Below are 230,686 nucleotides of genomic sequence, written 5' to 3'. Positions count from 1 at the left end.
ATTCCGATGCTTTTGGGGAAAAAGCGATGATTATTCGTTTTGGTATTTTACTAAATCGAATAAATCCGACATCGAAAAACGACTAAAACTGGCAAAGCTTACTGTAGACGATCCACTGTATCAAAAAGCCTTAGAAATTGAAGTGCAGGAGTTTATGAACTTCCTCATGCAACCTTCAGTCTCAATTTCAAACACTGGTGATTTTTTTAGCAAAAAAGAGACACGTACCTACAAGTTTGTCTTGCCAAATTTTGTCTGGAAAGTATCTGAGCTCGCGGGATCAATTCAGAAAACCAAGCTAGATATGCTGCAATCTATTCAAAATATAAAAGAAGTTTCGACTCTTGATGAGTCTGAAACTAAAGTGTTCACAAAAGCTCTAGAAGCTGCGTTAAGCGATACTGCAAATCTGGACTTTAAAAATGGGGCTTTGCACCTAAGCGTTGAAGTCGAACTGGACGAAGATTCAGAATTACACTGGTGCTATCAACCCACGCCAGATGTGGTAGTGCCAAAACGTATGTTAACCTCCGATGGAAAAATCAAAAAAACCTATATTGGTATGAGAAATGATGAGCCTATGGGCGATTTATAAGGACTTATGATGCAAAGAACAGATTCCAAGAGCCCTTGGTGGAAAAGACGTCATGCTCAGCGATTGGTTAATTGGCGCGAGCAATTTGAAAGCACAATAGAGTTGGATGCTTATCCAGACCCAGGAGAACCTATAATGTCAGTCAATGACAACGTCCTCTCCATTCGAAATGCATCACACAATATACGCTCTGTGTATTTTTTACCCTGGGTTATAGGTTTATGGTTATGCTCATTCTGGCTTTACAACGACATTAAGCCTGGTGAGATAGAGACTAACTATGCTCTACATCGAATGGAAATCATTGATGCTGGAGGTCGAAGTGCTGGACCGAACGAATATAAACTTCACTCAACAATGCTGGGTACAAACGGTAAAGTTCAGTGGCCAAGTTACATCAAAGCCATAATGATGTACGGAGACAAGAGTGATAAAAAGCATTTGATACAGACGCTAACGATTGTGAGTGTAGTCGCCATTATCACCGTCTTGTTTACTTTACTACTCATCCGCTTTCCCCGTCTAGCTGAAATCTATTTTGATCGACAACGTAGGATTGTTTACACATGGCGGTTTGGCAAAATGGCCGCGTGTCGATTTGAAAACTTAGGTTTTCGTGAAGACAAAATCGGTCTCACACTCTTTCTCTATGGTGAAAGTAAAAAGCATGAAAGTGGCTATTGGCCTGCGCTATATGGGCTTCAGCCCACAGGCAAAGCACATATGAACAGTGAAGATGATAACACTTTTCTGATGGCACAATTATTCGCATTTATGGATCAAGGCAAGCAGGCGGTAATTACAGAAGAGCAGTTTCAGCGTGCTCAGCCAAAAACCTATTTATTTCAGGACAACAAGCCTAAAAACTTTGAAAAAAGGCTAGAGGCCATCCTAGAACGTGAACATCAACTGCCAGAGATTTATGCTGAGCAGACATTTTAAGGGTAGAAAAGTGGGTAACTGTCAGCTTTTTCTATGTCACTTAGTTCGAACTTGATTGCAAAGGTGACGGGAAAGTGAAGAAGTATGGTGTGGGTGGCAAACACACGAGATGGCGGTCACTGCCGCTTGCCTTATAGGTTGCCGAGTTTGCTCATTATGAAGCAAACCCGATCCTCGGCTTATTCCCTACCATAGCGAACGAAATGTTGGTGATTATATGGTTTTACAGGCTTCAGGTTGTTTACCCCAGTGCAACAAAATCACGCATCATCGATCGTCTAGAGCATCAAAACTGTAAGGCTGGCACCGTGAGAAACGGTTGTGATGCCAACCGCTCTTAGTCAGGATGGACTGTCTGAGGCGAAACATCTTACTGTTTGGGCCAAACCATCGTCGTGGACGCCGAGAAAATAGAGTGGACAGCGCAAGGCATGAGGTGGGCTCTTGGCTCTAGCGATGATTACTGTTGAGATAAGTTACAGCAAAGGTTACCTCGATACATTGGCATCAGGAAGGCGTGGTGACCGCCAATCCCCCCATATGGTTGGGTAAAGGTGTCTAATCTCTGGCGATGCATGGCGATGTTAAATAGGTTAGCGAAACGAAAACGGCAGTGAAACAACGCCAATGCTTGCTCGACATCATCCGTGGCGCAAGTGTTCCTATGAGCCTTCTCGCCGTTCGGTCACTGACTGCCCTTGATCATGCTTTCGTACTCTATCAATAACGGAGTCGTCGAAGGAGTGGGCACGAAACGTACGCGATCGGATCCATTGTGGGCGACGTATGCGCAGCTAACCATTGATTCTCGATTAATGGACGGGATGATTAGCATGTGGTCCTCCAAATCTTCAATGGACCCCCTCTGCCCAGCAAGGAGCGCAAGGGGGAGGGACTGCTAACCATCGAGCGACGGGGTGGTGATCTCCTGCTGTTGCGCTTTGAGCAGCGTCACGGCACGCTGGATGTCATTCAGCCACTGTGTGTCTTCAGTGTCGCCTTGCTCGAGTGGTAACACCAGATAGTGGATGCCACCCTGAGGGTGTGCCACTCCAGTGGCGAGGATCACATCCCCCGCCGCTGCGGTACCGAAAAACTCCGACACCACTTGGCTTTCAGTCAGTCCATAGCTGTCGAGGTAGGTCGAGTCGCTGTTGTCAAACATCAACACCTGCCCACTTTGCGCCAATTCAAGGATCGCTTGTCGCTGACTGTCGTCGAATGGCACATCTTCTGTACTGACGTATCGAATGTCTTCGTTTTCAATAAAGTCATAGAGCGAGTTGCTCAGCTCATTGAGGGGAGGCGAGATCCAAGTCTCGGGCTCAGAGGTAGCCGCTTGGCTGATCTGAGCGGTTGGGGCTGCACTCATAGGCTCTGCCGGTGGAATAGGCAGTGCATGCGCCGCTGTCGTGTCAGAGCGCGAGACCATCTCATATTGAGCCACCTCGAGTGAGATCGCGGGAGAGGGCGGCGGGGAGGTTAGGGGGCGCCACAGTATCATCGCAGCAGTGATCAGCGCCGACAGGCCGAGCAGAGAAAGGGTTTGGCGTAGGTTAAGCATAGTGGGCACCTAAAGGAGTTAGGCTCGTACCGGGTGGCCCCGGTACGAGCAGTCAGATCAATGATACAGGGCATCATTCCATGCAATGGTTACGGTGCGGTCTGCTTGCGTCCAACTGTGACGGTCACGTTGGTTCTTCCACGTAAAGTTGGTGTAGTACGTACACCAATCTTTACCGAAGTAGTAGTCCGTTTTACGCCAGGCCGCCGTGAGCTTGATGTCGGTGGTATTTTGGCCGTCGTCGATGTTGCGTTTGCTGTAGACGGCCCCGACTTGCGGCTTAAAGTCAGATCGCATCACGACGGGGAGTTCGTTGTAGTCGATCAGGTTGTTGCCACAATTGGTCCAACGATAGAGTAGCCAGTCTTTGGCGGGGGAGTTATGTCGGATGGTTTGGTTCTCTATCATCCACGTGACGCTTTCATTGTTTTGATCAAAATCCGCGACCGTTTGAAACTCGGGTTGATCGTAGGTGACACGATTACTCCATGATACCCCCGCGTTAATGGACGGTGAGCTTGAGCCAGTCACGCCTAAATTGTATTCCAACGATTCGCTGACCGAGGCGCTGGCGATAGTGTTTTCAGGGGCATGATTGATATGGCGAAGCGGCGAGCCGCTGGCGTAACTCAACGCCAACTTAAACGCGGTGGGGACGGTGTAGCGGAAGTCGCCCCCTGTGGCGAAGCCGTAGGTTTGGGTCTTATTGGGGACATGGGTCATGTCAAATCCCGAGCCACCTTTTAAGATCAGCCGAGCTTCTTTGTGTTGCTGAGGGATGGACGATTGATTCCAGACGTTTTCAAGCGAATAGATCAGTCGAATTTTTTTGTTGCGTGCGTCACTGTCGTCGAGTTGGTACAAAGACGAGGTGTAGGCTTTGAGCGTATCAGCGGCTTGAGCTGGGGCCATGGAGGCAGCGATGGCCAGCGTCAGCGTGCTGAGGAAAGCGATTTTTCTTTTCATTATGTCTTCCTATCAAAAAGCACATTCAAACGTTTATTAAGAATGTCTAATTAAGCTTTATTGAACATTAAGCCGAGTTAAATATATCGATAAACTTTGCGTGTTTACCGGATGAAAATAGTGATTGCCATGAACGACGATGAAAAACACTATCATTTCGGATAGTGCGAAATAGAATTTATAAAATAAATGCAATATCGCTCACTCTGTGACCTTAATTACAAAAATAGTGATTATTTTTTATTCTGATCCGTCACCTTAAAAATGTGTTTTAAATATGATTCATCCGATGTTGTAAAAATGAGAAAATAAAATAATTATAAAAAACAATATCTTAATAAGTGTTTTGATGGGTTTTAACTCTTATTCTCATTTATTGGATTATCCTAGTATCGCGTGATGTCATAATTTACGGCATGGTGTAAAAATAATAGAGTTGGTGCCTATTTGTGATATTAGTTCAAAAATAAAATCATTGGGCCACTCCTTATACGGCCCTATTTATTGCTTACTGTTTGATTATATTTTTATTTCTAGTGGCATCTTTAGCGGTCATTTTTGATGGGATGACACTGTCTTCTTGTATTTTATCTGCATGTATAGAGAGTGATCTCGTTGAGTGTCAAGCGATGAAACCGGTTGCCTAGTGGGCGAACAGGGGGCTGAAACATGATATAGGAAGTCGAGCGATGAAAATATGCATGGTTTATTCGTCTCATTTTTGATAATGCCATCAAATAATCAAGAGTAGCGCTTCAATAAGAGAAAAAAGACTATTTAGCGTTGGTTTTTATACTTTCCTGGTCGTGTTCATGGGTAGACCTGTGCCGAGTCAATATTATTCCCAATAATTAGGCCTAAAACACTACCTAATAAGGGGTAGGGTCGATACGTTTCGATGACCATAATACGGATTTGAGTCATTCGATTACATGAGGTTATCATCTATTACTTATTGTTATTTAACGTGTTAATTACAATTTTATCCTTGTTAAAGACAGTGAGATTAAAAGAGGTTGTCGCCTTGATTATCTTTATTTTTCCAGCAGTTTAAAGGGCCGGATAAGCGCTGATTGTCTTATTTCTCTTCGTAAAATAGGACAAAGTTTTTGCAAATATGATCTTATTTTATGAAGAAAAATAGAAAGCATGCAAAATTTTAAAATTTTATTTCATGTTTTCTTTTTGTTTTATTTTTAACACTGGTCGGAGTGGATGTAATTTAATATCTCACTATTATTTCACACCCCGAAAATAATGATTTTCACCATTCAGGTGACAACGCCTTGCGATCGCGTTGTGATGACGCGACCAAGAGCATCTCATGGCCCCGATACACCGAGGCCGTGAATCGATTGAGAGCGGGCGCATTTGCCTGCTTATGGGCACACCGCAACCGGACACCCTGGAGGTGAAGAGCGCAGGCTATACTCAATGCAGTAGGCCCAACTCATTGGTGAACAAGGACGCAGCGACACTTTCGGCAAAGGGATCATGCTGTCTTGAAAGTAGAGAGAGGGGTTATGGCGGAAGGTACAATCCGACGACTAGACCAACTATTAAAAACGTATGATTGTCATCAAACCTATCAAGTCCGAGTGGAAGACTTAGAAACGGTACTGGCGACGTCACGCCGTAACGTGGCGCTGATCGTGAATCGCCTCGTCGAATGTGACTGGATCGTGTGGCAACCTGCCGTTGGGCGAGGTCAATGCAGCACACTCAAGATCCGTGTCTCCTTGTACGACGCCGTGTATCAGACCATTTTTGATGAATTAAAGGACGAGCGGTTCGAGCTGATTTCAAAGCTGATTGCTCAGTATCGGGATGTGGCCGTTAAAGCCTTGGCCCAAGCCATGGAAGTGGCGTCGATGCAGTATCAATCGGAAGACAAGATCTTGATCACTCAATACCCTTGGGTCGACCAACTGTGTCCAAGGACCACATTTCGTCAATCGGAGCTGCAAATCATCCGCAGTGTCTACGACACCTTGTTTAAAATCGATGCCCAGGGTCAACTGCGTACTCATCTATTAAGAGACTATCGCTTTGAAGGGGGCAAGCTCACCATGTGGCTCAGACCGGATGTCTATCGCCACGATGGTCAATTGTTGACGGTCGAAGATGTCATCTACAGTTTGCGTCAGCTGAAAACCGTGTGTGGCCCAGTGCGTCACTTGTATTCAGACATCCGGTATATTGAAGCGGGGCCAGAGCCCTTTTGTATTGAGTTGGGGTTAGCCACAAACAACCCGTTATTTTTGTATACGTTGTGTACACCGAGTGCTGCCATCACGTGCCGAGATGTGATGGAGTTTGGTCCAAGGCGTGTGGCACCCATCGGGACAGGGCCGTTTTTCATTCACCACTGGGACCGTTCTGGTCTGCAGTTATCCAAACATTTGAGTTATTTTGGCAAGAGCGCGTTGGTGGAATCGGTCGTGCTGCGCCACGATGGCGATATTTTGACGGAAGGCATGAGTTATAACATCGTCGATTCGGACTGTGAAATCCATCAGCTTCAATCCATGTCTTACCTGACCGTACACGAACGTTGTCATGATCGTTTGTCGGGCGAGGAGTGGGAAGCATTGCTGACGTATATCGAGGCTGAACGCCAACGTTTGGCTGAATGGCCGATGAATCCCATGAGGTTACCGGGCGCTGAACGATTGTCAGCGCACTCAGCCCCATGCCCGTCGCTTTCAGGGACGTTCACGTTGGCCCACCCAAAATGGACGTTGCCGTATCTGTCGGCGACATGTCGCTGGTTGTGTGAGGTGCTGACGCAGGCTGGGCTTACGGTCAAGACGATTGAGTTGACCGACGTCAGCAGCCCGGAGTCGGTGAGTGACCGGGCAGATTTTCTGTTTTTGGAAGAGGTATTTGAATCCCCGTACCATTATGGGGTCTATGAATGGCTGTTGACCGCCTCAGGGCTGAGGTTTGCGTGGGACGATACGCGTCTGTCTCAGCATGTTGCTGCGGTGCATCAGCGACTCGGCAGTGCCTCGTCTGAGACGATACAGATGTCGTTGCTCGACACTTTGGCGACGCTGCGTAAGCAACGGTCGATTGTACCGTTGTTTTATGGCATTGAAACGGTCAGTGCCGCTCGGCACATTAAGGGCATTCAGGTGAATGCGTCGGGGTACAGTGATTTCTACAAATTGTGGGTGAGCCACGCTCGCTGATGTCAAACCACAAAAAAAGAGGCCGATTGGCCTCTTTTTTTGTGGTTAAAACCAGCGTTTCGCGTAGTCACCATTGAGCTGCATGATGGTATCAAATTCCGGCGTTTGTCGGAGAAACTGGCTATATAACTCGTCTCGATAGCGTCGCTGCTTGTCCTCATCCATATGATGATAGTGAGTGAGTGCTTCGGCTGCCTGGATTGGGTCGGTGGAATAATTGCGGCTTAAGGCTGCAATCACCGTTTTGGCTTGGTTGGTCTCCAAGCTCAGGTTAAGGCCTTTCGCTTGCTGGACCAGGGTCTTGGCGACCGTTTCTCGCTCTAGCTTATCGATTTTCTCTTGTAGTTCGGCTTTGTCGTAGGTGACGCCCAGTTTGTCGAGCGTTGAAAATAAATCGTGATACATGGGGTGTCCTTCTGGCATGGCTCCTCCACGGCGACGTCGCCTCAGATGAGCGGGGTAGGTTAGGGGGAAGTGACGCAATGTCATCAAGGGCAGTGGCGCTCACTGCATCACTTCCAAGGTGGGCATTACGCTTGGGTTAAGGAGTCCAGCAACGCGTCTGAAATCTGTATGTGTAACGCTTGGTATTCTTGTGTCGTTCTCAGAGCCTGAATCAGTCCCCAAGACTGGTTGATAAAGATGGAGGCAAGCAAGGTGCCAAGGTTGTTTTCATGCGCCTTGCACATGACAGCGGCCGCCATACAAGTGATGACGTTGTCGTCTGTGGTGTTGAGTTCAAGCAGTTTGGCACAGCGTATGACTTCGTGGATACGTTCATTCATCGCTCAGTGTCGCACTCCGGATTTAGGATTATCGGTTGTCGTCAGGCAGATCGGCATCGGGTGTCTCCTCATGAGTGGGTCAGGGTGTCGTCATCCCAGAAGAGGACGACAATTTTGTGATCGAGATCGTATATGAAATGCCGTATTTAAATAATGTAAAAAATTGCTACAACTCTTCATATTTATACTTATTTATTCATGTTGGTGATGGTTGATAGCGAGGTGCGGATGGCATGAGGCCAGCCGTATCGACAAGTCAAGCCAGAAACCATGCACAAAGACGGGTCCCCTTCTGCCTGTTTTACGCCGGATTTTCTCTCTACACTGACGGGTTTGCGCGCACACGGCGTCGGTCGACGCTCATGACGTCTTTCATCCTGCGTTCTTCCGAGCGTTAAGGTGCGCCTCGAAGTGGTCGCCTTGATGGGTGTTGTGCGGTATTTCCAATTGAATTGAGAGCATCATGCCAAATCTATTAAAAGAAAAATGGTCCCCGGAAGGAAAAGTCTTTTACCAAGCCCATTCTGCCCATGCCCACCCTCGCGCCGGTTTAATGGTTCAGCAACCCGTGCCGTTGAGTTTTATCAAGATGTCGCGTTACGATGTCTCCGTATCCGACATTGTGATGACCGGACCTTTGGCCAAGATTGTTGAGGCGCTTCACGCCATTTCACTGAGAAGTCAGTCGATATACACCACTGAGCGGCATCAAACGATCAAAGTCTGGTTTAACCGCCATGACAAAAAAATCGAGAAAGCGGCGCTGCATCCAATGGCGGAAGCCATGCTTCACAACGTGTCTTTTTTGGCGTTAAAGGGGATAGGCGTCGGTCTCGGCACGACGGTGACTGATCTGTTGAGAGGGGTTGGGGTCGACAATGTGCCGATCCGGATCGGCATTGACAGCGTGCTGGGTGACCATGGCCTTGGGGAGCCGTTTAAGCAAACACTGCTTGAGACATCGGTGTTTGAACTCATGAGTCAGCCGATCGATCTGCTGTTTAAGAAGGTGTGGCAGAAGCACCTGAAGTCACAGCACTCCTCTCCGCTCAAGTCGGAGCTGCAAGGTAAAGCGGCCTTACTGAAGCTCAAGGCCGTGCTAGATAAACACATTAAACCCTTACTTAAGCCGCATGCGCTGGACGTTGGGGTCGACGTGAACATCAGCAGCCAACCCTATTGCATGCCGAAAGGCTGGAAAAATACGGCGTTGGCACCGTTGTTTACTCGAGTCAAAGCGCGGGCGTCGTTGCTGACGGCCGATGACTACATTGTGCGGGTGGGCAGCAGTTTCAATGCCCATCATGCTGGATTTGTGGTGGATCTGGATACACACACCATTGATATTGATGAATTGGTGTATTTTCTCTCGTATTACGAAGAGAACAAAGCGTTGGTGAACTGCTTCTTAATGTCGGGACTTGACGAGTTATAACGGTTCGCTGGTGAACGGGTATTTGACAGTGTTGAATTGAGGCTTTAGGTTTTCGTGCAGTGCTGAGCGAGAAACAAGGAGAAGGTTTGTCATGGATTCAGTGACTCAAGCGGCGCTAGGTGCCACGGTCGCAGGGGCTATCGCTGGTAAGCGATGTCGCCCGTCGGTGTTGTTGGTGGGGGCCTTGTTAGGCACCTTACCCGATTTGGATGTGTTACTCGATTATGGTGACGCGGTTCATAATACCATCAAACACCGAGGGTTTAGCCATTCTTTGTTACTGTTGCCTCCGTTGGCACTGATGCTTGCCTGGTGCTACTGTCGCTGGCGACCGGACCGTTACTGGTCGTTATCACGTGTGTTCTTTCTGACGCTGGCTGTCTTGGTGACGCATCCGCTGTTGGATGCAATGACGACGTACGGTACCCAATTGTTCTGGCCATTTGACGGTTACTATGAGTTGCGCAATGTCTTCATCATCGATCCTCTGTACACCCTGCCCTTATTGATAGCGGTGGGCGTGGCACTGTGTTTACCGAGCCACGGCGGACGGTGGTCCCAGCGTATGCTTTTGCTCTCGACGTTGTATCTAGGGTGGGGTTACCTCTCTCAGCAGTGGGTCGCGACCCGTGTATCGGACAATTTAGCCCGTCAAGGGTTGCCGAATGAGCACGTTTTGATCACCCCGACGCCGTTCAACACATTGTTGTGGCGTGTGGTGGTGATGGACGAAGATCGATATTGGGAGGGATTTGCGTCTGTGCTGGATCAGGAGGCGCGGGTCGACTTTGTGGCGCGTCCTTTGGGGAAATGGCCGTTGGATGTGAAGCCAGAGACATTGCTGGGTTTGGAGGCCTTTTCCCACCGCTTTCTCAATTATCGTCAGGAGGCTCACCACTTGATTGTGTCCGACTTGCGCTTGGGGATCGCGGATCAATTGTCGTTCGAATTTGTCTTCGCAGAGCGGAGCCCGCAAGGGGATTGGCAATTGCTTGACACCACGTGGCGTTACCCATCATCCCGCGATTACGCCTTATTGGGCCCTTTGTGGCAACGGTTGCAAGGGGATCAATCCATCCATGTCGACTTGCCATCGTCGACCAATGAAGCGGCGTCGCGATGGCCACGGCTGAGTGAAGATCGAGGCGTCAACTTGTGAATGACGAGTTGGCGGGATCGCTAAGTGGGATGACATTGTTGTGATACCGCTGCGCGAGCTTGGGGGGATATGGCAAGGTTTTGAGCGCACCATCGAATAAGACCACGTAGTATTCATCCCATTTTCTGATACCGACCACGCAGGTGTGGGGACCCCATTGGGTCCATGTGCGTCCATCATCGGCACTAAAACAGGTAAAACCCAACAGTTTAACGCGTTGCATGAAATCGCATTCCCGAGCGTCGATGAAGCCCATGAACGTCGCGAAGTGTTCATTGCCATTGCGCAGCAATGCCGGGATCGCAATCCTTTTTCCTATCTGGTTGAGGCCATAGTGGTTGAGTGTGACACCGACGTGACTGCGGACAAAGCGGATTTTTTTCATCACGGGCATCTCTGTTAACTGTATATAAAAACAGTATATCAGATCGGTCGCTTATGGAAAAAGTCAGCGGGTGCATGACTGAAAACGCAGCGTTTCAGGGTACTGATCCATCCACAAGACTCGGTCAGCGTCACAGGCTAAGGCTTCTAGGCGGGTTTCAACCTGATGTTTGTACTCGCAGCACATTGCGCTGACCACCGAGGTGTCGGTCAATTGGTCGTTATCGAGAAGCACATAAGGGGTATGAAAATAGCTTTGGAGCGCTGTCAATGGCGAAGAGGCGGTGACTAGGGCGTAGTGGGTCCAGTTGCTCACGCAGTATAAATGTTTGGACATGGGACGATTTGAGTACGTTGAGGTCGGTGGGAAGACTTTAGGGGAGGGCCTGGGATCTTCAATCGAGTGGCACGGTTTTTTCGGGTGGACTCGCCACATTTGATGAAAAAAGGGTTGTTGTCGTATGGGGTGATGCGGCGCAGGTGGTGTTTTACGGAGCAAGGGCAGATCGACGGTGTACGTCAAGGTACACCGTTTTGGATAGACAGACCCTCTATGGGGTGCGGCATGGGTGTAACAGCTTCCACAATACTGTGACGCCAGCGCCAGTGGCGACGATAGAGAAGAGGCTCGTCGACACCTCAAAGCCCGGCAACACGCCCTCATGTTGAAGGGGGACGTCGGTGAGTTGCCACACTATCCATACGCTGAGATTGTACACCGCGTGAGCGAAAATGGATGGCCACAAGGAATGTGTTCTGACGTACAGCCAGCCTAACAAAGCGCCAACGAGGTAGGTGGTGGGCAGTTGGATCAAGGTTAGGTGGGCCGCGGCAAACAAGGAGGTGGACAGCAAAATGGCGGTGGACACGGAGTAATGGCGGAGTAAGCCTCTCAGGATGATCCCTCGAAACAAGAGTTCTTCAATAAGAGGGGCCACGATACACACCGCTAACAACGATGGCCACCCACCTGTCAATAAGCGTTGCATCCAGTGCCATTCGTCGGGCGAGATCGGAAACCAGCTCGACATCCACTGCGTTAACTCTGACAGCCACACCACACTGCTGATGGCGATGACCATCAGTGGTAAGGCCACAAGCAGTAACGTGGCTTTGCGGCTGTTTGGGCTGTGATGCAACAGAGAAGACAGCGAGCATTGGCACCCGCGACAGTATAAAGCAATGATCACGGCGCCAGACACAAAGGTCACCAGCCCGGTGAACAAGGGATCGCCTATGTCGACCCGCCAGCCAGCATCATACAGGGCGGCGGAGAGCAGGAACTGGAGAGCGGCATTGCTGAGCAGGATGAAGATGGCGCCCAGTACGCCGGTGATAGGGAGCTGGGGGATCATACAGGCTTTGTCCTCGTTACGGTGGATTGGGGGATTGGAGAGTCCCACCCTAGAGACCACAGTCCGTGGCGAAAAGTGATGTGAAGTATCATTGTGGTCTATCTATGTGATTGGTTTTATTTGTTTTTGTGATTCTTATTCAATCGCTCAATAAATGCAATAAGCCTGAGCGCGTTGAGGCCCTCGGTTCCCCTGAGTGCCGGTTCGGGTTATACCAGGTATTGTCCTGAATCCCTCTGTTTATTATTAATAAAACTATGATTTGCAATGATTTTTTAGACCTTCATGCAATGATTGAATCTAGAAAACAATGCAATTCTTTTTCAATACTTTACCTATATTCCTGAAATTCTCTCCTTACACTTCTCGTTGCCCTCTGACGGCGAGAGAATCGTCCTAAGCGAGGTGGCCAGGCTGTCTTGATTGGCCGCGTCGTCGCATTCTCGTCAGGTTTAAATAACCACTGTCCAGATAAAGGGAAAGGAGAGCTTTAGCGGGGCACAAGTGCCACTCTGTCACCTTTTCCTGATTATTTAAACCCTCGACTCTGTCATGTCGTGCTGTCTCCGTCAGTGGGCGTCTTATACCGATAACAATAACCTTTACGTCATTAGAGGCACATTGATGAATAAAACGTTAATCGCGATAGCGATTTCATCCTTTTTAGTCAACCCGCCCGTCTTCGCGGGCCACAACGACATTCTCAAACCTTCACCGAGTACGAAAGCTGGCCGGGACAAGCCTGGGCAAAGCGCGGACCAGTCCCCGTCGGCATTGCAGACCAACACCGCGGCTGAGATGGCAGCGTTCACGCACGATCCGCGGGCGTTTTTGACCGAACACACGGTGGATGTGATTGAAATCATCAAACATGGGATTTTGCCCAGCGGTCTGAGCCAAGCCCGCCTGGAACCGAGCTTTGGGGGCTTCCAGGTTCGCCTGGCCGAGGTGGCAGGAGCGGATACGGCGCCGGCGTACTTCCTCGGTTTTAATGGACGAACTAACCCGACTCCCGCCTACATTGATATCCCCAAAAATGCGCCGAACGGAACTTTTTTGTTTACCGGTTCGCTCACTGGCTGCTCGGTGATTGTGACCGACTGGAGTGAGACCCACTACCGGGTTTATCACGATGGTCGGGTGGGCAGTTCGGTTTTGTATGACAATGTGGTCATGAAAGTCGATTATGACGATTATCAGGCGTCTGGCGATCAGGGGGGCGTGGCAGGCGCATATCTGCTGGTCAAGGACGGACAATGGCAAATGATGCTTCAGCCCCAGCAGCAAAAGTTGGTGGCGGCGGTCTCCAGCGGCATTAAGTGGCTGAAACGTGAGGGTGCGGCGGGAGACCCGGTGATTTTGCATCCCGAGCCGGTGAGTACTGCACAGCGGGAAACGTCGTTTGCAACCGAACGTCAAGCCAGTCAGCAGCGTCTCATCGAGGCCGCGACCAGTCTGGGGGTCCCGCGGACACACGCTCCGAAGGATGGGCCTATCGATGCCTCCGAGCCGCTGACCGTGACCGACAATTCTGCCTTGGCGCAATGGCAGCAGGTGCGAGAAGCGATGACGGAGGCGATGAACCGAGAGTTGGCCCCGATGCGAGCGCGACGTTCTGCGCTTCACGATCTGATCAGAACCGCTTCTGGCACCAAGAAAGCGCGGTATGAAGCAGAGCAGCAGGCGGTGAGTATCACTGAGCAGTTCTACCGTGAGCGTTATGGAGCTGTGATTGAACGGACGCGCGATCTGGATCGTATGTGGTTGTGGCTGAACAAAAAACACCGCGATGGCTTCGAGAGTGTGATCATGGATGAACCACGCTTACAAGGGGGCGCTGACGTCACGCTCCGAGAGAGTTACAACAAGCGTAAGACAGAACTGGATAAGTCAACGGGCCCTCAAGGCAGGCGATATCGTGAAGGGCTCGCGGCTTGGTCGACCGAAACGGTTCCGGGGCTGACACCGGATATGGATGCCTACCAAATGATGAGGTTGTTGCTTGATCCGCACTCGTCGTTGAACGCGAGACAAAATGGCGCGCTGGTGGGCTTGATTGAAGATCATTACCAGCAGGACGCCTACCGACGGTCGCTGGACAACACGCAGACGATGGTGACGTACATGAACCGTGAAGGGGGCAATACGGTGCAGTTGATGCCTCAGCGTTTCATACTGCTCTCGGCGAACATAGGGCAAGGGCGCTGCTTACCCCTATCTCGACTCATGGCCACCGCCCTGGCGAGCAAAGATGGCGTGAGGGCGTTGGCGGAAGCTATGTACGATGCCGCGGCTCAGCCTGAGCAAGCGACGTCTAAAGCGTTCTTCGCAAACTTGGGCGTCTTCCATGCTGAGCAAAAGCCCATTCCTGGTGTGGAGATCTCGGTGCCAACGTCGTCGAATTCAGAGAAGAAAACGCTGTCGATCCGCGAACTGACGGCGCACCTTATGCAGGTCGATGTGGGTCAAGCAGGATCGGAAATGCTGCGGATTGACACTAACAACCATACGATGCTGGTGGGCAAGAAGGCCGAACAAGGCCGCAGTACCTACTATTTCTACGATCCCAATTTTGGTTTGTTCTCATTTGACAGTGAGCAAGCCATGAACCGCGGGCTGGAAACCCATTTTGTGAAGCATCACTATGGTGACTTGTACAAAGCGTTTGGTCAACGTCGCAGTGAACCGCGCTTTCAGACGTATCATATCGACATTGAGAAGATGGCAAGCTATCGCCTGAGCACGGGGCGAACGGTGAAAGGGGTGTATCGTCCAGCGAGCGACGCGGACGCCTTGGTGGTGGACACCGCCGCCAGTGCCATCTCGGACACCGGCGCGAGCTTACAGCGGGATTTGCAGCTGCAATCGGCACTCACCTTTTTGGAAGGGGCGAATGTAGCGGACGATTTCTACCTGGCTTCCGAACAGCTTTTTGCGCAAGAGCAGGTTGACCCAGATGCGGTGATCGTGTTTGACAATATTGAAGAGGTGGGCGCGGGGACGTATCGGGTCCCCGTGATTGAACACGGTGAGGGAGCCAATGTGCGTTATCTTATCACGGAAGATCCGCGTATCTGGACATTCGCCACCCATTACAACGACGCACTGGAGAGCATTAAACGCCGTTATCAATATCACGAAGGGGCCTTAGTGGCGCGGCATGGCGTGACAGACGTGGAACACGTCGACGGCCTGAACTCCGCGTTTGCGGTGCAGAGTATTCTTTCCTGGTTCAACAACAAAAGTCGCACGCAGGTAGCTGGCCACCGCTTAGCGAAAGGATTGCACACGGCGCTCGAAGTGCACACGTATGTGAATCTGGCGCAGATCGGCCATGGAACGATCATGGACGCGGCGAAAATCGTGCAATTGTACCGAACCGCCATGCGTGAGGGGCAAGTCGCGACCCGTTCGGCGGTGTCGGCGATCGGTCATACGGTCAACGAAGGCGTCGGGGTGGGTTTTAACCTTGCGAGCGTCATTTTAGACAGCTATGAACTGGCTCATGCGCAAAATGAAGCGCAAAAAGCGGTGTTTGGTACGCAGTTGGCGTTTGACTCGACCAGCTTAGTCACCAGTGCCGCTGGGATAGGGGCTGGCGTGGCGGGCGCGTCGACGGCGGGTGCTGTGCTCGGCGGTGTTGGCGTGATCGCGGGTGGCTTGGCGGTCGGGTTTACCGCATTAGCAGAAGCGTTTGGTAAGGTGACCGAAGATGCCAAGGCCGTGGGTCGTTATTTTGATGCTGTCGATCAGGCGTATCGCCGAGGGGGGTATCAAGCGATTGACAAAACGCTCGACAGTGGTGTGCCTTATCATGCGCTGGAACCGCAAGATGGCGCGGTGATCACCGAAGTGGATCTGCGTCAGGGCCGTGTCCATTTTGATAGCCAGTACCTCTATCGAACGCGCCATGGTAAAACAGGCTCTGGTCGCATCAATTACTTTTTCTGGGCCGGCGACATGCCTCGTATGGTCGAGGACAAGTCGAAGGCGATCAATGTTCGCGAAGGGATTGGGTATGGCGATGACTACGCCGACTTGGCTCCTGGAAACCGGATGTTGATATTGCCAGCGACGCCAAAGTCGTACATCAGTTACCGCTATCAGAACTGGCCTGGCTCGACGACCCGACACGATACGGGATTTGATGTGATCCGAAGACTGGAACAGGATGAGCGTTTTGACTACGACTTCTACACGTTCCCGTCCGAGTATGTGGTGCGAAACATCACCCAGGAATACGTTCATACGACGATTGACGTGGTGTTGGATGAAACCGAACGACAAATCTTAATGCGCGATTTGGGTGACATGCGCGGCGTACTCAGCGGTAAACTGGATTACCAGCTGCATGGTGGCGGGGCCACGTCTCACATCGGACTGCAAACCGGCGCTTCACTGACGCTGCGCGCTGCGCCAGAGGACGGCCAGTGGATCCTTGATGCCTCAGCCTTGGCGTCGAAGTCCATTGCGGTTCGCCGCGATCACTTGTCGGTTGGTGGGGTTCGCATTGGGTTACCAGACAGCACGTACGGTGAGCTGATTGTGGTCGATAACCAGGGAGACATTTTCCGGATTGACCGCGTCGCGGGTGCGGCGACGTTGATAGAAGTGAATGGTGAAGTCTGGCAGGGCTTACCTGCTCAGACCAAATCAGGTCAGTCATTGCGAGAGCATTTACAGTCGCTGGTCGCCAGCCGACCTGACACACATTTCATTGCGGTGGAAGCGTATCAGCCCGACGAGGCGTCTGTCGGACGGGCGTTCTACCAAGTGGATCAGGACCGATTTATCTATACGAACGTGCCGCAAGCTCAGGCCTTTTTGGCCAAAGCCGTTTTGGTGGCGGTCGGTGATGACACGGCGTGGTTTAAGCATGCGGACTCCCCTGAGCTTTGGCAAGTGTCGATTGCAACGGGAGCGGTCCTCAAGCAATACCGGCCGATCCATTTCAGTGAAGAAGCTCAAGGCATTGAAAGCAGTCGAGCCTGGCAAGAAGACCAGCACGTGTATCTTGAGGTCAAACAAACGCTCACTTCAGGGGGCACGACCACGTGGACTTATCGAGTTGAGTCAGATCGCATGAGCCTGATCGCCGTCCAAGGGGATGCGCAGTTGATGGCAGCCATTGAATCTAGCCAACACGGCAATGCGTCTGACACACGAGATTGGTTCCCAGATCGCCGACATTATGCGGCCCCTGCGTATGATCTCAACCCTCAAGATTGGGTCGATGCGGATCTGGCTGAGGTGGTGACTGTGAAGCGCGATGATGGGGAGCAAAACACACGCTACTGGTTGCAAACCGGTTTGTCCGGCGCGTTGGGTGTGGTCAAAGCGAATTTGGACGAAGCGATCCCTAGGGATTTGCTGCTGGCGTCGATCACTCATCAAAGTACGCCATCCAAGCGAGGGTTTTACTTCTACAGTCACGACAAACATCGTCTCTATTTCCAAGCGGATAGGGGGCAAAGTGGAACCATGGCCACTCCGGTGTCGATACCGGATCTGAAAACGGTCTTCTCAGATCAAGGGGGGCTCTACGCGATACAAAACAATGGCGTGTTGTGGGTCATGAACGATGATGGGCAGGCCTCGATGGCAGGTGTGACCCAAGATTGGCTTAAGGGGCAGGGCAGTGACCTCACCCAAGCGCTGACGGCCTTGGTGGACAGCACTGAGCGCTCCGTGCCAGCACTGAGTGTATTGGGGCTGACATCGGAAGCGGGGCAGGCGAGCAGTGTGTGGTTTGATGTTGAACACAAGCGGGTGATTGTTGCCGGGCCTAATTTAGCGGGTCGATTCCTGTCTTATTTGGGACTCAGTGATGATGGTCAGTATGCATGGGTGTTTGATGCCCAAGCTCAGGCCCTGTTCCGTCAGCCGGTGTATACGCAAACTATGGCTCCTGAGTTGGCGCCGGGGCTGGTGATAATTCAACAGGTTGCCGATGCCGAACCTTATATGGGTCGCACAGCAGGCGTGACGCAAGTGACGAGAGAGGGCGCCCAATTGTGGTTGGAAACCGATGCGGGCGTGCGATTGGTATTGCCAGTGAGCGCGGCGACGTCAGTTGAGCCGACGGTGGTGGCGGTGGATGGCGCGTGGCGTCGACGTCATGCTGAGAACCTAGATGAGGCGCTGGCGTCACTGGGCAGGCAGTATCCTCTGGCGGATAAAGTGGCATTGCGCAGTGATGGCGTTACGTCGGGTTGGTATCTGACACGAGAACAAGAGGTCGTGGTGTCGGCGGCGCTGAATGGGCAACACGAATTGGCGTACTTGGGTAAGGACGCTGGCTCGGGCCAACCTATCGTCTATGATGCGACGGCGGGTGAAGTGATGAGAGTCGACGGCGGTCGCTCTGTCACACTCGGCGCGTTCGGTGTCGCTGTGGTTGAAGAGGCGAGTGTGCTGGTGTTGCAGCAACGCCGCGACGGGGGAGACGGTGTAGTGACGTTACCTCAGTTGGGCGGTGTGCCTCGTGTGATGGTATCGGGGTTCGCAGCGGGAGCAACGTATCGGATTGACGCGCAGGCATTGGCGCATTATCAGCAAATCGTGATTGATGATCACGCGCACACGGCGACGATCGAACTGGCGGTCAGCGATCCAACGGCACTGTTGGTGCAAAAAGACGGTGACCAACTGGTATTGTGGGACCCGGCGAGTGACACGGGGATCATCATCCGAAACCTTGACCGAGTCGAGCTTTCAAAACTGCGATTGTCGGTGGGGGGCCGTGAGATCAAAGTTCACACATTGATTAAGCAGGAAACGCGCACGGACAAGCAAGTGCGGTTATGGGAGTCATTGAGGTAAGGCTTTCCCACCTTACCGCGCTGAGGTGGTGATACGATGGGCTTCAACCTGCGGGTTGCGGCCCATTTTTTTATGGGCCGACCGAGTGCTTGCGCCGGCAGATTTCAGACATGACCAACACGTAGAGCACGAAGGCCACAGGTCCGGTGGCAAGGTGCCACCAGGCGTTGCCCACAAACAATGACGGTGAAGGCCAGTCAAGCTTGACCACGCCCAGTGCGCACAACCAGCCAGCAATCAAGCCAGACACAAATACGAGAAAACTGGGCAGGATAATCGCACAGGCCAGTGGAGGGGGGAGCCTTTGTAACTGAACCCCGGAGTAAACCAACCAAGGGATGAGAAACATCAGTAGTTCTAACACCGCGATCATACGCATACTCCTAGCCCGTTCACATGATCAGTGTAGTGATACAGAAGTACTAGGTGGTCAGAATTGAGGGCGTTCTTGAAAGTGAGACGGCCAATGAGGTGTGTGACGATATTTTTCACAGTGAGATTTTTTGACTAGACTCTCAAGTGTGCATTGTTGCATATGCAGATCGAGGGTGAATGATTATCTGATCAGATAAGGACACATTGACTATGCCGCTATCAAGACTGATATACGCCAGTACCATGTCAACAGAATGTAATATCGACGAAATTGACCGCATTTTGGCCAGCGCCAGAACGCATAATGAGCGCAATCACGTGAGTGGGGTTTTGCATTACTCGAATCGCTATTTCTTTCAGTATCTAGAAGGAGAGATGGCACAAGTTGAAGACACGTATGAGCGGATCATGGTCGACCCTCGCCATGCCGCTCTTCGACTGATTGACCTGTCGGTGGTCAGAGAGAGGGCGTTTGGCGACTGGACCATGGCCTATGTTCCTGAGTCTGAGTCGCTGGCGGCGCTGCACCAGCAGTTCTGTGGGGGAGAGGTCTTTGATCCTCGCAGTTTGTCATTGGCTGAGGCCTTGCAGGTGTTTGAGGCGTTCAAGCACTGCCTCCCAACGGCACATTGTGAACGCTTACGAGAGCGGCATGTTCTTAGCACCACACGTTTGGGACTAGGGGAATAACGAATGGGGATGCGGAGGGTTTCGTTAGTTCGAGCCATCAATATTGACTTCTTGGTCACGTGGGTAGATAGGGCTCGCCAACAAAAGACGGTGAACGCGATCCTATTGGAAGCGTGTGGTCGGTATTTGTGGATCCGTCTGTTGCCCGCGTCGGCCCTATGCGAAGCCTCTGTGCTGGAGAGGGTCCAGATACTCGGTCTGGATGTGGGGCATCAGCGTCTTGTTACTGCGGTGTGTGAGATTGACACCCCTGGCGTCATTTCCAGATTGGTGGACGACTTGTGTCATCAATATGCCCAGCGTCGGTGAGGCGCGATGCTTGCTCCGCGTTCATGACTTATTACAGAGGGGGCTCTGGCAGTGGCCATACAGAGACAGGCTGTGGTTGGTGAGCGTGATGTTGTGCTGCCGCGCAATGGCGTGTTGCCTGTCTTCAATGATGGGGTCGAGAAATTCAATGACTTTGCCACAGGTTAAGCAAATTAGGTGATCATGGTGCTCGACGTGAGACAATTCAAATACCGATTTGCCGTTGTCAACGTGGTGGCGAGACACGATGCCAGCATCGTGGAACTGGCTGAGGATGTGATAAATGGTGGCCAGTCCAACATCCTCGCCGAAATCGGTCAGCCTTTTATAAATGTCTTCAGCGGCCACATGCTTGGTATTAGGGGACTGAAGTAATTCCAGGACTTTCAGCCGAGGCAGGGTCACCCTAAGACCAGCATCTTTAATAAGCGCAGAGTGAGATTTGTCCATAGGGTTTTCGCCTTGGGTTGGTGATAGTGATATCAGGGAATCGATCACTTGACGTTGGAGCCTTAGTGGGGCAAAGCCGAGACGCGTTTCGCAGTGGTTTCAGCAAGCCCTTATCCCTTCTTCATCACGAGTTAAGTCCCAAGTATAGTCGATAACGTGAGTCTTAGGTGTTGGATCGGTTGTGGCGCGTCTGGCTTGCCGCTGCCCGATCATCGGTCCAAGGCTGAGGTCATGATCCCGGCCCCGACTAAGAGCCCGCCGCTGGCTTTGTTGAAGCGCGCTTTCATCGTTGGGGAGGAAAGGCGTCCTTTCATCCATCCGGCAAAAGACGCGTACACACTCACACTGCACAAAGATGCCCCGATGAAGGTGGCGATCAGGATCGCCATTTGTTCCAGCAGGTTGTCGGCGTTGGGCGTAATAAAGAGTGGCAAAAAGGCCATAAAAAACACCAAGCCTTTGGGGTTGAGTGCTGTGACGATTAGGGAATCTTTGTATACTCGCCATGGGTTGCCGACGGTGGGAATGTCAGTGTCATCGTCCGTCTCTGTCACAGGTCGACGCCAAGCTTTGATGCCAAGGTAGATGAGATACAGCGCGCCTGCCCATTTCATGAGCGTAAACACGGCGGCCGAGGTAGCCAGAATTGCCCCGATACCGATGAGAGAGAACGACAGTGCAATCAGATCGCCGGACAGGACGCCGAGGATGGTGGGTAAGACGGAGCGTTTGCCATACGCCATGCTTTGGCCTACGACCAGCAAGGTGGTTGGCCCGGGGGTCAAGCACAACGCAAATGACGCCGCGACAAAGGACAGCCAGATCTCGACACTCATGATTTCCTCCCTAAAGGTCACATGCCTTCATTGTTCCTTATTGTGCACGGTGACGCAACCGGGCGCTTCGCATTCACGACAAGCCTTATCGCCTCTTAAGGTAGGGCGCATGCCGATGTTGTTAAATCCATGGTGAGCGAAGCGCAGGGCCCCGTGCGGGTCGCGCGATTGTGTCGTAGGCCTGAGTCTCAGTGCGGTGCGCGGTGGTGCTCACAACGAGGAGCATTAGCGAAGGGGATGTTAATGAAGATACATCATTGAAACTTGATGGTTAGTGTTAAAAATGTCATCTAATATTATGGTGTTGGCTAAGTAAAGAGTGACATTCGTTGAATGCGACAAGATCGCGGCGTCATTCTCTTGTGTTTCTGCAACAGAAATGGTGCAAGGGTTTGTCTGCGTTGAACGTCATCTTATGAACTGGCTGGCTCACATTCATAGTGACGCTCATACGGTGAAGATCTCATGTTTAAAAAAGTCCTCGATGCCTTGTTCCACACTTCGTCTGATCTTGAAAGCGTTGTCCCTGCGGTGGGCGAAGACAAGCCTGCGCCATCACACAAGGAAAAAGGCAGAGTTTCTCTTCTGGATGGGGTGGTGATGAGCCCCCATGATGTGGCGTTTCTTGACCACTTGTTTGGCGATTCATCTCTTCTCACAGAGACGGATCCGTTTAGTGAACATGTGGCAGGACAGCTCGAACGTGTGTTGCTCTCACCTCAAGTCATGTTGAACGAATTGCCCATCATGCCGGCGTCGGTGTCGACGTTGATCGCAGAGCTTGAGAATGAGGAATTTCATGTTGACGCGCTCATCGAGGTCATCGAGTCGGAGCCCAGTATGGCCGCGGATGTGATCAAGTTGGCCAACAGTCCTCGCTATAAGCGCAGTGAACGGTCGATCACCGATCTGAGGGCGGCCTTCATGAACATCGGATCGCAGGGATTGATAGAAGGGGTCATTGAGTCGTATGTGCGTCAGATGACTCCTTCATTCAATGTCTACTGGCGACAATTTGGCCAAAATATCTGGACGCACAGCGTTCAGACGGCGGATTTCTCCAAAGCCTTGGTCAAAGGCACTGAGCTGGAGCAAGAGAGTGCGACGGCATACTTTGTGGGGTTGATACGCAATTTGGGGCGGATGCTGACGTTTCAGATCATGATTGAAGCGTTCCGGCATGTCGATCCGGAGGCCAGTCCCAATTCCAGTGCATTTAAAAAGCTGGTGCATGGGTATGAGGCGCGATTGACCTTCACGGTGGCACATTACTGGCAATTGCCGGACACGGTGCAGGTGGCCCTGGCGTATCAAGTGTCTCGACAGCTGAAGAGGACACCGCTTGGGGTGGCGATTTATGAGGCGAACTATCTCAGTGAAATGCAGTGTTTACTGGCAAGTAGTGCCGTCAATGTTGACATGCTAAACCAAGAGAACGACCACCATTTGAGCACGCCCAATGCACGGCAACAGGCGCTGGACATGATGAGCAAACATCAGGCGTCAACACCAAGCTAGAGTGGACGTTAAGTTCTCCTTTCATTAGGAGAACTTACGTGTTGATAGTGCGATGAACACCGTTTGTGAACGTGTTGTTCGTCGCTCTACGCTCGTTGAACACTCGCTTTTTCTGAGCGGCTTAGCTTCTTTCTGATGCGGGCAACGATACCGAAGAGGAGCACAAGGCCACAGAGGGCGTAAGTCACCATAAATGACGTGTCTCCCGACACGAGCCCAAGATCAGAGAACGTAATGTATGCGCCTAGAACCATGTAAAGGATGACGGCCGACGCTTCAAAACGGAACGCCCATGGTGTGATGTCCATGGCTTGGTTTACGGGAAGGACGTAGTCGCTGTCGCGAGGACGAACCTGACCGATTGCCAACATGATGAGGCAACACACGACAAACAGGACGGCTAACTGATGGAAAAAGTGCAGTTCGGCCAAGGGTTGAAGTGGGCCTAAGGCCGCGTGGAGTGATGTTGGGGTGAACTGGACAAGCCCGTAAGCGGTGACGAAGACGGTAAGGGAGATTTTCGCGGCGAGCGCTGGAACGCGCTTTGTCACGTAACCCATCAATACAATGGTAAAGATAGGGACACTGAACAGACCGGCTAAGCGTTGCAACAAATCGAACAGACCATTTGGCGCGAACATAATGAACGGCGCTATGCCCACAGAGAGCAGGGCAATGAACAGACCAAACACGCGTCCTTTGTTGACCAGTTGCTCGTCCGAGAGCCGACTCTCTTTATCAAAAAGCGGCTTGTAAACATTGAGCGTAAAGAGGGTTGTGGATGAGTTCAGTACGCCGTTAAACGTGGACAAAATAGCGCCAAACATGGCGGCTAAAAAGAAACCGACCAGTGGTTGGGGTAGGACTTCGTTCACTAAACGGGTGTACATGGTATCCGCCTCATAGCGTTGACCTGTCGCGTCGACGGTGCCAAACATATGATAAGCGATGATGCCGGGAATGATGAGGAACAGCGGCGTTAACACTTTGATGGCGCCCGCGAGAATGACGCCTTTCTGCCCTTCTTTAAGGTTTTTCGCTCCCAATGCGCGTTGGATAATGGCTTGATCAGTGCCCCAGTAGTACAAATTGACCAAGAGTAAGCCAGTGAACATGGTCGAGAAGGGCACATTGGGATCGTCGGCGGCACCGACGGCTTGAAGCTTGTTCGTCGCGTTGGTCGAGATGATGTGCATGCCCTCTGTGAAGCTGCCATCCCCTAACGCAATTAGACCAAAGATCGGGATCATCAGTCCCCCGACAATCAACCCTACGCCATTGAGCGTATCCGCGATCACGACCGCCTTTAGTCCTCCGTAAATGGCATAGAACAACCCAAGAAAGCCGATCACGGCGGCGATGAGTAGGATGGCTTGAAACCGACTGATCCCCAGCATGGTTTCAATATCGAAGATCCCTCCAATCACCATCGCGCCAGCGTACAGTGTGTTGGGCAGTAGATTAACAATGTAGCTCAATAGGAAGAGTACGGTCACAAACTGCTTTACCGATAGGTCATAGCGAGACTCTAAGAAATCAGGAATGGTGGTGATACCTTGCTTGAGGTATCGCGGCACCAAAAATAGCGCGATCATGATCAGCGTGATGCCCGAGGCGACTTCATAGCCCATCACCGACATGTTGCCTTTGAACGACAGTGCGCTCATTCCCACAAAGCTGGTTGCAGACAGGTTGGTGAGGATGAGCGAGCTCGCGATGAGGCCACCCGTCAAGCTTCGGCCACCGAGGAAGAAACCCTCTTTGGAGTCATTGTTCTGATCTTTCACGCGAGCCCAGGTGAAATACACCACGAACCCGGTAAAGAAGAAGAATGACAGTAGGATAGTTATTGGCATTGTTCTTGTCCTTTCATGTTATCAATCAATTTTTGTTCGTCATTGTTGGATGGCACCAGTGAGGGCGCCAGATGGGCCCTTACGGGTGCTGTGATATGGCTTACCCTCCGCCCTACTGTTTTCTGAGATGGACGATAAGCGCAGATTCTGGATCGAGGATCGGTAACGTTAAGCCAATCTCTTTGAGGTTATCCCCGCTGAGTGTCAGGGTCTTATCCAGCCACTTGGGGCGCTGTTTCATCAGTTGGAAGCTCGTTTGTGGCATGTCCACCACCGTCACCCGGTATTGGGCGTTGATGTCCGCGCAGCGAATACGAAGTGGCGAAGGTAACGCATGTTCAGGCATGGTGAGCTGACACACGGTAATGAGCATTTCGTCATCGTTTGTGACCCCATAGATCGTTTGGTTGTGGTCGGCAGGATCGATGCGGAAGCTTCGGCCATGGTGCAATAGGTGGCGATACTGCTTATGAAGCGCAATGTAGTGAGAGAAGGTTGCTTTCTGCTCGCGTGATTCTTTCACTGGATCGAGCTCCACCCCCATGTGTCCCCCAAGTGCCGTTACCCCTCGCATGTTGATGCTGTGGCGACGGTTCGTAGAGTGACACTCGGCGGGGCCAATGTGAGCGCCCATCACTTCGGGAGGAAAAAAGTAGCTCATGCCTTTTTGAATCGATTGACGTTCAAGGGCGTCATTACAGTCGGATGCCCAGAAACGTTGTGTGCGTTTGAGGATTTCAAAATCGATACGGCCCCCTCCGGATGCGCATGATTCGATTTCAACGGCTGGATGCGTTTGGTGGAGTCTATCAATCAGGCGATACAGCGCGTGGGTTTGGCCATGGACCGCCGCGCGTCCCTGGTGGCCTGGCTGGACTAGCTCACGATTCATATCCCATTTTAAGTAGGTAATATTGAAGCGGGTCAACAGCGCATTCAGTCGGTCAAAAAGGTAGCGAAAGCAGTCGTCATTTTGCAGATCCAATACGTATTGCCAGCGACCCGATGGCTGATGATAGCCTTGCAGACCGAGTACCCAATCAGGGTGATGCCGATACAGGTTTGAGTCTTGGCTCACCATTTCTGGTTCCACCCAAAGGCCAAACTCCATGCCGTGTTGGTTGACATGTTCAATCACGGGTTCGAGACCGTTGGGGTATTTCACCTCGTCTAAGTACCAATCTCCGAGTGCTGAGCGTTCACCGTTGCGACCCACAAACCAACCGTCATCGATGATAAAGCGCTCCACTCCCATCTCAGCGGCTTCCGTCGCCATCTGCATGATGTATTCAGGCTGATGATCAAAGTAGATGCCTTCCCAAGTGTTTAAGTGAACGGGGCGCGGCTTATCGTTGGGAAACATCACAATGTTGTCACGGACAAACTGATGGAAACGCTGTGTGATGCCGTTTAACCCTTGGTGGCTGTAGCAGCCGTACAACCAAGGACTTTGGTAGGACTCTCCTTTTTGTAGGATGATCTCACCCGCGAGCAGTAGTTCACCGGCTTGAACAAAGCGTCGCCCATCACTGCGAACATCGGCTCGCATTTGGTGGTTACCACTCCAACCAAGATGGAACCCCCAGACTTGGCCGAGTTCTTCACTGAAGCCGTGGGTACCGGCGAAGACACCTGGGAAATTTTCATGGGAGGTTCGCCCCCGGCGGTTTTCTTGCATGAAGCCACCATGTTCAAAGCGTTGACGTTGCGTGTGGAATTCGTGACACCAACGGCCATGGAAAGTCATTAACTCGTTCGCATGGTTGGGCAGGGGCAAGGTGGCAGAGAGCTTACTGAGGCAGTATTGACTCTCTCCAAGGTTGGTGACCGACACGCGCTTTTGTAGGACATCGGTTTCTGGGTTCAACCTGAGTTCAATAATGAGCTCAAGTGCTGCGGTCTCATCGACCAATCTAAAGGTGACGCCGCCAGCTTGTTCATCCGTGGCAATACAATGGAACACGGGCGCCCAATCAAAGCCGTGGCGGTGGCCTTCAATCCCAGGCGCGTTAAAGTGACCACTGCCCAATTCGGGGCACAGTGACAGTGGCACGTCCACATCCAGACGGGCTTGAGAGATCGGCCGCTCTGTGGAGAGCAGCAGGTCTTCGTCAATGTGAGCAATCTTCGCGCCCCAGTGGAGAATTTCCGGCACGCGATCGGTTTTAATGATCACACTGTGGTGTTTACTTTGTAAATGTATCAACTTAATCATATCCATTCTCAATAATTGTTTTCGTAAACATTTTCTTGAACTCAATATCTCGTTGAATTCGGCGATCACGTAGCGAAGTAGCGATAAAATGTGATCTTATGACGGGTAAATAAGGTCAAAGTTTGGCTTGGATCGACTGTTTTCGAGAACATAAAAATGATGTTTTCGCCAACATTTTTTGGCTGTCTCACAGTAATGGACTGCGAGATGCGTTACCTTTCCCTCAAGACAGAGTGGAAGACGGAAACGCGTGTGAGTGTCACGTTTAAAGATGTAGCAAAATTGGCCGGAGTGTCGACCCAAACGGTGTCACGTGTCACGAATGGGTCTCAGAAGGTGGCGGAGTCGACTCGGATCAAAGTCAACCGTGCGATTAAGCAACTGGGTTACGTGCCTAACAAGGGGGCACAAATGCTGAGTCGAGCCAAATCGACGCATGTTGGTTTAATCACCTTAGATATGGCCTTGCATGGCGCCGCTTTAATTGCCAATGGTGTGAGAAGTAAAGCGCATCAATTGAACGTTGGAACGGTCTTTTCTGTGGTGTCAGAGCCTGGCTTAGCCAATATTCAAGCCTCAATGCGAGAGTTGATTGCTCAGCAAGTGGATTGTGTGATCCTCAACGTCCCTCTCACTGCGGAAGAGGCGGTGGCGCTGGTGGCACAGTTTCCGAGCCGCCATCTCATTTTTATTGATGTCCCTAGTGGAACTTCGGTGAACATGGTGCATGGTGAGCATGCCCAAGGTGCTGCGGAAGTCATGAAGCATCTGCTTGAGACAGGGCGAGAGAAATTCCTGTTGGTGAGTGGTCCTGAAGAGTCGAGCGCGTCTCGGATCCGGTTAAACACTTGGTTAGAAGAGATCGCCAAGGCAAACAAGCAGGTATCTTGGCAGTATCAAGGGGACTGGCAGGCGAGCAGTGGCTATCTGGCGGTTCGTGAAGCCGTAGCGCAACAACGAGAATTCGATGCTGTCGTGGTGGCGAGCGATCAGATGGCGCTTGGCGCGTTGCGGGCATTGGATGAGCTGCAAAGGCCAGTGCCAGAAGACATTGCCGTTGTCGGCTTTGATGGTATCGCTGATAGTGCGTACTTTACGCCCCCGCTGACGACAGTAAAGCAAGACTTCACACAGATCGGTGAGCAAGCCGTGATTCAGGCTATGGCACTTAAGGATCGTGAACCTCAAGAAACCGCTGGTGTCGAACATACTCGCATTCCGGTGGAATTGATCGTGCGCAAAAGTAGCGAGCGTAGACCTGAAGTGCGCTACCAGAAGCAAGAAATCCAGACGTTGCTGAAGAAAGTTGCGTCACTGCTGCCTTAGACGTTATCGATTCGACGAGGGGCACCACGAGATGTTGTCCCCTCCGAGTACAGGACTGCTGGCGTATCAGACAAGGAACCGTAACGCCCCATACACTCGCGACACGATTTATGCGTCACACTGAACCGTCCTCCCTAGTGATGTCGCGCGGTTTTGTAATTTAAACGCACTGCTAAGCCGCTATCGATTGCCACTACCCTGTTGTTCTTCCGGTTATTACTCACGTTGAACTGACCTCGTAGCGACGCCTTGCCACGCTTGGTAGAAGTGGCATGAGTGGGGGGCGAAAGTGTACTTCTATCCATCGTACACCTCGCCAGTGCCAAGGGGCATGGTGTAAAAAGAACAAAGTGGCCATTTGTTCAATCCCGTCAACCCCCTTAATTTGAAGGACGTCCTTTAAAACAGAAGGTGACAAGACTGCTCACGTTGAATGGACAACAGCTGAGAAGCCAACGAGGCCAACATGGCTTCATGCACGACATTCCCCATGCTGATGCGTTTCACCCCTAGCGCTTTGAGCTGTGAGAAAGTCGGCAATTCTGGCACGCACATGACGTTGATTGGGAGTGGAGTGCTGGCCACGACGGCCTCAATGTCGTCGGGTGTTCGAATGCAGGGCAGAAAAATCCCGTCTGCGCCGGCTTGTTGATAGCGATGGATCCGCTCGAGGCTGACACTGAGCGCTTCTCTGGCATTTAACAAGAAGGCGTCAGTCCGCACGTTAATAAATACCTCTACATTGGCATCGCGAAGCTGTTTTCTCACGCCAGTCAGCAAATTTGCAAACCAAACGCTGTCGCGCAGTGTTCGTTTCCCTTTTGCTACGATGCTGTCTTCGATATTGACGCCAACCACACCAATCTTAACCAGTTCAATGATGTTGTGTGCGATGACATCCGGCGTGTCGCCATAACCCGACTCGATGTCGACCGTTAAAGGGAGAGGGGTCGACCCAACGATGGCGTTGACGATGAACAACACGTCCTCGAAGTGAAGGTTTTCGCCATCCTCTTTTCCAAGGGTGTTGGCGATGGCTGCGCTGGACGTTCCGAGAGCGAGAAAGCCCGATTTCTCGGCCAGCTTCGCACTGGGCACATCCCACACATTGCAAATGACCAGTGGATTATTCGCCTGATGCAGACTCTTAAACATGTTTACTACTCCTCTATCGTTTTAGACTTAACGGGGCCGATACAGGCTAACAACAAAGAGGTTTAGGGATGCGCCATTTTCGGAGCTGAACGCTGGTGGGCGAGCAAAGTGCTCCTGTGACTTATACCCAACGCCGGACCTGACGACAGTATTGGTCATAGTCTTGGCCGAAGGTGTCTCGCAGTATTTGTTCTTCAAACCGAATGTACCACCTGTCGGTGATGAGGATGAACAGTAATGTCAGGAAGAGAGCGGGCAGTGAGGCGCCGGACAGTATGGCCACGCCCAATAATGCGACAGCAAACCCGAGATACATGGGGTTGCGGGTGTACTGATAGACGCCTTGTGTCACCAACAGAGTGGGTTGACCAAACGTCATGATGTTGGTGCTTAGCTGGGCAAACAGGCGCTTACCCGCCGCCGATAACCACAAACCCAGGACAATCAATGGCAGTCCCAACAGGGAGCAAGGGAAAGCCATGTGTGGAGGGAATGACGTCTTCCAATGGAGGAGCCCTATTCCAACCACAAAAATCAAAAAGAGCGCAGGGGGCAACAGTTTTTTCATGTCGAGTTTCCTTGGTAAAGAAAACACGATATTAGGGCAGCGGTGCTCTGTTGACCTTAACCTATGTTAAGCCCATCTCTCGGCGGATCCGAGACAGCGTCACATCCGTCACTCCGATATACATTGCAACGTGGCGAAGGGGGATACGGTCGCTATCATGGCCAAATTCGTGCAAAAATTGCTGATAGCGTTGTTTGGCGTTCAGCAGAAGAAAGCCCGCCTCTCGTCTCTCTTTTTTCAGCACCAGGCGCTCTAAGAGCGTGCGCAGAAACTCCGCCCAATTGGGGTGAATTCTTGAGAGGGCCACGAGGCGTTCGTAGCGGATAGAGGCCGTCGTGCACGGCGTCAATGTCTGAGCGAAAAATGGGCTTGGGCTGGCTTCAACCAAGGAACTCAAACTCGCGAAGGCCCCGCCTGTGGTGACCAGAGACTTATTTCGTTCATTGCCCTGCTCATCGAGGTAGAAATAGCGGCCGATGCCGTCGAGTACGAAGTGCACATCGAGCACGACATCACCGCTGCAAAAGAGGTTCTCGAGCGGTTGATGGGCATGAATGGTGACATCGTCTAGGGCGTGAACGAGGTCGGTTTGACTCAGCGGAGCCCATCGCGAGAGGGCGGAGAGCAACAAGCTCTGGCTACGAGTATCCATACTTTCTATCCAAAAGTCTTAGGGTGCTGACGGCAGTCAATGAGGCTGATTGTGGTTTGGGCAGCAGCCAGTGTCCACACGGCCTCTTTGTTTTCCCGGATCACCTATTCCAAATTTTTCTCTGTATCGCTTGTCATTATGCATAGTCAGTTCTCCAACGCCTTGCAAGGTGTGAGCAACGCAATACCTAATCCTCCGCATAATACCTTAAAAACAGAAACCGACGCATAGTAAAAATGCCCCGCACTTTGAATCACTCTTAAGCAACTTGTGATACCGCTTGGTTGAGGCTAATATGACCAATATAAAGACCACTTAAGAGACCGATTATATGACCACTAGAATTTTAGCCGATGTTGCTGCAAGCATTACCGAGTTGAAAGCTAACCCGATGAAAGTTGCAACTAGTGCTAACGGTGAACCTGTTGCTGTTTTAAACCGCAATGAACCCGCATTCTATTGCGTACCTGCCGAAGCGTACGAGATGATGATGGATAGGCTCGAAGATCTTGAATTGCTCGCTATCGCTAAAGAGCGTGAATCCGAAGAGAGCATTTCGGTCAATATTGATGACCTATAAACTCGACTTTAAAAAGAGTGCACTCAAAGAGTGGAAAAAGCTTGGTGCTACTCTGCAACAACAATTTAAGAAAAAGCTAATCGAGCGCTTAGATAACCCACATGTTCCGGCTTCAAAGCTTTCTGGAGCTGACAATATGTATAAAATTAAGTTGCGTCAATCGGGCTACCGTCTCGTCTACAAAGTTGAAGACGATGTTATCATTGTCACCGTCTTAGCCGTCGGAAAACGCGAACGTAGCGATGTTTACCGTAAAGCCATGAACAGGTTAGATGATTGATTGTGGTATAACGCCCTGCTAGGGGGAGTGACGCAATACCAATGTCGCCTCAAATCACTTTAACCACTAAATTCCACGCGTTGCGAAACCCTCTTGAGCAGTTTGTTGTTTGGTGAGGCCATCGATACAAACCTTTTCGGTCAACGTCGCTATTTGAACCTATTGACCATTGCTTCCGTGATAAGTTTCTGCTTTCAAATGGAGTAGTTGAGCCCACGACTTACAAGCAAAATAATCATTTACGATGCTTCGCCAATACTTACCACTGGAAAATATTGAAAAGGGCTCACCCAAAAGCACGATACCCTAAGTTCTTAAGCTTTTTTAACTTAATTTGTTTGCAATTGTCACAACTCACAATCCATCGCGTTCAGCCACATAACGCCCTGCTAAGCAACTTGTTAGGTTTTACTTTACACGTAAGGTAGATGCCATATGGCTTTAGCTTGTTTTGCTAAATATTTTTGTCTAGCTTTAAGGTTATCTTGGTGCCATTTTTGATAACCAAACCTTTTCGTTATTTCATATCTACTTGTTTTATAAACTTCAGATTTTTGTTCAAAGTTTTTGTTGCCAATGACACGATTCTTATCCGACTCTAATAATGTGAAATTGCCAAGCCTGTAAATAAAGCTTTCTTCAATGTCTTTCGGAAAGTTTTCATTCCATTCATATGACGGATTTTCTGGCAATATATGCTCAAGTGAGCCATTGTCATGCTCAAAATCAAACGAATGTTCAGATAGATGGTTTTCAATGCTATAAACTATATACCTAGCCAATTTTGATGATCTTTTAGTTCTGATTGATTTGGATTCAAAGTTACGTTCAAAATCTTCATCGCTGACGTAAAGTGGTTGTAGTATAAAGAATATATCTCTTGCCGTTTTGGCAGTACCTGCATTAATGGCTTTACATGCCTCGTTATACTTTGACTCTAACGCATTTGGGTTTAACCCTGAAATGACCATATATCTAAATGAAATTACTGAGCAAATCCTTAAAGTAGCAACCCAATCATCATGATCTAAGTACAAATAAGCATTAATCAACAATGGGTAACATTGGGTAACGTTAAATAGACTTAACTCTCTAATATGCTTTTTAACTTTCTCCTCACCTTCCCATAATTGATGGGTTGAATCACTAAGAGCAGCATAAACCTCAGAAACTTCACTCATACTATTTAACAGTTCAAATGCTGTGCTAGGAGTATTTATATGCCTTTTGACAGTCTTAAACAGTTCTTTCTCTTGAATCAAACCATTTTGCATCATCCAATAATGGCGGAGAAATTTCGGGAATCCTGAGTAGGAAACGTGGTTAATAGTTATATCCCAGATGTTTTTAACATGACTTTTATCTGCCTCGTCAACTATTGAAAATAGATAGTTTTTCAATAAATCAGTGACAGATAAGTCTAAACCTCGATCATTTAGCGTTTCAAAAATAAGATAAGCACTCAAATCATCTGTTGCTGTAATTTGGATAAATAACAAGCTATCAGAAATATACTCAACAAAGGAAATTAACGAAGTAACATCTTCACCCGTGAATATCTCTTCTTTAATTAATTCTTTATAATAATTGAAACATTCAAAGAGTAGTTTGTTACTTTTGATGGTTGATTTTATATTTACAGGCTTTCGAAAGTTGGTTAAGTAGGTTGAAAAGAAAGGGTTGTTACTTTCATTTAATTCAATTTTATTCTCGTAATTCAATGAAGATAAAGATTTTTTCCCAATAAAGTCGGTAATTAGTAGTTCTATTCTTTTTTGATTGTTCTCAACATCAATATCGCGTTTGACTAGGTCATTTAAAGTGTCAACTACAGCTAGAACTAATATTGTAAGGGTTGTCAATCGTTGCTGACCATCGATAATGTCGTATTGTTTTTTGTGTTTAGATACCAAAACAATAGAACCCATATAATGTTTAGAATCATTTTGCCTGTTAGTCTCTATATCTAACCACAAATCATTCCAATGAGTTTTGTTCCAAGAATAGTCTCTTTGATATAGAGGAACTTTAAATTTATTGTCACCTTTGATTATGCCACCAAAAGTATCAGTCTCTGCATTTAAAAAATTTTCAGCTGACATTGCCAATTCTCCTTGTAAAAACTAACGCCTAACATAAGACGCGCTATGATCAACTTTCCAAGCGCACCAAACTCTATACAAAAACTACCGAGTGTAAAGCGTCACCATAATGTTTTTGTTATGCCTTTGTATCACGATCAATCGCATACTCAATAGCTTCAACAACAGTATCAGCTTTATAAACAACACCTAAATCAATCATTTCTTGGTTTACAACAACATCCTTTGAACTAGTAGGGATAGGCAAACTTACAATTTCGTTTACTGAACGCTTAAAGAACACCGCAGCTACAACGCCCAAGAAGAAAAACCGAGAACCGACAACTGTCCGTCCATCTTTTCTAGTATATGTACCTGAGTTATGGAGAAATAATGGGCTACCACTTGACCCCCCGAAAACAGAAGCATCAATAATAAATTTCTTTGTGCCTTCGAAATCAAGAGCGTAAGGTGTAGCAGTTGTGCCTTTACGAATTATTGGAGTGTAATTTTTGCTATCCCAAATTCCATTTGGATATCCGACAAAAACTACCTCTTCAAGAGCATCAATTTCAGCGACATTAGCAGCGCTAGGAATATCTTCTGACGAAATATGCTTAAAAAACACATCAACATTATGACTTACTTTCATAAACTCAAGCAAAGGAACAAGCGGCGTAACTGCAATATCGATATCTTTTTCAGGGTGGCCAGACCAAACACTTTCAAAATTGTCGAAATCAATACGAAAAGAGTCACCTAGTTTAGGGTTACCACCTTCTCGCTTGATAAATGTAATACCGCCTTTTACAGCCCCCTCTATAACATGCTTATTGGTTACGACAGATAATACATCGTTGCCATTATAGTTATGTAAAAAGATAAATCCCGTTCCTGACCCGCCATTCCCATTCGCATCAACTGTATCAATACGTACAGTTACAAATAACATGCTTTCCGATAAAGACTTAACTTCCATACAATCTCCAAATTATTTCTAAGGCATAACACTTGTTTCATGCGCATACGCACTTTTCTTGATAACTTTATATGCTCATTTACATGCCATAAATTAATCTTAACTAACTGGTAGAGAGCAATGAATTATCAAAATCACAGAACAAGTGAGAATGCGCACTTTAATTATTGCTAGGCCCGTCGCGAAGCGACATAAACGGCCAAAATACAAGACGAGTGTGTTGAAGCTGAGCGACTGTATTAGGGTACACCAACTTAAAGGCTCCAGCTAAGGGGCATTTAAACAGCTTGTTACACAGCTCTATATGTAGTGAAACTTTTGGAAAATATCTCTGCCATTATCAATGTCATCCGCAGTAAAGCTGTACATCTCTTCAGTAGGAATTGATTGAGGAAATTTAACTCTGAAGAATTCACCTATGGCTGATTCAAACCCGTCAACTTCGATACCAGAGATGGTAATGAGGTTGTCCGAAGAAGTGAAACTGTATGTCCAGAACTGAGCTGATATCAACGCGCATAAACCGCATGCAGCATCAATAAGAGTATCAAGCGTTGCTTGATGGAAATTACCATGACGGTCATGTTTGGTTTTATTGTAAGCTTGATACCAATCTAACCCACCACCTGAAGCCCATTTGGAAAATGGTTTTCTTATACCTTTTACACCATGCCAATTAGGAACCATCACTTCATATTTAGATAAAAAATGGCTTTGTTCTATTTTCTTATAATCACCCATATTCAAGTTAGCACCAGAGCTAGCATACTCATTTTCTTTCAGAATAGCTGTACAGTTTGCCTCGATCTCTACACAAAACCTCATCAGCAACTCATGAATACGGAAAGAATGAGTGTTTAAGTTCTGATCTGATGGTTCAACATAATCGAACAGCTCAATTAAGTCTTTTTGCAAAAGCAAATAAGCGCGGATGTACTGAGCAGGAGCATCTGCGTATAGAGGATGCTTTATGTATTCTCCTTTGCCAGAGCGGCCATATGAATTGTCAGAAAATACTCTACATGTTCTCTTGTATGGCTTATCTATCACCAACATTTTCCTTGCTGTATAACGCACTGTTAAGGTGTGAGCAACGCAATGCCGAAGCCTCCGTATGCACCTTAATCACTTGAGCCAACGCATAATAAAAATACCACGTGTTGCGAATCACTCTCAAATGCTTTGTTAGGCGATATCCGCTTGCGACACGGTACTCGTTTTTATCCACGGCTCAATGTCAAATTTTTTACGAGGGTCCAACACTTCAATTTTGCTATTATTCCATAGGCTCTTAGCACGTTCTATCTGTGGATAAGGGTCAATTAGAAGAACGTTTTTGATGTTTGAACCAAACTTTTTAAGATACTCCAATAGTGCTTGGTCATAAGGATTAAACGCAAAACCAAAAATAATAATGGTTTGTGATTTAGATAATATATTTGCCCCTAGATCCCAAATTTCTTTTAGTTCTAGTGGCGGCTCTTTTTCAGGAGCCGGAGGGACAATTAGTGCGTTACCTGCCTTTCCTGGCTTACCACTTGTATATTTTGTGTCTTTATCCCACGAAAGTGAGCCATGGAGCTTAACCAATGGTGTGTTACCAGTAACTCTTAAATGCGCATTTTGCCATGGAAATTGTGGGTTGATTCCTCGACCTCTTAATTGCTCTCCAACCACCCCATAATTAAAGCCCGATGTTCCGAGTGCACATTCAACAATCGTGTCATAGTTACATGTAATAATGCCGTTTAAACCCAAATATTTCAGCTTTTTAAAGAATTGTTTCAAAGAAACAATTCTTTCATTTTCTCTAACAACACGTTCGTCAAACATTGCTGCTGAATATGAACCACGAATTCTGGTCATAAATGGTTCGGTTAGGCGTCGATTCACATACCAGATGACTCGGCTTTTCCTGTGGCTAGACTTTTCAATGCACCAATGAACAAACTTTTCTGGAGTGCAATCAGGGTTGCTTTCCCTCCACAGAGTCCAGTCCTTTTTGATAAGCTCAAGTCTTCTTTCTTCAGCTTCAGAGGTGGTGCTAATATCAAAATCAAACAGATTATTCACTAACGGCAAGTCAAACGCCCATTTCGAAAAGCCTGCACCCAGAAATAAAGTTACCAATGAATTCTCCTCATATTCGCCTAACGCCAAATTAAGGTGTGAGTAACGCAATACCGATGCGCCCGCATACCAACTTAAAAACTAAACGCAACGCATAAGTAAAAATTCCACGCATTGCGAATCACTCTTAAATGCTTTGTTGTACGAACATTTCTTCGAAACCCAAAGTAAAGTGAGTTTTACTTAACCGAGCTTTAAAAATAGGTATATTTTTACTACCGATGAGACTGTGAATTAATCTAGCATCCTCATGAGACGCACGACATCCAACAAAAACCGCAGATATACAATCGGGTGGCAACTTAAACAAGAAAACAGATGTGGGTAAGACTGCTAAAGAGCCATAGATTTCATTCAAAATCACATCACTATGGCTATACTTCATTTCTTCTCGATCATCAGTAGAATTACCGTCCCAGTCTTGATTATTGAACTGTTCGTATTCGACAAGATCAACTTCAAAAGTGACCGACTGTTCGTCCTCTGCAACGATATTAAACAAGTCTACATACAAGTTATCGTAAAACTCATGAAGCTGTTCGAACAGCTCTCGCTCTACACGAACATAATCAGCTAGTTTCAACTTTGGTAAGATACGATGCTCTTTTTCGTATATCCAATCATCGCTTTTAGTTAGAAGTAAGTCTTTAACACATACTTCAGTCTGTAAGGGTGAAAAGCGTTCTCTATTGTATAGTACTCGTTCAATCGTATCTCTCATGGAAAGTTTGTGATTGAAAAAGTAATCTAATTTTTCATAGTCAAACTCTACAACAATCCCTTTATGTTCATTAGCGTAGTGAGACCACATCAAAAGGTTATTGTAGTTTTCAGTAAATGAAATAACACCAACTTCATTGAAATTACCATCAGTCGCAAATTGTTCAGCTTGTTCAAAGAAGTCGTCACCGAGCCCCTCGCGAAGAACTTTATCCACTAAATCTTGTGCCGGACTCAATTCAAATGGATCATTCAACACTCCACGTTGGCTTGCTCGTAGGCAATAGTTGGTAAAAAACTCCTCTCGGAAAGGCATATATTTATAGATTTTCTTCATACTTCCCCGTTTGATAAGCGTGCATGCTCAGTTATATGCCAGAATTAATATTAACTTACTGACAAAGAACAATAAATTATCAAAGTCACAGAACAAGTGAGAATGCGCACTTTCACTCTTGCTAGGCCTGTCGCAAAGCGACATAAACGGCCAATATACTTGCAGAGTGTGTTGAAGCTGATCGACTGTGTTGGGGAATTTCAGCTAAAAGGTTTCAGGTCGCTTGTGACCAAGTAGAGCCGCTTCCTTTCACGTAACCTAATATCATGATTCACCGCCTTCAACTTGAGCACGGAGTTCATCAATTTGTTTCTGCAGGTTCTCGAGCGCTTCGACTTTTTTATCGAATATCGAGCTGGCTGCTTTGAAGTTGTCGATCGCGTATTGCTTCAAAGTTGAAGCAAGTTTAAGGGTAGGGACGTTAGCCCAATTGGGGGATTGGTCTTCAAGTGTTTGACGGGTGCGCTTGATGTCATCCACCAAGCGCGAGAATTGTGTTCTTAGAGACATAGCTCGTTACCTTAACTGACGTTAAAAGAAACAAGCGGGGAGTTATGTATTCATCAGGGTTATTATAAAGAAAATGCCAAGCGTTGGGAATCACTCTTAAATTCTTTGTTATACATTTTTATTCCGATATCACTACCCTTGAACTAGAACTACCGTCAATTTTCATGCCTACACCGCTTTCCCATTCTGCGTAAAATCGCTCAAAGTCTGGTGAATCTGGCTTGTAATTCTTGACTAAAGTTAAGAGTTCATGTGGTTTAATATTTAAATTTCTTTGAGTTGAAGACAATTCTGCTTCAAATATCATAAAGTTAAACAACACTCGTTTGTCTTGCTTATATAATTCTCTTTTATTCAATACTTCTATGATTACTTCTCGAATTCTACTTTTGTTTTCAGCACTCATTTTCGACCCAAAGACAATGCCTACAAGTTGACAAGGATCATAATGAAACAACCTTTCATGTTTACTTAAAAACATTTTTTGTCCGTATAGGTATCCAGATATTGGGGTAAATGATAAACGAACTTCTTGCTCATACTCCCAAGATTGATGTTTTTGAACATACTGGTTAGATTGTTTAGTTACTAAGCTTAGTCTCTCATTTTCTTCAAGGTTAATTTTAGTAACACCAGCAGGTAACCGACAAAAAGCACAAAGGTGTTCAACTTTCTCTTGGTATTCTACGGGTTGAAAAAAGAAAGATTCAGGCAGTCCCATTCCCATTGAAGGAGCTAAACCTTTGGGAGTTTCTCGTCGAATGCTAGTACGACGATAAAGCGGGTGCTGATTAAGTTGTCCATTAATCGGTTGGAATATTAGACAGAACCCTTGATGATTTCCTGCATAGTGCGACCACATTAACGGGTCATCTTTTACTTTGGAAAAACACGTAAAATAACTTTCTTCTGGTGCATAAAGCTCGATTAATTCCTTAAAATGAGCTGCAAAAATAGTTGATATTGGGAGGTTTTGATTCTCAATGCTTTCAAAAACTATATTTGTGATATCAAGGCTAGAAACTTGTTCGTAGGTCATCGGACTCAGAGCAGCAAGCTTTTGAGCAATAGCGGTTATGTCAGATTCTTTGAACCCTGTAAATTTTGAAGCTACGATTTCGATTAAATTATACCAGTAGTCTTTATTAGCAGAGAACTCATAAAATGTTTTACTATCAAAAGGATCGTTACTTTCTTGTCGAGTAGCGAAGTAAAGCTCTTGATATAGTAGCTCTTTAATACTGAACTCTGAAAAAGAACGATATTTATAATACATTGTCATCGCAAGATTTCCTCAAAATGTATAACGCCTAACATAAGTTGCGCCCCATTTAACCCACCAAGCGCACCGGACTCCACACCAAAAATGCGCAGTAAAAAGCGTCAACTTGATGTTCTTGTTATGTTTACAAGCACCCAAAGGTTCTCCGAATATCTTTCGCTACACCGTCTAAATCTGGAAACATTGACACATCAGTAATACCTAGCCTTGTTAATTGACCTCGGATTTTACTTTTCGATTCTTTAGGCACGATAATTTTAACCATACTGATAATGTCATTTTGAGGGCAAAAGCCGTCTTTCATTGGAGCAAATGTATCTTCTGATTTTTTCCTTGAAAATGGGAACAGGGTAAAACAACCGTCCTGAGCTGCGACACGTTCATTTATAAAATGTGGATGGAAAGCTGTTATAACCTGCTCAGCTTCGCCGTCGACGTCATGCGATGATGTTCTCCAAGAACCAGGAGAGAATAAATAAACCACACCATCAACATCATCATGACTTGGATTTTCAACAGCAAAGTATAGAGCCTTTAACGGATTCGTTGACCAATCGAGAAGCCTTGTTGGAACACCGTGATGTTGAGCTTGTATCATCCACTCAATTTGTGTTTTTGGCTCTTTATCTATAAACCTTACTGCATGTTTTTTAAAACGGTTTAAAAGATCTCTTTCTACGCCACGCCAACCATCTGCGTAATTAGACGGTAAATTATCAGTAGAAATACGAGCAATAGACGGAAGAAGCTCCCACTCATCTCTAGCCTGCCCACGGAACATTTGGACAGCTTGATGCTGTTCAACTTCTTCTAGAAATTGCAATACTGAATCAATTTTCAAACTCTACCCTTAAAGTTGTAAACATAACGCCCTGTTAAGGTGTGAGTAAAGCAATACCGAAGCTCACGCATACCACCTTAAACCCTAAACGAAACGCATAGTAAAAATGCCAAGCGTTGCGAATCACTCTTAAATGCTTTGTTATGCCTGTGCTACCACGCCCCAATTGCCACTGAAATGATAACAAAGCCTATCAAGACAACGCCTATATATTGGAAAATTGACTTAACATAAGCTAGAGCATTGTAGTTTTTGCTACCAAGCTCTTGCTCAGATTTTTGGAGGTCGCCTCTTTTCCATGCGAAAAATGCAATGACTACAAAGTTAGTTAGTACAAATGGCCAAGCTAGTATATGACGGACTGCTGTTAGCAGAACCTCTCCCCAACTTGGCTGTTTACTATATGGGTGAAGCATTTTTAACAGAACTAACGCAAATTTGAACAGAAAGCCCGTTGCAATATAGGCTGTAAACCAATTAGGTAACTCTGCTAGCTTAGGAATCCAGACATACAATAGATCCCTAATAATCGAGTACCCAGAAAGGTAGTCTTCGTATTTATCATGTAATCCTCTGATATTAGATGCTATATCAATTAGAGCATATATGGTCAAAGGTACCGTCGCCCATACGACTAATTTATTAATAGGCTTCTTCATACTCTCACTTTTCGATAAAAGGCATAACATTTGTATCATGCGCATACGCACTTTGCTTGATAAGTGTGCATGCTCATTTACATGCCATAAATGAATCTTAACTCACTGGTACTAAACAATAAATTATCGAAATCACAGAACAAGTGAGAATGCTCACTTTAACTCTTGCTAAGCCCGTCGCGAAGCGACATTAATGTCCTATACATATGAAGGGTTTGCTGAAGCTGATCGACTGTGTTGGAATGCTTCAGCTTAAAGGCTCCAGGTCGCTTGCGACCAAAAAGAGCCGCTTCCTTTTCGAAACACCCGCAGGGTGTATCCCTAATACCCTTATAAATCTCTACTATCCGTTCTAGTCGAAGACTATGAAAAGTAACCATTAGGACTTAGAGCTAGGACTATTAAGCAGGAGTAAATCTAGGAGCAGTAAAATGTACAAATGATGTGCATGATCCGTTTCTTCGCACCGGCAACGATTCAAAGGCACAGGTTTGATGGGAAGTAAGGCTTTAGAATTGTGGCATATAGCATTGGTATTTAGCGTGAAGCAACGAAAAAATCCCCAGCTAAGGGGCATAAAAGAAAAGGTCGCTTATATAGGAATTGGCGGAGATTTTGGTAGTTGTGTAACTTGGCTAGATGCAAGCAGTCGCTCTTTACGACGGCGAGCGAGTAGGGTGATTGGAGTGAGAATGTACTTAATAGGGCGCTGCCATTGAGTTGCACGTTTCTTTAAGTACTTACGTGCCTTTTGTTTCGCTTCTAGACGCTCTTTAAGCATGCCTAAGTCAGCAAAGTATTTGTCGGTGATCTTCTTAATCGACGCCAAGCCGCGCCATTTCTCGAGGTTATCCTTACCAGTATAACGTTCTCGAGGCTGAACAGAGGTGATCCAACCTTTGCGAATCGCATAATCTTTGCACTGTTTGACACGCCACTCAGGCATATTGAGTTCTTTACCGATGTAACCCCAGGTTCTTAAAAGAAAGCCGTGTTGCGTATCAACGCCAATTTTGCCTGTAGTTAGGCACATTTCATTGACAAGAACATACATAAAGCGGGCGACATCGTTTACCATGCTTTGCTGACTGGCACGGCCGTTCTCTGTAAGAAACGCGGCTGACGATGAAGGATTGTTAAGGATTCGCATCATTACAGAATAATGCAGACGACATAAAGGACGCTCTTGGCGTTTCTTTTTCTGCTGTTCGTTATGCTGTAATGGATCGTAATTCATGCGGGGCTAAAGCCTAATTTTTGCTTGTATCTGACAGTGAGTTGATTCAATTCTTATCTATCCGGTCAATACTTAAGAGGTTGCAATTCATCGTTCGGATTCCCCCCATAAGCGCTTCGAATCACTATGGGGGGATAAGTTTTGGATCTAATGCCAAATATTGATGAATCGCAAAGCCTCCCGGCTTGACGTGTCCAAGCATCTCCAACGTTTCTCAAATGCTGCTTCAACTTAGACGGTTCAATTAAAGATCATTTGCATATGTGTGTAAACAGGGTATTTACTGCATCCTTTTATCATATACTCCGACTTGGAGGTAAAAAACATGTTAACCACCTTAGATTTACTGAACCAGCTATGTGAGGAAAAACAAATACATAGCACACGTGAAGTTGCTAATTTCCTAGGAATTAGCCATATGACAGTACAAAACTGGCGTAATGGCCGCTCTATGAGTGATGATCTAGCGTGTGAGGTGGCAGTAATTTTGGGACTAGACCCAGACTTAACATTGCTCGCAATCATGGCTGAACGCTCCAAAAATGAGCGTGTAATTGAAGCAGTCGAGCGTGTAACGAATCAGAAAAAAACCGCATAGTTTTATGAGGCCAAAGTAAAGGTAACTTATTGAAAATATTATTAAAGTTGCCTTTATTTTTTCCTCAAGCCAGTGCGCATTACGCGGCCTTATGTTAAAACTTGTTGCATATCAGTCACTAAGTATTAACCAACCTTATCTTATTAAAGCTCGATTGGAGGTGTGTAATGCACAAAAATCAGCTTTTTAGAGAACTAGAGTGCGGTTTTAGCGTCGAAACTACAGCGAAACTCTGTTTCAAAAGTGTGAGTACGGTCAAACGGTGGGATATGGGGAATCCAATCCCACCGGAGTGTAAACGCCTAATGAGACTCGTATCAGGTAGAGAATTAGCTCCAAGTAGTTGTTGGGAAGGCTTTCGTATGAACAACTACAGGCTGGAACTCCCTAATGGCCAGTTAGTCTCACCGCAGCAAATTATGGTGGGTATCGCATTATTAGAAATAAACTCTGAGCTAGAAATTAAAACTTCAACTAAGCTATTGAATATCGCAAGGATTTTGACCAACCTAAAATCTAGTTGAAAGAACAAACACAAAGAGGAGTAAGCAATGATGTATTTTGAAAGTGCACTAATTGCGTTACCCCTCATTCTTTTCTTTCTCGCTAGCTCATTTCAAAGAACTAAGGCAGCAGTAAAGCTCATTTACCGAGTAGCTTTCCTGATCTTATTTGGTTTCATAAGTTACACACTTCTATTAAATCTAGGATTCCTTCAACTGACTTTAAGTGAAGAAAGAACACTGTTAATCGGTAGCGATGTTTTAAACCTTGCTTCTTGTTTAGTGGTACTTTGTCTATATATAGCTGTTCACAAATTTACGCTAGCAGTGTACGAAGAATTTGAAGCAAACGACATAGACTGACTCGTCTTTAACATCTGATGTTAAGACTATCAATTCGTATTACGACTGTTTATGTTCAATGATATTCATATCATTAAGATAAATACCTTAATAAACTCTTTCGCTTTTGAGAGAGTGAATCATGAAGTATCACGAAATGACCAAGAACTACATTTTTCGTGAATTTGAATGCGGATTATCCGTTGAAGAGACAGCAAAGCTTTGTTTTAAAAGTGTGAGAACAGTCAAAGATTGGGATTCGGGAAGAGATATCCCTAAGGAATGTCGCAGGCTGATGAGACTTTCAAAAGGCAGGGTTCTTTCTGATCGAGAAGAGTGGAAACAGTTCAGAATGCACGCTGATAAATTGGAGTTACCAACTGGTCAAATGGTTTCCGCGCAAGAAATACTATCCGGAATAGCTTTACTAGAAATACAGTCAGAGTTAGAGCTAAAAACAACTACGAAGTTACTGAAATATGCGAGGATAATAGCGGCGCTGATGTAGAGATAAGGCTCGCAGAGAGCCTTATATATTTGTTACCTGATACGAATCGAAAAGCTTAAATTGGAAGTTGACCCATTGCCTTCTCTGCATCTAAGAGGCATTTCTTCAATTCATCAATTTCGCTTTCGTCTCTACCAATCTCGTTCGCTTGTTTAAGACGTTTCTCGTAAAACTTAATTTTTTTCTCGAGTTTCACACGAGCTTTCAAACTCTCCATATCATCCAAACCGAGATATACGAACGAATAATTAGCGAACTTAAAAAATCCAGTTACAACGATAGGAACGGCCGTGGTAACGATGCCCTGTACTTCTGGTTTGCCTAGAAATACTAGGTTTGTAACACCGATCAAAACGGCTGACACACCACCTATAGTCGTGTTCTGGGACGATTTAGAGTTCTTTTTATCTTCGACTTGATTTGCAGACATGCTAGCTTGTTTTCTTTGCTTTCAACAGTTTTTGAACAAGAACATCTGTATCAGAGAGCACTACTCGTTCTCGAGAATAGCTACCGTCAGGTTGTTCTACTGTTAATTCGATAGTGGTATTTGGATTAAAGTACTTAACTATTGATCTACCAAAATTTCGACACGCACGAAACAGTCCAGGGGCTGCCATAAAGCAACCCACAAAGATCAATAGATGCATTACTGTTTCGAATTCAATCATTCTAGCTGTTCAACTGTCTTATTACTTCTTCTATATAGTAGCTCGTAGTTACAGTGCTATCTGCCTTTGTTCTCACAGTTTCTGTGAGTCTTACGACACAAGCCTTAGTCTTAGCGAATTCTTCATAACCATTGTTAATCCGATCCCTAAAAGCTTGGTCTCTCATACGAACACTTACCACTTCTCCATCCGGTAATTTACACTTCCAACCTGATGGGCCGTCGAAGTTTACCTGAGAAAAATAGATTGTCACTTGTTTTGTTTCGTCAGTTTGTTCTTCTAAAGTCTTAGCCGAGATAGACTTGTAATACCTTGCCTTGTTGCTGTCGATTTCTACGATTTCATTATCTTGTTCATCTTTAATTATGAACTTAGCATTATCTTTTCCAGCAACCGGAGTTTTTATTACTTGGTCCAGTTCTTTTCTTATATGGTGGTCTGTCACGATATCAGCGATTTGAGGGTCACACTCAACAATCTCACCATTTTCCAGCTCTAAATCTACTCTTTTACTCGAGTGATGAACTTTCGCAACAATCTTTTTATCCTTTATCTCTTCAAGTATGCCAAAAACTGTGTTTCCAGCTGCGCCTATGCCTAGACCAGTTAGGCCAATTGTACTCAATACGTTAGCACCGCCGCTATTAAGCCAAGTAACAAACTCAACTACAAAAGAACCTTCTTCGTGAGCTTTTACCTCAACTTGTATATTGGACTCTTCACCATTGAGCAACTTATCTGAGTACCTAAGTGCTCTACTCATACTAAGGATTGCTGTGCCTAATAGTTCCGCATCTATTGTGTGATCAGATGTTTCTGGCATGTCATAAGATATTTTAAATACTTCTTTTCTTGGATTTTGTACGTTAAAAGGCATTGCTTAAACCTAACTTATTGAATTTCTGGCTATGTTAAGAATAACGTAACATTTGGACAACTAATAAATGGGTTTCTTAGTCACAAAATTGAATATAAATCTGCATGCGTATAGGTAAATTTAATAAGACTTTCACCCCGTATTACTATACGGGGCGTATCAAATCGCCGACCTACAGTGCATCACCAAGAGTGCTCTGAGTCCTTTCCCAGCGCTGGCGAACAGATGTATATTTTTTGGTTGAGAATGTATATGTCTTGCTGTCGAAGCTAATAGTAACGTCGGAATTTCCAGAGAAGCTCTGTTTAACAAACTCAATACCGCGTTGGGATTGGGGAAGCCAAAACGCAGTACTAGAAGAGCATTTCTGGATGAATTTCACCCATTGATACTTAACTTTGACGGTCTTAAGCTTGTTTTTATCACTGGCGTAACAAAAACCGTTAGCATCAACAAAAGCCACAACTGAAGAGTTGTTTCCCCAAGAAACGATATTCGCAGAGAAATACTTATCTTCCTTTGATCTAACGTAGTGTGCTAATCCGCTAACAGTCCAATTTTGGGTGTCATCTGGTTTTATTAAGTCCGCATGAGCCAAATTTGACGCCAACAACAAAAGCATTAATGCATACTTAAACATCTATTTTCCTTAATGGATGTGGGTTAATTATTGGTTTTGGCAATGTTCTACATGAAAGAGGATTAAATATCAAACCAATTGCATTAATCGTTGACGCACCTAGCTCTAAGCTTCTCCTCCTCAGTTTTCGTCGTCGTCGCTTATTCGCTGTTGCTGTTTGTAAGGGCAATCATTTTCGGCACTCAAATGATAGTGTGCTGAGAGTTTGTCGAGTTGCAGTGGCATTGAACGCCACTAGTGTTGATAGTCTCTGGAAGGCCGATCTTGGCAGGAAGGAGGTGTGATTTTGTGGTTTCAGGTAGGGGAGTGGCGCTTCGCGCGTTTTCGCTCAGTGAAGTGAATCACTCCCTTAACCTATATCGAGTGAGCTTTTCCCTGCGGGGCTAGAGCGTCACAAGTGACAGGGGCTATCTGCGCACTAAGGGCGCCTAACATTAAAGAGATAGTCATGAGCACAGTTGATCATCGCACTTCTAACATGAGCCTTATATTTATCTCTGCAAGACTTACAAGCAGAAAGCAAGCGAAACGTATCATCAGTAGTCAAAGGACCTAAACAACGAGAACAAGAAACAGAGCGACTATTTTTAGCTAGAGATGAATTAACTATTTTAACCATGTGTTGAAACTCCTGTGTGAACGCACTTCTAATAAACAATGAGGATTTTTGCTTCCTCAGTCTCGGACGCTTCGCTTACTCGACATTGCGGCGAGCAGTATCAGTAGAAATGTTCTTGATACGAGATTTGACTAATCTGGCCGACTCTCCAAGTAGCCACATTACGCCATCATAGAAAAGCAATGCAGCGGTTACGCCAGCAAAGCTATAAAGGAAGAACGATTCAATGATGAACTCAATTTCTGCTTCAGTAAAAGTGATGGTTTCCATAGGAGATCCTTAAAAGAGTTTAATTTCAGGTGAACCAGAATCAGGGAGGCGTTCTAGAGTCTCTCTCTGAACTGGTTTGCAAAAGACGTTGAGGTTAACGGCCTGTTTGGTCAGTTTCAGGAAGCAATCATCATAGTGAACGTACTTGATATCGTTAGCGGCCAGAAACGAATCGGTGATGTGATAAGTTCCAAGCGGTGTTACGGCCTCCAGTGTGACAAAGAAGTCAAAGCCCTTATCAGAGCGTTTTGTGGAATGCCCCGTGTAGTACAAAGATTGGACGTCATACATACCCAACATATTCCGAAGAACTGCTAAACGAGCATCTGGATTAGAGGGACCAGTGTTAGACGAATCCCGATTCCCACCATCAGATAAAGAAGCATTGCTTTGAGCACCCTTTTCACCAGATTGATTAGCTTTTGAGGAATCGGAAGACGAAACTTCCGTCGCTTCCGGTTGCGAATCTTCCTCAGAGTAACGATCAACCAAATCGGATATTCCATATACCATGTACCCCACACAAAAAATAAAAAGTAAGCACACCGCTATAAACTTAGGGCTGCGAAAAACGATGTTCATCTGACCGGATGATTGTGCTTTACCAGTCGTTGTCGACTTGTAGAGAAGGAACGCATCCAAAGGAATTTTTTGGTCGGTCAAATTAGGATGAGAGCCTTTTGGAATGGAAGGTGTCGTAACGCTCTTATCATGCCGGAAAATGTAAGGTTTACGCTTAGTCCAAAAGAAACCATCACGACCTTTATGGAAGAAGCACTCTTCTGCACACGCCTTGATGCCCGAGTCTATCTGCTTCCAATCGGGTGACAAGAGTTCAATATCCCAGTTGTAATGTCGATGACGCATGAACCCCTCATTGAAGGTGAACGGATAAATAATTCGTCCGTCCTGGTCGTACTCTGCATGACCACAATCATCGATATCGCAAGGGTCTAACTCTTCCATATTGACAGGCACATAACGAGAGTTGAAAAAGTCTTCATAACCATCAGGAAGGTTTGGAAGGAATTCTTGTAGCGGCCTGTAACGAATCTTTTTGATATCAAAGCCAACCTTCGGCGAATAGATATCCTGACATTCATCAATGACTATCAAAGCCCCCAAAGGCGCCCAACAAAAGAAGTATTGCCAAAGCTCCAAACCACGCTCATTTTTGCTCGATATACGAATCAATTTAGAGGTTGATGGAAACTTAATATCTAAGCGCTCTTCCATGATGTGAAGTGGTGCCATGCCTTGGATGTTTGTCACCACTACGCGACCCGCTTTCAGAGCCTCAAGCACCGTAAAATAGGAGACATAAGAAGATTTGTATGAACCGTTAGCGCCAGTTCTAATACGTATGGCCATAGCGTTATAACCTCGACATTTTCATAACAAAGCCAGTCGCTAGAAAGTTGAAATAAACGTTAATTGCTTGAGGTATCTTGAACAGAAAAGCGTAGTAACGAATTTCACTAGGTAAGGCATTGAAGGCGGAAATAATGAACTCAGCAAAGCCGATTTCGTTTAGCAAAAATTCAGCAGTGCGATAAGACATTTCAACGTACTTAATGAGCATGTAGAGACGAATCTTTACGTACCAAGCATTGAGATAGATGAACAATTGCTCGAACCAGTTAGGTACGTTGGAAAAGAAATCAACCACCGTTTGACCAGCATCGCCTAGACCTTGAAGAAGAGATAAAATGAATTCCATATCAGTTCCCTAGCTGACGAACGCCAGCAAGAATAGCAACAAAGAGAATCGCGGCGGCAATCCAAGGAGCGACATCGACCAGAGCTGGAAAGACCGCAGACTTACCTGTTACTGTTTGGCCGTTCGCAATGGTGAACTGCATAGCATGGTCGTTAAACTCACCAACCTTAAGGCGAGACTCATCAAGACTAAACACGTTCTTAAATTCTTTGACCTTCTCATCGTATTGAGCCCCAAGTTCCTTTGCTTCAGCCTCTAGTTCCTCAATAGCACTAGGCTGATACAAAGGCATATCCACGAAGTCAATTTCACCCTCTGGTGCACGATGTGAATAGTCACCAGTAGACAGGCCGTCTTTGATATCTCCGACCCCCTTAGCAATATCGCTAATGCCAGAACCTAGACCCTCGACCGCAGCCTTAACATCGTTATTGGAACCAAACATGGTTGCACTGTTATAAATCGCACTGGTGAGGTTATTCCCCATACCTGTAATGGTGTTGTTTAAAGAGCTGGTCTGATTGTTAATGACGTTCTGAGTGTTGGTTGCAGCTCCATAGATAGAGCTGTTAAGGGAACCAATTTGATTATTGATGCTACTTAGAACGCTTGAATAGTCCGTAGAACCTAAACCATCGAGCTTTTGATTGATTTGCTGGAGATTAGTAGCGGCACTACTTGTGCTAGTCGCAATTGTATTGACCTTGGTATTGATGCTGTCCATCTTGCTTTCAATGGAATTGGTCTTAACCTTGATGGTATTCAAGGCAGCATCCATATCAGCAAAATGTTCTGTGCGAACTTGATCTAACTTATCGAGCAATCTTTTGGTGTAATTAGCACCGACAATCCCAGCACGGACAGAAAGAATTTGAGTCCTTTTGAGACCAGTAGCTGCCTCACCTGCAACGTTAAAACTTGATTCCTCAGCGTAATTAATCGCATCGTGCAAAGAACGAATATCAGCAGGGTAAGCACAAACACCACCGAGACAATCATCATCGCCACCGCCATTGTCACCACCACCGTTATCACCGCCGCCGTTATCGGGTTCAGGGAAGTCACCCCCTGCGACCATGCCATCACTATCAGGACATGCATTACCGTCTGTTATGAAATCACCAGTGCATCGTTCAGCATCAGGAAAGCAGACGGATACATCTTTAAGGACAGACTTACACGAGTTACCGCAAACGTACGGAGCATTACCGTACTTACTCCAATCCCAAGACACTCCTTCACGCTCGATACCGATAGCACACGAAGCCTTAGCAGAAACAGAAACGAGCACGGCAACCATAAGAGAGAAGATAACTAGAAGAGTGTTGATTGCGCTACGCATAGAAGAACCTAGAAGAAAAAACGCCCCCGAATTAGGAGGCGTTAACACCAGTATAAAAGCCGTAGAGGAACGCCATAAAAACAGATACAGCCAAAATAATCGTTACAACGTCCGACACTAGGCTAACCATGAGAACCCCTTAGCGCATACCGCCAGTAATACGTCCTAGACCAAAGGCAAGAGCAGCAAGACCAATCAAGCCGACAACAACAAGTGAGTAGTTGGACGTACCCGCAGCAATGGCATCATTAATTGCCTTAGTTATAGGGTTTTCATTCGCAAATGCAGAAGCAGAAGCGAAAAGCGCACCGCCTGCGATTGCTACTTTTGATGCGTATTTCTTAGCTGTATTTAGATATTTCATAGTGATATTTCCGTTGTTAGTGAGTTGTTTAGGGCTATCTACGCCCCATAGTTTTTACGATTCTTCCCAGTACGTGACCCGATACAAACGAAAGCAATAGATACCCCGAAACAAGTTGATAAAGGTCAGAATCGATAGTGAGTGACCCTGAGACAGTCTGCGTTAGCTGGTTGACTTCCTCAGCGGTCAAAATCATGTAATCGCACAGATTCGGTGAGCTGATGAAATACCCGCTATGTTCGATTACACACTTAGCCATGCGTTAAGCCTTGCCACTAAATGGCTTGATATCGACAACAATGTTTCGTGCCGGATTCTGAGGGTCAGCATCAAGATGAAGCTCACACGTCATTGGAAATTGCGTTTCCAGCTCCTTAAACGCAGCGACCAGAGACGGGTTAGGGTTCATGGCAATTTGCTTTTGAACCAGACCCACAGGCTTACATTCGCCTTTTTCTGATTTCCAGCCTTCATTAGGAGCGAGGTAGTTCACCTGTGCAAAGTTGTAAGGACGGTCATCCTTTTTGGATAGACCTTGAGAGTGTTCACAACCGATGACAACAACTGTTAATGGCATAATATTTCTCCAGTTTTTTCTAGATGGAAGTCCCGACCGACTGGAAAGTTAATGCGGTCGGGGATGTCTGTTAATTCGAGCCCCTTAGTGAGGGTTTCGAGTATGTGTGCATCGTCGTCGTACAGTTGGCGCATGGCATTGACCAGCTTCCCGTACTGAACGCGAGCGTGTTTAACCGCATTTTCAAATGAGGTCATAAATTGAATCTTGGTGGTCGAAATCCGGATGGGTTCGACGTCATCAATCAGAGAGGCAAGGGCAGGGTATGCACCTGCAAAATACGGATCAGGTTCGATTAGAATATCGAGTGGAATTACCCTGTAACGGTTTCCTATCTGGACTTCAAAGCGGTTCCAGTTGGGATACTCTTCACATTTCATTTGAGCCGCCTTGTCATAGGCGCGGAATACCTTTCCGTTTTCACGAGCACCGACATAGAACGTATGCCCAGAATCAGGCACTAAACCACATTTCTTACGGTCTTCTTTACTCATGCCTTTACCGCCCCAGAACTCGCCCCAACTAGGAGGCGTACCGCGAGTGATAAACTCACCATCGATGTATTTCTGTTTGATATCTTCAATCGATACGTTGCCTTGAAGATCATCCAGAGCTAGGTCTACACGAGTGAGCTTTGTGCCGACCATTTGTTTTAATGCCTTATGTAGCGCTTCCATGTTGATGGCCTCACAGCCTTTACCGGAAAACGACACGTAATAGCCAAAGTTCGCGGCACCCCAAGCGACTAAGCCAGCTTGAGTACCATTGCAAAGAAGCTTTGCAGAATAGCGGTATCCTGAAAAACCACCTCGACGTTCCATAGTCCAGACATTGTTTTTCTCATAGCTGATTTCGTTTTCGAGCAATTCAAGAAACGATTCGACTTCACCGTGACAAAGGGTATCGAGCATATCGATACCGATGTTTGAGATCAGGTGCTGGTAACATTCGTTAAAAGATACGTCTGTGTTGACCACCAAATCAGCGTTAACCAACTCCTTATCAATGGCCGCAAAATACAGGTCGCGATTGGCGAAGTTTTCAGACTCGACACAGCCTAAGACCTGAGCCAAGTTTTCGGCAAAGTGCATGATTTTGGTTTGCTCTCGATGCTTGATAGCCACCGCATTTTGAGATTCAAACTCGTTGATTTGCTCAAGGCAGAAACGTTGCTTCGCCATTTCCTTGCAGCGTTCCAAAAGAAGCGGGGAACCTGAAAAGCTCACATAGTCGATTACAGTTCTATTCATCACGGAACACTCGATCAAAAGCACCATTGGCACGAAGTTCAGGCTCATTTTCGTGCGTGATTTCAATCAGTTCTCGGTCTGATTCACACGCATAGAGATACATTTCATGTTTGGATTTGAAGTATTCCGGCATCCCATCAATCGAACACCAGAAGCCATCCGAGTGATGCTCGAAGTAGACAGGATTCTTACGAGTGGGTTTAGCAGCGAAGCTCATGGAGTTCTCCAAACAGGCTCTGTGAATTACGATTTTTCGTAAGTCTAATTACGGAAAATCGTAACTGCAAGATACGAAAATCCGTAATTAATAAGCTAAAATCGAGGTAAAGGAGAAATTGCTATGTATCAAAGTCAGCTGTTAGATGCCTATAAAAAGGCTCAAAACTACGTACAAGACAAACAAATAGCGCACGACCTTAATGTAAAGGCGTCTAGAATCAGTGAAATGCGCAAAGGACGTCGGTATATCTCTGATTCAGAAGCAGTTTTTCTTGCGGAGAATTCAGGAATTGACCCAGAGTTAGCTTTATTAGGTTGTCACGCTGATCGCAACGACAATCCGGACATCAAAGCGATGTGGGAAAGCATCGCAAAAAAGTTTAACGGGCGCGGTTTACAAGGAATATCAATGGCTTGCGGAGGCTTGGCTATGTGGATTAGCAGCCCGAATGGAGTAATTACTCAGTGCGTATTACGTACATTATGTTAAATAATGAATGTAATGCCATAACTTCACACTAAACAAGTCAATGAGCTAGCTGTTTGGTACCCTTTTTTTAGCATCGTATTTTTTCGGCTTTTTTGCTCGGTTAACTCAGGCTGAATTTTTCAGCATAGTGGGCAATAAGCGCAGCGTCTAAACGGTCGTTCTTAGCTCTTTGTCCGATAGCCCCAGCGAACATTTTTTATCCTCAAAAGATTAGCGATGACATAGGGTAGATTTGCTTGGACACAAGCAAGGATGAAGGGCATTTCTAATCGTCCAGTAGCTTCAATTACGACACGCGTGACATTTTTCATTACATCGTTGGTTTTCGTGTTTACGGTTGTCTAGTCTCTTCACCTCCGTAGATCCTCCGTACAAATTGTGTAAGTCCAAACTTTGCACTACAATAATCATCATTACGGAATGTATCCGTACGAAGGAGATTTTATGGCAACAGCACGTTTAGATATTCGCCTTGACGAAGAGATCAAGGCAAAAGCGGAGAAAGCATCGGCTTTACTGGGTCTTAAAAGCCTTACTGAGTATGTAGTCAGACTCATGGATGAAGACGCAACTCAGGTAATTGAACAGCACGAAAGTATCGTAGTCAAAGAGAATGTCTTCGATGAATTCATGATGGCATGTGACAAAGCAAAAGCTCCCAATCAAGCTTTGCTTGATGCAGCGAAGTTGACTAATGAGAGTGGCATCAAGTGAGTTGGGGAAAAGAGTTTGTTGAACTTAGTAAATCCAAGCATGATCGCAGCTCATTTGATTGTGGTGAATCAGAGTTAAATACATTTATAAAAACGCAAGCAGCAAAACACATGCAAGCAGGCATCAGCCGAACGATGGTTTTACCAAGCTCTCAACCACTGCTTAATCAGAAGTATGCTATTTGCGCATTTTACAGTGTTGCTCCTAGTTCAATCAGTCGTGAAACTTTACCTGCTAAGTTAGCGAAAAAGTTACCTAGATATCCCATTCCGGTTTTTTTATTAGCTCAGCTAGCGGTGCATAAAGAACTTCATGGCTCAGGATTAGGGAAAATCAGTTTAATTCGAGCGTTAAAGTATCTCTGGGAAGTGAATCACCACATGAGAGCTTATGCCATTGTTGTGGACTGCCTTACCGACTCCGCACAGGCATTCTATACTAAGTTTGGCTTTGAGGCTTTGTGTGAGCATAATGGGCGTATTCGTATGTTTTTACCAATGAAAACGGTAGAACAGCTTTTTAGTCCATAGGCTAAAAATATCACAAAAGATGATGTCTAGCCGCCTCACCTACTCCGCTTTAGCGCCTCAATAAGCTGTAGACGTTCATGGTTCGACAGTGAAAACCACTTCTCCCCTCGTGTGGCAATGTGCACCAAGGTCTGACTGAGCGGATCGGCCACTCTCCCCGACACAGAGTCAAGGCGTCTACCCTGCGACTCTTTTGGCCTAAAGCTCGCTAGAAAGTTTCCAATATGAGTAATTCTTCCTTGATTGATCCCTGGCTAATTTAGTGATTCAGAGCTGCGGCGATCAGTTTATGTCTTTGAGCAAGTGTAAAATACTTTCTACTGCCAAACCCTTTAACCAGTTGTGGGGAGAGTTTGCCGATGATTTTTTTGATACGTCGTCGTCTTAGGAAGTTAAGCATAGTCTGGGCTCCTTTATGACTGCGAAGAAAACCCCCTATTGTTCTGTACGCATGACTTAAGCCAAGCTCTACATCAAAGTATAAAACCTTTATACGTCATTTTTTGTCAGGACATCAATCCCTCGACTCTTTGGGTGGCGAGGAAACGGCCAACAATGTTTAATATGTGTTAATACAATGACAAATTAGATGAACTTTTGTCTGATGCTTTTGCAACCTTATTGGATAGGAGTCAGGTGATGAAGGTGTTTGCCAAGGCATTAGAACGCATTTTGGAAAAAGCAGACATTAAGGTCAATGGCAATCGACCTTGGGACATACGCTTACGAGACCTTAATTATTTTAACCGGTTAGAGTCTTACGACACGTTAAAGATTGGGAACGGTTACTTGAGAGGCGATTGGGAGTGCGATGCGCTTGATGTCATGGTCAGCAAATTACTTCAAAGTGGTGAGCTGGACGCGTACCGCTCGAATAAGCAGAACCTGTGGTACTGGTGTTTGTCTCGGCTGTTTTCGCCTTATAGCGAGCAAGGCAGTAAGCGCGATATCGGCTTCCATTACGACATTGGCAACAGTTTCTACCAACAGATGCTCGATCCCTTAATGATCTACTCCTGCGGATACTGGCATCAAGCTGCGGACTTAGCTGATGCACAAAGAAAAAAACTGGATCTCATTTGTCGAAAGTTGAACCTGAAACATGGTCAAATGTTGTTAGACATAGGGTGTGGCTGGGGAGGCTTGTTATCTTACGCGGCTGAACATTATGGTGTGCATGGAACCGGGGTAACGCTTTCAAAAGAACAGTATGAATATGCAAGACACCGTTACGCTCATTTACCCATTAACTTCGTCCAGGCTGACTACCGTCATATCGTAGGTAATACAACCTACGATCGCATTGTGTCGGTTGGTATGCTTGAGCATGTCGGGGCGAATAATTACGAGCTGTATTTTTCCATTGCTAACCAATTATTGGCGAAAAATGGCATTGCTCTTATTCACACGATTGGCCGGAACGAGCGCGGTAGTGTCGATCCTTGGATCCATAATTATGTCTTTCCAAATGGCTACGTCCCTGCCTTGTCAGAACTGTCTCAAGCCATCGAAAAAACGGATTTTGTTCTTGAAGATCTGCACAATATCGGTCCTCACTATGACCGTACTCTCATGGAATGGTGGAGCAACATACGTCCCTTGTGGGATCGGGAAGACATGCGGGGTCGTGCTCAGCAGAAACGGCAATGGCAATTTTATTTGCAGACCTGCGCGGGAACCTTTCGTGCGCGTGATTTACAGGTTTGGCAATTGCTGCTGACTCACAAAGGACGGACTCAACCTGAACAAGCACGCAGCATCTAATTTAACCGCAATTTTATTAAAGATGTTTAATCATTATTCGATATTGAGTGTCATTGTGTTTTAGTCGTAGCATTGAACTTGCACAGATTAGGGCGCAGTCGACTAACTCAGAAGGGGTTCTTGAGGTGGTGCTCGGTGGACTGCTTCCCTATTCCACGTTCTGTGCCTTACTTTGATAAGAAAACATGTTGTGTTTTGGCAGCCAATTATTGGCTGCCTTTTTTATATTCATCGCCTGGAGAATTCTTATTCGGGGGTTGAGGACGTTCCAGTTATGAGGCTAAGAAAAATATAATGGTCTCAATCTATTTAGTTATAGTGCGTTAAAAATAATATGACCTAAAAAAGGACTCACTTCCTACTGCTTGGGTCTCCGCTGTAGGAAGAAGTTTACGTTCACCCAAATCCAACATATTGTTATACTTAACCAAAACAAAGTTCAGGGTGTATCGACAACCTGACGTGACCAAGACTAGCAGCAGAGTTATGACCCAACATTCCATCGACGCCATGAAGACCCCACCTCATTCAATTGAAGCAGAACAATCTGTCATTGGTGGCCTGTTTATAGACAATTCTCGTTGGGAAGCGGTTGTAGAGAGATTATCTGCCAAGGATTTTTATGCTCGCCAACACCGCTTAATCTTTCAGGCGATCTCGTCTTTGATGGACACATCAACCCCTGTCGATCTGATCACCGTCAGTGAGAAACTCGAGCAACAACACGAGCTCGCCGACATCGGAGGGTTGGCGTATCTGGCTGATCTGATGAAGAACACTCCCAGCGCTGCGAACATCATGGCTTATGTGGACATAGTGGTCGAACGGGCATTGCTTCGTCATTTGGTCAAAACAGCGAATGATATCGCCGATTCCGCCTATGACGCCCAAGGGCGTACACCTGAAGAATTGATAGAAGAGGCGGAGCAGCGTGTGTTCTCGATTTCCGAGAAACGACTGAATACCGATACGGTGCTCGACGCAAAACGCTTGGCCTTGGAGACCTCACTCAGGCTGCGTAGTGGCGCGGGACAAGCAATCACTGGCGTCAAAACGGGCTTTGATGCGCTAGATACCATGACGCTTGGATTACAGCGGTCCGACTTTATTGTGATAGCGGCGCGTCCATCGCACGGCAAAACCACACTGGCGCTCAATGTATGTGAAAGCGTCTCTATGGATGCCGATAAACCAGCCTTGGTTTTTTCATTGGAGATGCCACGCAATCAATTGATGGATAAGCTCGTAGCCTCGTTAGCACACGTCAATTTAACCGATCTCAAAACCGGTAATTTAACGCAAGAACAATGGCAAGCTGTCGACTCATCATTAGAGATGCTGCAGTGGAAAAACAATTTGCTGATTGATGATAGTGCGGGCCTAACACCGACTGAGCTCCGTGCAAAAGCTCGTCGTTTAGCGCGCGAACACGGCGGCTTATCGCTCATTGTCGTCGACTATTTGCAGCTAATGCGTATTCCGGAATTGGCAAACAATCGAACCCTAGAAATCGCCGAAATTTCGAGGGCGCTTAAAGCGTTAGCCAAAGAGTTAAATGTGCCGGTTGTGGCATTATCGCAGCTTAACCGAGCCCTCGAGCAACGCCCAGACAAACGCCCAATCAATTCTGATTTACGTGATTCAGGCGCCATTGAGCAAGATGCCGACCTGATCATGTTTATCTATCGTGACGAGTTGTATGACACGAACAGCAAACAGAAAGGGGTCGCAGAAATCATCATAGGTAAGCAGCGGAATGGCCCCGTTGGTGCGGTACGTTTAGCATTTCAAGGGGAGATGTCACGCTTCAGTAACCTTCCCTCGCCCCCTAAGTAGCCTCAACATTTGGGCTCATGCTTGCTTGAGGGTGCAGCACAATATGGATTTGGTGGCTATCTGCATTCCACTCTTTGATCTCAGCGCTAAAGTGATGCTGGTCGTCAATCCAAGACGCCAGTTCTTGGGCGTCAGGCGCTTGGTAGAGTAGCGAAATGGGGGCGACTTGGTCGTTGGAGTGGTCGAAACCATGTTCAATGTGCTCTTCCAACATGTAAACCACTCCTGGTTGGGTCTTCTCTCCCTCTTCAAAGAGACTGGAAGCAATTCCTTTTTCTTCCTGCAATGCGCTCAACAATTGGTAGAGACGCTCAACACCCCCAACTTTGGTTCGACTGGCTCTATCGTGCAAGTCGTACAATTTGTGCTCCAGATTCGCGTGTTTGTCCCGTCCGACGCGGATCATCAATTTGATGTCTTTTTTGACGTTTGCGTAGCGTTTCTTCTTAAGTTTCTGTTTGAGAAACCTCACTAATATCTCATTGCGCTTATTCGCGGGCACGTGACGGGGTGACGCTGCAACGTGGCAAAGCAAGTGGAGCAACGCGTCGGTCACTAAGCTGCTCAGACTGTAAAAATACTCGAAATCTTTGTGAATTTTCATGAAGCATGGATCGTTTGAAGACAAAATGAAAGTGAGTGCCAATGGACTTCCGTGTGACCGACTGGTCTCCTACAACACGAGTCAGTATAAGGGTTTAGTGCAATGCCCACCATGGTTGAGTTCATATTTATCAATGTCGGTAAGTACTGCGGGCTTAACAGTCAGTGTAAACGATGTGTGCAAAGACACTGCAAACAACAAACACTAATAATTTCCAATAATCTCTAATAATTTTCAATCGTCGTCTTTTTTATTGATATTCAACCTGTAGCACACCAGCGCATTAGCTGGTCCACAAGTCAATAGGATGCAGACGGGTGTCAGACAAACTGCGAACCCCAACCACGTACATACCGCGTTCGATAACCACCCGAGCACGTCAGCGTTGGTCGATATGGGCACTCGTTTGGATGGTCGGCGTGCTCCTACTTACCTACCTGTTGGGCGCTGACGCTTTGGCCACGGATTTATTCAGTGCTGGCAAGCAAACGATTAAGGACACCGCAGGTACCGGCTCCGCTGTTGAGAATGCGATCCTCGCCTCCGGTGCCATTGGTGCGCTGTCAGCGGGTTTTATGACCCGGAACTGGATGGGCGCGGTCGGTGGGTTCATAGGGGGCATGATTTTCTGGGAAGTCGTAAAGCCGCTTGTGGGGCTGTCTTAAAGGAGGGCAATCATGACGACCGAATCTGGGTTTTATTCGATTCCTTTGCACCTTAACCATGGGCCACGTCTTGTCGGGCTACCACGTGATGAAGTGGCGCCAGCTTTTGCTCTCTTTGTTGTGTGCTTTGCAACTCAACACCATTTGCTGGGAGGCGCGCTTGGGCTTATTTGGTTTCTTGGTTTGCGTTATTTGAAGGTCCAATACGGCAACACCGTGTTGGTGCGATGTGGGTATTGGTGGTCGATTGCCCCTCTCTCTCGTCGGTTGTTCTGCGTGACGCCTCCGGCTGAATATCGCTATTGGCTGTCTTAGGGGGCCCCATGGAACGCGTGATTCGTCACCAGTTGTTGGAACTCAGTCGTTTGCTTAACGTCTTTCTTGCCATTGGTTTTTTATCCCTCAGCGTCGCCTGCCTAGCTCTGACCGGATCGTTAGTGTATGCCCTGACCCATCAGCGCTACACCTTGGTGCCACCCACTATCTCAGGCGCCTTTACAATCAGCCAAGTCAAAGTCGACGACGCTTATCTGAGCATGATGAGTGATTATTTTCTTCACCTAAAGTTCGATGTCACCCCCAGCAATGTCCATCGTCAATATGGACGTTTATTGGATTACGTCCCAGAACACATGTGGTCAGCGGTGCAACCGGAACTGCTCGAGGATGCACAGCGGATACGCCAACAGCATGTCTCCAGTCACCTCGACGTCCTGCCCGACCAAACCCAGATCGATGTTGATTCACTCGTGGTTCGAGTATCTGGCACACTCGCCAAGGCGGTTGGCGAACGTCAGTTACCCCCTCGCGCTGTGGATGTCCTCATCCAAATGGCCTATCAACAGGGCACGTTGAGTTTACTGTCCATTCATCAGGAGGAGAGCCAATGATCCCGCATGCGATCAGCTTCGTCTTACTCAGCATGAGTCTGAATACCGCGCTTGCTTCTAGTGCATCACCGGCTCAGCCGCACTTGTTCGTATCAGGCGATACTGTAACGCTTGAGCTTAATCAAAGGTCTCTTAATCGCCTCTATGTTGATAACGACAAGATCCTTAACCTTACGTGTCCGACACATCAATGCGAGGTGGTGCAGAACCCAAGTGATCAAGCAGGGTCAATTCTGTTAGGACTGAGCGAACCACATCCTTTTACGGCGCATCTCTTCACTGAGCAAGGACGTTTGCTGGCGCTCGAAGTACAACCGAGTGACACCACCACACGCGTGCATCGGTTCATTCCTGGCGACGCTTCACATCCCCAGACGCTCAACACGCGAATTCTAGGTTTTGTCAAAGACTTGATGCATTGGTCGAGCGGTGAAGAACCGTCCGTTTCGATGACGATTGCACGTGTCACTCACGCATCGGTTATGGCTCATCGTGGCGATCTTGAGCTGACGCCCGTTGCTGTAGCGCGTCAAGGCCCACTGTCAGGGATCATCTATGAGGTGCTCAACACAAGCGAAGGCCCGACGTCGATTTCGAATCGGGACTTTTATTCGCCCTCTGCATTGGCAGCGTCGCTCGACCGCAATGAACTGCCGGCTGGCGAACGTACTCGTCTGTATCTGATCACCTTGAGAGCGAAGTCTCATGACTAAACCCAATCCGGACGATCATAACGCAGAGTCCTTCTCAGACGGTGAACAACTCAATGAGCGGATCGCCAAACGCAATACTTGGGTTAGTGCAAGCGTCATCGGCGTGCTCGCCATCGCGGGGATCATCGTCGCGTGGGTGTTCCGCACGGAGTCGGACCATCCGGCCACGCTCTCTCCTCCCCTTCATTTTGAACACATCATTGATCCAGGGTTTACCGACCTCGATCAACAAAGTGCGCTGGCGCATCAAGATCTCGCGCTACAAGCACTGACGCAACAACTCACAGGGATCCAAGAGCAGCTAAAACAGGTGCAGAAGCAGTCCGAACGACAATCGAAAGAACTCGAGCGCAAGCTGCAACATTTAGAGGCTCTGGGGGTCCCTTCGGACACTCACGAACTAACACTAGGGACACCAAGCTCTCAGCCAGCGCTCCCTTCACCGGCAGTGACCCCCTCTCTGTCCCTAGAACCGTCTTCACCGACCCAAGCGACTTTGGAGGCCGACACACCTTGGCTCGAAGAACCGACCAACATGAACATGCCCCGTTACCACAGTGTCGACTTTATCTGGTCCGCCCCACCGGTAAAAAAGCACGTATCGCTTAAAACCTACGTCCCTTCGGGCAGCTTTGTGACCGCCATGGTAACAGGAGGCGCCGACACCAATGCCGGCGTGTTGGCCCAGGGAGACACCGTTCCCCTAGTGTTTCAAACGCTCAACCGCGGGATATTGCCCAATGGCCAGCCTTCACGACTGGATCAGTGCACCATCACGGCTTCAGCTTATGGCGAGGTGTCATCCAGCCGTGGTGTGGTCCGTACCGACAAGATCAGTTGCGTACTCGACGATGGCACTCTCATCGATCAGGCGGTGAAAGGCACGGCCTTCAATTTTGGCCGCAACGGCATTCGCGGAACCACGCTGCTCAAAAATGGCGATATCGTACAGATGGCGGGCCTGGCGGGGATCTTAACCGGGCTGGGAGAAACGGGCAAAGCGTTGTCTGAGCACACGACCCTCCACCCACTTGGTGCTACCCAAACCCTAAAATCAGACCAAGCGCCATTGAATCTACTCGGTCATGCGGGGGCCACTGTCGGGGCCAAGTTGTCAGATTACTACATCAAACTGGCCGAAACCTATCACCCGATTGTCGAGATCAATCCCGGCACTGTGGTCAACATCGTGTTTCTGGAGGGGTTCACTTTGACGCCGCTCAACCAGTCTGGCGCGCAGGAGGTGGCGCCTCAAACATCACGACCTCCGCATACCCTAGGCCAGCCCCCCATCAACCCACTGGCCGATGAACTGCGTCAAGAAGGGTTGAATTTCCCATTTGACTCATCTTTACCACAGGAGCGACGGTATGACGACTAACCCCCTTTATCTCGCCTGCTTGGTCACTGCGTGCCTCTCCGGGTGCGCGGCCGGCCTGGGCGACGATTACACCTGTGATGCCGTGGGCGGGTTTCCTGGCTGTGGCTCCATGCTGGCCATCCGACAAGCCATGGTTGATGACACCGCGTTGACTATCGAGTCGCTTGCCCCGCTGGCTGAATCGGCGCCGGCCACATCCGTTTCGCCTCGGTATCACGCGCCCCAACCTCGGCAATTGACCATCTTCCCCCATTCCACGCCACAGGGGCATTTCGTAAGCGGCGTCGACCTCTATTTTACCCTCTCTTCGGGCGATTGGCAGATGGGTTCGCCCCAAGTTTGGTGGACTTCTACTGATGAGTGATTCTGCATTTTGGCGTTCAGGCTGGCGAGCCTTTGGCAACTTGCGCAACGAAGCGCGCAAGCATCGACCGCGTTGGCATCAATGGTTGCCGTATCGAGATTTCGACAGTGAATCCATGCTATTTATCAATACTCGAAGCCGAGGCTTTGGACTGGCATTGGTGCCGCTGAGTGGCGCCAACGATGAGTTGGTCGAGTCTCTAAACAAATGGGTCAGTGATTTGCCGCAAGGCAGAGGATGGGATTACCAATTTATCCTTCATGGGCACAACCGGGTAGCCCATTGGTTGGATGCCAATGCGCGAGAGATGGCCCAGCGCGGTGGCGTTTGCGCTGATTTGGCAGAGCAAGAGCGTCGCTACGCGCATTACGCCGCTCAGCATGGCTACATGCATCACCAACGGGCTCATTATGATTTGCGGGACTATGACGCGTATTTCTTTATGTCCACCTCAACCGCTTCCCCCTCTGCCCTTGTTCAGGCCCGTGCCCAAGCGGAAACCGTTTTTCATCAGTTGGGTTTGGCCGTTGAGCGAGTCGAACCTGCTAAGCTGTTGACCTTACTGCGTGATCTGATCCATTTTGACCCAGCACAGGATCGGCCTGAGACGGCGAACTACAATCCCCTTGAGCCCCTCAATGACCAAGTGCTCGCACCGGATGCGGAGCTGTACATTCATCGCGACCGCATTGACACGCAATGGCACACCCGCCAGGGCGAAAACGCGCGTTGCCGTCAAGTGCACCTAGGCCTGACGGCATTGCCTCATGATTTTCGCCTATACGCGCTGCCGGAATGCCTTTCATCGGTTCGCAATGCGGCGCGGCAAGTCCCCTGTCCTCACTTGATTTGCGTCAGTTTTCGTCAAGAACCAACCGGGCAAGCGGAGTACGCCAACAACCGAAAAATCGCCGATTTAACCAAGACAGTGCAGTCAAAACTCGCGCTATTTCTGCCCTCAGCATCGGACGAGTTGGATGAACGACGCGAACTACAGAAAGGGCTGAGCAGTCGACAGTACACGTTAAGTTCGATGTGTGTTGGCGTGGCGTTGTTTTGCCGTCAAGATGACCATCAAGCTGCGGTTCAGGCCACTAAGGAGGCGTTTGGCGCCAATGGGCTTGAACTGCGCGTCTTGCCGATGATCCAAGCGCAGTGCTTGATGGCCACTCTGCCGTTTATGATGAGCGAAGGGCTATGGGACGACTGTCAAAAAACCGGGCGTATTCGTACCATCAAAAGCAGCAATGTCGTCAACTTCTTCCCTTTTGTGATGGATCGACGCCGCTTGACTGGTGGGGTCCTACTGCCCACATTGCGTGGCCAAATTTCATTTTTTGATCCTTTCCGCTGCGGCAGCGACAACCATAACATTGCCCTTAACGGGGGGTCCGGTGCAGGCAAAAGCTTTTTCGTTGAGCAGTTAGCCAAAACGGTGTTTGCACAGGGCGGCAAAGTCTGGGTGCTGGACAAAGGCGCAAGTTACAAGAAGCTCACGTTGTTGCTAGATGGCGTGCACCTTGATCACCGCCATATTTTTCTTAACCCTTTTACGCACTTAGAAGCGATGAAATCGAGGGGAACCGAGCAGCCAGAGACCGATTCTTCCGCCGATGGTTTTGGCCCTATCAAGGAAGCATTGAGTAACATTACCGCACTGTTCGCAACGATGGCCGCCCCCTATCAACCGTTGGACAGTTTTCAACTGGCAATCTTAGGTGATGCCATCGTACAAGCATGGCAACGCGCGGGCGCTCAAACCTGTGTCGACGATGTTCAGCATGCATTGCGGTCCCTGGCTCAAGAGCAACAGCAAGACCGGCGCATTGAAGACATCGCGGTACAGTTGAACAAATATGCGACGCAGGGGGTATATGGTGACACTTTTAACCGTCCCTCACTGCTCGATCCGGCTATCGATATGACCACCTTAGAACTGGATGGTTTTAACGAAGACGTGCTTCGACCCGTGATTTTCGCGTTGATGGTGTCCATCAACCAGCAAATGTACTTATCAGGGGAACGGGCACGCCGAAAACTGTGCATCATTGAGGAAGCCTGGAATCTGTTAAGTGGGAACAACGCTCAAGCCCGTCTGTTCATCAACACAGGCTATCGCACTGCGCGAAAATTCGGTGGCGCATTCTGCACCGTCACTCAGGGCATTGACGATGCGTTTGCCAGTGCCGAGGCGAAAGCCTGCTACGACAATTCCGACATTCACATCATGCTGCGACAGGGAGAAGGGTTTGAGGCTTATTTGCGTGACAACCCGACCGCTTTCAGTCCCCTCGACCAACACATTCTCAAGCACTTCCCTCGCGCGCAGGAAGCGGGCTACAGTGCCGTGCGCATCAAAGCGGGTGGGCACGTGAGCTATCACCGCATTTTTGCCGATCCACTCACACGGGCTTACCTAAGTACAGAGCCACACGAATACGCCTGGTGTGAACAGCAGATGGCGGCTGGCGTGCCGCTCAAAACGGCCATAGCGGCTACAGCAAAACACTTTTACGGCGACGAATTAGACCGATTTGAGCACGCGATGGCATCGGATACCAATCACCCAAGGAGAACACCATGAATGCGGTCAAAATCTGGGCGCTCGCGTTCGTTGTGCAGGGGCTGGGAGTGGCGATGTTCTGGCGCGTCAGCGAGTCCCCTTGCGCTGTAACAACGCTCAACCTCGGCCCCATTTATGCCGAGTACCAACGCACCTTAGTGGACGAGTCGCTGACGGTCGACCAGCAGCACCAGCGCTGGACACACTTTCATACCATACTGAACCGGGTCGTCGGTGACTATCAACGAGATCATCACACACTGATCCTCAGACCATCGGCCGTCATGGCCGGCGCGGAAGACATCACGCTCCCAGTTCAACGTGCCGTTGAGCAGGCCCTCGACACGGAGACCGCGCCATGAGCCGATGGTGTGTACTTGTGCTGGTTGGGGCGGTGTGTTCACTGACCGCGGCAGAGCCAAAGAGACTGGGCGCCACATTCTCTATCGGTGAAGTGGATTTGTGGGAGTGGATAGGCCAGCGCCTACGTGTGCTTGAACACGACGGCACGTTAGCCAAGTGGCAACAAACCCAACGAGACCGGATCCGTGATCAATTTGAACAACCAATGCCCGTCTCCCTGAGCGCTACGCAATCGCCAACAACGTTTCTTGTCGATCCGAGCGTGCGTTTGCCCGCCACCTATGATGGCCAGCCCCCAGGACGATGGGTCAACCCATTTGACGCGTCGACTTGGCCGAGCCCCCCACTCGGCATGACGTATCATTACCCCCGGGCGTTGGTCTTTTTCGATGGACGGGATCGCAAACAACGACGCTGGGCAACGCAATTTACCGCTGATCGGCCCATTACCTGGATTTTAACAGGAGGACGACCGCAAACCTTAGCCCGTACACTCAATGCTCCAGTGTACTTTGACCAAGGCGGATACCTGTCTCGAAAGTTACGCCTTCGTTCGGTGCCAAGTGTGGTCGTTCAGGCGCATCGCTATTGGGAAGTGACTGAGCACGACGTTTCGTTCTGGGAGAATCAGCCATGATCCCCACTCGACGCTTACAACGCTTAGCCCTGCTATTAACCGTGCTCATGGTGCCAATCACCGTTGACGCGGGGGCCGTGTGCAGCGGTCATTTTATCAATCCGCTACGCGATGTCTGCTGGCGGTGTTTACTGCCGATCACATTAGGCTCGGTACCTGTGTTCACGGGTCCGCTGCCCGATACCCCAAATCCGTCGTCGCCTCTATCGTTATGCCCAGCTCCGCCTCCTGTGATGGTTCGGTTAGGGCTAAATATCGGATATTGGGAGCCTTACGCCCTAACGGACGTGACCCGAGTGCCCTTTTGTATGGTCAACTTGGGCGTTCGTCTACACGGGGCGCATGCACAGCGGATTGGAGGGCGCTCCACATCCCGAGAAGGGGACAGCAGCGATGGCGGTTTTTATCACGCTCACTGGTATCGATACCCACTCATCGCTTGGCTTCACTTGCTAGAGTCAGGATTGTGTATGGAGACACGCCCATTCGACATCGGGTATTTCTCCGAACTCGACCCTCTTTGGCACGATGATGCTCTTGCGTTTGCGCTCAACCCAGAGGCCGTATTGTTTGGGCACCCAGCCGCTCAGTTGGCGTGCGCCTCTGAAGCCATCGCGACGCACAGCCGTCGTCAATTACCGATGGATAGACTGTTCTGGTGTTTAGGGGCACAGGGGAGCGCGTACCCACTAACGGGGAACACCAATTATCGCGATTCGCCGATCCAAGCCGCCACTTTGATCATGGAACGCCTCAACTACAAATTGCACCGCCAAGGAATGGTGTTTGATAGCCAAGGTCGAGATGGCGCAGTCTGCCAACCCAAAATTTCCCCATTTCTCCCCAAATCCCGTTACCGCTATCAAATGAGTGCCCCCATCGCGGATGCGGCTTGGTGCCACCCTTATACCACCAGTACCACGGTGTGGGAGATGGGTCATGACAACCCCACGACGGGGGACAATTTTGGCTTTGTGCAATGGCGAAAGCGCAATTGTGTGCTGTTATAGGAGACAAGACATGAAGTATCGCAAAAGCGTTTGGATACTGGTCATTTTATGTACCCAGATCAATGCTGCGATGGCGAACTCGGACCCGTGGCCAGCCTTTGATCCCGTGACCGCCTACCTCAACGAAAAGCGACGCTCCCCTTGGCCTGCCACACCTGTTACCGACCCGACATCGAAGCCCGGCCTATTGCTGGTGTTTATTTCATTGACCATGCCAGATGCTTCGCTGCGCAGCCTACTCAAGCAAAGTACACAATGGCAGGCGCCATTGCTGATACGCGGGCCCTTACCAGCAGGCTTTACCGCCACAGCACAACGCCTAATGGAGTTGCTCAATGCCAAGGGCGCGTTACCCATCAGGGCCGGGGTCGCCATCGATCCTGACGCGTTTCATCGATTTCACGTTCGCGACGTACCAACGTTTGTACTCATCAAGTCCAACCGTTGCCAAGCACGATGGCCGTGTGGACCCGATGATCATGCCAAGATAAAAGGAAACGTCTCGATACGGACGGCTTTGGAGGCGCTGTCAACCAGCCCGTTGGCCGACGTCGCCGAAACCCTGCTTGAGGCACAACGCGATGACCACTAAGGCGTGGCTGTTCGGGATGTTCGTGATCTCCGCGACGTGCGGAGCGACCAGTACGAAGCAAAATTACGACGCGGCAGTCCCCTCTGCACAGCGAGCGCAGCACAACATCCACACCCGTTTGCCCAAAACGTGGACACCGTATCAATATTGTGAGAGTGCCGAATGCCAACGTGCTCGCCAAACCTTGCCGAAAGCGGACGAAGACCAACTGCGCCGCTCTAGTGAAGCGCGGGTCAAACAGGATCCGCAATCTCGGTCGGTGTTGAACACAGCACGCAAAACCACACCAGATCCCGCTCGTGATCCCGCCTATCAATACGCGACCGTAGGCCAGGAACACGCCAATGCGATCGTACATGGGACCAAGGATGCGCAGATCGATTGTCGCCAACAAACGCAGTGCACGACCCGTTATCAATCGCGAGTGTGTCGGCAACCGACTCTTCAATCGGTGGCCTGTCGGCAAAAACCGATCGCGACCATCGAACGGGGTCCGGTCCACTACACCTGCCCTACCGGATGGCAACGGAATGGTTCCGTGTGTCATCGAACAAAAACACAGTGTTTGTACAGTGGCGCGGATTATGTACTAGAAAAAGGCGGTACGGGCTGGTGTGCCAGTCGTGGACAATGGTTTCGATGGCACGGTCAAGCCGTCTCGCCCGAGCAAGGGTATGCCAAAGGGTCGCTCAAGCGACAAACGAGTGGGGCCAGCTGCCACGGCTCACGTTGGCGTCGCCGATTTGAGATATGCGGGCCGTTAAAAGAAACACGCCCTGCCGATCCTTTTTGCGAGCCTGGGGACACGCTGGTCGCGGGTGATTGTGTTCACAATCGGATCCAATGGCGCTCGACGTGCGATGACTTGGGTGATTGCCAGTTGACGTCAAAGACATGCAGTGAAGGGCCAGGCACACGTACCGTCAATGGGATCCCCACGCACCTGTCATGCTGGGCATACCGTCATACTTACCAATGCCGATCGGAGGATGAATGCCGCGCTTACGGCCATTGCCAAATCGGGGGTAGCCGTTGCGCTGAGCGCCGTCATGGCATTTGCACTCGGCGGGAAAGGGATCTGCGCTGCCCATTCAAACAATGCAGTCCAACTCGCTTGGTTTGCGGTAGCCCTTCATTTTGTCTTGATGGCGAGTGCTATCGTGCCACCCCGTCACAATCGGCGTCCTTCGCCAAAACGGCCTCAGCGCTGTCTGCGCTGGCGCGGGCGGGTCGCCGGTTGGGTCAACCTCCGCGGATCTTTGCTGGTCAGGCAGCGCACTGTTCTGAAAAACCGATCGGCTTTGCCAATTGTTGCCAAGACGGCGGATGGGGAACAAAGATCGGTTTGACGCAGTGCAGTCGTGAGGCACAGGCCATTGGACGGGCGAAGCAATTAGGAACGTCGGTGTATTTGGGACGCTACTGCGCGCACTCGGTCTTGGGGGTATGCACGCGCTATAAACAGGGATATTGCCTGTATGACAGCGTGCTGGCCAAAATCATCCAACAGCAGGGGGCCGCACAACAACTCGGGATAACCTTAGGTACCGCCGCCCATCCCGTGTGTCCGCCCCTCACGGCTCAGCAGCTGCAGCGTATCAACTTCAATCGGATTGATTTCTCATCCTATTACCGTACGCTCAAGGCGCGGATGCGGTTACCGAAGCCTGAACACCTCGTGCCCAGAAGTCCCTGATCATGCGTATTCTGGTTTGTCTTATCTTACTCTGTTCCCCACGACTCGGCGCCGAGCCCCTAGGTTGGCGCTGGTATAATGGCCCTCGTGCCACTTCCGAACTCCCTGCGCCAAAGCCCGTGCCTAGTTTAAGCCCACGAGCACAGTTGCGCTGGTTTCACCAGTACTATAAGACGGCGTTGGCGCAAGCGACGTTAGCCCCAGACAACCTAGAACACGCCCTGACGTTGATGCGTCTGCACCATTTCATCTTGACCAAAACTGAACACACCGCCGCCACCTTCCTGCGAGTCCTGACTCACCATCCTGAGCTGTCGACTATGATCGCCCACCCCATGGCCCACACCGCACGTAAGATATACTACGAACGCCAAGTACAGACGCACACCCAGGCGTTGACGACGCTCTCACAGCAAGGTTGGGGTTTGTTCTGGCTTTATCGTGGTGCGGATCCCTACACGCAAGCCCTGGCGCCCAGTCTGCAAACGCTAGCCGATAGGTACGAATTGGCGTTATTAGGCATCAGCGAAGATGGCATTCTGGCCCCGGCCGTGCGCCGCAATCGTCGTCATCGAGGGCAACTCAACGTGAACACTACGCCCGCACTCATGTTGGTCCAGCCAGCGACGGGTCGCATAGAGCCAGTGGCGTATGGCTTTCTGTCGACGTCTGAGTTGACGCGGCGTTTGTATCATGTCGCCACGGAGTTTCGTCATGTTACGCGCTAACGGTCGAGCTCTTGCCCTGTTGCTGACGTTGGCTGCGAGCTCGGCGGACGCCGCCGGTTTACAAGACGCGTTAGAGGCGTTTTATGACGGATTAGACTACCAAGAAAACGTGTCCACTGCGCATGCGTATCAGGGTCAAGCGGCGCATTACTACACCGGCGGGTCAGTCTATGTCCGTGCCCCTTCGCGCTCTCTCTCGTTGGGCGCGGTGACGCTCCCATCCATTAAAGCAGGCTGTGGGGGCATCGATGCCTTCATGGGTGGCTTCTCTCACATCAATTCTGAAGAGTTGGTGCATTTTGGTAAAGCCGTGGTGGCCAACGCCCTGCCCTTTGCGGTGGATCTGGCCTTGCAAACATGGGCGCCGCAAATCAAGCAGATCCGTGATCACTTACAAAGCGTTGCGGACCGATGGCTCAACCAGTCCATCAGCTCATGCCAAGCCGCAGAAGCGGGGATCAGTGGATTGGCCGCTTTTGCGGTGCCTCAGAGTCAAAAGCACGTCTGCGCAACCATGGGAGTGCGCAATAACGCCTTTTCCGACTGGGTGGCCGCTCAACAAGGCTGTGGCGTCGGCGGGCAGGCTCGAACACAACTCAAGCAGGCACGTCAGAGTGAGGACCTGAGCGCGCTAACCAAGTTTCACCATAATTTAGTTTGGTCAGCGCTGATGGCGGTGCCACAACTAGCCAGCGATCCGTCGTTGGCTGAGTTTCTGATGAGCACGACAGGGACTGTGATCTACGACACCACTCAACATCGTCACCAGTACCCCAGCTTAGTAACGGAGTCCAATCGACTCGTCGAAACCTTGCTCACCGGAGGACGTGTCGAGTTGTATCACTGTCAGGATCGCAGTGCCAAAGGGTGCTTGGCCCCGCAGCGAGCATGGCGGACCGTATCACCAGCTCAAAGCCTTCAACAACGGGTTCAACGTACCTTAATCTCACTGGATCTCGCGCTACGAGAGGACACCCCCTTAACCACCCACCAGCGAGCCCTGCTGGAAGCGACACGCAGCCCGATCTTGGCAGTGTTTAACAGCGTACATCGTGCCGGCTCGACTCCGAACTTTGCGGCGCATGCGCGGGTGATCGCGGTGGACTTGCTGGAAACGTTTATGCAAGCGATGTTGTCCAATGTTCGCCAGGCTGTCGTGCGCCAACCGCTTGATCGCGATGAACTCACCGAGATTGAGCAGTCCATTATTCGAGTTCAAGCCTTTAGCGCGCGCTTTACCCAACAGGCGCGCGAGCAGTTGCAATGGCAAAACGCATTCATCGCGCACTATCAGTATCAGGACGCCCATCAACGTCAGCGTTTGCGGCGCCTCTTGAGTACGCCAAGCCGTGTGGGAGGATCTCAGTGATCGATCTCGACTACTATACCTATACGCAAGGGGCGACACTGGCGCGTGTGCTCAACGCGGTAGCGGCGTTCTTCGACAGTTCGCCGTTTGCGGATTTACTGGCCATTGCTCTGATGTTCGGAACGGTCATGACCCTGCAACGGTTTATGGTATCGCGCCATCCACAACACCTCTGGCGCTGGGGGATCATGTTTGCCCTGGTGCCGACCTTGCTTATCAAACAAACGGCGCGGGTATGGGTGCACGATTTGACCGCGGCCCATCCCCCTTACGCGGTTGACAATGTGCCCTATTTGATTGCCCTGCCAACGTGGGCGTTCTCCACCCTCATGGTGGGGGTTGCAGACGGCGTTGAAACCGCCTTCAACACCACCGATGACCGACGTTACGGACGCACAGGCATGCTGTTTGGCTCGATGCTGTATCGTTTGTCTCAACACAGTACACTGCCCACGATTGAGGCCCGATCTCAGTGGCAGGCTTTTTTCAACAACTGTGTGGTCGATGACATTGAGGTCAGCCGCAAGTATACCTGGGACGCGCTGTACCGTTCGGTGGATATTCTCGGCTTGCTGGATGCAACAGCCCTCAGTCCTATCCGAGGTCAGTTTGACCAACAGGGGCATTTTCACACCTGTGCGGAGATCTACCCCACCATTCGCGACGAGTTTGACCGTTCTGCCAAAACCGCACTTCGCAGCCTGTCCTTGCAGCTCTACGGGCCGGAGGCCAACGCCAAGCAGGCGCATTTAGCACAGGCGCTGTCCAACAGCTATCGAGCGTTTTTGGGGATCAGTGATCATGCCGTTAGTTTGCTGCGACAGAACCTCGCCATCAATGCTGTCCGTCTTGGGATCGACCGGCTCGATTCCACGGCTGGCGGTCTGGCCTACGCTTACACGCAAAATCAATTACATCAAACCACCATGGGTTGGTCAATCGGCTTGCAGGCCCAGGAGTACTTGCCGATGCTGCATGCGTTGATGTTCTTCGTCTTCAGTGGCTGTGGGTTCTTTGTCGCCGCCGCCGCTTTGATCCCCACCTTAACGCACAGTGTCCTGAGCCAATATTGCCGCGTGTACCTCTATCTGGCCATGTGGCCGACATTGTTTGCATTGATCAACGCGCTGATGTTGTGGACGCTAGAAACCTATTCACCGCTCGCGACGCAAGGTCTGCTTGGCCTATCGCTGAGCAACGCCGATGGGTTGTCGGCGTTGCATACCCGTTTTGGTGCCGCGACAGGCGTCTTGATGCTGTCCGTCCCTGTCCTGGCGAGCAAGCTACTGCGAGGAGGGGTCAGCGCAATCGAAGCCGTCCATCATCAATTTGCCTCCATGATCCATGCGACCAATACACGGGCATCCGCGGCCTCAGCGACCGGGAATTTGGATTTCGGTCAAGTGCACATGCAAACACACCAATACAACACGACCCACGCCAATAAATGGGACGACAATGTGCTGCTGCGCTCTGGAGTTGCCTCCACGCAAGATGCCCAAGGGGCTATGACTCAGACCTTCTTACACGATGACTTGCGACACACCTATGACGCGCGTGAAACGGAGTCCAAGCCTTTGTGGCAATCGCAAGCACAGCGGACGCTACAACGCAGCGTGCAATCGCAATTCCAAGAGGCCAAACACCAACAGGCTCAATGGCAAGAACAACTCAGTGCCGCGTACCAGCAAAGTGCGCAATGGCACGATCGGTGGTCCGATCAAGCGGCGCTAACACGCAGCTATGGTCACAGTGAACACAGTGCCAGCGAAGGGCAAGTGTTACGCAGCAGTAACACAATGGCGACAGCGATTTCAGGTGTCGCTGACACCATGGGTTGGACGCGTCAACAAGCCACGGCCTTCGCCACCGCCGTGACCGCCCACGCGGGGATGTCTGTTCCCTCTTCGTTGGGAGCCTTAACAGGGGTCTCTGCGGGCGTCAACGCGCAATGGAACGCCGAACAGCGCCATCAGTATCAAACCATGACTGGCAGCCAACGCCAGGCACTGACACAAGCACTGACACAGTACCAACAAGGTGCCAGTGAGATGGCCAAAGCGGGCCTTCAGCTCAACAGCCAGACCCAACACAGCGCCCTCGAACAATACGCACGCGATTTTTCACTTCACTACCAACGTTTGCAAGGGTTGACGCAATTGGCAACCCAGACAGACACACAAGTCGAGAGCCTCAGCAAGATGGACCAATGGCTGAACAGCGACGGGAACACGTTAACATCAAGCACCATTTCAGGATTCCAACGCTACTTGGAGCGCCAACCAAACCGTCCCGAAGGCTGGGTGCAACGCTTAATGACCGCTCGCTTACCGGAAGCCTTACGCGAGGTAGAGCATCACTTTGATGCCTATTTACGCAGCGAAGACTTTCGTCAGACGCTGGCGGCGGCGCCGCTCAATGAGCAAGCCTCCGTCCCTTCGTTCACCGAGCAGCAGCGCGCTCGCCTTACCGCTCAATCCGAGCAAGCTCAACAACGCGTCGACGAGGTGCGGGCTGAGGCATTTACCCTACTTGAGGGCCAATCGCTGTTCAGTGAACACACCCACCATCAGGTGGAGGTAAACGCCACAGTATGGGGCGGTGAGCTGCAACGACAAAGTGGCCTCAAGCGACAAGGGGATCCACCCGATGACTCGTCTGATTAATCTGTTCTATGCACTACGCACGGTGCAATTCAACGGGCAATTGGGCGCCACTTTAACTATCGCCCTCGGGGTGGAAATGATGATGGTGGTTGCATTCCATGCCTTGACGTCAGTGTCGGGCGATTTGTGGAGGCTGGAAGGGTGGTATTGGCGTGTGCATGCTCTCTACTGGCTGGGCGCATCAACGCAGCAAATCGTCGCCGTAAGCGACGCGTCTCAAGCTCACACATGGACTTTGGGGACCCTGATGCGCTCCCCGTTCATCGAACTAGGCCACGCCCGCTTTTGGCGCCAATTTGTACCCGCACTCGAGTTAGCAGTGGGAGTCGGTCTGCTAACAATGATGTCGTTTGTCATCATCATGATCCGTCTCGGCGTAACAGCATCACGTGACCGCCTGATCCGCGGGGGGAAACAAGTACCACCAGCCCAGTTGGAGCGCGAGATGCACCGTGGTACCAGTTCGCCTTCCCGCGCACCACTTTGCTTGGGAGGATTTGATGTACTGCATCCCCATTTCGAGCGCCAGCATGTGCGCATTGAAGGCACAACAGGCAGCGGAAAATCGGTATTGATCCGGGAATTTCTCGCCTGGATCCGCGCACGCGGTGATCGGGCTGTGGTCTATGATAAGGGGTGCAGTTTTGTCGGAACTTTTTACCGCCCTGAAACTGATGTGCTGCTCAACCCCTATGATGCGCGCAGTGTCAACTGGGATCTGTGGGCAGACGCGACCGACGCCGCCGATTTTGAACATCAGGCGAGCGCCCTCATTCCCGCGTCACCACAGGGCGACCCTTTTTGGAATGAATCAGCGCGAAGTGTCTTTGCTTCGGTCGCCCGCCAGCTTAGGAATGAATCTCGCCCACCCACGACCGAACGCCTATTGGCGCTATTGACCACCTCCGATCTCACGACGCTATCAAATTTTCTCGCGAACACGGAAGCGGCCACGTACGTTTCGAAGGACATCAAAAAAACCGCGCTGTCGATCCAAACGGTCCTCACCACCTATGCCCGATCGCTGCGCTGTTTGCAGGGGTTAGATCGTCAAGATCGGCCGGCGCATCTGAGGCAACGTTTTTCCATCACCGATTGGGTACGCGATGACAGCGCCACCGGCTTCATGTTTTTGACCAGTCACGCCCGTCATCATGTCGCGTTGAGGCCATTGATTTCCTTGTGGCTCGCCATTGCCTCGAATGCGATCTTAGGATTATCGGAGAGTCATGAACGCCGTTTATGGGTGATTTTGGACGAACTCCCCAGTTTGCAACAATTACCCGAGCTAGCCAGTACCTTGGCCGAAGTGCGTAAGTTTGGGGGCTGCTTTGTGATCAGTTTGCAATCCCATGCGCAACTGATCAAAAACTATGGAGCCCATGATGCTCAGGCGATCTGCGATTTGCTCAACAGCCGATTTTTCTTCCGCTCTCCGTCGCATGCGATGGCGAAGGTCGCCTCACAGGAGCTCGGGGAGCAGGACATAGACGTCGTGCGTCATGGTCAAACGCTGACGCCGAGGGCGCGCCGCGATGCTCGCTCACGAAATCTGCAGCGGTTGACCCGCCCGATCATCACGCCCACACAAATCCAAGCGCTGCCCGACTTACACTGCTTTGTTCGTTCCCCTGGGACGGACTGGGTCGCCAAACTGGTTTTGCCGTATGTGACCGTGGAGAAGGCGGAACCCGATTTTGTGCCGCGTCCACCCTCCCCAAAAATCCCGCCCTCCCCCGCGCAAACGCGAGAGGAGGCCTCCTCCACCCACTCAAATTTAGGAGCCTTATATGACTGAACGCAAGCGCCAAACCAAACGCCGTCACCAAAAAGTAGTGCTGGATATCCTCGTGGGTAATGATTGGCGTCACCAGACATTAACCCTGAAGGCCGCGCAGCACTGCATTGATCACTGGCCACACCGAGGGTATACCCTGACGTATTTGGATCACCGCGCTCCGGATTCGACGTCGAACGAACCATGTTGACCCTTATCCCCTTAAGTAGCGCCGCTCGGGCGGCGCAGTATTACTTGGTTGATGAACAGGAAAAGACGGGACAGGCGCGCGCAGGCTATTGGTTGGGCAAGTTAGCTAAAGAAGCAGGACTGTGGCGTCAAAAGGTTGAACCCAAGTGCTTTCTTGAAGCGCTAAGGGGACACGTTCAAGGAGAGGCAACGGTGGGGCGACGCAGCCAACATGCCCCGGGTCTGGATGTGACATTCTCCGCCCCAAAGTCGTTGAGTCTGCTCGCCTTGTTGGGCGGTGATCAACGTTTGAGACAGGCTCATGAGCATGCAGTACATTACGCCTTGACAGCCCTAGAGCGCGAAGCAGCCCAGGCGCGCGTTCAGAGTCAGGGTCAACTGGCGTACGTGGAGACCGGCTCTCTGCTGGTCGCCGTGTTTGAGCACACCACCAGTCGGGCGCATGATCCTCAGTTACACTCCCACGCGGTGATCACCAATCTCACCCGCGTTGCGCAAGGTCCACTACGCGCGTTGGCCAGTTGCACCCGTCAGCGCTCTTCCGTGCTCAATGGCACGTTCGAGCGGCTGTTTGCTCATCAGAAATACTACTCTGCGCTGTATCACGGTCACTTAGCCAAATCGGTGACGGCCTTAGGTTACCGATTGGAGCCTCAGGCCAACGGTGCCTTCGATATCGTCGGCGTACCGCGCAGCGTCATTGAGGCCTTTTCGGTGCGTCGTGCTCAGATCCAGCAATGGCAGCGAGCACGCGGGTGGGATTCACCTTCTGCACGCGACATAGCCGCCTTATGCACGCGGGTCGAGAAAGCGACGGAGCACAGTGTCAATCCTCTCCCTGAATGGCAGTCGCGTCTGGTTGCGTTGGGGTATACACCGGAGCAATTGCTGGATGCGGCGCGTCGTGGCCCGCCCCGCGTGCCACTTCCGATGATCAATGAAGCCAATCGAGCCGTCACATTGGCCATTGACCACTTAACCCGCTATCAAACCGCCATGTCGATGGAACACATAGTTCAGGTAGCCTTCGATCGATTTAACGACCAGCCATCGCTCACCGTTCAGGCCGTCAAGAACGCCGTTGAGCAGCGTATCAAAGACAAGCAGTTGATCGCCTTACCGACCCAAGGACACTACACCACCGCAGAATTACTGCATCGGGAGTTGTCGTTATTGGCCTGCGCTCGCCGTCGTCACAAAGTGCCCGGGCAACGGCCTCATCCCCACCTACTCGAGAGCCGACATTTGAGCGCCGCTCAGAGGATGTGCCTTACCACACTGATCCGCTCGACTCGCCCTTTCCACGTGATTGACGTGCAGGGTGAGCCAGGCGCTTTAAATGACCATGTATTGGACGCCTTAAGGATCAGCGGCTTGGGCAGCCACGTGGTATTCTCTCGCCGACGTGACATTCGCCAATGGTGGACGCGCCATTCTGCGGCGCCCCGGAGTCGCCAATGGCTCCAGAGGCTTTCGTCGATAACACCGACCATCCTGCATCAGTTTTTGGCGGCGCCTCCCCCATTACGTAGAGGCGAGGTGGTGGTCGTCGACGACGCTCGTCAGTTGAATGCGGAACAACTCAGGCAGTTATGTGACATTGTCACACAATCCCAAAACAAGCTGATATTGCTGAACCGACACACACGACAGCCCAGCGCTTGGGCGCGTAATGCCCTCGCCCTGTTTCGTTGTGGCCATGTGTCGACGTATGTTTGGCAAAGTCAAGAACAACGTCCATCCAAAGTCGTTCTGACTGGGGAAGAAGATCGGTCGTTGACATCAAGATTGCTCGACGCGGCATTGGATCCGCGGTGGGAAATCCGCACCGCCTCTCGCCGTACCCACGCGGATTTAACACACCGTGTGCGCGAGTTGTTAAGAGTGCACGGCCACCTATCCGGACCCAGTGTCAGTTTGCTGGCGGACGTTTGCCAATGGCTCTCACCCAGTGAGCAGCGCTTAACCAAGTACTATCAACCGGGCATGCGCCTGCGCTATCGATACCGTGATCGCTGGGTACAGGGGCATGTCCACACCGTCGATCGTCAACGCAATTGCATAGAGCTGATGACGGACAAAGGCAAGGTGCCCGTGCGCCTGGATCTGACCTCCGAAGCGGCGTCCCTCTCAGCTCAGGTATGGGTATCCCACCCCTTAAACATCGCCAAGGGCGAGCGATTAATCGCAACCCAAAACGAGCCAAACATTGGCCTAGAGGAGGGCTTAGCGTACCGAGTCGTGAAGTGTTCGCCGACCGTTTGTGTGCTCAAAGGACCAGATGGTGGTGTGCATCGATTGTCAGATCTCACGCGTTCATCTTGGCCATTGGCTTACCATTACCTTGCGGGGCCATCGGATCGTCACCCTAAGCCTTACCTTCTGTTCGTTGCGCCTGCCTATACGCTGTCCAAGACCCTGCTCGAGCCCCTGTGTGCGCGTTATCGCCGGATTGACCTACACACCGATGATCGGCCCCTCGCGCACCAGCGTCTTGAGCATGCCGATGTTCGTCCATGCGCCATCGAACGGCTCCTATCTCCACACCCGACCATCGATCGTTACCTAGACAGAACTGCGGCTACAGACATCGAACGCGATGTGAAGCAAGCACTGCACTTGGTCGCTCCTCTTGCCAACGCAAGTGTTGCAAAACAGGCGGTCGCTTTTGCCCTGCATCATTGTGCCACTACGCAGGCTGCATTTCGTCAGCGCACTTTGGTTATCGAGTCGATCCGTTTTGCCCTCGCGGAGTCCCGTGAAGGACTAACGTTAAACGATATCCTGGCGGAACTTGACGGCCAGCGCACGCTATTGAGCCGTGCGTTTCAAGACGGAACTCGCTGGACGACAGACCGTGCATTGGCACAAGAGCGGGCCATTCTCAGCCATCTGCACACCCAGAGGGACACACAACCGCCGTTAACGCCACCTTCGGCGCTGGAGACACTACTGTCAACCCGGCCTCAGTTAACGCCAGGCCAACGACAGGCGCTAAGCCTCATCACAACCAGCCGAGATCGCTTTGTCGCCGTACAAGGCTTGGCAGGCACTGGCAAGTCGACCTTGCTGAAAGAAGTCCTTCAGTTAGTGCGGGAGGCGCAGTCGGATATCGCCCGGCCGCCCAAGCAGTTGTTAGGTTTAGCGCCAACACGCTCAGCAGTCCGCGAGCTTAAGCGTCAGGGCCTCCCCGCGACGACGTTAGCGCAATGCCTCGCTCGTTATCAAGATCGGCGAACCTCTTCCGCCACGTTTTGTCGAAGCCTGTTTTTTCTTGATGAATGTGCAATGCTTGGCAACCCCCAGTTGTTGAGGTTCCTGCGCTTGGTCATAGACAGTAACTCTCGAGCCGTCCTGTTGGGTGATCGGCACCAATTGTTGGCATTGGAAGCCGGTAAGCCGTTTGCGCTGGCGATTGAACGCGGTTGGATCAAGACTGCCTATCTGCATGATATTGTTCGCCAGCGGACCCCCAATCTGAGACGGGCAGTTCAGCACTTCGTCGATGGGCAACCAGGCAGTGCGATTCACTGCCTCAGTAAACAAGCGCCCGATCACGCGACGAGAGCCCCAACCATAGTGTCGACACACGATCTAATGCCCTCTGAAGACAAGGCAAATCCGTCGTTATACCAACAATTAGTCGATGACTTTCTGTCGCGTACTCCAGACACGCGCCGTCAGACGCTCATTATTGCTCATACCCATGTTGAGCGTGATGCCATCGCTACCGTCATGCGCGCTGCACGCCGTGAGCGGGGTGAGCTGCCCGATCGATCCGTTCCTACCCCTCGCCTGCGCGCCATCAACACCACACCCGCGGAAAGAGGTACCATGATGCCTTACCAACCTGGGCGAGTGCTCAGCCTCCACCCTAATCATTACGAGACCATCGCCGAGGTCGACCCAACGACAGGCATTGTGACCTTGGCGTCTTCAACACCAGACGCCCCGCGGGTGGTTTTGCCTCTAGAGCGAGACCATACTCACACCCAGTTGTACACGCTGTCCCATCCGTCCTTGTCGGTCAATGATTGGATCGTCTTTCGCCAGGCAACGCGTGGCGATCCCTGGTGCTCCAACGAACGCTACGTCGTGGAGCGAATCTCAACAACGGGAATACAGCTTCGCTCGGAGAGAGGCCAACGTGTAGCGTTTAACCCCTTTGAGCTGGCCCAGGCACATTGGGATTACGATTACACTCGCACGGCAGACATGGCTCAAGGCATGACCGTCGACTGCGTCCTGTCTGTTGTACGATCGCAAGGTGCGTTGACAAGTTTACGCCGTGCGTACGTTGACGTAAGCCGAGCGCGGGATCGAGTCTGTCTGTATACTGACGCCCCCGAGGCCTTGGTCAACACTTGGCTTAGCCGGCCTTGTGAGGCGTTCAGTGCGCTCGATACCATAGACGGCACTATCCCCGCTCGAACCGTCTACTTTAACGAGCAGCCTAACTTGGCAGACGATCCCCGATTTCACACGGCACTTGGTGAGTACGATGTCCGACGCTTGGAAGCCCATCTTAACCACGCGCTGCCACGTTATACCGAAAGCTTAGCCACGCAGCTATTTGGTTGCCCCGACCCGGAACGTTCCACACCGCAATGGCTGGTGTTTGGCCCCCGTGATCGACCCACACTTGTCTGCGTTTCTGGCCCCAAACGTGGCCACATCACCGATACCCAAACAGGTCGTACACACAGTCTGCTGTCGACGCTCGCGCAGCGGGCAAGGTTGCCTCACGATGCGTTTTTAGCCCACATGCATGACACCTTCTGTCGTGGCCTGCCTCCGACCATCACTGCCCACCCGAATCATGACGCTTACATTAAGCAACCTGCCCCAGCTTGGCCCCGCTGGACACCGAGCTTACCAGCACAAACATCGGAAGCTGTTGAGCCACACGATCCCTGGTGGGAGTGCTGGGCACCAGTGCCTACTGTGGATCGCGATCTGCTGCACGACATTGACCGCGACACGCTGCAGCGCACGTTAAGCCACCCAGCCCTTGAAGTCTTGCCCACAGAACCTACGCGAAACAACCATTAGCTTTCGACCGAGCGCCCAGCTAAGAACGCCTGCACTTGACGCTCGATATCGGCTTTGACTGTCTGTCTCAATGCACTTGAAGCCGCCTGTTGCGCCATCAAGTGGGTGTCATTAAACGTTTGTCCAAACACCACATCGACCATGGCTGATGTCAAGCGTTGCGTTCGGTAAACCTCTTCAAGCAACGCACGGTGACTGACGGCTGGTTCCGTGGCGTCGCTCAGTTCAATCCGCAGCGCAAGCGTGAGCAATTGCCGCGCCGACTCAGCATCACTGAGACGTTCTCGTTGCTTGTACGTTAAAAAATCGCGTTTCAGTGTCGCTTGAAGGGTGGTTTGCAATGGGTATCGTTCCGACATGGGCCTCTCCTTAGACATCGGGGTTGGACACAAGATTGACGCCTCAATGGTGTACGCCTGTTTCCCCCGCAGGTCAAGGGCGCAATGCGAACGCAGTGATATTTCAATGGCCTTTCAATGAGGCGCTTGCTCAAGGCAGCAACACGAGGCTGAACGCTTGGCTATCAAAGGAAAAAAACGGCGACGCTTGAACGACTTAGCTGATCTCAAATGTTCTCAAAAAGTGTCAATCATTTAGCGAGGGGTGTGTCTTCGGTCAGTGGTTCACCGTTGAACAATCCTATCTGGGCGTCGCGACGCCGATAATCATGGCGTCGGCACTTGCCGAAAAAGCGCCCAGTTTGGGCGCTGATTGCATTAACACCAACCGCGCTCTGCGAACGAGACGACACCGGACAGAGACACCACCATGTGATCGAGAACCCGGATCTCAATTTGCCCAAGCACGTCTTTCAAGTGATTGGTCAATTGTCGGTCGGCTTGACTGGGCGATGGATCGCCGGACGGATGATTGTGGTAAAAAATGACCGCCGCAGCATTGAGACGCAGCCCCGAACGGAGCACCTCACGCGTATGAACAGCGGCGTGGTTAAGGCTACCCGCAAACAAGTCGACGGTGCCCAGTGCGCGCAAACCATTGTCGAGCCACAACGCGCCAAACACTTCTCGGTCAACATGGGCCAAATGGCATTGGCAATACATTTTGACCAAATTCGGGGCATTGAGCACATTGGGCGAACGGGCTGCCCAGTAGCGAGCAATGATGTCTTTGGCTTCCTGTAACACCGCTTGGTCATGGGCGCTAAAAGACGAGCTCTGCGTCCAAGGCATGGCCTTAATCATCATGATGGCCTCCACGTTGACGGCGGACCGGAAAGCAGCCTTGGGCGGTACAACGATACCACATCGGGCGAGCACGGCGGGCTGTAGAACGAGCGCGACGCCAGCCGAAACGGCGGCGCAAGCGATCAATCCAGTTGAGTTGGTATAAGCGCTGCACGTAGCGAATGTTGGCCAGATTTTGCGCATCATTTTTGGAGGAGCCTGAGCGGTCCAGCGACGATACGCTGGTCGGACTGTGGCGGTTAAGCTGGCTTGGAGGGGGTAAAGGACGGGTCATCATGGTTCTCCTATGTCGGGGGGACATCACTTCCGTTTTCGCCTAGCGGATGGGGATCGAAAACGGGGGCAGAGACCAGGGCGCTGCGCGTGCACTTTACCCTGTTCTCTGCCCCCGTTTTTGAAACACTCCCCACCGATGGCGAACACGGAGAGTTGCTCCCCCCCATAACCATGGGACCGTCTCGCCCCCGACTTAGCCAGCGTTACCGCCTCAGTACGAAACGGCCCCCTCAAGCAGCGTTAGGTAGTCAAGGGGAATCAGTCCACTTTAAACTGACCGACCACCGCCCGCAGTTGTTGATTGGTGCGGTCTAGGTTGCCAGTGCGCGTCAACGTCTCTTGGCTGCTTTGCGTAAGGGTTTGGATAATGTCGTGGATCGTCACCATGTTGTGACTGACTTCTTCGGTCACCACATGTTGCTGCTCAGCAGCAGTTGAGATTTCCGCACTTAAATCGTTGATTTGATCAATCGACAGAGACACGGAGTCTAAGCGCTGATTCACATTCGCAGTATTGGCCGCCGTGGCCTGACAGCGTTGTTTGGTTTGTGTCATCGCCTCGACCGTGATCCGCGAACCGTCATTGAGCTTGTCCAGCATCACTCGGATCTCCGACGTACTTTGCTGCGTTCGCGCGGCGAGTGCGCGGACTTCGTCCGCCACGACGGCAAAGCCTCGCCCTTGCTCCCCAGCTCGAGCCGCTTCAATCGCCGCATTGAGGGCCAAGAGGTTAGTTTGCTCGGCAATTTCACCGATCACCGACAACACCGACGCGATCATAACAGAGTCTTCACTCATGGCCTGAATGTGCGCTTCCATTGAGGCAACATCGGCAACCAGAGCTTCGACGCTGACCACGGCCTCAGCCACTACGTCTCGCGATTGCTCCGCCTGCTCTTGCGTAGTGCGGGTAAACGCCGCGGTTTGTGACGCGCTACTCGCGACACTATTGGCGGTGGAACTGAGCTCGTTGATCGCGGTGACCACCTGGCTGGTCTCATGAGCGTGTGATGCCAACATGCGATCGCTGTGCTGGGTTTGATTTTTGAGGGTATCTATCTCATGAGAAATGCTGTCGGTTGAACGCGCCACTTCTTTCATCAAGGTTTGCAGACGGGTGATGAACGCATTGACGGCTTCGGCGATCTGCCCCAGGTCATCTTGGCTGTCGACGCGTAACCGACGGGTAAGGTCCGCCTCGCCCTGCGAGAGATCTTGAATCGTTGCTTTTAAGGCTAGGATCGGCCGATAGGACAGATTCAACACCACGAGTAAGATTACCAACATGGTGATCTGCAAACCGCCCGCGGTCCACAGCGCCTGGTGGGTGGCCTGATCTAAGTCGGCGTACGCCAGCGATTTATTGACCCCCACTAACAGGTGCAGTTTGAGTTCAGAACTGAGTGGCAAAGCCCGATAAAACGCCACTTTTTCAATGCCACCCAATTGGTAATCCAACTGGCCTGAGGGTTGTGACAGCATGGCATGAGTTAACGGCACCAACTCGGCAAAATCGGACAGACGCGTTTGGCCCGGGACATCCACTTCCCCGTTTGAGGCGATGGTCAGCGCTTCGTCGGTATAGATCCCCATCATCGCGCCCTCGAATGGAGGTGACTCCACGAACTCATTCAACGACGTCAAATCGATATTGGCCAGTATCGCGCCCTTGACCAGCCCTTGAGTGTGGAACGGCACCACAAGACTCAACTCGGGCGCCCCATTTTGGTCGATGTGGATCGGACGTATAAACGCTTGACCTGTCTGTCGAACCTGAGCAAACCAAGCCTCGGAGGCATAGTCTGAGTTATGCTGCAAACCGTGTTCACTAAAAGTACGACCGTCGGCAAACACCACATACAAACTGCTGACTTGTAGCGAGTGGGCCACCTGCTCGACCATCAGTGTCACTTGCTCGTCCGTGTGAGGGATGGCGAAGTCCGGGGCCGAATTTTCGATCCCGCGCTGAACACCATGGACCCACCTTTCAATTGAATTGGACGCCAACTCCAACTCAAGCATGGATTGTTGATAGATGTGCCCGCTGATGGCGCGAGACAATTGACTGTATGACAAATAGGTTGCCACGGAAAGTGCGCTGAACAGCAGCACAACCACGACCGTTATGATCCGATTCTTGAATCCGGAAAGTGTGTTCATTATGACCTCATTATTGTTATCTTGAACGGTAATCGTTGACAGCCATACCGTGCGCGAGGAACGGGAACCCGCGGTCAGCACTGAGCGATCGAGACAGGGAGTTCTGCCGAACGCGTGAGCATTAGGATCGAATGGCATGTCATTGAAACAGGTGTCCGATCAGAGACGACGCGTCGAGCGATTGTCGGCCTTCAAGGGGGGCGGCGGCGGGTTTGTCTGATCGAAACAAGGCGCTTTTTACCGCAGGATTCTCATTTTTGAGATTCGACCACTGACAAATTGTAACAAAACCTTACCAAAAGCGCGTGTTTTGTGATACCCATCACGTATGTGTCTAAGCAAATCCATCACCACAATCAATTAAAAACGACCAATTGAACGAGCTGAACCTTCACAGACACCCGCGACCCGGTGTGCGGATCGCGGAAGCAGGCTCATAAGATCTGGACGCCCTGGATGGGAACCCACATAGGGGGACGGAATTCGTCAGTCACCATCATGTCGTCGCCGTCGTCGAGACGCAGAAGGTCAACACCCAAGATCGCAGCGATCCGTGCGCTCGGTAGAGAGGGTCAGCATTTTCATCGGGGAGTCTCATGAAAACGTTGCAGTGGTTGGTTACGGGGATTGCCATTGACTTGGAAGCGGCATTCAGGCTGACTTTTGTCTAAGGAGAACAGCGCGGTGGCTTGGGTGAAAAACTCGCTGCCGATGAAGTCGGTCTCTCGGCAAATGGACAATTCAGTACTGCCGTAATATTGATCCGACAGCAACTGTTCAACCCCTGCTCGATTCGGCGTCTGTTGCAAGAGTGTCTCGGCCCGATGTAGGCGCAAGTACGTGCTGTGATTGGCAGGATAATGCACCGAGTCCGGCTGCATTCTGAAGTGGTTGGTCGAGACAAAATGGCCGTCGTCACGACAGATGGTTCGCACAGGACGCTGATTGTAGGGGTTGGGCATATACTCAATGAAAATCGCCACCTTGCGGCTGCGCGTATCGTCCGCCCAGCCGGACACGAGGGCGATGTCCGGCGCGGGAAAAGGCGTCGCACTGCCCATTGACAAGTAAAACTGCGTCAAATGCATCGCCGCTTGGGTGGCGTTGGTATGTCCACGCACCGTGGCCTCGTATGCCTCAAACAAGGCGTGCATTTCGCCCGCGCTGGGCGAGTAATTTGCGGCGGTGGTGGTACAGGAATCGGCAGCCACGAAGCTAACGCCCGCGTCATTGGTTCCAGCCCAGATCCCCTCGCTGCCTTCACGCGTCATGGCGATGTAAGACTCGACGCCGTTTTGACCCCTACGAACTTGGGGTGGGTGGAAGTGCGTGACCGGGATAAGGTCGCACTGTTTGAACGTATGCAATTGATTACCGTCGAAAACGGCGCCAATGGTACACATAATCAGACTCCTTTCGTAAACGGGCTCAGTATAGCCCTACCCTGAGGACTCAGGGCGTAACGTCAGAAGTCTAGTGAACAACTGCGACCTTTATTATACATATGATCACATATTGAATTGCACGTCCTGTAACGAGTAATTTACGGCAGAAAGGCCAAGGCGTCGAGCTGCGAGCGATCGTACCGACACATTCCGTCTGCACCACAGTGTGGGCGGGGCCAAGCCGAGATGAACCCCTCAGGCATCGGTATGGCGGGCGGGCACCACTCGACTGTGTTTCCACCTCGCTGACAAACTGCATTCGCCGCGGCATGCACCAGTTGGCGTGCGATGCCCTGTTGCCGGACATGAGGCGCGACAAACAGGCTCTTGACACGCCAAGTCGCCGCCTGGCGTCGGAGCTTGATGAACCCGAGTACAGCACCGTTTGCCTGGTAGTGCGCCCAGATGTGCGTGCCTGGAGTGTAGACGTCGTGCGCCAAATAGGCGTCGAGGGTGGTAAGAGATTGGGGATGCTGGGTTTCGGTAGCGCGCAATGCCATGATCTCCAGCAAATCACGTCGATGGTGACGAAGGACGGGACGAATAGTCACCGGTTACCTCCACGATAAGGTCAAAGGGGTTAAGGTTGATACTATGCGGGATGGATACCGGCGTGCAAGCCAAGCGACATCAGGGTCTCAGTTGTAAGACGTTGACGTGGATCTGTAGGATCGAAGGCGCCAGAAATGAGACGTTGGTTCAGTCTCCTCTTTCGCCCCTCTTGTGGCTAGAAACGGATTTTTATACTCTCGCGACGCATAGCCATTCGGTTTGCATGGACGGGCTCAGCCAATAGGCGCGGTCCTTTCCATCGTCTCCTATACTAGGAGAAACCTCAATCACAAGGTGTGACGAGGACTCACTGTACTGCCGGGGACCGGGACGGCCCACCATGAAAAGCAAGTGTCGCTATGAAAAATGATCTGCCGTTACGACGCCTCGACCAGATGCTAAGCCATTATCAGCTCGGACAGTCTTACGAGGTGACGTTGGGCGAGTTGGAGGAGGTGTTTTTTACCATTCGTCGCAATGCGTCGTCGATCCTCAAAACGCTGCAGCAAAAAGGCTGGATTGACTGGACGCCGGGGGTGGGCCGAGGCAAAGCCAGTCAATTGGTGGTGCGGGTCTCTCTGGAAACGGCCTTATCCGAGGCCATTCGTGGCGATCTGGCCACTGGTCGCTTCGATCGCTTAGCCAAGTACGTACAAAGTTACCAGTCGCTGGCCCCTCAGCTGCTGCGGGCCGCGATGCAGGAAACGGATGAGTGGCAACGGGCACACAATGCGCTGACCGTGACTCATTACCCGTACGTTCGAGTCCTGACACCCAGTGACACGTATTGGTCAGCCGAGTTGCAAGTGTCGAGCGCACTGTATGACACCTTATTGCGCATCGATGAACATGGTTTTCTGGTCGACCATCTGGCGTTCGATCACGCCATTAATGACGATGGCACCATCTACCGATTTTGGCTGCGACCCAACGTTAAATGCCACGATGGTCTGCCGCTCACACCAGAAGATGTGGTGTCGAGCTTGCGTCGGCTTCGCGACACGAACGGGCCATTTCAATGGTTGTTCCGGCAAGTGGTGTCGGTACGATGGGAGTCCGCCTGCCAAGCCGTGGTGATCACACTCGAGGGCCCCAACCCCCTGTTTATCTACGCTTTGACCACCGCCAATGCCAGCATCACCAGTCAGCGTCCGCGCACCTATGCGCAGGGGACCTGCTTCATTGGCACAGGCCCACTGCAGCTTGAGGCGTGGGAACCTCATCAATTGACGCTTAAACGCAATCCGCATTACTTTGCCGACAGCGCATTGCTCAGCGACATCACGCTGTTCCATCAAGGCAGTGAACTGGATCGCGTCATGAGTCTGCACCACGAGGGGGAGACCAGCGAGCAGATCGACATTCACGCTTACTCCATTCTTGCGGCCAACCCAACCGCGTCGTGCCCGCTGGATCCGGACGACATCCAGGCGTTGATGGCGTACGTGGCCGCCCAACGTCCCGAACACACCGAGCGAACACAGCTGCGCACGGTCCACCATTTCGATCGCTGCTGGCCTGAGACTGCCAACCGGCCGTCGCTGAGGGGTCGGGTCGTGTTAGGCCACCCTGCGTGGCGCCTGCACTACAAGCAGGCCTTGGTCGATTGGGTGGTGGCAACGCTTGAGCGTACAGGGCTGGAAGTAACGTGCCTGACATTGGACAACCTGGACGATTTGAGCACCTATCGCCCTCACGTGGATTTTTTGCTCAGTGAAGAGATCTTAGAGCCCCCGTTGGAATATGGTTTGTACGACTGGTTGCTTACTTCGGGCGTATTGCGTTATTGCCTCGCTGAGCCAGCGTTGGAGCGCCATCGTCAGCAGGTACAGGGTGTGATGGCGCAGTACTCGGGTCGCGACGATTTGCTTGCCTTGATTGCCCCTTTTGTTTCTGAGCGGCGCATTTTACCCCTGTTTTATGGCCGAAAAATCATCAACCGACACCCACAAATCGCAGGCCTACACATGAAATCCAATGGCTACTTGGATTTGCATCGTTTGTGGATCCAGACGCCTGACACTGATTAGGGCGGGAAACTCGCAAAACCCGGCCATCGCGTCTAGGCTTGTAGCTCCCGCTTACCTAGGAGGCTGACGTATGCACGCCCCATTCGAACTGACCGTCTCGGCCACTGCTCTGTTGGTGTGGCTGCTGCATCGAGCAGGGTATCTCTCAACCCACATCGCAGCGGGCTTGATGGGGATGGCGCTGATGGTGTCATTGGCTGGCGTGGCTATCGTAACGGTGCCGTGGCCCGACGCCCTGACACCTGACGTGCGGGCGCTGTGGTCGCAACACGGCCTTGCTCTGTGGGATCTCAAACTGATGCCCAGTGTGGTGATGTGGTTGGTGTTTGTCCTACTACAGGTGCTTGTCGCGCGACGGTCATGATCCCATCTCACGCCAGCCTCCGCTCAGCGAGCTGGATCGTCAACCGGATCGGATTCGGTCCGGTCCCGGCCATTGGCTTTGGCTCGATACAGTAGCGCGTCCGCGCGCTTGAGCACGCTCGACGCGTTATCCTGCTCATGAACCGCCGTGACCCCTACACTGACACTCAAAGCGATGGGTGCGCCGTTGTACTCAAGTGGCTGGGCTTTGACGCTATGCGTGATGCGCTCAATCAGCGTCAGCGCCCCGGCTAGTGACGTATTAGGCAACAGGGCCAAAAACTCTTCGCCCCCCCAACGCGCGTAGACGTCTTCTTTTCGCGTCAGTGTGGCCACAATGGCCCCAAACCGTTGCAAAGCCTCGTCGCCCATCTGGTGACCAAACTGGTCGTTGACGCGCTTAAAGTGGTCAAAATCGAACAGCGCCACCACGAGGGGGAGGCCATAGCGGTGATGCAAATCAAGTTGTTTGTCTAACGTGGATTCAATGTAACGGCGGTTGGCGAGTCCGGTCAGCGGATCGGTACTGGCGAGGACTTCGAGTTGATTGCGCGCGTGTTTGAGGGCATCGAGATCTTGTTGACGTGCCAATTCGTGCCCGATCCACTCGGCAAACAGGCGTACTAACTCTTTGTCCTGAGGACGAAACGGGCGTGTAGAGGTTGGGCTGGAGAAGTTCAGGGTCCCATAACGCTCGCCGTCGACAAAGATCGGTGCCCCCAAATAGGCTTCCAGTCCAAAGGCCGCGAAACAAGGATGCGTCGCAATGTGGCTTTGAGACACGCAGTGAAAGCCTTGTACATCATTCGCTTGATAAACTTGGCAGCAGTAGGTCTCTCCCAGTTCGTACGTCATGCCTGGGACGAGCGAATTCTCAGGGTGGATCGCTTGACGGATCTCATAATGGCGACCTTCAATGTGGCTAAAGATACCAATCGGCAGGCCAAACTGCTCACACCCCAATTCAAGAATGGCTTGCACGCGCTGGGTAAAATCGAAACGTCGTGACGAGGTGATGGAGTGTAATTTGTTGAGTGTGCGCTCGGCTTTGAGACGTTCAGACTCATCTTGGATGAAGGCGATGAAACACTGCACCTCGCCGCTCGGGCCCTTGATGACCCCACTGCTCGTCTTGCCCAGAAATCGGTGCCCATCTTGGGTTTGGTATTCGATCACCACCGATTCCGCCGAGCTGGCAGCATCGGGATTGCATCGAACGTGCCCTTGCAAGATGTGCTCATCTAACTGGGCATACAGCACCTCAGTACCTAGCCCAATCACACGCTCATCGTAGCCAAACAGACGCTGGGCTGCGGCGTTCATACTCAAGATCTTCCGATCCGTAGACGCAAGTACGCAGGCGAGCTGGATGTGCGCAAACACGTCACTGAGCTCGCGGCTGCTCAACGGCACATCGGGGAAAATCTTGTCGTTGTCCATGGGTGGCCCTCTTTCGTTTCGTATATGGGGGTCGCCAACCGGAGCGCTGACGACACCGCCTCCTAACGCACTGACCTAGGCATCGACGATGTGATGGGTTTTCTTTGAGTATAGCTCACGCGGTTTGGCTGGGGACACCGCTGCCCGATTTGGTCATTTGGATCAGCCATTCTAAGCTATAGAGAAAGCCTAAGGCCCCCACACCATGTCTGGACCGATGAATTTGACACCAAGCGGGTTTGGGATCCGTCAAAAAATCACCATCATCTTGCTGGGCATCATCATGATTTCGTTGGTGTTCACTGGCTCGTTGTACCACTACAAGAACCAAGAATCGATAGAAAAGGTGGTCGTCAATCACCTGCGTACGGTGGCCAACAACAAAAAAATGTTGGTTTATCAGGTGCTGCGCAAGTACCACGACCGGGTGTCTCTGATCGGCTCACGCACTCAATTGCGTCTATCGGTGCAAACGTTAGCCAAGATCCAAGCACCCGAGGAGCGTGATCAACTGATCGCTCGCATCGACACCATCATTACCGATGCACAAGCGCCGATGAAAAACATCCGCGATGTGGTGATCTTGGACGCCCAAGGGCGCGTGATCAGTTCGACGTCCGCTCAGTATACCCGCGGCATTGTGCTAGACATCGCGTTGCCAACTGGCCAAAAAGCCTATCACATCGAATTTGGTCAGGACGACAACGCGAACACCTCGTTATTCATTGCCCAACGTCTGATGCGTGATGGGGTGGCGATCGGGTACGTGGTGTTGGAAATGAATTTGAACGACTTTGCGGTGATCACCAACACCCAATTCGGTCTCGGCAGCACGGAGGAAACGACACTGGTGTACAAAAGCCCCTCTACGGGCTCGATTTCGCCTATTTATCCCGAATCGTTGACGCTGGGCTACGATCGCAACACTTGGGTCAACCCGTTTGTTTTGGTCAGAGACAAAGACGACGACATCAGCACTTATCGTGACCATCGAGGCAAAGAGGTACTGGCGGTGGCCTACACGTTCAAAGATCTGAACTTGGGGCTGGTGTACAAAATCGACTACGCCGACGCGTTAGGTATTATCGGTGAACAAAAACAATTTTTGGCCGTCGCCTCGTTGGTGACCGCTTTGCTGGGTGGAATAGCGGTGCTGCTCCTTTCACGCACCATCACCAAACCCATCATCGACTTGACCTATGTGGCGGCAATGATCGCCAATGGGGACTTGACTCAGCGCATCCGTCATTTTACTAAGGATGAACTCGGTATGCTGGCCAAAGCCTTCAATCGGATGGCGGACAAGCTCATCGACGCCAATCAAGTGCTCGAGCAGCGCGTTAACGAAAAAACCTTAGAATTGTTTCAAGCCAATGAAACCTTGGCCAAGCTGAATCGAGACTTGGAGCTGTTGTCACTGAAAGATGCCCTGACCAACATCGCTAATCGCCGTGCGTTTGACCATCGTCTCGATTCGGAATGGAAGCGATGCCATCGAGATCAGACGCCACTGGCGCTGATCATGATGGACATTGATTACTTCAAGCGATTCAACGACACCCTAGGGCATGGCGCCGGCGATACGTGCCTCAAACAAGTCGCTGCTGTTCTTGAACGGTCTGCGCAGCGTGGCAGCGATTTGGTGGCGCGCTATGGGGGTGAGGAGTTTGCCGTGTTGTTGCCGAACACCGCGCTTGAGGAGGCGTGTGCCGTGGCGGAAAAGATCCGTACGGCGATGACTCTTGAGCACATTGACCACCCCGACTCCCCAATTGCCTCGCATGTGACTCTGAGCATGGGCGTGGGGGCGATGGTGCCAGAGAGCAATCGTCTGCCCCCTGACTACCTCCAAGCAGTAGACGCTGCCCTCTATGTGTCAAAAGACAAAGGCAGAAATGCCATTTCGACGACGCAAGAGCCGCGTTCATCCGTCCTCTGACGATCACGGCGTCAGCGCTGACTTAACGCGCCGTGCAAGGCGCACACCGCCGCTTGGTATTGACTGCACCGGATGCTGAATTGAGCGCTGTTGGCGCGATGGTGACGTCTCAACACTTCTATGCCTTGGGCCTTGAGTGCACGTAGGCCCGACGCTAGAAGCGCCGAACCCGTGACGCTGTCACCCAGCACCGTCACCAGCGACACGCGAGCGTGCGTGATACGCGCTTGCGGAGCGCGACGCAGCAATTCAGCAAAACACCGACTGGAAACCGATGAGGGTCCTGCCAGGTATAGACTGAGCCCTTTGGCATCCTGCGCTTGGTGAACGATGGTCGTATCACTATCCAAACCGGCCTGCAGGTTAGCCAGTCGCGCCTGGTTGACAGGGGGGGCAACCCAGATGGCGTACACCCCTTCTTGCCCAGTTACGGCAACGGGCGATCGATGCGCCTCGTCAATATCATGGGTAAACACAGTGCTCGGGGCCTCCGGCGCAAAGGTACATTTCACATGCAAATCAATGTCGTGTTCCCGACACCGTTTAACGGCGTCAGGGTGCAGGGCCTCTTGTGTCCAGGAGGACCACTGTTCGGCCGTCTGGTGAGACACACGTCCAAGGGGGCGCGTGCCCTCCACTACGTTCGGATCAGCGGTGCTCAGGGGGTGCGCTTTGTACACCACGGCGTGATCGGCGCGGGTGATCGCGGCGACCCGACTTAAGGTTACGTCCGCGTATCGGCGATCCGCGTGAGCAGGCCCGGCGGGTGGCAAGGACGGATCGCCGGTTACAATGGGCAGTTCTCGCTGCAAGTCCCACTCCTGCATCGCCGCGGTGATTTGATGTGTGAGACATGGGCGCTCGCTGGTCGGCTCACCGGCGATCTCCACCAGTCGGGTTCGAACACCCTGTCGCTGCACTTTAAGTGCCGTATTGAAGGCACTGTGAGCCTCACCAATCGCGGCCAGGCGCGCCCGAATCGCTCGCCATCCTCGGTGCTCAGCGTGAGGACGATGCGGTAACACTGAGAGCTGGGTACGAACCCAGGCTCGGGTCCGGCTGACTCGCTGCTCAATGAACTGATCCGCACGCCGGCGCAGCATGGGATCGGCGAACACGTTATCGTTGATCAACAACAAACGCTCAAGTACCGTGTCTAAGGCGCGCTCCCACGTTTTACTGAATGCCAAGAGGTGATGGAAAACCCCTGGGGTGTGAGTATGAGGACATTCGAGCAGCGCATCGGTGATCCCCTGGCACGCCGAGACCACCACGATACGATTGTAGCGTTGTGAGACAGGGGGACGCAGGACGATGTTGTCTAACACCGCGTCCATATCCAGCATAGAGGCGCCGCCAATTTTTTCCACCCGATGGCGCATTGCGTGTGTAGACATATCGATGTGCTCTCCATTACGCCGGTGACGTCTGCGCGCCTAGCTCTGCATGCCGGGCAGCGTAGGCGGCGGCTCGCAGTCGAGCGATCAACTGCTCGCGTTCCAGCGAGTTAAGGGTCAGCGGGCAACACAGTGCCAACACGGTGCCGGCGTCATCCACGGTGTTCAGCAGCACGCCTTCACGAAAACCGGCCTCGATAACTCGACGAGCCACGTCGGGGGTCCGACATTGCATGCCTTGCACCATCCCACTTCCTGTTCGGCGGAGAAACACTTCAGGGCACATACGCACCAAGTCACGGAGTCCCGCGGTCAGTTGCGCGCTTTGTTTCTGTACGTGCGACTCAAACTGACCGTCTGACCAGTAGATGTCGAGCGCCGTCGCCGCGGTGATCAGCGCATGGTCGGGGGTCGGTGCGTTAGCAGGCGATGGAGGCGCGCAGGCCAGGTCGGGGGCGTACAACACGAGTCCCAATGGCAATCCGTATCCGCCAAGCGCTTGGGACAGCACGATCAGATCGGGCTGGACTCCGGAGGCCTCAAAACTGAAGAAGCGTCCGGTGCGTCCACAACCGGCCAGGGTCTCATTGAACACCAACAAGACGCCGTGGGCGTGGCACAATTGCTGAGCGGCGCGCAGCCATCGGTCGGACAGCACACGCATGCCGGCATGGCGCTGCACGGTTTCAATGATCACGGCGGCAGGCGGGGTTGACGCCGAACTGCCGAGCCAACGGCGAAGATCAGCCAACCCGGAGACGACGATACGATCGTCCTTGTGATGGCGTGGACCTTGATCCTGCCAGCCCGAGGGCCGCCTAGAGATGTTAGGCTGGAGCGTCACCACGGTGTTACGGCCTGTATCGGCTTTGGCCCAAGGCCACCGCTTGTTTGAGGGCTTGCGCCTCGCCGGGTGCCGTCAATGCCACGCGATACGTCAGTTGTCGGCGGGCGAGAATGCGTCGCGTTAGGGTACGAATGAACCTTGCTTCGGCTTCAGACTGCCCCGCCACACCGATTGATAAACCGTCGCGTTCGATGTAGTTCAACAGGGCGTGTTTTAACTGGGGGTTATTGTGACCGTAAATCAGGTCGTTGAGACCGGCTTGGGTATCCAAGTATCGCTCTCCGTGTGGCGTTTCAAGCCAGCAGCCTTTGGCTCGCGTGAACGATTGTGAGAATAGGGGGAGGTTTCCCCTCATTGGTGTACTGACATGGGGCGTCGACATCATGGTATGACTCCGTCTGGAATGGGTTAAGATATTGTTTCGTCCTCTAATGATTTTTTCAGACTACCATTGTGACAAAATCTCAGATTTAATCAACTCAACCATAATATTTAGGAAGCGTACCACCTCAACGTTTAATGATTTTTATTATGTGCTCTAATCATTTTATGCCCCTTTAGTCGATAGAAAGCCAGGTTCACGAGCGAAATGGTTTGACAGCCTGGCCAAAGTCGCCTACATGACAGTTACGCGTGCGCCACATGGGGTCACCGCACAGAGGAGGATCAGCATGGGGGATGGTTTAATTTCAGGATGGCGGTTTGATCAGGGCACCCCACAGCCACTGACGTCATTGGGCGAGACGCTCGCCCCAGCACATTGGTACCACTGCCAACGGGATACCCCAACACTGCGTGTGTGGTTGCAATCCCAATCGTTACCGGAGTCATTGATCGCGTCGTTATTGGCGGACGACACGCGTCCGCGATTTGAAACGTATGGCGAGGATTGTTTTCTGTTCATCCTGCGGGACATCAATCTCAATGAAGGGGCGGATCCGGACGACATGCTCAGCGTGCGTCTCTTGTGGTATCGCGTGCCTTGATTTCGACCCGCAAATTGCCGTCACGGGCCGTCGCAACGGTGATCGAGGCATTGCAACGCCATCAGGGACCGAGCTCGGTCGCTGAACTTTTAGTGTGGATGGTGAACCGCATCAACGACGCGATTGCCCACTTTCTGACTCCAGTGGAAGAGCAAATCGCGACGTTTGACGTCCCACAAGTTTCGGACCTGGAGCCGTTGAACCTACTGCATACGCGTCTTTTGCGACTGCGCCGCTACCTGAAGCCACAGCGGTACGCGCTGGAAGACTTGTTGCAAGCGCAGGTCCCCGCGCTCTCTCAACAGGTTCACCATTTTAACAACGCGCAGGACACGGTGGCTCGGCTCAACGAATCGATCGATTTTTATCTCGATCAAATTGCGCACGCCTTGGCGCTTGTCCATCAAGGCCAAACCCAACTCATGAACCGCAACACGTATTTATTTTCAGTCATCGCAGGGATTTTCCTTCCCGCCAGTTTTGTGACCGGATTACTGGGGGTGAATGTGGGTGGTTTGCCGGACAGCGCGGAGCCGTTGGCGTTTTGGGTGTTGTGTGCCCTGCTGATCGGGGTGATCGGGCTCGAAATTGTGATTTTAAAAATACTGAGGTTTATTTGATGGTAAGTTGGATGCAAGCGCACCCGTTGTTTGAGCAGATCGCTTTGGGCATACTGCTGGTGTTGGTCTATGTCCTGCTGCGCCGGGTTGGTCGGCGCGCGGTGCTGGCGGTCGCAGAGAAAAAACAGGTCACAATGGCACGCACTCAGTTTGTGGTTAAGGCGTTTCATGTCGCCACGTTCAGTGTGTTTGCAGCGCTGTTCGTGCTGTTACTGGGCATTGGCTATGGCGACATTTCGTTGTTTCTTTCCTCGTTGTTCGCCGTGTTGGGGGTGGCCTTGTTCGCCCAGTGGTCGATACTCAGCAATATTTCGGCCAGCGTCTTGATTTTTTTCGTCTTTCCCTATCGAATTGGCGATCGAGTCAAGGTGTGCGAAAAGGACGAGGACATCAGTGGCGTCATCATCGACATCACCATGTTTCACGTTCTGCTCCGCCATGAAAGTGGCAACATCATCACATACCCCAATACCTTACTTCTGCAAAAAGGGGTGATCAAGGTGACCGCGCCTTTGACGCCACCGCCGACCGACACGTGATCACTCCTTGTCGAAACTGTCGACAACGATCGCTCCCATCGAGGCGGGCATGGTGATGACGATGACCCGTTTGAAGGCCACCCAGGGCTGTTCAAGCACGGGCAACTTATCGAGGCAATACAACACTAAGGCGACAACACACGCCGCCATGACGTAGGCGGTGATAATGCGAAACACGAACACCGCGCGGCGCTGAGCGATGTCTCGTTGGAACACACTTTCGTAGGTGTAGAGCGCCAAAAACACCATAGACAAGGCGAACAGCCACCACAGTTTGGCGCTTGGCAGGGTTTCGCCCAGGCGCCAGGCTTCTTCAGAAAACGCGATCGGAACAGCAAGGGCAAAGGCCCCGACAAAGATTTGGCTCGCGTCTTGCGCATTAAAATTGAGGCTCACACTAGGCTCCTATCGGGCGGCCACACACTCAGTGATCATAGCGCCGAGTGATGTCGGCGCCAACCTTATCCTAGCCAATCCCCTTGGCGCAATGGCGCTGGAACGCGTGCCAAAGGTGGGCCAGCAGCACAATCACGATGGCACCGGTCAACACGGGCGTCAAGACAAAGCCCCAACCCTGCCCTGTCAACATGATCAGCAGCGGGTTGGCCCCAGCAGGGGGATGCGTCGTGCGGGTTAGCAACATCGCGGAGACGGCGGTGCCAGTGGCCAGCGCTAGGCCGAGCGCAGAGGGTCCGATGGATTGGAGAAACGCCACGCCAATGAGGGCGGTGATGAGATGGCCGAGGACGACGTTCTTGGCGTTGGCGAGCGGGCTGTCTGGGACCCAGAAAACGAGGACAGCGGTCGCGCCAAGCGGCGCCATCAACCAGGCCATACCGGGCGAAAAGCGATCGAGCTGCGCCAGCATCCCAATGGCTAACGAGGCCCCCACTCCGGCCATTAGGGCGGATTGTGTTTGTGTCATGGGTATTCCTTTTTAATAAGTAGACAGAATTGTCTCCCACCTAAAGTAGACAAATTGGTCTACTTTTGTCAACATGCTCGAAAAGGGGGAAAAGATGAGTCAAAAACGTCAACATTTGATCGACACGGCCTTGGCCTTATTCTATCGCCATGGCATTCACGCCATCGGCATCAATGAGGTGATCGCCAGTTCCGGAGTCGCCAAACGCACGCTGTACACGCATTTTGACAGCAAAGAGGCATTGGTACTGGCCACATTGGCCCAGCGTCACGAGGCCTTCATCGACTGGCTACGCCAATGCCTGTCGGGGTCAACCAATGATACCGAGACCGTCGAGCGCGTGTTTGACGCCTTACACCGCTGGTTCACAGGCGGCGCTGCCCCACTTGGGCCATTTCGCGGTTGTTTCTTTATCCATACGGCGGGCGAATTTGGCGATCCCAACAGTGCCATTGCCCAGTATTGCCAGTATCACAAGCAGGCGGTCCGAGCGTTGATTGCCGAGTCGCTCAGTGAGGCTCATCCCGGGCTACTCGAGGCGCTGTCGGTGATGATGGAAGGCGCGATTGTCTCGGTCTCGATGGGCGAAAGCAGTGAGCAGGTCACGCAGCGATGTGTGATGACGCTACAGGCGGTGATAGCGGCCACCACCGATCAGGCCACCTGAGTCCCTTCCTATGCTTACTGTCGAGTAGGTCAGCTTGTGTACACCTGCTTCGCGGTGCTCCAGCTTAGGATTGAGCTCCTATTTTAAGCGCACGACACTGATGCTTTTCGCCACGCCGTTGACGGTCATCCGATACTGACCGTTCACGCGTTCAATGCGGACCGATGGCGTGTACGCATAGTGGTACCAGTAGGCGTATTCTCGTTGCTTCCAGACTTGTCCGTTGGCGAGTTTAAACAAGGTATCGCCTTCAAAGCCATTAAACTGGCCGGCGATCGCCGAGTGGAGGATCTCGTCCGGCCCTAGGGGATCGCGATGAAGCGCCACCCGGCCGAGGGCGGTGATCGGCAGGGTCTTCCCTGCCACCGTCAAGGTGCCTAGGTTCGGGCACACTTCCACACGCGGGGCATAGTGATACAGGTACTCGTAGGCTTGACGGATCTCCCACAGCGTCCCGTCTGCGAGTTGGAACACCTCACCACTGTGCCCCATAAATGGGGTCGGGCTTTGCACGGTGGACGGATAGCACTGCGCGCCCGCGTGCCACGCCACGCTCATCAGTATGCCAGCGAACCAAGCTTTCATCGTTGTACTCTCTCGACTTTAAGGGGCGATAAGGGTAGTGATTGCGGGCGGAAAAAACCATGCAGAAATGGGCCGTTTTTCGCCCTGTTTTTGTGATTTTGTCTTAGTCAGACCATTTAGGGCCCCACCCTCAGCACTCGTGTTCGAGATCGCGTAGCCACTCGAGCATCACGCGGTTGGTTTCGTCAGGTTGCTCCTGCTGGATCCAGTGGCCACAGTCTAGGTGCACGGTCGTCACGTTCGGGACATAGTCGGAGAGCGATGCCAACACGGGTATGCTGTCCTGAGTCCCGTAGATCATCAGGGTGGGCTGGTGGACCAAGGCGGGCACATCGGCGAGTTGGTGCCAGTTTCGGTTCAGATTGCGATACCAATTGATGCTGGGCGTAAAACCGGTGTGGGCGAAGGCCGCATCATAAACGCGCCATTCGTCGTCACTCATGAGTGGCTGGCCTTGTGGGGTCGACTGCTGGGCCAGCGCGATCATCGCCATGCCCGGCTCTGGCGAGGCCGGCGGCAGTTGGCTGCGGTACACATTGCGCAAAAATTGTGACCGATACTCGTCGAGGACAGCGTCTGCGACGCCGGGCTGACGGCAAAAGTGCACCATATAATGTTCAGCGCCCATCCCCTGTTCCATCGCGTCAATCCAGGGCAGGTCTGTGCGCACCTGATATGGGAGGCTGAGGTTGATCAGGGCGCGAACCCGGTGTGGGTGAAGCAAGGCCATCCCCCAAACGACCATGGCGCCCCAGTCGTGGCCGACAAAGATGGCGTCCTCATACCCGTAGTGATTCAGCAACGCAGCCAAGTCGCCCGTCAAGTGGGTGATGTCGTAGCTCGAGACAGCATCGGGACAAGACGAGCCCCCGTAACCACGTTGATTGGGGACGATAACGTGGTATCCAGCCTTGACCAGCGCTGGGATCTGATGGCGCCAGGAAAAGGCAAGCTCGGGCCAGCCGTGGCAAAGTACGATGGGCATACGACCCGGCGATTGGCCGGCGTCAAAGACTTCGAGGGTGATCCCGTTGCACGATAGCATCTTGGCACGAGGAAAGGGCGATTTGAACATACTGTGTCTCCTGGTTGTCGACGTCCGCTTGACGTCCGGGACACAATATCGCTAAATAGTGCCATAATTTGTCATCTTTATCAGCCTGCCCATGACCGTTCGACTTCGACAAGACGCCATCGTGCGTCACCTGCGCCGCAATGGCACCGCCACCCTGGCCACCTTGGCGCAGACGGTAGGGGCATCTCGTCGGACGGTGCTGCGAGATCTCAACGCTCTGCGCGATGAAGGTTGGATTATCCATGCGGAACCTGGGCGTGGGGGCGGCATCCAACTGGATCCGCGTTCGATGCGAGCCACCGTAACGCTGTCTGTCGAAGCGGTGTTTGCGCTGGTGATCAGCACCGCCACCCTCTCAGCAATTGGTGGGCTGCCGTTTACCGATGCCGCGGACCGTGCGCTGGCTCAACTCGAAGCCGCCCTGCCAAGCGACAAACTGAACGATTTGCGCCGCTTATTGGCCGGCTTGTTTGTCGGACAGCTTGCACCTGAGGTGGACATCACCGGACACACCGAGCAAGATCCCGACTTATTGCCCGCGTTTGAGCAGGCGTTTTTGCAATGCCGTCCGCTGCGTTTTGACTACGTGGATGCGCAAGGCCAAGGCACGCATCGCTGTGTGGAGCCGCATGCCCTGCTCATTTTACCGCCGTTGTGGTATCTGGTGGCCTGGGATCCACAGCGTGGCGACTTTCGCCATTTTCGCATGGACCGGATCCGCGCCCCGCGGTGCACTGACGAGCCGCGGTTTTTACGTCGTGACGTTGCGTTCGATGCACATGTCTCCCCGCTGAGAAACCTCGCCTCCCCTCATTCCCAGCGCGACCCGTCCTCGCGTTGAGGGGCTATGTGGGCGTCCATGAAATCATGCGAAGGTGAGCATCGACAAGCCCCCAGTTCAGGGTATACTGCCCTGCTAAGACACCAGGCGGCCGATCATCGGTTCGTGGAGCATCGACCAGATACCCTACAGTGAAGCTGACGCATTTCAAACACCAAACGCGCCGCGGTCCGGACTACCGGCATGGCGAGCCTGCGACGTTCCAGGACATCCAACGCACCTTTGGCATGGGTAACCTGCGGGTGGGTCGTTGGGTAACACAAGAAGAAAAAGCGCTTGCGGCCAACCTGATTTACGACTCGTTAGCGGATCTGGCTTATCTGCTCGCCCTTCCGCCCCATGCAATGGGCCTGCGCGGCACGCTCAACTTCGCTTTTGGCACCGGGGGACGTCAGGGCGTGCAAGCGCATTACGATCCCCGCCGGCGAGAACTGGCCTTAGCCAAGAATGCCGGTGCGGGCGCGCTGGCGCATGAATTCTGGCACGCCTTCGATCATTACATTGCGGATAAAGCCTTTGACCTCGACACGTCTGGGCCGTCGAGCTTGCGCCCCCGATTTGCCAGTGACTGCTGGCTTGAAGACTGCCCGCCGATCGCGCACCCGCTGAACGAGCGACTGATGGCGCTCTTTGCCGTCACCTTATTGAGCGGCGACACCCTCGACAAGCACGATTATGTGGCTCGCAGTGTGCGAGCCGATCAGGCCTTGGCGCAGCGGTATTTTTCGTCGCCCACGGAGATGATGGCACGGGCATTTGAGGCGGCGATCGAGTCGTGCGCGGAGATTGACAATGCGTATCTGGTAAAGGGAACCACGCGCCAGGATGTGCAGCCAGTGTATCCTGACATCGCGCATCGCCAGGCGATTTATCGGGCGTTACACGCCTATTTTGGCCCCTTGGGTCAGGCGCTCAGTTAACGGCATTTCTCGTCTTATCGCCCTCCGATCCAAACGACCCCGACGATGACGCTCCAAATCCACACGAAGTTGAGCCCCATTAGTAGCCAAAAACTGCCCCGACGGGTCGTCGCTCGCCAGCACAGAGCGGGAAACAGTAAGCAGTAGCACTGGAATCGAAGGCCAATGGTCAAGAAGGTGTATGGCAGGTCGGGCAGCCGGTCAGGTGTCGACAAAATGGGGCGCGCCGATCGCGCCAATTGGTGATCCAAAAACGCGATGTGCTTGAACGGTCCGATGCACACACCAGCGGATTGCACCAGATAGGGCAATGCCCACAGCATCACCCACCCCATCCATATCATGTGTTCTGCTTCCATGGTGCGTGCTCCCTAGGCTTAACTGACCTGGCTAAAGCAAAAGCCAGGGGGATAGTGGTGAAACCCGTCGAAGTCGCCTTTGCTGAGCGCCACGCCTTGCGTTTTACCGATCGCGTATACCATGCCCATATGAAACAACAGGTTAGGCAAAATGAACCGTTCGATGAACTCGGACTCACACAGAGTCACGTCAATCAATCCAGCGGTGTCGGTGATCTGCCTTTGGTCCTGATAGCCTTCTATCTCGGGTGCGGCCGCCAAATACGCGAGGGTCGCCTCAATCTGACTCAATACGGCCTGTGTCCCTGTCTTGTCGTTGTAGAACGACACGGTCGCCACGCCGAGCAACGGGCAATACCCGCGCAAGGCAAAGTTGGCCGCCACTTTGGCGTGTTTTTCCAGAGAAAACATGTCAGGTGCTAACGAGCAAGGCAGCACCGAGGCTGGCATACGGGCCATCATCGTTTTGAGCTGGGTGAGATGGTGGATCAGAGTGTGTTTTAAGCAGGCCATAGCAGCGCCGTTCCTTCGATGAAATCCTGTGTGCCCATCCTAGCACAGAAATCCCAACGGTCACGCGTCCAACTGGACCAAGCTTGACAGCGCCTTGTGGCACGACTCATGCCCCATTTGAAAAGCTGCTGATGTCCAGGTCACATCCGTAGCAGATATGCTGTCGCTGTATTGGGCACCGTTGAACTAAATATACTGACTAAACTGCATGCGTACTGGTCACCATTTGGGACGACTCTTTATAGTACTCGCCTGACGTCTATTCAATCGGTGGCTAATCAGTATAAAATATCGCTCGCACCTTTAGGTGAGAGGAGGAGGCCATTATAACTCCACCTCTCCATTGACAATCGAGTTGAGACAGAGGACATTCCGCTCGGGTGAGCGTTCGGCTCAGCGAAAATTGATGTAAAAAGAGACGTTCATCCTCTGTTCTTGTCGTCCTGCATTACGCTTACTGGTTACTTTGCTTCCCAGGTCGGAATGTAGTCCTTCAGATCCTGCATGGCAGCAGCACCCACGTAAGGAACGGCGGCGAGCTGATCCATATCCGCGATAGTTCTCGCCGCGATGATGTTGTTGGCTGCCGTGGCATTCATCGCTGCTTCAACATCCAGCTCCGAAAGTGTTGCCTGGTTGACGATGTCCAGCACGGTTGCGACGTCGGCACCGATGAAGCTAACGCCTTCCCATGTACCACCTTCAGGCAACGACTCCGAGCCGCAGTTTTCAGATCCCCCCGCTTCGCAGTAGCGGCGGCTGAATTCACCTTCAAACTGGGCAGCCACCTCTGCGCTGTGGATGACCAGAACATTCTCATCGTTACCAAAGGCTGCAGAGCCGGATACGTTGTGCGAGCCGGTGATGACCAGATCGTCAATAATCCAGTATTTGTGGTGGAACTTGTCACCACCGTTCAGGTTCGCAATCCGGACGTCAGCTGGGTTACTCCAAGGGTTGTCAGGCGCGCCGGTATAGCTGTCGGTTTCATAGGCGCCATTCGGGTTCAGCTTAGGGGTGTTGGCCATATCCATAAACTCGCTGTAGTAGCGGCTGAAGAAGCTCGGATCCCCCACCCCTTGAACTTCAACACCAGCGTCATGGCGAAGTTTCATTTTATCCGCAACATCCTGAGCACTGAAGACAAACTGGGCAGTATGAATACGCGTGTTGGCCGCAGTAACATAATTTTCCAAGTTTTCCAGAGTTGAACCGGTGTACAGGCTGGGTGACTGCGGCGTGAATTGCACATCCAGTCGAATGTTCTCGTTGTCGGTGTAAGCGGTCTCAATTTGGTGGTCTACTTTGCCCAAGCCGAACAGAGAGTCTTTTGCACCTCCAGGCCCGTCCCCCCACATTTGCAGAAATTGGGTGGTGTAAATATTCGCGAGCTGTGAGGATTCAACAGTAACTAGGTGGTTAGCGTTACCGTCACTGATCAGGTTCCCTTCTCCATCCAGATCGCCGTGGATACCACTCTGGGTGAAGTTAGCTGACGCAACCAAGACTCTTGCATTATCGACAACAATAAATTTATTGTGCTGGATTTTAGAGCCTGCACTTCCGTTTTCAGTATCATCGATCCAAGGAACATTGCCTGCATTTAAGATATTAATGGCTTCCTCATTTTCCCCAGCGATATTGTCTTCATCGGTAATAAAGCGTACCGTTAAACCCTGAGTTTTTTTCGCCACTAGGACGTTTGCAATACCCGGAAGATCGAGATCATAGACAGCGAGATCAACCGATGTCTGAGCGCTATTAATGAAGTCAATGATTTTTGTTTCCAGGTTCGCTTGTTGCGCTGGCGCATTGACTGGGTGGTTAAAATAAACGTCAATATCACCAGCATACGCAGCCGATAGAGAGGCAGAAGCAAGAATTGATGTTGCAATCAGTTTTCTTATAAACATGTATTATCCATTATTTTTGGTCAATTTTACGAAATATTATTAAAATATAATTATATTGTTGATGATTAAATTAATAGCGAGATCAATTCAACTATTGTGCTCGTTATTAATAAGTCTACATTTGACTTTGATTTGAATGGATGTAAAGCACTGATTTTATTCTAGCTAAAGATTTGTGACTATTCCGAACATTTCAACAGAAACATTTTCGCACGTGTTAGCGCGGAATAAAACTCTATTTCATTGCCAACACACACTGAATAATCAGTGCTTTAGTCGAAATCGGTAGTATAAGTCTCTTTTGCATACAGAAGTACGACAACAAAAATATGATAAAAGATAGAAATAAATAGATGGGTTGCTTTTTATTCTAATGATTTTTTAAATGTTAATTAATGAAAGAAAAATATGGAACTTATTCAATAATTATAAGCTTATGTAGCAAGGAAATACGCAAGCTTAAATAAATACATGGAATGGCATCCCCATACTGGAACAGGTATTAATGTTGTAAGGTTATTTGCACTTAGTGATGAAATTTACGTTTACGCTATATGTGTAAGCTGTAGAATAAGCCCCCCAGTTTCCACGTCCCTGAGCAAGTAATACACCACCAAATTCGCAGTGTCGCTGATGAATTCTGTCCATTTCCATGCCAAAAAGCCTCAGTACAAGGAAGCACTCTTTTGGAAAAGCTTGAGTGCCTATTCTGCAATAAAAATTCAGGGGCTGGGTAGCGTGGCTAAACCTTTAAGTGAATGTGACCAGTCACAGCAACTTCAGCCTTTCGCTCGATATTAGTTACTGTCATTCTAAAGAGTCAAATTATCATGTTGACTCTTTTTATGTCCCTAGTTGCGAAAGCAGCCTCACGTTCACTCTTATATTATTGCGAAAAATCAGTGCTGGCATTGCTACGTTCTTTCTTCTATAAACTCAATCCAGTCAACAGAAAGGCCTAAACTTTCACGCTCACTAGCAGAGATATGCAGCCAGTAGGGAAGCCAGAGCCACTGAAACCAAAAGTCTACATTTCCTTGAAGTGCTCCATATTCCATAGGGTTTAAGTCGGGAAACGATATCTTAGGAAGTGGAGGTGCGTAATTTGACTGTAAAATACCGCTAATCAGTTGATCTTCATTAGTAATGATATGGACAATATAGCCTCCAAAGTCAGGAAAGATATTGACTTTTAGTATCAAGTCCTTGTTGGATTGATCCTGTGGCTCTTGTGTCCCATTTAATGTAAATTCGTCATCAGAGTATGCTTGTATCGAGCGAGTTATGGCATCAACACTCTCTGGTCCAATTAAGAAAAATAGGTTGTAGGCACATCCATTCATTTCTTCAGATAGAGAAACTTTAGGGTATGTATCCTCATATTTTTCCAAACTGAGTGAACCTTGACTTTCAGTCTGTGTTTTTTTTCTTAAAAGTCTACTCAGCCAATTAGTTTTCATAAATAAAATCCGCTACCCAATCGGCACCATAATATCCAGCGGCACCAAAGACTATTCCACCAATTGCCCCTGTAATAATGGCACCTGGTCCCGTTTCAATACCCAATGCAACTCCCAGTGCTGTCCCTGCTTTTAGTCCTGCAACTCCAGCACCCCAGCCGCCAGCTTGACGTATAACTTCAGCACTAATCGGAGCCATGCTTTCAGTTCTAATTGACTCTTTACTGGCAACACTTAGATCATAGGCCGTGAAAGCGAACCCAAAAACTTGAACCACTCTTCCCACTCTTCCGATAGCCTTGGCATGCTTTAATGATTCATTCGTAAAAATAGCACGTGCTGGAACAGGATCTGCAACTAAGACTTCGTGATCAATATTTCGTACGTAGCCCATAATCTGTTCTATCCGCTTTACTTTTTTAGGGGCGATAGACTTATATTCTTCGAGCGCTGCAAGGATCTCTTCAGTTGTAACTAACTTAGCCCCACTTTTCAATGTCTTACTTATATCAATATATATCGATTTGCCTTGGAATCTAGGCGAACCTTGAGGAAAGGTTGAGCTCGTCGAAACGAACCGAGATTTAGTGTTAATCCCCATGACATGCTCAGCAACACTTGCTTTTGAAGTTAAGTCTTTACCAGACAACCCGTAGTTCTCGGGGAAAACTTCGCTCCACATTCTCTGATCTGGTAAGTTCATGGCTTTTAAGTATGGGTCACTTAATGAACCGTATACTTTTCTAACTAGAAAACCATCTTTACCAACCTCATCCACTACAGCAAAGAAGAACCCTCTCGCTGGCATATTTTCTGACGTGTGATCAATCACCGAGCCGTTTTGATTGTCGGTAACCATAGTTGTATTGAATAGCGTATCAGTCATGCCACCTCTCCAATGCTAAAACACCGATATAGACCTCTAACTCCTCGGGGTGAGTCGTCGAAACCCGGGGTAGAAAACCCTCTGAATCAGAAACACCTTGGTAGGTTTTGTCAGGAGAGACTATAAAATAAGGTGAATTGGCAATCGGTACTCCACGACTACTTACTAGCCTCATTTGTTGATCCACCATTCTAGATGCCAATACTCGCGCTCGATTGGCAGCCCACCGCTGCTCATCTTCTTGTGTATAGGCTAACTCTTGCTTTCTATCTTGGCGCTGCTTGACCAGTCGCTGCTTTGCTGTCTGATCATGTGCTTTTGGTAACGCGACCTCTTCATCATGCAAAGGTTTATACCCTGCGCCAATTTGCCGCTTGTTTTTATTGTAAATCGTCACTTCTGCCTCAATGAAATACGAAACAAATTGCTCATTGTACCTACCCTGTCCCATTGGCACTAATATTGATACAGAAAATAGTTATAATGACTAATACAAAGCTCGATTAGTATTTAAGAGCCCCTTATGATGCCAATATTTTAACCACTCTCGCTCAACGACAAGATACAGAAAGGACAAGAAGAAAGGGGGACTCCGTCAGTTCTATAGTGGTAGGTTCTGCTGACCTGACCTCATGTCTTTTCGCGGTTCATGCTTAGCACTCTACTAAGGCACGGTTGTGCTCATTATTTCGCCACATTAAGTGAGCCGGATCTAACCGCACTCTCACATACCCACACCATTAGTGATGGGTCTTAAAGATATAACCAAGACAAATTCATGTTGGTTATTATTTGTGCGACATTAAGTGCGCTGTTGAATAAGGAGGCATCTCCTCTGTGTCTGACGTTCCTTACCTCTGCAACGCTAACAAACCAAGCGCACACCGACCCCCGATGGAGTGGCCATATTACAAAGTGCAGTGTATTCAACAGCCTGTGTCTAACTTTATGAATGAGAGATCGATGAAAAGAACAACGTTAATTGCGCTCGCTGTAAGCTCTGGTCTAGCTGTCAGCACTGTCGCACACGCGGCCACCCCGAAAACGGCTTTTGTACACCTATTTGAATGGGGGTGGGAAGATATTGCGACTGAATGTGAAACCTTTCTCGGGCCGAAAGGCTTCGCGGCAGTACAAGTTTCGCCACCGAATAAAACCATCTCTGGCAACCAGTGGTGGACACGCTATCAACCTGTCAGTTATACGTTTGACAGTCGAAGTGGTGATAGAGCCCAGTTTCAAAGCATGGTTCAGCGATGTAAAGCAGCCGGTGTCGACATCTACCTTGATGCGGTCATCAACCACATGGCGGCGTGGAACCGTTCGTTTCCTGACGTGCCTTATGGCAGTAATGACTTCCACACGTGCACCAGTAAAGAGATTGATTATGGAAACCGCTGGCAGGTGCAAAACTGTGACCTAGTTGGGCTCAATGATCTAAAAACTGAGTCTGAGTATGTGCGCCAAAAGATCGCTGACTACATGAATGATGCGATCAGCATGGGGGTCGCTGGTTTCCGTATTGATGCCGCCAAACATATCCCTGCTGGCGATATTGAGGCGATCAAAAATAAACTTAACGGCAATCCTTATATCTTCCAAGAAGTCATTGGGGCTTATTCAGAGCCGGTCAAGCCTTCCGAATACAAGCATATCGGTGATGTCACTGAGTTTGATTACGCTCGACGTGTGGGGCCTGCATTTAGAAACAGTGATATTGCGAGCCTTCGCAACATCGGCCACGAGCTCGAACTTTCGAGTAGCGATGCCGTAACGTTCGTGACCAATCATGACGAAGAGAGACACAACCCTAATGGACCCATCTGGCATGGTGTCTCAGGGAATGGTTATAATCTCGCCAATATCTTTACCCTAGCGTACCCATATGGATATCCAAAAATCATGTCGGGTTATTTCTTTGGTGGTGACTTCGATGCAGGGCCACCGAGCAACGGTGTTCACACAGGTGATGCGTGTGGTTTTGACGGCGGCAGTTGGGTGTGTGAGCACCAATGGCGCGGCATCGCCAACATGGTCTCATTCAGAAACCATACCGCCTCAGAGTGGACAGTCACCGATTGGTGGCAAAACGGAAACGATCAAATCGCGTTCGGCCGCGGTGGTCTCGGTTATGTGGTGATCAACAAACGCTATGGTAGCGCTCTATCTCAACGTTTGTACACTGGCCTGCCAGATAATGTCTACTGCAACATCATTGAGGCAAACTATGATGAGCAGACGGGGCAGTGTATTGGCGCGCCGGGAGCTCAAGGCCCATCGACGATCACCGTCAGCGGTGGCTACGCGGATTTCTCTGTTGCCGGTGATCATGCTGCTGCCATTCATGTTGGCGCGGTGGTGGGTGATGCTTGTACAGACTGTGGCCCAGATCCAAAACCAGCGACCGAGCAAGAGATCTGTTTTGATAATCAGCATAACTTCCATTCTCCAACCCTGTACTATTGGAACGTCGCCAGCGAATCGAATATCGATAATGCCACTTGGCCAGGTGTTCAAATGGAGCTTAAGAACGGCGTGTACTGCCATGACTTCGGGAGTAAGATAAGTAGTGCCCAAGTTATCTTTAGCGACAATGGTAGTCATCAGACAGCTGATCTTATCGCCTCTCAAGGGGCATTTTGTTACCTCGCTGATGTTTGGGCTCCGCTCAGCCAGTGTAATAATGAAGGTAACGAAGTATGGTATTTCCGAGGCACACCTAACCAATGGGGTCTCACTCAGCTAAGCTATGACGCTGCAACCAAACAATACTTTACGATCCAGTCATTTAATGGTGAAGAGAGTCCCGCACGCTTTAAGATTGACAATGGCAGTTGGACGGATGCTTATCCAAGCTCAGACTATGTAGTCAGTGACTACAAGACTTATCGGGTGTCTTTCGACAGCGCCAGTAAAACTATCACCGTTGTCGAACAGAACTAACTCACTGTAAGGCTTCTATCTAGCGTCTGATGGAAGCCTTTGCTGTCGCACTAAGAAGTCAGGATTGGTTGTACTTCGTCTACTGTTTTGAGCAAGCTGATGCAAAACAAAATCCCCCTCCTTCCTCATCAGTGATGGTGTGCACCAAAGCCCGACTTATCAAAAGGTTACGTGTGGCCGTTGGCCCCTTGGAGCTTGAGTTGGCGGGCCTTGGTGATCAACTGAAACTCCAGCCCCGACCGTTTGATGTGACGGGTTTTATAGCGTGTGGGGTATTGGTCAAAGAAGTCCGACAGTTTCTTTAATCCGTAATTACGAGGGTCAAAGTCTGGCTTGATCCGTTTCAGGTACTGACCCGCTTCCCCTAGTTTCACCCAACCGTTTTCATCTCGATAGTTTTGCCACGTTTGGTGCATGAGGCGCCACAGCTCCCGTTCCGCGTTTTGGTTGGGCCTGCGCTGAGCGTCATCCACCTCCGTCGCCCCCTGCAAATTTTCGATGGCCACGAAATCATCACAAGCGTTTTTAAACGAGCTCGGTGTCATGGCCTTGCCGACCCCGATGACGTGTATCTCGGACTCGCGTAGCCGAGTGGCCAGGCTGGTAAAGTCGCTGTCACTGGAGATGAGCGCGAACGCATCAAAACGTTGGCTATAGAGCAGGTCCATCGCATCAATGATCATCAGCGAGTCGGTGGCGTTCTTGCCTGACGTGTAGGCAAACTGCTGTTTGGCTTGGATCGCCAATTCATTCAAGGGTTGCTTCCAGTTTTTCAAACGCTCAGACGAAAAGTCACCATAGGCGCGTTTGACGACGATGTGGCCGAAACTGGAAAGCTCTTCAATGATCGCCGCCAGTTTTGAGTGGGGCGTATTGTCGGAATCAATCAGAACCGCTATTTTTTTGTTACCCATGCGCTCTTTTTCACCGGTTGATATGGATAAAGTTGCACTATAAAAGCAAGTACCGCCCCGTTTCAATCTTAGCTCCTCAGAAGTGTTACGCGGCCCCTCCTCACGTCCCGAATTGTTGCGCCACAAAATCAATAAAGACCCTGACCCGTTCGGGTTGATACTCGCCGCCGCGGTACAGGGCCGCCAGCGGAAACGTCATGGCTGAGAAATCCTCGTCGAGTTTTTGTAGTTCTCCTCGCTGAACATAAGGCGCCGCCAGAACATCCGGTTGATAGCTGGCCCCCATACCAGCCAGGGTCAACTGCCGAATGAGCCGAGGGCTATTGCTTTTGAACACTGTCTTGACGGCACGGCTGCGCTGCGATGTGTTCGACACGGGCCAGCGCGCGGTGGGATGTAGGTTGCTGTCAATCAGGCATGGCAGCGCCTCTGGCCTGTCGACGTACTGCTCGGCGAGCTCGGGCGCGGCGTAGGCGGCGCTGCTGAGCGACATCAGTGGGCGGTAATGCAAACCGGAATCATCAAGCGTACTGGCGCGAAAGGCAATGTCGATCCCGTGCTCCACCAAGTCGAGCTTTTGATTGGTCACCAGCAAGTCAATCTGGATCTCTGGGTATTGGGCGTGAAACGCGGGAATTAGCGGACTGAGCAGCTCTTCGGCGAAACCTTGTGACGCCGTCACGCGAAGTGGCCCCGATGCGGTTTGGTTGTGAGCATCAAGCTGGCTGTATAGCTTGTCAAACTGCGCCAAGACCTGCTGCGCTTGGCGATAGTAGTGCCAACCGGGTGGACTGACGGACAATTTACGGGTGGTGCGATGAAACAGTGTCACACCGAGCTGCGCCTCCACCTGATTAACGTATTTGGACGTCAGGGATTTGGACAGGCCCAGACGTTCGGCGGCAGCCGTAAAAGAGCCAGTTTCAATCACCGCCACCACTGTTCTCATGCCATCAATAGTATCCATAGATTATCAACGTAGTAGAAAATATCATTCCATGGTAGTGCGGTTTTTCTTCGGTGCAAAGTGTTCTTTAATGGCGTCGATTTGATGATTAAGGAACCGTACTATGTTGACACTCTATTGGCATCCTCTGTCTGGACACGCTCACCGCGCCCATCTGCTGCTAAGCTTCCTCGATGTGGAGTTCACCCTCGTCCCCGTGGATTTGCCGGCAGGCGAACATCGGCAACCGGCCTTTTTGGCCCTCAATCCCTTTGGTCAAATTCCGGTGCTGGTGGACGGGGAGACCGTAATTGCAGATTCCAACGCGATTTTGGTGTACTTGGCCAGTGTCTACGATACGCAGCAGCAATGGCTGCCGCCCTGCCCGATCAAGCGCGCCCACATTGAGCAGTTCCTGTCTCTGGCGGCGCATCGATTGGCCGGCTCTCTGGCCAAGCTGCGCGCCGCCAATGTGTTTCATCGCCCCATTAAGGATGACAGCCTCAGGCAAGATGCGCTCACGGTGCTGACACAACTTGAGGGATACCTCGCTGGCCGGCAGTGGCTGGTGGGGCCGACACCCACGCTGGCCGATCTGGCCTTGTACACCTACACCAAGCTCGCGCCTGAAGCCGGCATGGATTTGCAAGACTACCCGGCCCTCACCGGTTGGCTTGCGCGAATCGAAGCCTTACCCGGCTTTGTCCCCATGACCTTATCCGACGTGGGACTTCGCCAGCCCAAGCCGCCCACGCTGCGACAGGCAAAGGTCGACAGCTAACGAAGGTCGACCTTGCTCGTGGTGTCTCAGGCTTAGGTCTCCCCTGCCTAGTCTTCACTTAGCCTGATCGGGGTAGGCTGATTTTGCCCCAGAGACGCTTCAATAAGATCGGTGGGCCGGTTGCCCACAATATCCTCCAGGTTCTACAAGCACCAAATAAGACTCGCTCGCTTGCCAAGAGTTAAAGCATTTTTACTCATTATGGGGCAATCTCATCACTCGACAAAGTTCCTCAGCGCACACTGAAAAAAGTTTATATGCAAGGGGTAATAACTAACCTGCTGAATCCCAAAGCTATCATTTTCACTCTGTCTTTCTTCCCTCAGTTTATCTCTAGAGACTCAGGGCAGATTAGCGAACAAATGCTGTTACTAGGGGTGATACTAGTCATCATTATGATTCTGGTTGAGTCGCCACTGGTATTCTTTGCTAGCGCCACTGGAAAGCGATTAAATGAAAGTGATCAGCTATCCAAGCGTGTCTATCAATGTGCGGGAGGCATTCTTATTTCCCTAGCCTTATACATAACATTGACAAGACTGGCTATCTCTTAAGAGTCATTCTGATGCGCAGATAAGTGGATATGCAATTGGTCATCCCAAAGGACATCCTATCAGCGACTCATTCGTTTTATCATCAAGAACTAAGCTGTAAAACTTGGATTGAATGCGGACAATCACGGTACGCATAGCGTGCGTAGAGCTAAAGCTATTCAGATCTTTGCTAGAACGAAAAACGTAAGGGCGGTACCGATCGCGAGAAGGACGGATAGCGGCTTTTCATACCCGTGATCAGCGTATGCCCTTTCTGAGTTAGAACATCTTTAATCACATTCCGAAGTTGAGCATTCATTCTACTTCTCTGAACATCATGGTGAACTAACGCCTTGCCATTTTCCCTTAGGTACTCTCTGGCTTCTCGACACGTACCACGAGGAAAATCTGACGTTTCCGAACCCAACCCGCCCTTTTGTTATAGCGCTTTTCTACTACAATTTTGGAATAAAGATAACGAAAGTAGTATATGGCTAGGAAATTGGGTATGAAAATCACAGACAAGTCTCTTGTTGAGCAACAAAAGATATCCGAAACATCACTAAAGCAGCGTTTAGCTCTTTTTCGACTGACAGAGCCTGACCTACATGAGATAAGGAGCCTCAATACCATTATTAGCCGTGAGTTAGATGGCTTAGTCGACACCTTTTACTATCATCAGACTAAAATACCTGAAGTTGAGTCTTTAATCGGTGACGCTGGGACACTGCAACGATTGATGAAGGCTCAAAGAAAGTACGTTATGGATTTGTTTGTCAAAGAAATAAACCTGGACTACGTTGAACACCGATTACGAATAGGCTTGGTCCACAAACGAATCGGCGTTGATCCCCAACTCTACATCTCAGCAGTCAACTATTTAAAAGAAACTATATTCGAGACTATTTGTAGAAATATCGAAGACAAGCAAAATGCGGACAGGCTATGTACGATAGTGAATAGATTAATGGACTTTGATGTGTCTTATGTGTTTGATACCTATATTCGAAGCATGATGCATGAAATTGAATTCGAAAAAAGTAAATACTTTGACTACGTTGAAGACTTAGAAACCTTGGTGGCAAAACGGACGCAAAGCCTGGAAGATATGGTGCGATTGGATCCTTTAACCAACCTCTACAATAAACGGGCGTTTGTGGAGTTAGTTGAACCTGTATTCCTAGAAGTTAAAAGTCGAAATGAGCCATTGACCATCGTCTACATTGATATCGATGATTTTAAACATTTTAATGATGTTAATGGCCATGAAGATGGTGATAGCGTTCTTGTTGCTGTAGCAGATAGTATTCGTGGAATATCTCGTAACATTGATTTGTGCTTCCGTGTGGGAGGTGATGAGTTCGCCGTTGTAATGCCGAGCTGCAGTGAAAAGGATGCGCATTTCAACTATGCTCCCAGACTATGGAAACAGCTGCATTCCATTAGAAATGATATATCTTTAAGTATAGGTGTATGCCAAACAGGACCTAATGATTACATCTCCATTGATTCCGCTCTATCTAAAGCCGACAAGAATATGTATCTTGATAAAAGGAAGGACAAAACTTCAGCGGATACAAAGCTGGTGTCAGTCAATGCGAACAAGTCTGCGAATGAATAAAGTGAATTGGCTAGATACGATGTTGGCGACGTATTTAGCTTGATGAACATCAAAGACCTCGGTATTTGCCTTTAAACCAGCTCACTCATTTCTGGCACACTGTCGGCTTGCGCTAACAAATGATCACATTCTGTTCGGATGAGTGAGGCACAGAGTTCTATGTGTTCCCGCTCTCCCTTATCGATTCCTTGAGCTTCGGTAAGTCTAATCGTTTCCTTCACAGCATTCTTTATCGCCCAACGGTTTCTACCAGTATGGAAGCCATTTTGGGGCCGGAAAAGCCCAGCAGTGTGCCAAACTCAGCTAAGCCATAGCTGGTGATAGGGCATTGGAAGTTCCCTTTCGGCGGGTTTTGAAAGTCTTCGCTTTCCCAATCGACAATCGACATAGCAAAATACTGGGGAAGACTGATCATCGAAAGGGATATGTGGCGAAATCGGGAAACCAGTGTGTTTCCAATCCTCTTCATAGATGAATGAGAACTCAGTTTTAGTTCCAACAGGAAGAATCAAACGACCAATTTTGGTATTCGTACCGATAAACACGTCTAACTGTCGTAACTTACTCATACCAACCGTCCTCATTGCTTGTCACGCTGTTGTCATCTTGAGCGATGAGTTGACTATGTGGACGAAGCCATACGTGTAAGTCGATGAGGCGTAATGACAGCCCTAAGAGAGCCATGAGGACGAGTACATTGGCAAAGGTGACGCTGGTGTCACCTTTTTCTACCTTCATGATTGTCCGACGAGATAGATGGGCTTTTGAAGCGAGATCATCAATACGCCAGCCTCTGTCGTTGCGCTTTGAGCGAATGGCGCTCCCCAGCGTTTCCATACTGAACTCGGTATTCAAATCAGGCATAGGTTGAGCCTTTACCCTCTTACCTTTTTTCATAAGTGCCTTTTAATGTACTTTTATCATTGTTAGGTTCGTCACTAGCTATAAGTTCACTATAACTCACTTATGGTTCATTGGGCGTTGTTGATCCAATCAGCATGAGGATCAACAGCGCACCTATGACTACCCGTTATCCTCTAACAAGTCTATCTAGTCCTATGACTTTGTTTATCGCTTCAACACTTCCCTTGATGCCGCCCACGCAGCAACAGGCAAAGGTCGACCTTGCTGGTGGTATCTCGGGCTTAGTTCTCCCCCTGCCTAATCTTCACTTAGCTTGATCGGGATCTGGATAGGCTGATTTTGCCCCAGGGACGCGTCAATGAGAGACGGCTGATCAAAAAGACCGGTGGGCCGGTTGCCCACAATATCCTCCAGGATCGGATCGACAAACACCGAGTAAGACTCGCTCGCTTGCCAAGAGGTTGTGGGGCTAAACAGCCACTGGGATTCACGCACTCGGACATCAATGGCGCCCGAAACCGGTTGGCCCCGACTGTCTTTGATCCTGATTCGAAACGCTAATGAGGTGTGGTCAATCGGCGACGGGAAATCCATGGTGACGGGCATGGTTGTCCCGGTTTGAGGCGAGCTGATGGTCCAATCGGACACCGCAGGCCTGATGAAGTGGGCTTCGCTCACGCTGAAGGTTTTGACGAACGTCGAGGCGCAGCCCGACGCACTCATGTCACCAGCCTCGACCACTAAATGATACGTTTCGCCCGCTTCAAGGGCCCGCCCTAGGGTATTGTGCGCGATCAACCCAGTTTTGACCCGGCCGGGATCAAACAGCAGGGTCAGTCTTGTTCTATCAGGGCTCCAAAGATCGACTTTGTTTTCAATGAAGGCGCCGTCCAGTTGAGTGCCAGAGGCATCGGTCAGGTACACGTGTGACAACGCATTGGCCGTGTTCATTGGCTTTTCAAAGTAGACGTAAAACCTCAATAGGTTTTCAGGTAACACCTCAGCCGTCGGGTAGACGGCTGAGACAAGCTCGGTCGGATGGTTCTCACGGCAATCCTTCGACTGAGCCAGGCCGGACGCCACAGAGAAGATCAGACCTATCGCGACTCGCTGTGCCGGGTTCATTACGTGTCATCCTTTTTGGACAGTTCACGTGTCATATCAGGATAACCCGCGTCGGTTTTGAGCAGATTTTGGAACTGTCGGAACATTTCCTGCTCTGGGTAGTACTGATAGTCGTCAAAGTTATACTCGCTGATGAAATCGTTGAGACGAAAATACGCGCCTTTTCGGAAGGACACTAAGTCAACATCACCGGTGCGCATATTCCGTTTCAGTGTTGCGATGAATTGGCCATCTTGATCCGCGGCTTGCATCACGCCTGACAGTGGAATGGGTCGAGTGGGCACGCCGGCTTTCGCCCACATCTCTGGTGTGGATAAGCCGTCTTTTTTGTTGGCTTCGGTTAAATCGGCCACGCGGATCAGGTCGGCACTGCGCACTTTATTGATCACCAGGACGAAGTCTTCTTGCTGCTGGGTATGGTCGGTGGCGGTAAAATGAATCACATCGAGTGGCGTGTTGCCATAGCCAAGCTCGGCAATCGTTTTGCCTTTGACGTGGGCGCCGTCTGACAGTTGAGCCGTAGGAATAGTGACCAAGGGCGTACAGGTGTAGGCGGCCACGACCGTCTCCACCCCATTGAGGCTCAACACTTCCATGGCCCGGATCGGCGCCCGGGTTTCGGTTTGGTTATGGACGGTGTGATAGATTTCAATCTGCGAGCGTGTGTCTTTGTCGGTGAACGGGTAGTCGACCTTGCGTAAGGTGGAGGCAAACTCTCCGGTCGACAAGCTCGACACATACAAGGTGCCGTTGACATAGTCTAAGTCCGTAATGGCCAGTGTGGTGGCTGGAATATCGCGCCAGAACGTTACCGCCTCTTCTGCGGTGTCGGTCAGGGGTTTCACCGTATGTTTGAACTGATTTAAGTTCACTTTCTCAATGTGCCCCTTTTGATTGGCTTTGATCAGTGCGGCGCGTTTTTGATTACCTTGAAGGTAAGACACCGAAATGAACGCTTCCTTGCTTCGAGGGTGTATGGCGATGTCATGATAATTCACATCGGTTGGCGCCACGTTCAACAGCGCAGCGATGGCCGTGCCCGCGCCTTCAAGATTGTAACTTTCAGAACGGGTGGCGGGGGCGACGTCTGGCAACTGGTAAGCGAAGATTTGGCCCGAATCGGAATCGGCTACAAACAGCGTATTGGACTCGGCAAACTCGAGGACGGTGGCCGACATTGGCAACGCATCGGCGTTCACGGGCGACGACAAGGCACCGATTGACAGCGCCATCACGACGCTTTTCAGTAAGGGGTTAAGGGGTAACATGTTCACCTCCAATGCTAACGGGTCAGTGTGTGGACCACAGCCTAGAGCTGACTGTGGATGTGCGAATTAGTGAGTCGTTGGGTTGACGCATCAAAGTGGTCATAGAAACTTGGGATCGACAAGCTGCCTTTGACGTTTGCGCTAAAAAATGGGGCGGACTGCACCGCCACGTCGAGTACGCTGGCGGCCCCGCCGGGACCGGGCGAGGTGGCTAAAAAAACCACGGGTTTGTGTTGGTATACTTCTCTTGAAACTCGGCTGGCCCAGTCCAAGAGGTTCTTGAAGGCGGCGGTATACGTCCCGTTGTGTTCGGCCAGCGACACGATGATCGCGTCGGCCTCTTTGAGCTTATCAATGAACTGCGTCGCCGCTGCGGGCTGGCCTATTGATTTTTCGCGGTCTTCGCTATAGAGGGGCAGTTCAAAGTCATTGAGATCTAACACCTCAACGCGGCCGCCCTCGACTAAATGAGCGGCGTAAGTGGCCAAGGCTTTGTTGATGGACTGCTGACTGGTTGAGGCCCCTAGGGCGATGATTTTCATTGATTTTCTCCTTTCGTGATTAACACTAGACCCAGTTCACTTACAGCATTGAGCGTCATTTTCTGACCTTCGATAAGCTGGCCTTGTTTGACCTTCTCACCATTGATGATCGCCGTGCCCCGAGTGATGAGGGCAACAAACGGTGTCGCCACCTCTACGGTTTCGTGATCGTCCAAGAACCCAATCTGGCAGTGCATGTGGCTGTCAAACGTACCGTCGTCTGCACCACCGAGCACGGTCGTCAGGCGACCTTCCGGCAGTGGGACATTGTGATAGGCGGGCTCAAGGCCAGGTTCCGGGGGCAAGAACCAAAGTTGAACGATGCCCGCCTTCGCATCATCAACGCTGAATTCGGCGTGCTGCATGCCGGTACCGGCGCGCTGCACTTGTACGCCCGGCCCTTCAATGATGGTCCCATCCCCTAAGGTGCCTTGGTGGCCCACGCGGCCATCGGTGATCAGGCTAACAATGTCGACGTCCTGGTGCGGATGAAGGGGCGCGCCATCATTGGGTTTAAAATGGCCGTAGGCGAGATAGATGAAATCGTCCAACCCGTGGCTGATGTCAGAATTGGACTGGGCGCTGGGCCACACTCTGGGACTCATGGCCATGCGAGTTTCCACAATGCCGGCAAAGCCGCCTTCGGGCAATGTCGCTTTATCAATGATTCGAATGGTGTCGTTGTGCATCGGTCTCCCCTTACTCTTGAAGCCATAAAACCGCCTCACACTCGTGTGCGAGCTAGATTGCTTGGCAGTGTAGTGCATGCTTAAATGTCATAAATATAAGCTAACTGGCATACCCTATATGCCTTTAAGGAATACCTATGGATTCGATTGTGGCCATGCGCTCGTTTATTCGGGTGGTGGAGACAGGCAGCTTTAGCGCGGTCGCGAAGGAGCAAAATACCAACCAGGCGACGATCAGCAAGCGAGTGGCGGGCTTAGAAAAGAAGCTCGGCACCAAGCTGCTGGTGCGCGGCAGTCGGCGTCATACCCTAACCGAAGCCGGCCAGGCTTATTTTGAGCGCGTCTCACACATCGTGGCCGCCATCGACGAAGCGGAAGCGGAGGCTCGGTCATTAACCGCGACGCCGAAAGGCCATCTTAAAATCACGGTGCCTACCATGTTTGGCAGCCTGTACGTGGCGCCGGTCATCTCAGAATTTTTGGCCTCGTACCCGGACATCGATTTGGACATCAAGTTTGATGAAAACCTGGTGGCTCTGGTCAAAGAAGGGATTGATGTGGCGATCCGCCTTGGCGATTTGCAAGACTCATCGATGATGGCCAAGACGCTGGGGTACGATGAGTTAATCATGGTCGCATCCCCAACGTACCTCGAGCGACACCCCGCGCCGACTCGGCTGGAAGAATTGAATGCGCACAACTGCCTCATCTACAGCTTGTCGCCAAAACGCGGCACGGTGTGGACCTTTAACCGCACGCCGGGCGCCTCTGAAATACCGGTATCGGGGAATTTTCAATGTGACAATGGTATCGGGCTCAAGGAGATGTTGCTGGCCCATGCCGGGATTGCTTTGATGCCCCGATGGATGGTGGATAAAGAACTGCGCACGGGCGACTTAGTCCACCTGTTGCCGGACTACGCTAAGCGCTACCCCATCAGTGCTGTCTTCACCAACAACCAATACGTGCCGCTCAAGGTAAGAGTGTTTTTGGCCTTTATGGAAACAACCATCGCCGCCGATCCGGTTTTATCCAAGGTGTAGCGCTCGGGTTTGAACGCGGTGGGGGCTCACCCGCTTCGCTTTAACGCCTCAATAAGCTGCTGACGTTCATGATTCGACAATGAAAACCACTTCTCGCCTCGCGTGGCAATGTGCACCAACGCCTGACTGAGCGGATCGGCCCTTTCTCCTGCCTGTCCGACCGCCACCAGTTCGACCTTCTCGCCGCTGCGGCGGCGAAGCTGAATGATGCGCCGGTCAATATCACGACTCAGACACAACTGGTAGGCCTGGCGCGACAAACCGTGGAGCAATCCCACACGAACCGGGGGACGCTTCGTCGGGGCGCTCGGCAGATCCCTTTGTAACCAACGGGACAACACCCCATACTCCACGGCGGTTTCTAGCCAAGGGCATGGCGTGTTTTCTTGGTGCTTAAGGGTATCAAAGGCGTTGGAAATGTCGCGCAGTTGGCGCGGCTGAGTGGATGTGTGTTGCAGGGCTTGATGACAGACTTGGTCAAGGTGTTCGAGTATCGCATGGGGCATAGCAACCTCCCAGTGGAAGAACCCACACCACCCAGAGGCCTCAACCCCAATAAAGGGTGGTGAACTGAACAAGGTTGACACTACCGACCCACAGGTATCGGCCAGCCCGGAAGCTGCCCTGCCCAGCTCACCGTAATGACTGTCCGTAACGCTCGATTAAAGCGTTCTCGACTTACAGATGCGCCGAAACACCACATAGCATGCAGCATGAGACCGCTGATGGCTATGCACCTGTAGCAAAAACGGGGTGTCAATCCCGGCACTGGATGTTGCCAGTGCTTTACTAGGCTAACCAGCCACCACCTTAGAGTCAACGCGCCCACCTTACGATTCTTTTGAACCTTAGCTCATTTTTGGCTCCAGCTTGCCTACCTGATTCAAATCTCTTTGAACTCATAACTAACACACTTTTGCCCAAAACAACTTAGATTAGGTATTCTTCACTAAACAAGTAAATTCGTATTGACCAATAATATCTAATGTTGGATGCGGATATTAAGGTTAATATAGGCATGATCGTAAAGTTACTTACAAAATTGTTGAGTCATGAGGCCTCTTTTGAAAAGGACACTATGATAAAGATGCGTAGTTATTGATATGTGATTTCATTAGTCGCTTACAAACAAAGAGCAGCCCGTGGCTGCTCTTTGTTTAAAAATAACTCAGGAATAAAATACTTAGCGCCGTTGAGTCGAATGTTAGTTAACGCCAGTTATCTAGAATTTTATTAAGTCGGTCTAACATGATTTTGGACTTAACCACATATTCGGGGCAAATACAATCATGCTGCTCGTTGAACTTAAGTACTGATATTAAGTAAGACCTGTTTCCAGCAATTTTATTATGGAGTTGATCTTTACAATATTGTTCAAAAAACTCTTGGCTGTATCCAAACTTAAAGTCGTATTTCGATATTGAATAGCCATAAAGTTTCTTAGCTACTACTGCTGGTGATCTGTCTCTTACCAATAATTGATGTGTTATCTTATTGATCTTATTTAGTTTTTTATTGGATAATCGTATAGTTCCAGAAGCCCCATCAATGACATAACCATTTAATGAAATATGATCTGATGTTGTTATCGTTTTTCTTTCATTAATTTTTAACGAAATCTGAGAAACTAATGATCTAATCTTATTAATAAATATGCGTTGACCAACTATTTCGTTATTAGAGGAAAATAGCATATCATCTGCATAACGAGTATATATGATATTGTTATCATTACAGTATTTATGTATTTGAATATCAATCTTTCTGAATACAATATTAGATATTATAGGAGACGAAGAAAATCCCATTGGTAGTATGGTTTTTCCTCTAAACTTAACATTTTTCGATTTTTGTGGAACATCATATGTTATGTACTCAATGATTTTATCTATTGACAATAATGTCTTATCGTTATCCAAAAACTTTGGTTTTACATATGGTTCTATTGATAACTTAACATCCTCTATAGAAATGGAATGGAAAAATGAGGATATATCTAGGCGTGTGAACTTTGTTGAAAAACGATGAGGTTCAAGTAAGTCTAGATAAGATTTATTCTTAACAAAACCTACACATGAATTATTCAACGGAATCTTTGAAAAAAAATCTGAGGCTAGCTCTCGATTCAACACGTCCAAGTTACTGCCAGCCATTATGGAGTATGTATAGTCCTTCCCAACTTTGATTTCACTGACTACGTTGCGATCAACGTTTGCAAGCAACTTAGAGTTTAAGGAAGGACTAATCTTAATATCACTATATTTTGACATACAATACGCTTTATTTGATACAAAAACAAAAATTCACTGTGTGACACATTGAACACATTGACACAACTGTAATCAAGCTATGATTTAGAGACGTTGAAGCTAAAGATTACCTATAAATAGATAAAATCGAACTTCTGAAGAGTTACCTCTTTTCACTAACTCTAATGAGATAATGATCTCTGAAGTCTATCAGGATAAAGCCTGTTCAATATAACATAAAGCTCAGGGAAATATCCATTAAAAATACTATAAAAATTTTGATCTTGACTCGATAAAGTCTCTTTTTCTATTTCATCAATAGAAAAATCTAGAAACGACGTGACCCAGCCCGATGTTTTCGATACCGTTGGCCAATATGCTTGCCCAGTAACATAAAAAATAAGGTCTTCTACTTGTTTAAACTTTTTTGTTTTCTTAAATTGTGTGTCTGATTTTCCATCAAACATTAATTTAATACATGCTAGTAAAATTTTATCATCTATATCGACTGAACCTGAAGTCCGTAACTGTACAGTTAATCCAATTAAACGGCTTACATCAACACCATGCTTCGACAACAACCACCTGAAAAATAAGTCTTTTGAACTTTTGCTGATTAAAGCCCCTTCGATAGTATCGTTAAAAACGATGACATTTTTGTTTTTTAGATATTCTCTAGCTTGAATTCTAAATGCATAAAAAGGTGAATTTCGCTTAAAAAATAACCCTGTGCTATCTGTTTCAAATTCGATTCCTTGGAAACCAGACATTTGAACTAATCGCTTATGCATATCTTTATGCTTTTGGCTAAATCCTCTTTTATAATACTGAATGTCCTGAGTTAACTTATCATTTTTGATCCCAACATCTTTGGTAGCATTACAAAACCTGATTTTTAAATTTTTGCTTCGTTGCATATCAAATTCATAAAATTTGTCAGCATCATATAAAAATAAATAGGGAATAGAAGTGTTAGAATATGATGGATTTATAGCTTCGGCAATTTTATTATTTGAGCACTTATATACTTCTATTTCTTTAAGAGACTTAAATTTATTTTGAAGCTTAAAATTTCCAAAAATTTCCTGCTCTGTTTCACCTTCAACAAATAAAATGAACTTGCTAAAGAAAAGTCGCGCTTCATTATCACTGAATATACTCAGGAAATTATTTTCTTTATATGTTGAATTCATGATTTGCAATTTTGTATTGCGGGAATCATCTAAAGAAAAATGAATTACTTGATGATTGTCTTGAAAGTTTTTAATTACTTCCTTAACTATACTGGATGAGTGAGTTGAAAAGACTATCTTTGGGAAAGGAGTAGCTCGACGTTTTCCATCTTTAAAGCCATAATTCTTATATGTATTGTAAATACTATTTACTAACTGTTCGCACTTCTTGGGATGTAATCCAACCTCTGGTTCATCTACGAAGACAAAAGGCGATATATACTCGCTTCTTGTAATTAGCATTAATAGCTTTAAAGTTGATTCGATATAATTAAACGAGTTCGTTCCATCAGATTGATATTTTGTATTCTTCCCTTCACTGTTAAATACGCTACCTTTGACAGCTGATTTTATAAGACTTAAAACCTTCTCTTTATGTGAATATTTTTCAATTGTAATAGAGTCTTCGATCATATCTATATAATCACTAAATATAGATCCGTCGTTACTAAGCTTAGAGTCGATATATTCTTTAAATTCATTCATATCGATCTTATCAACGTTCAAAGATTTAATGCTCGCAATCAAATCCCATATTTTATCCCAGTCATGTAAATCTATATGTCTAGAGTCAATATGAAAAAAAGGAAATAAATATTTAATTATTTCTATTCTCTTTTTGTCTTTCTCTAACCAATATGAAGACCCATTTGAGTTAACAATTAACGTCAAATCAAATATCTTCTCTTCATTTTTAAAACTAGAGCTGAACATAGAGAAAAATGAAACAGACTCATCTTTAATTAGTGAACTATAAATTATATTAAAAAACTTGCTATTCTTTCGCCCTGACATGACGATTTTTTTTATCCTAGAAAGATCATAAGTTACTGTAATCTCTCCAATGGGGCTATAATTTGAATTCAATTCAGGAGCTAAAATTCTATCACTTGCCATCTTGTCGTAGAAAAATTGAACTAAAGATAAAAAGTTAGATTTACCCACATTGTTCATACCAACAATCGCATTTATTTCTTCAATGCTTTTTAGTTCAATAGTACCAAATGACAATAGATTCTTTATCTTTATACTCTGTATTGACATTCATTTGCCTTTAACACTTATAACAAGAATAACCTTAGATACTATCAATATTTATTATAAATAACAATGATTTAGCATGGTTTAATTGCAACAGAGTGACTATCCATAAGATGTTGTACTGAGTAAGTTGTTTGCCAGCCATATGTTAGCAGGTGGTAGTGCTTCAATACTTAAAGTGATCCTAAAAAGTCAGATTGTTCTATGGGGCGTAACTTACAATTGTCCAGAAATCGTTTGAGGCACACTATAAAAGATGTGATCACCAAGTTAGCGGGTGGAGAGTCAGCACAAACATCAAGGCATAATATAGTCTTTGAGGTTTTCATATTGCCAAGTTAACCACGGCAGCAAATCCCATTTCGTGCTTTCTCCCGACACAACTTCACTCAAAGAATCCATTTCAATCGATTCTCCTCTGACTACCTTATTGAGAATGTCGAAACGAGCTTGATCAAAACCGGACTCGTTCTGCACTTGATACTGCGCCATTTCCTCCAGACGTTCTCGCACTGATGCAGGGAGTCCAAACAATTTCCCCCACAGCACGTGTAAGTCAATCACCTCTTTAACTGGCTGATGACAGATGAATTGATACAGTTTTCCCATAATTGCTTTGTCTTCTGGGACGAAATCGGACGATGATAATAATGCACGAAACGCATAAGCGGCATAGAACGCAGCTTCGTTATCTTTCGATATGAGCTCGATGGGGAACCCTCTGCCGAATGCTTGAAGGTAAGCTAGCCTCATCCCCCCATTGACTTCTGGCTTGTGCAGCTCTAACCGCAGCGATTCATAAATCACCAGTTGCTTCTCTTCTCTATAAGTGCTGGCTTTATACAGTGTCGGTATAAAAGTACGGGGGTCCATTAATTAACCTCGTAAAACAGGTTCATCGCATAGCACGCATCCAGTTGGTCAATTTGGTCCCCTGGAATGGCTTTTACAAAATAAGGTGTCGATCTCGGGGTCGCACTGGTTAGGTAGAGTTCATTGCGACTTGAAAACAATGACAGTGGGTTAAATGAATCCCGAAGAGGGATCAACGTTACCTCACCTTTCCACTCTTTTGCAGCAAAAAAGCCTTCTCGCGCTGAGATATACATAATGCCATTCACAAACGAGATACCGTTGTAATGAACTATTGGTGCTTTCATGATTGAGAAATCGCCATTGGTAGGTTTCTTTGCAATAAATCCGTTGCGTGATACGGCATACAGATCACCGGCTGGTCCTATCGCCAACCCACTGATCACAGGGTTGGGCAGCCCTGTATCCGGCATTGGAAGCTCGAGGGCGCCTTCAGCATCCAGCAGCCAAACTTTGCCTCCTTCCGTACCAACGTACACATTTTCCATATCGTCAGAACAATACGACACAGGATCCGCTGATATGACGATCTTTTGCTTGAGTGCAGCATCAGAGTAAACTAATACATGACCGTCTTTGGTACAAAAGAAGACGGTATTACATCGTTCAAAGCCGATGGACAGAGTAATGTCGCTGTCAGCCACTTTTCCCATTGAGAAGCAACTCTGCCCGCTTGGCTCATAGTGGATCAGATCTTCCCTGCTAGGTGCCATAAAATCAAAGCTAGGGCAATTTGTAATAACATGGCCATTGTATCCCGAAAAATATATAAACTTGCCGGCCGCCACACCAATACCAGTGAATACCGCGTTCCCAGTGACTAACAGTAATGGGATTTGGTCTTCGCGCACTTCATATAGATGTGTATGAGGCAATGCCGTATCGTCTGTCGAGTTAACAAGTGCGACTAGTTCACATTTTGGCGAGATCGGCTCCACTGTCGCAATAAATAGAGGCTGTTCTTGCACGTCAAATCTCACCTTTCGACACGGGCTTACTTTCGGGTTTATACTCGCCCTTTTTCCCCACCACGCCGTTGCCTATCTTGGTCTCAAGTTTTGCTCCAAGTCCCTCGAAATGGGCGACTTGCAAATTTCTAAGCGCCATTGCTGTCATAAAAGCTTGTTGCTTTCTCTGTACGGTGAGCCCCGCTCTGTCTCTTACCTGATTTTGATACATAAATCGAGATTCGAATATTTTCGTATTCCATTCTACGGACTTATCAATCCACTCCCTCAACGTTGCTTGTTTACCTTGCGACAGGCATTCCTCTGCAAACGCCTTTTGCCCTTCAGAGGCCATCCGGTGTTCTTCCCCTTTCGTTTGGGAGTCGTTCAAGAAAAGCGTATAAGCGGTATTCACATTGTAGTCCCCAAGATCGGCGATTAACTTAGCGCTTGCTGTCTCTCGCTTTTCCCCTGGCGCAAGCATGTTGGAGATAGGGGTAATATGATCACGTTGATAGCCCGCTTTTAGCAGCCCTGAATACACTTTTTCCAATTCTTTGAAACCGCCTGTGATCGCTTTAGCGTCTTCCAGTATGTTCATACAACCTTCATAGGAGTTCAGCCGGTTGTCGATCCCTCCGCTCACGACGTTCCCATCGATCCAGCCTTGCTGGATGATTCGTTGATCTCGTTCTGTAATACCGACGAGACGATGTTCAATCTCGTGTTCAATACTTTGCCTCGCGACCCGTTTCTCTTCTTGGGTGGCCAGCATTGTTCTCCGCCCGTCAGATTTGTATACAACCTTATCTGCGGTACCATCTTTCCAGCTGGGAATATCATGAGCAAGGAGTCCATGCTTGCGGTCATAAACCAAAGATAACGTTGGATGCGTTACGAACTCATATTGACCAGTAGCGTTTAAATGAATTGCGATATTAGCAGGCGTGTTTTCGGCCAACATCCCAGCTTCAAGGTTAGCATGGTGAACATTAAACTGGTTAAAATCGTCAAGCCAAGCGGGGGAAAAAGGCTCTGCCGTCTCTTCGAACAACTCTTTGGAATACAAGAGCCAATTGATTTCATCGTTCTGTTCATATCGTTGTTTAAATCGGCGACTTTGCACCTCTAAGGCTTGATGGTACTTGTCATCCAACATTGACTGGTAGTTCGCCAGCGCTTGGCGCAACTGACGACGCAGTCTTGGGGGAAGAGAAGAAATATTGATCCCCGCCAATAAGCCGTTGATAGACGCAAGACTGGATAAATCTAACTGCAAAAGGAGCGTCACCACTTCTTTTGCTTTTTGACTATTTCGGTATCGTTCACTGCCCGCTGTTCTCGGGTACGAAATGTGCCCCATGAATCAGTCCACCAATCCATCAAAGCTAATATCATCAAGAGATTCGAACACGTCATTGATGTCTACGCGCTGCTCCCATTGCGTCAACAATTTATAGACGCCTGACTGCAATGACTCCTCACCGCGTCCCAAGCGTTCCATCGTATCTTCAAACGTGGTGCATACGGATAACGCATCGAGCGGAAAGCACCGCTGCAGCTCCTCATACGCTTTAGCACCTAAGTTGGTCATTCGAATGGTGCCTCCGTCCATGTCCATGAGCCCATAGGTCGTCAAGCGGTCAAAAATATTTGCGTATGTCGAAGGGCGACCCACACCAAACGCTTCCAACTGTTCAGCAAAGTGAGAAAATGTCATGTTTTCCTGCTCAGGCAGGCTCACAGAGGATATATCCACAGACTGCTTCTTATCGCTCAACGCATAGCGTTCAAACGCTGTGATAAGGCCTGTTTCAGCAATAGTTCCTCTAGGGTTTAAGTGTTTCGCCCAACCAAGGTACTCTACCGCTTGTGCGTTAAGTGTGAGCACAAGTTGCTCCCCTCCTGCATCTTTACCTTCAAATTGATAAGTTTGATTGGTCACCACGGCCTCACCGGCCTCTCTGGCTAATTGCCATTGCGCTAGGATATCCAAGATCACGTGAAGGTGTTTAGCTTGTTTGGGCTCCTGAGTTGAAATCTCCAGCTTTAAGTCTTCTACATCCTGAGACAGAATACTAATCTCTGCGTGAGCGCTATTATTCCCCATTTTTGACAACCCCCTCATACAATGCGGTAAGCGCTTCGTACGCCTGCTTGATCGGTATATTGTGATTCGAAAACGCGTAGTTCAAAACGCCTAATGTGTTAGCTTCTGGGACAGGTAATTTCGTTTGTTCATCCACGACTTCATGAGTCTGCTTCCATAAGACTTGAGCCACCTCAGAACAGTGCGGCAGTGGCGTATGTGCCTTTTCAGGTCGTGACAAAACGCCATGAATACCCATGCCATTGACCGTGATTTTCACGCCCAAAATGGCATTGTTGTCTAACATTGCTATTTGTCGCTGAGCATAGCGATAAAGAAGTTCTACCGACGCACGTTGAACACGACCAAAGTGAACTTTGCGACGACCTTTGATCGGACTAATAACACTGCGTTTCAAACCTTCTTTCACAAAATCACTGTCTGGCAACGAGGGTTGAGCCTTCATAGCTTTTGTCATCAGATTAGACCCAAAGTTGTCTGCGACTTCTCGTGCGACTTCCGCATGCACTCGATTGGTATCTAATTTCACGGGGAGATCGAATGCATCGTGTATGGACGTACGATCCATCCCACGCAGGCGGACTCGCTTAAACTCAACAGGAATATCTGGGTGTTTCTTGCCATAAAGTTTCGTCAGATGCCACGCGATCGTTTCTCCCACAAAATCGTCATCGGTCGCCAAAAAAACATCATCGAAGGCGGGATCGGCAATCTCATCCAAGATCGATTCAATCTTCGCTTTGGTTTGCCGTTTTTGATCCGCCCCTTCCCCTACCCACTCATAAGAGGGGCGATAGTGGTTCGCTTTATCGACAGAACCCAAGCAGCTACTCAAAAAGGAACCACTCGTCGCCACCACATGATAATCAGGCCCCAACACTTCTGACAGGGTCCTTTTTTTACCATCGGCCTCAATGATCACCAACTTTCTTGGGAACAGTCGCTTTGCTCCGACCTTATTCATGTAGTAACCCAAGTACTTCATCGACGAGTCGACTTTCCCCTCAGAGTCTCGAGATGGCTCATTACTTTGTCCAATACCATAGGTCGCTGGGCATACAAAAGCCACAAAACTCTCTTTCGCACGAGACACCGCAACATTCAGAACATGGGGGGTTTTATCAAAGTGAGTCGTGCCGCCATCCTGCGACCCTTTTGCCGCTGAAAATAAAATGATGGGTCGTTCGGCCCCCTGTAACGAGTCAATTGTACCGCAAGTGAAGTTTTCCACATCCTTGGCACACAACCCTAATGGGTGAACTCGCTCGTTAGGCAAGGCTTTTTTCAGTGCCTCTAAAATCCGACGCGCCTGCAGTTCGAAAGGTGATACCACGGCAATTAAATCCGAAAGCCATGTTTTTTCAACCCTGGCGTTGTAATGGTTTTGTATTTTGGGCCACTGTTTGATGATCCAGTCAACTACCATCGCCACTTCGGTAGTGTTGACTCGCGATTTGTTATCTTCTTGCTCGGTTTTGCCCGAGCTTTCTACAAACGACAGAGGCGGGAGCACTCCCCTTTCTTTGAACAGGTTGTCGTTGATGAAAATTTTGTTGTCATACACCATTTCATTACAAAACTGGCTAATCACTCGCTGACAGCGATAGTGCCCTCTGAGCATCAACCCAGGTGCTCCTATCGAAAAGCGAGAACCGTTTCTTAAGACATGAAGGATACTTCCTCCTGCATTGGGCAGATACTTTTGCGCATACAAATACGCGTAGGCGGCATCTGGGTTTTGGAGTATTTGCCCATCACAGAACCGTTGAAGGTGAATATGTTGGTGTTCTTGTAAGGCGGTGATGTCCTTTTCACCCACCACTGGTGGGATTTGGTCAATATCACCCACTGCGATCACCTTCTTGGCCAGGGCCAACAATGGCAAACAGTCTCGTATATCCGCCTGCCCAGCCTCATCGATGATCATGAGCTCGGCCAGTCCAAGCCAAAATTGACCTGTGTTTACCCCCGGAGGCGGCTGATAACTGAATAAATTAGGCGCGGACTTAGTGGTCGCCACTAAGCACGGTGTGAGCATGCACAGCCGTCGCAAACCACGTTCAATGTTGTTTTTATTCCGCGTGATCAGAATTCTCTTTTCACAAGCGAGCAGGTACCGCCCTTCCCAATAACGAGCGGCTAAATGGAACATACGAAACCGATACTGAGTATCGAGCAAGGCCTCGATAATGATGTGTATGGCTTGGCGATTGAGTGCAGCCTCATTCTGAATGATCACGGCATAAAAACGCTCGATGTCCTCTTCGCTAGCACTAAGTGAGTCCTGACGGACACCAAACTTATCGAGCAAGTGCTCACGGCACACTCTGGCAATCACTTCTTTTCGTTGGCTTCGGTTTCCAACCGCTAATGTTAGAAAGTCTTTGTAGTATTTGACCGCTTGCCCTGAGTTTAATGTCTCATCTAACCCGTTGGTGGAGCTGTCTTGCTCCTTTTGCTCTGCTTGTTCAAGCGTATAGTAATTACATCTGAGTGTTTCGACCTTGTGTAGAAAGGCCTGTTTGGCTTCCGTCATCTTGCTTTCTAACGCTATCAGTTCAGCCTGTAAGGCATCAACAACGTCTTGGACACTTGAGCTCTTAAGGCCCCCTTTCTCAGAAGCATCACTCGCATGCGCGTCAGTGACTTTTTCTTGGCATTGCTTGTCGAAATACGTCCGAGCACTATCAAGATACATCGATTTTTGTTGCGGAAGACTCCGGAAATCGGAGGCTACCGCATTATCTCCCAACCAATGAAAAACACCGGGTGATTGGCCTTGGTTGATTTGAATAACCGCCTTATCGGTAATGTCTTTGGAAGGCATTGGGGGTTTATTCTTTTTACTGTCCCCATTGAGTTCATAGCTAGAAGGAAAAAAGGAGCCGTAATTTTTCGGGCCGCGTATCCATCGCTTCATACTCTGGATAACCGATAAGCTTTCAGACGTAGCGCTCACGTGCATCACGTCGGGAAACGCGCCAATGATATTCTTCACCGATTGGTTTGTCCCACCGACCCCAATGATGATGGGACAATCTCCTCCTTGAAGTGCTGCTTGGACCCATTGACTGGCAACAACAGCCTTGAGCATTGCGGTCTTGCCCGAACCAGGGGGGCCATTAACGGCTAAAATGTCGCCCACATCCGTTTCTGACAGTGCCATGGTCACAGCGCGCTGAGTGTTATCCAGAGCAAAGAGCACCCGACCACTCAGATCCTGCTTGGTGTCATTGGCACATTCATCCATGTGCCCCAGCAAATAACTCGGCGATTTAGATTCGACGTCACTCACATAGTTGTCAGCCTTGTAGTCGGTCTGAAAACGACCGAAAAACACATCATCTATGCGGGATAGTGCTGTTGTTGATAGCTGCGGGTTGGGTGCCGATAACACATTGTCATAGAGGCGGGTCGTAGAACCACTGGCATCGCTGGTCAGCGCATGTAGCGTGACCACCAAACTGCCTTCTGGAATAACGGGTTTGAAAACGTTCACCATATCAGCCAGTTCTACGTTACTGATGGCATTAAACATGTCCATCGCATACGTGAACCAAGCCCCCCAATCATCCGTCGGCGTGATCGGCGTTATATTTAACAATCGTTTGTGGTACTCACTGACTGAACCAATGCAGACATCCGGTTGATGCTCGTCTGAACTGAATAAATCGTGGTTCACTTCAGGTTGCCTTTGCAGATCGGGGGCAAACAAATAATTGCCAACCAACATATGATTAGAATGCAAACGTAAAGGCACCGCAATCAAATCGACCGAATACCCCGTCTTGCCTCTAAGGCTCACGATAGCCACCATGGGACAACCCACCAGGGATGAAAACGCTTCATTGTGTTTCAGATCCACGTTGGTTTGACTATGTTGAGTAAGCTCCCTGAGACGGTATCTTTGTCCGCCGACAGGCGTTTTGTTGGCCAGTTTAAACAGGTTGCCGTCACGAAGGGCTGCCATGAGTAGGAGACTACGCTTCATTCTTTTTCACCATCTCTATGATCTCGACTAATTTACCTGTGGCCGTACAGCGAACTCGGTGATCGTAATCGCCCAGTTCAGCATCCTTTAACGGGTAGGTGTCCAGCTTAAACTTTTTAAAGGTATGCTCCTTCCCTTGGCCATCGAGAAATGTTAGCTGCAAGTATCTTTTCCCGTTTCCGCCATCCTTTTTTTTCGGGACGATGACCTTTTGCTCAATGCAAGTCAGGGATGTCACTTGCGGTGTCCTAGCTGACTCAGCCTGAAGAACCGGCCGCACTGCTTTAACCCATCGCCACTCAGGAAAGCTACCCTTAGCATCCACCGATTCGCTTCCGACCAGTACTTCGATCATGTGCTTCTCCTTTGGGCCGGGTTTAAGACGCTGAAAGCCATTCTTGTGTAACAGAATCGGTGGAATGGACACCAAGGGATAGACCGGGCCCACGCCCATTAATGCGCAGAAGGCATGATTACGACGTTGAGAGCTAAACGCCTCCCAATATTCATGACTCAGACTGTCTAGCTCCTCGTCCCTTCCCCATTCCATCACGCTGTAAGCCTTTAAATAGCCAGTTTTCATCTGCGATGGAAGTAAGGGGAGAGGTGAGATCACTTCTTGAACGCTCCATTCGTTGCGACGACTACCTCTAGAGTGCTTGGCGTAATACGCACGCTGGGTACTTTTGTTATACCGACTATACTTTTCTAGTCGTAACTCTATTGATGCGTTTTTGTCAAAGCCAGCAATACCATACAAGAAAAATTCCGCCGCCAGCACGGGGTAATGTATGTCGACATCCCCACGGCGAAACATGTAATAAAGGTGTCCTTGGATATATTCACTTTTCACGTATGAAAACGTGCCTTTAATGACTTCAGGGACACTGAGCCTGTGCAAGTAAAACTTAACCGGAGGGGACCACGCCGTATGTTTGGTGGTTTTTCTCTGCCCGTAAGTGACCGGTAAAGTCAGTGGCTCATTCAATTCAAAATGAGGGACAGAGACCCCGCTGTACGAGATTTGTCGTTTACTTCTCGTGAACGTCTCCCAGTGTTCTTGGGTCACACTCACGCGAATAACCAGACCAAAGCACATGAATTCAAACTCGCTTGGGTAAGGTTTAAGCGTCTTAGGAAGTACCTTGGCTTCAACCAGCGTACTCATGGCGAGCCTCAAAAACGTGAATTTGAAGTTCTCGCTTGGATGGAATGCCAGCGTCGCCTTGAAGGAGACCGAATCGCTGACGGCGATCACATCCCACTTTCGGTTGGTTATGTTGACACGCGACACCAAACCTTCGAAGTAACAAAACTCACAGACCAAAAGGTTGGCGTCTGCTTTCTCTTTCTCAACTAAGGTTGCACTGATGATCTCCGCATCAAATTCCCCCGGGTAGGTGGGCAAATCCAGCTCGGTGACCATCAGACCCCCTCCGTCTTCATCACACTCGAATTTTACCTTGGCATCCAGGCGAAAACCGGTCGTTAATTGACTGAAGACGCCGCTTTCAGTGAGCGTTGCCAGCATCATCTTACACGGCAAGTGAGCGTGCGTACCGCAATGCGATGTAAAAGCCCCATGCACGATGCGCTTCCCTCCCATGTGGTGGTGCAATTCATCGTAAAAAAATACGCCTTCGAGCGTCTTTGGTATCTGCGGCTCAAATGATGAAATGGAGAACGCTTTATCGCTTTGTCTGAACCGCAAAACAACGGGGATATTTGCCCGAAGAAATTGCCTTAAGTCGCTTTCCATCCGCTCTAGGTTTAGTTCGTATCTGCCGTGTTTATCCACCTCTACAAACATGGCGTCTGGCAAGGACGTCGACTCTGCCGAAGGCACAGGCTTAATCTCGACACAATGATCAGAATCCCACGGGCATATCATGTCAGTAATATGCGAACCGACACTGGTTTGCACCGTGCGCGCAATGAAGAGCTGCTCAGGTGTTGTCGGAAGCATGAGGGCACTATCGAGCACATGAGGAGCGACGTTTTGAGGTTTTTCACTTGGCTCAAACGCGAACAAAGGAGATTGATGCAATCGCCCTTTGTAAGACGCAACAAAGTTACTGTGACTCATCCACGAACCACCAAAATAACGTTTCAAATCATAAGGATAGAACCAGAGTATAATGCACTATGAAAATACACAACTATAGAGTGCAATTATGTGAATATGGTAGAGATATCGATATTATAATGCATTTTTATGGATATCCCGCTACGTTCTCATTCAATGGTAGAAGTCGTGTTGTTATTAAGATAGCGCCACAATCGCTCTGCCTGGTCAATGGCTTCCGGTTGATCGTATATGTAGCGACTTGATTCTAACCAGTTCCAAAAGATCAAGAGTTTACCTAGCTTCCCATGATCGATTTGTGTGCGTGACTTCATCAATGCTTTGCCATAAAACTCACCAATCAATGTTGCTAGCTGTTCTACGAAAGTATTCAGGGCCTCTTCAACCCAATCTTGCTCGTGCCCAATCAATTCCGATGGCGCATCAAGGCAAAGTAGCTCGCCCGCAGCGTCTATCACAGGTTGGTAGTGAAAATCCGGGGGACCAACTTTCCATTAACACTCTCCATTGAGTGTTCAGGTATTGCTGTTTTGTTCGGCGTTTAATCTCGTTCAACCTTTCTTGAAAGACCAGCGATTCTTGAGGAGATTTATTGACCAGGTACGCTGACAACTGCTGCGACATCTCTATCGCCAAAGGACTGTGAGTATCGAAAAGTTGCAAACGCCTTTCCAGCGGATAACTCAGCAGATCATTGGTGATCCTCCACAAAGGTCTCGATTTGGGTAAGTCCCTCGCAAACCGCTCCACATGCTTCTCAATCTGCTCCAGCAGGGCGTTTGAATAGCGCTCCCAATGGTGGGAGGACAACTCGCTGGCGATCACGGCCCTATAGTCACGCATGACATCTGATAAATGATCTCTCAGGTGAGTGAGTTCTTGAATCGTCCTGGCCTCACGGAGTGCTACCCGGACTGTCACCAACTGACGTCTAAAACCACGAAGCTCTTTTGCATGCGCGCGGCGGCGGCCTTTGTGTTGTTGCTCTTGAAGTCGCCGCTTTTCTCGAACAATTGTCTGTTCAGCAAGCGCATGCAATGAGTCTCGTCCAGCATGGTCTGGCAACACGTAGTCAAAACGCTCGGTAATTTCATCCGAAAGGTGTCGAAGGATCGAGCCCGACAGTGTGCCTTGCTCACTACGTTGGCGAATGAGTTTCAATATGTTGTGTATGCGTTCAAGTGCCCGTTGAGAATCCTGTTGAGCTTTACGTGCAATGGCACTGTCCAGTGCTTGCTGTTTTTCAAACAAAGCGCTTTGGGTGTTGACCGCAAAAGGCAGCCTGTCGTGTGACAGAGCTAAGTCGTTCAATGTTACCATTTGATGCCCGTAGCTCATCTTGAGAAACAGCTCATTGAACTTGAAATCAAATTCTGGAAAGTGCGCTTCAAAGCAGAGTTCCCCCTGCGCTTCACTCTTCTCCAATGCTTCTTCCGAGAAAACAAAGGTATTGCATTGCGTGTCTTTCACCAAGTGCTCAAAGTCGGCGAAATCGCCATGATAGCTCTCCAGCGCAGTCCCGTACATCACGTAATAGAAGATGGCGTCACTCCAATGTTCACTGAACAACCAAATCAAGTGAATGCCTTCTGCCATGAAGAATTGTTCTCGAGCATGGATGACCTCAGGTTCCAACCACCCTTGAATCAACTCAATGGCAAATCGATTACCACTGGTGTCCTCAAAGTAAATATCAGGCTTGCGCCATCGGTTGGCTCCTCGCGTTTGTGCAAAGACAAACTTCTCCACTTGAATGGAGTCAGATTTTAATGTCTCAGATTTCTTCAATGTACCTGCAATGAAATGTTTGGTTCGAAAGTGCCATTGCGTTTCGTGCAGCTCACTATCTGAGCAGACCAATCCACCTTTATAGTCACTGTGAAACGGGCAATCGACGTCCTCTAATTCCGGACAATGTTTATGATAAAACGCTGCTCGAGCGGTTGCGCTTCGTGCGCGGTATCTGACGGAAAGGCCACAGTAGCCACATTGAATGAAATCTTCACCTTTCGCATTGTGCACCACAATTTTCTTCTTTATCGAAGCGGTACGAGCTTCATCAGGCGTACGTCCATAGAGGTCGAGGTAATCACTGGCCAATATAGGCCCTTTGATTCCTTTTATATCCAGTTCCCACAAGCCATTTTTGTTTTCGCTATTGATGTAATTCATACCGGGTTCTCGACAATGCACTACGCTAATTGGGTTATGTTCTTGACGGTGTTTCTACTCACTCATATTATGTCGCCAATAGCGACAGGTAAATACTGATTACTTATACACGTAGCATAATTGGACAGGAAATTGATAATGAGTAAGTGGCCAATAAGGTGGGATCTTTTATTCCGGTACCGAATGATAGAAGTGATTGCGTTGTGGGAAGGGCGATTGACAACCAACCATCTAATTCAAAGCTTTGGCATAGGAAGGCAGCAAGCGTCGAAGGACATCAACACCTATCTTGCCGATGTTGCTCCGGGCAACCTAGTTTATGATAAGCAGCTCAAAGGCTATAAACCCAGTAGCCGCTTTGTGCCAAAGCTGACTGGGGGACATGCCGATGAATACCTCCACATTTTGGCACGCCGTGAAGATATGGCCGTCACTTTTCAAGAGCTCAATATGGGATTTGAGAATGTCTCCATGGTGCGCCCTGTAACGCGCAACATATCGCCACAAGTATTACGTCCATTAGTGCAAGCCATCAGAGAAAGAAAACGTGTCGATATAAGCTACACATCCTTGAAAGATGGTTTGGAAGTTGAGCGCTTGATCTCCCCACACACCTTAGTTTGTACCCCTCTTAGATGGCATGTCCGAGCCTATTGTGAGCACGCTCTGGGTTACCGAGATTTTGTTCTCAGTCGCATTAGAGGCATACCAGATATCAATGACAAACTCGTCATGGGCAAGGACAAAGATGAACGATGGAATACGCCGCTCACCATCCAACTGACACCCGATACGCGATTTACCGAAACACAAGCATCCGTCATCGCCCATGATTATGGGATGAAAGACAGCCAATTGGAACTGCACACCAACGCCGCCCTCATCCGTTATGTTTTGGATGCTTACAACATTGGCATCAATACGCTGGATCTAAATCCTCAAGGACAACAAATCGTGGTGAAGAACTTAAATGAGCTGAAAGATTATCTGACCTATTGACCCTATATTTTAGCCATAACCTCACCCGCTTCGCTTTAACACCTCAATAAGCTGTTGACGTTCATGGTTCGACAAAGCAAACCATTTCTCGCCTCGCGTGGCAATGTGCAACAGAGTCTGACTGAGCGGATCGGCCCTTTCTCCTGCCTGTCCGACCGCCACCAGTTCGACCTTCTCGCCGCTGCGGCGGCGAAGCTGAAAGATGCGCCGGTCAATATCACGACTCAGACACAACTGGTAGGCCTGGCGCGACAAACCGTGGAGCAATCCCACACGAACCGGGGGACGCTTCATCGGGGCGCTCGGCAGATCCCTTTGTAACCAACGGGACAACACCCCATACTCCACGGCGGTTTCTAGCCAAGGGCATGGCGTGTTTTCTTGGTGCTTAAGGGTATCAAAGGCGTTGGAAATGTCGCGCAGTTGGCGCGGCTGAGTGGATGTGTGTTGCAAGGCTTGATGACAAACGTGGTCGAGGTGTTCGAGTATCGCATGGGGCATAGCAACCTCCCAGTGGAAGAACCCACACCACCCAGAGGCTTCAACCCCACTAAAGGGTGGTGAACTGAACAAGGTTAGCACTACCGTCCACATAGTAACGGCCAGCTACAATGAGCTGCCCTGCCCAGCTCACCATAAAACGGGCGTGAAGTGATTATCTCGAATGCATTCACGACTTACGGGTGTGCCTAAGCCACACATTGTCAGAGGGTTAGTCTGAATCGATGCGCTATGTGCTATTCAACGGGGTGCTAATCCCGGCACTGGATTTTGCCAGTGCTTTATTAGGCTAACCAGCCACCACTTAGGAGTCAACGAACTCACCCTGCGATTCTTTTGACCCTTCGCTCATTTTTAACACCCATTCTGACTCCATAGCTCTTCTGGCTCGGTAGTCACACGCTAGTGCGATTACGCCGTAGCCAGTGACGCTGTTGTCTTGGTGTTATGTAATCTACTGTATCTATTGATTATGTAAAAAGGTGACTAAGACAAGCTTAGACATCCACCGACGACATTAACGCCGTGTTTGAGGAAATATCCTCCCTCTCAAAACGGTGTAAATTCAGAAACTGCCAGCATCAGGGAGAGGATGGCTGTGCTGGCCAACAGGAACAGAAAATCGGCAACCTAACACCCGAGCGTTATGACTGTTACTTGCATTTGAAGCAAGAGGTTGCCTTCTCAGACAGGAGAAGAAGTGAGAATAATCGCCGTGTTGAGCGCCAGTATGATAAAGCGTTGGGCTAGGATCGCGATGACCGGACACGGACATCTTACATTTTGGTTGTTAGGTCCACGGCGCGTGAGGTGACACCTTGTCTAGAGTGTGATCGATGAACAGTCTGATGGCTTTTGTCATGTACTTGTGGGATTGGTATATCACAAACATGTTCGACTTAGGGGTTTCGTAATCCTGTAACACTTGCACGAGCTGGCCACTTTCAAGATGCGTTTTCACTAGGGCGAAAGGAACATACGCCGCCCCCAGACCATTAAGCGCCGACTCTATGATGAGGTGCATACTGGTCGAGGCATACTTGCCTGATACGTTGATGGGATAGTGCTGTTCTTGCTTGGTGAAATGCCATTGGTTGTTTGATAGTGATTGGCTCATGAGCAGACAGTCGACGTTTGCCAAATCTTCTGGGTGCTTAATGTTTCCGGCCGCCTTCAAAAAGTCAGGACTGGCGCAACAAACACTGTGCTTGGGGCCAATCCTCCTCGCAATTAACGAGGAATCTTGTAATTGCCCTGAACGAAACGCGACATCAATTCGATTTTCGACCATATTGACGTAGCTGTCGGATGTGTCCAATTCAATGCTGATTTCGGGGTAGGCTTTTAAAAACTCCGTGATCCACGGCTGAACATATTGGACAGCAAAATCAAAAGGCGACGAGATACGGATCTTACCTTTCGGCTCTGATTGGGCTTGCCTGACTAAATCATTCGCCTCTTCAAGCGCGACAAGGTGCTGCTGACACAGTTGAAAATAATGCCGCCCTTCTTCAGTTAACGACAGCTTTCTCGTACTTCTGTGCAAGAGCTTAACCCCAAGGTTTTCTTCTAGCTGCACCACTTTCCTGCTCACGGTCGTCGAAGGCATCGCCAAAAACTGACTGGCTCCTGCAAAGCTTCCGGCCTCCACAACACTGATAAAGACCTTGATATCGTTAAGATTCATATCATTACTTCCAAAAACGGGATTAACAAACCCAATTAAACCATCTAATAAAATGATAGGTCCTGCCATAGTCTTTATCAATAGAAATTGAGACAGGATTGACCGTCATGAGCAGACAAATCACAGAAATCAGACATGGCCACAAACATGGTCCAGTGAATCGCTTCGTTGATTCAACGAACGTGACACAACTGAACCCGTTTGTCCTTTGGGACCACTTTTCTCTTACTAATGTCACCACTACCACGGGGTTTGACTTTCATGGTCACTCCGGCGTAGCCACCATTAGCTACCCTCAAATTGGGGACATTGCTCATGAGGATACGGGCGGTCACTCTGGATTGCTTATCGCCGGAGGCATCCAAGTGATGGCAGCGGGTTCTGGGGTGCTGCACAAAGAAACCGTTTACCCCAATCAGCGCGCAGCAGAAGCCTTTCAACTTTGGGTAGCCTTACCTAAAAGCGACTCAGAAATGGGGCCTGTCCGCTATTCCACGCTGCCGCTTCAGGACATCCCCAGTATCAGCACGGCGGGTTCAAAAACCAAAATCCTTATCGGGCAATACCAGCAGCAACAAAGTCCCGCCGAGTCGCCAGTTGATATGTCATACCTGCATGTTCAATTGGACGCGGACAGCCAATGGACTCAGTTAAGCCACGCGTCTCATCGCACGGCATTCATCTACGTTCGAAAAGGCGCCTTACATACTGGCGGGGTTCAACTCTTGGCCGGTGAGCTGGGCATTTTTGAACCGGAAGTGAGCCCCATCGTCGTGAACGCACAGAGCCAAGGCGCCGAGTTTCTACTCATTTCAGGCACCCCTCTCGATCAGGAGATCATTTCCAATGGCGCTTCTGTTCATAGCAATACAACCAATTTAATCGCAGGTGCAAAAAACATTCGGCAGCTGCAAATCAATGGCACTCATCCATTCTCTTAAAAACGAGGTTAATTATGAATACGACAACTTTTACTCCAGAAAACTCAGTAATGTTACTCATCGATCATCAGGTAGGCACCATGGGCTGGGTTGGGTCCTTAGCACTGGATGAGATTAAGAAAAATACGGTCGCTTTGGCGCGAGCGGCGAAGGAAACGGGTATGCCGCTGATTCTCACATCAAGCATGGAAGACCAAGCCCAAGGGCCCCTTTTTGATGAGTTGATCCAAGCCGTTCCCGAGGCATACGAAAAGCGCATCCTTCGAGCTGGTATTGTCGACAGCATGAAAGACGAACCATTTGCCGCCGCCGTCGAAGCAACCGGACGTAAAAACCTCATTATTGCTGGTATCACAACGGATGTGTGCGTGGTCTACCCAGCTATCACAGCGATCGCTCAAGGCTATAACGTACAGGTTGTAGTAGATGGCTCTGGCTCACCGACGACCCTTGCCGATGAAACGGCGTTAAGACGCATGGAAAGCCATGGTGTGACGTTAACATCAACCAACCAGTTAATTGCAGAGCTAGCTCAAGACTGGAGTAGTGAAAACGGTGGCAAGTTAATTCAAGTATTGTTTGAAGAAATTCTGTCTAAACTGCACTAAAGATAGAGGCGCTGTAATCGTTCGCTCGCGAATTATTGCAGCCCTTTCATTATCAACAGGATAAACTCATGAAAGCGAATACTCCGAGCAAACACGTCATGGCCATAGCAACATATTGGTCTTTGCTTCCTATGGTCTATTTCCTACCTAAAGTGCTTCATCCCTATCTACCAGACAATGAATTAATCAGGTTAATGATACTGCTGGCGATCATTGTTCCATTCACCTCTTACATCATTTTGCCGAGTGTCGTCAGGCTAATACAGTTTTGGGGCGCGTAACTATTCGCGCTGCCAACCTCCGTGCCGACACGGATGCGGCGTCAGGTTTCATCGATTTCTGTTGTTGGATCTGTAGGGTCGAATTAAGGCTTAGCATTTACTATTCAACGAAGCGTTGCTTCCATACATCAGCCCAAACCGTCAGAGTCGCCGCCACATGCTTCAATTATGGATAGCTAATTTAGACAATTCACGGACTCCCCTAAATCCAGACTCTTTATAGTTGGCACTTTGTAACTCAGAAATGCCCCAAAATGAGTTTCGAACATATAGTAATAGATAACTAAATCTAATATTAAAAAGCCAATGGGAGTGCCATTGGCTTAAAGTCATAACTGATAATGGTCAGTTATCCGCTACTTAGAAGCTAGAATGATTGTTTATATGGAAACACTATTGCAAGCAATCTTTGCATTTCAATTTATCAACAACCAAACTGGCAATTGCTAAGTCTTGTGCTCCGATACCAGTCAAATCAACAACAGTTATTTTGGCTGATGCAAAGTCTGCTTCTGGATTCTTTCCTGCCAAAAGATGTGGAAGTGAAATATCAGAGTCCTCTTTTACCAATTTTTCCCGTACAGCTACGCCAAAATCACCATGATGAAGACACTGCTGATGGTTATCAGTCACTATATAATCAGCGTCAGCCAAGATTTGAGGGTCAATTTCGTTCTTACCTGGGCTATCAGCTCCCACCGCTATAATATGTAGACTCTCTGGTAAGTCGTCTTTGGTAACAATTGGCTGCGTAGCTGGTGTTATGGTCACTAGGATCTGGCTTACCTCGCATACTTCCTTGGCTGAATGCATAGCTACAGCAGTTACATCGAAGTCACGGTTTAACCTTTCACATAACTCAACACTCGAATCATAGGATCGTCCAGCTACAGCAATGCGCTTTAAGCCCATATGCTGGGTAATAAATGAAGCCTGCCAATATGCCTGAGTTCCTGTTCCAATGATGCCAACGCAAGCTTCTTTATCTACGGTTTTTAAAGATGCAGCCAATGCACCCGCTGCGGCAGTGCGTATCTGAGTTAACCAACCGTCATCATTCAACATTGCTATAGGGCGACCAGTTTCAGACGACATAACCAAGCTAAGCCCACTATTTGCTGGTAAGCTTTTCTCGGTATTCTTATAGAAACCAGACGCAATTTTAATAACATAGTAAGGGTGTTGACCCTTTTGAGCTGCCTTTACATGGCAATCACCAAAGAAGCTACCATCGCTTTCGTTAAACAACATTTGCATTGGTTGTGGTTGGCTGACCAACCCTGCCGAGAATGACACAAATGCATCTCGTACAGACTCAATTGCTTCTGGTAACGAGACTAAGGATTTAATATCTTCTAGCGGGACAATGACCATCATTTACTTCCTAGCGTAGTCAGCGTAGTGCTTTTCAAAATGTTTGCGCATAGCGGCTAAACCATCTTTGAAAATTTTGGCACGACCAAAACCAATTCTAAATCTATCCTTTGAAACATCTGTTAGTTCAGACATATAAATAGAAGATGGCAACAGAAGAACACCACTTTCCTCAACTAAAGAGCGGCAGAATTCCTCGACACCTCCTGGCCCTGTGTAACGTGGAAAAGCGATACAACCACCTAAAGGACGTTGCCACTCTACAAGTCCTGGGAAGTCTTCGAACAGAGCTTCTAACTCAAGGACATTTTCCAGTATCATGGCACGATTACGAGATAGAATAGTATCTCTGTTCTTGAGCGCAATTAGGGATAACACCTCCGACGGAGCAGAGTTACAGATAGACAAGTAATGTTTATAGCGCTCTACTCTTAATAGAACTTCTTTGTCCTTAGATGCCATCCAACCAATTCGAAGGCCTGGTAGCCCGTATGCTTTGGACATAACATTTAGCGAAATACCTTTCTCGTATATATCAGCTATTTGTGGCATTCGAACTTCTGGGTCTAGCTCGACACCTCGATAAACCTCATCAGACAGAATGTAGATCCCGTGGTCTCTACAGACCTGAATAAGATCATCCATCTCTTCTTTTCCCATTATGTATCCAGTTGGATTATGTGGGAAATTGAGACTAATCAGCTTAGTGTTTGGACGAATAGCTGCCTTTATATCTTCGATATAAAGATGCCATCCGCCTTTCTTGCTGCTGTTTTCACGAAGAGGAACGCCAGTAACATCACAAATGGTTAGTGGTATTGTTTCAGCACTCTGATAGTTTGGGGTTGGAACGATAACGTGATCTCTGCTTGTAAGCATACATTTAGCCAGTGCATATAAGCCTTCCCCTGCTCCTGCAAGACACAAAACCTCATCGGGGTTTATGGTCTGATACGTATTAGCAATCTCTTGTCTTAGTTCAGCTGATCCCCAAGTTGGTGTATATCCTAACCAAAGGTTTTCAAAAGCTGCACGATCCTCTTCAGTAGCCATCGAAAGTAGATCATTAACAGTCATACTTTCTAGGTCTGATGCAGTCATGTGGTGCTCAGCCGTAAATTCCCATTCTGAGAAATAGACCTCTAGTTCAAAATCTCTCATTGGCTTTGGTTTAGTAATCATTGTATGTACCTGTTAGTTATCTTCTGGCTGCTTTACTGCTTTCAATAATTGATAAAAGCCAGCTCTTGATATACCTAAAGCTTCTGCTACATATTCAGCAGAGCCTCTATATGAAAAAATGTCAGCGACAAAAAGGTTTCGTATTATTTCTATCCGATCCTCTTTTTTAGTTTGTGCCAGTCGAACGCCTCTTTTTTGGACAGTTTCAGCAATGATTAAATTTGCATTCTCACGCCAATCACTGATCACGAATGCACTGTGTTTTTGTGCATCCACAGTGATCAGTTTTTGCAAGTGATTGAGAGAAAGCTCTAGTCCATCCACTTGCATATTGATGCACAAGAGGCCTACTGGTGAGCCGTTTTTATCAGTCAACAGTGAAGAAACTGACTTCAACTTCGAGCCATCAGGATTAGACTTCCTGTAAGGCCCAATCACGTTATTGTTGTCTAGCTCTTTTTCGTAGTTTTCCGTTTCTAGTTGTGAATTGTCTCCTACCTTTCGAGGGGTAAAAGCATTCTCAATATGGAAAACCGTATTTGTTTTCAGATCATGAATCACGACTTCGACTAGGCCTGGCAACAGGGCACTAAGCGCTTTAGTTATTGGAATATATTGTTCTAAAATACTAGGCATTTATACACTTTGTCCAAAAATAGATAAATTATCTTAAGCGGTTTTTTCGGCTTTTACAAATCTAGTCGATTTTTATTAACATCGAATAAATCAAACCTGCCAATTTGCAGTACGGAACTAAACCAGTGAGAGCTGGAAAATATTTTGCCCACTTGCTATCTGAATGGTTTTAAGTCTCTAATAAACAATGACTTTCACATTCGAGATTGAGAGGCTCATCCTGCAAGCTAAATTACAGTTAGGTGCTTTAAAAGATTGGGCTAGACAGATCGCTATGAACGAATGCTAAGTAAGCTCTATATGATTCAGAAAGGAGGAATAGGATGGCGCTTGTTATTATTACTTTTTCTAACTGATTTGCGTAAAATTAGGCTGATTATTCTAAATCGTTTATTGTCCAGAAATGTGTCTGAAATATTGTAACGCTCAAGTGGGCAAAATCATGGCGAATATCAAAGCGCTCAAAAGGGTCATAGTGCTCTGTATGCCGTCAGAAGCTGATGGCCAGTCTTATATGGCATCGTTGAACCTCAAATTGATTTGATCAACAACGCCCACTCAGAGTGACGGGAAGAAGTAATAGAAGTAGTTTATTTTTGTGTTTTTGATTGTCTCATCTTAAGGGTAAAAAACACCGTCGTAGCAATGGACACAAAGTATCCAATGAATGATATTGCTAGTGTTCTCGTTACAATGTCCGATAAATAGTTCTCAGGGTCACACTCGAGGGACATGTTGTATTTCAAATAAAGAAGTATTTCTGTAAATGACACAAACATCGCTGCAGGGAATAAAATCACAACAAATAAAACAGCAATCCACTTCGTCATACCTTAAAACACCTTATCTATTAATAGATATACCACTTGATTATCCTAGCGTACCCGATGAAGACGTTACAGACTGATATGACCTAACTATTTCATTGGAGCCGCTATTTCATACACTACCCTCGATAAGGCTGTGAAGCTATCACACAAACGTAGTGCTACCAACCAAAGCTAAAAATGACGATGGGGAGCAGCCACGCTCCCCATTTTTGTCTCAGCAAATCTTTTTGAAGAAAGGTGTTCCCTGTAAAAAGCGTATATTCCTACCAAAATGATAGTGATATTAAGCTTTTATACGAAAGCAAAGATGTAAAGTACGGTCATAAAAAACAACCAGTTTAAACACATAAAAATGTCAGAAGACCACTTCTTTTCTCTTCTTCGATGTCTTACAAGAGGATAAACCAAGCAGAAGTATGAGAATAAACCACCCGCCCCCATACTATTCATAGCAATGTAGTTATTACTCTTAAAACTTTCAGGCTCTTTCGCCAAGTTGTCTACTAATTGATTGATATGTTTTTTATCTCCTAAGGAATAGACGACAAGATGATAAAAATAAACTCCCCCCCACGCGAAAAACAACAAGCCCGCTAATGGTTTTATGTCCAACATTTATCCCTTTAAAAACCCACGCCAACACTGAAATCATTGAAAATGTGCTTATTTATATACTCTTCGATTTCATCAGGTATTTCTTTCTCAATGTTGCTTTCAATTTCTTCAAAAAATAGGTCCCATTCGAAAAGTTCAAAAGCCTTTTCAAATACATCCTTACCAGTACCATAGATGCCTATTAATTAAATTGAACACTAACAGAGCAAATACGTTAAATGACAAAGCTTAGCAAAAAAGCAAAATTCGCCCACATAAAAAAATCAAACTTCATAGTTCTCTTTTTGGCCCTATGACGTAACAAAGGGTAGAGAAATGCGTACATTACAAACAACCCTCCGGCACCTAACCCTGATGTATTCAGGTACCACTTTGCCTTGAACGTTTCTGGTTCTTTAGACAAGTTGCCAATCAGTTCATCAATATATCGCTGATCACCGAAGCAGTAGCGATAAGAGTAAAACATAAATGGCAATATCCAGATAAATACCCAAAGGCTAGCCAACTTGTGAATATGGATAAAAACGTCTGTCATCATATACTCTTAAAATGCTTTTGACATGTTAAAATTACTATATCTATTTGAATTAATATAGGTTTCCACTTCTACTGGGATACCTTCTTCCAATTCTTTTTCAACGGAATCAAGGTAACTATCAAGGCCTAACAGGTCATATTTTTCTTCAACAAGCCCTTTGCCAGCGCCAGAACCAATAAACCCACCTGCCAGAGCTCCCCCTGCATAAAGCAACATCACGACTGGTGCAGCACTTATCGATAGACCAACAACAAACAGACCGGCTATACCAGCACCTAACAATCCTCCAGCCCATCCACCAGCTACACCTCCCATTTCAATTGCGGCTTGACGAGTGCATGAAGCTAACGACTTACAGTTTTGAGTAACATTGTATACGCCACTCGCAACTCCAAGTCCTAACGATAGTTTTCCTGCTTTCTCCGCATCAGTTATCCACTTAGCGGTATTCGCTACACGGGCTCCCAGCTCAGGAACCGAGCCTGTCTTTAATATCTCATCGGCGTTGTGAATGAGTGACTTAGTAGAATTTATCCCTAAACTTTCCTTAAACCCTTGGTCGATTGGTATCTTAGATTAAAACATTTCTGAAGGTATTTGAGCTGACTTGAATTACATTTATTTATAATAACATCAAAAACTTACTGTTATTGACTGTCTTTTTTGTTTAGGTTTAAATCATCCCGAAAATTGTTTCTGGCTATACAAGCCAGTATTAAAAAAGGAATTTAGTATGAAAAAAAGCTACTTATTGTTGCCGATAGCTTCATTGTTATCAGCACCAGCACTTTCTAAAGATATTTCATTTTCAAACCCTAAAACTATATTGCCTAATGAGGATGTACAGTCCTTTGAGCTTGCAGATCTAGACGGCAACGGAAAACAAGAAATTGTATATCTAACGTCTAATGGTGAACTTAAGTATGCAGCCTTGGGCCACTATATCACTGAGTCAAGTCGTAATTTACTTCGTAGCACGGATTGGGATGTTAATGATTACGTAGATATATCGTTAAGCTTTAGTCGTACCGGATTTGTTATTACAAAACGAGGCAATGGAACAGGATCAGGTTTATCGCTGAGAGATGGTACATTCGTAGGAGATGCAGGAAGTCGCCAATATTTATTGATCGATTACATTTCTGAAACTGAAATCAGTGGTAAATTTATGGATTATGATTTGGGAATCTACAGTAAGGTTCCTTTCACAGCGGTTCCAAAGTAGAGATCCAATTAAGATATCGAAAAAGGATTGGCGCTATAAACATAACAAAGCGCTTAAGAGTTACTCCATTACGCGGCGTTATGAAGATAGAGGAACGTGTTAAGTGACCGAAACAATAATGGCTTACCTTGATGCTGGAAATTATGGTTATGTTTTTCTGTTTATTGCCATATCAATAGTCATTAACTTTGAAAAGATTCTTTCTACGTATTCAACCCATAGAAAACGTCGCTTGGACTCATTGGAGCGTTCAGTATCAATTGAAAGTTTAGATGAACGGTTAAAGCATCATTTGCATTCGGAGATTGAGATAGAAACTTTTTATCTTACACACGGTGTGAGAGTTAGTCGTGTACTCTTAAACGGTATGTTAGATCTTAACGAAATCATTGGCGATAGGGTTTCGTTTAAGCACATAATTCGTTGTAGTCGACTACTTCCTAATCTCAAAGATGTTCATAAAGAGAACTTTCAGATTGCTATCGATAAATTTGACCAACTATATGCATACTATAATTTGGGGTTAGGTTTTCCGGGTTTTATTGGAGGGATAATTTGGTTTGCTTACAGCATATCTCAAATAGTTACGTCGCCAAATTACCCAAGTTTAATCGTCTCTTGTTTCACGGTATTAGTCAGTTTCGCCATGTTGTTCCAAGGTTCTCCTTATATATCGACAAAAATTATTAATAGAGAGCTACGTGATTTACCTATGCGTGAGAGCGTTTAGTCATCTTTATAACGAAATGCTTAAAAGTGATTCGCAACGCGTGGCTTTTTTTACCGTGCGTTACTTCTAGTGTTTAAGGTGGTATGCAGCAGCTTTTGTATTGCGTTGCTCACACCTTAACAGGGCGTTATATATTTTCATCAATTTAGGAGTTATTTAATGTCTTATTCAGAGGCCTGTTGCCTGTGTGGCTCTGTAAAAATCACAGCAGAAAACGTCAACCCTAACTTCACAGTTTGTCATTGTCAGTCCTGTCGAACTTGGGGTGGTGCGCCATTTTTCGCAGTTAAATGTGGTACTCAGGTGAAAGTAGAAGGTGAAGACAAAGTAAAAATGTACAAGTCATCCTCTTGGGCTTCTCGTGGATTCTGTAAGGAGTGTGGAACCCATCTGTTTTACAAGTTCAAAGAAACAGGTGAATACAATATGCCTGTGGGCTTGTTCCCAAACTTGGAAGGTCTGAAAATGGACATGCAATACTTTAGCGATATGCGTCCAAGTTATTATTGTTTTGCCAATGAGACCCAGGAAATGACGACAGAAGAAATTATGTCTTACTTTGCAGATAAGGTGTAACTAAACCTATAACAAGTGTTCAAAGGGACACTCAACGCTTGGCAGTTTTGGTTCACTGTTTGGCATAAGTATTTATATCATAATAGTTTAAGCTTGTGGTTGCGTTACCTGCCCATTAGTTCGGCGTTAGCCCTTTTCGAGGAAATGATATGGAAATCGTGCAGGAAATAGAGGTTTCAGAATTGCATCATAAAGCAATCGAAGCATTAAGAAACCAAGCTTTTCCAGACAGCCAAGTCAATCGTTCTTACTTTAAGCAGTTACCTCATATGCGGGCCCTTCACTTTCAAGGTGAACAGTTGATTGGTTATCTTGGATTGGACTATCGAGTTGTTAGCGTCGGTGAAGAAATACATAAGGTTCTGGGCGTAATCGACTTCTGTGTTGACGAACGTTATCGAGGGCAAGGTATTGGCTCTTTAATGTTGTCAGAAGTATCGGCATTTGCGGAAACTAAAGATGTCGATTTCATCATCCTTATATCGGAGTTGCATGATTTCTACTCATCCAACGGTTTTGACAAAGTTCAGTGCATGCAGTCATGGTTAAGGCTCCATGAGCACACTAACTTTGGTGTCGCTGTAGAGCATATTGATGAACTGTATGTGAAACCCCTCAGAGGTAAACCGTGGGGCGTTGGACATCTTGATTGGCTAGGTTATATGTACTAGTCAACCACTGAGCTAACAAGCATTTAAGAGTGATCCCCAACGCTTGGCATTTTTCATTCCACCGTTGAGTTTAGTGCTTACGGTGGTAAGGTTACGTTTTGTGGTGGTGTTACTCACACCTTAAAGCGGCGTTATGTTCATCGTCGAATGGGCGAGATTAAGGAGGATATATGTCAAAGGAATTGAAGTCTTCGTCATTGAAAGTACAAGAGTTTTTGTCCCGAAACGGCCAAGATTTTGTCGTGCAGGAAATGCCGAGCTCTACTCGTACCGCATCTGATGCCGCTGAATCTATCGGATGTACGGTTTCTCAGATAGCGAAATCGGTCATCTTTAAGCATGGAGAAACCGGTGAGCCAGTGCTGGTTGTTGCGTCTGGCGCTAATATGGTGTGCGCTGACAAAGTCAAAGAAGCGACAGGAATTGTTCTTACCAAAGCAGACGCTTCTTTTGTCCGTGAAAAAGTGGGTTACGCGATAGGCGGTGTCCCCCCAGTCGCTCACCACTCATCAGTCCACACCATTTTGGACAACGATCTGAATCAGTATTCTGAAATCTGGGCAGCAGCGGGCACACCTAACTCAGTGTTTAAACTGAATCCGCAGAAATTAGGTCAACTAACACAAGGCCAGTGGGTAGATTTGGCAAAATAAACATTACCATCGGTTTGATAGAGATTCGCAACGCGTGGCATTTTCGCCAGGCGCGGCTTTAAGAGGTTAAGGTGGTTTGCAGAGGCGTCGGTGTTGCCGTTGCTCACACCTTAAAGTGGCGTTGTGTTTGGGAGAGAGAATGGAAATACGAGAAATTCATGAGTCAGACTGGGATCAGGTGTATCAACTCATGGAAGATAATATGCTCGAAATGCAGCTTGAACTAGGGCTGAAATGGGATGGAGAAGCCATCCTGAATTTCTACAAACGAAAGTCCGTTATCGTTATAGAACAAGACCATCATATTCTCGGTGTCATTGCTTTCCATCAAAGTGATGATTTCCACTTCATCGACTCCTTACAAGTAGCTAAACAACATCAAAATGGACTTCTGGGTGGTCGTTTACTTAAAGCTTCGCTTCTACACACTCAGTCGCTATCTAAAGTAAAAAATGTTAGATGCTGTGTGTTTGAAAATAACCCTGCTGAAAGTTTGTATTATGCTGCCGGCTTTCAAGAGTTAAGTCGCACTGATGGGGTCTTAACCTTAGAGGCGCCTCTGAGTCAGTTGGCTAAACGCTTAAGGTTAAAATCAGAATACACCATTTAAAAATGATTCGCCGCGCTGGGCATTGTTGATAGGCGCCGGTGGTAGTGGTTAAGGTAAAAGGCCGACGCATCAGTATTGCGCCGCTCACACCTTAATTGGGCGTTATGTTATAGGAGGGAATTCATGATTAGGGAAATCACCAAAGCCGATTTCGAGTCGTTTTGGCCTACCTTTTCAGCAGTAATCCAGGCCCAAGAAACGTATGCTTTTGACCCCAATATGACGCTAGAACAGGCATTCGCTCTGTGGTGTGAATCTCCACTGAAAGCTTTTGTTTTCGTAGAAAATGACGTGGTACTGGGCTCTTACTACATTAAACCCAATGCAATGGGGCCAAGTAGCCATATATGTAATTGTGGATACATAGTGTCAAGCGAAGCTCGAGGTAAGGGAATTGCACGCCTTATGTGTGTACATTCTCAGGAAGCAGCGCTAGCGCTTGGCTTTGAGGCCATGCAATTTAACAGCGTGGTTTCGACCAATGAAGTGGCGGTAAGCTTTGGGAGAAGCTAGGGTTTCAAATCATAGGTACAATTCCGAAAGCATATCAGCACGCTCATCTAGGGTTCGTTGATAGCTACATCATGCACAAGTGGCTACGAACATAACAAACTATTTATAAGCTATTCACAATCGTTTGGCATTTTTACTTTCGGTTTATTTCAATGTTTACGTTACCAAATTGAGTGCAGTGGTGGCTCGGTTCAAACTTTAATTGAGCGATAGTTTTCAGAGGTAGCAATGAATTTCGAACAATTTGTGAAGAATGTAAATCTAAATAAGAATGGTCGCTTTAACGGTGTGAAGCAGATTAGCATTTACTATGTTTACACTGGCCTCAATGCTTGGCATTCAACATACAGCGCTACATATACTAATCGATGTATGCACCCAAACCTACCGTCAGCTAAAGACTATTGCGAAAATAACCGAGTACAAGGGAGCGTTTTTCACATATTAAAGCTGCCAGCCTTGGCTTTTCACACGAAATTTCGAACCTTAATAGTTACTGAAATTAACTCAAATAGCCCGTTATCTAGATTTAGCATTGAAAAATTTTTGTCTAACAAAAATGTTCAAAAAAACGAAGTAGGTAAATTGGCTTGGACTACCGATCTTAATACGTTAGTTGATTACTTTGACGCTTATTTAGGCTCATGGGAAGTTCCTTCGAAGTCGAGGCATTCAGTCTTGATGTTTGATGGTACTTCCGTAAAGCTAGAGGTATCTCGTTCGAATAACTTGAATCATTTCTGTTCTAAATCTGTTGGCGGGGGGTATTATCTGCAGTGGTCAGAATCAGGCTCAGATATTATTCGAGATGGCACACGAAAGGTAGAAAGGTTATTTTTTCCAAAAAAGAGAACTTCCAAGTGTTAGAGAGTGAATCCCAACACATTTTTTACTTTGCGCCAGTGTTAATGATTAATGTGGTATGTAGCGGTAGCTGTATTGTGTGTCTTGCATCCTCGTTGGGAATAATATCATCGTGATGACTAGGTAGAGGAAATGAATACAGAATTAGAAAAAATAGAGCGACTTTTTCTTTCTAAAGATTTTTCAGAAATAACGTCGTACTCAACTAACTTTGACCTTTTCAAGGTGATGGGTGTTCGGAGTAAGGAGCATGTTCATTCAAACATCTTAGCTGCATTACTTCAGCCTACCTATCCACATGGTTTACAGTTTTCGTTCTTGAACAGCTTCATAAAAGGTCTTGCAAAGTTAAACCTTGCACATGGTAAACCTCTACCTTTGTCAGCATTAATTTCAGCGACTGACAATAATGTAAGGGTATTCAGAGAACTCGAGAACATAGATTTAGTTATCGAATTCCCTAGTAGTAGATTGATAATAGCGATTGAAAATAAAGTTTGGGCAAAAGAACAAGAAAAACAAATAGCTAGGTACCAAGAAACACTCTATTCCCGCTACCCAAATCAGAGAGTTGCTTTAGTTTTTTTAACAACGGATGGACACCAACCAGAGACACTCGATTCCAACTCGAGTGTACCCGTTTATTGTATGTCTTATGGTGAAATAGCGAATCAGTTGAGCTTAGTGCAATCTCAAGCCAATGTATCGGCTAGAAGTTTTATTAATCAATTTATTAGCCATATCGAGGGTTACATGTCAGGTAGTAGTGAACTAAAAGAGTTGTGCTGGCAAATCTTTAGCAAGCATGAAGAGGCTTATAAGCATATGGTTGAGGCACATGATTATTGTATCCGCCGTAAAATTGAGGAAAGTTTTTCTGACATTGAAGCTCGCATACAAAGTGATGCAGCCTTCTCTCAATATCGGAGTGATCTCGAAATTAAAACCGTCTATGAAGAAAACAGCAAATACTTAATAGCTTGCGATATCGATGTAAGACTGAATTCATGGCCTACTGGTTTGTGGGTCAAGATATACAAACACTTTTGGCTTGGAGTTTTTCCATATATTACTTCCAAAGACTTAGAGTCTGTGAAAACACTTAGTATGCAATTAGATTGTTACCCCAACCAGAGTGTAAAGTCATGGGAAGATAAATATTATGTCTCTGCTAATCGTAACTTAGACAAAGAACGTATGGTTTTATCTGACGGAAATACGCTCACCTGTGATGACATAAATATCGCACTAAATAAGCTCAGCACTCATATTGAAGAAATAAATTGTGCGCTAGAAATGACCTAACAAGGCCATCAGAGCCATGCGTTTTACTTCGCATTTTGGGTATTGAGCTCAGTGTGCTTTGTGGAATCATAGCGAACCCCTTACTAAAGGCGTTATGTACATGGAGAGTGAAGTGAGAAAGACAGTCTTGATAGATTTTGACGGTGTCATCCGTCACTGGCCCAATATCGAAATGGAAGAGTACGCCGCGACGTTGGGGCTTGTCAGCAATCCTTTATTCGCCTGCGCCTTTTCTGAACAGCACTTGCTTCCCGCCATCACGGGCCAGATTTCTCATGATGAATGGTGTGACAATGTGTGCTTGGATTTATCGCGCGTGTATGGCGACGATGCCGCGGTAAAGTTGGTGAACAAGTGGCGCTCACTCAACGCCGAGATCGACCATGAGTTTCTGAACAACATCCGAAGCCTGCTTTCTCACGGGAGGCTTGTTTTGGTCACCAATGCGACCAGCCGATTACATCGCGACCTTGCTCACGCAGGTTTAGAGCAAGCATTTGATGACATCGTCAATTCTTCAGAAATCGGGGTCGCCAAACCTGATGTGGCGTTTTTTGAACGAGTCATGAAGCGCCTCAACGTCAAAGCGGAGCAGTGCCTCTTTATTGATGATACTCCCCGAAATGTGGAGGCGGCCAGGACGTTGGGGATTGAAAGCCTTCTGCACACCAGTACAAGAGACACCCTGAATGTCATCCAAGCCCAATGCACATCACAAGCGTCGGATTGTTCAAGAAACGCCTCCTGACTTGTCCTCACGGCTCCTCTCTTAGATCGGGCTAGCCTCCGTGGTTAGCCCAATGGCCCTTTGCTGGCATCAATCTCAAGCAACTGCGTTAAGCATTCCTGATCTAACACGGGATGAGGCTCAATTCCGGTAAGCAAGACGATGTCTACGGCTGGCAATGGTGGCATGTTATCGAGGATCTTCAAATCGCTTGTCACACTGAGCCTGCCCATTGCACCAATGGCCATCCCAGAGCGAACAATGGCGCGCTGTGCTGAGGCGGTATTGCAGCAGGCCAGTAATTGATACAACGAGCCTCTTTTGGTTAAGCCATCAATGGCGGCTGCGTGGTATTGGCAGTCGGTTTGAAACAAGGCGAGCGTTACAGGCTGGGAGGCCTCTGCGTTCCCATCTGGATGGCTGATCCACACCCCTTTGTCGCTGGCGAGCCAGTAGCCCTCTTCACTACCCGGCGTACGAGTGACGATGGCCGCGTCCAGCTTGCCTTCATCGAGCTTCTCTCTCAGACTGGTGCTGGGCTCACTAAACACCTGGATAGAGCATGTGGGCTCGGCTTGCTGAAGCACGCGAATGACGCTGGGTAAAATAGTGTCGTTGTAATCTTCTGGGCAGCCTAGGCGCAGCGGGCGTTTGTTCTCGTATCGTTTGACTTGCTTGAGGGCTTGATTGTGTAGGCTGACGAGCTGCTCAGCATGAGACCGCAGTGCCAATCCGGCCTCACTCAATATGAGGTTACGGCCATCCTTTTCAAACAAGCTCACGTTGAGCTCACCTTCCAGCTTGCGCATTTGAGCGCTAAACGCGGACTGGGTGCGGCTGATTTGCTTGGCGGCGCGCGTGAAGCTGCCGGTTTCCACAAAAGCGAGAAAGCTTCGTAGCGCGTCGATATCCATATAAAAACTATCCATCATTTTTATTGAAGCAATCCATCAAAACTATCTGTTAGTCGGCTGAAAAGCAATCGGCTATTGTGATTTCCAACAGGACAGAATCGCAAACACACACGGCATGGAGACTTCGATGGAACTGTTTATTGGCAACCAAAATTACTCAAGCTGGTCACTTCGCGCGTGGCTGATCTTCTCTCAATACAATTTGGACGTGAAAGTGACCAAATTGACCTTGTTTACTCAGGAATTCTACAAAACATTAGAGGGCGTCACCCCAACGGCTAAAGTGCCCGCCTTGATACATCAGGATGTCACCGTGTGGGACTCACTTGCCATTTTGGAATTTGTGAATGAGCAATACCTGCAAGGCAAAGCCTGGCCAAGTGCTGTGGTTGAGCGAGCCAAGGCCCGTGCCATTGCAGCTGAAATGCACTCGGGCTTTTTCGATTTAAGAAGCGAGCTCCCCATGAACATTCGCGCTCGCCGAAAGGTAGCGTTAAGTGAAGGCGCCTTGCAGGATATCGCGCGTATTGACGCAATATGGTCAGAGCAAGCCAAGCAGTACCCAGGTGGCTGGCTGTTTGGTGACTGGTCCATTGCCGATGCCATGTTTGCGCCGGTCGCGCTGCGCTTTCAAACGTACGGCATTGCGTTGTCTGAGGGCGCGAGGGCCTATCAACACAAGGTCTTGGCAAGCGCTTCACTGCAACAATGGTTGGAAGACGCAAGTTTAGAAGAAGACATGGTTGAAGAGGATGAAACTGGCGAAGTGGTTTGATACCGTGACACGATTAAGCCAAGCGGGGGAACATGGTGCCCCACGCTTGGCAATTTGCCTGAATGGAGAACACAGTGATAGAACGCAGTCGAGGCCTGTATCAAGGTCGAAATAAGTCATCAGCGTATAAAGACTTGGTTTGGACGGTCGCCACCTCATCGGACACAAGCTTAGATATCGTTGGCCAAACCCAGCTGACGCTAGACACGATTGAACGAAATCTTGAGGAGTTGAGTTCCAGTAAAACTCACATCGTCAGCGCTCAAGTCTATATTGCCAATATGGGCGATAAACCCAAAATGGACAGCGTATGGTGTGAGTGGTTGGGGGACAACCCGGAGCATTGGCCTCAACGAGCGTGTCTTGGCGTTGCGTTAGAGGGGGATGTGCTGATTGAGGTTACCGTCACGGCAGTAAGACGCTAGGCGCCTACCCACCCGATACAAGGGGGCCGCTCCCCCCCTATTTTTGGTACCAAACCGACGGTTCATCTTGAGCGCCCCTCTCCCTTTATCTGCCCCATCAGCGTTTACGCCGCGCCGGCCCCAGCGAGGAGGCGGACAGAGATTGAGGTCGTCATCACAAAGCCCAGTGCTTCCCTGTCGGCAAATTCAGTCAAAATCACCAACCAAATCTTCGATATCACAGGCCAAACCATCCAAATACCCAAATCAGTCACCCCTTCCCCCTTCACATGCTTGGCAGAACCGTTTTTTTTCGACATTACATCCTTCTGTCCGAGAGAGGTAGAATGCTGCGCTTCATAGTCTTCATCTTACTGACGAGCAACTGGTGTGGTGCCGAGGTTTCCATCACGCTGATTGGTATTGCGCCTTCTATCGTTGGGTTTTGTGTTTAAAATGGTATGGTTAGGTTCAGTCGTAGCGTTGCCCTTAACGCAGCGTTATCCGGTGTTCGTCACAATAGGAAATTCAGTTGCTAGAGTTAAAAACCATCGGGCTTTTCGTTGTAACAGCCGTAGCGGAGATACTCGGTTGTTACTTACCCTACCTTTGGTTAAAGGAAGATAAATCCGCTTGGCTTTTGGTGCCCGCCGCTTTCTGTCTTGCTCTGTTCGCTTGGTTGTTATCTTTACATCCTACCGCAGCAGGGAGAGTTTATGCCGCTTATGGTGGTGTTTACATTTTTGTCGCCATTTTGTGGCTGTGGGTTGTTGACGGCATTCGTCCTAGTTTATGGGATATCGTTGGGGTTTCGGTCGCGATGTTGGGTATGGCAATCATAATGTTTGCGCCCAGAACCACATAGCCGGCATTTAAGCGTGACTGCCCACGTTTGGCCTCTCTCACGCCATCGTTGGGTTTTGCGGTGGTATGGGTTGGGCGTTGTGCCTTTCAGGAGAAAACTATGTCAATTCCAAAACATTCTAAGTTGTTTGCTTATGCCAATGGGGCTTATTTCGCTGATAGCTTTTCACGCGAAATTCCCAACAATAATCAGACCGCACTCGATGTTTATCTTGAAATCGCGAAGCAAACGCCAGCCTGGGTTTCATTCTTAATGGCAACGAGAAATCGCATCGTCTCACGGCTTGGTTTAAAGCACTTAGGCCGACTTCAGGATGCGGTGTCCGAAGAAAAGGCCGCAAACATTCGCGTTGGTGAGAGGATCGGTATTTTCACGTTACACAGCAAGAGTGATACGGAAATTGTCTTAGAAGACTGCGATAAACATCTTGATGTCAGAGTGTCGTTTTTACTGGACGTCAGCGGCGATAGCATCACAGTACACGCCACCACTGTGGTGCATGTCCATAACCTATTTGGCAAAGTGTACATGTTTTTTGTTGCTCCCGTTCATAAGCTCATCGTCCCGATTTCATTGAAAACGTTGGCACAGGCATAGCAAACGTGTTGATGTGAGTTAACGCGATATGCCCGCCATCCTCATCATTACCTTGCTCCTTCTGTGCCTCAATAAACTTACGACATGCGTGAGCCCAGCAACCTACGCGAGTGGCTGCTGTATCATGATAACCTTTGTAACCGTCAACATGCAGATAGCCCTGATATCCAAGCATACTGCCGAGAACGGCCCATTTGGTAGTCGCATAACACAGTATTGTGGGCATTCTCATTATAGATTGGCGGTTCTGGACCATCCGTGCCAGAGCACTACCACCCACATGTAGGTTTTACCCTTATCACTGCTAATCACTTTGACAGGCGTTTCGTCTGCATGGAGAGCAGATGCTTCGAAGGTGGGCCCAAACACACTCTAAAATCTCCGCGCCCTGAACACTCCAGTCAGCCAGTGTTCGACGACTGATATCAATACTCCAATCACCAAATAACGACTCGATGCGAGTTAACGGTAAGCCATATTGAAACTTCATGACTGTGATCTGGGCAACGAGACTTGGTGTGGCAAAGCTTTTTGGCAAAACCGTTGTTGCCATAGAGGCTTGATAGACGGCGGTTAATTCCCCTTGTTGCTCAACTTCAACCTTGGCAGGGCTAAAAATCAACTTTTCGGAGATGCCTTCCCCTATGGTATGTAGTTCATCACCACAATCCGGACAATGTATGCTCTCTTGCTCATGGTGACTAACGACTCTGGGGAGGTTTTCAAGCAAGGGTTGGCGTTTTGGTTTACGACGAGCACGGAACGGTGAGCAGATAAAGAAAACCCTACGAGTAGTGCGTCCAATTCCTGTGAGACTCATGAACGGTGCGCTTTTACTTGTTACTCATGGTTACCTCGCTAGATGATTGTAATTCACTTAGCGAGGTGTCCAAAGCTATTGGACTAGAACACTCTTTACTTCCGTAAATTATCCGTACAAATTGTGTAAATCCAAACTTTGCTCTACAATATTCATCATTACGGAATGTATCCGTACAAAGGAGATTTTATGGCAACAGCACGTTTAGATATTCGCCTTGACGAAGAGATCAAGGCAAAAGCGGAGAAAGCATCGGCTTTACTGGGTCTTAGAAGCCTTACTGAGTATGTAGTCAGACTTATGGATGAAGACGCCACTCAGGTAATTGAACAGCACGAAAGTATCGTAGTCAAAGAGACTGTCTTCGATGAATTCATGATGGCATGTGACAAAGCAAAGGCTCCCAATCAAGCTTTGCTCGATGCAGCGAAATTGGCCAATGAGAGTGGTATCAAGTGAGTTGGGGAAAAGAGTTCGTTGAACTTAGTAAATCCAAGCATGATCGCAGCTCATTTGATTGTGGTGAATCAGAGTTAAATACATTTATAAAAACGCAAGCAGCAAAACACATGCAAGCAGGCATCAGCCGAACGGTGGTTTTACCAAGCTCTCAACCACTGCTTAATCAGAAGTATGCTATTTGCGCATTTTACAGTGTTGCTCCTAGTTCAATCAGTCGTGAAACTTTACCTGCTAAGTTAGCGAAAAAGTTGCCTAGATATCCCATTCCGGTTTTTTTATTAGCTCAGCTAGCGGTGCATAAAGAATTTCATGGCTCAGGATTAGGCAAAATCAGTTTAATTCGAGCGTTAAAGTATCTTTGGGAAGTGAATCACCACATGAGAGCTTATGCCATTATTGTGGACTGCCTTACCGACTCCGCACAAGCATTCTATACTAAGTTTGGCTTTGAGGTTTTGTGTGAGCATAATGGGCGTATACGTATGTTTTTACCAATGAAAACGGTAGAACAGCTTTTTAGTCCAAAGGCTACGAATATCACAAAAGATGATGTCTAGTCGCCTCACCGACTCCGATTTAACGCCTCAATAAGCTGTTGACGTTCGTGGTTCGACAATGAAAACCATTTCTCGCCTCGCGTGGCAATGTGCACTAAGGTTTGACTGAGCGGCTCGGCACTTTCCCCTGCCTGTCCGACTGCCACCAGCTCGACCTTCTCACCGCTGCAGCGGCGAATCTTGATCACCTAACACGCTTTTGTCCAGCGATGTGTCGACTCTAGCAAGGGTTAACTAAATTCAGTTGGCATTTCACTGTTCCTTATCCGATTTTTGCTGTTAAAGACTTCACCTTGGGCACTAAAAAATCTCCAACAGTACGTCCAAAGCTTGCTTAGCCATTGCAGATATGGCGTTTTATTGACCATTTTCAAGTGCAAACGGTCTTTGTTTGGTTATTTGAACATCAATAAACCAGTTGTTAATAATGGTAGAAACTGTGCGGCAAAATAATAGCGCATGCCTGACATATGTAGTGCGTGTTTTATACTGACCAGATGTTAAACAAATGCCTTAACATAGGATATTATGAGAACAGTATCTATTTTTTAAAATGGCCAGAATCAAGCGGTGCGCTTGCCAAAAGATTTTGAGTTTGACGGAGTTAATGAGCTTGAAATTCACAAAGAGGGTGATGTATCACCTTGCGCCCTGCTCATCCAGATTGGTTTTCATTTGGTGAGCAAGAAAAGGCTGATAGTGATTTCATAGCAAACCGTGAAGATGGAATTACTGATGAAGGACGATTCAATTTTGATTAAAAAATCAATTAAATGATTGATATGTGTATTTGGTCATTATCGTTCTTGCAAATACCAAGTATTGGAGTATTAAAATTGACTAATAAAAAGGATATATATGAAAAGCCAATATCGATCACTACCGATACTGGTAAAAAACAGAGTAACCCAAATAAACTGTCAATCAATCAGCACATAGTTCCTCAAAAGCACTTAATGAAATGGTCAAAAAATGGAAAGGTAATCCGGATATTTGATAAAAAGAATAAAGACTTTAAGACATTACCGCCTAAAGCCAACTTATTTGGTGAAATGAGGTTGTGGGATCAGTGGACAGAGGCAGAACTTCTAAAGGTAAATGAAGACAATTTCAATAATTATATCGACCAAATACAAGACTTGGCTCAATCAGAGTTCTCCCAGGAATGTCTGGAATATTATGCAATGCTTGTTGCCCGTACACAGATTTCGTGGATGGGGCGTCCTTCCAACGATCCATCATTATTAACTAATTTAAACTTTGAGTTGAGTAAAGATGAATTGGAGCAAAGTGAACTAGATATGTTGGATGGTGGTATACCGATCATTTATGCTAGTTCAGATAGGTCGAGCCAACACCTCGAAAGGCAAGTAGTTAAAATTGCTTTACAGTCATTGTTTTTCTTTTGGATGAGTAAACTTAAAGGTATGAGTTGGACGTTGCTCGAGAGTAAAAATGGGAATTTTAGCTTATCAGATGGCTTTTACAAGAATGCTCTAAAGGGGATACATATTTTACCTATCAACCCTAATTTTGTTTGGGTTGGAACAAACTACATGAATCAACTTTACTACGAACAAAGCACAATAAACCACAACATCAATGACATAATTAAAGGTGGCGCTGTAAAGTATTATACAGTCGTGACTGAAGGCTAACGGCATTTTCAGTTCAAGGTCGGGTTCAGTGTCTATCCATGCTGAGACTCATGAACGAAACCAGTTAACCTTACATTGTCAAACCGTACCGCTCAGGTAGAATCTTGTGTCTATACTTATCCATTTCAGGATTTCTCTATGAACATATTGATCGTCACGATCGGATCTCGTGGAGATGTTGAGCCCTTTATCGCACTTGGTCAAGCCTTACTTGCTCGTGGGCACGCCGTGCACCTATGTGCCGCGCTGCGCTTCAAATCACTCATTGAAAGATATGGTCTAATCCATCATCCACTATCGGATGATCTGTTTAAGTTGGCTGATGGCGGTGTGATGGAAAAGCTAGGTAATCCAATGAGCGCTGTAAAAACAATTTACCAACTGACTAAATCAGCTAAATCTATCAATCACCAAATGATGGCGGATTCAATTGCAGCAGGGTTTGCAGCCCAGCCAGACCTGGTCATTTTCCATCCCAAATCGCTCGCCGCAGTATCTCTTGCAGATAAGCTTGGTGTACCTGCCATTATGGCCTTGCTCCAGCCAATGATTGTTCCAACAAAGGCGTTTCCCCCTGCTGGGCTGCCTGATCTCGGTGGATGTTTAAATCGAGTCAGCTATAGATTGATCGACATGGGATATCGTCAATACATTCATGAGCTAAACAAACTGCGGGCAACTCTATTGCATCTTGAGCCATTGGAGAAAAACTCGGGTGTATTTCATCGAAGTGATCGTCAAGAGGTCCCTCGACTACATGCATTTAGCCAACATTTAGTATCAAGGCCGACTGATTGGCCAGAGAATGCGGTTCTGACAGGAAACTGGAGCCTAAGTATCGACCAAGATGATTATAAACCACCAAAGGCATTAATTCAGTTTCTTGAGTCCGGCCAAGCTCCGATCTATATCGGCTTTGGAAGTATGGCGGGGCGAGATCCAAAACAATTAACTCAAACAATTATTCACTCTGTATCTAAGGCCAAATTACGTGCGGTTATCGCGACCGGATGGGGAGGGTTAGAAGCGGTACCAGAGAATATGCTCATCATCGACAGTGCTCCTCATAACTGGCTATTCCCACGAGTCGCAGCTGTTGTACATCATGGGGGAGCAGGCACTACTATGGCTGGGTTAAAGGCTGGAAAACCCAGCTTGATCTGCCCTTTCTTTGCAGATCAACCATTTTGGGGAAAAACGATATACAACAATAACCTTGGCCCTAAACCGATAAAACAAAAACACTTAAACGTTGATACACTTACTCCTGCGTTAGTTGACCTAACTACTAATAAAAGTTATCAGAGGTACGCTGCCAAACTGGAAAAGCAGTTAAATATAGAGGATGGATTAGTAAACGCTATCCATTGGCTTGAAACCCATGGATACCTCTCTAGATAAGCCTCACTCACCGACAAATAAAGACTGTATTTGTGGTGGCATAGCGAATGTAATCACCTTTTTAGAGGTGTCTCAATACGTCTCTCATCAAGTTGAACGATGCCAAAGTTCACGAGAGGAGTAATCAGTTCAGAAAGTAAGCTTGAAGAAGCCCAACTTGCTATTGAGCAAAGTTACTAAACGAGCGAAGCCACTGAAGAACGATGCTTTGAATAAGTGGGCAAGGCAGATCAAACAAGAGAGAAAGGGTATCACCAAATAACGTCACCCCTGGCGCCAAAACAAACAGTATGGTCCAGTGCAGATCCTGCAAGGTCTATGATAGGCTAAATGCCAAACACAACAATACTATGCCATTGCTATGATTGAAAAGTCATCCGAACTTGCCAAACACCTATCTCAATCCGAAGCAGAATACTTATGTGTACCCCTGACTGAATACCTTGGTGCAACGACGCTACCGACACCGATATGCAAGCAACAGGATGTGCTTATCTTATTGATCGAAAGAGGAAAACTTAGCGTATCTATTGACCACCAAGACGCGATACTGATAGAAGGTGAACTATTAATAGTCCAGCCGAATAAGCCCCATTCTATAATCTTTGCCAGTGATGACATTTCAGGTATGGCGTATCTTATAAAGGGAGATGGTCTCATAGGAGCAATGGGCGATCATTCTTTAATTTTTAGCCTCGAAATCCTCAGCACATGGAGTGAGTCAAAATATACACTGACAAGAGATTTCGCTGAGTTTATTAAGAATATTTTTACGCGAATTTACTATGAGTACGCTCAACCTCATAGTAACTCAATCCTGGTGAATGCCTATACGATTACGCTACTTCTGGAACTTGAAAGCATCCATGACATGAATAACGATAGGAAAGTTTCGGCTGTGGATATTGTTCGAAGATACAAGAAAGATATCGCAAACACTATCAACCAAAAATACTCGGCTTCCGATTACGCGCTAAGGCTGTCAATGACACCAAACCATCTAAACAAATCTGTTAAATCTGTCACTGGCCTATCCGCTAGCCAGCTCCTCCACAGGATGAAGATAACGGAAGCGAAATATCTTCTCTATCGCGCCGATTTATCGATCGAGACTATCGGCGTCCAGCTCGGTTTTGAAGATCTGTCATATTTCAGTCGATTCTTCAAAAAACAGGAAGGCATGACACCTTCGGAATTTAGGAAAAAGCAATTTTCCAATAAGCCTACTTAGCCCTGATAACTCAAATACACTGCCTAAAGACGATTGAATTGTCCTATTTTTGGATTACGGAATCCTAACATCCTTTATCTCGGTTTTTGTATATTTCTATTTTCAATAAAGCGTTTCGAATAAAGAGTTATTACATATGAAAATCGGATACACACTCACACCTAACTGCAAAATGTCTGATGTGGTCAATTCGGAGACAATTTTTCGGCTTCATCCCTTCAACAAAGTGTACTTTGTTGCCGAGAAAAAAGGCGCAGTTTGCAGCAGATCAGGTTTCAGCCTTGTCGCTGACACGTCTTTTGAATCCTGCCCAAAACTGGATGTTCTCGTCGTGTCTGGTGTAGATAAAGACTCGGAGAACCACGCGAATCTGGTGGCCTTTATCAAGACGCAAGTCCCGCATGTGAAGTACATTATCGGCCTAGCAAGTGGCGTACTTGCATTGCATGATGCCGATGTGATTGCAGACCTGGAAGTCACAGCAGACACAGAGTCGAAAGCCATACTAAAGAGTCTGGCTGTCAACGTGTGTGATGATAAAGGAGTGGTAACGGATGGGCACTTGGTGACCGCAAGTCACTCATCCGGAGCCATTGAAGCGACCAACACTGTATTGAGCCTACTTCACGGAACTTGGTTAAGTAAATTCTCAGAGTTCTATCTTGAATATGAGGCGCATGCTCATTACCCAAAACCGGACGCTACTAGACTCGCCGAACCTAACACCCCTCGCCCTTTGAACGTCGGCGTATTCGCTGCAAGTGATATTTATTTACCTGATATAGTTGGAGCTGCGGAAGTGTTCTCCAGCATTCCTAACAGCCAAATGTTTTACGTCTCTGACAGCGAGGGAGTGTCTAGCTCAATCTTCAACCAGGGACCCGCGTTTTTACCGACCGTAACTTATGACAATTGTCCGGATCTGGATGTGCTAATCGTCGGAATGACACACCCCAAATATCTAAACGATCAACGAACTCTCGATTTCATCTTACGCCAAGAGAAATGCTGGTCTGCCGTCATAACGGTCTGTGGAGGGACGTTTTTAGTTGGTGCCACTGGGTTGTTCAAAGGCAAAAACGTCACCACTAATTACCATCAGTTATCAGTATTACCTAATATCGGAGTCAAAAAGACAGATAAAAAGTTCTTGGCTGACGGAAACATATTTTCTGCAGGGCCAGCGGTCGGTTCTTATGTAGCAGGTTTAAAAGCCGTGGAAAAAGTGGTTGGCCTCGAATGGGCACAGTACATTGAACAAGAAGTCTTGGAGTTTAACCCTCGACCACTGTGGAATGTGTCGACAAAAACAGTAGGGAAAAGAGCTCGATTCATATCAAAGCTGTATTCTCTAATTATCAGCACCGTATTTGCTCGTAACTTGAACAAAAACAAATTGAACGTTTGATATCAAGAATTCGCACTCGCCTTTACAAATAGTGTCAGACGTTTAATTCATAGCAATGTGTTGATGCCGTCAAGTCAAACGAAGTATCAGACTGTATACCATGGCGAACAAGTTATGTCAGCCCTATTATCACCCCCCTAAAATATGCCTTCATGACAGGAATGAAGGCGACCCTGCTCTGCCTAGTCTTAAGTTTAGCGTTTAGCGTTTAGCGTTTAGCGTTTAGCGTTTAGCGTTTAGCGTTTAGCGTTTAGCGTTTAGCGTTTAAGACTAGGCTCGTAAGACGGGGACTAAAAGTAGATTCAGCGCTGTTCCTCATACATGGTTTTAATTACACTAACCTCTGTTAAGTGGCTTTCTTTTTTCCACCATTGCATGCAAAACGCACACAGAAAACGCTGCTGATATTATTAATATTTTCGCGTTACCCTTTATATCTCGGTGCAGTTTACGTGGGCAACGATCATTCCTTATAAGACACCAAATCGATATACACGTATCATATCTCCAGCTCGTAGGTGTGATCTCGGCGATTTTCAGAAAGTCGTACGACCGATTTTTACATACATGACACAGTGGATTGTTTTCCCCATCTATCGAATTATGCCCCCCTGAAACAAGGGGTAGATTGCGGAAAGGAGAGTACAAAGAAATCCGCGAGATACGACTTTGGTTAATTAAGATAGCGTCTAGTCAAACTTGTGATTGTCGTGCGTGGTTTAGCTGACTTTACACGGAGAGAGGGTTGGGTTCCATACCTGTTACGCGAACATGTCGCTGTTCACTGTCTTTACTTATTTTTGCCTATATACATTCCGTGTTTAAACAAAAAATAATAGGCTATGGAGATACTTGTAGGGCAAACAGAGAACCCCTGTCACAATTAGAAACCACATTGCCTATATATAGTTCACATGACTTGCAGACAATCAGTGACATCTATATACCACTAGAAAGGATGACAACTGTGCTAATTCTGCCCCGTACAATCATTCGACGGTGTTTCAGCTTATGTATACTGACTGCATAAATACGTTCATACTCGACCATGTTGCGGAATGCCCTCTTATCCAAGCTAGAGGGCAAACAACATCCCACTCCTTATATCAATGACTCTTCATTACCCGATTTTTGTAGTGCAGTTCGATACTAATTACGCCTCCATCTCACAGCTTAATTAAAACTTGAATCGCTGAATCATTATCATGAGCTGGCTGTTCACTTCATCCACGTCTTTCGCATCCCTCAACGCACTGTGCCCGCTCTCATCCAGTTTCCCGACAATGTCACCGAGCACGGACATATTGCGACTCAGCTCTTGCGTCACACTGCTTTGCTCCTCAGCTGAAGTCGCCATCTGAACACTCAAATCTGCGATGCCTTCAACGAAATCACTCATTTGGTCCAAACTTGCCGCTACTCGGCTAGCTCCATCTTCGGTATCCTGGCAACGACTTTTAGTATCTTCCATTGATTTGACGACAGCACTTGTACCTTTCGACAAGTGCTCTATTGCCATCTCAACTTTGTTAGTGCTGTCCTTGGTCCGACTCGCCAAGCTTCTTACCTCATCGGCAACCACCGCAAATCCGCGTCCTTGCTCACCGGCTCGTGCAGCTTCAATTGCCGCGTTAAGTGCAAGTAGATTCGTTTGCTCAGCGATTTCTCCGATGACCCCTAAGATTGCATTGATACTTTGCGTTTCCTCGCTCATCCTCCGTACATGCCCTGAGGACACGTTTACATCACTGATTAATCCAGACACGGTGTGCTGAGAGGTTTCTACGATCTGCCGCGACTGCGAACTGGCCTCTTTCGCTTGATGGGTTAAGCTCGCTGTGTTTACAGCATCACTGGCCATAGATTCAGCGGTCGCCGCCATCTCTTCAATCGCTGTAACTACCTGTTCTGTTTCAGACACATGCCTTTGCAACATATCTAAGTTCTGTTCAGAATTTCTTCTCATTCTACTGACGTTGGACTTCAACGCTGAAGTCGCACTTTGAATATCAATCATCATCTGCTGTAAGTTTTCGATCAGGCAGTTGACTCCCCTTGCAATATCACCGACATCATCATCTGAATCAATGTGTAACCGCGCGGTCAGATCCGCCTCACCACTTGAGAGATTAATAATCGTCTCTTTCAGTGTTAAAATTGGCTTGTACAATACTTGTATCAGTACATAGCTCAGAGCAACGCATATGAGTATTGAAATAATGGAGAATACGATGGCATCGTTCCTAGCACTTTCAAGCTTCGAAAACACAAGTGATTTATTGACTCCAACAACAAAATACCAGTTTTTATCACCCGCTTTGACCCGGTGAGAAAAGAGCAGATTATCTTTCCCATCTAACTGATAGTCACTTACAGAGCTTGTTTCACCCACGACTCGTTTTACCGCGCTTTTCAGCCAGTCGACGCGATAAGCGCTCTCACCGGCTCGAAGTGTGTCTGACGAAGATGCTAAGACCGTCGCGTCATGATTAAGGATAAATGCTACCGAATCGGGATTAACGTTCGATTTTTCAACAAGATCATTGAGAAAGTCGAGTTTCATATCAACGGAAACAGTGCCTCCTTTAATTTTTTCAATGATCGTCAACCAAAAGACTTCCCCATCTGTCGTATACGGCTCTGTCACCGTAACGGATGGTGCTTGCCGACCATCTTGGTACCAACTGCGTTGAGTCACATCTCCAGCATACTTGTGATCGGGCCAATTGTCTGAAACTTGGTTCCAGTATGCATCCCCCGATTCGAATGCCAATACTGCACTGTTTAAGTTCATCGCATTCGCGAGAAAATGGGTCTGCTCGATGATCTGCTCGGCATTGCCAATGAATTCTTTAGTTTTGTACTGTTGAGCCAGCTTGTTGACCCCATCAACTTTCTCGTTTATCAGAGTTTCAATATTGCGCGCTTGTGCTTCAACATAACTCTCGGTTTCAAGTTTGAGCATCTCCGTTAGCAGTAATTTTTCTTTGTAATAAAGTACGGTACCAACTCCAGAGACCGAGAATCCCACCAATATCATTACTGACAGTAATAAAATCTTTTTTAAACCCAGTTGCTTTACGCCTAACATCGTGGCAGAACTCCTTTCTTCTCTAATTCGGTTCAACCTTCAAATTAAGGTTGATCCCGTCTCAGGCTCAATTACTCCAGTTCATTTCTAAACCTGTACCCCAATGACATGAAGGTTCAAACCACTCACAGCTACAACGCAGTTGAACAATGGCTGACTTCGTTCAGTTACTTCTGTGTAAATATACAAGATGCGTTCATTGGCAACAGAATCAACCTCGACAAATTACGCAACTAACCTGCCATCAATGACTTAAGACGTGTCTGAACTTGAAAGTGATATGGAAATGATGTTCCATCCTAGCTAAGCAATATTCATCGCCAAGAGAAATATTAATTAACCATTCAATGACTGTTATTTATATTTCCCACCTGAGGCCTTACCTCAATGTTAGAGCGCCAATTCACGACGCCACATTTGGAGAATTCTATATGCGCAGTATCCAGATCATTTTTGCACTCATTTCACTGACCCAAACGTCTGCTGCATCGGAACAAACATCTAAGCGTGCCGGACTCAGTGGTGAGCTATCTTTGAATTTCGCGTACGTTTCGTCGGAATCCAATTTAAGTACTCGAGCTCACTCAACGATAGACAACATAGAAAAGGCACCAAAACGCATAAACGATTCGCTTCTTCTTCCGTTAGGTAACATCGCGTTTACCTTTGGGCAGGGTTTAGATAAACAAGTCTATGCAGGTACCTCTCGATCAGACATTGCTATTGGTACGTTAGCGTTAGAAATCGGATACAAACAGATATTGTTGAACGGCATGGAGGTTGATGTCTCTTATCTCCCTACCGTTATGGCAGGAGAGACATGGATGGATCCATTTGTTGTGGGGCAACCTAGGCAGAAAACTGACGAACGAGGTAGTGCGTATCGGATTAGATTGTCCAACATCACTGCGATCGGTTTAACTTTAGATGGGGCGATCGCGCAGAAGAATATTGATGATGAACGATCGGGTCTTGACTCAGGGTATGTAGATAACGCAAGTGCACTCGCTCGTGATGCCGACATAATGAGATTAGAAAGCAGCATTCGTATCCCAATTGGCAGAACGACGCTCATAGTGCCGTCCTACATTTACACCGTTTCTAAGGCGAACGGTTCAGCCCAATCGTTTGATTCTGCTAGTGGTCAGCTTTCGTTGTTTCATAGGTTTGGCCAACATCAGTTCGCATTGACGGGCAGATATGCTAATAGGAACTATGAGGACACTCATCCTATCTACAATATGACGAGAGAAGATAAGGAGCTTAAATTATTCGCAGCCTATGAATATCAAAATCCTATGCGATTGGGTAATATCTCGTTTATCTCTTTTACGGGGTATGAAGGATCCGAATCCAATATTACATTTTATGACAGCAATCAGATGATTGCGTCTTTTGGGGTCAGCTTTAGATTCTGAAATATCTTATATACCGTGATCAAAGGCCTTTCAACAACCCAGTGAACACATAGGATTTATAAAGACTCTATAATCGTAAGCACATATTTATTCAAATTGAAACTATGAGTAATCGTTGTTTTTATTGTCAAAACATTCATATATTTAAGGCAATAAGGAATCAAAACTTCTGAATCGTAAAATTAAAAGCAGTGTAATATCTATAAATACAAAAATTTAATAATCATGTTATTAATTAAATTATAAAGACACAAAAATCACCTTAACGCAAAACAACATAAGATATGTAATGTTTATAATGATTAATCGTAGAAATTTTCATCAAAATACCACGACCATTACTTAATGTGTCGTGTTAGTTTTATTTAAAAAAAGGCTGACACGAATTGTCAGCCTTTTTTATTTTCTTTCATATCACATATACACAGAAACTTAACAATGAGGTCATTATGATTAATGAACATAGAAAAATCGGCAAGCAGTTAAAATTATTTGATATCTCAGAATCGGTATCAGGTATGGTTGATTGGTATCCCAAAGGGCACGAGCTGTACAGAAAAGTTCAAGCATATATCCGTTCAGTACAAAAGAGATACGGTTACCATGAAGTGCGTTCTCCCGTGCTGGCAAACCATTCAGTCTGGACGACTTCAGGGCATAACGAAAAGTATGGAGAGAACATGTTTCACGTACCAGAGCATAATCTCTCCGTCAAACCTATGAGCTGCCCTTTTCACATTTCCATGTTTAACGAACTGGTCAGCTCATACCGAGAATTACCCTACCGCATAGCTGAATTTGGCCTTTGTCACCGAAACGAATCGTCTGGTTCTCTCAATGGACTGTTTAGACTAAGAGCCTTTAATCAGGACGATGGACACATTTTCTGTCAGGAACAGCAAATCAAGGACGAGCTAAAGCACTTTTGCGCTATGCTGTTTGAAATGTACGAACACTTCGGCTTTTCACGAAAAGATATATCAGTGAAAATCTCTCTTAGGCCTAAGAACAAAATTGGTTCGGATGAACTGTGGTCACGATCTGAGTTGTATCTTCAAGAAGGCTTAGATGAACTTGGTATTGGCTATGAACTCCTCCCGGGAGAAGGCGCGTTTTATGGCGCAAAAGTGGAGTTTTCTCTGAAAGATTCATTAGATAGGCATTGGCAATGCGGAACGTTTCAATTGGACTTTTTCTTATCGGAAAAGTTTGATAGTTCATTTATCAACGAGCTTGGGGATAGCGAATACCCAGTCGTTCTCCATAGGGCGGCTCTTGGGTCATTAGAGCGCTTCATCGCCATTTTGCTCGAACACTACAAAGGAAGATTACCCGTTCAGTTCAACCCATATGCAGTGGTTCTTGTGCCTTTAACCGTTGAGCATCAAGCCTATTGTCACGAGCTACAGGAGCAATTAGGCGCCATGGGGATTGCTTGTATCATCGACGACTCTGACAACAGCGTAGGATATCGTGTGCGACAATCGTATAAAATGAAGTGCAACTACTTAATTGTTATAGGAGATGACGAGTTAAAGTCCGACGTCCTCGGCTTAAAGAGTGGGAAAGACGTCAAGGAAGTATCTAGAGAACACCTATCAAGCTTCTTCATAGAACAAAGTGCCTAGTAAAGTTATCATCCTTCTCTCACTGAAAGAGACGATGAACCGTCAAAGTAAACGCTTATAAAAGGTAGCTCACCGATTGGTGAGCTATCAATAAGCACCTAACGTCATCAGTTACGTTTGACGTCTCCTAGTGAGCACTGTCATTTCTTCTTTACGGGGGATGAAGACAGCAGTCACACGGAGTTCGAAGCTCTCTCAGTAACTCGCATCGCCTACGCTGTCAGCGTCTCGGTGCCTCATTGCCTATATCCTTTATAGTGACCACAACTCTATCCGATGGCACTGTAGTCTAATCGCTCCCTGATTTTCTAGATGTACGTCGCGATCCCCCTCAACACTCACCCGACCTAAGAAACCTCTTCACTGGCTAGCTCACCCCCAATAATTCATGACTCCGCTTCTGTCTTTGATCCCTACTCCATTAGTCAGCACGGGTTATGAATGAATAAACTTACTCCCATTAACCAGAGCGTCATAAGGGGATATATGAATGTATCTAATTTTCAGGAGAACATTTGATGCTGTAATGATTTATACGTCAGATAAAGCCATCGCTTTTTCAGATCATGATCTAATCATTCTTGGCCATATATTCCATATAAGACGTTTATCTAAAAATATGTGACGTTGCCAGAGACTTATGCGAAAGAATAGAAAGCAAATACCGTCTCCGTGATATTTTTCATGAGAAATAACGGAAGATATCCTAACGTCAATGCACTTGGGCACTACTATATATTTGACATGGGCAATTATAGCTAGGTGAACAGAAAATTAGGCGTACCACCATTGGATTGCTTGCACTATTCGCTTCATGTGCTTTCGGTCAGTTAGATCAACATAAAAGACGTGTGCCGTTGAGTGGGATCATGTCCCCCGACACTCTCAACTGACTCATTGCTAAACATCACGTTATATTAGAAAAGCGAGCTCATCCATGAGCTCGCAAGCGTAATGTTGCCGAAACAATGTGCAATAACACGCCAAGGGGATCGCATTGAGCGATTTTGCTTCAGGCACATCGTCCGACAACAGAACTCGGTTAAATAGGATGCTGCGCTCTTAATGTTCTGTCTTAACAACGCGCAATCATTTCAATTCAAAGCGTACTTACGCTGCCCATTACTCAATTTTTAACGACTCTTTGATTGGTTCTAAATGTATTTACGGCATTCAACTGTTCAATTACAGAAAGGAGTGATCATTAGCTAGTACCTCTTAAAAGCAGCCTTTTGCGTACTATGTTTATCATTGTGTGCTAATGACCTTTGTAAAATAGTGGTCGTCCTTGATCCCGTAGCCCACCTTTCCAGATCTTCATATTCATCAATAACTACAAACCCAACCTTTCGGAGTATACCTGCGTATGTGGCGTGCTCTTGATGTATCTCGACCAATACGTTCATTACCGATGCATTTTCAGCATGGACCAAACATTGATTGAGTAAGTGGGTAGCTATACCTCGTCCTCCAAATTTCTCATCAACGACCACACCATTGATGAGCGAAAACTCGGAAGCCTTACCGTATTTTGCTAAGTGTAAAGGACTGTACGAACCATCAATCACAGCAGCGAATCCGATGATCTTTGAGTCCCACAACGCAACCTTTGCCGTTGCGCGACAGTTTTGAATAAGAAGCAATTCAGATCTAACACCATTTCTCGTTAAATGGCTCCAGTCATTGTTCCCATGCTTCCATAATAGGTTTTCTAATTCCGACAGATCCTCCATGGTTGCATCTCGATAAACAATCATTCTTCTCTCCATCAGAAATCTTGAACGATACTAGAACCGATACGATTTTAGGGAAACGACTAACCTCGATACGTGGATAATCGAGTCCTCGAACGCATGTATCACTATTCTAAACGAGCCAATTTCGCGATTTGACCTTAAAAAAAGCGCCTCCGACAGAAGGCGCGAAAGCTTGGTATTTCAATACCGCAGAGTCCACTGCGATTAATAAATAACAGTAAGGTACCGTAGGCAGGATAAAAAGCAGATACCTTACTGATGAGGAAGTCTATATGTCGCGTTGGTGATTGAATAGCCTCGCCTGACATATTGTCTAGAATGTATTGATGTATGGCTATAATGCCGCCATTTCCCCTTACTCAGACGGGGATCAGAGCTTACCATCTCAGGTTAACTGAGACTCACTTCGCTTATTACTTCAAAGGTCACCCTGTTTGCTACGCTGGTATAATGACCGAACCCTCACGCTCTCCTTATTTGTCGCGTAAAACATTCGGACTTTTTGCCAAATAAGGCAGTAATCCTGCCAATCTCACCCAGTTCAATGGCGTGTACTAGTTCAGCACTTCATAATTTAATCCCTTAGACAACGACGAGTAGTCACTGGACTTAATGACGACACAGATGAAAGCCAAGTGTGAGCACCCTGAAAACAGAGTCCCTAGCCAGGTGGGGTTTTGGACGTATTCTCATCTCAATGGGCTACAACTTCATAATCATCGGTTTTATCAGCGCTTTTCCCTGTATTTCTTCCCTATACGACTCGAACATTGGCTTGAGTTAATTCACGCCAATGATGTCGATACTGTGACACGCGCCTTGCATTCACACCCTCTTGGTCCGTCAGAAACGTTGACGCTCTGCTATCGTATACGAGATCGATGGGGCGAATATCATTGGATAAAATCTACCAGTATGGCCCTGAATAACGAAGGGGATATCATTACTGGTAATCACCACCTCGCCGATAGTAGTACATGACATCGAAGCTTTGCTCACCGCTTGATCGAGCATGGTTTGACGATGAGTATCCTCAATCGCAGTCAATTCCTGCTAGACCTAAAAAATAAGGCGCCAAGCTATATTACCCCTACCGTTGGACGAATAATGTCAAGCTCAGCACTATTGCCTATTTATCAGCTAATCTAAGCGTATTTTCAAGGACTTAGCGATTACTTGGATATCTGGTTCGCCCCTTGTTTGCACAGTGTCTACCAAATGGATTGTCATTATGTCACTCTCTGTCTTAATTACGTTCTCGAGAACACTTAGCACGCGCTTTATAACATCAGGATTTCAAAATGAGTACCCATTCCATGGTGTAGGTCTGACATTGTTAGAGACATTTTGTCACCCACGCTGTGCCATCTTCATGTGCAAGCATCACAGCAGTTGAGCTCATAGGAAGGCAATTCAACTCCGTTTGAAGCATAAAATTATCGCTAGGCTCAGTCAGCAAGGAATCAAATTTTGGTGGTTCATCAAGAGCGCGCGAGCGACTTGTTATCGCTCTTCAATTTTGTGGGCACTGATCTCACGTCAAGCAAGCATGAGGAGGCTAAAAGAGGCGCGAAGCACCGCGTGGTCAGGTAGTATTTAGAGCCCACAAAGAGCCGGTCTTTTTGCTGATAAGTACAGTATTTTAACGAACAGATGAGCGAACCTATCTATCGATATAGTTCGCTGAAAACTAACTTGAGCTATTGAAAGCCAAGGTCTATTTAACTCTGTCGTCACCGACTTTTTACAGTGTAACTGACGCTATGACTGTAATTTCAACCAGTAAAGCGTCTGTCGCAAGATGCGCTTGTACGCAAGTCCGAGCGGGCGCGTGTCCGTTGGACACCCATTGATCCCAGACAGCATTCATAGCAGCAAAATCCTCCATCGTTTTTAGATAGATATTAGCAGACAAAATTTGCTCTTTATTAGAGCCAACACTGGTTAGTAGTTCGGCTACATTTTCCAACGTGGTTTGAGTCTGGAGTGTGATGTCTTGGGATGTATCTTTAGCGATTTGACCGCTAAGATATACCAAACCACCGTGAACAACCGATTGGCTCATCCGTTGCGTAACATGCTCTCTTTTAATCATAATCCCTTCTTTTTCAGTATTTCTTGAAGCCTAGCTCTAGCGAGTCTAACCGTTTTAGCAACAAGAGGGTCATAGCCAAACTAAAATCCAGTTCCTCGTTTCAAATCGTGCTCGGCCATCGCACAATGCCCCATGAATCCTATTCGAGAGTTGTTGAGTATTCTAACCCTTGTCTAGCCATCTTTGCGTATGGACAAACTAGTTCCGTTTGACGAATAAGTTCAAGGGCTTTCTCTTTATCCATATTGGGGATATGTACCTTTAGTTCTGCAGAGAGATAGAACTGCCCATCGGAGGGATCTCGCCCAAACGTCACCTCAGACGTTATTGACAAGTCTTTGTCGAGACGAATCTTTTGTTTAGCCGCGACCAAACTAAGGGCGCCATGAAAACAGGCAGCAAATCCTGCTGCGAAGAGCTGCTCTGGGTTAGTTGCCTCCCCGGGGCCTCCCAAAGCGGCTGGAAGCCGCAACGGAAGGTCTAGCTCTCCATCATCAGAAACAGCATGTCCTGACGCTCGTCCATGATTGGCTTGCCCCCCAGAGACAACTACATTTGTCTTATACAACGGCAACCGTTCTTCTCCGGTGTAAAGGTCCAGTAGCGATACTGATGGAGCACTAATTTTAGGCATAATAATTCCTCTCTAAATAAACGTTTTGACTCATTTTTATCGCTCGGTAAAGAAACGTAATTTCCTGCCAAAGCAATAGCGGACTAAACCCCAAATTTACATTCTCCGATGTGAGACCTTTCAAAAGGTTACCTCCCTCAGTCACCGTCATTAACAGTGTCTCGTCTACACATCTCACGATACAAAATGAGCTATCAATTTTAACTTTGGTGTAAATCGTAAAGTTAGGATCAGTGCTTGAACGCGTATATCTGCTCAATCGGATTACCTAAAGCCACGTGACTGACTGCCTCCTTAAACTCGGTTATGTCTCTCAGCAACTGCGTTTTTTCTTCTCTTGCGGACATGTCCGGATTCAGAAAAATAGCGTGGGTAAGCACATCAAGTTCTTGGGTCAGTCTCGATACATGCGTTCGATTGGAATGCGTCAGCTCTCCAAGATTGGATAACACATTAAATGTTCGTTTCTTCGCTATGCTCACCACTAGATGGTAGTATGACCAAGGGCTAACTCGGTCAAACAAATCTAAACACTCCCGAATGCAATCGGGACAAGCCTGATAATTGGGATCTAAAACTTTATTCTCAGCCATACACACTCTACAGGTCGAACCCATGATTTTCTCCAAAAGTCTCCAGTTCGATATAAGCCCTAATCTATCCGGTCTCAGAATCAACTCAATCATGTTCAATACAGTTGGCAATATAAATGCGTTATCTGTCCATTAAACGCTCGTTAGGCAGGTTCTGCTTTCGCTTAGGTATATAGAAATTTTAAAAAAGAATATTAGATTTACCCTTGTAAACTGCCTTGTATTCGAGGGGGGACTCCACATACCAAAATGGCGGTAACTGATGCTTCGCACACTCCGAACAAGTCATCCAATCAGTGCCTTTATGCACGACAAACCTTAAATTCGTGTTCCCTAGTGTAGTGCTTAGAAGCTCCACGTTTATGACCCACGCTAAATCCTGCTCCACTATCGTGTAGTCACAATGTTTGGTGTGGTTTCCCGACTTGATTTCTACTAGGTCTTCTCGAAATACCATACTATGCGCTTCATCTTCTCCTTGATAACGGATATTACTCATAGGATGTGAACTTGGATTGACATTGCACGCAGCGAGAAACACAGAGCAAACCAAGATGCAATGACGCATGCGAACTCTCCGAATCATGAAATAAGGACGCATTATGGGTATTCCACAAATTAGAGAACAGGCACAATTAGGACAAATTTCGCAACAGAATAACCAAAATTAACGAGTGACCTATATGTGGTTATATCTGGCAAGATAGTTTGTATATATAAAGATCGCTTGCTGCTAGCCTAAAGAAAAATACTGACCACACGAGGAAGAAATGAAGCTCACAGAGGCCAGCCTTAGTTCAAGTAAAATAGGGATAATGTATGGCATGGCTAAAACCCGAGTAGACATCGCCCTAAAGTCGAGCCTTAACTGGTTAAAGCGACAAACCCCACCTTATGTCCCTCCTTCATCGTATCGAGTCCCTGACACGTTGGCATGTAAGAAGGCTTTAACGATGGCGCGAGAAAACTACCCAGATTTCATACTCAATCACAGCTTAAGAACCTATGCATATGGGTTAGCGCTAGAGCATTTAGTGAAAAATCCAGTGAACAAAGAAGTGTTTTTCGTAGGAACTATCCTACATTACATAGGCTTGGAACTTGGGAATGAATCGAATGATTCCTTTGAACTCGTAGGAGCAAAAACGGCTCGACAATTTGCGATATCAATGAAGCTAGCTCATTATAAAGCAGATCGCATTCATGAGATGATAGCGCAACAAAATTCATTCGGAGTGACCCATCGAAAAGTCTCCGAGGTTACCTTACTGCAGATGGCCTCAAAGCTTGATTTAACTCGGCTTTGGATTAAACACGTCAATCCCAAAACATCGAGAGAGATAAAACACCAATATCCTGACCACGGCTTGCAGAGTAAAATGATCAATTTTCTAGAGAAACAAATCCACGAAACCCCAAGTTCCAATTGGGCTATTATGAAAGAACTGGGTTTTTTAGAAAAAATAAAACACCGAAATTAATAATCTTTTAACTGGTAAATTTTCGCTAAAATTCTAGTTTTAAATTGTTTCTGAAACACTAAAATCGTTAATTTCAAATAATGTCATTAACGTTATTGATATATAAAATTATTACTATGGGGTATTGCCAATTTAATTCTTAAATAACATTAATATAAATTAAAGTAATAAAATCGATTCGACAGTCGTATTTATAAGTCTATTATGGAACGGAAATTGAGCATCCCGAAAGTTTTTCACACCAGTAGTTTTCGGTATTCGGCTTGGAGAAATAGTACCCTTGCATCTGATGAACATTCAAACTTTTCATCAAATTCACTATCAACAAGTCTTCAACCCCTTCAGCGACCACCTCAAATCCTATTTTGTTGCCGAATCGGACTAACGCTTCAATTACTTCACAATAAAAAGTATTGTCGGGTGCCAATTGTATGACCATTTTATCAATCTTCACCTGATTCAACGGCAATCCGACCACGTTGATTAAGGAGCTTTTTCCGGCTCCTAGGTCATCCAATGCAATGCCAACATTTCTTTGTCGCAGCCAGTCCGCATTCGCCATGACAATAGAGTCTTCTTCAAGTCGATGGGATTCGGTGATTTCGAATACTATTCTATTTCTTCTAATATGATAGTGATCAAGCGTGCTAAGCAACCTGTTTAAGTGCTCCCTCGACCTTAATTGAACGACCGATAGATTAACGTTAAACTGAAATGACTGCGTACATACAGCGTCTATACGACCAATAGAGACGCAAAGTTGTTTAAATTGCTCTTCAGAAAAATCTAATATCCAACCCATTTTTTCCAGTATAGGTATATAGCGTTCAGGGGATACCTCACCTAAGACGTCATCATTCCATCTAGACAGGACTTCAAAAGCGTCGATAGTCATAGCGGCACTGTTGATTATCGGCTGAAATACAATGAATATATGATTATTCTTTATAGCTTTATATAATTTATGACAAAGCATAGTATTAAATCCATAACCTTTTGACTTATAAAAATCATTAAAACCAACCATATTAAATAACACCCCATAAATTTGACAACAAGGTAATACCCAGCCAATATTCCATAAAGATAATTCTAACAATAATGGTTTTTATATATTCAAAATGGAGTAATAACTAGTGTGTAATTCGACAAATAGCACCACTATTTTGCCAAGAAAACATAAAGTTGGTGTTGCACTATATGAAAACGTCATCTTTGGAGATGTCTTCATCGCGACTGAATTTTTTTCTCGCGCAAGTGATTTCGAAAACCAATGTTTGTATGAAGTACAGGTATGCAGCACTCGTTCGCAAATCGCGAACAATGGCGTAATGATGAGTATTGATTCACCTATCGAGGACCTTAAGTATTGTGACACCATAGTTCTCCCAGGTTTAGACAATGTTACCGAGCCCATAGATCAACATTTACTAGACACCATTTTAGATTGCCACCGAAGAGGCATCCGCATTGTCAGTACATGTACAGGCAGCTTTGTTCTTGCAGCAACTGGGCTATTAAATGGCATGCAAGCCACAACGCACTGGTCATTCTCTCAATTGCTGCAAGACATGTACCCAAACATAAACGTTGCTCCCGATGCACTCTTCGCAGATAACGGGCAAGTGCTCACCTCTGCGGGATTTATCACTGCCGTCGATCTGTTTATTCACATCGTAAAGCGAGACCACGGTTCAGCAGTTGGTCGCAGAGCCTCTAAGGATGCCATGTATGTCCTAGAAAGAAGCGGGCATAGCAAACAATTTATTGAAACGGTTGGGGAAAGACTAAGCGAAAACAACCTATACAAACTTCTAACATGGATTAAAGAGCACCTTCATCGTCCTTTAACACTTAAGGACCTAGCCCAAAAAGCCACCGTAAGTGAAAGAACGTTGTCTCGAAAGTTTCTTGCAGAAACAGGTGAAAGCCCAAACCAGTGGTTATTAAATGCTCGAATCGATGCAGCTCAAGCCTTACTCGAAAATTCTGACTTAAATGTCGACCAGATTGCGTACAAAACAGGCTTCGGGACACCGTCGAACTTCAGAGCTCGATTTAAGAACAAAACTGGATTAACTCCAAGCCAGTATCGTAAGGGTTTCACTACAGTGCCGCACCAAACTTTATAGTAGTCATAAGGCTTTTGGCTACCTAACACTAAGCCACGAGAAACCCATGTACTCAGAAGGCTGCTCCTTCTTTGGTGAGATGAACGGAGCAGCTCGCTAGAGCCATATGGCCTCATGTAAACTCCTTGTGTCCCAAATGCCATCGCCTGATATCTCTGGGAGCCTGCGACGGGTCTGCTGTGAACGCCTCCCATTTCGCTTGTTAAGCCAAGTTCGTTCAAGGCTTCACAAACGTGAGAACACGCTGGTTGCATGTGTCCATCTGGACAGTTAGCCATGGTGGCGTTGAAGCGATCATCAGTGTAACGATTGACGACCACATCGCGACGCACCACTGCTTCTTATTGATACTAGGCCTACACTATCGAAACATACTGACTACTCGACCCAATAAGTCACTAGGAGTGCTTTGTTTTCCAACTCGCTTCCCTCCTCACTGAGGTCAAGTGTGTAACCCAATATTCCCCATGTAAACGGACGCAAGCCACTTTCGATATCTGCAGTATTAAGTTGAGGCACATTGCCGACAATCGTTGAGCTCTCTCCCGCAGACACCGTCTGACTGCTTGAGAGTGCGCCCCACCCGCCGTAAGACATTGAGGTGCCAAACTCGGCTTCAGCAAACAAAGGCACACCCACCTTACTTCCAAAGCCAGTCTCGACTGAGTTGCCGACCGTCTGGGTGAAGCCTTGGACATTGGCTGAGCCATCCGAGTAGTTAATGCTCATGAAATTGGTCGCCGTTCCTTGTCCTTGGTGCACTTCTGCCAAGTACGTTCCTTCCCCTTGATAGGTGATCACATCGCCCGTCTCTTGCATTTCCTGTATGGTTTGCAGCGCATCGTGTTTATTCATATAGCTGCCCGGCTCGCCACGGGTGTAGCCCAAGGCCGACTCCAATAGCGCACTATTAATGTATTGGTTGGTGAGGTCCTGGCTTTTCAAGTAATCCAGGGTGACCGATGCAAAACGCGACGGTCTTGGCACATCAATGACGAAATCCGCATCGCCAGAGATTGGCTTATCCATCTCGGTCGTTTTCACCACGGAATAGAAATAGTGATCCGCGGCGGCAACCGAAATAATGACAATTTCCTCGCCCAATGAGCCATTAAAACCAATACCAATCTCCTTGGCGCTTTCTTTCAAATACGATTGCGCATTTTCCTGGCCAATGCTTGTGGTGACACTGCTTTCAACGGTTGCCTGTCCGATGAATCCGCCTGCCGCCGAGACATTGAATCCAAAGTCACTGCCCCATCCCTGCACCGAGCCGATTTCCTCTGACGTTCCCGAGCTCTTCCCTAGCTCTAACGTGGTGCCTGACGCCGAGCTCGGATTGGTCTGCTCGGTATAGTACGGCACCGAGGCTAACATGGCGTATACCGTGGGCTCTGAGTAACGCAGTTCATGTCCTTCATACACCGCAAGATCTTCATCCGAATGATAATTCACCGCTTGCAAATCCAGATACGGATAGGCCTCACCCGCCACCAACTCGTCGTCAAAAATGGGGTGTGATGACGAAACGAACTGCGCGTCGTCATTGAACGCCAACGCGCGGTAGCGGTCGCCTAAAATGCGCCCACTGTGTTTATCAACCCAAACATAATAGAGCTCGGGAGCGTCGTTTTCTTTTGCGTTTTCATGCTGAAAGTTCGCCGCTTCCGCTTTTAGGACCGCATTTTGGGGTCTATCCGTGAGGCTTGTTTTGGTGGTGTGCACCGGCACCCCCTCGTCATTCACTTCTCTTTGAAAGACCTGGCCGTCGACCACCACCCATTCGCCTGATTCGGAGGCCTTCCACACCGTCATTTGGGGCCTGTAATCCATCGCATAAATTGGCGAGTCCCAATAATTGCGCGTGTAATGAGAGAGCGTGGCCCCATTTGGGTTCACTAAGTCGATGACCGCGGACTCCAGTACCATGGACTCCCAGCGACTTGCGTACGAATAGTGCCCGGTCACGGCAATTTCGTAAGCGCCACCAGGCCGCAGCTGCGCCAGCTTGACGTCGGTGGGAATAATATGACGATTGTGCTCCGCCGTGGGGTTAAAATAAGGGTCATAGACGTACAGTTCATTGCTGCCGATGATCATCTCGACGTGGTCATTGTCGTATCGATACAGCTCATAACGCCCTCGCACATTTTCATTGGTGTTATTGTAGGATTCTTGAGCACTGTACATGGCTACGATTTCAAGACCAGGCACCCCATCGATGTCTTTTGCATCCATCGATAGATTCCACGATCTCAAATTGTACTCACTGCCATCGGGTGACCACGGATTGTGTTGATTGACCCATGTCCACGTGTGGGTAGACGCGTCATATCGGTAGAGGTCGATGGCGCCATTGTAGGCGACGATGACCTCATCTTTGATATTGTCTCCATTGAAATCCCCTCCGATGGCCTGCACAAACGAGTTGTTCTTATTCCAAGTGCGGCTCGGATTGGCAAACCCACCGAAGCTGTCCAAAGAAGCGCCATGCTCGATGTATCGTGATGACCCCACCTGAGACACAGAGAGCGGCTCTTCGACACCATCGGCGTTCACATCCACCACCGCGGTCGTCGACAGCGCCCCGGAGAAGCGATGTGGCAATCGTGCCGAATTCGGCTCTCCGGACGTAAAGAGGTAAGGTGTGCTACCTTGATTGAACAAGAGCTCGTCAGTATCGGAGGTTCTGAAATATTCTTTCCCATCGACGTTCACCATTTGGTCCATCAACGGATGGTATTCGCTGTTTGCCGGCGCGCCCTTTTGTGAGATATCCAACGGGGTCGGATCGTGATCCAGATGCATGGCCAGCTCTTGAACGATGCGGTCAGATTGAGCGGTACTTTCAGAGCCCGAGTACGCTGCAAATCGCGAGGAGTCCGGCGCGGCGCGATCCCTCGTACGAAGCAGTTTGCCGCTGTTTAACAGCGGGTACTCGACGGTCCCGTCATCATGAACCATGGTATAGATGTCTTTTCGATCGAAGTTGTAGCTGCCATCCGCTTTACGTTCAGACACCAGTTGAGGATCCACCTGGTTTAGAAAGTCCTGCTCCGTTTGGAGTGCATACGCTGACGATGTCACGATGGATGTGACGGCGACCGCTATCAGTGATGTTTTCATGTTAAATTCTTAAGCCTCATTATGTTGTTTGTTCGCTTGCCAACAGACCCATGTCGATTGGATGGCGGGCATCATATTCAACAACATTCATTAGCAACATATCATTGAGAGTAAGAATTTCTTTAAGTGGTATATGCACTCATATTTATATAAACACCACCCCTGCAATAACCCTTCGTTTGAAAGAGCTCGGCTTCACACACTGGGCGGCCTGGGCCCTTGGCAGCGTCCTACGTGCACTCTGGGCCGGCCATATTGATGTGATGGGTCTGCGTGCCCTTGCCAGCGCGACTTTTTGTGGCGGCGCATGCCTTCCCTAAGATGCCCCACATTTTCCATGGCTTTCACCGAGCCTCTGCGCGTGTTACCCCTTACGCTAGTTCCCATATACAGCTCATTGTTTGTGGTATTGAGCCCCCCTTAACGTCGCTGCGTCATGGAGAATACATCGATGAATAGAAACCTCGTTTGGTTCCGCGATCAGGCCATCACTGCAACCAAAATAAAGAAGCTCGCCGCGGATGAATATCTGATCAGCAACAAACCCTTTAGTAAGAAATCCGCAAACCCTGGCTTGTCGCAGGTATTAACGGAGATCCGGCGGCTGCGGCTGCAAACTGAACCTCAGCTCGCCGGAGACCCCACCCGTTTCGATGTCGGTAGTGGCACCTTTGAGGTCACGGAATACGAGGCCAATATTGAAGATTGTCGTCAGGCCGACGAAGGGGAAGACGTGAGCGCTACGGTGCTATCAAAAGCAACCATCGACCAACTCACAGAAGAAGGTGACATCACCCCACAGATCAATCCTCGAAACATCAAACGAGGCTCACTGAGAGTGACCATTAATTTTACGCCCAAGCGCGACAGTATTGTCGATGAAGATCAGGTCCGCATTGCTTTGGTACAAACCAGTCGTCCTATCCGAATAGAAGACAATAAAGTCACCTTCATGTCCTCTGGTGAACGCCAACTCAACCGTATGACGCAAGACACGGCCATGGGCTATTATCTTGACCGACGCTGTACAGCAGAAAACCCTATCTATGGCGCCCTAGATCTGGCTGATGACACCTCCACATTGATGGCCTCACTTTCCACGAATGCGTGTGAGATCGCTTATGGCGAAGCCTTGGCAAGTTTAAACGACATGCCTTGTCGTTATGTGCCGGCTCACGGCACCATCAGCCACGAATTTGAAACGGCCGCGATCGAAATTCGTGAACAAGAAGGCAAAATATCCATGCGCCACCTTGGCTCACTGACCTGGGGATACAAAATTGTCCGAGGGGTTATCTCGCCGCTCAAATTGGGCATCTTTAAACCCGGAAAGGTGACACCGCAATTTCTTGAAGCCATGGAAAAGTGGAATGATCAAGCGGCGTTAAGACGCAATCCACACACCAACATCACGCTGTAATGCGATCGAAGACATGGGTTGTTGACCTCAGATTAACGGGAGGTATTAGGCTAGGTCGGATGACAGTACCTGTATGAGTCAGGGAGGAACCTCGCCTAACCTCGTCATTTCAGGAGGATCCTTAACGCTTGGCATTTTTGCTATGTATTACATTTGGGGGGCGGCGAACGCGTCGAGATTGCTGACCCAAGTGCGACGAGGGCTTTCGCCTTGAGCTTGTATAGATTCGATGACAAAATCGACAAACAGCTTAACCCTGAGGGGCACATGTTCACGGCGGTGATAGAGTATATAGACACCTTCATCTCGCGGACGAAAGCTTGGAAACAGGGGCGTTATCTCCCCCGCTTTTATCCAGTCACGAGCAATGAAATGCGGAATTTGGGTTAAGCCAAGGCCCTGAGCACAAAGCTCTGCCATTGATTCCCCGTCATTGACCACCATGTTTTGGGCTATGTCAGGTAGTTTTGCTTCGTCGCTCGGGGCCAGTTTCAGTCCTAACAATCTTCCTGTTTGTTTAAAGCGAAAGCGTATCCAAGAATGGTGATGAAATTCATGTGGTCCCCTTGGGGCTCCGTGTTGATTGAGGTAGTCGTGACTTGCACAAATCAAATAGTCGATAGGGCTCAGTTGACGCGCGATCAGTTGTGAGTCTTGGACTGACCCTGAACGAATCGAGACATCAATGCCATGCTCGATCATATCTAGGTAAGCGTCATCAAACTGAATCTCTAGGGCGATGTTAGGGTACAACTGACGAAAATTTGCGAGTAAGGGCTGGATGTACCTTCGCCCATAAGACACCGGTAGGTTCACCTTCAATGTCCCTGATGGAAGGCGATTAGATTGTTGCAATGCTTCTTCACAGGCACTGAGTTCATCGAGCACCAATCGCGCCGTCCGAGCGTATTGATGACCTGCTGAGGTTAGATTGAGCTGGCGTGTGGAGCGTTGAAATAGCTGGATCCCTAGCTCTGACTCTAACCGATGCAGCGCCTTACTCACCGTGGATGGATCAGTGCCATACTTTTTCGCGGCGGCCGCAAAGCTTCCTCGCTCTAACGTCGCAACAAAAAAGCGTAAAGTACGTATCTTATCCATTCCTACGCCCTCATTATTCATGAATTTAGTTCACTATAGACGAGCCAGCAAAGCACTTCAATCATGAATCAGGTTCGATAAGATAGAGCGAACTCTTTCAGTCTAATTACGAGGTGAAACAATGTTTAATGGTCAACTGAAGCGCCGCACTATTGCTCTATCAACACTTATTCTCGGGCTTGTTACTCTGACGCCGACCGTCTCCGCTGCCGATAAGACCATTGGTATTCTGGTTTACGATGGTGTGCTTACCTCCGATGTGACCGCTCCCCTCGAGGTGTTTGGCGTCGCCAGTCGATTAACTTGGTTTAGTGATTATGACGTCGTGACGATTTCTGTGACGAACACGCACACCGTCACCACCGAAGAAGGATTAAAAATCGGTGTAGATACCTGGATCGGGGAAGCGCCCCCATTAGATGTCCTGATACTGACATCAAGCTATGACATGGACCCCCTGATCAACAATCGAAGCTTGATTGAATACGTCGCCTCCACAGCAAAACAGGCTGAATGGATGGCAAGCAATTGCTCTGGTGCCTATCTGTTAGCCGAAGCCGGCGTATTGGATGGAAAACAAGCCACAACATGGGCAGGGGGCGAGCGTGATTTCCAAAGTGACTACCCAAAAGTTAACGTGCTGCGCGACAAAAACTACGTCATTGATGATAAGGTACTGACGTCGAACGGCAGTCTAGTGAGCTACCAAGCGGCTCTCAAATTATTAAATTTGATGAGCTCTCCCTCGAAAGCGGAAGAAGTGGCTGATGCATTGCAATACTCTCGTTTTTCAAGCCAAGCTTTCTAATAATAAGAAGTGAGCGGACCTTTAAGAAAAAGGAAACTCGGTAGGTGCGGGATGTTGGGGGTGCCAATGCGGCACTCCCAACGTGCCGATATCTCGACAATGTCTATCGTCGTCTCGGTCAGCAACGCGCGCCCCCGGTTTTTCCCTGAGGTGCGGAAGCTTTCAGAACATGAACTTCTTGAAATGCCTGATTGCCATGCATTTTTGAGATCATCGATAGCCCTCCCCTTTTACGTTTTGCCTTTAAAGTGGTATACAGGAGTTTCGGCAGTGTGCTGTTCGTCCCTTAATGGGGTGGTAAGTGAATGTCACTGGAGATCACAACTTGAAAGAACACGAACTCGAATCCTATTTGCATGCACAAATCCCCGCTTCCAAGGCATTAAAGATGGGGGTTACGAGTTGCAGCCAACAAAAGATAGAACTGTCGGCGCCTCTTGAGCCTAATATCAACCATAAGAATACGGCCTTTGGCGGAAGCCTTTCTGTCATCGCCATCTTAGCCGGTTGGTCATTGGTTTACATGCGCTTAAATGGTGTTCACAATGAAATCGTTATTCAGGAAAGTGCCATGACCTATTTGAAGCCAGCACATGGCCCATTTACGGCCACCAGCTTTTATAAAGACAGCACGGACTGGTCGACGTTTCATCGTGCTTTTGCTCGACGTGGCCGCGGACGCATTAGCGTCAGCAGTGATATTCTTTGTGGAGATGAGGTCGTGGCCACTTTCCAAGGTACCTATGTGGCGTTTAATAAAGAGTTCACCGCACACGGCGCTTAACGCCGATCCTCGGTGTATGGTGTTTATGGTGAAAGGCTTGCCCTTGCTCACCCCTTAATCGGTCGTTCGCCTTCTGAATGGAGAATAAATGGAATTATGCAAAGCTTCAGATGAGGCACATTGGGAATTAGCTTCGAATATGTTACTCGAAGTTGTCGAGCGCTGTAATGCCCGTCAAGTCCCCCTGTGGACGCACGAACAAGTGCAGATCACCGCCTTAAAAGCCGCATACTCGTTAGACAGCTTGTACTTTCTCAAACATGGGGGCGAGTATGTGGGGTGTGTATTTCTCTCCCTTGGCGCCGATGACTTCTGGAAAGAGCTGCCCATCGATTCAAACAGTTTATTTTTTCACAAACTCGCGCTTATCGATGCTTCTAGCGCCCAAGGGTTGGGCTCGTTGGCGTTATCTGAAATCTTGTCACTCGCGGAGCAATGGAACTGCGAATGGTTACGGTGTGATTGTCATGGTGGCCGAGTGCGTCTGCGCCATTTTTATGAGCAATTTGGTTTTGAGTTTGTCGATAGACAAGAAATGTATGGTTTTGACGTCGCTCGATACCAAATCAAGGTGTTGAACACCGCTCCACAATGTTTAGTAAGTCAAGATGCTTAAACAAAAGCTCCGGCATCTGATCCAGCAAGTTCCTGAGTTAATGGAAACCGCCGAAGCGTGTCGTGACGTCGGGTTACCACATTTCTATATCGCGGGCGGTGCCATTACTCAAGTCATCTGGAATAGCCTCATCAATGAGCCGCTTCTCGCTCAAGTGAAAGACGTTGATGTTGTCTACTTTGATCGCTCTGCGCTCACCTCTGAAGCGGCGTTTAAACGTCGTATTCGTTCGCGGTTAACGCATAACATCGACATTGATGTCAAAAACCAAGCCATCATACATGAGCGTTATGCGAAGAAGTTTGGTTGCGCCATCGAGCCATATGAGTGTGTCGAGCAAGGTATCGAATCTTGGCTATCCGCTTTCGCGATTGGCTTTACTCTTGATAAGTCAGGCCACCCTCGCTTCTTTTCGCCCTACGGATTGGAAGACGCCTTTGCTATGTTGATTAAGCCGAACAAGCAAGCTATGACCGAAGCGAACTACGACAAAATGACCGCTGGCTATAAGGCTAGGTGGCAGACAATACAGGTGCTCTCTTGGCGTTGATCGACAACAAACGATGCAAGCGGGTGGCTTTTTTTGTTGTCCGAAGGTTGACCATTGAACTGGGCTTCGGCGGCGTCGACATGCCCGTACTTACCCGTTAACCGGGTGTCAGTATTTGCAATCACACTCGATACATTGAGAGGAATATGATGAGAAAATCCGTTTATGTGGCCGGGAGCTTCAAGAGCCTGGAACAAATGCAGGCGGTACGCGACACGCTACTCGACGCAGGTATTCAAACAACGATGTCAGAGCCTTCGCCACACAATGGTATCGACGGTTGCTTGCAGCGCATCCGTGAAGCTGACGTCACCTACATTCTAAATTTCAACGGTTACCTTGGCAAAAGTGTTGCTATGGACATAGGCTATGCACTTGGGCTGGGAAAGCCAGTCTACGCGCTAGAGCCGATTTCAGACCCTGATATTACGCATTTGTTGGACAAGATCGTCACCCCCGACGACATCATTGCAGAACTGGGCGACACAGACCCACAACACGTGGCATGATGATCAGGCGTTGAGCATATCAAGGTGGCCGGCGGCGGCTTGCCTAACGCGGCTCAGAGAAGATGAGCCATACCACCCTAGTAAGGAGGAGTGATGCCCCATTTTGTTCTCGATTGTTCAGACAGTATTTTAGCTGTTCACGATGAAGCGTATATTCTCGAACAGATGTTTTTGGTGACGCACGCGACTGGGTTGTTTGATGCCAATGACATCAAGATCAGAATCAACCCTTTCCAACAATACTCAGTGGGTAATAAGCGAGAAGCGTTTATTCATGTGTTTGCGTCTATCATGCAAGGGAGAACGACGGAGGAGAAGGCGAGGCTCTCTCAGCAAGTCGTGTCCACACTGGTCACCTTGTTTCCGAAGGTTCCCAACATCGCGATGAACATCAGTGACTTTGAACAAGCGACGTATTGTAATCGTACCATGCTGTAGAACACTACCAATCAAGCCTTCAATTGAGTAAGGCCAGTGCCAGTTTGGGTTTCGTGTCTGCGACGCCCAAGTTCAGGCATGATGGGTGGGTTGCACACACCTTTACACCGTGTGAAGCAAAAAAAAACCGCCATTGACATGGCGGCGAGTTCAAATTTAATAACCTATGGTTGTTATTATAAGTAAATCGGCTAACTAGCCAATAATTGATTTGTAATGGATTTTATCTCTTCCAGTTCATTACGGTTTCTTATTTTTAGCGATGTGTTTATTTTAGATGTAATTCTTGCATTCTGCGCTAATTCGTTTTCAATAATCCTTTTAGAACTTAACCACTCTGAGACTTCAGCCCAATCATATAGCGGAGTCTTGCCCGATACTCTTAAATAAGGACAGGGGAAAGTACCATCTCCTCTTCGACCCGTACTGTATTTTGATAGAGCAGAACGAGTCATATCAGACAATTCTGCAGCATCTGATAGCCCTATATACTGGCCTGCATCTATACTAATAACCACCAATTTTGTGATTTTTTCGATTTGCTTTATGGCTGAAAGAGTAGCTTCCATATAACTGATGGACTCTCTATCAAAATCTAAAAGCACTGCATTGTTCCTCATGACAACGATACAATCATCAACACCGGCATCAATCAAGTCGTCTCCAATCTCTACAATGGGATCTTGGTATTCTTCTATACCCTTTGCTATGAGGGTAAACTCGTAATATTTCATATTGTTACTCCTGCTAGTTTGCAACGGGATAAGCTGAAAAGGTAGCCGCAAATTTATGCGGCTTTCGGTATCTACTCTTAGCAGCTTAGCTTCACAATAGCACGAGCGTACTGTTTAGCTTTTCCTGTTGGGTTTTTCGGTGTCGAATCAATGCGAACTTCGCATAAACAATTCCGGTGGTTGGCTGCCGTTTTAGTGCAACGCAACACGCCTTTACAATGACGCGTTCCTTTTGGTACCCAATCCCAACCATTTTTGACAGCATCAACAATGACATCATTAATGTCTTTATTAGGGTGGTACTTCGCGATCCATTGTCTCCCATAGTTTGTATTGAAAATTGAACTCAAAAACGAGCTGCCAATTAGCAACTCCGTCTACAATTGTAGACAAACTCTCCCCATGCGTCCACAGGTGTGGACAATCTTACTAGGCGAACAGGCAAAACTGACGCCCTACACTTAGCCTTTTCCATTCATGGTTACGCTTAACGGGCACCAGGGATACGTGGTCTTTGAACCGATCCGCCGATTCCCTCGTAGAAGAATGCTTTTCAGCGAGATGGGATTTGACATGGAACTGAGCCCGGAGATAGAGTCCAGAATCATAGAAATGGCCTGGGAAGATCGCACGCCCTTTGAGGCCATCGAATCGCAATTTGGTTTGAATGAATCCAAAGTGATTCTGTTAATGCGTGGACGGCTCAAGCCGAGCAGTTTTAAATTGTGGCGTGCGCGTGTGTCGGGTCGTAAAACCAAGCACAAGAAATTGCGACGTTCAGACGTCATGAGAGGTTATTGTCCTACCCAGTATAAGCCGCGATAATACCCAGCACCCCACAAGACATGGCCGTGTGCTCCACAGCGTTGGGCGCCCTTTGCTTAGCCTGCCTCGTGTGGGTAGCCCAACGGTTTAGATACAGCGTCAGCCATAGGCACACCTTAATTTGACGTGATGCAAAGAGAACAGATGGATAACTACGTAGATATTTGGTTTTTGGTGACCGCAGCGGTTTTTGTTCTTAGCGTGCTATCGGCGCTGGGGATCGGGTGCTGGGGTAAAAGCAATCCCGCCTTATTCGGACTGACTGGGGTGGCATTTTTAAGCGGGATACTGTTTTTCTCCCAGACGGACCAAATCAGAACGATACTGGCCGAAGAGCTTCATCCATCCAGTTTTGTTATTGAGTCCGATGCCGATATTGACGACACTCAATTACTGGATGCGCTCACCCACAAAAGGTATGTCACCACCAATAGAACACGGCCCTTGTCTAAGCGCAAAGTCAGGATCGCGGGTAAGCATGGTGAAATCGAGTTACTCGTTGCCGAAGATTCCGACAATAGGCATATCTTCTGGGTGTATTATCCCAAATACCGGTACAGCCGTATCAATGAAATTGGCAAGGTCCGCCTTCGCTGAAATGTACATGCCAAGCGGTAACACGTTTGGTCTGTTGCAATTCATTGTTAGAATTGACGTCACCTCTCTTGCATCTTAACGTGGCGTTAGACGCAGCTAATGGAAAACGTAAATAGGAAATTATGAAGTTATCTGAGTTACAAAGTCATATCAAAATGTTCGACCATGCTCCGGAATTACCAGACCATTACTTCCTCAAATTAGTCGAAGAAATGGGGGAATTGTCAGAATCGATTCGCCATGGAAAACGGGGTCAACCCAGTTTAGAGGATCTTAAGGGCTCCATTGCCGAAGAGTTATATGATGTCCTGTATTATGTTTGCGCGTTGGCCAATATCTATGAGGTGGATCTTGAGCAAACTCATGAACTCAAGGAAGTACTAAACAAGGTGAAGTACAACCGTTAACCCCTATTCCCGGCACGAGGCGTGTCAGGTCGATACCCAACGACGGGCACTCTGCATTCCACCTTGGGTGTCGTCGTTACAACGCAGAGATGGAGGTGACGTGATAACCTAACCCACACCTTAATGCGTTGTTTTGCCTGAACGCCTGTTTCTCTCCTGTGGTAACATTCTCATTTTGCTTGGGGACCACCACATGAACAATGAGCATTTTCAAGGTCAATACGAGGTCGAGCTTAAGTATCGCCTAGCGTCGAAGGCAGCTTTCCTGGGCATCCTGGAAAACATACCCCATGAGGTTATGGTAGAGGACAATCTGGAATCCGATTGGTATTTTGATACCCCAGACCAAGCCTTGTCCCAGCAGAACAAAAGTGTCTGTATTCGGACCATGCAGCCCTCGGGCATCCAACTTTGGATCGTGAAAGGCCCAGAAGCAGACCGATGCGAGGCCACCAATATCACCGATGCCACCAAGGCAAGAAGTATGCTTGAAACCATAGGGTACGAAATAGTCTTAAAGGCGACCAAAACTCGCAGCATTTATTTCGTCGGTCAGTTTCACATCACGGTCGACACGTTAGACGGCATTGGGGATTTTGCCGAGTTTGCCATCATGACAGACGAGGAATCGATGTTAGTGACTTATAAGTCACAGCTTGAAGCGCTCGCCTGCCAGTTTGGACTGACAGAGTCAGCCTTGCAGACAAAATCCTACAAACAGATGTACGCGGAAAATCAATAAGTATGACGGCCCTTAGCCTTTGGTTTCACGTACTCGGCAGAAACATCGCTCCCCGCGCTGAATCGGCATCAGGGGTGCCTCTACAGTTTGGAGTTCATCACATTGGTTCAAATGTACGGTTGTCGAAATTCCACTTTAAGAGCACTGTCATGAGTTGACGAGAACCAATTGTTAGTCATATCACATCCCTTGAGATTGTGAATGCTGCGTCCAAATCTGTAGAGTAGATCAGAGACCGTTTTAGCTTGAACACGATACTTTCACATTGATGGTGATGAGCCTTTCACCTGATGAATCGCACCTTTTTAGTGAGTCACTTTCCTTTTTATGCGCATAAAAAGAAACAAAATCACACTTTAATGCGCGTAAAAATGTAATAAGTTGTTTTTTATTGCGCATTATAGTGTAATGCAACACTGACGATACATTGCCAAAAGAGTGATTGGATGAAACGTACGCTGCTTGATCACCTGCTCGCTTGGAAGAGCAAGAAGATTAGAAAGCCTTTATTGATTGATGGCGCTAGACAAACAGGGAAAACGTTCTTATTGCAAGAACTGCTCGGAAAAACGTTTGAAAACGTGCTAAGAATTGACTTCTTGGAAAGCCCAGAGTTCATGGACGCTTTCTCTGGATCGCTATCTCCGAATGACATTATCACCAATATTGAACTGCTTACAGGAAACGTCTTCAATCCTTCCACCGATCTGCTCATCCTTGATGAGATCGGAGAGTGTCCAAGAGCAGTGACGGCGCTTAAGTACTTTGCCGAAAAAGCCCCTGAAGCTTATGTTGCAGCGAGTGGCTCCAACATCGGCTTACTCACGTCTTTTCCTGTGGGCAAGGTCGAACAGCACAACTTAAGGCCTTTGACCTTTAAAGAATTTGTCTGGGCATCAGGTGAAAATGCACTGCAGAACGCTTTTGAAAGACAACTGAACTCACCAGCCGCACACACCAAACTGTTCGATCTTCTTACCGATTACTACTTCGTGGGCGGTATGCCTGAAGCCGTTCGCTCCTGGTTCGAACATTCTGAACTTAGCGTCATTGAGCGTCTTGAAGCGGTCTCGGAGGTACATAAAAACTTAATCGAAGGTTACATGCGTGACTTTGGAAAATACTCTGGAAAAGTCGATGCACAGTTAATTGAGTCCGTTTTTCGAAGCATTCCAGCCCAACTTTCATCAGTCTATGACGACTCCGTGAAGCGTTTTAAATTCAAAGGGGTCCATGAACGCAAATCGCGTTATGCTGAATATGAAAGCGCCATCGCCTGGCTTCATAAATGCAGACTCGCTTTAAAAAATCACCCAATAGAAGGGCAACCAAGAACTCCAATGGCGGCCTATCAGAAGGAAAACACGGTCAAACTCTTCCTGTTTGATGTCGGGCTACTTAACCATATGCTGGGCACTGGTTATCGTGAAATCAAGCAACAAGGTTATGAGTATAAAGGCTATGTCGCGGAAAATTATGTTCAACAAGAAATCGCAGCACTCGGCATTGAGCCTAGCTTTTCTTGGGGGGATGCCCGCGCAGAAATCGAGTTCATCGTTACTGATGATCTCGGCCGCGTCATTCCCGTTGAAGTGAAAAGTGGCAAACGCACACGAGCCAAATCATTGCAATCGTATATCGAGAAGTGCCGCCCTCACAAAACGATTAAGCTTACGGGGACTCAAGGCTCGCCAGCTACTGAGACCAAACATATTGTGATGCCTCTGTACTACACCGAATACTTACCTGAGCACCTAAAGGGGAGCAATGAGTAGGATTACGCCCCTTTTTGTATGGTAGGGATCAGGGGAAATCACCGCCGCCACGGCCAATCTGATTCACCAGCGACCAGTCCAGTCTGCTGACGTACAATCCGTTGTCTACCGAGCGCTTTCTTAGCGTTGTTAAAATGCGTAGGCACAAAGCACGCATTGCATGGGTTTTATCGGCTGTAATCTTGGGGCAGAAGAGCATCGCCTGAATGTTCCGCCAGATAGCTGAGTGCGTCAATCACTCGGAGGGGGGTTAACAAGTTGTCTTCATGACATGGGTCGAGTTCGAATGTGGTGGTGCTCAATAAGGAGGATACGGACTACAAGTGGTGCAGTTTCGACGAAGCCTTAACGCTCGCCTCCTTTCCCAATCAGCATGCCGTGTTTCAGCACGTGTGGTCGCACTTTGTTCAATGGCCCGTGAGTGCACTCTATCGGGCCAATGTCTGTCAACTCCTTAAAAAGGAACGTTTTGTTCGTTTTTTCATAGCGTTCAAATAAAATGAACACTTTAAATTAATGAACACATTTCAATCTTAGTAGGGATGGAGCATCTCCCATTCGTGGGAGACTAACGAAAATTACGGTTTTTTCGCGGGCTGACGCTAATGTCATATCAGGAAAAACGCCTAGCCCAATGTCTTTCTCTTCTTTGTTGTTGGGTGTATGTAATTGAATATCCATGACTTAGTTCCATTTGGTTTTACTCGAAGCCGGAGTCCGTTGCCATCACCTAGTGAGTATTCTCGATCTTTAGGTTTACTGACCTGGATAGGGAACAAAGGTTGGGGGATTCTCGCCATTTCTCTCTTCCGTGTATTTGGTGGGGCATTGAGCGTTTGAATCGGCGTCCGTGTTTAAGGCACAATGGTTGCTCTCAACTGCATGCGGCTGTAGCCACATCTAGATTTAGACATTATGGAACCAAAATGTACAAAGGAAGTTGTTTATGTGGCTCAATCCAATTCGAGCTACACGGTGGAATTACCGCCCCCATCTATTGCCACTGCTCTCGATGCCGAAAAGCAAGTGGTAGCGCCTTTGCCACTAATGGGTATGTGAATACGTCGGAACTCCAACTGACTGATGAAAAAGGCACGCTGACCTATTACGAGAGCAGTGTTGGAAAACGGAAGTACTTTTGTTCGACATGCGGTGCGCCAATCTACAGCTCAAATTCGGCCACCCCGGACAAAGTGAGGATCCGTCTCGGCGCTATCGACAGTGACATCACCGAAAGGCCCATTTCACACAACTTCATCACCTCAAAAGGCAACTGGGAAGAGCTCGACACAACGCTGCCAAGGTATGAAGGGCACGAACCCTCAAGAAAATAGTGGCCGCCCTTTGGCCTAACCATCGGCTGAAAAGGACATTCAGCCCTATTATGTTGGGCTTGTGACAGAGGGATGCTCAAGTCTTATGGCTGGCGTTGCTCACCACTTAGCAGTCCGTTATCGAGCAGGAGCCCGAAGATGCACGGTGTCATGAATACGACAAAATGGAATGAGCTATGGGCAGCGATGTGTACCCTGCATCCTCGTCCACGATGGTGAACGCGTGAAGTAGACAGTGGTTATGTTTCCGACTGGGACAGAGACTGGTTTTACCATTTTAGGGCCTCCGGTTTTCACACCATTGAATGGGTAGAAATCACGACAGCCCCCCCCCTCTCAGCACCAGTCCGTCAAAACCGTGTTACGCAAAATCCATGTGCCTGCCGATGAGCTGGACAGTGGCTTTAAAATATACGGGTATATTTCTGATGCTAAGTATGTTGACTATCTTTGAGTGATTCGTCTGCGTTACGGATTGTTGTACAAGACGGGCATGTCCTGTTTCCATCGGCTCCACGTTTGAGGCGAACCAACCAATTCGATCATAAAGTGCGCAACATTGATACGGCTGCTCTTCCTCGGGGCAAACAGCGGGTCACACGTGGGCGATGGATGAACCGAAAACTCGGTCTTGAATGGGTGATCCTCTAAGCTGTCAGGCCTGACGGCGACCCACTCCAAATACGGGGAAGCATCGCCCACCTGGTCTTGCAGGTATCGGGCGGCCTCTTCATTGTCCACATGGGGCGGGAGGAGTTGCCTGACGAGCTGGATCACCATGCGATGTCGCCACGACACGACCTCCCCTCTTCGTCGATTTTGAAAGCCCGTCGTACTCATCAACACCAACTTGATCGGCTGCAATGGTTTGAGTTGGGCCACCGCTTGGCATATCCGTTTGATCGTGTCTGAGACCAGTTTTCTAGGCTGGCCGTAAATGCCGTTCAACGTCAAATTGTGTCCCAAACAGCAAATGACCGCTTCACACTCGCGCAGATGGCCCATGAGTTGTGCCTCTGACAAATCCAATACGTTGGACACCACGATGTCCAACGACTCACAAGCGATCAGGTCCCTGTCCACGCGCTCTAGCGCGCGCACGACGACTTTAACGCGGTCACCCCGCGAGAGTAGCTCTCTAACCACGAGCCGTCCGGTTGCCCCGGTCGCACCTAAAACCAACACTGCCATAACCTGCCTCGAATAAAACCATTGTGCTGACACTATATCCATGCATATAGTTAATAGTAATTACTGAAAAATGCATAAAGGCATACAAATTTGTATGAACTGGACAGCCATTTCGTTCGATTGGAACCGAACCCGCGCCTTTTTGGCGACAGCTGAGCTTGGCAGCTTGTCGGCGGCCGCACACTCTTTGAATGTGACCCAACCGACCCTAAGCCGCCAGGTTTCCGCCCTAGAGCAAGAGCTTGGTGTGGCACTTTTTGAGCGCTCAGCGCAGAAATTAACTCTCACGCGCAGTGGTATAGAATTGCTTCATATCGCGCGCGAAATGGGCGATGTGGCGCACAAGTTTTCGATGGTGGCCAGTGGTCAATCAGAAGATCTGAACGGCGTGGTGGCCCTATCCGTCTGTCAGCTTGATGCGATGTATCGGTTGCCTCCGATCCTGGCTAAGTTGAGACGAGTCGAGCCCAAACTGTCCATTGACCTGGTCGTCACAAACCAGGTCAGTGATCTCAAACGCAGGGATGCCGATATCGCGCTCCGCAGCGTGCAACCCACTCAGCCAAGTCTCATCGCAAAGAAGCTCGGCGAAGAACGGGTGTCTTTGTACGGCACCAGAGCGTACCTGACACCGTTTCTCGAGGCCCAATCCATTGAGGATGTCCCCGAACTGCAAATCATCGGCTTTGGCCACAACGGGCCCATTATGACGCAATTTTCCCATCAAGGCTGGTCGTTGAACGAGAAAAACTTCAAGCTTTCTACCGACTTTCAGCCTGCGCAACTCGCGCTGTGCAAACAACATTTGGGTGTCATGTATCTGCCAGAGGACATTGCAGCACAAGAGCCACAACTGATGCGAGCGCCGGACGGTTTGTTTCCAACCATGCAGCTCCCACTGTGGCTCGTCTGTCATGAGGAACTCAAAACGAACAGACGGGTTCGCCGCGTGTTTGATCTCTTAGCGAAGGAGTTGGCCATCCTCGACGAATGACCGTCCCCTCTCACTGGATGGACAGCACCACACCATTTACAAACAATAACCGCCGTCAACGGTGATGTGGGCCCCTCGCAGCGCGAGTGAACTTGAGCTGGTGAGAAATTCAAGACTCGACAGCATTTCCGTCGGCTCTAGCATTCGGCCTAAAGGCAAATTCGCTAAGCTTGCGTTAAGCTCGTCAATTTGATGTTCGCTCATGCCTGCCTTACTTTGGATCTCGGTGGCCGTCACGCCCGGTCTGAGGTAGTTGATCCGGACGCCTTGGGGAGCCAGTTCCAGATTCAAAACGTTCGCGTACGCTTCGAAGGCCGCTTTACTGGCGCTGTAGCTCGACGCGGTTGGAAAGGCTCGCTCGACGACAATACTTGAAACATAGACCACGCTGCAGGGATCATTGAGGACAGGCAGTAAGGCTTGAAGAAGCATCGCTGGGCCGGTGAAATTCACCGACATCGTTGTCATCAGCTCACTCTGTGTGGTTTCGCTAAAGTGCCCGGGGTGAAATACTCCCGCATTCAAAATCACCGCGTCGAGTGTGCCGACGTTGTGGCGAATGTCAGACACAAGTGTTGGGTAATGCTGGGCGTTCGCATTGTCACACAATAGGCCAAGTATCTGATCCGGCGAATGGGCGTCATCGCGTAGCCTCGCGGTGGCGCTGGCAATTCTCTCTTGATCACGGCCGGTAAACACCACGCGCCAACCTTGTTTGACGTACTGTTTTGCCGCTTCAAAACCAATACCTGAGGTTGCGCCTGTGATTAAAATCGTTTGAAAAGACATGGTATTCCTTACCCTCCATTTATTTGGTTGCTTCAGAATACCAATTCGTATTAAATCTAATTAGATACCAAAAATGAACTTTATATGTTCCCAAAGAGAAACAATCTGTGGCCTTTCATAAACAGTTAGAAAACTTATACCTCTTTCATCTGGTCGCGTTGAGTGGCAGTTTTCAAGGGGCGGCGGACAAAGTCGGACTGCCACGCTCATCGGTCAGCAAACGCATTGCGAAGCTTGAGCAAACGCTGAACCTTCGCTTGCTTGAACGCAGCACGCGAAAGCTATCGTTAACACAAAGTGGCCATGAACTGCTCAAAAGCACCGAGCCGCTTCAACAGGTACTGCACCATACGGAAACGCTCAGCGAACAAGTTCATGCACGGCCACAGGGCAAAGTCCGCATTGGCTGCTCAACGCTGATGGCCCATCGACTCTTGATCCCGCACATTCATGCGCTTAGCGATACCTATCCCGATATTTGCTTTGACTTCAATCTCACAGACGAAGTCGTTGATCTCATCGATAACCACGTTGATATTGCCATTCGTATTGGCCATTTACCGGACTCCTCGCTGCTGGCGCGACAGATTGGTGAAAAAACCTTTGGTTGGTATGCCAGTCCAGCGTATCTGGCTCAAAATGGCGCACCGGAGTCGCCGGAGTCGCTGCTTCACCATCGCTGTCTGGTGTTTAAAAATAAGGCGGTGACGCTGGATAATTGGGTCTTTGTGCATCCCAATGGTGGCGTCAATGCGATCAACGTCACCCCGGCGATGATCAGTGACGACGCGAGAGGCCTCGTGCAACTTGCCACCTTAGGACAAGGGATCATCATGGTCGACCCTGCCTTCATCGACCAAGAACTACGTTCAAACGAGTTAGCCCCTGTTTTAACCGACTACACGCACCCGGATAAACAGCCGATCCATTTGGTGTGTTTAGGCAAGAAAGGGCGTAGCCGCGCAGTCACCTGTGTATGGGAAGCGCTTAGCGAGCACTTACTCATCGCTCCAAAGTAGAAAACGTGACCGTTCTAGCGAGCCATCTAAAGGAATGGAGCGCGTCGGCCTCCCAGCGGCGTAAGTTGTGGTTGTACTCCAATTCTTTTCAGACCGACATATTTGGATGATTATTCGCTAAAACCGTTGTGGTATGAGGAGTGATTAACTAATTTAGAGCACAATCGACACTTGAACGGTTATCGAACGTCAGTAAACCGGTTCATGGCCGACATTTCGCCGCGATCCTCATTCATAAACTTGGAGCGACCAATACAAACATATTCCTAACAGAGAGGGTGTTATGAGAACAGTTTCTATTTTTAGAAATGGTAAGAATCAAACGATACGCTTGCCAAAGGACTTTGAGTTTGACGGAGTTAACGAGCTCGAAATACACAAAGAGGGAGATGTGATTACTTTACGTCCAGTTCGGCCCGATTGGCTTTCATTTGGCAACCAAGAAGAGGCTAATGATGACTTCATGGCAAACCGAGAAGATGGGATAACGGACGAAGGACGATTCAATTTTGATTAAGAAAATCAATAATTTTTAGATACGTATCTTTGCTCATTCATTCTGCGTAAGCAACCTATTACTATACGACATAGGCTTCAAAATGTGGTCGGTAAACAACATCGCGTCCACCTCACTACCAATAAATTCAGACAGAGCAACGACATTCGACCCAATAGCGTTCGCCATAAATCTTCAAAGAATGGTTTTCTGGATTAGATGAAACGGACCAAATAGAGGTTCGCGCCTGTATCGACGTCCTAAGGGAATACGGACCCACTTTACGACGGCCTCGTGTTGGCAAGATAAACGGATCTGCACATCCGAATATGAAAGAATTAGTTGTTCAAAGTCAGGGGAATCCAATAAGGATATTCTTTGCCTTTGACCCGAATCGAACGGGCATCCTTCTCTGTGGAGGGGATAAATCAAATCAGAAGCGGTTTTATAAAGAACAGAGCAAGATCGCAGACAAGGAATACAGCGACCATTTGAAAGGAGAGTAACATGACGAGCAAAACTGGCACTTTAGCAGAATTAGATGCGCTTATGTCACCAGAAGCGCTTGCTAAGGCGAAGCACAGAGCAAAAGACATGCTTCTTGGAATGCAACTGGCTCAACTTCGTGAAAGTCTAGGGCTAACGCAAAGTGATGTCGCGAAGATCATGGGGCTCACCCAACCGACTATTTCAAGCATGGAGTCGAACGGGCTAAACTTGAAGGTGGAAACGGTCGAGCGCTATATTGCTGCGTGTGGAGGGCATCACACTACGATTCAAGCGACTCTACCTGGTGGTGAACGCATCGAAATGGCGTTGTAACTGCCGCCTGATACTTCAATCCTATTTCACTATGGCGATTAAATCACTGAAAGCGCAACGAAAGCAGAAAGAGTTGAATTGGAGTGGATTACAAATCATGGTAACCGCCATTTTGACCTTAGATGTGATTGGTGGCGTTCTCACAAGCTCACTCGGCTCTATGAAGCGGTACCTTTATCTAATCACAACTTAGATGTGAATTGGCTTGGGAGACTGGTCGGAAGCAAATTGCTCTTCCCGGCAACCCATTTTCAATTATTTTTGGTGCCGCTGTGTTTTGACATCGTATGGTCCTATGCTTTCTTTTGGTATAGCATGATGATTGTCTCCATTGTCATCCCCTTTATACCTGCAGCGCCCTGTCGCGTTGTTGATCGTCATGCTATCGATCATTGTTGCTCAGATTATCCCCTCTCCTGCGGGTCTTGAGTGGTTGACGCCCATTTTCATGATTAAGCTCGTGCTCTCTCACGGCGTCAGAGAAGAGCCGTACCGCCTAACACTCACAGAGTCATTCGTCATAAAGATAAGGAAAGTATGATGACAAGACCGAATAGGGTTTTAGTTGTGGGAGCCACAGGCTATTTAGGTCTGCACATCGTGAAGCAATTACAGAGGCGCGGTCAGGGCTTTGTTGCGCTGGCGCGCAACAAACAAAAGTTACTCGCGAACGGTGTCCATGACTCTCAGATTTTTGAGGCGCAAGTGACCGACCCTCAACAGCTTGAGGGGGTTTGCGATGGGATCGATGTGGTGATCTCTTGCTTGGGGATCACTCGTCAGCAAGATGGCTTGAAGTACATGGATATCGATTACCAAGCCAACCTGAATATCTTACTTGAAGCAGAAAAATCAGGCGTCGAGAAATTTATTTATATTTCAGCGTTCAATGCGCCGACCTATTTCAATGTTCGCCTGCTGAGAGCCAAAGAAAGATTTGCTTCCCGCCTGCTCGACTCAGAACAGTTACAACCCTGCGTGATTCGACCCAATGGCTTCTTTTCAGATTTGGAAGCCATCTATCACATGGCCACCAAAGGCCGTGTTTATCAGTTTGGCGCGTCAGCAATGAAATTAAACCCCATTCACGGTGAAGATCTCGCGACATTTTGCCTTGAAGCTATCCCGTCGAATCAAAAAGAACTCGACGTAGGGGGACCTGAAATACTCACCACGACTGAGATTGCACAGTTGGCTTTTGAAGCGCAGTGTAAAAACGTGCGTATTGTCCGGCTGCCCGATTGTCTGAGGCGTGTCATTTTACGTTTAATGAACCATCTACCTGAAAAATGGGGAGGCCCTGCGGAGTTTTTCTTAACGGTGATGGGTAAGGATTCTATCGCTCCCGTGTATGGCGAGCATAAAATTAGGGATCATTATGCCGCTTTGTTTACCGCGGTGAATAAGCCATGACGCAGTGACGAAAAATAGGATTGCCAATTGGCAACCCTTTACACACAACTTATTCAGGTTGATAAGATTTTTTAGTGTTTGATTCACACTTTCTCAACTTAAACCAGATCTTCTTTCTACCGTGATATCTCAAAGAAATTCCTCCAAAACAACACCAATCTGACCATTAGCAATCCTTTGGAGGAAGCTATTCATCTTTGTTTTTTTATTTATTGAATTTTCTTTATTTTGAATAGATTTGTGTTTATTAATTCTATTCTCTGTATTAACTATTTGATTAGACATATTATGCCCCTTTATAAAATTATAACTAAGGTGCACTGAACATAAGTATTATTTTTAGGATAGGGAATTAAGGAGAGTACAGAGAGAAACTTGCTAGGTATGACGCTGGAAAACTATCTTTATATTTTATCTTGATAACAACTCTTTGTCAGAGCAACTGCCTCGCCACACGTCTGACAAGGCAGTGTAAATTCAATTGTAAGACTAAATAGTCGTTACATTTTCTGCTTGAAGGCCTTTAGGACCTTTACCTACGGTAAAAGAGACCTTATCGCCTTCAACAAGCTTCTTAAAGCCATCGCCTAAAATGCTTCTGAAATGCACAAACAAATCATCGCCATTTGCTTGAGAAATAAAACCGAAACCTTTAGTTTCGTTGAACCACTTTACTGTACCAATTACTTGATTAGACATATTATGCCCCTTTATAAAATTAAGGTGCACTGAACATAGGTATTATTTTTAGGATAGAGCATTAAGGAGAGTACAGAGAGAAACTTGCTAGGTATGACGCTGGAAAACTTTCTTTATATTTTATCTTGAAACAACTCTTTGTCAGAGCAAGGGCCACTATACAGACTAATTTAAATAAAGATACTTTTATTTAAATTAATCTTCATATCACCTCTTCACGCTTATGCTATCGCAAAGGTCCATCTTGATTCCGGTGTTTTCTGAAACAGACTTCTGTCGCAAGCCTCCGTTGGTAGCCTGTGATTGAGCCATCAATACAACGTTTTCCTCACGGCTAAAACGCACTTTTGCCCCAATGTATTCGAAAGAAATTACAATCATGCCTTACCCTAAGCCGCGTTGTTGGAGCAGAAGATGGATAGCCTGCCTTTTCTCATATCTAACTCTAATGCCACACGGCTCGTAGATTGACCTGAAGAATGCCAGCTTTTTCTTTTATTTTGCCACTATGATGACAAATAAAGCCAAGGTAATCGATTTTCTGTCACCATAATATCAATTATAACATGCCAGAGTGATGATTTTTGTCATTGGTGCCAAAGAAACTATAATCAACTGCACCCGTATTTGTTACAATAGTAGCAATTTGGGAAGCATGTATGTTATCTCTTTATACCGCTTATGATTTGCAGCTGGAACTCAAAGAGTTCATCAAGTCCGCTCGGAAAAAAGACAAACTCAGTGTTCAGAAAATGGCCGAACTCTCTGGTGTGCCTTACGCGACGATCAGAAAATTTGAGTCTACGGGCAACATCTCATTGCGCCAGTTTCTCACGCTTTATGAGACCGTCTGTGACTTGAAAAAAATGAAAGCCCTGACAAAGCCGTCTGAGCCTGAATTTAAATCCATCGAGGATGTGCTTCGACATGCTTAAATCCCCCCTGAACACTGAGCACTGGTGAAAAGGTCCTAGTCGGCAAGCTCGCTGAAAATAGTCAGCAAAGCTTCTTTCAATTTGATGAGGCGTATTTAGACGCTCACTCGACCTCCTTGGCTCCGTTTAATTTAAAGCCAGATACCAGCTTGCAAGTGGCGCCTAAAAGTCCGCATTACGGTATCCATGGGGTGTTTGCAGACAGTCTCCCTGATGGTTGGGGCCTTTATCTGATGGATCGTGTATTTAGACAAAACGATCATCACCCAAAGGAAGTGACCGCCCTGGAGCGATTGGCTTACCTGGGTGACCGAGGCATGGGCGCCTTGAGCTACGAGCCTGAATTAGATTTCCTTGATGAGACCAAGGAGTCGGTCGATATCATTACCCTTGGTCGAGCAGCGATTGAAGAGTTTGAAGGCACCGAGTCTGCTTTGCTTGAGCACTTGATGAAGACAGGTGGATCGGGTGGTGCCAGACCCAAAATGAACGTGACACGTTTATCGAATGGGCAATATTCAACATCAGATAACGCACTAGGAACCAAGCTTATCGTAAAGCTGACATCTGAAAAGTTTGACTTGAAGCACTCTGAGTCCTTAGTCGAATATTGCTATATGCAGATGGCGCGTCATGTCGGTATAGCGGTGCCTGACTTCAATTTAATTGATGCGGGTCATGGACGATTTTGGCTAGAGCAGGAACGATTTGATTGCACCAAGCAGGGCGGTCGGCTCCATATGATTGCTGCGTGCGGGTTGTTAGATGCCCCGTTTCGAGAGCCTTTTTAGTGAAAGCGACGCGCATCATGTGCAGTATCACAGAGTCTCAGAAGCTCATAAAGCGCGGCCTGTTTAATTATCTAACGATTAACCAAGATGACCACAGTAAGAATTTCAGTTTTCTAGCCAGTGATGCCGATAACTGGACGCTGTCGCCTTTCTACGACATTGTTTACAGCCCTAGCCCTTACAAAGAACACATGACGGCTTTTGGTGGGAATGGTCGAACGCCTAAGCACGTACTAGACCAGTTAGCGGCTCAATCTGGGTTGTCATCAAAGAAAGCGATCATGGTGATGGCTGAGGAAATATTCGACGCAACACGCTCGTTCAGCCATGAGGCCAAACACCTGGGCTTATCACCAAATCTCATCAAAGAGATTAATAAGGGGATGGTGGAAAACTATAAGACTCTGTGAATACACAATCGCCGCTTCTTCGTAGGCCATTTGAGGGTTGACCTCCGCTAAGGTTATCTGAGTAAGCTCTGTCATATGAAGTTCGTGAAAGGATGTTTCTCCAAAATGGAGGGGAAAGAGTTACTATGCACTGAGCTGTTTACTTATAGCGGTGACTTACATCTCGACTCATTAAAAACAAGTATTTATTGGAAACCCAAGTAGGCGCAGAGAACAACTCAATCTTAACTATATGATTTATATTGAAAATAAAAATAATCCAATAAATATATATCTATTTATTTCATACCGTGTATAGTGGCGCCACAGCTCAAACAGTGGGCTATTGATAACTTATTTAGTTCAAGATCTTCTCAGTTCTCTTTCGATTTGATTCGTCATTTCTATCCTGCGATACCTTTTTCTTCATTTCTTATTTAGTAGCTTTCTTTTTTATTCAATCTATCGAGAAATACATGTCAAATAAAACAACTGGCTCAGTAAAATGGTTTAACGAAACTAAAGGCTTTGGATTTATCGCACCAGATAATGGCACTGCTGATGTATTTGTTCATTTCAGATCAATTGCTAGTGATGGTTTCAAAACACTAGCAGAAGGCCAAAAAGTTGCCTTTAACGTAGAGCAAGGTGGCAAAGGCCCACAAGCAGCTGACGTTACTGTACTGTAAGCATTTTGGTGAGATCTTGCTGACTTCCTAGTTACGGTGAGATCTCTCCATTGGAGTACTTATTAAGGAGTGAAATGATTCAAAGAACCACCCCAAAAAAATATTGGTGCTATGTTTTGCGTGAGAAAAAGCACCTTGAGAGCAAAAGCTAATTGTACCAAATCAAATATTATCTTTATCACAGCAATACCTCTTGGTCAGCGACCATCAACCAGCTAAACAGCGATGTTTTGAAACGTCATATCCTTCCCAGAAACAATACTCACTGCGTAAACTTAAATTTTTCGTTTTGTGAGTCTGAAAATACTGGGGAAATACGAGATTCAAAAGATAGGGTCTTGGGCCACTTTTATCTCTTGTAAGACAAGGAAATCAGCTATTGAAAAAAACAGCGAGTCGTAAGTTGAAAGCAAAAATTGTCGAGAGCAATAAACTCAGCGACCGAAAAGAAACCACCCATGAGATAAGAAAAAAGATCGAGAATCTTCTTTTAGAAAGAGAACAGAAAAAGCTATGGGAGCTATAAAATGAAAACGAGAAAGCCTGCAAAGAAATCGAATAAGAAAATTCGCAAAAGTAGCTTTGAAGAGAAATTTGCTCTTATGGTGGCTGAATACCACAAAGCTAAAGAAGTGCTTGATTCTATGGCCGAAGGGACTCCTGAGTATACTAAACAGAAAAAACACTGTGATCGTCTGTTTGCTAGCGCGGAAAGGTTCATAAACGCAAACTGACCTCAGGCCCGTTGATGAACAAACTCCTATTGCGGTCTCTTCCCAAACAGGGGGACAATCCCCTTACCCAAACTCAGTGTTTACTTGTGCGTCCCCACTAGCAATTTCAGCGCTAGGAACACTGATTCGTTTCTTATTAACCTTCATTGACCAAATGCTCTGATTGATCGCCACACTTTATGTTGACCATTGCCCCCAAAGAGGAAGTCAACATGAGAACGTTATTGTTAGAACAATGCCACTAAATAAAAAGGCCATCCAAGCTTGGTAACATCTGGAGAAATAGAATCAGCTTAAGCTTTAAAGCGACCTTATGTCGCTTGCGCCACTCAATCGAGCCATCGATAGTAAGCTGAAAGCCAGTGATTTATTAGCCAACACGTGTACGATAGTGCTTGGCAAAGAAAGAATGAATGATGACAGCGTTCACTACATACAGTAATAAACGGGCACTGGTGTACACACCAAAGCGACTTCGAGCTGTCCCAGCACGAAACACATTGGGAAGGAACATTCCCTAGTCGTTGAGTAGGGAGACGCGTTGAGCCTTTAAGAGCGGGCAGATTGCTGACATGAGTGGGATCAGCATTCTAGATTAATAGCTCGTAAAATCAATAACCTTAGTACTTGAAAGCATGTTTGTTACTGTAAAATTAATGACTGTAATTATTTTTACAGTAACACCTTCACACCCTATTTTATTGCTCATGCGTGAACGCCAAAGTAGAGAGCCATGAAAAAATTGTACGATCGTCAGAGAGAGCTAAACGCTCTACAAACTGTTTCGGAGCAGATAGTCGATACAAAAGGCCAACTTAGCGTGATGGTTGGCAGAATACGCGTCGGTAAAACCCGTCTTTTCAACGAAGCTTTTCCCCAAGGCAATACCCCATTCCTTTGCCTTTTCATTAGTCGAAAGAGTGAAAGCGCCTTAGTGGCTGAATTCAAAGAAATCATCCATAATGAGCTCGTTGTTCAGTTCTTCCAGCCCCAAACAACGCGAGATATCATGGAGTTCTTGTTGGATTATACCAAGCAAAAACCGATGACAATCATTCTAGACGAGTTTCAAGACATCGACATCGTCAACCCTGCTCTCTTTTCCGACATTCAAAATTTATGGGATGCAAACAAGCGAGACTCGATGATGCACCTCGTGTGCTGTGGCTCTCTCTACAGCATGATGACAAAGATTTTCAAAGGCAAAGATGAGCCTCTGTTCAATCGCGATGACCGATTCTTTCACATTCAGCCTTTGCAACCTTCTTATCTTGCCGAGGTCATGAAAGATCACGATCAATTTGATGCTGACAACATGCTTCGATGGTGGTGTCTATCTGGCGGGATACCCAAATACCTTGAGTGGTTAACCCGCTTCTCTGCCAAGAGCGATGATCTCTTTGAGGCGGTCATCTCTGAATTTTCACCACTCATAAAAGAAGGAACGCATCGACTCGTTGAAGATTTTGGTTCAGAACATCGCATTTTCTTCGATATTCTCGGTGCGATATCAAAAGGCAACACCAGCCGTGCGCGAATTGAAAACTTCTTAGATATGAGCGTTGGCGTTCATCTGGAAAAGCTGGATGAAGTGTTTGATGTGATTACCAAACTGCGTCCGATCAGCTCAAAAGAGAACTCGCGAGATATTCGATACGCCATTTCCGATCCCTTTCTAAACTTCTGGTTTCGATTCATCCATGCCAACAAAAGTGCTGTTGAGATGGAGAACTACGAATACATACGAAGATATATTGAACGAGATTTCACCGTTTACTCCGGTCTGGAATTGGAGAACCTATTCAAAGCTATCTTGGTTGAATCCAAGCAATTCGGAAAGATTGGTGGATACTGGGATGCCAAAGGCCACAATGAGATCGACATAGTGGCGATCAATGACTTAGATAAGACAATACTCATTGCCGAAGTAAAGAGGCAACAGAAACGTTACAGTGAGGCCAAATTAATAGAGAAATCTCATCACCTTTTGAAAAAGTTAAATCTAAAGGGGTATGACATTGAATATCGTGGATTTTCATTGGATAACTTAGTTGAGACGATGAACGAATATCAAGCGTAATCAACATCTCTGTCTCCCTGTCACAATGATCCGATACCATCGCCGTGTTGTTGGTGGTTAACTTTCAGCCTTTTCGACAATGAGCCAATTTGCTACACGGGTATCAAGCAAGAAGCCCAGCATACTAGAGGGTGAATTATGGCTTAGTTAGCGCACACAATCGATGTACAATTTAGAGCCGAAAGTTGAACATCGATCCATACTGCAATAGCCCTCAGGTGGTTTGTTTGCCTTGTTCACTCTTCCTTTCATCTCATCAGTACATCAACTGAGCAGGCACTTTAAGGTAACCAGTTACCATAGCGAACCTAGTTACCTTTTAGTCGCTAATTTCTTTCAGTCACTCGATTCAATACCATCACCACAGACCCTGAACATGACGGGAATAGGATCAAAGCGCTGCCGTTGGTGGGACCTAAGAACGCGCTCAGCTCGCAGCCAAAACATGACAAAGGAGAAAGACAGTGAAGACGCTACAAGTCACCAAATTTGGAAATCCGGACGTGCTCGCCGTCAACCACATTGAAAAACCACGGATCAGTAATAATCAGTTGTTAATCAAAGTGATATATAGCGGCGTTAACTTAGCCGATACGTACATTCGCAAGGGCGCCTTCCCTGCGTTGCCCACGCCGCCTTTTACGTTAGGAATGGAAGGCTCAGGCATCATTGAGGAGATAGGGTCCAATGTCAGTGGCTATGAGCAGGGGCAACTCGTCGCCTTTTCAGCCAGTCAATCGTACGCTGAATACGTGGTTGTCGATACGACCAGTTCATTGGAGTGGGAAATTGCGGCCCCAGTCGCCCTGCCTCCTTTGACAGCCAGTAGTATTGGGATGTCAGCGCGAACGGCCATGCTCTTGACGCAGCGTTTGTCCAACACTTCCTGCCGCGTCCTCGTCCATGCCGCGGCAGGCAGTGTGGGCAGCGTTCTTGTTCAACTGCTGAGCGCTCAAAACCATGACGTTATTGCGTTAGTGGGATCTGCGAGAAAGGAAGAGTATGTGCGGTCATTGGGCGTAGCTCAGGTGATAAACTATAAGCAGGACGATGTACAAGAGGTGATTAAAAACGCCTATCCCGATGGTTTAGACGCGATTTTCAATGCCACAGGCGGCCACTCTATTGCAAGAGATATCAACCTTCTCGCCAAAAATGGGCATTTGATTTGGTATGGGTTCGCTGAAAGCGATCACGCCCCCGATATAGAAACAGCGTTACAAAACGCCTTTATGAAGTCGATCAAGCTCGAACTGTTTAACGGAGGCATCCACAGCCAAGCAGAAAATATTTCCGCGATAAAATCCGTAGAGCGTTTGATCATAGACGGTAAGGTGGATATACCGATTCACAAGGTTTACTCACTCGAAGAGGGCATCAAGGCTCATCAAGATCTCGAGAGTGGCGACACCATTGGCAAGCTCATTCTAAAGCTGTAAGAGACAGACACCTCGAACTTCACACTAGCAGCCATCGTTAGTTTCACACGCAGGGGGCGCTCCAGTTTCGCCCCATTTTGGTATTGGGGTAGAGGCTCGCGTTGTTGAACGGACCATGATTCATTTCGCACGATAAAACACGCCAAGACTATCATTCAATTGTGAATCATCCGATATCAATATGCCAATTAGCGCTTATTTGGCACACGCAATCGTGTACTATTGAGAGACGAAAATAAAACAGAATAAACAACTTATGCTTAGAGTTATAATCAATGCGTTTCCACTCTGGGTGGTATTGGGTTCCGTTGTCGCTTACCTGCAACCTGCGATATTTACACCACTCAAACCCCAAATCGTCCCTTTGTTGATGCTCATCATGTTGTCCATGGGCTTAACGCTAACACTCGATGATTTTAAACGTGTCACATCCAGTGTGAAGGCGGTCACGGCCGGGCTCATTCTTCAGTTCTCCGTCATGCCACTGAGTGCTCTGTTTGTTGCTCACGTCTTTGATATGGATATGGCGCTCACCATTGGTATGGTGTTGGTAGGCAGTGTCGCGGGAGGCACCGCCTCAAATGTGATCTGTTATCTGGCTAAGGGCAATGTCGCCTTATCCATCACCATGACCGCTTTTTCCACCTTGATAGGCGTGGTGATGACCCCGTTTTTAGTCGATGCCCTTCTGGGCGTGAACGTCGACGTCCCCGTTGGACCAATGGTACTCAATCTGGTGAAAATCGTCATTATCCCGATCACCATTGGGATCGCCCTCAACCACTTCTTTCGTCGTCCAGTGACGGCAATAGCCCCTGTGTTGCCACTTGTCTCAATGCTCTCGATTGTCATGGCCATCGCCATTATCGTCGCCCTTAACCATGATAAGATTGCCATCGTCGGATTGGGGGTCGCGCTGGCGGTCATCTTGCACAATGCCATGGGGCTTGTTTTGGGTTACTGGGTTTGCAGAGCGCTCAAGTTTGACTATGTGACCTGTAAGACGATTGCCATCGAGGTTGGCTTACAAAATTCTGGATTGGCCACGGCATTGGCGCTCAAATTTTTCTCCCCCATCTCGGCACTGCCTGCGGCGCTCTTTTCTATCTGGCATAACTTGTCAGGTTCAATACTCGCGCATTATTGGTCACGAGATAAACGCAAGCGATCGCGCGATCTCTCCGTGTCATAGACACGCAAAAGGAGGTGAGGTCAATGCGTTGACCGTCACGTCACCAAACTGATCGCCCCACTCTCGCTTTTCGCGGGCGCTCTACCATTCACTTTGCCCGGCACGCCTTTGATCATGAATGTGCGCCACGGGTGTGTTTCAAGGGAAAATACTTTTGTCACAGAATTCGTATGTCCAGGCGTTGGATTGGTTTTTGCGTCACAACATCTTGGCGAATGGCTACACGTTAACCCACCCCATCGTGTTAGACCCTTACCCTCAGAATCGTCAGTATGACGCGCTCGCGTTCTCCATTGATGGCCAACAAATCCTGTATCGAAAGGGCCACGTTACGCCCGATAGGCCGGGGCATTTCCTCACGATCTGGAAGCGCTCTGCTGGGGAAGGTCCCGACTCGAAAAAGACGAGGCCTTTTGAGAAGCCGGATTTGGATTATCTGTTTGTGGAGGTCCATGATCCCCAAACCTCCAAACAAGGGATGTTTATCTTTCCCTTATCGGTGCTGCTAAAGAAAGGGGTGGTCAGATCAGAGAAAGCAAAAGGGAAAATGGCCGTGCGAGTCTTCCCTCCCTGGACTTCGAGTCGGGGTGAGGAGAAGTCTCAAGTGTTTTCTGAGTCGGCCAAGCGAACACAGCGTTGGCAATGTGAGTACTTTGTCTGGATGGAAAACAATGTGATCACCGAGTTCGAGAAATTTGCCCGTCTCTTTGGCGCGCCTGTAAGCTAGCCGTGCCAGTCCCTTTCAATCAGGGTGCTTTGCGAGCGCTGCAGTACTGCAGTACTCGCTCCTAGATCTTGGATTGCCTCACCTCAGGCCGGTACTGACTTCGTGAACGGGGGGAGATTGCCTATCACTAGCGTTGAGATCAGCAGTTGTCCACTCACTCGGTTTAGATCCCCAGAGAAAACCCTATGCTACGTTTTACATTACACCACTTGTCCACCGTCAATAAAGTACCATTAAACGTTTAGCGTTATTAAGACTCACTGACTTGATGCACACATGGACTCGTTCGGCAGGTGTTTTTCATAATGGCTGTACACAAAGAGGGTGATCAGGCACAACATCATGCAAAGCGAGAACAACCACATTGCATCGGTGACATCGAGGATCAAACCACCGACCAACGGCGCGAAAACAAACCCCAGCGTGTGTAACGAGGCAAGGCCAAAGTATGCTCCGCGAAGATGATCAGGGGCGAGCCGGTCGATCTGAACATTGATGGTCGGAAACGCGATCACCTCACCCAAACTTAATAAAAAGCAGCCTCCAAACCAGATGTAGACCGTGTCGATGCTGCTGGCAGCAAACACCAACTGAGACAACCCCATCAAAAACACACCCAGTTTAGCCCTGAGGGTCAAAGAGTAGCGTTGCAGCCACTTCAACAAGGGAAATTGAAAGATGATCACGGTCAACGTGTTAATCAAGACCATACCGGCAATGATCATTTCTTTATCAGTGCTGGCGGATCGTGCGATGACCTGAGGCAGAGTGGAACTGTAATGCGCATAAACAAACATCATTAGCAAGTTAGCGAGCAGCAGTTTCATGAAACGGCCGTCGCGTTTGGCAGTCTGCAATACAGCAAATAATCCAGGATGAACAGCCAGGCGGTGACTGGGTTGATCTCCAGAATAACGAAACGCGATCAGCAGCGCGAGGGCATAACTCAAATAGGTGACCGAGGTGATTTGAAACAGAGCTTCAGGGTGAGAGACCGCCAGCGTCACGCCCAGCAGTGGTCCAACAGCGCCGCCCACATTGATGGCGAAATAACGCAGATTCATCGCCAACTCTCGTGGAAGCGGCGCATCAATACGATCGCTGATCAACGCCTTGCTGGGTTCTTCAATCATGGGGCGCATCAGTCCACAAGCGACGATTAGAAGGTAAAAGTGCAGGAGCTGCTCAGACTCAGACAAACCAAAATAGGCAAGAGAGGAGACGAGGCACCCTGTAATAATGATGCGCTGACGGCCAATAATGTCCGACCAATGGCCCGTGTAAAATCCCGCCAGCACGCCAACCAGCGCAGACATCGCGAGCATGCTTCCCACCTCCGTCGCGCTCGCACCGTAGTCTCGGTATAAAGTCACCACCAAAAACGGCCACGCCATGTAATAACTGATGCGGACAATGAGTGTTCCAATCAAAACACTCCAAACGATAAACGGAATGTGCTTCAAGTGGGATGACTGAAATAGGCTGGAGTTAGGTGATGGCATCCTGTTATCCTATAATAATTGTGGCTTATACGTTCTTCTGGATCTGTGAATCCAAGCATGGTCATGCTAGATGTCAAAATCGAAGACAGCAAAAGCTTTCCAGTGAGATTTTGAGGTATTATGGAGAACGAGTTAGGACCATACGAACGACGTTTTATTACACGTACTATTAGTTGGACTTATGGATAGAAGACTTCAACACCTTAATTGTCTGCGCTATTTTGAAGCGGCTGCACGACTGGGCAGTTACAGCAAAGCAGGACAAGAGCTGTTTGTCACGCAAGCCGCTGTCAGTCAGAAACTCAGGCAATTGGAAAGCGAGCTCGATTGCAAATTGTTTACCCGTAAAGGCCGGGACATGGTGCTGACGACCGAAGGTAAGCGACTGCACGAAAAAGTGTCTCAGGCCTTTGGACTGATTGTTGAGGGGTTGAATTCGACCCAAAATGAACCCGTTGAAGGGGTGCTGTCCGTTATAACAACGCCCTCGTTTGCGTCACGCTGGCTTATGCCTAGACTGTGGAAGTTTTCCAAGGACTATCCGCAAACGCTGATCCGCATTCGCTCTCATGTTGACCCTCAGGCTGCGTTGCTGGATGAAGTCGATGTGGTGATCGGGGAAATCGACGTAGAGCGCCGTGATGAAGCGGTGATCTCTGAGTTCTTGTTCAATGAACCCGTGTTTCCAGTGTGCTCACCCGAACTGGTGAAAAGCATGACATTGACAGACCCCGCCCAGTTGACTCGCTGCTGGCTTATTCGTGGCATTCGTAATCACCGTTTTTCTTGGGAGAAATGGTTCGAAAAAGCCAACGTACCGTTGAATAGCGATGTCTTCCAATGGATGGAAGTGGAAACCTATGACATGGGGTTAAATGCGGTGATCGCTGGCCACGGTGTGTGCCCAGGAACGGACAGTCTAGCCGGTGATTTCATTGAACGGGGGTTATTGGTCAAACCCTTTGATATCAGCCTGCCGCAAGCGTTGGAGTACTCAGCCCTTTATCATGCCAAGTCGATCCGACGCTCACGTATCGCGGTTTTTACCCAATGGTTAAAACAAGAAGCCATGGCGTATCAGAACAAAGAGAGCGTATAGCTTCGCCCTTCAATGGTCGGTTTTGACTAGGTTGCAACGCAAGCTCAGTAAGAGCACATGGGGCGCTTTCTGATCACCATTGAGGTAAAACTCAGCCCATTTTCATTGCTCGATAAGTGTCATCATCGTTCACCAATGACGGGAACCATCGCGGATCGTAAATCGTTTCAACCAGAGACTCCGCCTTGGCATCATGCCTTCATTGAATCGCGTCTAATTAGCGCCTCAACGCACACTCCACGCGTTTATATACGATTCTTGCTTTTCGACTCAGTTTCGGCGCTCCGACGACCATCCAAAGCATCCCCACGAGGATCGCGACCGAATACGTCGTCAGGATCACCACACTGGTGGTCGCAGGGGTCACCAACATCTTAGCGGCCATGGCCACCACAACTAATCCTGCGACGGCGATCAGCACCTGCCGCCAAGGATTCAGACCCTTCACCTCATGGGATGGTTCACCCAAGCATAGCGCGATGACGAGCCCGAGGCAGGCGAACCACGCGAAGAGGTAGAGCGGCTGGAGCAATTGCAGCGTGCCATACAAACACAGTACGAGCAGCAGCGCCCATAACCGCTTGGATTCAATGGCGCGCTTTTGGTTGGCATACCGACAGTGATAAAGGCTCATCGCCACCAGCGCAATCAAACCGCCAAGCCCCATCCCCGCCAGAACATCGGTGGGATAATGCACGCCGAGCCAGACTCGCGCCGCGCCCGCCAAAGCAGACAGGACCAGCCAGCCCAGCAACGCCGCGGTGATGACGAGCGGCGATCGGGTTTGACCCCGACTGACCAGCCATCCGAGCAGCGTTCCCACAAGGGCAGCGGCTTGTGTGGTGTGCCCACTGGGGAAGCTAAAACCACTGGCGGCGGCCTGCTGTAGGGCCGGCAGCAGATAAAAAGGCCTTGGGATCGCCCACGCCATCTTGAGTAAATTCACCGAGTACGCCGTCGCCAGCAGCACAAACGCTAGTGTCAACCCAATGCGCAGCGGAAACAGCAGCAAACAAACGATCAAGACTCCCACGGCTAACGCGCCCTCTCCCAATCCGTTACCAAACGCCAACAATCCTGTCATCGGTGAATGCGACGTCACCCACGATTGAAACGCCGTCATCATCGCCAGCTCAGAGGACTGGCGCGTATCCGCGTGCTCCTGTCGAAGATCACGGTGATAGAACGGGCTGGCTGAGCTGTCACGCCCCCAGACTTTCAGCGCCTCCCAGTCGTCAGGATAACGATACGCCGTCTTCACCGAAGGGGCGAGTGCGGTCAGGTAGACTTGGCGGATCTCTTTGCCGAAATGCGGAGCGTTGAAGGCTGGAATAATGGGCGCGTCAAACGCGTTTGCCCAGGCTGGCACCATGACGCCGACGGGAACCTTGGCTTGGCAGGCAAACACCACTCGATAGGCGTTGATCGCAAGCTGTGGGCCAACATCGACATCAATGCCTGTTTCTTCCCATGTTTCGCGCTTCGCCGCGACGTGAAACGCTTCGTGATCGCCAATGTAGCCCCCAGGTAAAGAGAGCTTTCGCGTTAAATAGTCTTGAACCAACACGATGCGCCCACCCTCATCCCGAATCACGCAGGCAGCGCCTTTGGGTTGGTATGAGGTCGTGACTTCCTCACTCACCTGCGGGTTCGCCAGAAGAGCGCCGCTCCACACGCTTGTCAGTAAAGCCAGTATCATTAAGAGGGTTTGCACGATCGCGCGCTCCATGTCATTCACCGCGACTAATTATGCCCCTCAAGCCAGGGAATGTTAAGCAAAAGCCGCGGTGCGTCTCTGGTTGACATTGACGCCGTGGGATGGCGAGCTGACTCGCGCGTTAAACCCTGATGGGCAGGGCATTTGAAGGGTTAGCGCTCTGAACGCAAGGCTTGGATCTCACCATACAGCGCTTCCGCCTCTTCGGTCAGACGAGAGTAGGTACGGATGTCACCTCGCCGCTGCGCTTGCATCGCTTGTTCGAGCAATATTGAATGGCGTTTCTTGAGTTTTTTCATTGGATTACGTTTAAAAAGCGAAAGCATCGGTCGCGTCCTCAGTAGTTTTTTACTGTATACGCGCCCCCTCTCTGATCAGGTCAATCTTCCTTATTCTGATTCACCAGGTTTACTGATTTTGCACCATTGGCGGTTGCCTGCACTCGCTGTCACCACGTTCTGTCCAAGTCTTCGCTGTACAGCAGAATCGCGCGCTGATAAGCCGCAATGGCATCACTATTGGTGGTCGTGACGAGCAACTCCAATAACAGTGCAATGGCTTCTTTAGGGCGGCCCACATTGTACAGACACATCGCATAAAACGGCTGTACCTCTATCGCATCGGGGTATTCCGTCAGCGTTTGTTCAAAATACGTCAAGGCCTGGTCGTACTCACCTAGGCTTCGGTAGGTACTGGCCAAACCAAACAAGGCGTCCAGTCGCTCACGACTGGACAGTGATCCGGACAGCGACGCCAGGTAATGCGTAATGGCGTCTTGCTCTTTGCCTTCATTGTCGTAGGCCCAGGCGATCTGCAGGTGCGCTTTAGCGGCGTAAGACTCATCGCTTAACAAGGTGCCAAGCAACGCTCTTGATTCCCGATATTTCTCACTTTGACGAAGCTCAATCGCCTGACTGATAATATGTTCCATACACTCCTCTTCGCATTGATGTCGTGTGCTGATCGTGATTCATTGACCCAGTGGCCACTGACAGGTACCGTGTGGGCGCCCTCTTATCTCATGCCATGACGTCGAAACGCCGAAGGTTAGTAGTCCAGACATAACCCCATAATGGCAAATGAACATCCGATGGCGATCGCCCAAGCCACGGAGCGCCACACTCCGATATTGAGCAAATACAGGATATGGTACACCACTCGAAACCCGATGTGCGTCATCGCCAACAGTTGAACCGTGTCGTGAACGGTCGATGTACTAACAGCGAGCAGGATAGCGATGGCAAAGATCAACAGGGATTCGAACGCATTTTGATGAGCCGCCATGGCCCTTGCGCCCCACCCTTTAAGCCGAGCCTGTTGTTCACGGGGATGGTGGTTATCGTAGCCCCCTGCTTGGTGCATGGCGATCGCCACAGGAATTTTGGCGAGATAGGGCAGCAACGCCGCTCCGATCAGGCAAACTATCAGTATCGTCAACGCATCGTCCTTTGGTGTGATGTCCTTACCTACGTGGTATCACGCCCAGCGTCCCATAAAACCCGCATGAGCCCGATGTCATGACCATAGCCTTAGATGGCCGTCGCCGTCATCTCGCCCTAATAGAAATCTCGTCGCCATCACACCTTGCCTCACCGAGCCCGTTCCTGCCGAAGGCTACCATCGGAAATAGCATGACCACGCGTTTTTTTCTGGACACTGCAGCGTTGTCATCAGGGCGTTTGAACTCGCCGTTTCGTTGGTGCCTTGAAGCCTTAGCAAGACGTTAAGCCCGTTATGCCCTTATTTGCGATTCAGAAAACCGATCTCGTCATCTTGCGAGCCTCCTTGCCCTTTAGTCAGGCGGTAAACTGTCCAGCACGTCATCGATCAGGCGTTTTCGACTGGACTGCGCATAGTCGACGGGAGAAAAAGGCATGGCCACCCTATCGTACACCTCGGCCCATTGACGCCACTCACCACATTCTTGCTCGGTGTAGCGGCTTTTCTGACCATGGTTTGTGATGCGTGTTAGCGCCGCCACGGCGACTTGTTTTTCGATAATAGCGGCCACACTCGACGGTTGGCGCACGCATACGCCATACGTACCTTGTCGGTGGTGATGCCAAGTGGTGGTTGCCATCGCTTGCAAGGCGCCGGGCTCACTCATCGCCTCGGCAAAGGCCCACCGAAACGTCTCGCTTGCTTGTGCCGCCTTTACGAACGTCGCCACAAACTGACCACACAGCTGGTCGGTCAGAGGCGGCACGGTCTTGTGATCAGGGAACTGCGCCCGATGGTGGCGGTACCAGTCAAGGACGCTGGGCGAAAAGTACTCATCGTTGTGGCAATCGCGCGCTTCATGCTGGCCAAACACCTGTGTGTACACAGCGCCTTGGTTCACTTTGTATGACCACGACGGGATCATACCAGACGCGATAAGTTGGCTCAGCGTGTCAGAGCGGACACTGAGCCGCTTCGCCAGTTCACTGCGGCGAAGAAAGTGGGTATTTAAGTAGTCTTGCAGGGAGAGAGATTTCAAGGGCGTCATCCTGGTTGTCATCGCTGAGTCATCGTTGAGTCAGTGTACCTATCAAATAAGACGATACTTCGATGCCCATCGAACCATTGGTACACCAATGCCGAGAGTTTCAGGCCAAGTCACGGGCTTGCCGACCGTCTTCGTCTGCAATCCACTCAATATCGAAGGAATTCGACGCCTTGGGAAACGCGATCTTAGGGAAAAAAAGAGCTGGCTTAGGGAGAGCCAGCTAAATCCATACGTGACAGACGTCACTTGCTTTTTGTCATCGGACACTTTAAGCGTAGACCACTTAAATATGCATAATGTTTAATATTATTCTGGTTCTGAATCCGATGCTGACTTTGTGCCGGCTCTCCTCCACACGCGCAACCTGACCAGCGTTCTCAACACGGAACTGTGATCGTCTTCAAGCGCCGAGCCTCAGCATAGTGTGAGCGCCACAGGGTAATGATCACTGACGGCCTTGGTCTGCGCCTCATCCAAGTCAAGATCGTCATCAAATGCCACCACCCGAGCGTGCTCAATGCGAGGAACCAAGCTGTTGGTCACCACCAGCCGATCATAGGCACAATGCGTTTTACCTGTGGTGGTATCCACGTCATCACCAATGAGCATAGTGAACCCATCTCCAAACAACGGAGAAGTCTCGCGCTCATGTTGGTTCATGTAGCCACAGTCGGCATTCAAATCCCCCAATACCAAGACGTCTTGGATCGCGGAGGCTTGGATCGCAGTCGTGACCACGTCACTCAGCGCATCCACTTCTTCATGCGCCTCATCGGGGTCGGTGTGCACGTTGACCACAATTAAGTTTGGTGAGACACAGGCTGGGCACTGAAAATGCGCCACCAAGGGTTCGCGGTGAAACACATCGTCGGGATCATCCGACGTATAGAAACGCAGCGGCGTGAGCACATCAACGCGGTACACATACGCGTATTGCTCTTTGCTGGCACTGCGCCCAAGCCGCTCACCGACAATCATGGTGTAGGTGTGTTGGCTCGCGTTGTTCAGCGCCTCCAGCAGTTGCTGAATCGCGGTTTGGCTTTTGTCACGGATTTCCTGAATGGCTATCAGGTCATAATGTTGAAGGGTCGCCACAATGTGGGCCATCACTTGAGGCTTGCTCGCTTTGCTGCGTCCAAATACTTGGATGTTCCAAGAGATCACGTGAAGGCCATCGGGCGCGAGATCCGCTTCGCCTGATGGTGTGACGCTCTTAGCGGCAGACAACGCAGACCAAGGCTCAGAACTCAAAACAGAGATCAGCCCCACAGTGATCAGTACTCCGACTATCAATCGCATACGCTTTCTCCTTTTTAGCGTTGCAGTGCCTGACATGACCGTCTTCAAAGCACGTCAGATCAACGCCCAATAGGGTCGATGTACACCTTTTTACCGCACTTCCCTTGCTCAAATTGCCCCTGTGTGACCATCTGGAGCAACGCCGCCAGATCGGTCTCCCTTTCCACCTCCAGCGGCAGGGCAATCTGAAGTTCTGTTAAATAGGAGCGTTGGGCGTGAGGTCGACACTGGAGCCTTATCTGCTGATCAGTGTCTTGGCCAAACGCCGCCTGCCACGCTGCTCTGAGATCCACGACGGCCACCTCTTGGCCGATGTGGGTTCGAACAAAGTGAGCAAACGACGATGTGTTAATCTGATCGAGCAGGCGCATGGACTGGTGGTAATAACCGTCCGGCGACCAAACCGTCTGACAGGTACCATGGTTGTGCCATTCATGTCGTTGCAGGCAGGAACCGTACTTTGCGCTTGGCATCGCTTGACCTAGTTGGCGACGAACGTCTTCCGATAACTCAATGGGCGGGTAATCACAAAAGGTCGGCGCATTTGGGTTCTTTGCGGGCTTACCTTTGACTCCGCCACAATAGCCATACCAGGGGCGCTGACCCTGTCCATCGCATTTAGGGTGGTTGGGCCATAGACCATGGATAACAAAATGACGGGCAAAACCAACGCTGTCATCGCGCACTTCGCATTCCGGTTTCTGCTTGGGATCGTACTGGGGCACCGTCTGACAAAACCCCGGCTGCCAAGACACCGCAAACACGTAGGACGTCGCCATCCCGGGCGTGCGGCAAAAGGCGTTAAGAGCGTCACGCTCCTCCGTTCCTCGCACTTGATAGTTCGCTTCTCCACAGGTGGCGGCTACCCAACGTAACGCCGGCTCTGCGCCGGGGACTGTGATCCGAACCCAAGAGAGCGACGGGGATCCAATGATCTCATGGATTGCATACTGACGCTGGGGTTGGGTCAGCCATTGACCAGGATTGGTCTGCTTATTCTTACTCTGGTAAGCCGGGCAAGCTTGGCTGGCGACAAAGGTGCCGTCTGCCGCTTGGGGTGCTCCCTTCGCTATCGGCGCGCCCAGCGTACTGATCAGCAAGACCGTCAGCAGCCAGTGCCATTGGACGCCCCTCAAGTTGAAACGACTCATGCGCTTTCCCTTTGACGTTGAGCATTGATGATAGGTTGACCGCTTAATCGTAGTGCAGGCTCGGGCATAGACCCGACTCCTTTTTCAAACTGTGATCCAGATGGATGACCGTCGCGTCACGGCACGGACAATGGCGGCTCGGCCTTACCCAAACTTTCAAACAAAATGGCGATACGGTAAGTATTGGCGACTTCTAGGGTCTGGATTCGTACATTGACGGCTGATGTCCCCCCTAGCGTGGCACTCGAAAGGGATTGTTGACTCAACGTGACACTTCGAGATTGCGCCGCATTTTGGAATTGAATGAGGTAGCGGACATGATTTTGAATAAACACCACAATGTACCCCTCAACGATACCGTTGCCGCTAACGAAATGGGCTTGGTAAGACCCCCCATTATTCAGCAGTGCATAAGGTAAGGTTACGGGATCCGTTTGCTGGCCACTCAGGAGCGTAACCGTGGCGACGGTCGTACTGCCACTGACTTGAAGGTTATCCAGGTGGACAGTGATCGCCGTTGAGTCGGCGACCCTAGATTTAAGATCGGCCCCGTCGCTTGCCTGGGCTACCGCCCACAAACAGGCCAACAACAGCCACGACTCCATCCGCCAGGAAAACGTACGATGGACCCGTACAATTTGGCGGGTCAGAGAACAGAAATCGCCATGGCCCTTTTTGATAGGGCCATGGCTGACGACGGATGTCACGGCCTAAGCGCGACTTACCGTAACAACAATGTTGTATTCCAAATTATTCGATTGAGTTTGGAAATTCCAGCGGAAGCCACCGAAGGTCACGTTCGATTGACCGTTGTCTTCTAGGTGAAGGGTGGGACCGCCATTACCGATTTGAAACTGACAGCGGCGTGCACTCATGGTGTTGGTGAACTTAACCGAGCTGTCTTCAATGTTCTGAACGACGTACGTCGCATAGCCGATGATGCCCTGACGAGGTGATGTGGCATCCCCCTCAACGGAAGCACTGCCGCCATTGTTTTCTACCGAGACTGGCAAGTTCGATGTAATGATTTCACCTTGCGTAGCAAATGCATTAGTGATCGTCATTGTAGCCGGGTTGTCTTGGGTACTATTGTTGACCATAGTGACGGTGGCAGTTCTTAGATTCGCTTGAGATGGGTTACTCATTTTCTTCTCCTTGATTGATACACTGTCTATGTGTTGATGTCCAAAATGGCAGAGCGCACGCGACTCAACCACATTGAGTTTGCTGCGCATTGAACTCGCTCTGCCCCTTAATCTTATGGACCCAAGGCATAAATTCAGTATCAACTTGGTATCATTTCCACGGCCTCGATACCTAGAGTGTGCCTACTTCGTCACATGGGCACCTCTTGCCTGGCTTGCATGCCGTAGTCTCGAACGACGTGCGCAACCTGTATGCGATAGTCAGCAAACAGAGAGGCTTGGCCAAGTCGCTGGGCATGTTGGTGGGCGAAGTGCGTGCGCCAGGCCGCCACCGCCTGCTCGTCTCGCCAGAATGACAGAGAGAGAAAAGTCTCGGGCCGACTGAGGCTTTGAAACCGCTCTACTGACACAAACCCCTCCATGTGGTGCAGTGCCTCTTTAAGCTGGTTGGCTAAATCAAAATAGTGCGGCGCCGCCCCACTTTTTGGCGTCACCTCAAATATTACGGCAATCATGCACATCCCCCTCTGCTCGGCGCATATAGGTAGCCGGAAGCACACGCAGAAATGTCCGCTTTTCTTGCTTGATGAACTGTTCGGCATGGGCAAACTGAAAATTATCCCGGCCAGCTTCGGATCGAACGAGCCGCTCGCGATAGCGTTCATACGCGGCCAGATTGGGAAAACTGATGAGGCCATAAGCTCTATCGTTCGTGCCTTCATGCGGGAGGAAGTAGCCGAGTAAATCGCCACCGCATTGGGGAATGATGTCACCCCATTGTTCGGCATAATGGGCAAACGCCTCCCGTTGAAACGGGTCGATGCGATACTCAATAAAACAGGTAATGGTCATGGTGGTTGTCTCCTTATGGTTTTTGAGGCAGTCTACTGCCCTCACTCATTGATGCTTCGATGCACATCGAATTGACGACCATGGAACCGAACATTGCCCTGGTGGCTGGCCTCATCGGCGATCAAGCGCGCGCTAGGATGCTGACCGCGCTGATGGGTGGCCAAGCGCTAACCGCTACTGAACTGGCGCTAGAAGCCGACATCACAGCTCAAACCGCCAGTAGCCATCTGAGCAAGTTAGTCTCGGGTGAGCTGCTCGTCGTGCGCAAACAAGGCCGGCACCGATATTTTCAGATAAAAGACGCACAGGTGGCCGAACTGTTAGAGCAGTTGCTGACCGTCACCGCTGCAATACCTCGCTTACGGGGGACGACGGACCCACGCCTGAGGCGCTCGCGCGTGTGTTACGACCATTTGGCGGGGGAACTGGGGGTGCACCTATTCGATGCCTTGATCGCGAACGGATGGCTGACAGAGGACCGCAATCACCACCACCTAACGGATGAAGGGCGCCGTCAGTTCGAACGTTTGGGGGCTGAGGTTGGCACCCTCACCTCAGCCCGACGTCCGCTTTGCAAGGCCTGCTTAGATTGGAGTGAGCGCCGCAGCCACCTTGCGGGCAGCTTGGGGCAATGGATATTGGACGATCTCCTCACACGCGAGTGGGCCATCCGTGATTTGGACTCGCGAGCCATCGCGTTTACCCCCACAGGCTTGAGCGCTTTCTCCCGAGCCTATCAACTTGATGCGACTGCCAAGAAAAGCGGTTAAACATCGTTTGCTTGGCAGCCCTGATTGCAACCCATCATTGGGGTCAATCTTAACGTTTCTATGCCACAGCATTGACATGCCCTGGTTATGATCGCCATCCTATCGATTGACAGCGACGCGACGAGGAGGAGAAATGGAGCGAATGTCCACGAAATCATCAATATGGTTAGGCCTGTGTCTGATTATCGGTTTGGGGGTGCTGGGATTCTTCATCCAGCAAACCGCCATCCAGTATAAAGCGTACGAGCGTGTCGTCACCGTCAAGGGACTCTCAGAACGCGAATACCCCGCAGACACCGTCATTTGGCCGATTCAGTTTACGGTCGCAGGGAATGATATGGCTGTCTTGTTTGACGAGATTGATAAACAGACGGCCCTGGTCCAGCACTTTCTGAGTCGCAAAGGCTTAGCCCCATCCAGCGTCTCTCTCTCATCGCCTGCGGTCACTGATCGCAAAGCCCAGCAATACGGTGGGGAACCGAACATCGAGTACCGGTACTTAGCCACTCGAACCCTCACCGTGTACAGTCAGAATATTGAAGTGGTGAGAGCGGCCATCAACGAAATCGGCGAGTTGGGCAAGCAAGGCGTGCTGCTCAATCAAGATCCCTACACTAACCGGGTTGACTACAGCTTTACTCAATTAAATGACATCAAGCCCGACATGATTGAAGAAGCCACCAAAAATGCGCGTGAAGTGGCAGAGAAATTTGCCAAGGATTCAGACAGCTCGCTGGGGAAAATCAAACGCGCCACCCAAGGGCAATTTTCGATTTATGATCGCGACAGCAACACGCCCTACATAAAGAAAGTACGGGTCGTATCGACCGTGCAGTACTATCTGTCTGATTGAGCCCTCACAGACCCGGCAAAGCCTTTTGACGCAGGCTTTGCCTAGGCTTGCACTGCCCCTTATGAATGCTGCACCAGAACGAGCAGCACAAACCACACCAAAGGCAGACATTGCGCGATCCATTCCACCCGCTTGGCGGCTCTTGTTGCGACCGTCATACTTTCATCCTGTTACCGTTAGAAAGACGGTCACAGTCTAGACGCTTTCGCGAAATTTATATGATAAACAGTGCATATAAACGCACGCAATAATTGTCACTTCTAACAGCGGGGAGGCGGGCGCAAGCGTCTCACCAATTCTCGTCCTTGACAGCGATGGCGACGCCGTTCTCCATTTTCATCCGATGCCTGATTGGTTTGGAGTTCGTCCCCGCGGCGGTTTTTCCTTGCATTGAGCAGCTATAATCCGCCAGCGCATACGATGGTTGTGCAGCGGTCGTCTCATCGACCATGTCGGCACGGCACTGCCTAACCTGGTTCGAGACCGTATGTGTGAGGGTGTAACGATGGTGGCTCTGTGGCGTAAAAATCAAGGTGGTGGCACAAGCACGATTCTCACCAAGTCGTGCGTCTCGGTATGCCAATGTTAAGGCAATGGCTTGACCTACCGGCACTCGCAAGACCGGAAACACATGGCTTTCGTCGTTTCCCCCTTGTGTAGCCATCACAGGGCTGTTCCCAATCAATTGGCACTCCGGACTGAAAATCAGTACATCACTATCGCGCAGCAGCGTCCGTGTTGAGTCATTGGTCGACGTCACCATCACCTCAGCGTACGCCGCTTCCGGGCTTAATTGGTAGTGATTGGCGCAGCCGGCCAATGAGAGCAACACCCCGCTAAGCACAATGCGAGAGCGTACTGAGCCATTCTTGATACGTTGTTGGTCGTCCATGAAAATACATCCACTTATCGTTAAAGCGGCGCATAATACCACCCTCCCGTTTCATTGACGAGGCCTATACCAAACACCGTGGTCTGCCCTTCGCAAAGCCACGAGGCGCTTGCTTTTAAGCCACTTGCGCTTTCAGTTTTTCGTAGGAATCGTTTAACCGTTGCATCATGGTCTTACTGCCTCCTTTATCCGGGTGATGGATCGCTGCGAGATTTTTGTAGCGCTTCCTTAATTCCGGCCCAGAAGGCAGGGACTCATAACCCAAAATATCTTTATCTGACAGGGAACACGCCGCTGACATTAAACGGCCTTGCAACACCTGGTTTTGTTTCTTTAATTCGCTGGCACTGCGCTCGGCCTCATCGCGTTGCTGCTTCAGCTCATGAATACGGGCATTGGCTTTGCGGATCGTCTCATTCGCTTTGTCGAGCAGCTCCGCTTCCCGACTTTTCTCTTGGGCCAAATACCCCAGTTTGGTGAGCACCTCTTTCACTCGTCGGTGTTCTGAGCGCGTGTAATACTCGGTGTCAAGGCGACGCAGCATGATCCTGGCCGTCTTTTCAGACAGCGTTTCACGGCCTGCGTAGAGCACGGCCCTTTGCTCACTGTGAGCAGTAACAAACATATCCAACATAGGTTTACAGACATACCAATTGACGATCGACGTTAACAGCGGTCTGTGACTCTCGTCACCGTCACGCTCTGTCCTTTCTGGTTGGGGGTCGAGCGGGCGACCGAATGGTCCCAGCCACGTTGAGGCCCTCCTCAAGCTGAGCTGACGACAGCGATCCCACGCCAGCTGGCCAGAAATCCTAGCAGGATTGAAATTGTTGACTCAGTGATCCTGTTCTCATGCTCGGAAAAACAGGCATAAACACTGACCGTTTAGTGAAAACGTCCGTGAGCGCGTCCTCTGAGCTTATTTCACTGCATGCATTCGTTGTTCTAGTACGCGGACCCGGAAGGGGTAGTCGAGCGTGGCGATCATTCGGTGGACAAACGTGGCAGTTCCGCCCTCACAATAGTGCGCCCCGCCTTCCAATAGGAGGGTGCCGGTTTCATGACCCACCTTGAGGTTGAGCGCGTAGCACTGCTCACCACCGATGAGCGACTCGTGGGCCGTGGAGAAGTACACAACGTCGAGACCGTATTGATTGACCCACTCCCCATTGTCCCCCGACGTGGTTTGCGCGGACGTGACGTTTTTTACGTACAGCACCTCCAATTGCAAATAAGATTGCATTCCCTCACTGTGGGTTTGGGGACCGTCACGTTGGCCTCCAACGAGGTTACGATCGTTCTCTTTCAGCGCCACACACACCACCTCATGAAACAGGGGGTTACGCTCACGCCAGGAGGCCGGCAACGCAAACATCGTGTCGTAGTCTGAGAGAGGACAAGGTGGGGGGGAGACAAACTGGGTCTCTAATGCTTGCCGACATTGGGCCAGGTTGGTTTGAAGCGCTCGCTCGGCTCGGGGCAAGTGACGTGAAGGCTCACTGACCATCCAAGAGCGATACACCTCATCGCCCAACGACAAACACGCTAAGATCGCGTTGGTCTTTCGGCGATAGAGCATCAAATCGCTGATCAACCACAGTCCTTCATTGAGCACCGCATCCGACGACTGCGCTAAGGTGTAAAAATCGCACGTCTCATCTTAAAACGTGCTGAGCTGGTGGGCTGCATCGCTGACTGCCTTCGCCTGATAGGCGGCAAGCGCACTGGCTCGAACAGCGCGGATCTCTTCGGAATCACAGGCAGCGGCACTGAGCGTCGAGGTCAGCATACCAATGAAAAGGACCATCCACCGTCCCCACGGCCAGTCGTGCAACGCGGTGGCCCCTCTTTGATTCGCCCTCATCGGGTACGATCCTCGACTTCGTCCAACGTCTCGACACCGATCCGCTCACCCAACTGGTGCAAGGGCCGCATGGGCGCCGGGTCGCTTTGCCCCCAGAAGACCTCCCAATCTTTCTGAGTCCGCCATTTGGCTATTGTCAGCACCTTATCTGGGGTTTGCGTGGACCGGAACAAGGCACTGCCGAGCGCACCTGGCACCGTTTTATGTATGGTGTCCGTCACCGCTTGCCAAGCGTGTTGAAAATCGGCCATTTTCTCGGCGGCCACGCGCCATTCGTAGATCACTCTGAACATCTAGCACTCTCCTAATCTCGGTTTATTGAGGTCTTCAATCGGCCCGTTGGATCGCCGTCAGTAGAGCGTCCGCCAGCCCTTGGGGATTTTCCCACGCCATCGAATGTCCGGCGTCAGGGACAATGCCGATATCAATGGACGCGGCGTCCAAAATGGCCTTATCGGGATCGGGCAGCGAATGCTCGCCAAACAGATACGTTTTGCTCACAGAAAGCGCATACAAACGCTCGCGCCAGCTGGGCAGTTGCCCGGCGATCAAAGACTGCGCAACACGATGAATGGCCAGTGGTGCACTGGTGGCAAGACCAGCTGCCCAATTGCCATTGCCCTCAGCACGACTGCTCTGTATGAGTCGCGCATGCCCGACTCTGAGATAGTCGGCCTCTGAATACGCGGCAATCTGTTGGCTAAAGAACCCACCTCCCGCATCCAAGTTCGCTTCACTGAGAATGAGCCCCTGTAAGCCTTGGTCTTCGAGGCGAGTCGCGACGTTGGTCGCCACGGCGCCGCCCATGCTGTGGCCAAAGAGAAAAAAGGCGCCTAGCGCTAAGTCCTGAATCAAACGCGCCAGCAAGGCGGCATGAGCATCTATGGTGTAGCTGAACGTGTCGGGTTGATCGCTAAACCCAGAGCCCAGCATATCGATGAGAATGCGACGATGGCGATCCAAACCAGGGGCCGCCGCCACTTGGGGGTAATCAAGCGAAGAGGCGCACCCTAAGCCGTGAATAAAGACAATCGGGGTCCCGTCGCCCGGGAGATCGTGGTAGCGCAGGATCGCACCGCTCTGTGTAT

228 protein-coding genes and 7 pseudogenes (2 of these 235 only partly in view) are annotated in these 230,686 nt (G+C 48.5%); 113 read left to right on the top strand and 122 right to left on the bottom strand.

Going from position 1 to position 230,686, the window contains the following annotated elements:
• Positions 1-595 carry the 3' portion of a hypothetical protein gene (locus VIC_RS07205; protein WP_039951459.1) on the top strand. Its footprint begins 242 nt before the window's first position, so only the last 595 of its 837 coding nucleotides appear in the window; the start codon falls outside the window, past its left edge; it ends in the stop codon at positions 593-595.
• 9 nt (positions 596-604) lie between these two features.
• A complete protein-coding gene (locus VIC_RS07200) occupies positions 605-1,537 on the top strand; it encodes a hypothetical protein (RefSeq protein ID WP_006958763.1) in 933 nt (310 codons plus the stop codon).
• A gap of 898 nt (positions 1,538-2,435) precedes the next feature.
• On the opposite strand, the gene VIC_RS07195 is transcribed toward VIC_RS07200, so the two are convergent.
• On the bottom strand, positions 2,436-3,101 hold the full coding sequence (locus tag VIC_RS07195) for a hypothetical protein (RefSeq protein ID WP_039951458.1): 666 nt from the start codon (positions 3,099-3,101) through the stop codon (positions 2,436-2,438).
• A 57-nt stretch (positions 3,102-3,158) separates the two neighbouring features.
• Positions 3,159-4,067, bottom strand: coding sequence for a leukocidin family pore-forming toxin (locus tag VIC_RS07190; protein WP_006958760.1), 909 nt, complete (start codon positions 4,065-4,067; stop codon positions 3,159-3,161).
• Between the two features lie 1,523 nt (positions 4,068-5,590).
• Between VIC_RS07190 and VIC_RS07185 the strand changes: the two genes are divergently transcribed.
• Positions 5,591-7,261: an SgrR family transcriptional regulator gene (locus VIC_RS07185; RefSeq protein WP_006958759.1), complete on the top strand. Its 1,671-nt coding sequence runs from the start codon at positions 5,591-5,593 to the stop codon at positions 7,259-7,261.
• A 45-nt stretch (positions 7,262-7,306) separates the two neighbouring features.
• Here VIC_RS07185 and VIC_RS07180 read toward each other — a convergent pair whose 3' ends face one another.
• Both VIC_RS07180 and VIC_RS07175 read right to left on the bottom strand, forming a co-directional pair.
• Positions 7,307-7,666, bottom strand: coding sequence for a hypothetical protein (locus tag VIC_RS07180; RefSeq protein ID WP_006958758.1), 360 nt, complete (start codon positions 7,664-7,666; stop codon positions 7,307-7,309).
• 125 nt (positions 7,667-7,791) lie between these two features.
• Entirely contained in the window at positions 7,792-8,046 is a 255-nt protein-coding gene (locus tag VIC_RS07175; RefSeq protein ID WP_006958757.1) for a hypothetical protein, read from the bottom strand.
• Positions 8,047-8,509: 463 nt separating this feature from the next.
• On the opposite strand from VIC_RS07175, the gene VIC_RS07170 reads away from it, so the two are divergent.
• Together VIC_RS07170 and VIC_RS07165 are read left to right on the top strand one after the other, a co-directional pair.
• Positions 8,510-9,481 (top strand): hypothetical protein, encoded by a 972-nt coding sequence (locus VIC_RS07170; protein ID WP_006958756.1) that lies wholly within the window; start codon positions 8,510-8,512, stop codon positions 9,479-9,481.
• A 91-nt stretch (positions 9,482-9,572) separates the two neighbouring features.
• The gene (locus VIC_RS07165; protein WP_006958755.1) at positions 9,573-10,640 is read left to right on the top strand and encodes a metal-dependent hydrolase; all 1,068 of its coding nucleotides are present in this window, start codon (positions 9,573-9,575) and stop codon (positions 10,638-10,640) included.
• Here the strand turns inward: VIC_RS07165 and VIC_RS07160 are convergent.
• From VIC_RS07160 to VIC_RS07155, 3 genes are all read right to left on the bottom strand, one after another.
• Entirely contained in the window at positions 10,630-11,025 is a 396-nt protein-coding gene (locus VIC_RS07160; RefSeq protein WP_039951455.1) for a hypothetical protein, read from the bottom strand. The two genes, VIC_RS07165 and VIC_RS07160, sit on opposite strands and share 11 nt — an antisense overlap.
• A gap of 63 nt (positions 11,026-11,088) precedes the next feature.
• Complete coding sequence (locus VIC_RS26205; RefSeq protein WP_080555915.1) at positions 11,089-11,340, bottom strand: hypothetical protein; 252 nt, start codon at positions 11,338-11,340, stop codon at positions 11,089-11,091.
• 235 nt (positions 11,341-11,575) lie between these two features.
• On the bottom strand, positions 11,576-12,379 hold the full coding sequence (locus VIC_RS07155; protein WP_006958753.1) for a CPBP family intramembrane glutamic endopeptidase: 804 nt from the start codon (positions 12,377-12,379) through the stop codon (positions 11,576-11,578).
• Between the two features lie 798 nt (positions 12,380-13,177).
• Here VIC_RS07155 and VIC_RS07150 point away from each other — a divergent pair.
• Complete coding sequence (locus VIC_RS07150) at positions 13,178-19,201, top strand: TcdA/TcdB pore-forming domain-containing protein (RefSeq protein ID WP_330217468.1); 6,024 nt, start codon at positions 13,178-13,180, stop codon at positions 19,199-19,201.
• 70 nt (positions 19,202-19,271) lie between these two features.
• Here VIC_RS07150 and VIC_RS07145 read toward each other — a convergent pair whose 3' ends face one another.
• Positions 19,272-19,574 (bottom strand): hypothetical protein, encoded by a 303-nt coding sequence (locus VIC_RS07145; RefSeq protein ID WP_039951452.1) that lies wholly within the window; start codon positions 19,572-19,574, stop codon positions 19,272-19,274.
• A gap of 212 nt (positions 19,575-19,786) precedes the next feature.
• On the opposite strand from VIC_RS07145, the gene VIC_RS07140 reads away from it, so the two are divergent.
• Both VIC_RS07140 and VIC_RS07135 read left to right on the top strand, forming a co-directional pair.
• Positions 19,787-20,266: a BLUF domain-containing protein gene (locus VIC_RS07140; RefSeq protein ID WP_050778609.1), complete on the top strand. Its 480-nt coding sequence runs from the start codon at positions 19,787-19,789 to the stop codon at positions 20,264-20,266.
• Positions 20,267-20,269: 3 nt separating this feature from the next.
• The gene (locus VIC_RS07135; RefSeq protein ID WP_039951451.1) at positions 20,270-20,575 is read left to right on the top strand and encodes a hypothetical protein; all 306 of its coding nucleotides are present in this window, start codon (positions 20,270-20,272) and stop codon (positions 20,573-20,575) included.
• Between the two features lie 21 nt (positions 20,576-20,596).
• On the opposite strand, the gene fur is transcribed toward VIC_RS07135, so the two are convergent.
• Both fur and VIC_RS07125 read right to left on the bottom strand, forming a co-directional pair.
• The gene (fur, locus tag VIC_RS07130; RefSeq protein ID WP_039951447.1) at positions 20,597-21,025 is read right to left on the bottom strand and encodes a ferric iron uptake transcriptional regulator; all 429 of its coding nucleotides are present in this window, start codon (positions 21,023-21,025) and stop codon (positions 20,597-20,599) included.
• A gap of 209 nt (positions 21,026-21,234) precedes the next feature.
• Positions 21,235-21,861, bottom strand: coding sequence for a LysE family translocator (locus tag VIC_RS07125; RefSeq protein WP_006958747.1), 627 nt, complete (start codon positions 21,859-21,861; stop codon positions 21,235-21,237).
• Positions 21,862-22,326: 465 nt separating this feature from the next.
• Here VIC_RS07125 and VIC_RS07120 point away from each other — a divergent pair, with 465 nt between their 5' ends.
• Positions 22,327-23,379, top strand: coding sequence for an HDOD domain-containing protein (locus VIC_RS07120; RefSeq protein WP_006958746.1), 1,053 nt, complete (start codon positions 22,327-22,329; stop codon positions 23,377-23,379).
• Between the two features lie 86 nt (positions 23,380-23,465).
• Here VIC_RS07120 and VIC_RS07115 read toward each other — a convergent pair whose 3' ends face one another.
• Positions 23,466-25,235 carry a solute:sodium symporter family transporter gene (locus VIC_RS07115; protein ID WP_006958745.1) on the bottom strand — a complete coding sequence of 590 codons (1,770 nt, stop codon included), beginning with the start codon at positions 25,233-25,235 and terminating at the stop codon, positions 23,466-23,468.
• A 112-nt stretch (positions 25,236-25,347) separates the two neighbouring features.
• Positions 25,348-27,450 (bottom strand): alpha-galactosidase, encoded by a 2,103-nt coding sequence (locus tag VIC_RS07110; protein WP_039951446.1) that lies wholly within the window; start codon positions 27,448-27,450, stop codon positions 25,348-25,350.
• Between the two features lie 252 nt (positions 27,451-27,702).
• Here VIC_RS07110 and VIC_RS07105 point away from each other — a divergent pair, with 252 nt between their 5' ends.
• On the top strand, positions 27,703-28,776 hold the full coding sequence (locus tag VIC_RS07105) for a LacI family DNA-binding transcriptional regulator (RefSeq protein WP_039951551.1): 1,074 nt from the start codon (positions 27,703-27,705) through the stop codon (positions 28,774-28,776).
• Here VIC_RS07105 and VIC_RS27115 read toward each other — a convergent pair.
• The 4 genes from VIC_RS27115 to VIC_RS07090 form a co-directional block, all read right to left on the bottom strand.
• Positions 28,773-28,895 (bottom strand): hypothetical protein, encoded by a 123-nt coding sequence (locus VIC_RS27115; RefSeq protein WP_269078190.1) that lies wholly within the window; start codon positions 28,893-28,895, stop codon positions 28,773-28,775. The genes VIC_RS07105 and VIC_RS27115 overlap by 4 nt on opposite strands.
• Before the next feature lie 280 nt (positions 28,896-29,175).
• On the bottom strand, positions 29,176-29,931 hold the full coding sequence (locus VIC_RS07100) for an isocitrate lyase/PEP mutase family protein (RefSeq protein WP_006958742.1): 756 nt from the start codon (positions 29,929-29,931) through the stop codon (positions 29,176-29,178).
• Positions 29,932-30,052: 121 nt separating this feature from the next.
• Positions 30,053-30,499, bottom strand: a complete 447-nt coding sequence (locus VIC_RS07095) for a methyltransferase family protein (protein WP_039951444.1) — start codon at positions 30,497-30,499, stop codon at positions 30,053-30,055.
• A 61-nt stretch (positions 30,500-30,560) separates the two neighbouring features.
• Entirely contained in the window at positions 30,561-31,151 is a 591-nt protein-coding gene (locus VIC_RS07090) for a Crp/Fnr family transcriptional regulator (protein WP_039951442.1), read from the bottom strand.
• A 331-nt stretch (positions 31,152-31,482) separates the two neighbouring features.
• Between VIC_RS07090 and VIC_RS07085 the strand changes: the two genes are divergently transcribed.
• Positions 31,483-31,731, top strand: a complete 249-nt coding sequence (locus VIC_RS07085) for a type II toxin-antitoxin system Phd/YefM family antitoxin (RefSeq protein ID WP_006958739.1) — start codon at positions 31,483-31,485, stop codon at positions 31,729-31,731.
• Positions 31,721-32,011 (top strand): type II toxin-antitoxin system RelE family toxin, encoded by a 291-nt coding sequence (locus VIC_RS07080; RefSeq protein ID WP_006958738.1) that lies wholly within the window; start codon positions 31,721-31,723, stop codon positions 32,009-32,011. Before VIC_RS07085 ends, VIC_RS07080 begins: the two co-directional genes overlap by 11 nt.
• 413 nt (positions 32,012-32,424) lie before the next feature.
• Here VIC_RS07080 and VIC_RS07075 read toward each other — a convergent pair whose 3' ends face one another.
• From VIC_RS07075 to VIC_RS07030, 10 genes are all read right to left on the bottom strand, one after another.
• Entirely contained in the window at positions 32,425-34,113 is a 1,689-nt protein-coding gene (locus VIC_RS07075; RefSeq protein WP_006958737.1) for a DUF262 domain-containing protein, read from the bottom strand.
• A gap of 118 nt (positions 34,114-34,231) precedes the next feature.
• Positions 34,232-35,071 carry a S1 family peptidase gene (locus VIC_RS07070; RefSeq protein WP_006958736.1) on the bottom strand — a complete coding sequence of 280 codons (840 nt, stop codon included), beginning with the start codon at positions 35,069-35,071 and terminating at the stop codon, positions 34,232-34,234.
• 300 nt (positions 35,072-35,371) lie between these two features.
• On the bottom strand, positions 35,372-36,127 hold the full coding sequence (locus VIC_RS07065) for a hypothetical protein (RefSeq protein ID WP_236612156.1): 756 nt from the start codon (positions 36,125-36,127) through the stop codon (positions 35,372-35,374).
• Between the two features lie 129 nt (positions 36,128-36,256).
• Positions 36,257-37,201: an SIR2 family protein gene (locus VIC_RS07060; RefSeq protein WP_006958734.1), complete on the bottom strand. Its 945-nt coding sequence runs from the start codon at positions 37,199-37,201 to the stop codon at positions 36,257-36,259.
• Positions 37,202-37,328: 127 nt separating this feature from the next.
• Complete coding sequence (locus VIC_RS07055) at positions 37,329-38,258, bottom strand: DUF2971 domain-containing protein (RefSeq protein ID WP_006958733.1); 930 nt, start codon at positions 38,256-38,258, stop codon at positions 37,329-37,331.
• A 264-nt stretch (positions 38,259-38,522) separates the two neighbouring features.
• Positions 38,523-38,768: a hypothetical protein gene (locus tag VIC_RS07050; RefSeq protein WP_006958732.1), complete on the bottom strand. Its 246-nt coding sequence runs from the start codon at positions 38,766-38,768 to the stop codon at positions 38,523-38,525.
• Between the two features lie 118 nt (positions 38,769-38,886).
• Positions 38,887-40,050: a DUF2971 domain-containing protein gene (locus VIC_RS07045; protein ID WP_006958731.1), complete on the bottom strand. Its 1,164-nt coding sequence runs from the start codon at positions 40,048-40,050 to the stop codon at positions 38,887-38,889.
• Between the two features lie 124 nt (positions 40,051-40,174).
• Entirely contained in the window at positions 40,175-40,891 is a 717-nt protein-coding gene (locus VIC_RS07040; RefSeq protein WP_006958730.1) for an FRG domain-containing protein, read from the bottom strand.
• 152 nt (positions 40,892-41,043) lie between these two features.
• Entirely contained in the window at positions 41,044-41,550 is a 507-nt protein-coding gene (locus tag VIC_RS07035) for a hypothetical protein (protein ID WP_157622114.1), read from the bottom strand.
• Positions 41,551-42,142: 592 nt separating this feature from the next.
• A complete protein-coding gene (locus tag VIC_RS07030; protein ID WP_006958728.1) occupies positions 42,143-42,787 on the bottom strand; it encodes a hypothetical protein in 645 nt (214 codons plus the stop codon).
• A 325-nt stretch (positions 42,788-43,112) separates the two neighbouring features.
• On the opposite strand from VIC_RS07030, the gene VIC_RS07025 reads away from it, so the two are divergent.
• The 4 genes from VIC_RS07025 to VIC_RS07010 all read left to right on the top strand — a co-directional run bounded on the left by VIC_RS07025 (position 43,113) and on the right by VIC_RS07010 (position 44,738).
• Positions 43,113-43,385 (top strand): helix-turn-helix domain-containing protein, encoded by a 273-nt coding sequence (locus VIC_RS07025; protein WP_019276367.1) that lies wholly within the window; start codon positions 43,113-43,115, stop codon positions 43,383-43,385.
• A gap of 167 nt (positions 43,386-43,552) precedes the next feature.
• Positions 43,553-43,909 carry a hypothetical protein gene (locus VIC_RS27000; RefSeq protein WP_039951438.1) on the top strand — a complete coding sequence of 119 codons (357 nt, stop codon included), beginning with the start codon at positions 43,553-43,555 and terminating at the stop codon, positions 43,907-43,909.
• A gap of 27 nt (positions 43,910-43,936) precedes the next feature.
• A complete protein-coding gene (locus VIC_RS07015; protein ID WP_039951437.1) occupies positions 43,937-44,251 on the top strand; it encodes a hypothetical protein in 315 nt (104 codons plus the stop codon).
• A 121-nt stretch (positions 44,252-44,372) separates the two neighbouring features.
• Positions 44,373-44,738 carry a phage protein gene (locus tag VIC_RS07010; protein ID WP_039951436.1) on the top strand — a complete coding sequence of 122 codons (366 nt, stop codon included), beginning with the start codon at positions 44,373-44,375 and terminating at the stop codon, positions 44,736-44,738.
• 55 nt (positions 44,739-44,793) lie between these two features.
• Here VIC_RS07010 and VIC_RS07005 read toward each other — a convergent pair whose 3' ends face one another.
• The 12 genes from VIC_RS07005 to VIC_RS06950 form a co-directional block, all read right to left on the bottom strand.
• The gene (locus VIC_RS07005; RefSeq protein ID WP_039951435.1) at positions 44,794-45,168 is read right to left on the bottom strand and encodes a hypothetical protein; all 375 of its coding nucleotides are present in this window, start codon (positions 45,166-45,168) and stop codon (positions 44,794-44,796) included.
• Positions 45,169-45,410: 242 nt separating this feature from the next.
• A complete protein-coding gene (locus tag VIC_RS06995; protein ID WP_006958725.1) occupies positions 45,411-46,286 on the bottom strand; it encodes a hypothetical protein in 876 nt (291 codons plus the stop codon).
• A 172-nt stretch (positions 46,287-46,458) separates the two neighbouring features.
• Positions 46,459-46,926 (bottom strand): hypothetical protein, encoded by a 468-nt coding sequence (locus VIC_RS06990; protein ID WP_039951432.1) that lies wholly within the window; start codon positions 46,924-46,926, stop codon positions 46,459-46,461.
• A gap of 694 nt (positions 46,927-47,620) precedes the next feature.
• Positions 47,621-47,815, bottom strand: coding sequence for a translocon-associated protein subunit alpha (locus tag VIC_RS06985; protein WP_006958724.1), 195 nt, complete (start codon positions 47,813-47,815; stop codon positions 47,621-47,623).
• Positions 47,816-47,824: 9 nt separating this feature from the next.
• On the bottom strand, positions 47,825-49,186 hold the full coding sequence (locus VIC_RS06980) for a zonular occludens toxin domain-containing protein (RefSeq protein WP_006958722.1): 1,362 nt from the start codon (positions 49,184-49,186) through the stop codon (positions 47,825-47,827).
• 4 nt (positions 49,187-49,190) lie between these two features.
• Positions 49,191-49,535 carry a DUF2523 family protein gene (locus tag VIC_RS06975; RefSeq protein ID WP_006958719.1) on the bottom strand — a complete coding sequence of 115 codons (345 nt, stop codon included), beginning with the start codon at positions 49,533-49,535 and terminating at the stop codon, positions 49,191-49,193.
• Between the two features lies 1 nt (position 49,536).
• Positions 49,537-50,877: a hypothetical protein gene (locus tag VIC_RS06970; protein ID WP_006958717.1), complete on the bottom strand. Its 1,341-nt coding sequence runs from the start codon at positions 50,875-50,877 to the stop codon at positions 49,537-49,539.
• Between the two features lie 139 nt (positions 50,878-51,016).
• Positions 51,017-51,241: a hypothetical protein gene (locus VIC_RS06965; RefSeq protein ID WP_006958715.1), complete on the bottom strand. Its 225-nt coding sequence runs from the start codon at positions 51,239-51,241 to the stop codon at positions 51,017-51,019.
• A 34-nt stretch (positions 51,242-51,275) separates the two neighbouring features.
• Positions 51,276-51,500: a hypothetical protein gene (locus VIC_RS26185; protein WP_080555913.1), complete on the bottom strand. Its 225-nt coding sequence runs from the start codon at positions 51,498-51,500 to the stop codon at positions 51,276-51,278.
• 3 nt (positions 51,501-51,503) lie between these two features.
• On the bottom strand, positions 51,504-51,818 hold the full coding sequence (locus VIC_RS06960; RefSeq protein ID WP_006958714.1) for a hypothetical protein: 315 nt from the start codon (positions 51,816-51,818) through the stop codon (positions 51,504-51,506).
• The gene (locus VIC_RS06955; protein ID WP_169312890.1) at positions 51,809-53,068 is read right to left on the bottom strand and encodes a replication initiation factor domain-containing protein; all 1,260 of its coding nucleotides are present in this window, start codon (positions 53,066-53,068) and stop codon (positions 51,809-51,811) included. Before VIC_RS06955 ends, VIC_RS06960 begins: the two co-directional genes overlap by 10 nt.
• On the bottom strand, positions 53,061-53,285 hold the full coding sequence (locus VIC_RS06950; protein ID WP_006958711.1) for a hypothetical protein: 225 nt from the start codon (positions 53,283-53,285) through the stop codon (positions 53,061-53,063). Before VIC_RS06950 ends, VIC_RS06955 begins: the two co-directional genes overlap by 8 nt.
• Positions 53,286-53,408: 123 nt before the next feature.
• On the opposite strand from VIC_RS06950, the gene VIC_RS06945 reads away from it, so the two are divergent.
• Positions 53,409-53,777, top strand: coding sequence for a DUF3693 domain-containing protein (locus tag VIC_RS06945; protein WP_039951429.1), 369 nt, complete (start codon positions 53,409-53,411; stop codon positions 53,775-53,777).
• Between the two features lie 118 nt (positions 53,778-53,895).
• Here the strand turns inward: VIC_RS06945 and VIC_RS26180 are convergent.
• Positions 53,896-54,073 (bottom strand): annotated as a pseudogene (locus VIC_RS26180) (IS110 family transposase); the annotation flags it as partial.
• Positions 54,074-54,221: 148 nt separating this feature from the next.
• Between VIC_RS26180 and VIC_RS06940 the strand changes: the two are divergent.
• Together VIC_RS06940 and VIC_RS06935 are read left to right on the top strand one after the other, a co-directional pair.
• The gene (locus VIC_RS06940) at positions 54,222-54,491 is read left to right on the top strand and encodes a type II toxin-antitoxin system TacA family antitoxin (RefSeq protein ID WP_006958710.1); all 270 of its coding nucleotides are present in this window, start codon (positions 54,222-54,224) and stop codon (positions 54,489-54,491) included.
• Complete coding sequence (locus VIC_RS06935) at positions 54,488-55,021, top strand: GNAT family N-acetyltransferase (protein WP_006958709.1); 534 nt, start codon at positions 54,488-54,490, stop codon at positions 55,019-55,021. Before VIC_RS06940 ends, VIC_RS06935 begins: the two co-directional genes overlap by 4 nt.
• Before the next feature lie 259 nt (positions 55,022-55,280).
• Here VIC_RS06935 and VIC_RS27195 read toward each other — a convergent pair whose 3' ends face one another.
• Positions 55,281-55,421 carry a DUF6559 family protein gene (locus tag VIC_RS27195; protein WP_330217465.1) on the bottom strand — a complete coding sequence of 47 codons (141 nt, stop codon included), beginning with the start codon at positions 55,419-55,421 and terminating at the stop codon, positions 55,281-55,283.
• A gap of 239 nt (positions 55,422-55,660) precedes the next feature.
• On the opposite strand from VIC_RS27195, the gene cfa reads away from it, so the two are divergent.
• Together cfa and dnaB are read left to right on the top strand one after the other, a co-directional pair.
• The gene (gene cfa, locus VIC_RS06930) at positions 55,661-56,785 is read left to right on the top strand and encodes a cyclopropane fatty acyl phospholipid synthase (protein WP_006958708.1); all 1,125 of its coding nucleotides are present in this window, start codon (positions 55,661-55,663) and stop codon (positions 56,783-56,785) included.
• Between the two features lie 486 nt (positions 56,786-57,271).
• Positions 57,272-58,621 carry a replicative DNA helicase gene (dnaB, locus tag VIC_RS06925; protein ID WP_006958707.1) on the top strand — a complete coding sequence of 450 codons (1,350 nt, stop codon included), beginning with the start codon at positions 57,272-57,274 and terminating at the stop codon, positions 58,619-58,621.
• On the opposite strand, the gene VIC_RS06920 is transcribed toward dnaB, so the two are convergent.
• Positions 58,614-59,225, bottom strand: a complete 612-nt coding sequence (locus VIC_RS06920; protein ID WP_039951547.1) for a DUF2913 family protein — start codon at positions 59,223-59,225, stop codon at positions 58,614-58,616. The genes dnaB and VIC_RS06920 overlap by 8 nt on opposite strands.
• 410 nt (positions 59,226-59,635) lie before the next feature.
• On the opposite strand from VIC_RS06920, the gene traA reads away from it, so the two are divergent.
• The 16 genes from traA (at position 59,636) to traI (ending at position 81,901) form a co-directional block, all read left to right on the top strand.
• Positions 59,636-59,890, top strand: a complete 255-nt coding sequence (gene traA / locus VIC_RS06915) for a type IV conjugative transfer system pilin TraA (protein ID WP_006958705.1) — start codon at positions 59,636-59,638, stop codon at positions 59,888-59,890.
• Positions 59,891-59,902: 12 nt separating this feature from the next.
• Positions 59,903-60,205 carry a type IV conjugative transfer system protein TraL gene (traL, locus tag VIC_RS06910; protein ID WP_039951427.1) on the top strand — a complete coding sequence of 101 codons (303 nt, stop codon included), beginning with the start codon at positions 59,903-59,905 and terminating at the stop codon, positions 60,203-60,205.
• Positions 60,206-60,213: 8 nt separating this feature from the next.
• Complete coding sequence (traE, locus tag VIC_RS06905) at positions 60,214-60,780, top strand: type IV conjugative transfer system protein TraE (RefSeq protein WP_006958704.1); 567 nt, start codon at positions 60,214-60,216, stop codon at positions 60,778-60,780.
• Positions 60,777-61,493, top strand: coding sequence for a TraK domain-containing protein (locus VIC_RS06900; protein ID WP_006958703.1), 717 nt, complete (start codon positions 60,777-60,779; stop codon positions 61,491-61,493). Before traE ends, VIC_RS06900 begins: the two co-directional genes overlap by 4 nt.
• A complete protein-coding gene (locus VIC_RS06895; protein ID WP_006958702.1) occupies positions 61,486-62,874 on the top strand; it encodes a TraB/TrbI/VirB10 family type IV secretion system protein in 1,389 nt (462 codons plus the stop codon). Before VIC_RS06900 ends, VIC_RS06895 begins: the two co-directional genes overlap by 8 nt.
• 356 nt (positions 62,875-63,230) lie before the next feature.
• Positions 63,231-65,822 carry a type IV secretion system protein TraC gene (gene traC, locus VIC_RS06885; RefSeq protein WP_006958701.1) on the top strand — a complete coding sequence of 864 codons (2,592 nt, stop codon included), beginning with the start codon at positions 63,231-63,233 and terminating at the stop codon, positions 65,820-65,822.
• On the top strand, positions 65,819-66,163 hold the full coding sequence (locus tag VIC_RS06880; RefSeq protein ID WP_006958700.1) for a TrbI F-type domain-containing protein: 345 nt from the start codon (positions 65,819-65,821) through the stop codon (positions 66,161-66,163). Before traC ends, VIC_RS06880 begins: the two co-directional genes overlap by 4 nt.
• Positions 66,160-66,801 (top strand): hypothetical protein, encoded by a 642-nt coding sequence (locus VIC_RS06875; RefSeq protein ID WP_006958699.1) that lies wholly within the window; start codon positions 66,160-66,162, stop codon positions 66,799-66,801. The genes VIC_RS06880 and VIC_RS06875 overlap by 4 nt, the downstream gene beginning before the upstream one ends.
• On the top strand, positions 66,798-67,811 hold the full coding sequence (traU, locus tag VIC_RS06870; protein ID WP_006958698.1) for a conjugal transfer pilus assembly protein TraU: 1,014 nt from the start codon (positions 66,798-66,800) through the stop codon (positions 67,809-67,811). The genes VIC_RS06875 and traU overlap by 4 nt, the downstream gene beginning before the upstream one ends.
• A gap of 10 nt (positions 67,812-67,821) precedes the next feature.
• Positions 67,822-68,403 carry a type-F conjugative transfer system pilin assembly protein TrbC gene (gene trbC, locus VIC_RS06865; protein WP_006958697.1) on the top strand — a complete coding sequence of 194 codons (582 nt, stop codon included), beginning with the start codon at positions 67,822-67,824 and terminating at the stop codon, positions 68,401-68,403.
• A complete protein-coding gene (traN, locus tag VIC_RS27260; RefSeq protein WP_006958696.1) occupies positions 68,393-70,099 on the top strand; it encodes a type-F conjugative transfer system mating-pair stabilization protein TraN in 1,707 nt (568 codons plus the stop codon). Before trbC ends, traN begins: the two co-directional genes overlap by 11 nt.
• A gap of 2 nt (positions 70,100-70,101) precedes the next feature.
• On the top strand, positions 70,102-70,827 hold the full coding sequence (gene traF / locus VIC_RS06855) for a conjugal transfer protein TraF (protein ID WP_006958695.1): 726 nt from the start codon (positions 70,102-70,104) through the stop codon (positions 70,825-70,827).
• Complete coding sequence (locus VIC_RS06850) at positions 70,814-72,196, top strand: conjugal transfer protein TraH (RefSeq protein ID WP_006958694.1); 1,383 nt, start codon at positions 70,814-70,816, stop codon at positions 72,194-72,196. The genes traF and VIC_RS06850 overlap by 14 nt, the downstream gene beginning before the upstream one ends.
• Positions 72,193-74,862, top strand: coding sequence for a conjugal transfer protein TraG N-terminal domain-containing protein (locus VIC_RS06845; RefSeq protein ID WP_050778605.1), 2,670 nt, complete (start codon positions 72,193-72,195; stop codon positions 74,860-74,862). Before VIC_RS06850 ends, VIC_RS06845 begins: the two co-directional genes overlap by 4 nt.
• Entirely contained in the window at positions 74,846-76,660 is a 1,815-nt protein-coding gene (gene traD / locus VIC_RS26030; protein WP_006958692.1) for a type IV conjugative transfer system coupling protein TraD, read from the top strand. The genes VIC_RS06845 and traD overlap by 17 nt, the downstream gene beginning before the upstream one ends.
• Before the next feature lie 183 nt (positions 76,661-76,843).
• Positions 76,844-81,901, top strand: a complete 5,058-nt coding sequence (traI, locus tag VIC_RS06830) for a conjugative transfer relaxase/helicase TraI (RefSeq protein WP_006958691.1) — start codon at positions 76,844-76,846, stop codon at positions 81,899-81,901.
• Here traI and VIC_RS06825 read toward each other — a convergent pair.
• The 5 genes from VIC_RS06825 to VIC_RS27255 form a co-directional block, all read right to left on the bottom strand.
• Positions 81,898-82,260 (bottom strand): hypothetical protein, encoded by a 363-nt coding sequence (locus VIC_RS06825; protein ID WP_006958690.1) that lies wholly within the window; start codon positions 82,258-82,260, stop codon positions 81,898-81,900. The genes traI and VIC_RS06825 overlap by 4 nt on opposite strands.
• A 357-nt stretch (positions 82,261-82,617) precedes the next feature.
• Entirely contained in the window at positions 82,618-83,292 is a 675-nt protein-coding gene (locus VIC_RS06820) for a JAB domain-containing protein (RefSeq protein WP_006958688.1), read from the bottom strand.
• 348 nt (positions 83,293-83,640) lie between these two features.
• Complete coding sequence (locus VIC_RS06810; RefSeq protein ID WP_039951418.1) at positions 83,641-85,542, bottom strand: methyl-accepting chemotaxis protein; 1,902 nt, start codon at positions 85,540-85,542, stop codon at positions 83,641-83,643.
• A 581-nt stretch (positions 85,543-86,123) separates the two neighbouring features.
• Positions 86,124-86,945 (bottom strand): carcinine hydrolase/isopenicillin-N N-acyltransferase family protein, encoded by an 822-nt coding sequence (locus VIC_RS06805; RefSeq protein WP_006958686.1) that lies wholly within the window; start codon positions 86,943-86,945, stop codon positions 86,124-86,126.
• Positions 86,946-87,085: 140 nt separating this feature from the next.
• Positions 87,086-87,487 carry a GNAT family N-acetyltransferase gene (locus VIC_RS27255; RefSeq protein ID WP_039951417.1) on the bottom strand — a complete coding sequence of 134 codons (402 nt, stop codon included), beginning with the start codon at positions 87,485-87,487 and terminating at the stop codon, positions 87,086-87,088.
• Positions 87,488-87,898: 411 nt separating this feature from the next.
• Between VIC_RS27255 and VIC_RS06795 the strand changes: the two genes are divergently transcribed.
• Positions 87,899-89,569 (top strand): ABC transporter substrate-binding protein, encoded by a 1,671-nt coding sequence (locus VIC_RS06795; RefSeq protein ID WP_006958685.1) that lies wholly within the window; start codon positions 87,899-87,901, stop codon positions 89,567-89,569.
• A gap of 70 nt (positions 89,570-89,639) precedes the next feature.
• Positions 89,640-89,933 (top strand): hypothetical protein, encoded by a 294-nt coding sequence (locus VIC_RS06790; protein WP_006958684.1) that lies wholly within the window; start codon positions 89,640-89,642, stop codon positions 89,931-89,933.
• 23 nt (positions 89,934-89,956) lie between these two features.
• Here VIC_RS06790 and VIC_RS06785 read toward each other — a convergent pair whose 3' ends face one another.
• Complete coding sequence (locus VIC_RS06785; protein WP_006958683.1) at positions 89,957-91,372, bottom strand: sensor domain-containing diguanylate cyclase; 1,416 nt, start codon at positions 91,370-91,372, stop codon at positions 89,957-89,959.
• A gap of 205 nt (positions 91,373-91,577) precedes the next feature.
• On the opposite strand from VIC_RS06785, the gene VIC_RS26025 reads away from it, so the two are divergent.
• Positions 91,578-93,311 carry a diguanylate cyclase domain-containing protein gene (locus VIC_RS26025; RefSeq protein ID WP_006958681.1) on the top strand — a complete coding sequence of 578 codons (1,734 nt, stop codon included), beginning with the start codon at positions 91,578-91,580 and terminating at the stop codon, positions 93,309-93,311.
• 11 nt (positions 93,312-93,322) lie between these two features.
• Here VIC_RS26025 and VIC_RS06775 read toward each other — a convergent pair whose 3' ends face one another.
• The 3 genes from VIC_RS06775 to VIC_RS06765 are packed head-to-tail and all read right to left on the bottom strand — an operon-like array spanning position 93,323 to position 95,826.
• Positions 93,323-94,708: an amino acid kinase family protein gene (locus VIC_RS06775; RefSeq protein WP_006958680.1), complete on the bottom strand. Its 1,386-nt coding sequence runs from the start codon at positions 94,706-94,708 to the stop codon at positions 93,323-93,325.
• 16 nt (positions 94,709-94,724) lie between these two features.
• On the bottom strand, positions 94,725-95,555 hold the full coding sequence (locus VIC_RS06770; RefSeq protein ID WP_006958679.1) for an aminotransferase class III-fold pyridoxal phosphate-dependent enzyme: 831 nt from the start codon (positions 95,553-95,555) through the stop codon (positions 94,725-94,727).
• 4 nt (positions 95,556-95,559) lie between these two features.
• Complete coding sequence (locus VIC_RS06765; protein WP_006958678.1) at positions 95,560-95,826, bottom strand: hypothetical protein; 267 nt, start codon at positions 95,824-95,826, stop codon at positions 95,560-95,562.
• Positions 95,827-96,226: 400 nt separating this feature from the next.
• Between VIC_RS06765 and VIC_RS06760 the strand changes: the two are divergent.
• Together VIC_RS06760 and VIC_RS06755 are read left to right on the top strand one after the other, a co-directional pair.
• A pseudogene (locus VIC_RS06760) lies at positions 96,227-97,161 on the top strand (CorA family divalent cation transporter).
• A complete protein-coding gene (locus VIC_RS06755; protein WP_039951412.1) occupies positions 97,161-97,700 on the top strand; it encodes a mechanosensitive ion channel family protein in 540 nt (179 codons plus the stop codon). The pseudogene VIC_RS06760 and the gene VIC_RS06755 overlap by 1 nt, the downstream one beginning before the upstream one ends.
• On the opposite strand, the gene VIC_RS06750 is transcribed toward VIC_RS06755, so the two are convergent.
• On the bottom strand, positions 97,701-98,096 hold the full coding sequence (locus VIC_RS06750) for a DUF2391 family protein (protein ID WP_006958675.1): 396 nt from the start codon (positions 98,094-98,096) through the stop codon (positions 97,701-97,703). It abuts the gene before it with no gap.
• A 70-nt stretch (positions 98,097-98,166) separates the two neighbouring features.
• On the bottom strand, positions 98,167-98,625 hold the full coding sequence (locus VIC_RS06745) for an HPP family protein (RefSeq protein WP_006958674.1): 459 nt from the start codon (positions 98,623-98,625) through the stop codon (positions 98,167-98,169).
• A gap of 94 nt (positions 98,626-98,719) precedes the next feature.
• Here VIC_RS06745 and VIC_RS06740 point away from each other — a divergent pair, with 94 nt between their 5' ends.
• Positions 98,720-99,292 (top strand): TetR/AcrR family transcriptional regulator, encoded by a 573-nt coding sequence (locus VIC_RS06740; protein WP_006958673.1) that lies wholly within the window; start codon positions 98,720-98,722, stop codon positions 99,290-99,292.
• Between the two features lie 78 nt (positions 99,293-99,370).
• Here the strand turns inward: VIC_RS06740 and VIC_RS26020 are convergent, their stop codons facing one another.
• Together VIC_RS26020 and VIC_RS06730 are read right to left on the bottom strand one after the other, a co-directional pair.
• Positions 99,371-99,877 (bottom strand): hypothetical protein, encoded by a 507-nt coding sequence (locus tag VIC_RS26020; RefSeq protein ID WP_050778603.1) that lies wholly within the window; start codon positions 99,875-99,877, stop codon positions 99,371-99,373.
• A gap of 130 nt (positions 99,878-100,007) precedes the next feature.
• Positions 100,008-100,952, bottom strand: coding sequence for an alpha/beta fold hydrolase (locus tag VIC_RS06730; RefSeq protein WP_006958669.1), 945 nt, complete (start codon positions 100,950-100,952; stop codon positions 100,008-100,010).
• 91 nt (positions 100,953-101,043) lie between these two features.
• Between VIC_RS06730 and VIC_RS06725 the strand changes: the two genes are divergently transcribed.
• Both VIC_RS06725 and VIC_RS06720 read left to right on the top strand, forming a co-directional pair.
• Positions 101,044-101,793, top strand: a complete 750-nt coding sequence (locus VIC_RS06725) for a helix-turn-helix transcriptional regulator (protein WP_006958667.1) — start codon at positions 101,044-101,046, stop codon at positions 101,791-101,793.
• A gap of 131 nt (positions 101,794-101,924) precedes the next feature.
• Positions 101,925-102,713, top strand: coding sequence for a CLCA_X family protein (locus tag VIC_RS06720; RefSeq protein ID WP_006958665.1), 789 nt, complete (start codon positions 101,925-101,927; stop codon positions 102,711-102,713).
• A gap of 14 nt (positions 102,714-102,727) precedes the next feature.
• Here VIC_RS06720 and VIC_RS26805 read toward each other — a convergent pair whose 3' ends face one another.
• The 6 genes from VIC_RS26805 to VIC_RS26010 form a co-directional block, all read right to left on the bottom strand.
• Positions 102,728-103,072: a hypothetical protein gene (locus VIC_RS26805; protein WP_039951410.1), complete on the bottom strand. Its 345-nt coding sequence runs from the start codon at positions 103,070-103,072 to the stop codon at positions 102,728-102,730.
• A gap of 18 nt (positions 103,073-103,090) precedes the next feature.
• Positions 103,091-103,585, bottom strand: a complete 495-nt coding sequence (locus VIC_RS06710) for a DUF1993 family protein (protein WP_006958661.1) — start codon at positions 103,583-103,585, stop codon at positions 103,091-103,093.
• 461 nt (positions 103,586-104,046) lie between these two features.
• The gene (locus tag VIC_RS06705) at positions 104,047-105,498 is read right to left on the bottom strand and encodes a phospholipase D-like domain-containing protein (protein WP_006958659.1); all 1,452 of its coding nucleotides are present in this window, start codon (positions 105,496-105,498) and stop codon (positions 104,047-104,049) included.
• A 914-nt stretch (positions 105,499-106,412) separates the two neighbouring features.
• Positions 106,413-106,958: a hypothetical protein gene (locus tag VIC_RS26015; protein ID WP_050778602.1), complete on the bottom strand. Its 546-nt coding sequence runs from the start codon at positions 106,956-106,958 to the stop codon at positions 106,413-106,415.
• Positions 106,948-107,844 (bottom strand): hypothetical protein, encoded by an 897-nt coding sequence (locus VIC_RS06695; RefSeq protein ID WP_006958655.1) that lies wholly within the window; start codon positions 107,842-107,844, stop codon positions 106,948-106,950. Before VIC_RS06695 ends, VIC_RS26015 begins: the two co-directional genes overlap by 11 nt.
• A complete protein-coding gene (locus tag VIC_RS26010) occupies positions 107,837-108,241 on the bottom strand; it encodes a hypothetical protein (RefSeq protein ID WP_157622110.1) in 405 nt (134 codons plus the stop codon). Before VIC_RS26010 ends, VIC_RS06695 begins: the two co-directional genes overlap by 8 nt.
• 566 nt (positions 108,242-108,807) lie before the next feature.
• Between VIC_RS26010 and VIC_RS06685 the strand changes: the two genes are divergently transcribed.
• Positions 108,808-110,787, top strand: a complete 1,980-nt coding sequence (locus VIC_RS06685) for a starch-binding protein (RefSeq protein ID WP_006958654.1) — start codon at positions 108,808-108,810, stop codon at positions 110,785-110,787.
• Between the two features lie 167 nt (positions 110,788-110,954).
• Here VIC_RS06685 and VIC_RS06680 read toward each other — a convergent pair whose 3' ends face one another.
• A complete protein-coding gene (locus VIC_RS06680) occupies positions 110,955-111,701 on the bottom strand; it encodes an NYN domain-containing protein (protein WP_019276735.1) in 747 nt (248 codons plus the stop codon).
• Positions 111,702-111,801: 100 nt separating this feature from the next.
• Positions 111,802-112,668, bottom strand: a complete 867-nt coding sequence (locus VIC_RS06675) for a LysR family transcriptional regulator (RefSeq protein WP_157622108.1) — start codon at positions 112,666-112,668, stop codon at positions 111,802-111,804.
• A gap of 103 nt (positions 112,669-112,771) precedes the next feature.
• On the opposite strand from VIC_RS06675, the gene VIC_RS06670 reads away from it, so the two are divergent.
• From VIC_RS06670 to VIC_RS06660, 4 genes and pseudogenes are all read left to right on the top strand, one after another.
• A complete protein-coding gene (locus tag VIC_RS06670; RefSeq protein WP_006958651.1) occupies positions 112,772-113,428 on the top strand; it encodes a glutathione S-transferase family protein in 657 nt (218 codons plus the stop codon).
• A gap of 188 nt (positions 113,429-113,616) precedes the next feature.
• Positions 113,617-113,982: a LysE family translocator gene (locus VIC_RS06665; RefSeq protein ID WP_330217467.1), complete on the top strand. Its 366-nt coding sequence runs from the start codon at positions 113,617-113,619 to the stop codon at positions 113,980-113,982.
• Between the two features lie 93 nt (positions 113,983-114,075).
• Positions 114,076-114,183: pseudogene (locus VIC_RS27190) on the top strand (integrase); the annotation flags it as partial.
• Between the two features lie 286 nt (positions 114,184-114,469).
• Complete coding sequence (locus VIC_RS06660; RefSeq protein WP_006958649.1) at positions 114,470-115,582, top strand: diguanylate cyclase domain-containing protein; 1,113 nt, start codon at positions 114,470-114,472, stop codon at positions 115,580-115,582.
• Positions 115,583-115,653: 71 nt separating this feature from the next.
• Here VIC_RS06660 and VIC_RS27185 read toward each other — a convergent pair.
• The 7 genes and pseudogenes from VIC_RS27185 to VIC_RS06630 all read right to left on the bottom strand — a co-directional run.
• Positions 115,654-115,991: pseudogene (locus tag VIC_RS27185) on the bottom strand (HipA domain-containing protein); the annotation flags it as partial.
• Positions 115,882-116,151 (bottom strand): HipA N-terminal domain-containing protein, encoded by a 270-nt coding sequence (locus VIC_RS26800; RefSeq protein WP_162048696.1) that lies wholly within the window; start codon positions 116,149-116,151, stop codon positions 115,882-115,884. The pseudogene VIC_RS27185 and the gene VIC_RS26800, both read right to left, overlap by 110 nt.
• Positions 116,144-116,479, bottom strand: a complete 336-nt coding sequence (locus VIC_RS06650; protein WP_039951405.1) for a helix-turn-helix domain-containing protein — start codon at positions 116,477-116,479, stop codon at positions 116,144-116,146. Before VIC_RS06650 ends, VIC_RS26800 begins: the two co-directional genes overlap by 8 nt.
• Positions 116,480-116,743: 264 nt before the next feature.
• On the bottom strand, positions 116,744-117,571 hold the full coding sequence (locus VIC_RS06645; protein WP_006958647.1) for an Ig-like domain-containing protein: 828 nt from the start codon (positions 117,569-117,571) through the stop codon (positions 116,744-116,746).
• Positions 117,571-118,839: a hypothetical protein gene (locus VIC_RS06640; RefSeq protein WP_006958646.1), complete on the bottom strand. Its 1,269-nt coding sequence runs from the start codon at positions 118,837-118,839 to the stop codon at positions 117,571-117,573. Before VIC_RS06640 ends, VIC_RS06645 begins: the two co-directional genes overlap by 1 nt.
• A 41-nt stretch (positions 118,840-118,880) precedes the next feature.
• Positions 118,881-119,381, bottom strand: coding sequence for an NADPH-dependent FMN reductase (locus VIC_RS06635; protein ID WP_006958645.1), 501 nt, complete (start codon positions 119,379-119,381; stop codon positions 118,881-118,883).
• Positions 119,378-120,070: a pirin family protein gene (locus VIC_RS06630; protein ID WP_006958644.1), complete on the bottom strand. Its 693-nt coding sequence runs from the start codon at positions 120,068-120,070 to the stop codon at positions 119,378-119,380. The genes VIC_RS06635 and VIC_RS06630 overlap by 4 nt, the downstream gene beginning before the upstream one ends.
• 137 nt (positions 120,071-120,207) lie before the next feature.
• On the opposite strand from VIC_RS06630, the gene VIC_RS06625 reads away from it, so the two are divergent.
• The gene (locus VIC_RS06625; protein ID WP_006958643.1) at positions 120,208-121,113 is read left to right on the top strand and encodes a LysR family transcriptional regulator; all 906 of its coding nucleotides are present in this window, start codon (positions 120,208-120,210) and stop codon (positions 121,111-121,113) included.
• A gap of 26 nt (positions 121,114-121,139) precedes the next feature.
• Here VIC_RS06625 and VIC_RS06620 read toward each other — a convergent pair whose 3' ends face one another.
• The 11 genes from VIC_RS06620 to VIC_RS06575 all read right to left on the bottom strand — a co-directional run bounded on the left by VIC_RS06620 (position 121,140) and on the right by VIC_RS06575 (position 137,814).
• A complete protein-coding gene (locus tag VIC_RS06620) occupies positions 121,140-121,619 on the bottom strand; it encodes a hypothetical protein (RefSeq protein ID WP_039951403.1) in 480 nt (159 codons plus the stop codon).
• A 702-nt stretch (positions 121,620-122,321) separates the two neighbouring features.
• The gene (locus VIC_RS06615) at positions 122,322-123,383 is read right to left on the bottom strand and encodes a reverse transcriptase family protein (protein WP_006958641.1); all 1,062 of its coding nucleotides are present in this window, start codon (positions 123,381-123,383) and stop codon (positions 122,322-122,324) included.
• A gap of 161 nt (positions 123,384-123,544) precedes the next feature.
• Positions 123,545-125,638 carry a retron Eco8 family effector endonuclease gene (locus VIC_RS06610; RefSeq protein ID WP_006958640.1) on the bottom strand — a complete coding sequence of 698 codons (2,094 nt, stop codon included), beginning with the start codon at positions 125,636-125,638 and terminating at the stop codon, positions 123,545-123,547.
• A 294-nt stretch (positions 125,639-125,932) separates the two neighbouring features.
• Positions 125,933-126,508: a hypothetical protein gene (locus tag VIC_RS06605; RefSeq protein ID WP_039951402.1), complete on the bottom strand. Its 576-nt coding sequence runs from the start codon at positions 126,506-126,508 to the stop codon at positions 125,933-125,935.
• On the bottom strand, positions 126,508-127,476 hold the full coding sequence (locus VIC_RS06600; RefSeq protein WP_006958638.1) for a PQQ-binding-like beta-propeller repeat protein: 969 nt from the start codon (positions 127,474-127,476) through the stop codon (positions 126,508-126,510). Before VIC_RS06600 ends, VIC_RS06605 begins: the two co-directional genes overlap by 1 nt.
• A gap of 1 nt (position 127,477) precedes the next feature.
• Complete coding sequence (locus VIC_RS06595; protein WP_006958637.1) at positions 127,478-128,818, bottom strand: hypothetical protein; 1,341 nt, start codon at positions 128,816-128,818, stop codon at positions 127,478-127,480.
• Positions 128,819-128,821: 3 nt separating this feature from the next.
• Entirely contained in the window at positions 128,822-129,565 is a 744-nt protein-coding gene (locus VIC_RS06590) for a DNA topoisomerase (RefSeq protein ID WP_006958636.1), read from the bottom strand.
• The gene (locus tag VIC_RS06585) at positions 129,555-133,556 is read right to left on the bottom strand and encodes an AAA domain-containing protein (protein ID WP_006958635.1); all 4,002 of its coding nucleotides are present in this window, start codon (positions 133,554-133,556) and stop codon (positions 129,555-129,557) included. The genes VIC_RS06590 and VIC_RS06585 overlap by 11 nt, the downstream gene beginning before the upstream one ends.
• Positions 133,546-135,642 (bottom strand): hypothetical protein, encoded by a 2,097-nt coding sequence (locus VIC_RS06580; RefSeq protein WP_006958634.1) that lies wholly within the window; start codon positions 135,640-135,642, stop codon positions 133,546-133,548. Before VIC_RS06580 ends, VIC_RS06585 begins: the two co-directional genes overlap by 11 nt.
• Positions 135,643-135,791: 149 nt before the next feature.
• Positions 135,792-136,100 (bottom strand): hypothetical protein, encoded by a 309-nt coding sequence (locus VIC_RS26995; RefSeq protein ID WP_006958633.1) that lies wholly within the window; start codon positions 136,098-136,100, stop codon positions 135,792-135,794.
• On the bottom strand, positions 136,066-137,814 hold the full coding sequence (locus tag VIC_RS06575) for a competence protein CoiA family protein (RefSeq protein ID WP_006958632.1): 1,749 nt from the start codon (positions 137,812-137,814) through the stop codon (positions 136,066-136,068). The genes VIC_RS26995 and VIC_RS06575 overlap by 35 nt, the downstream gene beginning before the upstream one ends.
• Before the next feature lie 138 nt (positions 137,815-137,952).
• On the opposite strand from VIC_RS06575, the gene VIC_RS06570 reads away from it, so the two are divergent.
• Positions 137,953-138,813 carry a helix-turn-helix transcriptional regulator gene (locus VIC_RS06570; protein WP_006958631.1) on the top strand — a complete coding sequence of 287 codons (861 nt, stop codon included), beginning with the start codon at positions 137,953-137,955 and terminating at the stop codon, positions 138,811-138,813.
• Positions 138,814-138,834: 21 nt separating this feature from the next.
• Here the strand turns inward: VIC_RS06570 and VIC_RS06565 are convergent, their stop codons facing one another.
• Together VIC_RS06565 and VIC_RS06560 are read right to left on the bottom strand one after the other, a co-directional pair.
• Positions 138,835-139,314 (bottom strand): hypothetical protein, encoded by a 480-nt coding sequence (locus tag VIC_RS06565; protein WP_039951401.1) that lies wholly within the window; start codon positions 139,312-139,314, stop codon positions 138,835-138,837.
• 790 nt (positions 139,315-140,104) lie between these two features.
• Complete coding sequence (locus VIC_RS06560) at positions 140,105-141,001, bottom strand: LysR family transcriptional regulator (RefSeq protein ID WP_006958630.1); 897 nt, start codon at positions 140,999-141,001, stop codon at positions 140,105-140,107.
• Between the two features lie 107 nt (positions 141,002-141,108).
• Here VIC_RS06560 and VIC_RS06555 point away from each other — a divergent pair, with 107 nt between their 5' ends.
• From VIC_RS06555 to VIC_RS06545, 3 genes are all read left to right on the top strand, one after another.
• Positions 141,109-141,942, top strand: coding sequence for a pirin family protein (locus tag VIC_RS06555; RefSeq protein WP_006958629.1), 834 nt, complete (start codon positions 141,109-141,111; stop codon positions 141,940-141,942).
• Positions 141,943-141,956: 14 nt separating this feature from the next.
• Positions 141,957-142,550, top strand: a complete 594-nt coding sequence (locus VIC_RS06550; RefSeq protein WP_006958628.1) for an isochorismatase family protein — start codon at positions 141,957-141,959, stop codon at positions 142,548-142,550.
• 68 nt (positions 142,551-142,618) lie between these two features.
• Complete coding sequence (locus VIC_RS06545) at positions 142,619-142,831, top strand: hypothetical protein (protein WP_006958627.1); 213 nt, start codon at positions 142,619-142,621, stop codon at positions 142,829-142,831.
• Positions 142,832-143,224: 393 nt separating this feature from the next.
• On the opposite strand, the gene VIC_RS06540 is transcribed toward VIC_RS06545, so the two are convergent.
• The 5 genes from VIC_RS06540 to VIC_RS26990 all read right to left on the bottom strand — a co-directional run bounded on the left by VIC_RS06540 (position 143,225) and on the right by VIC_RS26990 (position 148,321).
• Complete coding sequence (locus VIC_RS06540; protein ID WP_006958626.1) at positions 143,225-144,208, bottom strand: ornithine cyclodeaminase family protein; 984 nt, start codon at positions 144,206-144,208, stop codon at positions 143,225-143,227.
• Positions 144,209-145,387: an aminotransferase class I/II-fold pyridoxal phosphate-dependent enzyme gene (locus VIC_RS06535; RefSeq protein ID WP_006958625.1), complete on the bottom strand. Its 1,179-nt coding sequence runs from the start codon at positions 145,385-145,387 to the stop codon at positions 144,209-144,211.
• 12 nt (positions 145,388-145,399) lie between these two features.
• Positions 145,400-146,023, bottom strand: coding sequence for a helix-turn-helix transcriptional regulator (locus VIC_RS06530; RefSeq protein ID WP_006958624.1), 624 nt, complete (start codon positions 146,021-146,023; stop codon positions 145,400-145,402).
• A gap of 1,659 nt (positions 146,024-147,682) precedes the next feature.
• Positions 147,683-148,006: a hypothetical protein gene (locus VIC_RS06515; protein WP_236612155.1), complete on the bottom strand. Its 324-nt coding sequence runs from the start codon at positions 148,004-148,006 to the stop codon at positions 147,683-147,685.
• Positions 148,007-148,012: 6 nt separating this feature from the next.
• Positions 148,013-148,321: a hypothetical protein gene (locus tag VIC_RS26990; protein ID WP_039951398.1), complete on the bottom strand. Its 309-nt coding sequence runs from the start codon at positions 148,319-148,321 to the stop codon at positions 148,013-148,015.
• A gap of 418 nt (positions 148,322-148,739) precedes the next feature.
• Between VIC_RS26990 and VIC_RS06505 the strand changes: the two genes are divergently transcribed.
• The 9 genes and pseudogenes from VIC_RS06505 (at position 148,740) to VIC_RS06460 (ending at position 155,901) form a co-directional block, all read left to right on the top strand.
• Positions 148,740-149,231, top strand: a complete 492-nt coding sequence (locus VIC_RS06505) for a hypothetical protein (protein WP_006958621.1) — start codon at positions 148,740-148,742, stop codon at positions 149,229-149,231.
• 103 nt (positions 149,232-149,334) lie between these two features.
• Entirely contained in the window at positions 149,335-149,961 is a 627-nt protein-coding gene (locus tag VIC_RS06500) for a hypothetical protein (RefSeq protein WP_039951397.1), read from the top strand.
• Positions 149,962-150,120: 159 nt separating this feature from the next.
• Positions 150,121-150,537 (top strand): GFA family protein, encoded by a 417-nt coding sequence (locus VIC_RS06495; protein ID WP_006958620.1) that lies wholly within the window; start codon positions 150,121-150,123, stop codon positions 150,535-150,537.
• 149 nt (positions 150,538-150,686) lie between these two features.
• The gene (locus tag VIC_RS06490) at positions 150,687-151,208 is read left to right on the top strand and encodes a GNAT family N-acetyltransferase (protein WP_006958619.1); all 522 of its coding nucleotides are present in this window, start codon (positions 150,687-150,689) and stop codon (positions 151,206-151,208) included.
• Between the two features lie 170 nt (positions 151,209-151,378).
• Entirely contained in the window at positions 151,379-151,861 is a 483-nt protein-coding gene (locus tag VIC_RS06485; protein WP_006958618.1) for a YbaK/EbsC family protein, read from the top strand.
• Between the two features lie 139 nt (positions 151,862-152,000).
• Positions 152,001-152,471, top strand: coding sequence for a GNAT family N-acetyltransferase (locus VIC_RS06480; RefSeq protein WP_039951395.1), 471 nt, complete (start codon positions 152,001-152,003; stop codon positions 152,469-152,471).
• A gap of 123 nt (positions 152,472-152,594) precedes the next feature.
• A pseudogene (locus tag VIC_RS06475) lies at positions 152,595-153,079 on the top strand (GNAT family N-acetyltransferase).
• Between the two features lie 901 nt (positions 153,080-153,980).
• Complete coding sequence (locus VIC_RS06465) at positions 153,981-155,153, top strand: PDDEXK-like family protein (RefSeq protein WP_006958612.1); 1,173 nt, start codon at positions 153,981-153,983, stop codon at positions 155,151-155,153.
• Between the two features lie 112 nt (positions 155,154-155,265).
• Positions 155,266-155,901 carry an HAD family hydrolase gene (locus VIC_RS06460; protein WP_157622106.1) on the top strand — a complete coding sequence of 212 codons (636 nt, stop codon included), beginning with the start codon at positions 155,266-155,268 and terminating at the stop codon, positions 155,899-155,901.
• Positions 155,902-155,945: 44 nt separating this feature from the next.
• Here the strand turns inward: VIC_RS06460 and VIC_RS06455 are convergent, their stop codons facing one another.
• Entirely contained in the window at positions 155,946-156,794 is an 849-nt protein-coding gene (locus tag VIC_RS06455) for a LysR family transcriptional regulator (protein WP_006958608.1), read from the bottom strand.
• Positions 156,795-156,921: 127 nt separating this feature from the next.
• Between VIC_RS06455 and VIC_RS06450 the strand changes: the two genes are divergently transcribed.
• The gene (locus tag VIC_RS06450) at positions 156,922-157,569 is read left to right on the top strand and encodes a glutathione S-transferase family protein (RefSeq protein WP_006958606.1); all 648 of its coding nucleotides are present in this window, start codon (positions 156,922-156,924) and stop codon (positions 157,567-157,569) included.
• 74 nt (positions 157,570-157,643) lie between these two features.
• Positions 157,644-157,994: a RidA family protein gene (locus VIC_RS06445; RefSeq protein ID WP_006958604.1), complete on the top strand. Its 351-nt coding sequence runs from the start codon at positions 157,644-157,646 to the stop codon at positions 157,992-157,994.
• A gap of 104 nt (positions 157,995-158,098) precedes the next feature.
• Here VIC_RS06445 and VIC_RS06440 read toward each other — a convergent pair whose 3' ends face one another.
• Positions 158,099-158,293: a hypothetical protein gene (locus tag VIC_RS06440; RefSeq protein ID WP_006958602.1), complete on the bottom strand. Its 195-nt coding sequence runs from the start codon at positions 158,291-158,293 to the stop codon at positions 158,099-158,101.
• Positions 158,294-158,505: 212 nt separating this feature from the next.
• Between VIC_RS06440 and VIC_RS06435 the strand changes: the two genes are divergently transcribed.
• Together VIC_RS06435 and VIC_RS06430 are read left to right on the top strand one after the other, a co-directional pair.
• Positions 158,506-158,838, top strand: a complete 333-nt coding sequence (locus tag VIC_RS06435) for a YnfA family protein (RefSeq protein WP_006958600.1) — start codon at positions 158,506-158,508, stop codon at positions 158,836-158,838.
• Between the two features lie 99 nt (positions 158,839-158,937).
• Positions 158,938-159,435 carry a DUF2867 domain-containing protein gene (locus VIC_RS06430; RefSeq protein ID WP_006958598.1) on the top strand — a complete coding sequence of 166 codons (498 nt, stop codon included), beginning with the start codon at positions 158,938-158,940 and terminating at the stop codon, positions 159,433-159,435.
• On the opposite strand, the gene VIC_RS27250 is transcribed toward VIC_RS06430, so the two are convergent.
• The gene (locus VIC_RS27250; RefSeq protein WP_413788329.1) at positions 159,395-159,661 is read right to left on the bottom strand and encodes an IS66 family transposase; all 267 of its coding nucleotides are present in this window, start codon (positions 159,659-159,661) and stop codon (positions 159,395-159,397) included. The genes VIC_RS06430 and VIC_RS27250 overlap by 41 nt on opposite strands.
• A 78-nt stretch (positions 159,662-159,739) precedes the next feature.
• Positions 159,740-160,255 (bottom strand): IS66 family transposase, encoded by a 516-nt coding sequence (locus VIC_RS26005; protein WP_050778600.1) that lies wholly within the window; start codon positions 160,253-160,255, stop codon positions 159,740-159,742.
• 189 nt (positions 160,256-160,444) lie between these two features.
• Between VIC_RS26005 and VIC_RS06420 the strand changes: the two genes are divergently transcribed.
• The 6 genes from VIC_RS06420 (at position 160,445) to VIC_RS06390 (ending at position 166,972) form a co-directional block, all read left to right on the top strand.
• Positions 160,445-160,714 carry a type II toxin-antitoxin system TacA family antitoxin gene (locus VIC_RS06420; protein ID WP_006958592.1) on the top strand — a complete coding sequence of 90 codons (270 nt, stop codon included), beginning with the start codon at positions 160,445-160,447 and terminating at the stop codon, positions 160,712-160,714.
• A complete protein-coding gene (locus VIC_RS06415) occupies positions 160,711-161,274 on the top strand; it encodes a GNAT family N-acetyltransferase (RefSeq protein ID WP_006958590.1) in 564 nt (187 codons plus the stop codon). The genes VIC_RS06420 and VIC_RS06415 overlap by 4 nt, the downstream gene beginning before the upstream one ends.
• Positions 161,275-162,110: 836 nt before the next feature.
• The gene (locus tag VIC_RS06405; RefSeq protein ID WP_157622104.1) at positions 162,111-162,932 is read left to right on the top strand and encodes a DUF4238 domain-containing protein; all 822 of its coding nucleotides are present in this window, start codon (positions 162,111-162,113) and stop codon (positions 162,930-162,932) included.
• Between the two features lie 138 nt (positions 162,933-163,070).
• A complete protein-coding gene (locus tag VIC_RS06400) occupies positions 163,071-164,333 on the top strand; it encodes a glycosyltransferase (protein ID WP_006958583.1) in 1,263 nt (420 codons plus the stop codon).
• Positions 164,334-164,694: 361 nt separating this feature from the next.
• Positions 164,695-165,564 (top strand): helix-turn-helix domain-containing protein, encoded by an 870-nt coding sequence (locus tag VIC_RS26000; RefSeq protein ID WP_006958579.1) that lies wholly within the window; start codon positions 164,695-164,697, stop codon positions 165,562-165,564.
• Positions 165,565-165,700: 136 nt separating this feature from the next.
• Positions 165,701-166,972 carry a DJ-1/PfpI family protein gene (locus tag VIC_RS06390; protein WP_006958577.1) on the top strand — a complete coding sequence of 424 codons (1,272 nt, stop codon included), beginning with the start codon at positions 165,701-165,703 and terminating at the stop codon, positions 166,970-166,972.
• Positions 166,973-168,149: 1,177 nt separating this feature from the next.
• On the opposite strand, the gene VIC_RS06385 is transcribed toward VIC_RS06390, so the two are convergent.
• Entirely contained in the window at positions 168,150-170,063 is a 1,914-nt protein-coding gene (locus VIC_RS06385) for a methyl-accepting chemotaxis protein (protein ID WP_006958576.1), read from the bottom strand.
• A gap of 431 nt (positions 170,064-170,494) precedes the next feature.
• Here VIC_RS06385 and VIC_RS06380 point away from each other — a divergent pair, with 431 nt between their 5' ends.
• Together VIC_RS06380 and thrS are read left to right on the top strand one after the other, a co-directional pair.
• Positions 170,495-171,481: a DUF2860 domain-containing protein gene (locus tag VIC_RS06380; RefSeq protein WP_006958572.1), complete on the top strand. Its 987-nt coding sequence runs from the start codon at positions 170,495-170,497 to the stop codon at positions 171,479-171,481.
• Between the two features lie 449 nt (positions 171,482-171,930).
• Complete coding sequence (gene thrS, locus VIC_RS06375; RefSeq protein ID WP_006958569.1) at positions 171,931-173,109, top strand: threonine--tRNA ligase; 1,179 nt, start codon at positions 171,931-171,933, stop codon at positions 173,107-173,109.
• A gap of 1,208 nt (positions 173,110-174,317) precedes the next feature.
• Here thrS and VIC_RS06370 read toward each other — a convergent pair.
• A complete protein-coding gene (locus VIC_RS06370) occupies positions 174,318-174,866 on the bottom strand; it encodes a GNAT family N-acetyltransferase (RefSeq protein ID WP_050778598.1) in 549 nt (182 codons plus the stop codon).
• Between the two features lie 624 nt (positions 174,867-175,490).
• Between VIC_RS06370 and VIC_RS26150 the strand changes: the two genes are divergently transcribed.
• Positions 175,491-175,847 (top strand): PAS domain-containing protein, encoded by a 357-nt coding sequence (locus tag VIC_RS26150; RefSeq protein ID WP_157622102.1) that lies wholly within the window; start codon positions 175,491-175,493, stop codon positions 175,845-175,847.
• Between the two features lie 763 nt (positions 175,848-176,610).
• Here VIC_RS26150 and VIC_RS06365 read toward each other — a convergent pair.
• The 3 genes from VIC_RS06365 to VIC_RS06355 form a co-directional block, all read right to left on the bottom strand.
• Positions 176,611-176,961: a RidA family protein gene (locus VIC_RS06365; RefSeq protein ID WP_039951392.1), complete on the bottom strand. Its 351-nt coding sequence runs from the start codon at positions 176,959-176,961 to the stop codon at positions 176,611-176,613.
• A 139-nt stretch (positions 176,962-177,100) separates the two neighbouring features.
• Positions 177,101-177,595, bottom strand: coding sequence for an Ohr family peroxiredoxin (locus VIC_RS06360; protein WP_039951390.1), 495 nt, complete (start codon positions 177,593-177,595; stop codon positions 177,101-177,103).
• Positions 177,596-177,825: 230 nt separating this feature from the next.
• Positions 177,826-178,188: a hypothetical protein gene (locus tag VIC_RS06355; RefSeq protein WP_157622099.1), complete on the bottom strand. Its 363-nt coding sequence runs from the start codon at positions 178,186-178,188 to the stop codon at positions 177,826-177,828.
• A 770-nt stretch (positions 178,189-178,958) separates the two neighbouring features.
• Here VIC_RS06355 and VIC_RS06345 point away from each other — a divergent pair.
• Positions 178,959-179,669 (top strand): HD domain-containing protein, encoded by a 711-nt coding sequence (locus tag VIC_RS06345; RefSeq protein ID WP_006958565.1) that lies wholly within the window; start codon positions 178,959-178,961, stop codon positions 179,667-179,669.
• Positions 179,670-179,871: 202 nt separating this feature from the next.
• On the opposite strand, the gene VIC_RS06340 is transcribed toward VIC_RS06345, so the two are convergent.
• On the bottom strand, positions 179,872-180,768 hold the full coding sequence (locus VIC_RS06340; protein ID WP_157622095.1) for an EAL domain-containing protein: 897 nt from the start codon (positions 180,766-180,768) through the stop codon (positions 179,872-179,874).
• A 37-nt stretch (positions 180,769-180,805) separates the two neighbouring features.
• Between VIC_RS06340 and VIC_RS06335 the strand changes: the two genes are divergently transcribed.
• Positions 180,806-181,801: a GlxA family transcriptional regulator gene (locus VIC_RS06335; protein ID WP_006958560.1), complete on the top strand. Its 996-nt coding sequence runs from the start codon at positions 180,806-180,808 to the stop codon at positions 181,799-181,801.
• A gap of 378 nt (positions 181,802-182,179) precedes the next feature.
• On the opposite strand, the gene VIC_RS06330 is transcribed toward VIC_RS06335, so the two are convergent.
• Entirely contained in the window at positions 182,180-184,927 is a 2,748-nt protein-coding gene (locus VIC_RS06330; protein WP_006958558.1) for a hypothetical protein, read from the bottom strand.
• Between the two features lie 451 nt (positions 184,928-185,378).
• On the opposite strand from VIC_RS06330, the gene VIC_RS06325 reads away from it, so the two are divergent.
• Positions 185,379-186,347: a hypothetical protein gene (locus tag VIC_RS06325; protein ID WP_006958555.1), complete on the top strand. Its 969-nt coding sequence runs from the start codon at positions 185,379-185,381 to the stop codon at positions 186,345-186,347.
• A gap of 147 nt (positions 186,348-186,494) precedes the next feature.
• Here VIC_RS06325 and VIC_RS06320 read toward each other — a convergent pair whose 3' ends face one another.
• Positions 186,495-187,448, bottom strand: a complete 954-nt coding sequence (locus tag VIC_RS06320; protein WP_006958554.1) for a LysR family transcriptional regulator — start codon at positions 187,446-187,448, stop codon at positions 186,495-186,497.
• A 121-nt stretch (positions 187,449-187,569) separates the two neighbouring features.
• Between VIC_RS06320 and VIC_RS06315 the strand changes: the two genes are divergently transcribed.
• The 6 genes from VIC_RS06315 to VIC_RS06290 all read left to right on the top strand — a co-directional run bounded on the left by VIC_RS06315 (position 187,570) and on the right by VIC_RS06290 (position 191,153).
• The gene (locus VIC_RS06315; protein ID WP_006958553.1) at positions 187,570-188,256 is read left to right on the top strand and encodes a DJ-1/PfpI family protein; all 687 of its coding nucleotides are present in this window, start codon (positions 187,570-187,572) and stop codon (positions 188,254-188,256) included.
• 325 nt (positions 188,257-188,581) lie between these two features.
• On the top strand, positions 188,582-189,040 hold the full coding sequence (locus VIC_RS06310; protein ID WP_039951520.1) for a YiiD C-terminal domain-containing protein: 459 nt from the start codon (positions 188,582-188,584) through the stop codon (positions 189,038-189,040).
• 88 nt (positions 189,041-189,128) lie between these two features.
• Complete coding sequence (locus VIC_RS06305) at positions 189,129-189,656, top strand: GNAT family N-acetyltransferase (protein ID WP_050778597.1); 528 nt, start codon at positions 189,129-189,131, stop codon at positions 189,654-189,656.
• On the top strand, positions 189,649-190,206 hold the full coding sequence (locus VIC_RS06300) for a nucleotidyltransferase family protein (RefSeq protein ID WP_039951382.1): 558 nt from the start codon (positions 189,649-189,651) through the stop codon (positions 190,204-190,206). Before VIC_RS06305 ends, VIC_RS06300 begins: the two co-directional genes overlap by 8 nt.
• Before the next feature lie 149 nt (positions 190,207-190,355).
• The gene (locus VIC_RS06295) at positions 190,356-190,715 is read left to right on the top strand and encodes a nucleotide pyrophosphohydrolase (protein WP_039951518.1); all 360 of its coding nucleotides are present in this window, start codon (positions 190,356-190,358) and stop codon (positions 190,713-190,715) included.
• A 93-nt stretch (positions 190,716-190,808) separates the two neighbouring features.
• Positions 190,809-191,153, top strand: coding sequence for a 5-carboxymethyl-2-hydroxymuconate Delta-isomerase (locus VIC_RS06290; protein ID WP_006958548.1), 345 nt, complete (start codon positions 190,809-190,811; stop codon positions 191,151-191,153).
• Positions 191,154-191,344: 191 nt separating this feature from the next.
• On the opposite strand, the gene VIC_RS06285 is transcribed toward VIC_RS06290, so the two are convergent.
• Complete coding sequence (locus VIC_RS06285) at positions 191,345-191,887, bottom strand: helix-turn-helix transcriptional regulator (RefSeq protein WP_006958547.1); 543 nt, start codon at positions 191,885-191,887, stop codon at positions 191,345-191,347.
• 573 nt (positions 191,888-192,460) lie between these two features.
• Here VIC_RS06285 and VIC_RS06275 point away from each other — a divergent pair.
• From VIC_RS06275 to VIC_RS06255, 5 genes are all read left to right on the top strand, one after another.
• Complete coding sequence (locus VIC_RS06275) at positions 192,461-192,712, top strand: TIGR03643 family protein (RefSeq protein ID WP_039951516.1); 252 nt, start codon at positions 192,461-192,463, stop codon at positions 192,710-192,712.
• 144 nt (positions 192,713-192,856) lie between these two features.
• The gene (locus tag VIC_RS06270) at positions 192,857-193,309 is read left to right on the top strand and encodes a hypothetical protein (RefSeq protein WP_039951379.1); all 453 of its coding nucleotides are present in this window, start codon (positions 192,857-192,859) and stop codon (positions 193,307-193,309) included.
• A gap of 122 nt (positions 193,310-193,431) precedes the next feature.
• The gene (locus tag VIC_RS06265) at positions 193,432-193,716 is read left to right on the top strand and encodes a MazG nucleotide pyrophosphohydrolase domain-containing protein (protein ID WP_006958545.1); all 285 of its coding nucleotides are present in this window, start codon (positions 193,432-193,434) and stop codon (positions 193,714-193,716) included.
• Between the two features lie 193 nt (positions 193,717-193,909).
• Positions 193,910-194,458, top strand: coding sequence for a class IV adenylate cyclase (gene cyaB / locus VIC_RS06260; protein WP_039951377.1), 549 nt, complete (start codon positions 193,910-193,912; stop codon positions 194,456-194,458).
• A gap of 446 nt (positions 194,459-194,904) precedes the next feature.
• Positions 194,905-196,233, top strand: a complete 1,329-nt coding sequence (locus tag VIC_RS06255; RefSeq protein ID WP_006958543.1) for an ATP-binding protein — start codon at positions 194,905-194,907, stop codon at positions 196,231-196,233.
• Between the two features lie 626 nt (positions 196,234-196,859).
• Here VIC_RS06255 and VIC_RS27175 read toward each other — a convergent pair.
• A complete protein-coding gene (locus tag VIC_RS27175; RefSeq protein WP_330217464.1) occupies positions 196,860-197,033 on the bottom strand; it encodes an integrase arm-type DNA-binding domain-containing protein in 174 nt (57 codons plus the stop codon).
• A 126-nt stretch (positions 197,034-197,159) separates the two neighbouring features.
• On the opposite strand from VIC_RS27175, the gene VIC_RS26135 reads away from it, so the two are divergent.
• A complete protein-coding gene (locus VIC_RS26135) occupies positions 197,160-197,567 on the top strand; it encodes a GFA family protein (protein ID WP_080555906.1) in 408 nt (135 codons plus the stop codon).
• Between the two features lie 246 nt (positions 197,568-197,813).
• A pseudogene (locus tag VIC_RS27245) lies at positions 197,814-197,957 on the top strand (hypothetical protein); the annotation flags it as partial.
• 78 nt (positions 197,958-198,035) lie between these two features.
• Here VIC_RS27245 and VIC_RS06250 read toward each other — a convergent pair.
• Positions 198,036-198,758 carry an NAD(P)-dependent oxidoreductase gene (locus tag VIC_RS06250; protein ID WP_006958540.1) on the bottom strand — a complete coding sequence of 241 codons (723 nt, stop codon included), beginning with the start codon at positions 198,756-198,758 and terminating at the stop codon, positions 198,036-198,038.
• Between the two features lie 94 nt (positions 198,759-198,852).
• Here VIC_RS06250 and VIC_RS06245 point away from each other — a divergent pair, with 94 nt between their 5' ends.
• Positions 198,853-199,752, top strand: a complete 900-nt coding sequence (locus tag VIC_RS06245) for a LysR family transcriptional regulator (RefSeq protein ID WP_006958539.1) — start codon at positions 198,853-198,855, stop codon at positions 199,750-199,752.
• A 36-nt stretch (positions 199,753-199,788) separates the two neighbouring features.
• Here VIC_RS06245 and VIC_RS06240 read toward each other — a convergent pair whose 3' ends face one another.
• The gene (locus VIC_RS06240; RefSeq protein WP_006958538.1) at positions 199,789-200,541 is read right to left on the bottom strand and encodes an SDR family oxidoreductase; all 753 of its coding nucleotides are present in this window, start codon (positions 200,539-200,541) and stop codon (positions 199,789-199,791) included.
• Positions 200,542-200,648: 107 nt separating this feature from the next.
• Here VIC_RS06240 and VIC_RS06235 point away from each other — a divergent pair, with 107 nt between their 5' ends.
• The 6 genes and pseudogenes from VIC_RS06235 to VIC_RS06215 all read left to right on the top strand — a co-directional run bounded on the left by VIC_RS06235 (position 200,649) and on the right by VIC_RS06215 (position 204,291).
• The gene (locus VIC_RS06235) at positions 200,649-201,560 is read left to right on the top strand and encodes a LysR family transcriptional regulator (RefSeq protein ID WP_006958537.1); all 912 of its coding nucleotides are present in this window, start codon (positions 200,649-200,651) and stop codon (positions 201,558-201,560) included.
• Between the two features lie 283 nt (positions 201,561-201,843).
• Entirely contained in the window at positions 201,844-202,077 is a 234-nt protein-coding gene (gene vapB, locus VIC_RS06230; protein WP_039951375.1) for a type II toxin-antitoxin system VapB family antitoxin, read from the top strand.
• 170 nt (positions 202,078-202,247) lie between these two features.
• The gene (locus VIC_RS06225) at positions 202,248-202,562 is read left to right on the top strand and encodes a type II toxin-antitoxin system RelE/ParE family toxin (RefSeq protein ID WP_039951373.1); all 315 of its coding nucleotides are present in this window, start codon (positions 202,248-202,250) and stop codon (positions 202,560-202,562) included.
• A gap of 1 nt (position 202,563) precedes the next feature.
• Positions 202,564-202,878 (top strand): helix-turn-helix domain-containing protein, encoded by a 315-nt coding sequence (locus tag VIC_RS06220; RefSeq protein WP_006958535.1) that lies wholly within the window; start codon positions 202,564-202,566, stop codon positions 202,876-202,878.
• Positions 202,879-202,885: 7 nt separating this feature from the next.
• Positions 202,886-203,419: pseudogene (locus VIC_RS26970) on the top strand (hypothetical protein).
• Positions 203,419-204,291, top strand: coding sequence for an SDR family oxidoreductase (locus tag VIC_RS06215; RefSeq protein WP_006958533.1), 873 nt, complete (start codon positions 203,419-203,421; stop codon positions 204,289-204,291). The pseudogene VIC_RS26970 and the gene VIC_RS06215 overlap by 1 nt, the downstream one beginning before the upstream one ends.
• Positions 204,292-204,780: 489 nt before the next feature.
• Here the strand turns inward: VIC_RS06215 and VIC_RS06210 are convergent, their stop codons facing one another.
• Positions 204,781-204,990 (bottom strand): cold-shock protein, encoded by a 210-nt coding sequence (locus tag VIC_RS06210; RefSeq protein WP_006958532.1) that lies wholly within the window; start codon positions 204,988-204,990, stop codon positions 204,781-204,783.
• 659 nt (positions 204,991-205,649) lie between these two features.
• Between VIC_RS06210 and VIC_RS06205 the strand changes: the two genes are divergently transcribed.
• The 5 genes from VIC_RS06205 (at position 205,650) to VIC_RS06185 (ending at position 208,528) form a co-directional block, all read left to right on the top strand.
• Positions 205,650-205,925, top strand: coding sequence for a helix-turn-helix domain-containing protein (locus VIC_RS06205; RefSeq protein ID WP_006958530.1), 276 nt, complete (start codon positions 205,650-205,652; stop codon positions 205,923-205,925).
• 14 nt (positions 205,926-205,939) lie between these two features.
• The gene (locus VIC_RS25995; RefSeq protein WP_269078193.1) at positions 205,940-206,716 is read left to right on the top strand and encodes a type II toxin-antitoxin system HipA family toxin; all 777 of its coding nucleotides are present in this window, start codon (positions 205,940-205,942) and stop codon (positions 206,714-206,716) included.
• Positions 206,716-207,126 carry a HipA domain-containing protein gene (locus tag VIC_RS27110; protein ID WP_269078189.1) on the top strand — a complete coding sequence of 137 codons (411 nt, stop codon included), beginning with the start codon at positions 206,716-206,718 and terminating at the stop codon, positions 207,124-207,126. The genes VIC_RS25995 and VIC_RS27110 overlap by 1 nt, the downstream gene beginning before the upstream one ends.
• Positions 207,127-207,581: 455 nt before the next feature.
• The gene (cspE, locus tag VIC_RS06190) at positions 207,582-207,794 is read left to right on the top strand and encodes a transcription antiterminator/RNA stability regulator CspE (RefSeq protein WP_006958529.1); all 213 of its coding nucleotides are present in this window, start codon (positions 207,582-207,584) and stop codon (positions 207,792-207,794) included.
• 527 nt (positions 207,795-208,321) lie between these two features.
• A complete protein-coding gene (locus VIC_RS06185; protein WP_006958527.1) occupies positions 208,322-208,528 on the top strand; it encodes a hypothetical protein in 207 nt (68 codons plus the stop codon).
• A 370-nt stretch (positions 208,529-208,898) separates the two neighbouring features.
• Here the strand turns inward: VIC_RS06185 and VIC_RS26685 are convergent, their stop codons facing one another.
• The gene (locus VIC_RS26685; protein WP_006958526.1) at positions 208,899-209,042 is read right to left on the bottom strand and encodes a hypothetical protein; all 144 of its coding nucleotides are present in this window, start codon (positions 209,040-209,042) and stop codon (positions 208,899-208,901) included.
• Positions 209,043-209,261: 219 nt separating this feature from the next.
• Between VIC_RS26685 and VIC_RS06180 the strand changes: the two genes are divergently transcribed.
• From VIC_RS06180 to VIC_RS06165, 4 genes are all read left to right on the top strand, one after another.
• Complete coding sequence (locus VIC_RS06180) at positions 209,262-210,608, top strand: ATP-binding protein (RefSeq protein WP_006958525.1); 1,347 nt, start codon at positions 209,262-209,264, stop codon at positions 210,606-210,608.
• A gap of 464 nt (positions 210,609-211,072) precedes the next feature.
• Positions 211,073-212,047, top strand: coding sequence for a quinone oxidoreductase family protein (locus VIC_RS06175; protein ID WP_006958524.1), 975 nt, complete (start codon positions 211,073-211,075; stop codon positions 212,045-212,047).
• Between the two features lie 256 nt (positions 212,048-212,303).
• Positions 212,304-213,239: a bile acid:sodium symporter family protein gene (locus VIC_RS06170; RefSeq protein ID WP_006958523.1), complete on the top strand. Its 936-nt coding sequence runs from the start codon at positions 212,304-212,306 to the stop codon at positions 213,237-213,239.
• Positions 213,240-213,393: 154 nt separating this feature from the next.
• Positions 213,394-213,966: a MepB family protein gene (locus VIC_RS06165; protein WP_234425380.1), complete on the top strand. Its 573-nt coding sequence runs from the start codon at positions 213,394-213,396 to the stop codon at positions 213,964-213,966.
• 257 nt (positions 213,967-214,223) lie between these two features.
• On the opposite strand, the gene VIC_RS06160 is transcribed toward VIC_RS06165, so the two are convergent.
• Positions 214,224-215,468: an MDR family MFS transporter gene (locus tag VIC_RS06160; protein ID WP_006958520.1), complete on the bottom strand. Its 1,245-nt coding sequence runs from the start codon at positions 215,466-215,468 to the stop codon at positions 214,224-214,226.
• Between the two features lie 181 nt (positions 215,469-215,649).
• Here VIC_RS06160 and VIC_RS06155 point away from each other — a divergent pair, with 181 nt between their 5' ends.
• Positions 215,650-216,567: a LysR substrate-binding domain-containing protein gene (locus VIC_RS06155; protein WP_006958519.1), complete on the top strand. Its 918-nt coding sequence runs from the start codon at positions 215,650-215,652 to the stop codon at positions 216,565-216,567.
• A 217-nt stretch (positions 216,568-216,784) separates the two neighbouring features.
• On the opposite strand, the gene VIC_RS06150 is transcribed toward VIC_RS06155, so the two are convergent.
• The 7 genes from VIC_RS06150 to VIC_RS06125 all read right to left on the bottom strand — a co-directional run bounded on the left by VIC_RS06150 (position 216,785) and on the right by VIC_RS06125 (position 222,850).
• Complete coding sequence (locus VIC_RS06150) at positions 216,785-218,296, bottom strand: bifunctional NUDIX hydrolase/phosphatase PAP2 family protein (protein WP_039951366.1); 1,512 nt, start codon at positions 218,294-218,296, stop codon at positions 216,785-216,787.
• 140 nt (positions 218,297-218,436) lie between these two features.
• The gene (locus VIC_RS26680) at positions 218,437-218,610 is read right to left on the bottom strand and encodes a DUF6435 family protein (RefSeq protein WP_006958517.1); all 174 of its coding nucleotides are present in this window, start codon (positions 218,608-218,610) and stop codon (positions 218,437-218,439) included.
• 122 nt (positions 218,611-218,732) lie between these two features.
• Entirely contained in the window at positions 218,733-219,215 is a 483-nt protein-coding gene (locus VIC_RS06145; RefSeq protein ID WP_006958516.1) for a tetratricopeptide repeat protein, read from the bottom strand.
• Between the two features lie 116 nt (positions 219,216-219,331).
• Complete coding sequence (locus VIC_RS06140; RefSeq protein WP_019278060.1) at positions 219,332-219,721, bottom strand: MAPEG family protein; 390 nt, start codon at positions 219,719-219,721, stop codon at positions 219,332-219,334.
• Positions 219,722-220,076: 355 nt separating this feature from the next.
• Positions 220,077-220,649, bottom strand: a complete 573-nt coding sequence (locus VIC_RS06135) for a DUF6058 family natural product biosynthesis protein (RefSeq protein ID WP_236612165.1) — start codon at positions 220,647-220,649, stop codon at positions 220,077-220,079.
• Between the two features lie 537 nt (positions 220,650-221,186).
• Positions 221,187-222,071, bottom strand: a complete 885-nt coding sequence (locus VIC_RS06130) for an exonuclease/endonuclease/phosphatase family protein (RefSeq protein ID WP_006958513.1) — start codon at positions 222,069-222,071, stop codon at positions 221,187-221,189.
• A 59-nt stretch (positions 222,072-222,130) separates the two neighbouring features.
• Positions 222,131-222,850 carry a ribonuclease T2 family protein gene (locus VIC_RS06125; protein WP_236612164.1) on the bottom strand — a complete coding sequence of 240 codons (720 nt, stop codon included), beginning with the start codon at positions 222,848-222,850 and terminating at the stop codon, positions 222,131-222,133.
• Positions 222,851-223,009: 159 nt separating this feature from the next.
• Here VIC_RS06125 and VIC_RS26965 point away from each other — a divergent pair, with 159 nt between their 5' ends.
• Entirely contained in the window at positions 223,010-223,237 is a 228-nt protein-coding gene (locus VIC_RS26965; protein ID WP_236612168.1) for a hypothetical protein, read from the top strand.
• Between the two features lie 101 nt (positions 223,238-223,338).
• On the opposite strand, the gene VIC_RS06120 is transcribed toward VIC_RS26965, so the two are convergent.
• The 4 genes from VIC_RS06120 to VIC_RS06105 all read right to left on the bottom strand — a co-directional run bounded on the left by VIC_RS06120 (position 223,339) and on the right by VIC_RS06105 (position 225,219).
• Entirely contained in the window at positions 223,339-223,812 is a 474-nt protein-coding gene (locus tag VIC_RS06120; RefSeq protein ID WP_039951365.1) for a hypothetical protein, read from the bottom strand.
• Positions 223,813-223,932: 120 nt separating this feature from the next.
• Entirely contained in the window at positions 223,933-224,367 is a 435-nt protein-coding gene (locus VIC_RS06115) for a hypothetical protein (protein WP_006958511.1), read from the bottom strand.
• A 191-nt stretch (positions 224,368-224,558) separates the two neighbouring features.
• A complete protein-coding gene (locus tag VIC_RS06110) occupies positions 224,559-224,882 on the bottom strand; it encodes an antibiotic biosynthesis monooxygenase family protein (protein ID WP_039951364.1) in 324 nt (107 codons plus the stop codon).
• Entirely contained in the window at positions 224,863-225,219 is a 357-nt protein-coding gene (locus VIC_RS06105; protein WP_019278055.1) for an NIPSNAP family protein, read from the bottom strand. The genes VIC_RS06110 and VIC_RS06105 overlap by 20 nt, the downstream gene beginning before the upstream one ends.
• Before the next feature lie 59 nt (positions 225,220-225,278).
• On the opposite strand from VIC_RS06105, the gene VIC_RS06100 reads away from it, so the two are divergent.
• Both VIC_RS06100 and VIC_RS06095 read left to right on the top strand, forming a co-directional pair.
• The gene (locus tag VIC_RS06100) at positions 225,279-225,989 is read left to right on the top strand and encodes an ArsR/SmtB family transcription factor (RefSeq protein ID WP_006958509.1); all 711 of its coding nucleotides are present in this window, start codon (positions 225,279-225,281) and stop codon (positions 225,987-225,989) included.
• A 133-nt stretch (positions 225,990-226,122) separates the two neighbouring features.
• A complete protein-coding gene (locus VIC_RS06095) occupies positions 226,123-226,842 on the top strand; it encodes an SIMPL domain-containing protein (RefSeq protein WP_021455631.1) in 720 nt (239 codons plus the stop codon).
• 289 nt (positions 226,843-227,131) lie between these two features.
• Here VIC_RS06095 and VIC_RS06090 read toward each other — a convergent pair whose 3' ends face one another.
• From VIC_RS06090 to VIC_RS06065, 5 genes are all read right to left on the bottom strand, one after another.
• Complete coding sequence (locus tag VIC_RS06090) at positions 227,132-227,734, bottom strand: hypothetical protein (RefSeq protein WP_006958505.1); 603 nt, start codon at positions 227,732-227,734, stop codon at positions 227,132-227,134.
• 115 nt (positions 227,735-227,849) lie between these two features.
• Complete coding sequence (locus tag VIC_RS06085) at positions 227,850-228,503, bottom strand: J domain-containing protein (protein ID WP_236612154.1); 654 nt, start codon at positions 228,501-228,503, stop codon at positions 227,850-227,852.
• 150 nt (positions 228,504-228,653) lie between these two features.
• On the bottom strand, positions 228,654-229,049 hold the full coding sequence (locus VIC_RS26675; protein WP_157622091.1) for a hypothetical protein: 396 nt from the start codon (positions 229,047-229,049) through the stop codon (positions 228,654-228,656).
• Positions 229,050-229,594: 545 nt separating this feature from the next.
• Positions 229,595-229,891, bottom strand: coding sequence for an antibiotic biosynthesis monooxygenase family protein (locus tag VIC_RS06070; RefSeq protein WP_039951361.1), 297 nt, complete (start codon positions 229,889-229,891; stop codon positions 229,595-229,597).
• A gap of 34 nt (positions 229,892-229,925) precedes the next feature.
• Positions 229,926-230,686: the 3' portion of an alpha/beta fold hydrolase gene (locus VIC_RS06065; RefSeq protein ID WP_006958499.1), read on the bottom strand. It continues 16 nt past the right edge of the window; only the last 761 of its 777 coding nucleotides appear in the window; its start codon lies beyond the right edge, outside the window; it ends in the stop codon at positions 229,926-229,928.

Source organism: Vibrio coralliilyticus ATCC BAA-450 (assembly GCF_000176135.1).
Taxonomy (GTDB): domain Bacteria; phylum Pseudomonadota; class Gammaproteobacteria; order Enterobacterales; family Vibrionaceae; genus Vibrio; species Vibrio coralliilyticus.
This window is presented reverse-complemented; position numbering and strand designations above follow the sequence as displayed.

Excerpts from the sequence above, each read along its gene's own strand:
- VIC_RS07200 (WP_006958763.1), top strand. The coding sequence starts at position 605 with ATGCAAAGAACAGATTCCAAGAGCCCTTGGTGGAAAAGACGTCATGCT.
- VIC_RS07195 (WP_039951458.1), bottom strand. The coding sequence starts at position 3,101 with ATGCTTAACCTACGCCAAACCCTTTCTCTGCTCGGCCTGTCGGCGCTG.
- VIC_RS07190 (WP_006958760.1), bottom strand. The coding sequence starts at position 4,067 with ATGAAAAGAAAAATCGCTTTCCTCAGCACGCTGACGCTGGCCATCGCT.
- VIC_RS07185 (WP_006958759.1), top strand. The coding sequence starts at position 5,591 with ATGGCGGAAGGTACAATCCGACGACTAGACCAACTATTAAAAACGTAT.
- VIC_RS07180 (WP_006958758.1), bottom strand. The coding sequence starts at position 7,666 with ATGTATCACGATTTATTTTCAACGCTCGACAAACTGGGCGTCACCTAC.
- VIC_RS07175 (WP_006958757.1), bottom strand. The coding sequence starts at position 8,046 with ATGAATGAACGTATCCACGAAGTCATACGCTGTGCCAAACTGCTTGAA.
- VIC_RS07170 (WP_006958756.1), top strand. The coding sequence starts at position 8,510 with ATGCCAAATCTATTAAAAGAAAAATGGTCCCCGGAAGGAAAAGTCTTT.
- VIC_RS07165 (WP_006958755.1), top strand. The coding sequence starts at position 9,573 with ATGGATTCAGTGACTCAAGCGGCGCTAGGTGCCACGGTCGCAGGGGCT.
- VIC_RS07160 (WP_039951455.1), bottom strand. The coding sequence starts at position 11,025 with ATGAAAAAAATCCGCTTTGTCCGCAGTCACGTCGGTGTCACACTCAAC.
- VIC_RS07155 (WP_006958753.1), bottom strand. The coding sequence starts at position 12,379 with ATGATCCCCCAGCTCCCTATCACCGGCGTACTGGGCGCCATCTTCATC.
- VIC_RS07150 (WP_330217468.1), top strand. The coding sequence starts at position 13,178 with ATGGCAGCGTTCACGCACGATCCGCGGGCGTTTTTGACCGAACACACG.
- VIC_RS07145 (WP_039951452.1), bottom strand. The coding sequence starts at position 19,574 with ATGATCGCGGTGTTAGAACTACTGATGTTTCTCATCCCTTGGTTGGTT.
- VIC_RS07140 (WP_050778609.1), top strand. The coding sequence starts at position 19,787 with ATGCCGCTATCAAGACTGATATACGCCAGTACCATGTCAACAGAATGT.
- VIC_RS07135 (WP_039951451.1), top strand. The coding sequence starts at position 20,270 with ATGGGGATGCGGAGGGTTTCGTTAGTTCGAGCCATCAATATTGACTTC.
- fur (WP_039951447.1), bottom strand. The coding sequence starts at position 21,025 with ATGGACAAATCTCACTCTGCGCTTATTAAAGATGCTGGTCTTAGGGTG.
- VIC_RS07125 (WP_006958747.1), bottom strand. The coding sequence starts at position 21,861 with ATGAGTGTCGAGATCTGGCTGTCCTTTGTCGCGGCGTCATTTGCGTTG.
- VIC_RS07120 (WP_006958746.1), top strand. The coding sequence starts at position 22,327 with ATGTTTAAAAAAGTCCTCGATGCCTTGTTCCACACTTCGTCTGATCTT.
- VIC_RS07115 (WP_006958745.1), bottom strand. The coding sequence starts at position 25,235 with ATGCCAATAACTATCCTACTGTCATTCTTCTTCTTTACCGGGTTCGTG.
- VIC_RS07110 (WP_039951446.1), bottom strand. The coding sequence starts at position 27,450 with ATGATTAAGTTGATACATTTACAAAGTAAACACCACAGTGTGATCATT.
- VIC_RS07100 (WP_006958742.1), bottom strand. The coding sequence starts at position 29,931 with ATGTTTAAGAGTCTGCATCAGGCGAATAATCCACTGGTCATTTGCAAT.
- VIC_RS07095 (WP_039951444.1), bottom strand. The coding sequence starts at position 30,499 with ATGAAAAAACTGTTGCCCCCTGCGCTCTTTTTGATTTTTGTGGTTGGA.
- VIC_RS07090 (WP_039951442.1), bottom strand. The coding sequence starts at position 31,151 with ATGGATACTCGTAGCCAGAGCTTGTTGCTCTCCGCCCTCTCGCGATGG.
- VIC_RS07085 (WP_006958739.1), top strand. The coding sequence starts at position 31,483 with ATGACCACTAGAATTTTAGCCGATGTTGCTGCAAGCATTACCGAGTTG.
- VIC_RS07080 (WP_006958738.1), top strand. The coding sequence starts at position 31,721 with ATGACCTATAAACTCGACTTTAAAAAGAGTGCACTCAAAGAGTGGAAA.
- VIC_RS07075 (WP_006958737.1), bottom strand. The coding sequence starts at position 34,113 with ATGTCAGCTGAAAATTTTTTAAATGCAGAGACTGATACTTTTGGTGGC.
- VIC_RS07070 (WP_006958736.1), bottom strand. The coding sequence starts at position 35,071 with ATGGAAGTTAAGTCTTTATCGGAAAGCATGTTATTTGTAACTGTACGT.
- VIC_RS07065 (WP_236612156.1), bottom strand. The coding sequence starts at position 36,127 with ATGTTGGTGATAGATAAGCCATACAAGAGAACATGTAGAGTATTTTCT.
- VIC_RS07055 (WP_006958733.1), bottom strand. The coding sequence starts at position 38,258 with ATGAAGAAAATCTATAAATATATGCCTTTCCGAGAGGAGTTTTTTACC.
- VIC_RS07050 (WP_006958732.1), bottom strand. The coding sequence starts at position 38,768 with ATGTCTCTAAGAACACAATTCTCGCGCTTGGTGGATGACATCAAGCGC.
- VIC_RS07045 (WP_006958731.1), bottom strand. The coding sequence starts at position 40,050 with ATGACAATGTATTATAAATATCGTTCTTTTTCAGAGTTCAGTATTAAA.
- VIC_RS07035 (WP_157622114.1), bottom strand. The coding sequence starts at position 41,550 with ATGAAGAAGCCTATTAATAAATTAGTCGTATGGGCGACGGTACCTTTG.
- VIC_RS07030 (WP_006958728.1), bottom strand. The coding sequence starts at position 42,787 with ATGAATTACGATCCATTACAGCATAACGAACAGCAGAAAAAGAAACGC.
- VIC_RS07025 (WP_019276367.1), top strand. The coding sequence starts at position 43,113 with ATGTTAACCACCTTAGATTTACTGAACCAGCTATGTGAGGAAAAACAA.
- VIC_RS27000 (WP_039951438.1), top strand. The coding sequence starts at position 43,553 with ATGCACAAAAATCAGCTTTTTAGAGAACTAGAGTGCGGTTTTAGCGTC.
- VIC_RS07015 (WP_039951437.1), top strand. The coding sequence starts at position 43,937 with ATGATGTATTTTGAAAGTGCACTAATTGCGTTACCCCTCATTCTTTTC.
- VIC_RS07010 (WP_039951436.1), top strand. The coding sequence starts at position 44,373 with ATGAAGTATCACGAAATGACCAAGAACTACATTTTTCGTGAATTTGAA.
- VIC_RS07005 (WP_039951435.1), bottom strand. The coding sequence starts at position 45,168 with ATGTCTGCAAATCAAGTCGAAGATAAAAAGAACTCTAAATCGTCCCAG.
- VIC_RS06995 (WP_006958725.1), bottom strand. The coding sequence starts at position 46,286 with ATGCCTTTTAACGTACAAAATCCAAGAAAAGAAGTATTTAAAATATCT.
- VIC_RS06990 (WP_039951432.1), bottom strand. The coding sequence starts at position 46,926 with ATGTTTAAGTATGCATTAATGCTTTTGTTGTTGGCGTCAAATTTGGCT.
- VIC_RS06985 (WP_006958724.1), bottom strand. The coding sequence starts at position 47,815 with ATGGAAACCATCACTTTTACTGAAGCAGAAATTGAGTTCATCATTGAA.
- VIC_RS06980 (WP_006958722.1), bottom strand. The coding sequence starts at position 49,186 with ATGGCCATACGTATTAGAACTGGCGCTAACGGTTCATACAAATCTTCT.
- VIC_RS06975 (WP_006958719.1), bottom strand. The coding sequence starts at position 49,535 with ATGGAATTCATTTTATCTCTTCTTCAAGGTCTAGGCGATGCTGGTCAA.
- VIC_RS06970 (WP_006958717.1), bottom strand. The coding sequence starts at position 50,877 with ATGCGTAGCGCAATCAACACTCTTCTAGTTATCTTCTCTCTTATGGTT.
- VIC_RS06965 (WP_006958715.1), bottom strand. The coding sequence starts at position 51,241 with ATGAAATATCTAAATACAGCTAAGAAATACGCATCAAAAGTAGCAATC.
- VIC_RS26185 (WP_080555913.1), bottom strand. The coding sequence starts at position 51,500 with ATGGCTAAGTGTGTAATCGAACATAGCGGGTATTTCATCAGCTCACCG.
- VIC_RS06960 (WP_006958714.1), bottom strand. The coding sequence starts at position 51,818 with ATGCCATTAACAGTTGTTGTCATCGGTTGTGAACACTCTCAAGGTCTA.
- VIC_RS06955 (WP_169312890.1), bottom strand. The coding sequence starts at position 53,068 with ATGAATAGAACTGTAATCGACTATGTGAGCTTTTCAGGTTCCCCGCTT.
- VIC_RS06950 (WP_006958711.1), bottom strand. The coding sequence starts at position 53,285 with ATGAGCTTCGCTGCTAAACCCACTCGTAAGAATCCTGTCTACTTCGAG.
- VIC_RS06945 (WP_039951429.1), top strand. The coding sequence starts at position 53,409 with ATGTATCAAAGTCAGCTGTTAGATGCCTATAAAAAGGCTCAAAACTAC.
- VIC_RS06940 (WP_006958710.1), top strand. The coding sequence starts at position 54,222 with ATGGCAACAGCACGTTTAGATATTCGCCTTGACGAAGAGATCAAGGCA.
- VIC_RS27195 (WP_330217465.1), bottom strand. The coding sequence starts at position 55,421 with ATGCTTAACTTCCTAAGACGACGACGTATCAAAAAAATCATCGGCAAA.
- cfa (WP_006958708.1), top strand. The coding sequence starts at position 55,661 with ATGAAGGTGTTTGCCAAGGCATTAGAACGCATTTTGGAAAAAGCAGAC.
- dnaB (WP_006958707.1), top strand. The coding sequence starts at position 57,272 with ATGACCCAACATTCCATCGACGCCATGAAGACCCCACCTCATTCAATT.
- VIC_RS06920 (WP_039951547.1), bottom strand. The coding sequence starts at position 59,225 with ATGAAAATTCACAAAGATTTCGAGTATTTTTACAGTCTGAGCAGCTTA.
- traA (WP_006958705.1), top strand. The coding sequence starts at position 59,636 with ATGGTCGGCGTGCTCCTACTTACCTACCTGTTGGGCGCTGACGCTTTG.
- traL (WP_039951427.1), top strand. The coding sequence starts at position 59,903 with ATGACGACCGAATCTGGGTTTTATTCGATTCCTTTGCACCTTAACCAT.
- traE (WP_006958704.1), top strand. The coding sequence starts at position 60,214 with ATGGAACGCGTGATTCGTCACCAGTTGTTGGAACTCAGTCGTTTGCTT.
- VIC_RS06900 (WP_006958703.1), top strand. The coding sequence starts at position 60,777 with ATGATCCCGCATGCGATCAGCTTCGTCTTACTCAGCATGAGTCTGAAT.
- VIC_RS06895 (WP_006958702.1), top strand. The coding sequence starts at position 61,486 with ATGACTAAACCCAATCCGGACGATCATAACGCAGAGTCCTTCTCAGAC.
- traC (WP_006958701.1), top strand. The coding sequence starts at position 63,231 with ATGAGTGATTCTGCATTTTGGCGTTCAGGCTGGCGAGCCTTTGGCAAC.
- VIC_RS06880 (WP_006958700.1), top strand. The coding sequence starts at position 65,819 with ATGAATGCGGTCAAAATCTGGGCGCTCGCGTTCGTTGTGCAGGGGCTG.
- VIC_RS06875 (WP_006958699.1), top strand. The coding sequence starts at position 66,160 with ATGAGCCGATGGTGTGTACTTGTGCTGGTTGGGGCGGTGTGTTCACTG.
- traU (WP_006958698.1), top strand. The coding sequence starts at position 66,798 with ATGATCCCCACTCGACGCTTACAACGCTTAGCCCTGCTATTAACCGTG.
- trbC (WP_006958697.1), top strand. The coding sequence starts at position 67,822 with ATGAAGTATCGCAAAAGCGTTTGGATACTGGTCATTTTATGTACCCAG.
- traN (WP_006958696.1), top strand. The coding sequence starts at position 68,393 with ATGACCACTAAGGCGTGGCTGTTCGGGATGTTCGTGATCTCCGCGACG.
- traF (WP_006958695.1), top strand. The coding sequence starts at position 70,102 with ATGCGTATTCTGGTTTGTCTTATCTTACTCTGTTCCCCACGACTCGGC.
- VIC_RS06850 (WP_006958694.1), top strand. The coding sequence starts at position 70,814 with ATGTTACGCGCTAACGGTCGAGCTCTTGCCCTGTTGCTGACGTTGGCT.
- traD (WP_006958692.1), top strand. The coding sequence starts at position 74,846 with ATGACTCGTCTGATTAATCTGTTCTATGCACTACGCACGGTGCAATTC.
- traI (WP_006958691.1), top strand. The coding sequence starts at position 76,844 with ATGTTGACCCTTATCCCCTTAAGTAGCGCCGCTCGGGCGGCGCAGTAT.
- VIC_RS06825 (WP_006958690.1), bottom strand. The coding sequence starts at position 82,260 with ATGTCGGAACGATACCCATTGCAAACCACCCTTCAAGCGACACTGAAA.
- VIC_RS06820 (WP_006958688.1), bottom strand. The coding sequence starts at position 83,292 with ATGATGCGCAAAATCTGGCCAACATTCGCTACGTGCAGCGCTTATACC.
- VIC_RS06810 (WP_039951418.1), bottom strand. The coding sequence starts at position 85,542 with ATGAACACACTTTCCGGATTCAAGAATCGGATCATAACGGTCGTGGTT.
- VIC_RS06805 (WP_006958686.1), bottom strand. The coding sequence starts at position 86,945 with ATGTGTACCATTGGCGCCGTTTTCGACGGTAATCAATTGCATACGTTC.
- VIC_RS27255 (WP_039951417.1), bottom strand. The coding sequence starts at position 87,487 with ATGGCATTGCGCGCTACCGAAACCCAGCATCCCCAATCTCTTACCACC.
- VIC_RS06795 (WP_006958685.1), top strand. The coding sequence starts at position 87,899 with ATGAAAAATGATCTGCCGTTACGACGCCTCGACCAGATGCTAAGCCAT.
- VIC_RS06790 (WP_006958684.1), top strand. The coding sequence starts at position 89,640 with ATGCACGCCCCATTCGAACTGACCGTCTCGGCCACTGCTCTGTTGGTG.
- VIC_RS06785 (WP_006958683.1), bottom strand. The coding sequence starts at position 91,372 with ATGGACAACGACAAGATTTTCCCCGATGTGCCGTTGAGCAGCCGCGAG.
- VIC_RS26025 (WP_006958681.1), top strand. The coding sequence starts at position 91,578 with ATGTCTGGACCGATGAATTTGACACCAAGCGGGTTTGGGATCCGTCAA.
- VIC_RS06775 (WP_006958680.1), bottom strand. The coding sequence starts at position 94,708 with ATGTCTACACACGCAATGCGCCATCGGGTGGAAAAAATTGGCGGCGCC.
- VIC_RS06755 (WP_039951412.1), top strand. The coding sequence starts at position 97,161 with ATGGTAAGTTGGATGCAAGCGCACCCGTTGTTTGAGCAGATCGCTTTG.
- VIC_RS06745 (WP_006958674.1), bottom strand. The coding sequence starts at position 98,625 with ATGACACAAACACAATCCGCCCTAATGGCCGGAGTGGGGGCCTCGTTA.
- VIC_RS06740 (WP_006958673.1), top strand. The coding sequence starts at position 98,720 with ATGAGTCAAAAACGTCAACATTTGATCGACACGGCCTTGGCCTTATTC.
- VIC_RS26020 (WP_050778603.1), bottom strand. The coding sequence starts at position 99,877 with ATGAAAGCTTGGTTCGCTGGCATACTGATGAGCGTGGCGTGGCACGCG.
- VIC_RS06730 (WP_006958669.1), bottom strand. The coding sequence starts at position 100,952 with ATGTTCAAATCGCCCTTTCCTCGTGCCAAGATGCTATCGTGCAACGGG.
- VIC_RS06725 (WP_006958667.1), top strand. The coding sequence starts at position 101,044 with ATGACCGTTCGACTTCGACAAGACGCCATCGTGCGTCACCTGCGCCGC.
- VIC_RS26805 (WP_039951410.1), bottom strand. The coding sequence starts at position 103,072 with ATGGAAGCAGAACACATGATATGGATGGGGTGGGTGATGCTGTGGGCA.
- VIC_RS06710 (WP_006958661.1), bottom strand. The coding sequence starts at position 103,585 with ATGGCCTGCTTAAAACACACTCTGATCCACCATCTCACCCAGCTCAAA.
- VIC_RS06705 (WP_006958659.1), bottom strand. The coding sequence starts at position 105,498 with ATGTTTATAAGAAAACTGATTGCAACATCAATTCTTGCTTCTGCCTCT.
- VIC_RS26015 (WP_050778602.1), bottom strand. The coding sequence starts at position 106,958 with ATGAAAACTAATTGGCTGAGTAGACTTTTAAGAAAAAAAACACAGACT.
- VIC_RS06695 (WP_006958655.1), bottom strand. The coding sequence starts at position 107,844 with ATGACTGATACGCTATTCAATACAACTATGGTTACCGACAATCAAAAC.
- VIC_RS06685 (WP_006958654.1), top strand. The coding sequence starts at position 108,808 with ATGAAAAGAACAACGTTAATTGCGCTCGCTGTAAGCTCTGGTCTAGCT.
- VIC_RS06680 (WP_019276735.1), bottom strand. The coding sequence starts at position 111,701 with ATGGGTAACAAAAAAATAGCGGTTCTGATTGATTCCGACAATACGCCC.
- VIC_RS06675 (WP_157622108.1), bottom strand. The coding sequence starts at position 112,668 with ATGGATACTATTGATGGCATGAGAACAGTGGTGGCGGTGATTGAAACT.
- VIC_RS06670 (WP_006958651.1), top strand. The coding sequence starts at position 112,772 with ATGTTGACACTCTATTGGCATCCTCTGTCTGGACACGCTCACCGCGCC.
- VIC_RS06660 (WP_006958649.1), top strand. The coding sequence starts at position 114,470 with ATGAAAATCACAGACAAGTCTCTTGTTGAGCAACAAAAGATATCCGAA.
- VIC_RS26800 (WP_162048696.1), bottom strand. The coding sequence starts at position 116,151 with ATGAGTAAGTTACGACAGTTAGACGTGTTTATCGGTACGAATACCAAA.
- VIC_RS06650 (WP_039951405.1), bottom strand. The coding sequence starts at position 116,479 with ATGAAAAAAGGTAAGAGGGTAAAGGCTCAACCTATGCCTGATTTGAAT.
- VIC_RS06645 (WP_006958647.1), bottom strand. The coding sequence starts at position 117,571 with ATGAACCCGGCACAGCGAGTCGCGATAGGTCTGATCTTCTCTGTGGCG.
- VIC_RS06640 (WP_006958646.1), bottom strand. The coding sequence starts at position 118,839 with ATGTTACCCCTTAACCCCTTACTGAAAAGCGTCGTGATGGCGCTGTCA.
- VIC_RS06635 (WP_006958645.1), bottom strand. The coding sequence starts at position 119,381 with ATGAAAATCATCGCCCTAGGGGCCTCAACCAGTCAGCAGTCCATCAAC.
- VIC_RS06630 (WP_006958644.1), bottom strand. The coding sequence starts at position 120,070 with ATGCACAACGACACCATTCGAATCATTGATAAAGCGACATTGCCCGAA.
- VIC_RS06625 (WP_006958643.1), top strand. The coding sequence starts at position 120,208 with ATGGATTCGATTGTGGCCATGCGCTCGTTTATTCGGGTGGTGGAGACA.
- VIC_RS06620 (WP_039951403.1), bottom strand. The coding sequence starts at position 121,619 with ATGCCCCATGCGATACTCGAACACCTTGACCAAGTCTGTCATCAAGCC.
- VIC_RS06615 (WP_006958641.1), bottom strand. The coding sequence starts at position 123,383 with ATGTCAAAATATAGTGATATTAAGATTAGTCCTTCCTTAAACTCTAAG.
- VIC_RS06610 (WP_006958640.1), bottom strand. The coding sequence starts at position 125,638 with ATGTCAATACAGAGTATAAAGATAAAGAATCTATTGTCATTTGGTACT.
- VIC_RS06605 (WP_039951402.1), bottom strand. The coding sequence starts at position 126,508 with ATGGACCCCCGTACTTTTATACCGACACTGTATAAAGCCAGCACTTAT.
- VIC_RS06595 (WP_006958637.1), bottom strand. The coding sequence starts at position 128,818 with ATGGGGCACATTTCGTACCCGAGAACAGCGGGCAGTGAACGATACCGA.
- VIC_RS06590 (WP_006958636.1), bottom strand. The coding sequence starts at position 129,565 with ATGGGGAATAATAGCGCTCACGCAGAGATTAGTATTCTGTCTCAGGAT.
- VIC_RS06585 (WP_006958635.1), bottom strand. The coding sequence starts at position 133,556 with ATGAAGCGTAGTCTCCTACTCATGGCAGCCCTTCGTGACGGCAACCTG.
- VIC_RS06580 (WP_006958634.1), bottom strand. The coding sequence starts at position 135,642 with ATGAGTCACAGTAACTTTGTTGCGTCTTACAAAGGGCGATTGCATCAA.
- VIC_RS06575 (WP_006958632.1), bottom strand. The coding sequence starts at position 137,814 with ATGAATTACATCAATAGCGAAAACAAAAATGGCTTGTGGGAACTGGAT.
- VIC_RS06570 (WP_006958631.1), top strand. The coding sequence starts at position 137,953 with ATGAGTAAGTGGCCAATAAGGTGGGATCTTTTATTCCGGTACCGAATG.
- VIC_RS06565 (WP_039951401.1), bottom strand. The coding sequence starts at position 139,314 with ATGCCCCATGCGATACTCGAACACCTCGACCACGTTTGTCATCAAGCC.
- VIC_RS06560 (WP_006958630.1), bottom strand. The coding sequence starts at position 141,001 with ATGAATCTTAACGATATCAAGGTCTTTATCAGTGTTGTGGAGGCCGGA.
- VIC_RS06555 (WP_006958629.1), top strand. The coding sequence starts at position 141,109 with ATGAGCAGACAAATCACAGAAATCAGACATGGCCACAAACATGGTCCA.
- VIC_RS06550 (WP_006958628.1), top strand. The coding sequence starts at position 141,957 with ATGAATACGACAACTTTTACTCCAGAAAACTCAGTAATGTTACTCATC.
- VIC_RS06545 (WP_006958627.1), top strand. The coding sequence starts at position 142,619 with ATGAAAGCGAATACTCCGAGCAAACACGTCATGGCCATAGCAACATAT.
- VIC_RS06540 (WP_006958626.1), bottom strand. The coding sequence starts at position 144,208 with ATGATGGTCATTGTCCCGCTAGAAGATATTAAATCCTTAGTCTCGTTA.
- VIC_RS06535 (WP_006958625.1), bottom strand. The coding sequence starts at position 145,387 with ATGATTACTAAACCAAAGCCAATGAGAGATTTTGAACTAGAGGTCTAT.
- VIC_RS06530 (WP_006958624.1), bottom strand. The coding sequence starts at position 146,023 with ATGCCTAGTATTTTAGAACAATATATTCCAATAACTAAAGCGCTTAGT.
- VIC_RS06515 (WP_236612155.1), bottom strand. The coding sequence starts at position 148,006 with ATGATGACAGACGTTTTTATCCATATTCACAAGTTGGCTAGCCTTTGG.
- VIC_RS26990 (WP_039951398.1), bottom strand. The coding sequence starts at position 148,321 with ATGGGAGGTGTAGCTGGTGGATGGGCTGGAGGATTGTTAGGTGCTGGT.
- VIC_RS06505 (WP_006958621.1), top strand. The coding sequence starts at position 148,740 with ATGAAAAAAAGCTACTTATTGTTGCCGATAGCTTCATTGTTATCAGCA.
- VIC_RS06495 (WP_006958620.1), top strand. The coding sequence starts at position 150,121 with ATGTCTTATTCAGAGGCCTGTTGCCTGTGTGGCTCTGTAAAAATCACA.
- VIC_RS06490 (WP_006958619.1), top strand. The coding sequence starts at position 150,687 with ATGGAAATCGTGCAGGAAATAGAGGTTTCAGAATTGCATCATAAAGCA.
- VIC_RS06485 (WP_006958618.1), top strand. The coding sequence starts at position 151,379 with ATGTCAAAGGAATTGAAGTCTTCGTCATTGAAAGTACAAGAGTTTTTG.
- VIC_RS06480 (WP_039951395.1), top strand. The coding sequence starts at position 152,001 with ATGGAAATACGAGAAATTCATGAGTCAGACTGGGATCAGGTGTATCAA.
- VIC_RS06465 (WP_006958612.1), top strand. The coding sequence starts at position 153,981 with ATGAATACAGAATTAGAAAAAATAGAGCGACTTTTTCTTTCTAAAGAT.
- VIC_RS06455 (WP_006958608.1), bottom strand. The coding sequence starts at position 156,794 with ATGGATATCGACGCGCTACGAAGCTTTCTCGCTTTTGTGGAAACCGGC.
- VIC_RS06450 (WP_006958606.1), top strand. The coding sequence starts at position 156,922 with ATGGAACTGTTTATTGGCAACCAAAATTACTCAAGCTGGTCACTTCGC.
- VIC_RS06440 (WP_006958602.1), bottom strand. The coding sequence starts at position 158,293 with ATGTCGAAAAAAAACGGTTCTGCCAAGCATGTGAAGGGGGAAGGGGTG.
- VIC_RS06430 (WP_006958598.1), top strand. The coding sequence starts at position 158,938 with ATGTCAATTCCAAAACATTCTAAGTTGTTTGCTTATGCCAATGGGGCT.
- VIC_RS27250 (WP_413788329.1), bottom strand. The coding sequence starts at position 159,661 with ATGCCCACAATACTGTGTTATGCGACTACCAAATGGGCCGTTCTCGGC.
- VIC_RS26005 (WP_050778600.1), bottom strand. The coding sequence starts at position 160,255 with ATGAGTCTCACAGGAATTGGACGCACTACTCGTAGGGTTTTCTTTATC.
- VIC_RS06420 (WP_006958592.1), top strand. The coding sequence starts at position 160,445 with ATGGCAACAGCACGTTTAGATATTCGCCTTGACGAAGAGATCAAGGCA.
- VIC_RS06400 (WP_006958583.1), top strand. The coding sequence starts at position 163,071 with ATGAACATATTGATCGTCACGATCGGATCTCGTGGAGATGTTGAGCCC.
- VIC_RS26000 (WP_006958579.1), top strand. The coding sequence starts at position 164,695 with ATGATTGAAAAGTCATCCGAACTTGCCAAACACCTATCTCAATCCGAA.
- VIC_RS06390 (WP_006958577.1), top strand. The coding sequence starts at position 165,701 with ATGAAAATCGGATACACACTCACACCTAACTGCAAAATGTCTGATGTG.
- VIC_RS06385 (WP_006958576.1), bottom strand. The coding sequence starts at position 170,063 with ATGTTAGGCGTAAAGCAACTGGGTTTAAAAAAGATTTTATTACTGTCA.
- VIC_RS06380 (WP_006958572.1), top strand. The coding sequence starts at position 170,495 with ATGCGCAGTATCCAGATCATTTTTGCACTCATTTCACTGACCCAAACG.
- thrS (WP_006958569.1), top strand. The coding sequence starts at position 171,931 with ATGATTAATGAACATAGAAAAATCGGCAAGCAGTTAAAATTATTTGAT.
- VIC_RS06370 (WP_050778598.1), bottom strand. The coding sequence starts at position 174,866 with ATGATTGTTTATCGAGATGCAACCATGGAGGATCTGTCGGAATTAGAA.
- VIC_RS26150 (WP_157622102.1), top strand. The coding sequence starts at position 175,491 with ATGAAAGCCAAGTGTGAGCACCCTGAAAACAGAGTCCCTAGCCAGGTG.
- VIC_RS06365 (WP_039951392.1), bottom strand. The coding sequence starts at position 176,961 with ATGATTAAAAGAGAGCATGTTACGCAACGGATGAGCCAATCGGTTGTT.
- VIC_RS06360 (WP_039951390.1), bottom strand. The coding sequence starts at position 177,595 with ATGCCTAAAATTAGTGCTCCATCAGTATCGCTACTGGACCTTTACACC.
- VIC_RS06355 (WP_157622099.1), bottom strand. The coding sequence starts at position 178,188 with ATGGCTGAGAATAAAGTTTTAGATCCCAATTATCAGGCTTGTCCCGAT.
- VIC_RS06345 (WP_006958565.1), top strand. The coding sequence starts at position 178,959 with ATGAAGCTCACAGAGGCCAGCCTTAGTTCAAGTAAAATAGGGATAATG.
- VIC_RS06330 (WP_006958558.1), bottom strand. The coding sequence starts at position 184,927 with ATGAAAACATCACTGATAGCGGTCGCCGTCACATCCATCGTGACATCG.
- VIC_RS06325 (WP_006958555.1), top strand. The coding sequence starts at position 185,379 with ATGAATAGAAACCTCGTTTGGTTCCGCGATCAGGCCATCACTGCAACC.
- VIC_RS06320 (WP_006958554.1), bottom strand. The coding sequence starts at position 187,448 with ATGGATAAGATACGTACTTTACGCTTTTTTGTTGCGACGTTAGAGCGA.
- VIC_RS06315 (WP_006958553.1), top strand. The coding sequence starts at position 187,570 with ATGTTTAATGGTCAACTGAAGCGCCGCACTATTGCTCTATCAACACTT.
- VIC_RS06305 (WP_050778597.1), top strand. The coding sequence starts at position 189,129 with ATGGAATTATGCAAAGCTTCAGATGAGGCACATTGGGAATTAGCTTCG.
- VIC_RS06300 (WP_039951382.1), top strand. The coding sequence starts at position 189,649 with ATGCTTAAACAAAAGCTCCGGCATCTGATCCAGCAAGTTCCTGAGTTA.
- VIC_RS06295 (WP_039951518.1), top strand. The coding sequence starts at position 190,356 with ATGAGAAAATCCGTTTATGTGGCCGGGAGCTTCAAGAGCCTGGAACAA.
- VIC_RS06290 (WP_006958548.1), top strand. The coding sequence starts at position 190,809 with ATGCCCCATTTTGTTCTCGATTGTTCAGACAGTATTTTAGCTGTTCAC.
- VIC_RS06285 (WP_006958547.1), bottom strand. The coding sequence starts at position 191,887 with ATGAAATATTACGAGTTTACCCTCATAGCAAAGGGTATAGAAGAATAC.
- VIC_RS06275 (WP_039951516.1), top strand. The coding sequence starts at position 192,461 with ATGGAACTGAGCCCGGAGATAGAGTCCAGAATCATAGAAATGGCCTGG.
- VIC_RS06270 (WP_039951379.1), top strand. The coding sequence starts at position 192,857 with ATGGATAACTACGTAGATATTTGGTTTTTGGTGACCGCAGCGGTTTTT.
- VIC_RS06265 (WP_006958545.1), top strand. The coding sequence starts at position 193,432 with ATGAAGTTATCTGAGTTACAAAGTCATATCAAAATGTTCGACCATGCT.
- cyaB (WP_039951377.1), top strand. The coding sequence starts at position 193,910 with ATGAACAATGAGCATTTTCAAGGTCAATACGAGGTCGAGCTTAAGTAT.
- VIC_RS06255 (WP_006958543.1), top strand. The coding sequence starts at position 194,905 with ATGAAACGTACGCTGCTTGATCACCTGCTCGCTTGGAAGAGCAAGAAG.
- VIC_RS27175 (WP_330217464.1), bottom strand. The coding sequence starts at position 197,033 with ATGGCGAGAATCCCCCAACCTTTGTTCCCTATCCAGGTCAGTAAACCT.
- VIC_RS26135 (WP_080555906.1), top strand. The coding sequence starts at position 197,160 with ATGTACAAAGGAAGTTGTTTATGTGGCTCAATCCAATTCGAGCTACAC.
- VIC_RS06250 (WP_006958540.1), bottom strand. The coding sequence starts at position 198,758 with ATGGCAGTGTTGGTTTTAGGTGCGACCGGGGCAACCGGACGGCTCGTG.
- VIC_RS06245 (WP_006958539.1), top strand. The coding sequence starts at position 198,853 with ATGAACTGGACAGCCATTTCGTTCGATTGGAACCGAACCCGCGCCTTT.
- VIC_RS06240 (WP_006958538.1), bottom strand. The coding sequence starts at position 200,541 with ATGTCTTTTCAAACGATTTTAATCACAGGCGCAACCTCAGGTATTGGT.
- vapB (WP_039951375.1), top strand. The coding sequence starts at position 201,844 with ATGAGAACAGTTTCTATTTTTAGAAATGGTAAGAATCAAACGATACGC.
- VIC_RS06220 (WP_006958535.1), top strand. The coding sequence starts at position 202,564 with ATGACGAGCAAAACTGGCACTTTAGCAGAATTAGATGCGCTTATGTCA.
- VIC_RS06215 (WP_006958533.1), top strand. The coding sequence starts at position 203,419 with ATGACAAGACCGAATAGGGTTTTAGTTGTGGGAGCCACAGGCTATTTA.
- VIC_RS06210 (WP_006958532.1), bottom strand. The coding sequence starts at position 204,990 with ATGTCTAATCAAGTAATTGGTACAGTAAAGTGGTTCAACGAAACTAAA.
- VIC_RS06205 (WP_006958530.1), top strand. The coding sequence starts at position 205,650 with ATGTTATCTCTTTATACCGCTTATGATTTGCAGCTGGAACTCAAAGAG.
- cspE (WP_006958529.1), top strand. The coding sequence starts at position 207,582 with ATGTCAAATAAAACAACTGGCTCAGTAAAATGGTTTAACGAAACTAAA.
- VIC_RS06185 (WP_006958527.1), top strand. The coding sequence starts at position 208,322 with ATGAAAACGAGAAAGCCTGCAAAGAAATCGAATAAGAAAATTCGCAAA.
- VIC_RS26685 (WP_006958526.1), bottom strand. The coding sequence starts at position 209,042 with ATGTTCCTTCCCAATGTGTTTCGTGCTGGGACAGCTCGAAGTCGCTTT.
- VIC_RS06180 (WP_006958525.1), top strand. The coding sequence starts at position 209,262 with ATGAAAAAATTGTACGATCGTCAGAGAGAGCTAAACGCTCTACAAACT.
- VIC_RS06170 (WP_006958523.1), top strand. The coding sequence starts at position 212,304 with ATGCTTAGAGTTATAATCAATGCGTTTCCACTCTGGGTGGTATTGGGT.
- VIC_RS06160 (WP_006958520.1), bottom strand. The coding sequence starts at position 215,468 with ATGCCATCACCTAACTCCAGCCTATTTCAGTCATCCCACTTGAAGCAC.
- VIC_RS06155 (WP_006958519.1), top strand. The coding sequence starts at position 215,650 with ATGGATAGAAGACTTCAACACCTTAATTGTCTGCGCTATTTTGAAGCG.
- VIC_RS06150 (WP_039951366.1), bottom strand. The coding sequence starts at position 218,296 with ATGGAGCGCGCGATCGTGCAAACCCTCTTAATGATACTGGCTTTACTG.
- VIC_RS26680 (WP_006958517.1), bottom strand. The coding sequence starts at position 218,610 with ATGCTTTCGCTTTTTAAACGTAATCCAATGAAAAAACTCAAGAAACGC.
- VIC_RS06145 (WP_006958516.1), bottom strand. The coding sequence starts at position 219,215 with ATGGAACATATTATCAGTCAGGCGATTGAGCTTCGTCAAAGTGAGAAA.
- VIC_RS06135 (WP_236612165.1), bottom strand. The coding sequence starts at position 220,649 with ATGATCCCGTCGTGGTCATACAAAGTGAACCAAGGCGCTGTGTACACA.
- VIC_RS06130 (WP_006958513.1), bottom strand. The coding sequence starts at position 222,071 with ATGCGATTGATAGTCGGAGTACTGATCACTGTGGGGCTGATCTCTGTT.
- VIC_RS06125 (WP_236612164.1), bottom strand. The coding sequence starts at position 222,850 with ATGGCGACGTCCTACGTGTTTGCGGTGTCTTGGCAGCCGGGGTTTTGT.
- VIC_RS26965 (WP_236612168.1), top strand. The coding sequence starts at position 223,010 with ATGGATTGCATACTGACGCTGGGGTTGGGTCAGCCATTGACCAGGATT.
- VIC_RS06115 (WP_006958511.1), bottom strand. The coding sequence starts at position 224,367 with ATGAGTAACCCATCTCAAGCGAATCTAAGAACTGCCACCGTCACTATG.
- VIC_RS06110 (WP_039951364.1), bottom strand. The coding sequence starts at position 224,882 with ATGATTGCCGTAATATTTGAGGTGACGCCAAAAAGTGGGGCGGCGCCG.
- VIC_RS06105 (WP_019278055.1), bottom strand. The coding sequence starts at position 225,219 with ATGACCATTACCTGTTTTATTGAGTATCGCATCGACCCGTTTCAACGG.
- VIC_RS06100 (WP_006958509.1), top strand. The coding sequence starts at position 225,279 with ATGCACATCGAATTGACGACCATGGAACCGAACATTGCCCTGGTGGCT.
- VIC_RS06095 (WP_021455631.1), top strand. The coding sequence starts at position 226,123 with ATGGAGCGAATGTCCACGAAATCATCAATATGGTTAGGCCTGTGTCTG.
- VIC_RS06090 (WP_006958505.1), bottom strand. The coding sequence starts at position 227,734 with ATGGACGACCAACAACGTATCAAGAATGGCTCAGTACGCTCTCGCATT.
- VIC_RS06070 (WP_039951361.1), bottom strand. The coding sequence starts at position 229,891 with ATGTTCAGAGTGATCTACGAATGGCGCGTGGCCGCCGAGAAAATGGCC.